General features: G+C 51.0%; 208 protein-coding genes, 8 tRNA genes, 1 other RNA gene and 3 pseudogenes (2 of these 220 cut by a window edge). 92 read left to right on the top strand and 128 right to left on the bottom strand.

The window, feature by feature from the left end:
- The 3 genes from ssrA to HV041_RS02530 form a co-directional block, all read left to right on the top strand.
- Window positions 1-7: a transfer-messenger RNA gene (ssrA, locus tag HV041_RS02540) on the top strand (it extends 357 nt beyond the left edge of the window).
- 164 nt (window positions 8-171) lie between these two features.
- Window positions 172-1,401 carry an integrase domain-containing protein gene (locus HV041_RS02535; RefSeq protein ID WP_046275992.1) on the top strand — a complete coding sequence of 410 codons (1,230 nt, stop codon included), beginning with the start codon at window positions 172-174 and terminating at the stop codon, window positions 1,399-1,401.
- Window positions 1,402-1,502: 101 nt separating this feature from the next.
- A complete protein-coding gene (locus HV041_RS02530) occupies window positions 1,503-1,916 on the top strand; it encodes a hypothetical protein (protein WP_182294044.1) in 414 nt (137 codons plus the stop codon).
- Here HV041_RS02530 and HV041_RS02525 read toward each other — a convergent pair.
- Window positions 1,911-2,159 (bottom strand): hypothetical protein, encoded by a 249-nt coding sequence (locus HV041_RS02525; protein ID WP_135713044.1) that lies wholly within the window; start codon window positions 2,157-2,159, stop codon window positions 1,911-1,913. The genes HV041_RS02530 and HV041_RS02525 overlap by 6 nt on opposite strands.
- Window positions 2,160-2,349: 190 nt before the next feature.
- Between HV041_RS02525 and HV041_RS02520 the strand changes: the two genes are divergently transcribed.
- The gene (locus HV041_RS02520; RefSeq protein WP_052733159.1) at window positions 2,350-3,489 is read left to right on the top strand and encodes a DNA methyltransferase; all 1,140 of its coding nucleotides are present in this window, start codon (window positions 2,350-2,352) and stop codon (window positions 3,487-3,489) included.
- Window positions 3,490-3,506: 17 nt separating this feature from the next.
- Here HV041_RS02520 and HV041_RS02515 read toward each other — a convergent pair whose 3' ends face one another.
- From HV041_RS02515 to HV041_RS02505, 3 genes are read right to left on the bottom strand one after another with little or no spacing between them, the layout of a single operon-like run.
- On the bottom strand, window positions 3,507-4,460 hold the full coding sequence (locus HV041_RS02515; RefSeq protein ID WP_046274736.1) for a hypothetical protein: 954 nt from the start codon (window positions 4,458-4,460) through the stop codon (window positions 3,507-3,509).
- Window positions 4,457-5,581 (bottom strand): DUF3696 domain-containing protein, encoded by a 1,125-nt coding sequence (locus tag HV041_RS02510; RefSeq protein ID WP_046274737.1) that lies wholly within the window; start codon window positions 5,579-5,581, stop codon window positions 4,457-4,459. The genes HV041_RS02515 and HV041_RS02510 overlap by 4 nt, the downstream gene beginning before the upstream one ends.
- Window positions 5,574-6,617, bottom strand: a complete 1,044-nt coding sequence (locus tag HV041_RS02505; RefSeq protein WP_052733160.1) for a DUF262 domain-containing protein — start codon at window positions 6,615-6,617, stop codon at window positions 5,574-5,576. Before HV041_RS02505 ends, HV041_RS02510 begins: the two co-directional genes overlap by 8 nt.
- A gap of 274 nt (window positions 6,618-6,891) precedes the next feature.
- Here HV041_RS02505 and HV041_RS02500 point away from each other — a divergent pair.
- The 3 genes and pseudogenes from HV041_RS02500 to HV041_RS02490 form a co-directional block, all read left to right on the top strand.
- Window positions 6,892-7,272, top strand: a pseudogene (locus HV041_RS02500) (hypothetical protein); the annotation flags it as partial.
- Between the two features lie 12 nt (window positions 7,273-7,284).
- Window positions 7,285-8,457 (top strand): relaxase/mobilization nuclease domain-containing protein, encoded by a 1,173-nt coding sequence (locus tag HV041_RS02495; RefSeq protein WP_046274739.1) that lies wholly within the window; start codon window positions 7,285-7,287, stop codon window positions 8,455-8,457.
- Between the two features lie 516 nt (window positions 8,458-8,973).
- Window positions 8,974-9,288 (top strand): hypothetical protein, encoded by a 315-nt coding sequence (locus tag HV041_RS02490; RefSeq protein WP_000860558.1) that lies wholly within the window; start codon window positions 8,974-8,976, stop codon window positions 9,286-9,288.
- 50 nt (window positions 9,289-9,338) lie between these two features.
- Here the strand turns inward: HV041_RS02490 and HV041_RS02485 are convergent, their stop codons facing one another.
- The 10 genes from HV041_RS02485 to HV041_RS02445 form a co-directional block, all read right to left on the bottom strand.
- Window positions 9,339-9,767 (bottom strand): hypothetical protein, encoded by a 429-nt coding sequence (locus HV041_RS02485; RefSeq protein ID WP_046274740.1) that lies wholly within the window; start codon window positions 9,765-9,767, stop codon window positions 9,339-9,341.
- A gap of 96 nt (window positions 9,768-9,863) precedes the next feature.
- Window positions 9,864-10,250 (bottom strand): hypothetical protein, encoded by a 387-nt coding sequence (locus HV041_RS02480; RefSeq protein WP_046274741.1) that lies wholly within the window; start codon window positions 10,248-10,250, stop codon window positions 9,864-9,866.
- Window positions 10,251-10,264: 14 nt separating this feature from the next.
- Complete coding sequence (locus tag HV041_RS02475; RefSeq protein ID WP_046274742.1) at window positions 10,265-12,139, bottom strand: DNA-binding protein; 1,875 nt, start codon at window positions 12,137-12,139, stop codon at window positions 10,265-10,267.
- Window positions 12,136-13,440: a tyrosine-type recombinase/integrase gene (locus tag HV041_RS02470; RefSeq protein WP_001061182.1), complete on the bottom strand. Its 1,305-nt coding sequence runs from the start codon at window positions 13,438-13,440 to the stop codon at window positions 12,136-12,138. Before HV041_RS02470 ends, HV041_RS02475 begins: the two co-directional genes overlap by 4 nt.
- Window positions 13,433-14,635, bottom strand: a complete 1,203-nt coding sequence (locus HV041_RS02465; protein ID WP_024199005.1) for a site-specific integrase — start codon at window positions 14,633-14,635, stop codon at window positions 13,433-13,435. The genes HV041_RS02470 and HV041_RS02465 overlap by 8 nt, the downstream gene beginning before the upstream one ends.
- A 295-nt stretch (window positions 14,636-14,930) precedes the next feature.
- Window positions 14,931-15,230 (bottom strand): hypothetical protein, encoded by a 300-nt coding sequence (locus tag HV041_RS24960; protein WP_249424099.1) that lies wholly within the window; start codon window positions 15,228-15,230, stop codon window positions 14,931-14,933.
- 20 nt (window positions 15,231-15,250) lie between these two features.
- On the bottom strand, window positions 15,251-15,457 hold the full coding sequence (locus HV041_RS02460) for an AlpA family transcriptional regulator (RefSeq protein WP_000795663.1): 207 nt from the start codon (window positions 15,455-15,457) through the stop codon (window positions 15,251-15,253).
- A gap of 281 nt (window positions 15,458-15,738) precedes the next feature.
- Entirely contained in the window at window positions 15,739-16,584 is an 846-nt protein-coding gene (locus tag HV041_RS02455; RefSeq protein ID WP_001067212.1) for a DUF6387 family protein, read from the bottom strand.
- A 426-nt stretch (window positions 16,585-17,010) separates the two neighbouring features.
- On the bottom strand, window positions 17,011-17,736 hold the full coding sequence (locus HV041_RS02450) for a GNAT family protein (RefSeq protein WP_121584942.1): 726 nt from the start codon (window positions 17,734-17,736) through the stop codon (window positions 17,011-17,013).
- Window positions 17,737-17,964: 228 nt separating this feature from the next.
- Window positions 17,965-19,434, bottom strand: coding sequence for a PLP-dependent aminotransferase family protein (locus HV041_RS02445; protein ID WP_121584943.1), 1,470 nt, complete (start codon window positions 19,432-19,434; stop codon window positions 17,965-17,967).
- Between the two features lie 126 nt (window positions 19,435-19,560).
- Between HV041_RS02445 and HV041_RS02440 the strand changes: the two genes are divergently transcribed.
- Window positions 19,561-20,019 carry a GNAT family N-acetyltransferase gene (locus HV041_RS02440; RefSeq protein ID WP_048212960.1) on the top strand — a complete coding sequence of 153 codons (459 nt, stop codon included), beginning with the start codon at window positions 19,561-19,563 and terminating at the stop codon, window positions 20,017-20,019.
- Between the two features lie 868 nt (window positions 20,020-20,887).
- Here the strand turns inward: HV041_RS02440 and HV041_RS02435 are convergent.
- The 4 genes from HV041_RS02435 to dpaL form a co-directional block, all read right to left on the bottom strand.
- Window positions 20,888-22,174, bottom strand: coding sequence for an MFS transporter (locus HV041_RS02435; RefSeq protein ID WP_121584944.1), 1,287 nt, complete (start codon window positions 22,172-22,174; stop codon window positions 20,888-20,890).
- A 78-nt stretch (window positions 22,175-22,252) separates the two neighbouring features.
- Window positions 22,253-23,845: a D-aminoacylase gene (locus HV041_RS02430; RefSeq protein ID WP_061068407.1), complete on the bottom strand. Its 1,593-nt coding sequence runs from the start codon at window positions 23,843-23,845 to the stop codon at window positions 22,253-22,255.
- A gap of 68 nt (window positions 23,846-23,913) precedes the next feature.
- Window positions 23,914-25,098 carry a YgeY family selenium metabolism-linked hydrolase gene (locus HV041_RS02425; protein ID WP_048212963.1) on the bottom strand — a complete coding sequence of 395 codons (1,185 nt, stop codon included), beginning with the start codon at window positions 25,096-25,098 and terminating at the stop codon, window positions 23,914-23,916.
- Window positions 25,099-25,131: 33 nt separating this feature from the next.
- Window positions 25,132-26,346, bottom strand: a complete 1,215-nt coding sequence (gene dpaL / locus HV041_RS02420) for a diaminopropionate ammonia-lyase (protein WP_040233393.1) — start codon at window positions 26,344-26,346, stop codon at window positions 25,132-25,134.
- A 380-nt stretch (window positions 26,347-26,726) separates the two neighbouring features.
- Between dpaL and HV041_RS02415 the strand changes: the two genes are divergently transcribed.
- The 7 genes from HV041_RS02415 (at window position 26,727) to galE (ending at window position 35,664) form a co-directional block, all read left to right on the top strand.
- Entirely contained in the window at window positions 26,727-28,475 is a 1,749-nt protein-coding gene (locus HV041_RS02415; protein ID WP_121584945.1) for a sigma 54-interacting transcriptional regulator, read from the top strand.
- A 334-nt stretch (window positions 28,476-28,809) separates the two neighbouring features.
- Window positions 28,810-29,748, top strand: coding sequence for a transcriptional regulator MelR (gene melR / locus HV041_RS02410; RefSeq protein ID WP_048212965.1), 939 nt, complete (start codon window positions 28,810-28,812; stop codon window positions 29,746-29,748).
- Between the two features lie 193 nt (window positions 29,749-29,941).
- Entirely contained in the window at window positions 29,942-31,402 is a 1,461-nt protein-coding gene (gene nhaC, locus HV041_RS02405) for a Na+/H+ antiporter NhaC (RefSeq protein ID WP_182294043.1), read from the top strand.
- Window positions 31,403-31,526: 124 nt separating this feature from the next.
- Window positions 31,527-32,699 (top strand): PatB family C-S lyase, encoded by a 1,173-nt coding sequence (locus HV041_RS02400; protein WP_048212967.1) that lies wholly within the window; start codon window positions 31,527-31,529, stop codon window positions 32,697-32,699.
- Window positions 32,700-32,854: 155 nt separating this feature from the next.
- Window positions 32,855-33,490, top strand: a complete 636-nt coding sequence (locus HV041_RS02395; RefSeq protein WP_005122990.1) for a carbonic anhydrase — start codon at window positions 32,855-32,857, stop codon at window positions 33,488-33,490.
- 153 nt (window positions 33,491-33,643) lie between these two features.
- Window positions 33,644-34,582 carry a hypothetical protein gene (locus HV041_RS02390; protein ID WP_048212968.1) on the top strand — a complete coding sequence of 313 codons (939 nt, stop codon included), beginning with the start codon at window positions 33,644-33,646 and terminating at the stop codon, window positions 34,580-34,582.
- Window positions 34,583-34,647: 65 nt separating this feature from the next.
- A complete protein-coding gene (gene galE, locus HV041_RS02385; RefSeq protein ID WP_121584947.1) occupies window positions 34,648-35,664 on the top strand; it encodes a UDP-glucose 4-epimerase GalE in 1,017 nt (338 codons plus the stop codon).
- 47 nt (window positions 35,665-35,711) lie between these two features.
- Here galE and HV041_RS02380 read toward each other — a convergent pair whose 3' ends face one another.
- From HV041_RS02380 to tctD, 13 genes are all read right to left on the bottom strand, one after another.
- A complete protein-coding gene (locus HV041_RS02380; RefSeq protein WP_121584948.1) occupies window positions 35,712-37,103 on the bottom strand; it encodes a DUF4832 domain-containing protein in 1,392 nt (463 codons plus the stop codon).
- Window positions 37,104-37,134: 31 nt separating this feature from the next.
- Window positions 37,135-37,542 carry a hypothetical protein gene (locus tag HV041_RS02375; protein WP_101742956.1) on the bottom strand — a complete coding sequence of 136 codons (408 nt, stop codon included), beginning with the start codon at window positions 37,540-37,542 and terminating at the stop codon, window positions 37,135-37,137.
- Between the two features lie 2 nt (window positions 37,543-37,544).
- Entirely contained in the window at window positions 37,545-38,657 is a 1,113-nt protein-coding gene (locus tag HV041_RS02370; RefSeq protein WP_048212972.1) for a glycosyltransferase family 4 protein, read from the bottom strand.
- A 1-nt stretch (window position 38,658) separates the two neighbouring features.
- On the bottom strand, window positions 38,659-39,870 hold the full coding sequence (locus tag HV041_RS02365) for a glycosyltransferase family 4 protein (protein ID WP_182294042.1): 1,212 nt from the start codon (window positions 39,868-39,870) through the stop codon (window positions 38,659-38,661).
- Between the two features lie 14 nt (window positions 39,871-39,884).
- Window positions 39,885-40,874 (bottom strand): glycosyltransferase, encoded by a 990-nt coding sequence (locus HV041_RS02360; protein WP_061068414.1) that lies wholly within the window; start codon window positions 40,872-40,874, stop codon window positions 39,885-39,887.
- Window positions 40,864-42,249 (bottom strand): hypothetical protein, encoded by a 1,386-nt coding sequence (locus HV041_RS02355; protein ID WP_061068415.1) that lies wholly within the window; start codon window positions 42,247-42,249, stop codon window positions 40,864-40,866. The genes HV041_RS02360 and HV041_RS02355 overlap by 11 nt, the downstream gene beginning before the upstream one ends.
- Complete coding sequence (locus HV041_RS02350; protein ID WP_048212976.1) at window positions 42,246-43,457, bottom strand: capsular biosynthesis protein; 1,212 nt, start codon at window positions 43,455-43,457, stop codon at window positions 42,246-42,248. The genes HV041_RS02355 and HV041_RS02350 overlap by 4 nt, the downstream gene beginning before the upstream one ends.
- Window positions 43,454-45,571 carry a polysaccharide biosynthesis tyrosine autokinase gene (locus tag HV041_RS02345; RefSeq protein WP_182294041.1) on the bottom strand — a complete coding sequence of 706 codons (2,118 nt, stop codon included), beginning with the start codon at window positions 45,569-45,571 and terminating at the stop codon, window positions 43,454-43,456. The genes HV041_RS02350 and HV041_RS02345 overlap by 4 nt, the downstream gene beginning before the upstream one ends.
- Before the next feature lie 2 nt (window positions 45,572-45,573).
- Window positions 45,574-46,131, bottom strand: coding sequence for a polysaccharide biosynthesis/export family protein (locus HV041_RS02340; protein WP_048212978.1), 558 nt, complete (start codon window positions 46,129-46,131; stop codon window positions 45,574-45,576).
- Window position 46,132: 1 nt separating this feature from the next.
- Window positions 46,133-47,419: an outer membrane beta-barrel protein gene (locus tag HV041_RS02335; protein WP_048212979.1), complete on the bottom strand. Its 1,287-nt coding sequence runs from the start codon at window positions 47,417-47,419 to the stop codon at window positions 46,133-46,135.
- Window positions 47,409-48,824 (bottom strand): undecaprenyl-phosphate glucose phosphotransferase, encoded by a 1,416-nt coding sequence (locus HV041_RS02330; RefSeq protein ID WP_061068418.1) that lies wholly within the window; start codon window positions 48,822-48,824, stop codon window positions 47,409-47,411. Before HV041_RS02330 ends, HV041_RS02335 begins: the two co-directional genes overlap by 11 nt.
- 450 nt (window positions 48,825-49,274) lie before the next feature.
- Window positions 49,275-50,687 (bottom strand): sensor histidine kinase, encoded by a 1,413-nt coding sequence (locus HV041_RS02325; RefSeq protein WP_115642999.1) that lies wholly within the window; start codon window positions 50,685-50,687, stop codon window positions 49,275-49,277.
- Complete coding sequence (gene tctD, locus HV041_RS02320; RefSeq protein WP_121584949.1) at window positions 50,674-51,348, bottom strand: transcriptional regulator TctD; 675 nt, start codon at window positions 51,346-51,348, stop codon at window positions 50,674-50,676. The genes HV041_RS02325 and tctD overlap by 14 nt, the downstream gene beginning before the upstream one ends.
- A 153-nt stretch (window positions 51,349-51,501) precedes the next feature.
- Here tctD and HV041_RS02315 point away from each other — a divergent pair, with 153 nt between their 5' ends.
- From HV041_RS02315 to HV041_RS02305, 3 genes are read left to right on the top strand one after another with little or no spacing between them, the layout of a single operon-like run.
- Window positions 51,502-52,479: a tripartite tricarboxylate transporter substrate binding protein gene (locus tag HV041_RS02315; protein ID WP_121584950.1), complete on the top strand. Its 978-nt coding sequence runs from the start codon at window positions 51,502-51,504 to the stop codon at window positions 52,477-52,479.
- Window positions 52,480-52,493: 14 nt separating this feature from the next.
- On the top strand, window positions 52,494-52,928 hold the full coding sequence (locus HV041_RS02310; protein ID WP_086523429.1) for a tripartite tricarboxylate transporter TctB family protein: 435 nt from the start codon (window positions 52,494-52,496) through the stop codon (window positions 52,926-52,928).
- 10 nt (window positions 52,929-52,938) lie between these two features.
- Complete coding sequence (locus tag HV041_RS02305; protein WP_182294040.1) at window positions 52,939-54,453, top strand: tripartite tricarboxylate transporter permease; 1,515 nt, start codon at window positions 52,939-52,941, stop codon at window positions 54,451-54,453.
- Window positions 54,454-54,544: 91 nt separating this feature from the next.
- On the opposite strand, the gene HV041_RS02300 is transcribed toward HV041_RS02305, so the two are convergent.
- Window positions 54,545-55,441 carry a LysR family transcriptional regulator gene (locus HV041_RS02300; RefSeq protein WP_048212985.1) on the bottom strand — a complete coding sequence of 299 codons (897 nt, stop codon included), beginning with the start codon at window positions 55,439-55,441 and terminating at the stop codon, window positions 54,545-54,547.
- Window positions 55,442-55,539: 98 nt separating this feature from the next.
- Here HV041_RS02300 and HV041_RS02295 point away from each other — a divergent pair, with 98 nt between their 5' ends.
- From HV041_RS02295 to csiR, 7 genes are all read left to right on the top strand, one after another.
- Window positions 55,540-56,142: a short chain dehydrogenase gene (locus HV041_RS02295; protein WP_121584951.1), complete on the top strand. Its 603-nt coding sequence runs from the start codon at window positions 55,540-55,542 to the stop codon at window positions 56,140-56,142.
- Between the two features lie 259 nt (window positions 56,143-56,401).
- Window positions 56,402-57,379 carry a glutarate dioxygenase GlaH gene (glaH, locus tag HV041_RS02290; protein WP_121584952.1) on the top strand — a complete coding sequence of 326 codons (978 nt, stop codon included), beginning with the start codon at window positions 56,402-56,404 and terminating at the stop codon, window positions 57,377-57,379.
- An 18-nt stretch (window positions 57,380-57,397) separates the two neighbouring features.
- Window positions 57,398-58,666, top strand: a complete 1,269-nt coding sequence (lhgO, locus tag HV041_RS02285) for an L-2-hydroxyglutarate oxidase (RefSeq protein WP_121584953.1) — start codon at window positions 57,398-57,400, stop codon at window positions 58,664-58,666.
- Window positions 58,667-58,689: 23 nt separating this feature from the next.
- Window positions 58,690-60,138, top strand: coding sequence for an NADP-dependent succinate-semialdehyde dehydrogenase (gene gabD / locus HV041_RS02280; protein ID WP_121584954.1), 1,449 nt, complete (start codon window positions 58,690-58,692; stop codon window positions 60,136-60,138).
- Between the two features lie 25 nt (window positions 60,139-60,163).
- On the top strand, window positions 60,164-61,447 hold the full coding sequence (gene gabT, locus HV041_RS02275; protein ID WP_121584955.1) for a 4-aminobutyrate--2-oxoglutarate transaminase: 1,284 nt from the start codon (window positions 60,164-60,166) through the stop codon (window positions 61,445-61,447).
- A 128-nt stretch (window positions 61,448-61,575) separates the two neighbouring features.
- Window positions 61,576-62,976 (top strand): GABA permease, encoded by a 1,401-nt coding sequence (gene gabP / locus HV041_RS02270; RefSeq protein ID WP_048212991.1) that lies wholly within the window; start codon window positions 61,576-61,578, stop codon window positions 62,974-62,976.
- A gap of 45 nt (window positions 62,977-63,021) precedes the next feature.
- A complete protein-coding gene (gene csiR / locus HV041_RS02265; RefSeq protein WP_003037236.1) occupies window positions 63,022-63,708 on the top strand; it encodes a DNA-binding transcriptional regulator CsiR in 687 nt (228 codons plus the stop codon).
- A 12-nt stretch (window positions 63,709-63,720) separates the two neighbouring features.
- Here csiR and lysM read toward each other — a convergent pair whose 3' ends face one another.
- Window positions 63,721-64,170, bottom strand: coding sequence for a peptidoglycan-binding protein LysM (gene lysM / locus HV041_RS02260; RefSeq protein ID WP_121584956.1), 450 nt, complete (start codon window positions 64,168-64,170; stop codon window positions 63,721-63,723).
- Between the two features lie 95 nt (window positions 64,171-64,265).
- Window positions 64,266-64,424: a YqaE/Pmp3 family membrane protein gene (locus tag HV041_RS02255; RefSeq protein ID WP_003037242.1), complete on the bottom strand. Its 159-nt coding sequence runs from the start codon at window positions 64,422-64,424 to the stop codon at window positions 64,266-64,268.
- Between the two features lie 184 nt (window positions 64,425-64,608).
- Here HV041_RS02255 and HV041_RS02250 point away from each other — a divergent pair, with 184 nt between their 5' ends.
- The 3 genes from HV041_RS02250 (at window position 64,609) to HV041_RS02240 (ending at window position 65,715) form a co-directional block, all read left to right on the top strand.
- The gene (locus HV041_RS02250) at window positions 64,609-64,908 is read left to right on the top strand and encodes a metalloregulator ArsR/SmtB family transcription factor (RefSeq protein ID WP_121584957.1); all 300 of its coding nucleotides are present in this window, start codon (window positions 64,609-64,611) and stop codon (window positions 64,906-64,908) included.
- Between the two features lie 9 nt (window positions 64,909-64,917).
- Window positions 64,918-65,445, top strand: coding sequence for a rhodanese family protein (locus tag HV041_RS02245; protein ID WP_121584958.1), 528 nt, complete (start codon window positions 64,918-64,920; stop codon window positions 65,443-65,445).
- Between the two features lie 90 nt (window positions 65,446-65,535).
- A complete protein-coding gene (locus HV041_RS02240; RefSeq protein ID WP_115601600.1) occupies window positions 65,536-65,715 on the top strand; it encodes a hypothetical protein in 180 nt (59 codons plus the stop codon).
- A gap of 35 nt (window positions 65,716-65,750) precedes the next feature.
- On the opposite strand, the gene stpA is transcribed toward HV041_RS02240, so the two are convergent.
- Entirely contained in the window at window positions 65,751-66,152 is a 402-nt protein-coding gene (gene stpA / locus HV041_RS02235; RefSeq protein WP_048212996.1) for a DNA-binding protein StpA, read from the bottom strand.
- Window positions 66,153-66,706: 554 nt separating this feature from the next.
- Between stpA and alaE the strand changes: the two genes are divergently transcribed.
- Entirely contained in the window at window positions 66,707-67,156 is a 450-nt protein-coding gene (gene alaE, locus HV041_RS02230) for an L-alanine exporter AlaE (protein WP_016154144.1), read from the top strand.
- Between the two features lie 38 nt (window positions 67,157-67,194).
- Here the strand turns inward: alaE and HV041_RS02225 are convergent, their stop codons facing one another.
- Both HV041_RS02225 and HV041_RS02220 read right to left on the bottom strand, forming a co-directional pair.
- On the bottom strand, window positions 67,195-67,545 hold the full coding sequence (locus HV041_RS02225) for a DUF2002 family protein (RefSeq protein WP_048212997.1): 351 nt from the start codon (window positions 67,543-67,545) through the stop codon (window positions 67,195-67,197).
- 123 nt (window positions 67,546-67,668) lie between these two features.
- Window positions 67,669-69,003, bottom strand: coding sequence for a PLP-dependent aminotransferase family protein (locus HV041_RS02220; RefSeq protein WP_048212998.1), 1,335 nt, complete (start codon window positions 69,001-69,003; stop codon window positions 67,669-67,671).
- A 90-nt stretch (window positions 69,004-69,093) separates the two neighbouring features.
- Here HV041_RS02220 and HV041_RS02215 point away from each other — a divergent pair, with 90 nt between their 5' ends.
- The 14 genes from HV041_RS02215 (at window position 69,094) to emrB (ending at window position 83,384) form a co-directional block, all read left to right on the top strand.
- Entirely contained in the window at window positions 69,094-69,525 is a 432-nt protein-coding gene (locus HV041_RS02215; RefSeq protein WP_048212999.1) for a carboxymuconolactone decarboxylase family protein, read from the top strand.
- Between the two features lie 281 nt (window positions 69,526-69,806).
- A complete protein-coding gene (gene nrdH, locus HV041_RS02210; RefSeq protein ID WP_048236625.1) occupies window positions 69,807-70,052 on the top strand; it encodes a glutaredoxin-like protein NrdH in 246 nt (81 codons plus the stop codon).
- Window positions 70,049-70,459, top strand: coding sequence for a class Ib ribonucleoside-diphosphate reductase assembly flavoprotein NrdI (gene nrdI / locus HV041_RS02205; protein WP_121584959.1), 411 nt, complete (start codon window positions 70,049-70,051; stop codon window positions 70,457-70,459). The genes nrdH and nrdI overlap by 4 nt, the downstream gene beginning before the upstream one ends.
- Window positions 70,432-72,576, top strand: a complete 2,145-nt coding sequence (gene nrdE / locus HV041_RS02200) for a class 1b ribonucleoside-diphosphate reductase subunit alpha (protein ID WP_121584960.1) — start codon at window positions 70,432-70,434, stop codon at window positions 72,574-72,576. Before nrdI ends, nrdE begins: the two co-directional genes overlap by 28 nt.
- A gap of 10 nt (window positions 72,577-72,586) precedes the next feature.
- Window positions 72,587-73,546, top strand: a complete 960-nt coding sequence (nrdF, locus tag HV041_RS02195; protein WP_121584961.1) for a class 1b ribonucleoside-diphosphate reductase subunit beta — start codon at window positions 72,587-72,589, stop codon at window positions 73,544-73,546.
- 354 nt (window positions 73,547-73,900) lie between these two features.
- Window positions 73,901-75,103, top strand: a complete 1,203-nt coding sequence (gene proV, locus HV041_RS02190) for a glycine betaine/L-proline ABC transporter ATP-binding protein ProV (RefSeq protein ID WP_003037282.1) — start codon at window positions 73,901-73,903, stop codon at window positions 75,101-75,103.
- The gene (gene proW, locus HV041_RS02185) at window positions 75,096-76,160 is read left to right on the top strand and encodes a glycine betaine/L-proline ABC transporter permease ProW (RefSeq protein ID WP_121584962.1); all 1,065 of its coding nucleotides are present in this window, start codon (window positions 75,096-75,098) and stop codon (window positions 76,158-76,160) included. Before proV ends, proW begins: the two co-directional genes overlap by 8 nt.
- Window positions 76,161-76,349: 189 nt before the next feature.
- Complete coding sequence (proX, locus tag HV041_RS02180; RefSeq protein WP_043017315.1) at window positions 76,350-77,345, top strand: glycine betaine/L-proline ABC transporter substrate-binding protein ProX; 996 nt, start codon at window positions 76,350-76,352, stop codon at window positions 77,343-77,345.
- Between the two features lie 191 nt (window positions 77,346-77,536).
- A complete protein-coding gene (locus tag HV041_RS02175; protein WP_003839673.1) occupies window positions 77,537-78,721 on the top strand; it encodes an MFS transporter in 1,185 nt (394 codons plus the stop codon).
- Between the two features lie 122 nt (window positions 78,722-78,843).
- Entirely contained in the window at window positions 78,844-79,581 is a 738-nt protein-coding gene (locus tag HV041_RS02170) for an AzlC family ABC transporter permease (RefSeq protein WP_121584963.1), read from the top strand.
- A complete protein-coding gene (gene ygaH, locus HV041_RS02165) occupies window positions 79,571-79,906 on the top strand; it encodes an L-valine transporter subunit YgaH (RefSeq protein ID WP_003037297.1) in 336 nt (111 codons plus the stop codon). Before HV041_RS02170 ends, ygaH begins: the two co-directional genes overlap by 11 nt.
- 90 nt (window positions 79,907-79,996) lie before the next feature.
- Entirely contained in the window at window positions 79,997-80,527 is a 531-nt protein-coding gene (gene emrR / locus HV041_RS02160; protein WP_042313109.1) for a multidrug efflux transporter EmrAB transcriptional repressor EmrR, read from the top strand.
- A 129-nt stretch (window positions 80,528-80,656) separates the two neighbouring features.
- The gene (gene emrA, locus HV041_RS02155; RefSeq protein ID WP_121584964.1) at window positions 80,657-81,829 is read left to right on the top strand and encodes a multidrug efflux MFS transporter periplasmic adaptor subunit EmrA; all 1,173 of its coding nucleotides are present in this window, start codon (window positions 80,657-80,659) and stop codon (window positions 81,827-81,829) included.
- Window positions 81,830-81,845: 16 nt separating this feature from the next.
- Window positions 81,846-83,384: a multidrug efflux MFS transporter permease subunit EmrB gene (emrB, locus tag HV041_RS02150; protein WP_016154159.1), complete on the top strand. Its 1,539-nt coding sequence runs from the start codon at window positions 81,846-81,848 to the stop codon at window positions 83,382-83,384.
- 48 nt (window positions 83,385-83,432) lie between these two features.
- On the opposite strand, the gene HV041_RS02145 is transcribed toward emrB, so the two are convergent.
- From HV041_RS02145 to mltB, 16 genes are all read right to left on the bottom strand, one after another.
- Window positions 83,433-84,800, bottom strand: a complete 1,368-nt coding sequence (locus tag HV041_RS02145; protein ID WP_165712444.1) for a carbohydrate porin — start codon at window positions 84,798-84,800, stop codon at window positions 83,433-83,435.
- 346 nt (window positions 84,801-85,146) lie between these two features.
- A complete protein-coding gene (luxS, locus tag HV041_RS02140; protein ID WP_016154160.1) occupies window positions 85,147-85,662 on the bottom strand; it encodes an S-ribosylhomocysteine lyase in 516 nt (171 codons plus the stop codon).
- 149 nt (window positions 85,663-85,811) lie between these two features.
- Window positions 85,812-87,371: a glutamate--cysteine ligase gene (gene gshA, locus HV041_RS02135; RefSeq protein WP_121584966.1), complete on the bottom strand. Its 1,560-nt coding sequence runs from the start codon at window positions 87,369-87,371 to the stop codon at window positions 85,812-85,814.
- 77 nt (window positions 87,372-87,448) lie between these two features.
- Entirely contained in the window at window positions 87,449-87,877 is a 429-nt protein-coding gene (locus HV041_RS02130; RefSeq protein WP_042313100.1) for a YqaA family protein, read from the bottom strand.
- Entirely contained in the window at window positions 87,874-88,440 is a 567-nt protein-coding gene (gene yqaB, locus HV041_RS02125; protein WP_048213012.1) for a fructose-1-phosphate/6-phosphogluconate phosphatase, read from the bottom strand. Before yqaB ends, HV041_RS02130 begins: the two co-directional genes overlap by 4 nt.
- A gap of 116 nt (window positions 88,441-88,556) precedes the next feature.
- Window positions 88,557-88,633 (bottom strand) — tRNA-Arg (locus tag HV041_RS02120).
- 171 nt (window positions 88,634-88,804) lie between these two features.
- Window positions 88,805-88,881 (bottom strand) — tRNA-Arg (locus tag HV041_RS02115).
- Window positions 88,882-88,920: 39 nt separating this feature from the next.
- Window positions 88,921-88,997: transfer RNA gene (locus HV041_RS02110), tRNA-Arg, on the bottom strand.
- Window positions 88,998-89,087: 90 nt separating this feature from the next.
- Window positions 89,088-89,164: transfer RNA gene (locus tag HV041_RS02105), tRNA-Arg, on the bottom strand.
- A 3-nt stretch (window positions 89,165-89,167) separates the two neighbouring features.
- Window positions 89,168-89,260, bottom strand: a tRNA-Ser gene (locus tag HV041_RS02100).
- Between the two features lie 336 nt (window positions 89,261-89,596).
- Complete coding sequence (gene csrA, locus HV041_RS02095) at window positions 89,597-89,782, bottom strand: carbon storage regulator CsrA (RefSeq protein ID WP_000906486.1); 186 nt, start codon at window positions 89,780-89,782, stop codon at window positions 89,597-89,599.
- Between the two features lie 238 nt (window positions 89,783-90,020).
- The gene (alaS, locus tag HV041_RS02090) at window positions 90,021-92,648 is read right to left on the bottom strand and encodes an alanine--tRNA ligase (RefSeq protein WP_048213013.1); all 2,628 of its coding nucleotides are present in this window, start codon (window positions 92,646-92,648) and stop codon (window positions 90,021-90,023) included.
- Window positions 92,649-92,776: 128 nt separating this feature from the next.
- On the bottom strand, window positions 92,777-93,277 hold the full coding sequence (gene recX / locus HV041_RS02085; protein ID WP_116361109.1) for a recombination regulator RecX: 501 nt from the start codon (window positions 93,275-93,277) through the stop codon (window positions 92,777-92,779).
- A gap of 86 nt (window positions 93,278-93,363) precedes the next feature.
- The gene (recA, locus tag HV041_RS02080) at window positions 93,364-94,428 is read right to left on the bottom strand and encodes a recombinase RecA (RefSeq protein WP_121584967.1); all 1,065 of its coding nucleotides are present in this window, start codon (window positions 94,426-94,428) and stop codon (window positions 93,364-93,366) included.
- Window positions 94,429-94,520: 92 nt separating this feature from the next.
- A complete protein-coding gene (pncC, locus tag HV041_RS02075) occupies window positions 94,521-95,018 on the bottom strand; it encodes a nicotinamide-nucleotide amidase (protein ID WP_115601590.1) in 498 nt (165 codons plus the stop codon).
- Between the two features lie 191 nt (window positions 95,019-95,209).
- Window positions 95,210-96,289, bottom strand: a complete 1,080-nt coding sequence (gene mltB, locus HV041_RS02070) for a lytic murein transglycosylase B (protein WP_048213016.1) — start codon at window positions 96,287-96,289, stop codon at window positions 95,210-95,212.
- Window positions 96,290-96,553: 264 nt separating this feature from the next.
- Between mltB and srlA the strand changes: the two genes are divergently transcribed.
- From srlA to gutQ, 7 genes are all read left to right on the top strand, one after another.
- A complete protein-coding gene (gene srlA, locus HV041_RS02065; RefSeq protein WP_048213017.1) occupies window positions 96,554-97,117 on the top strand; it encodes a PTS glucitol/sorbitol transporter subunit IIC in 564 nt (187 codons plus the stop codon).
- On the top strand, window positions 97,114-98,085 hold the full coding sequence (locus HV041_RS02060; RefSeq protein ID WP_048213018.1) for a PTS glucitol/sorbitol transporter subunit IIB: 972 nt from the start codon (window positions 97,114-97,116) through the stop codon (window positions 98,083-98,085). Before srlA ends, HV041_RS02060 begins: the two co-directional genes overlap by 4 nt.
- Before the next feature lie 13 nt (window positions 98,086-98,098).
- On the top strand, window positions 98,099-98,461 hold the full coding sequence (gene srlB, locus HV041_RS02055) for a PTS glucitol/sorbitol transporter subunit IIA (protein ID WP_048213019.1): 363 nt from the start codon (window positions 98,099-98,101) through the stop codon (window positions 98,459-98,461).
- Window positions 98,462-98,478: 17 nt separating this feature from the next.
- Window positions 98,479-99,258, top strand: a complete 780-nt coding sequence (gene srlD / locus HV041_RS02050; protein WP_005130555.1) for a sorbitol-6-phosphate dehydrogenase — start codon at window positions 98,479-98,481, stop codon at window positions 99,256-99,258.
- 55 nt (window positions 99,259-99,313) lie between these two features.
- Entirely contained in the window at window positions 99,314-99,673 is a 360-nt protein-coding gene (gene gutM, locus HV041_RS02045) for a transcriptional regulator GutM (RefSeq protein ID WP_048213020.1), read from the top strand.
- Window positions 99,674-99,741: 68 nt separating this feature from the next.
- A complete protein-coding gene (locus HV041_RS02040; RefSeq protein WP_048213021.1) occupies window positions 99,742-100,515 on the top strand; it encodes a DNA-binding transcriptional repressor in 774 nt (257 codons plus the stop codon).
- Entirely contained in the window at window positions 100,508-101,473 is a 966-nt protein-coding gene (gene gutQ, locus HV041_RS02035; RefSeq protein WP_115642983.1) for an arabinose-5-phosphate isomerase GutQ, read from the top strand. The genes HV041_RS02040 and gutQ overlap by 8 nt, the downstream gene beginning before the upstream one ends.
- On the opposite strand, the gene norR is transcribed toward gutQ, so the two are convergent.
- Entirely contained in the window at window positions 101,470-102,990 is a 1,521-nt protein-coding gene (gene norR / locus HV041_RS02030) for a nitric oxide reductase transcriptional regulator NorR (protein ID WP_121584968.1), read from the bottom strand. The genes gutQ and norR overlap by 4 nt on opposite strands.
- A gap of 188 nt (window positions 102,991-103,178) precedes the next feature.
- Here norR and norV point away from each other — a divergent pair, with 188 nt between their 5' ends.
- Together norV and norW are read left to right on the top strand one after the other, a co-directional pair.
- Entirely contained in the window at window positions 103,179-104,627 is a 1,449-nt protein-coding gene (gene norV, locus HV041_RS02025; RefSeq protein WP_048213024.1) for an anaerobic nitric oxide reductase flavorubredoxin, read from the top strand.
- Window positions 104,624-105,757, top strand: a complete 1,134-nt coding sequence (norW, locus tag HV041_RS02020) for an NADH:flavorubredoxin reductase NorW (protein WP_121584969.1) — start codon at window positions 104,624-104,626, stop codon at window positions 105,755-105,757. Before norV ends, norW begins: the two co-directional genes overlap by 4 nt.
- A 96-nt stretch (window positions 105,758-105,853) precedes the next feature.
- Here norW and hypF read toward each other — a convergent pair whose 3' ends face one another.
- From hypF to HV041_RS02005, 3 genes are all read right to left on the bottom strand, one after another.
- Window positions 105,854-108,094 (bottom strand): carbamoyltransferase HypF, encoded by a 2,241-nt coding sequence (gene hypF / locus HV041_RS02015; RefSeq protein ID WP_121584970.1) that lies wholly within the window; start codon window positions 108,092-108,094, stop codon window positions 105,854-105,856.
- Window positions 108,095-108,237: 143 nt separating this feature from the next.
- Window positions 108,238-108,783, bottom strand: coding sequence for an electron transport protein HydN (hydN, locus tag HV041_RS02010; protein ID WP_003037366.1), 546 nt, complete (start codon window positions 108,781-108,783; stop codon window positions 108,238-108,240).
- 151 nt (window positions 108,784-108,934) lie between these two features.
- Window positions 108,935-109,942 (bottom strand): LacI family DNA-binding transcriptional regulator, encoded by a 1,008-nt coding sequence (locus HV041_RS02005; RefSeq protein WP_121585498.1) that lies wholly within the window; start codon window positions 109,940-109,942, stop codon window positions 108,935-108,937.
- 264 nt (window positions 109,943-110,206) lie between these two features.
- Between HV041_RS02005 and ascF the strand changes: the two genes are divergently transcribed.
- The 3 genes from ascF to HV041_RS01990 all read left to right on the top strand — a co-directional run bounded on the left by ascF (window position 110,207) and on the right by HV041_RS01990 (window position 113,529).
- Window positions 110,207-111,670: a PTS cellobiose/arbutin/salicin transporter subunit IIBC gene (gene ascF / locus HV041_RS02000; protein WP_182294039.1), complete on the top strand. Its 1,464-nt coding sequence runs from the start codon at window positions 110,207-110,209 to the stop codon at window positions 111,668-111,670.
- 22 nt (window positions 111,671-111,692) lie between these two features.
- Complete coding sequence (locus HV041_RS01995; RefSeq protein WP_115644267.1) at window positions 111,693-113,117, top strand: 6-phospho-beta-glucosidase; 1,425 nt, start codon at window positions 111,693-111,695, stop codon at window positions 113,115-113,117.
- A gap of 172 nt (window positions 113,118-113,289) precedes the next feature.
- Window positions 113,290-113,529: a SymE family type I addiction module toxin gene (locus HV041_RS01990; RefSeq protein WP_061068454.1), complete on the top strand. Its 240-nt coding sequence runs from the start codon at window positions 113,290-113,292 to the stop codon at window positions 113,527-113,529.
- Window positions 113,530-113,582: 53 nt separating this feature from the next.
- Here HV041_RS01990 and hycI read toward each other — a convergent pair whose 3' ends face one another.
- The 9 genes from hycI to hycA form a co-directional block, all read right to left on the bottom strand.
- The gene (hycI, locus tag HV041_RS01985; RefSeq protein WP_121584971.1) at window positions 113,583-114,053 is read right to left on the bottom strand and encodes a hydrogenase maturation peptidase HycI; all 471 of its coding nucleotides are present in this window, start codon (window positions 114,051-114,053) and stop codon (window positions 113,583-113,585) included.
- Entirely contained in the window at window positions 114,046-114,456 is a 411-nt protein-coding gene (locus tag HV041_RS01980; RefSeq protein ID WP_121584972.1) for a formate hydrogenlyase maturation HycH family protein, read from the bottom strand. Before HV041_RS01980 ends, hycI begins: the two co-directional genes overlap by 8 nt.
- Window positions 114,453-115,220: a formate hydrogenlyase subunit HycG gene (hycG, locus tag HV041_RS01975; RefSeq protein ID WP_003037388.1), complete on the bottom strand. Its 768-nt coding sequence runs from the start codon at window positions 115,218-115,220 to the stop codon at window positions 114,453-114,455. The genes HV041_RS01980 and hycG overlap by 4 nt, the downstream gene beginning before the upstream one ends.
- Window positions 115,220-115,762 carry a formate hydrogenlyase subunit HycF gene (gene hycF / locus HV041_RS01970; RefSeq protein ID WP_003037391.1) on the bottom strand — a complete coding sequence of 181 codons (543 nt, stop codon included), beginning with the start codon at window positions 115,760-115,762 and terminating at the stop codon, window positions 115,220-115,222. The genes hycG and hycF overlap by 1 nt, the downstream gene beginning before the upstream one ends.
- Window positions 115,763-115,771: 9 nt before the next feature.
- Window positions 115,772-117,481: a formate hydrogenlyase subunit HycE gene (hycE, locus tag HV041_RS01965; RefSeq protein WP_003037393.1), complete on the bottom strand. Its 1,710-nt coding sequence runs from the start codon at window positions 117,479-117,481 to the stop codon at window positions 115,772-115,774.
- Between the two features lie 17 nt (window positions 117,482-117,498).
- The gene (locus HV041_RS01960; RefSeq protein WP_182294038.1) at window positions 117,499-118,422 is read right to left on the bottom strand and encodes a respiratory chain complex I subunit 1 family protein; all 924 of its coding nucleotides are present in this window, start codon (window positions 118,420-118,422) and stop codon (window positions 117,499-117,501) included.
- A 2-nt stretch (window positions 118,423-118,424) separates the two neighbouring features.
- Window positions 118,425-120,251, bottom strand: a complete 1,827-nt coding sequence (gene hycC / locus HV041_RS01955) for a formate hydrogenlyase subunit 3 (RefSeq protein WP_121584973.1) — start codon at window positions 120,249-120,251, stop codon at window positions 118,425-118,427.
- Complete coding sequence (gene hycB / locus HV041_RS01950; RefSeq protein WP_121584974.1) at window positions 120,248-120,859, bottom strand: formate hydrogenlyase subunit HycB; 612 nt, start codon at window positions 120,857-120,859, stop codon at window positions 120,248-120,250. The genes hycC and hycB overlap by 4 nt, the downstream gene beginning before the upstream one ends.
- A gap of 143 nt (window positions 120,860-121,002) precedes the next feature.
- The gene (gene hycA, locus HV041_RS01945; protein WP_115601576.1) at window positions 121,003-121,461 is read right to left on the bottom strand and encodes a formate hydrogenlyase regulator HycA; all 459 of its coding nucleotides are present in this window, start codon (window positions 121,459-121,461) and stop codon (window positions 121,003-121,005) included.
- Window positions 121,462-121,659: 198 nt separating this feature from the next.
- Between hycA and hypA the strand changes: the two genes are divergently transcribed.
- The 7 genes from hypA (at window position 121,660) to HV041_RS01910 (ending at window position 128,170) form a co-directional block, all read left to right on the top strand.
- Window positions 121,660-122,031 carry a hydrogenase maturation nickel metallochaperone HypA gene (gene hypA / locus HV041_RS01940; RefSeq protein WP_003037406.1) on the top strand — a complete coding sequence of 124 codons (372 nt, stop codon included), beginning with the start codon at window positions 121,660-121,662 and terminating at the stop codon, window positions 122,029-122,031.
- Between the two features lie 103 nt (window positions 122,032-122,134).
- Complete coding sequence (gene hypB / locus HV041_RS01935) at window positions 122,135-123,007, top strand: hydrogenase nickel incorporation protein HypB (protein WP_121584975.1); 873 nt, start codon at window positions 122,135-122,137, stop codon at window positions 123,005-123,007.
- A complete protein-coding gene (gene hypC / locus HV041_RS01930; protein ID WP_003037411.1) occupies window positions 122,998-123,270 on the top strand; it encodes a hydrogenase 3 maturation protein HypC in 273 nt (90 codons plus the stop codon). Before hypB ends, hypC begins: the two co-directional genes overlap by 10 nt.
- The gene (gene hypD, locus HV041_RS01925; protein ID WP_003037413.1) at window positions 123,271-124,392 is read left to right on the top strand and encodes a hydrogenase formation protein HypD; all 1,122 of its coding nucleotides are present in this window, start codon (window positions 123,271-123,273) and stop codon (window positions 124,390-124,392) included.
- The gene (gene hypE / locus HV041_RS01920) at window positions 124,389-125,399 is read left to right on the top strand and encodes a hydrogenase maturation carbamoyl dehydratase HypE (protein WP_121584976.1); all 1,011 of its coding nucleotides are present in this window, start codon (window positions 124,389-124,391) and stop codon (window positions 125,397-125,399) included. Before hypD ends, hypE begins: the two co-directional genes overlap by 4 nt.
- A gap of 219 nt (window positions 125,400-125,618) precedes the next feature.
- Entirely contained in the window at window positions 125,619-127,697 is a 2,079-nt protein-coding gene (gene flhA / locus HV041_RS01915; protein WP_061068462.1) for a formate hydrogenlyase transcriptional activator FlhA, read from the top strand.
- 44 nt (window positions 127,698-127,741) lie between these two features.
- Entirely contained in the window at window positions 127,742-128,170 is a 429-nt protein-coding gene (locus HV041_RS01910; RefSeq protein ID WP_003037421.1) for a TOBE domain-containing protein, read from the top strand.
- A 125-nt stretch (window positions 128,171-128,295) separates the two neighbouring features.
- Here HV041_RS01910 and HV041_RS01905 read toward each other — a convergent pair whose 3' ends face one another.
- Window positions 128,296-128,640, bottom strand: coding sequence for a nitrous oxide-stimulated promoter family protein (locus tag HV041_RS01905; protein ID WP_048213037.1), 345 nt, complete (start codon window positions 128,638-128,640; stop codon window positions 128,296-128,298).
- Window positions 128,641-128,824: 184 nt separating this feature from the next.
- Here HV041_RS01905 and HV041_RS01900 point away from each other — a divergent pair, with 184 nt between their 5' ends.
- From HV041_RS01900 to sitD, 4 genes are read left to right on the top strand one after another with little or no spacing between them, the layout of a single operon-like run.
- A complete protein-coding gene (locus HV041_RS01900) occupies window positions 128,825-129,742 on the top strand; it encodes a metal ABC transporter substrate-binding protein (protein WP_048213038.1) in 918 nt (305 codons plus the stop codon).
- Entirely contained in the window at window positions 129,739-130,554 is an 816-nt protein-coding gene (sitB, locus tag HV041_RS01895) for an iron/manganese ABC transporter ATP-binding protein SitB (protein ID WP_121584978.1), read from the top strand. Before HV041_RS01900 ends, sitB begins: the two co-directional genes overlap by 4 nt.
- Before the next feature lie 2 nt (window positions 130,555-130,556).
- Window positions 130,557-131,420 carry an iron/manganese ABC transporter permease subunit SitC gene (gene sitC, locus HV041_RS01890; RefSeq protein WP_121584979.1) on the top strand — a complete coding sequence of 288 codons (864 nt, stop codon included), beginning with the start codon at window positions 130,557-130,559 and terminating at the stop codon, window positions 131,418-131,420.
- Window positions 131,411-132,262 (top strand): iron/manganese ABC transporter permease subunit SitD, encoded by an 852-nt coding sequence (gene sitD, locus HV041_RS01885; protein ID WP_048213041.1) that lies wholly within the window; start codon window positions 131,411-131,413, stop codon window positions 132,260-132,262. The genes sitC and sitD overlap by 10 nt, the downstream gene beginning before the upstream one ends.
- Before the next feature lie 187 nt (window positions 132,263-132,449).
- Here sitD and HV041_RS01880 read toward each other — a convergent pair.
- Window positions 132,450-132,959: pseudogene (locus HV041_RS01880) on the bottom strand (integrase core domain-containing protein); the annotation flags it as partial.
- 23 nt (window positions 132,960-132,982) lie between these two features.
- The gene (locus tag HV041_RS24955; RefSeq protein ID WP_316277767.1) at window positions 132,983-133,225 is read right to left on the bottom strand and encodes a DUF4102 domain-containing protein; all 243 of its coding nucleotides are present in this window, start codon (window positions 133,223-133,225) and stop codon (window positions 132,983-132,985) included.
- Between the two features lie 152 nt (window positions 133,226-133,377).
- On the opposite strand from HV041_RS24955, the gene mutS reads away from it, so the two are divergent.
- A complete protein-coding gene (gene mutS, locus HV041_RS01870; RefSeq protein WP_121584980.1) occupies window positions 133,378-135,939 on the top strand; it encodes a DNA mismatch repair protein MutS in 2,562 nt (853 codons plus the stop codon).
- A gap of 109 nt (window positions 135,940-136,048) precedes the next feature.
- On the opposite strand, the gene HV041_RS01865 is transcribed toward mutS, so the two are convergent.
- From HV041_RS01865 to HV041_RS01850, 4 genes are all read right to left on the bottom strand, one after another.
- Window positions 136,049-136,201, bottom strand: a complete 153-nt coding sequence (locus tag HV041_RS01865) for a Hok/Gef family protein (RefSeq protein ID WP_003034202.1) — start codon at window positions 136,199-136,201, stop codon at window positions 136,049-136,051.
- Between the two features lie 339 nt (window positions 136,202-136,540).
- Window positions 136,541-136,777 (bottom strand): non-oxidative hydroxyarylic acid decarboxylases subunit D, encoded by a 237-nt coding sequence (locus HV041_RS01860; protein ID WP_048213051.1) that lies wholly within the window; start codon window positions 136,775-136,777, stop codon window positions 136,541-136,543.
- Window positions 136,778-136,787: 10 nt separating this feature from the next.
- Window positions 136,788-138,215, bottom strand: coding sequence for a non-oxidative hydroxyarylic acid decarboxylases subunit C (locus HV041_RS01855; protein ID WP_121584981.1), 1,428 nt, complete (start codon window positions 138,213-138,215; stop codon window positions 136,788-136,790).
- A complete protein-coding gene (locus HV041_RS01850; protein ID WP_048213053.1) occupies window positions 138,215-138,808 on the bottom strand; it encodes a non-oxidative hydroxyarylic acid decarboxylases subunit B in 594 nt (197 codons plus the stop codon). Before HV041_RS01850 ends, HV041_RS01855 begins: the two co-directional genes overlap by 1 nt.
- Window positions 138,809-138,967: 159 nt before the next feature.
- Between HV041_RS01850 and HV041_RS01845 the strand changes: the two genes are divergently transcribed.
- Window positions 138,968-139,372, top strand: coding sequence for a MarR family transcriptional regulator (locus HV041_RS01845; protein WP_121584982.1), 405 nt, complete (start codon window positions 138,968-138,970; stop codon window positions 139,370-139,372).
- 96 nt (window positions 139,373-139,468) lie between these two features.
- Here HV041_RS01845 and rpoS read toward each other — a convergent pair whose 3' ends face one another.
- The 12 genes from rpoS to cysD form a co-directional block, all read right to left on the bottom strand.
- On the bottom strand, window positions 139,469-140,461 hold the full coding sequence (gene rpoS / locus HV041_RS01840; RefSeq protein ID WP_000081498.1) for an RNA polymerase sigma factor RpoS: 993 nt from the start codon (window positions 140,459-140,461) through the stop codon (window positions 139,469-139,471).
- Window positions 140,462-140,522: 61 nt separating this feature from the next.
- Window positions 140,523-141,605: a murein hydrolase activator NlpD gene (nlpD, locus tag HV041_RS01835; RefSeq protein ID WP_306308092.1), complete on the bottom strand. Its 1,083-nt coding sequence runs from the start codon at window positions 141,603-141,605 to the stop codon at window positions 140,523-140,525.
- Between the two features lie 186 nt (window positions 141,606-141,791).
- Window positions 141,792-142,418 (bottom strand): protein-L-isoaspartate(D-aspartate) O-methyltransferase, encoded by a 627-nt coding sequence (locus HV041_RS01830; RefSeq protein WP_061068474.1) that lies wholly within the window; start codon window positions 142,416-142,418, stop codon window positions 141,792-141,794.
- Window positions 142,412-143,173 (bottom strand): 5'/3'-nucleotidase SurE, encoded by a 762-nt coding sequence (gene surE / locus HV041_RS01825; protein WP_003825728.1) that lies wholly within the window; start codon window positions 143,171-143,173, stop codon window positions 142,412-142,414. The genes HV041_RS01830 and surE overlap by 7 nt, the downstream gene beginning before the upstream one ends.
- A complete protein-coding gene (gene truD, locus HV041_RS01820) occupies window positions 143,154-144,203 on the bottom strand; it encodes a tRNA pseudouridine(13) synthase TruD (protein WP_101741642.1) in 1,050 nt (349 codons plus the stop codon). Before truD ends, surE begins: the two co-directional genes overlap by 20 nt.
- A complete protein-coding gene (ispF, locus tag HV041_RS01815) occupies window positions 144,200-144,679 on the bottom strand; it encodes a 2-C-methyl-D-erythritol 2,4-cyclodiphosphate synthase (protein WP_121584983.1) in 480 nt (159 codons plus the stop codon). The genes truD and ispF overlap by 4 nt, the downstream gene beginning before the upstream one ends.
- Window positions 144,680-144,745: 66 nt before the next feature.
- Entirely contained in the window at window positions 144,746-145,441 is a 696-nt protein-coding gene (ispD, locus tag HV041_RS01810) for a 2-C-methyl-D-erythritol 4-phosphate cytidylyltransferase (RefSeq protein WP_048213058.1), read from the bottom strand.
- Window positions 145,442-145,459: 18 nt separating this feature from the next.
- Complete coding sequence (ftsB, locus tag HV041_RS01805) at window positions 145,460-145,771, bottom strand: cell division protein FtsB (RefSeq protein WP_003034163.1); 312 nt, start codon at window positions 145,769-145,771, stop codon at window positions 145,460-145,462.
- A gap of 215 nt (window positions 145,772-145,986) precedes the next feature.
- Complete coding sequence (locus tag HV041_RS01800; RefSeq protein ID WP_048213060.1) at window positions 145,987-146,310, bottom strand: DUF3561 family protein; 324 nt, start codon at window positions 146,308-146,310, stop codon at window positions 145,987-145,989.
- A 47-nt stretch (window positions 146,311-146,357) separates the two neighbouring features.
- Window positions 146,358-146,963 (bottom strand): adenylyl-sulfate kinase, encoded by a 606-nt coding sequence (gene cysC / locus HV041_RS01795; RefSeq protein WP_048213061.1) that lies wholly within the window; start codon window positions 146,961-146,963, stop codon window positions 146,358-146,360.
- Complete coding sequence (gene cysN, locus HV041_RS01790) at window positions 146,963-148,390, bottom strand: sulfate adenylyltransferase subunit CysN (protein WP_115642965.1); 1,428 nt, start codon at window positions 148,388-148,390, stop codon at window positions 146,963-146,965. The genes cysC and cysN overlap by 1 nt, the downstream gene beginning before the upstream one ends.
- Before the next feature lie 9 nt (window positions 148,391-148,399).
- A complete protein-coding gene (cysD, locus tag HV041_RS01785; RefSeq protein WP_048213063.1) occupies window positions 148,400-149,308 on the bottom strand; it encodes a sulfate adenylyltransferase subunit CysD in 909 nt (302 codons plus the stop codon).
- A gap of 254 nt (window positions 149,309-149,562) precedes the next feature.
- Here cysD and HV041_RS01780 point away from each other — a divergent pair, with 254 nt between their 5' ends.
- A complete protein-coding gene (locus HV041_RS01780; protein ID WP_061068477.1) occupies window positions 149,563-150,606 on the top strand; it encodes an aminopeptidase in 1,044 nt (347 codons plus the stop codon).
- Window positions 150,607-150,650: 44 nt separating this feature from the next.
- Here HV041_RS01780 and cysH read toward each other — a convergent pair whose 3' ends face one another.
- The 3 genes from cysH to cysJ form a co-directional block, all read right to left on the bottom strand.
- A complete protein-coding gene (cysH, locus tag HV041_RS01775) occupies window positions 150,651-151,385 on the bottom strand; it encodes a phosphoadenosine phosphosulfate reductase (protein ID WP_048213065.1) in 735 nt (244 codons plus the stop codon).
- Window positions 151,386-151,486: 101 nt separating this feature from the next.
- The gene (gene cysI, locus HV041_RS01770; RefSeq protein WP_048213066.1) at window positions 151,487-153,199 is read right to left on the bottom strand and encodes an assimilatory sulfite reductase (NADPH) hemoprotein subunit; all 1,713 of its coding nucleotides are present in this window, start codon (window positions 153,197-153,199) and stop codon (window positions 151,487-151,489) included.
- The gene (cysJ, locus tag HV041_RS01765; RefSeq protein WP_165712612.1) at window positions 153,199-154,998 is read right to left on the bottom strand and encodes an NADPH-dependent assimilatory sulfite reductase flavoprotein subunit; all 1,800 of its coding nucleotides are present in this window, start codon (window positions 154,996-154,998) and stop codon (window positions 153,199-153,201) included. The genes cysI and cysJ overlap by 1 nt, the downstream gene beginning before the upstream one ends.
- A 305-nt stretch (window positions 154,999-155,303) precedes the next feature.
- Here cysJ and queD point away from each other — a divergent pair, with 305 nt between their 5' ends.
- The 4 genes from queD (at window position 155,304) to HV041_RS01745 (ending at window position 157,862) form a co-directional block, all read left to right on the top strand.
- Window positions 155,304-155,666 carry a 6-carboxytetrahydropterin synthase QueD gene (queD, locus tag HV041_RS01760; RefSeq protein ID WP_048213068.1) on the top strand — a complete coding sequence of 121 codons (363 nt, stop codon included), beginning with the start codon at window positions 155,304-155,306 and terminating at the stop codon, window positions 155,664-155,666.
- Window positions 155,667-155,747: 81 nt separating this feature from the next.
- The gene (locus HV041_RS01755) at window positions 155,748-157,019 is read left to right on the top strand and encodes an FAD-dependent oxidoreductase (protein WP_121584985.1); all 1,272 of its coding nucleotides are present in this window, start codon (window positions 155,748-155,750) and stop codon (window positions 157,017-157,019) included.
- Complete coding sequence (locus tag HV041_RS01750; protein WP_121584986.1) at window positions 157,010-157,270, top strand: ferredoxin family protein; 261 nt, start codon at window positions 157,010-157,012, stop codon at window positions 157,268-157,270. Before HV041_RS01755 ends, HV041_RS01750 begins: the two co-directional genes overlap by 10 nt.
- A gap of 16 nt (window positions 157,271-157,286) precedes the next feature.
- Window positions 157,287-157,862 (top strand): glycerol-3-phosphate responsive antiterminator, encoded by a 576-nt coding sequence (locus tag HV041_RS01745; protein WP_061547655.1) that lies wholly within the window; start codon window positions 157,287-157,289, stop codon window positions 157,860-157,862.
- On the opposite strand, the gene HV041_RS01740 is transcribed toward HV041_RS01745, so the two are convergent.
- The 5 genes and pseudogenes from HV041_RS01740 to HV041_RS01720 all read right to left on the bottom strand — a co-directional run bounded on the left by HV041_RS01740 (window position 157,859) and on the right by HV041_RS01720 (window position 163,179).
- Entirely contained in the window at window positions 157,859-158,713 is an 855-nt protein-coding gene (locus HV041_RS01740) for an electron transfer flavoprotein subunit alpha/FixB family protein (RefSeq protein WP_121584987.1), read from the bottom strand. The two genes, HV041_RS01745 and HV041_RS01740, sit on opposite strands and share 4 nt — an antisense overlap.
- Window positions 158,710-159,492, bottom strand: a complete 783-nt coding sequence (locus tag HV041_RS01735; protein WP_121584988.1) for an electron transfer flavoprotein subunit beta/FixA family protein — start codon at window positions 159,490-159,492, stop codon at window positions 158,710-158,712. The genes HV041_RS01740 and HV041_RS01735 overlap by 4 nt, the downstream gene beginning before the upstream one ends.
- Window positions 159,470-160,890 (bottom strand): annotated as a pseudogene (locus HV041_RS01730) (MFS transporter). Before HV041_RS01730 ends, HV041_RS01735 begins: the two are co-directional and overlap by 23 nt.
- On the bottom strand, window positions 160,880-162,334 hold the full coding sequence (locus HV041_RS01725) for an FAD-binding oxidoreductase (protein ID WP_121584989.1): 1,455 nt from the start codon (window positions 162,332-162,334) through the stop codon (window positions 160,880-160,882). Before HV041_RS01725 ends, HV041_RS01730 begins: the two are co-directional and overlap by 11 nt.
- Before the next feature lie 59 nt (window positions 162,335-162,393).
- Window positions 162,394-163,179 (bottom strand): SDR family oxidoreductase, encoded by a 786-nt coding sequence (locus HV041_RS01720; RefSeq protein ID WP_121584990.1) that lies wholly within the window; start codon window positions 163,177-163,179, stop codon window positions 162,394-162,396.
- A gap of 318 nt (window positions 163,180-163,497) precedes the next feature.
- On the opposite strand from HV041_RS01720, the gene HV041_RS01715 reads away from it, so the two are divergent.
- Window positions 163,498-164,796 carry an MFS transporter gene (locus tag HV041_RS01715; protein WP_121584991.1) on the top strand — a complete coding sequence of 433 codons (1,299 nt, stop codon included), beginning with the start codon at window positions 163,498-163,500 and terminating at the stop codon, window positions 164,794-164,796.
- A gap of 27 nt (window positions 164,797-164,823) precedes the next feature.
- Window positions 164,824-166,302 carry an FGGY-family carbohydrate kinase gene (locus HV041_RS01710; RefSeq protein WP_182294037.1) on the top strand — a complete coding sequence of 493 codons (1,479 nt, stop codon included), beginning with the start codon at window positions 164,824-164,826 and terminating at the stop codon, window positions 166,300-166,302.
- Window positions 166,303-166,341: 39 nt separating this feature from the next.
- On the opposite strand, the gene queE is transcribed toward HV041_RS01710, so the two are convergent.
- Window positions 166,342-167,013 carry a 7-carboxy-7-deazaguanine synthase QueE gene (queE, locus tag HV041_RS01705; RefSeq protein ID WP_048213069.1) on the bottom strand — a complete coding sequence of 224 codons (672 nt, stop codon included), beginning with the start codon at window positions 167,011-167,013 and terminating at the stop codon, window positions 166,342-166,344.
- Window positions 167,014-167,442: 429 nt separating this feature from the next.
- Between queE and HV041_RS01700 the strand changes: the two genes are divergently transcribed.
- Entirely contained in the window at window positions 167,443-168,552 is a 1,110-nt protein-coding gene (locus HV041_RS01700; protein ID WP_048213070.1) for an SDR family oxidoreductase, read from the top strand.
- Window positions 168,553-168,621: 69 nt separating this feature from the next.
- Here the strand turns inward: HV041_RS01700 and eno are convergent, their stop codons facing one another.
- The 5 genes from eno to rlmD all read right to left on the bottom strand — a co-directional run bounded on the left by eno (window position 168,622) and on the right by rlmD (window position 176,425).
- A complete protein-coding gene (eno, locus tag HV041_RS01695) occupies window positions 168,622-169,920 on the bottom strand; it encodes a phosphopyruvate hydratase (protein WP_003034129.1) in 1,299 nt (432 codons plus the stop codon).
- An 86-nt stretch (window positions 169,921-170,006) separates the two neighbouring features.
- Window positions 170,007-171,644 carry a CTP synthase (glutamine hydrolyzing) gene (gene pyrG / locus HV041_RS01690; RefSeq protein ID WP_005130912.1) on the bottom strand — a complete coding sequence of 546 codons (1,638 nt, stop codon included), beginning with the start codon at window positions 171,642-171,644 and terminating at the stop codon, window positions 170,007-170,009.
- 224 nt (window positions 171,645-171,868) lie between these two features.
- Window positions 171,869-172,660 carry a nucleoside triphosphate pyrophosphohydrolase gene (gene mazG, locus HV041_RS01685; RefSeq protein ID WP_048213071.1) on the bottom strand — a complete coding sequence of 264 codons (792 nt, stop codon included), beginning with the start codon at window positions 172,658-172,660 and terminating at the stop codon, window positions 171,869-171,871.
- 131 nt (window positions 172,661-172,791) lie between these two features.
- Window positions 172,792-175,026 carry a GTP diphosphokinase gene (relA, locus tag HV041_RS01680; RefSeq protein WP_048213072.1) on the bottom strand — a complete coding sequence of 745 codons (2,235 nt, stop codon included), beginning with the start codon at window positions 175,024-175,026 and terminating at the stop codon, window positions 172,792-172,794.
- A gap of 100 nt (window positions 175,027-175,126) precedes the next feature.
- Window positions 175,127-176,425, bottom strand: a complete 1,299-nt coding sequence (gene rlmD / locus HV041_RS01675; RefSeq protein WP_048213073.1) for a 23S rRNA (uracil(1939)-C(5))-methyltransferase RlmD — start codon at window positions 176,423-176,425, stop codon at window positions 175,127-175,129.
- A gap of 57 nt (window positions 176,426-176,482) precedes the next feature.
- On the opposite strand from rlmD, the gene barA reads away from it, so the two are divergent.
- A complete protein-coding gene (gene barA / locus HV041_RS01670; RefSeq protein ID WP_048213074.1) occupies window positions 176,483-179,239 on the top strand; it encodes a two-component sensor histidine kinase BarA in 2,757 nt (918 codons plus the stop codon).
- A gap of 127 nt (window positions 179,240-179,366) precedes the next feature.
- On the opposite strand, the gene HV041_RS01665 is transcribed toward barA, so the two are convergent.
- From HV041_RS01665 to syd, 8 genes are all read right to left on the bottom strand, one after another.
- The gene (locus HV041_RS01665) at window positions 179,367-180,509 is read right to left on the bottom strand and encodes a glycerate kinase (RefSeq protein WP_121584993.1); all 1,143 of its coding nucleotides are present in this window, start codon (window positions 180,507-180,509) and stop codon (window positions 179,367-179,369) included.
- 78 nt (window positions 180,510-180,587) lie between these two features.
- Complete coding sequence (gudD, locus tag HV041_RS01660) at window positions 180,588-181,928, bottom strand: glucarate dehydratase (RefSeq protein ID WP_061068484.1); 1,341 nt, start codon at window positions 181,926-181,928, stop codon at window positions 180,588-180,590.
- Between the two features lie 20 nt (window positions 181,929-181,948).
- Complete coding sequence (locus HV041_RS01655; RefSeq protein ID WP_121584994.1) at window positions 181,949-183,289, bottom strand: enolase C-terminal domain-like protein; 1,341 nt, start codon at window positions 183,287-183,289, stop codon at window positions 181,949-181,951.
- A gap of 2 nt (window positions 183,290-183,291) precedes the next feature.
- Window positions 183,292-184,644: a galactarate/glucarate/glycerate transporter GudP gene (gene gudP / locus HV041_RS01650; RefSeq protein ID WP_061068486.1), complete on the bottom strand. Its 1,353-nt coding sequence runs from the start codon at window positions 184,642-184,644 to the stop codon at window positions 183,292-183,294.
- A gap of 346 nt (window positions 184,645-184,990) precedes the next feature.
- Window positions 184,991-185,440 carry a flavodoxin gene (locus HV041_RS01645; protein ID WP_005130932.1) on the bottom strand — a complete coding sequence of 150 codons (450 nt, stop codon included), beginning with the start codon at window positions 185,438-185,440 and terminating at the stop codon, window positions 184,991-184,993.
- A gap of 19 nt (window positions 185,441-185,459) precedes the next feature.
- Window positions 185,460-186,242, bottom strand: a complete 783-nt coding sequence (truC, locus tag HV041_RS01640; RefSeq protein ID WP_165712618.1) for a tRNA pseudouridine(65) synthase TruC — start codon at window positions 186,240-186,242, stop codon at window positions 185,460-185,462.
- Window positions 186,242-186,571, bottom strand: a complete 330-nt coding sequence (locus HV041_RS01635) for a YqcC family protein (protein ID WP_048213080.1) — start codon at window positions 186,569-186,571, stop codon at window positions 186,242-186,244. The genes truC and HV041_RS01635 overlap by 1 nt, the downstream gene beginning before the upstream one ends.
- A gap of 632 nt (window positions 186,572-187,203) precedes the next feature.
- Window positions 187,204-187,749, bottom strand: coding sequence for a SecY-interacting protein (syd, locus tag HV041_RS01630; protein WP_048213081.1), 546 nt, complete (start codon window positions 187,747-187,749; stop codon window positions 187,204-187,206).
- Window positions 187,750-187,817: 68 nt separating this feature from the next.
- Here syd and queF point away from each other — a divergent pair, with 68 nt between their 5' ends.
- The 5 genes from queF (at window position 187,818) to xni (ending at window position 194,321) form a co-directional block, all read left to right on the top strand.
- On the top strand, window positions 187,818-188,666 hold the full coding sequence (gene queF, locus HV041_RS01625) for an NADPH-dependent 7-cyano-7-deazaguanine reductase QueF (protein ID WP_048213082.1): 849 nt from the start codon (window positions 187,818-187,820) through the stop codon (window positions 188,664-188,666).
- A gap of 113 nt (window positions 188,667-188,779) precedes the next feature.
- Window positions 188,780-190,144: a nucleotide 5'-monophosphate nucleosidase PpnN gene (gene ppnN / locus HV041_RS01620; protein ID WP_005130941.1), complete on the top strand. Its 1,365-nt coding sequence runs from the start codon at window positions 188,780-188,782 to the stop codon at window positions 190,142-190,144.
- 559 nt (window positions 190,145-190,703) lie between these two features.
- Window positions 190,704-191,993: an HAAAP family serine/threonine permease gene (locus HV041_RS01615; protein WP_003034073.1), complete on the top strand. Its 1,290-nt coding sequence runs from the start codon at window positions 190,704-190,706 to the stop codon at window positions 191,991-191,993.
- A 53-nt stretch (window positions 191,994-192,046) separates the two neighbouring features.
- A complete protein-coding gene (locus HV041_RS01610) occupies window positions 192,047-193,414 on the top strand; it encodes an L-serine ammonia-lyase (RefSeq protein ID WP_048213084.1) in 1,368 nt (455 codons plus the stop codon).
- Window positions 193,415-193,565: 151 nt separating this feature from the next.
- On the top strand, window positions 193,566-194,321 hold the full coding sequence (gene xni / locus HV041_RS01605; RefSeq protein ID WP_121584995.1) for a flap endonuclease Xni: 756 nt from the start codon (window positions 193,566-193,568) through the stop codon (window positions 194,319-194,321).
- 75 nt (window positions 194,322-194,396) lie between these two features.
- On the opposite strand, the gene fucO is transcribed toward xni, so the two are convergent.
- From fucO to HV041_RS01570, 7 genes are all read right to left on the bottom strand, one after another.
- The gene (fucO, locus tag HV041_RS01600; protein WP_048213086.1) at window positions 194,397-195,545 is read right to left on the bottom strand and encodes a lactaldehyde reductase; all 1,149 of its coding nucleotides are present in this window, start codon (window positions 195,543-195,545) and stop codon (window positions 194,397-194,399) included.
- Between the two features lie 27 nt (window positions 195,546-195,572).
- Window positions 195,573-196,220 carry an L-fuculose-phosphate aldolase gene (gene fucA, locus HV041_RS01595; RefSeq protein WP_005130946.1) on the bottom strand — a complete coding sequence of 216 codons (648 nt, stop codon included), beginning with the start codon at window positions 196,218-196,220 and terminating at the stop codon, window positions 195,573-195,575.
- A 142-nt stretch (window positions 196,221-196,362) separates the two neighbouring features.
- Window positions 196,363-197,361 (bottom strand): LacI family DNA-binding transcriptional regulator, encoded by a 999-nt coding sequence (locus HV041_RS01590; RefSeq protein ID WP_005130949.1) that lies wholly within the window; start codon window positions 197,359-197,361, stop codon window positions 196,363-196,365.
- 66 nt (window positions 197,362-197,427) lie between these two features.
- Complete coding sequence (locus HV041_RS01585; protein ID WP_121584996.1) at window positions 197,428-199,008, bottom strand: FGGY-family carbohydrate kinase; 1,581 nt, start codon at window positions 199,006-199,008, stop codon at window positions 197,428-197,430.
- Between the two features lie 53 nt (window positions 199,009-199,061).
- Window positions 199,062-200,012, bottom strand: coding sequence for an ABC transporter substrate-binding protein (locus tag HV041_RS01580; protein WP_121584997.1), 951 nt, complete (start codon window positions 200,010-200,012; stop codon window positions 199,062-199,064).
- A gap of 73 nt (window positions 200,013-200,085) precedes the next feature.
- Window positions 200,086-201,069, bottom strand: a complete 984-nt coding sequence (locus HV041_RS01575) for an ABC transporter permease (RefSeq protein ID WP_003034055.1) — start codon at window positions 201,067-201,069, stop codon at window positions 200,086-200,088.
- A gap of 3 nt (window positions 201,070-201,072) precedes the next feature.
- Window positions 201,073-202,572, bottom strand: coding sequence for a sugar ABC transporter ATP-binding protein (locus HV041_RS01570; RefSeq protein WP_061068496.1), 1,500 nt, complete (start codon window positions 202,570-202,572; stop codon window positions 201,073-201,075).
- A gap of 464 nt (window positions 202,573-203,036) precedes the next feature.
- Here HV041_RS01570 and fucI point away from each other — a divergent pair, with 464 nt between their 5' ends.
- The 4 genes from fucI to fucR all read left to right on the top strand — a co-directional run bounded on the left by fucI (window position 203,037) and on the right by fucR (window position 207,597).
- A complete protein-coding gene (fucI, locus tag HV041_RS01565; RefSeq protein ID WP_121584998.1) occupies window positions 203,037-204,812 on the top strand; it encodes an L-fucose isomerase in 1,776 nt (591 codons plus the stop codon).
- 122 nt (window positions 204,813-204,934) lie between these two features.
- On the top strand, window positions 204,935-206,353 hold the full coding sequence (gene fucK, locus HV041_RS01560; protein WP_121584999.1) for an L-fuculokinase: 1,419 nt from the start codon (window positions 204,935-204,937) through the stop codon (window positions 206,351-206,353).
- Between the two features lies 1 nt (window position 206,354).
- Window positions 206,355-206,777: an L-fucose mutarotase gene (gene fucU, locus HV041_RS01555; protein ID WP_005130966.1), complete on the top strand. Its 423-nt coding sequence runs from the start codon at window positions 206,355-206,357 to the stop codon at window positions 206,775-206,777.
- 58 nt (window positions 206,778-206,835) lie between these two features.
- Entirely contained in the window at window positions 206,836-207,597 is a 762-nt protein-coding gene (gene fucR, locus HV041_RS01550) for an L-fucose operon activator (RefSeq protein WP_115601546.1), read from the top strand.
- 2 nt (window positions 207,598-207,599) lie between these two features.
- On the opposite strand, the gene rlmM is transcribed toward fucR, so the two are convergent.
- The 4 genes from rlmM to HV041_RS01530 all read right to left on the bottom strand — a co-directional run bounded on the left by rlmM (window position 207,600) and on the right by HV041_RS01530 (window position 210,614).
- On the bottom strand, window positions 207,600-208,700 hold the full coding sequence (gene rlmM, locus HV041_RS01545; protein WP_048213093.1) for a 23S rRNA (cytidine(2498)-2'-O)-methyltransferase RlmM: 1,101 nt from the start codon (window positions 208,698-208,700) through the stop codon (window positions 207,600-207,602).
- Window positions 208,693-209,088, bottom strand: a complete 396-nt coding sequence (locus HV041_RS01540) for a DUF423 domain-containing protein (RefSeq protein WP_005130969.1) — start codon at window positions 209,086-209,088, stop codon at window positions 208,693-208,695. Before HV041_RS01540 ends, rlmM begins: the two co-directional genes overlap by 8 nt.
- An 18-nt stretch (window positions 209,089-209,106) precedes the next feature.
- Window positions 209,107-210,024: a glycine cleavage system transcriptional regulator GcvA gene (gene gcvA, locus HV041_RS01535; RefSeq protein WP_005130970.1), complete on the bottom strand. Its 918-nt coding sequence runs from the start codon at window positions 210,022-210,024 to the stop codon at window positions 209,107-209,109.
- 362 nt (window positions 210,025-210,386) lie between these two features.
- The gene (locus tag HV041_RS01530; RefSeq protein ID WP_005130971.1) at window positions 210,387-210,614 is read right to left on the bottom strand and encodes a YgdI/YgdR family lipoprotein; all 228 of its coding nucleotides are present in this window, start codon (window positions 210,612-210,614) and stop codon (window positions 210,387-210,389) included.
- Between the two features lie 192 nt (window positions 210,615-210,806).
- Here HV041_RS01530 and csdA point away from each other — a divergent pair, with 192 nt between their 5' ends.
- Both csdA and csdE read left to right on the top strand, forming a co-directional pair.
- Window positions 210,807-212,012 (top strand): cysteine desulfurase CsdA, encoded by a 1,206-nt coding sequence (gene csdA / locus HV041_RS01525; RefSeq protein ID WP_048213095.1) that lies wholly within the window; start codon window positions 210,807-210,809, stop codon window positions 212,010-212,012.
- The gene (csdE, locus tag HV041_RS01520) at window positions 212,012-212,458 is read left to right on the top strand and encodes a cysteine desulfurase sulfur acceptor subunit CsdE (protein ID WP_121585000.1); all 447 of its coding nucleotides are present in this window, start codon (window positions 212,012-212,014) and stop codon (window positions 212,456-212,458) included. Before csdA ends, csdE begins: the two co-directional genes overlap by 1 nt.
- A 77-nt stretch (window positions 212,459-212,535) precedes the next feature.
- Here csdE and tcdA read toward each other — a convergent pair whose 3' ends face one another.
- Complete coding sequence (tcdA, locus tag HV041_RS01515) at window positions 212,536-213,342, bottom strand: tRNA cyclic N6-threonylcarbamoyladenosine(37) synthase TcdA (RefSeq protein ID WP_005121979.1); 807 nt, start codon at window positions 213,340-213,342, stop codon at window positions 212,536-212,538.
- A 108-nt stretch (window positions 213,343-213,450) separates the two neighbouring features.
- Window positions 213,451-214,548 carry a murein transglycosylase A gene (gene mltA, locus HV041_RS01510; RefSeq protein ID WP_003034021.1) on the bottom strand — a complete coding sequence of 366 codons (1,098 nt, stop codon included), beginning with the start codon at window positions 214,546-214,548 and terminating at the stop codon, window positions 213,451-213,453.
- A gap of 205 nt (window positions 214,549-214,753) precedes the next feature.
- On the opposite strand from mltA, the gene HV041_RS01505 reads away from it, so the two are divergent.
- The 3 genes from HV041_RS01505 to HV041_RS01495 all read left to right on the top strand — a co-directional run bounded on the left by HV041_RS01505 (window position 214,754) and on the right by HV041_RS01495 (window position 215,090).
- Window positions 214,754-214,830 (top strand) — tRNA-Met (locus HV041_RS01505).
- A gap of 48 nt (window positions 214,831-214,878) precedes the next feature.
- A tRNA-Met gene (locus tag HV041_RS01500) sits at window positions 214,879-214,955 on the top strand.
- A gap of 58 nt (window positions 214,956-215,013) precedes the next feature.
- Window positions 215,014-215,090, top strand: a tRNA-Met gene (locus HV041_RS01495).
- Window positions 215,091-215,164: 74 nt separating this feature from the next.
- Here the strand turns inward: HV041_RS01495 and amiC are convergent.
- Window positions 215,165-216,418, bottom strand: a complete 1,254-nt coding sequence (amiC, locus tag HV041_RS01490; protein WP_048213099.1) for an N-acetylmuramoyl-L-alanine amidase AmiC — start codon at window positions 216,416-216,418, stop codon at window positions 215,165-215,167.
- Between the two features lie 234 nt (window positions 216,419-216,652).
- Between amiC and argA the strand changes: the two genes are divergently transcribed.
- A complete protein-coding gene (gene argA, locus HV041_RS01485) occupies window positions 216,653-217,984 on the top strand; it encodes an amino-acid N-acetyltransferase (protein ID WP_115601536.1) in 1,332 nt (443 codons plus the stop codon).
- A gap of 124 nt (window positions 217,985-218,108) precedes the next feature.
- Here argA and recD read toward each other — a convergent pair whose 3' ends face one another.
- The 7 genes from recD to HV041_RS01450 all read right to left on the bottom strand — a co-directional run.
- Window positions 218,109-219,938: an exodeoxyribonuclease V subunit alpha gene (gene recD / locus HV041_RS01480; protein WP_121585001.1), complete on the bottom strand. Its 1,830-nt coding sequence runs from the start codon at window positions 219,936-219,938 to the stop codon at window positions 218,109-218,111.
- Entirely contained in the window at window positions 219,935-223,480 is a 3,546-nt protein-coding gene (recB, locus tag HV041_RS01475; protein WP_121585002.1) for an exodeoxyribonuclease V subunit beta, read from the bottom strand. Before recB ends, recD begins: the two co-directional genes overlap by 4 nt.
- Entirely contained in the window at window positions 223,473-226,361 is a 2,889-nt protein-coding gene (ptrA, locus tag HV041_RS01470) for a pitrilysin (RefSeq protein ID WP_121585003.1), read from the bottom strand. Before ptrA ends, recB begins: the two co-directional genes overlap by 8 nt.
- A gap of 178 nt (window positions 226,362-226,539) precedes the next feature.
- A complete protein-coding gene (gene recC, locus HV041_RS01465; RefSeq protein ID WP_121585004.1) occupies window positions 226,540-229,908 on the bottom strand; it encodes an exodeoxyribonuclease V subunit gamma in 3,369 nt (1,122 codons plus the stop codon).
- 12 nt (window positions 229,909-229,920) lie between these two features.
- On the bottom strand, window positions 229,921-230,244 hold the full coding sequence (locus HV041_RS01460; protein WP_048213105.1) for a prepilin-type N-terminal cleavage/methylation domain-containing protein: 324 nt from the start codon (window positions 230,242-230,244) through the stop codon (window positions 229,921-229,923).
- Window positions 230,229-230,636 carry a DUF2509 family protein gene (locus HV041_RS01455; protein WP_048213106.1) on the bottom strand — a complete coding sequence of 136 codons (408 nt, stop codon included), beginning with the start codon at window positions 230,634-230,636 and terminating at the stop codon, window positions 230,229-230,231. Before HV041_RS01455 ends, HV041_RS01460 begins: the two co-directional genes overlap by 16 nt.
- Window positions 230,633-230,686, bottom strand: partial view of a prepilin peptidase-dependent protein gene (locus HV041_RS01450; RefSeq protein WP_121585005.1) — the 3' portion only. The gene runs 510 nt beyond the window's last position; the window shows 54 of its 564 coding nt (coding positions 511-564); its start codon lies off the right edge, out of view; the stop codon is at window positions 230,633-230,635. The genes HV041_RS01455 and HV041_RS01450 overlap by 4 nt, the downstream gene beginning before the upstream one ends.

Genomic DNA, 230,686 nt, shown 5'->3' with positions numbered 1-230,686 from the left:
TCCACCACTTTTTAGTTGTTTGAAGTACAATGAAGTCTACTAAGCCCGCACAGCACAAGCTCTGCGGGCTTTTTTACGTCTATTGTCGTCCAGTGAGAATTGCTGAGAACTACGAGTTATGGCACCCTGAATGGGACCCACTAAGAAGGGTCCAAAAATCGAGGGTCCCAAATGGCAAAAATCGCTAAGAAGCTCACTGACACTGAAATCAAAAGCACCAAGCCAGCCGATAAAGAAATCAACTTGTTTGACGGTGATGGTTTGATTCTACGAATCGCTCCTTTGGCGAAAGGAGGCAAGAAAAATTGGTATTTCAGGTATGCAGTACCAGTGAGCAAGAAAAGAACCAAAATGAGCCTTGGGACATATCCTCACCTTACCCTTGCAAGAGCCAGAGCCTTACGTGATGAATATCTCTCCTTTCTGGCAAATGGTATAGACCCCCAAGTTCATAACACTCAAAAAGCCAATGCACTGAAAGATGCCACGGAACATACATTTCAAGCAGTAGCCAAGAAGTGGCTTGATGAGAAAGTCAAAACGTCAGGCATCTCCCAGGATCATGCTAACGACATCTGGCGAAGCCTAGAGAGAAATATCTTCCCAACGTTGGGTGATACCCCCATTAAGGAGATTCGCCCTAAAATGCTTAAACAGCATTTAGACCCCATAGAAAAACGAGGTGTCCTTGAAACACTTCGCCGCATCATATCCCGCCTGAATGAAATTTTCCGCTATGCAGCAACTGAGGAACTTATCGAATTCAATCCGGCTGACAACCTGGGGCAACGGTTCAGTAAGCCTAAAAAACAGAATATGCCAGCATTACCCCCTTCTGAACTCCCCCGCTTCCTATTGGTGCTAAACAATGCTTCTGTCCGTTTGGAGACACGACTGCTGATTGAATGGCAGTTGCTGACCTGGGTTCGTCCAGGGGAAGCCGTTCGTGCGAGATGGGCCGATATAGATACTGACAACTCAATGTGGAACATCCCCGCTGAATTTATGAAAATGAAGAAGCCTCACAAAGTTCCACTAAGCAAAGAAGCTTTGCGAGTCTTGGTTTCAATGAAAGCCATCAGCGGGCATAGAGAGTGGGTTTTCCCCAGTATCAAAGCTCCACTCAATCACATGCATGAACAAACAGCTAATGCGGCCATAATCCGTATGGGCTTTGGGGGAGAACTTGTAGCCCATGGAATGAGATCTATTGCACGAACGGCCGCAGAGGAGTCGGGTAAGTTCAGGACAGATGTCTTAGAAGCGGCCCTTGCTCACTCGAAGAAAGATGAAATAATTGCCGCATACAATCGCGCAGATTATCTCGCAGAACGAGTGGTTCTCATGCAGTGGTGGAGTGATTACGTTTTGTCTCAAAAATATAAAGCTCACGTGGCATGAGTCTGACAAAATTCACATATAATTTTAGCATCTGTGTCATAATAGTTAAAGTATCAGCCTGTCAGTTTTATGCCATATGAAAAATCATAAAGGATATTATTATGTTAATACCGCCAAAGTTATTTATTATAGAAGTTTATGGATTGAAACATATTTTTGAAAAGGAACCTATTTATCTTATTTTTAGGGAGTCAGATGGTATAATTCTCAGCTATAACTATGATCTTCAAGGGGCATCTTCGAGACTTAAATTTTTATTAGAGAAAAGCAACTGCATTCCCGATGACTTTATAAGCAATGGGATAAAAAATGAACACATTGATGAGATGTTCAGATTTGTTGTTCCTGGATATGCCACTTACTCATTAAAGACAAATGAAGTCAACTTCAAAAGTTTTTATTTACAACAAAAAGGAAATGAAACTATTGCTTTATTTTTAAAACCTCTGATAGAGAAAAAGACACTTGCAAATATTATTACAAAAAAAAGCAAAGAAGATAATACACCATCATGATAATTCTATATTAATCAACACTCTTTCTTTTTGTAATAACTCTTCCGCTTTGAATTGGAATACGACTAATTTCCCTTTCTCTAAAGGGAAATTAGAACTCCCTTCATACAGATAAAAGCCAACAAACCCATTCAAATGTTGTATCTTCAATTTATAAATTGTTTTTTCTTTACTTCCCTGAAGTATTTTTCTACACTCGTCAATATATCCTGAACCAAACCAAAGATTATCATTAATTTCCATAAAACCTCCCATTTATTTTTATAATAATGCTTAAATATATATTGTCAATATTAGAACAAATAAAGAATACTTAATAAAATCGCCTACTATATAACACCACAATTAATATTAAAGCATGTTATAGCGGAAAATCATTATATATGGTACAATTGTAGATCTGTTTAACGAAGTCAACATTTTTAAGAAGAATATGAATGCAATTGCCCAAGAACTGTTAGATATCAACAAAAAGATAAGGAGTAATCTTTTCAAATGGAACGGGCAATTTTCCCCTCAGTTCATTGAGGCATTGTTGAAAAACTACTCAAAGACTGGTGATGTCGTTCTTGATCCTTTCTCAGGAAGCGGAACTGTATTGTATGAATCATCAAAACTTAATTTAGCAACAATAGGTTGTGATATTAATCCGTCAGCCTGCAAAATCTCCAACATTTATAAATTTAGCAATTTAGAATATTGCAATAGAAAAGTTATTGTCGATAAATTCTCTTCGTTAATAGAACCTGTCTTACAAGAAATTACAGATGAAAACATTTTTGAATATAGTAAAAAAATAATTGATTTAATCGATATCAAAGATGATTTTTTAAAAATCATGGTTGAAGGATATTTAATCCTATCAGATGTCCATCCTCATAACACATGTAAAAGCAATCTTATCAAACTTTTAGATGACTACATTCAAGTTGTCCTAGAATTACCTTACAACAGCAATGAGGTGCAATGTTATCAGGCTGATTGCCGACAATTACCTTTAGCTGAAAACACCGTAAGCTTGGTAATAACTTCACCTCCCTATATAAATGTTTTTAATTATCACCAACAATATCGAAAAAATGTTGAAGCTTTGGGCTATGATGTTCTAAAAATAGCCAAGTCGGAAATTGGGTCTAATAGAAAATTTCGTCCAAATAGATTCTACACTGTTTTTCAATATATTTTTGACATATCAAAATGCTTAGAAGAAATTAGTCGAGTCAGCAAGAGAGATGCGAGAATCATTTTCATTGTAGGGAAAGTCTCCAATGTTTTAGGAATGAAAATCAATAACGGTGAGATAGTTAAAGAAATAGCTATCGCGATGGGTTTTACTATCCCTTTCATTCAAGAACGTTCATTCAAAAATAAATTTGGTAAAATAATAACTGAAGAAATAATTAACATTCAAAATACCAAAATTCATACACATACAATTAGTTCTTTAGAGGCTATTGGCAGAGAACATCTGTCAAGAGTTTCGAAGGAAGCAAAAGAAGAACGAATTCAAGAGTTAATCATAAAGGCTATAAAAAATTCAGAGAACATTCCTTTGTCTCCAATTTTTGAATAATTAAAATCAATATTAACCTAATTGAAACGTACAGTGCGTAAGTGATTCCCTAAGTATGCCAAGAAGATCTTACGCTCATCAGAAATACCACCAATATAACCTCTAATACTATCCGTTATATTAAAATGGAGCCTATATTGTTGTGATGCTCCAACATGATTCCTAAACATTCTCTCATCACCATATTGTTGCATAGTTGAGTTAGATTCATCTTTGAGCATTACACCTTTCTCAATTATATGGGAACGCCTTATTTCACCAACCCTCCAATTATTAACACAATAATCATGAAGACATAAAGTAATTTCATAAATTTTATTTAATATACCTAAATTACTTCCAGTTCTCATTATAAAATCAATTGCACATTGGGATAAAATTACTGAACCACAATCACTTTCAAGTCGTTCCAAAAGCTGTTCAGGAGTTAAAATATCATCATTTTCGATTAATTCGACAACCCAAGAATTTTTGTAATTTTCTGTCTCTAACTCTCCAAGATTTAAAACTTCGACAGCCGATGAACTCCACTCACCGTTGTTATCTAATTCTTTTTTTAACATCTCTATATTGAATTTATCCCATTCATCCGATGAAGGGATTGAGAAGAGAGCATGATTTAGCGAGTAAGCGTATGCTCCCCCAATAGATTGATCTTCATTGAAAAATAATTCATGCTCCAAAGCCTCTTCTTGTAACTCTTCCAAAAAAGGAGTTTCTTGTATTGTCGCTAATAATACGCCTTGATTATCCACTTCAAGGCCAGAGTCATTAATATGGTCAAGAAGAGTTTGTCCATCTTTACATGGTTGCCTTAACACAGAAGAATGATATGCAATTTTTAGTTTTTGGTCATTCCTAAGTAGTTTATTAAACGATACAATTCTGTTGAAATATTTTTTTACACACGTAGAATTATCTAAGTCCAATATCGAAAGCTCATTGAAAGGAAATATACTATCTTTGTTCATTGTTGAGCCCTTAAAATGTGATTCAGTGATTTAGTCCATTCATCAAAAAAGCCATTAGGCCAAAAATCAAATTTTGCATTCTCATCCAATTTTGGCGATAGAATGTTTGTATGAGAGGATATATCATTTTCAGAATCTACCATCTCAAAGAAATAAAAATTAACATCATTTGGAACAATAAATCCAGTAACTACCGATTTTCTAATTCCGTTGATTACATGATCACTATGAGTTTCTACTATGACCTGAACACCATCACTTGCTGTCTTAGAAAATAACTCACCTAACTTTGACTGTCCTTGCGGGTGTAGATGAGCTTCAGGAGTATCAATAATTAACAAATCTCCTTTTTCAGCTTTCAAACATTGTACAATTACGGGTAGCACGTAACTAATTCCAAAACCAACATTTGTGCTTCTATAATTATTAGAGATTCCTAATTTTCTTTCAAATGAATAATTTAAACCAACCAAATCTGTCCCATCTATATAGTCGGTGTTTAAAGAGATGTTCGGACATATATCTTGCAACCATTTAATGGTATTTTCAATTAAGGTACTATTAACAGCATTTAAGTGAAGCCTTTCTTGGATATCAATTGATTGCTTACCAAAAATGTTCAAATAATGATATACAAATTCACCGGATATACCAATATCTCTAAGATTTCTTACTTTATAATCATTTTTTTCCTGTAGAACAGTTGGCCCCATTCTATTTGCTTGCAGATAATGAATATGATCGAAAAAGTTACTAACTTCAACTTTATTATGTATTGCATTTTCAATCTGCAAATAATCTAAGCCAAACTCTTCTAAATCCAAATCAAAGGAATACAAAAATTCTTTTTTATCAATTTCTAAAACCAACTCTATTTTTTGATCTTCTGCCCCTTCATGGAAAACGTCCTGTACTTTCCCAAGCTGGCAATAATTATTATTTAAATTGATAACATTATAGTCGGATGACTGATAATCATAATAAGATTTTAGTAGCAACAATGATTGAATAACAGAAGACTTTCCTGAACCATTTATACCAGACAAAACATTCAATTTGGTAAACGAAAGTTTAGCAGAGTCGAAACTTTTAAAGTTTTTTAATTTATATGAGTTAATCATTTATCAATTCCTGTATTTTAGACATCAACATATTGTGACGTGTTCTCATTGATTCTGGCTTTCGTGAAGAAATTGCAAAATTAAATTTACTATCATCTTGTAGCCTATCGAACAGCTCTAAAACTTCGCCTTTTCTTTCAACCAGAAGTTTACGTTGTGTCTTAGTAATGTTCAGTATGACTGCCATCCATGTTTCAAAAATGTTCTTATTAATAGGTTTCTTTCTTTGAGGTTGAGATGATTTTTTCCTAAAAACCATATCTCCAAAAATTTTTATTAAATCATTGATGGAATTTTTGAATTTAGCTTTAACCTTATTGATTTCATCTTCATCAAGTTCATTTATTTTTTTCATTGCTTCATCAAGGTAATCTTCGATTTTCATTTCGAAAATAGCATCTACGTCTAAAAGTAGATAACCTAATGCTCTAAGAACCAAAGCATTGAGTTCCATTCTGTCATTATCTGTTCCCCAAAACTCGGAGATAATCCTCCAATCGGCTAACTCATTCAATAAAATAGTAGGTTTTCCATCATTCAAAGCATGTCTGATTTCTTGAGGTGTTAAAGGTGTCCCACCAGTATTAATTCTTTTAAAAATGTTGAACTTAACATTATCTGGAGTTCCTTGATTTATAAAAACAATGGTAACTTCAGTTTCCTCAATTCGTCTAATAAATGATCTTGGGAGTTCATCATATGAAAGGCCTTCAAAAGAGGTTGTATATTCAAGACCACTTAACCTGAGAGTTTTGTCAACTAAAAACTCTTTTAGTGCAGTAATCCTTTGAAGACCATCGATTATTTTCCATTGATCTTCGTCAGTAGCATCAATGTAAAATACAGGAATAGGGATTCTAACCAATAATGATTCAATCAAACGACTTTTATTATCGTTATTCCAAACACTCTTACGTTGGTATGTAGGCGTCAATATTTCATTGTGTCTTACACGGCTCATAAGGGTATAAATAGACTGGACTTTTGAATCCATTCTTATCTTTGAAGGGTCGAACGGTGCAATTATTTCATCCATTTCTTAGCCCACAATGGAAAAATTCATATAAGCAATTATATCACAAATGTATGTTGCGTAAAATAAAAGTTTAGTTCTTATCAAACTATAAGCAAGGGCTAACTCATCGAAGCTCCGCTTCTTTGAGTTCCCTTGTTTTTCGCCCTTCGGTTGAAAAAGAAAGTCAAACTCCAACCTAACTCATTGACATGAATGATATTCCACTATAAATATATAATGTGTAGCAAAGGAATTGCTCATTTTAAAGCGAATATACATATGAAAAGGAGTTTATATGAGACAAATAATAACATTGTCGTATACAAATAATTTTAAGCCAGTCAACGATAATAAATCTCAATCACTGCGAATACACTGTGTCAGTGTACGATTAAATAAAGAAGAGTTAGAGCTTCTCAATGCAAGCCGTGGTGATAAACGCAAAGGTGAATGGCTTCGCATGGCATCACTTCAAAAGCTACCTCCGGCCATTCCAACGATTAATTTAGAAGCATGGCAATCACTGTCTGATATATCTCAAAAGCTAAATCGTCTAATAAGCCACCTTGATACTAAAAGCAGTAATAGTGAATTAACGAAAACAGAGATCTTCGCTGTCAAGAAACAGATCAAAGAGCTTCGATCATGTCTTACAGCTTCTGATCCGTCTGTAAGGTAGTTTTTTCGCATGAAGGGAATGCAGAAGATCAAAAGGGGGAAAAGCTTCTCAGGTGTGGTTCTCTATGTGTTAAAGCCAGGCTCACACCATAGAACCGTTCCAGAAGTAATTGGTGGCAACATGACAGGTGATTGCTCACAAGAGTTAATCGACGAATTTAACCTTACGAAAGAGCTTCGTTCAGATGTGGCAAAACCTGTTTGGCACAATTCACTTCGATTACCCCAGGGAGAATCTCTTACCAACGAACAATGGAAACGTATTGCTGACGATTACATGAAACGAATGGGATTCAGTGATACCCATCTCCGTTGCTATGTCTTACATGACGACGAAGGCCAGCATATACACATTATCGCCAGCAGAATCGACATAGCCGGTGGGAAGCTCTACTTAGGTAGGAACGAAAATCTTATAAGCACACGGATCATCAGTGAACTTGAAATCACTCATAACCTGACAGTGACCATGACAGCACCAAAGCAACCGAAGCGAAGAAAGGTTTCCCGCAATGAACAGATGCTTTCAGAACGGACTGGCCTTCCTTCCCCCAAAGAAGCTCTCCAACAGATACTTGATAAAAGTTTGGCAGATACACCTGACCTTATAACCTTCACAAAACGACTGGAAGAAGCCGAAGTCGGCTGGACGGCGAATGTCGCAAGCACAGGAAAAATGAACGGCTTCTCATTCTCTTACCGAGATATAGCTTTCAAAGCTTCGCAGTTAGGCAAGAGTTACTCCTGGGCAAATCTTAGTAACCGTCTTAACTATAACCCCGGCCACTTAGAAGCTCTGCGAATCGACATACCTTCAAAGGAAGTTTCTCAAGCTCCCATGCCAATACCTGTTCCTGTTCCTGCTCCTGCTCCTGCTCCTGCTCCTGCTCCTGCAACAGTTTTAAGAACCACTAAGAGAAAGGAAAGTATCAGTGAAAAACTTGCTGAACTCGAACTGCAACTCAGAGAAGACAAACGAAACGAGATTGTAGAAAAGATTCTCCAAAAGAATGAGGTTAACCAGCAAAAGCATCTCAGGCTTATCGGCTGGCTTCCATTTCTTAGAAGGCTTGCAGAGCTTCTCCGAAGCTATGGTAAGAGCATTCTTCACAAGCCCCTCCCTGGATTCTCAAATCTCTATGTAACCCGACCTTTACATAAAGAAAGGAAAATTCATTTATAAACATAATCTTACCGCTTATCCCTGACAGCAATATCGTTTGGGTAGTGGTTAATTTAGGATAAGTCAACAATAAATTGATCGTTATTACAGATCAATAACATAATTATGATAGATTTTACCTATCAAGAAACTTTCATCGATCGGTACAAGTGATTTTACTTTGGTCAGCCAGCCATCGAGAATCCCTACAAACACGCAGTAAATCTTCCACCCTGGGGTTGCTATGAAAAACGAAACAATTAAGTGCCCGTTCTGCTTCAAAGAGAGCCAGTTTGGTGTCCGGGTTTGTACCGGCTGTCATTCAACCATCAAATATGGCGAAGTTTCACCCTGGTTATCGTTGTTCATAGGATTTATTTTATTAGCCATTGCCTACATCATACTTTATATAAGTCAAAGTTTTTTAGTAGCTTTCGTTATTTTGCTGGTTTTAATGATTTCTACAAGATTGTATATTCGTAAAAAATTTGCACATAGAGCAATTTTCACGCACCAACATTAATAAAGTGATTTAAAATGAAAACATATGCTATCATAACAATCATTCTTTCAACTTTTTTATTAACAGCCTGTAATTCTGAACCTTCCGATAAAGACATCTATAATGTATTCAAAAGTGTTGTAGATAGAGCAAACGCAAGTAGGAAAGCTTTTGATTCAAGAGTTTCAGAAAAAGACCTTCTAAGAATCGACTATGTGAAGAAAGTAAGTTGTTCAGAAGAAGCAAATAATGTATATAACTGCATTGTAGATGCTTCTATTAGCAACAATAAACAGACAAAGCCAATCAAATTAGTTAAAGCTGATGGTGTATGGAAAGAAGTTCAGTAGTAGCCTATATAAAGAAGTCTTTTTGCCCCTGCTTAGGGGCTTTTTATTACCTATAATCTGACGGTTCTTGTGCGAACTGCTTCATGGGTTAGCTCGTTCTCGATAACCTTAACTTCATATTGTGCCCTGACAGTAGCATAGATTTCCTCTGCTTTTTCTTGATTGTTATCTATGTAATTAACAAGCGAGTTTAGCTCTCTTAGAACCCCTTCTTTGTTATTTAATCGTTGTAGTAGATTGCTTGTCAGGCTTTTGTATACTGAGCTAAACATAGCCATTATGTTATCAATATTACGATTGGATTTGGAATAAATCATTTTAGGATAGAAATACTTTAAATGATAGCCAACAAAAAGTAGATATAGTTGGTATGAGAAACTTTTATCGCCTGGCTGGTATCTTTTTGAGATATACTTATCGATGATAATGATAAGTTGCTCTTCCAGAGTAAATTCTGGATTGATGTTGCTTTTGTCCATAAAATGCATCCTTGCATTAGTTAAATAGTCTTCCTGACCATATATTTATATTTATCGCATTTATTTAACTTGTCAATAGGTGTAACCTATCAAATATTATTTTTTATTAAATGGCCTATTCAACTGTTCCATAGTTAGACCGTGTCTGTAAGCATTGTACTGCCAATAGCTAAATTGCTCTTTGTATCTATTGTTCTGTTTTTTCAACATTTCATTTTCGGCTTTAAGATTTAATATTTGTTGTGCCGCAATTGTTAAATTGGCTGGTTTCTTTAAGCCTGACTTTTTCAAATTGGACAAATTTTTCTTTGTTCTATATGCTTTAACAACTTCATCATGAGCACTTAAAGATTGCCTTGTGATAGTTCTGTTTAAATTCTTATAAACTGATTCACATAAATCACTCCATGTGATTTTGCCGTCCCAAGTCAGTATAATGTGTTTAATTGCCTTTATTTCACTCCTGTTTAAATGTTTTGCCATATGCATCTCCTGTTTCAATTATTCAATAGTTTATTAATTCTTTCCAAATTTTTCTCATGGTGTTGCAGCCATTTGTCTGCACCATAATCACCATTTTCACAAGCGGTCTGCGTTATACTCTTCAGTTTTGTTACTTTTTCTCGGATAGATTCAAGCTTCATTCTATCAATTGATTCCATGTCCAGTGCCTCATTGTCACATTCCAAAAACTGATTAATTTTATTACAAGGTTGAACCAAATAGTTATGCACACAGTAACCAAATTCTGTTAAGTGAATTGCCCCTTGATAAAGGTTATCGAAGTCAACTGGCGATTCAATTGAGGGAATTGACTCTCTCTTACAATAATTACTCTTGATCAATTTAATAGCTTTGATTTTATCTAACATATCTTCTTCTGACACATGGTTATAAACTCTGTTCTGATTAGCATTAATACGACCAGACCATTTAGCTATATCAAGTTCAGACATTTCACCATAGTGAGCTATTGTATTTAATAGATGCCGTGGTTGGTGTGAGCGAATAAGTAGTGGTTTACCCTCATCATCATAATACCCATATCGTGCAAATATATTTTTATACCCCACCTCAAAGCTTCTTTTACTTTGTATATCGCTAAAGAAGAAACTTTTAGTCGGTTTGTAAAATATGAAAATTGAAGCCATTCGTGATAAAGAAAATTGATCAGCATTGAGCAAGCATAAAGCATTACTAAATCTTATAGATTTCTCTTTATCGTACCATGGAAAGTCTCTGCTAAAACCTGAGCTAATCATTTCCCATAGGTCACTCAATGAATAGTTATAATCATTGGAGTTTAAGAAACTTTTTCCACCATCCAAACTCGTTCTTTTAATTTTTAAAACACATGATTTATGATCAAATAAATGATACCCCAGTGCATGGCAAACTTGTACAACGGTCAATTTAGTTTTTTCATCAACTGTTGGGCAAAGCTCATGTCGGTAAAATTTATCAGGGTGCTTTTCGCACCAGTGAGCAAGTGCTCTTGCATTTTGTGATAAGGAAAGTAATCTTCTAATCGCTTTCTTTGCAACTGGTATCATAACCCGTGGAATCCATTTGATATTAGGGCCATACCCCTTAACCGAATAAAATCTCAACCCATATCTTTCGATACCCTTGCCATCTATTTGTGTAATCTCACAATCAGCAGGTAAGGCTAAAATCTCAGAGATTCTGCTCGGACAACAAAGTAGAAGTGCAAATACTGAACTTGTGAACTTATCCCTTGGACTCAGTAACTCATCATTTTGAGAAAAAATATCAGCAATAGCGAGCAATGCCTCTTCATCTGGTAACTTATCGCTTCGGTGATAATCATCAATCTCAGGAAGATAATTGTTTTTGACTTTCTGTTTTACATGGTTTTTCCATGAGATATATCCTGACTTCACAAGATTATGTTCATATAGAAACTTTGATATTTTTTCAAGCTGTATTCCACATTTAGCCAAAACGTTACCTTCAAAATATTTACTCCCGATCTGCATTGCCTCATCGAAAACAACGGCTGTAACATTATAAATGAGACCAGTGTTCTGAACCTGCAAAAGGGCCTGTTCGAGGCATCGCAAAGCCATCATAATAACCCCATAGTTTTTTAATGGTTTCAATGAGTGTTGATATCTGATATATGCTTTCGCAAAATTGATATAATCTTCGTGCATTGCATCAATGGAATCAAAGACTTTATTTCCAACCCCTATTTTTCTAAATGTGACATATCCTTTCCATGCATACTGCTCCCAATCCTGAGTTTGGGTTAGTCCGGGCAGTTGATAGCGACAAAATTTTATGAACTCATTATAATTTTCCTCTACAAGAATATGTTTTTTTGATTTGAACAAAATAATATTATTCATAGTTGATTCACCTCACTGCACTCAATCGGAATAAAAAACATACATTGATTACAAGGAAATCCTGAATTCTGACTCTGGCATCTACTTGAAGAAAAAAATTTGAAATGACTACTCTTTTTAGATTTGATTCCGTTCATAAAAATATCAGCGACAAATGACAATTGTTCTGAAACAGCGGAATCAATCCTTTCAACACTGTCAGCATGATTTTTAATATAAATACCCGCACTTGAAGTAGAGGAATGATCCAATAACTCAGCTATAGTATTAACATTATGCCCATCCTTAGCCAGCATAGTTGCTATTGTATAACGAAGCCTGCGAGGAGTAATATTTAGTATCGAACCGGTACGGTTGGATATTATATTCCCATTATTAACAATACCTTTCAATGCTACATTAGCAATTATAGGCTTCGCATATAATTTATTATATTCCAGAAGAATTGAACCTGTTATGGATAAATCTGAGAGTTTTTCCTCATTTAAGAAAATAGGAACTTCTCGTTTAGAATAATCATCAAGAGTTTTTCCAAGAGCTTGCTCAACGAGTTTCACTGATTGATTAGCTTGCAATTGAACAATTGATGCAACCTCTGATATTATTGCAAGTTCTCGATATCGTAGTTCTTTACCCCGTTGTTTAACTCGTGGCACTGAAATTACATATTCTACTTTGCCATTATCTAAGTTCTTTTGAAGAAGGTCTTTATATTTCAACATAACTAACTGCTGAGGTCTTCTACCTGTAAGGCTGATCAATAGTGATATTGCATAATGTGGCAGTGACAGTTCACCTTTTCTATATGCATGATTCATAGCCTTAATCAAAGAAGTATGTTCTTCTTTAGTTAGTGGTCCCTCTGTTGGATCATCTTGAAGCACAGACTGACCAGATTTTTTTATCTTTAGGTCCAAATGCTTTAACAGTTCTACCGCACTTTCATCTATTCCTGGATTTCCTAACTCAAACCATTTAATCAAAAATGGTCGTAAAACGCGAAGTGATGCTGGGGCTTTTGATAATTTCTTATTTTGATATTCAATTAGAACCTTATCATCAATATGAGTAGGAGATACTTTACAGATAAGACTCTCCATATTTCTAACAATATTTTTCACATACAAATAGCTGTTGCTATTAAAATAATATTGTACTGTATATACAAATCCACAAACCAAATTTTCGTTCATAGCATATATTAAGTTTGTAAGATTGATTCCATTGCTTTCAATCGAACTGACGATTTTATGCTCATGCAAAGACATTTTATCAGAGTTATATTTAATTAAATTATTCATCAAATTCTCCTTTGAATAGTTGCTCTTGTTGTTGAAGTGCAGTTTTTTTCGATAGCTCAAAAATATGCCTGCGATTATAAATCATTGAAGTTTCTGAACCCGGTCGCCATCCCATGAGATAAGAACGGATTTGTTGCTCTTTTTCATCGGATATGTCCTGATTCTTGTCTATTGCTTTCGAAAACTCATAATTCCATGTATGTCTGAGTTTGTGACCTGTCAATCCCCCTAGAAGTGAGGAGGATTGACGAACAACACTCACCACTTTGTGATATGAAGAAAATGAAATAGGTTGCCCTTGAGTTTTCCCTTCCTTATAAGTAATAAACAGGAAATCATGTTTGTTAGAATTTTTTATCTTTCTTCGATCATTCATAATATAATCTGAAATTTCAAACATGAGCTTTGTATCAGCAATTAATTTCCTCTCACAAGTTTTAACTAATGGCTGATACACTCGCGGATCTGTTTTATCATTTGCTCTTCTTCTTATTGCAATTGTCGATTCTGCAAAATCTATATCACCAATTCGCAGATTCAAAAGTTCACCTGCTCTCAGGCCAAAGCAGTATAATAGCAGGAATATTAGATTGTTTCTTTTTTGCACTTTTTCTGAAAAAGGATTTAATTTACTACCCGGTGCAAGAGTGCTAAACAAAGAATCCAATTGTTCTTTATCTAAGCTTTTTTCTATATCCATATTATATTTATCATTGTTTCTCGGTTTCTTTCGTTTTATGTTGTTAATGAAATCTAAAATATATTTGAGAGTATCCTTCTGCCCTGTATGAGAAAGATGTATTTTGCACAGCCATTCCAGATAGTTAGCTATGGTTGTAATCCGAAAGTACTTAGTTGGTTTTTTGACAATTGAACTCCTAAAATTATCATCCTCGCCATCTCGGAAATTGAATGAAGTGAATTCAATCAAATCTTCAATTTCATGAGGAGCCAGAAATATCTTTTTCTGAATTCTTTCATCAATATTGATCTCTTTCCTCATAAAGAATCGATATAACAATGAAATGCTACCGGCAATAACCTTCATTGTTGATATAGACTCTGACCGATTCCTGACCTGTGTTGTTATATACAAGTTAGGATAATACAATGGTTCACCAGTATCTTTATTTACAACATGACAATATCTCTCACCATTTTCGAACATAAAAGAATCCACACAAATACTGCACATATTTTCCTCCTAAACTTTACAAAAAGTATAATTCCAATATATTAATAATAAGCATTTCGTAGATTTACAAATTTATTTGGTTCGATTAAGATATTTATTTAAATTAAAACAGTGAGATAGACGATTATTCTTGTCAAATTATCATCTGGTAGATCTAGTTTGAATTATGTACACCTAATACTTCGAAAACTATCTCACTGCCTTGCTAATAAACGACAACCAAAATAATGTAATTTATTCTGTAAAGTTTTAAGGTAAATTATGCAGCCAAACTTTACACTTTCATAAAAAGCTCTTAATCCATTAGATATAAAATTATCCGCTTCGCTAGGAGTTTCAATTCATCAGGACATTTAATTAGAGATAACCGGGTCTCGTAAACATATATCTGTTTGCAAGCATTAAGCTCAGAGATCGAGTCTAAAGGTTCTCTCAGATTTCCTACAAAGTACTGACTGAGCCAGTAAATGATTTCTTTATTAAAGTCGTTATTAGGTAAGTCATAAATCACTTCTTGGTCAAAGATCTTGTAAAAAAGATCTCCGCATAAATTGCACATATGGTTTTCTTCGCTTACAAATTCTTCGATATTCATAAAATCGCTCCTATGTTCAATTAAGCAACATTATTTCGACTTGTTTCGATAACAGACTGAATCCAGGTATCAATCTCACTTTCAACGAAAGCTACTGCACGACTTCCAATTTTGACAGGAGCAGGAAACTTACCATCGTTGATCAGACGATATATCCAGGCTTTTCCGTAGCCAGTTCGTTCGAGAACTTCTGGTAAGCGTATGAGGCGGGTTGCTTGATTTTTCATTTCGTTATCCCTTGTCGTTGCGGTGAAGTCACTATACGAGCAGTTGGGAAAAGAAAAGAGCGAAGCTCCTGAAGCGGAGGTTCTTCGTAGCTATGCAGGATGGTTTTCTCGAAGTTGGTGCCGTACAGAAAAGGGGAACTTGAGAGTAGCTGAAATTCCCCCGTTTTATAGCAAGTGTCAAAATGCCCGGTTTAAAGTAAAAATCACAAAAAAAAAGCACCATTCACAATGATGCCTTTTGTTAATTTTCACAATTTAAACAAATAGTTATAAATGTAATTCTAATCCGATAGTTTCATTACATCAGAGACTTTCATTTGCTTCAAATGGCTATTTTTGTTCATGAAGTAATGGAATTGTCGGATAAAGTCAGTTGTGCAGGATTTAAGAGCCAAAGGCCTGTCGGTATCTTTGATTTGGCTAGACTGCCTCATTTCGCTTTCTTCGTCATCGTCTGTATATAGCAGTCTGGATAACCTGTCGTCAGAGACACGGATTTTTTTAACGGCTGCCCACACCAGGATATCCAGCATAGGTATCACACGATAACTGATGAGTTTCTTGATAGTTCCATACCCAAAGCGAACTGATTCTAAAGGATCTGGTTCGATACCTTTGATTTTACGCCACTGCGGTAATGCAGCTTTAAGCGACTCTGCAATCTCTTCGTCTGTGCCACTTGCCAAATCAATCTCGAACATGACTGTTCGTGAAAACTGATCTGGCATAATATCTGAAAGTGATTCTTCCCGAAGATCTCTGTTTATTGAATAATTGTCATCACCATCCCAAACAAAACCTCCGCGTTGCATAGCAATGATGCTCGTTTCAGCAAGGCGATCAAGAGTTGTTAGAAAAAAATGGGGAGGCTGAAAAAGTTTGTTGGCAGGAGTCATGTATCCCAGTTGCCCTTCTTCAATTAAAAAAGGATTGCCACTGAAAATTTTTGAGAAGTAACCCATAAGAGTTCTGCTCTCAAACTCTTCCCGATATTCCTTAAAGAACAAGTTACGAGCCCATATCTCATGGTAAAACTGGAGCAATGAGAGGTCTTCAAATTTGCGATATGTATCAATCTTAAACCAACTCTTGATGTCTTTTGTGTGCTCTGGTGACCAGTTGTTCAAAATCCATTCTCCACCTATGCTGGTACTGCCCTACGGATAGAATTCAGTTTTGCTGAAAAACTACCGCATTCACTAATCGGTGAAAAGCAGATCCTGCTTGCGCAGTTCAGCTACCAGCAGGGAGTTGAACTGAAGAATTTGTTTCCTTTTGATACAATTCTCCAATCCGCTAATCGTGAGAACCCATACCATTACGATTTATGGTTCCTTTTTAGAACCACACATAAAATTCAAAGTTTAAATAATATTAAAAATCAATGGAATGAATAGCTAATTACAGGGACGCCAGCCCACCAAAATTCTCCATCGGTGATTACCAGAGTCATCCGATGAAGTCCTAAGAGCCCGCGCGGCACAAGCCCTGCGGGCTTTTTTGTGCCCGTTACAGACCGAGAACATCCAGCCAAATCCAGAGAAAATTGGCACCTATGCCGTCGTGCTTTCATTGTTTATCAGCGTTGCCAGGCGCTTAATCTGTTGTCCTTTGCTATCAAAATTACCCTCATCAAGCCACAGAGTGAACGCTTCGCGTAGCGCTGGGTATTCACTATCAATGATCGAATACCACGCGGTGTCCCGATTACGCTGGTGCACAACAACGGCCTGCCGGAATATGCCTTCAAAGGTAAAACCAAAGCGTGTTGCTGCCGCACGAGAAGGCGCATTAAGCGCATCGCATTTCCATTCAACGCGGCGATACCCCAGCCCCTCAAAAACATAGTCTAACAGCAGCGACATGACCTCCGTTGAAACCCGCGAACGTTTCATGCGTGATGAATAGGTCACCCAACCCACTTCTATTACGCCATTCGATGCATCAATGCGCATAAGTGCCAGCGTGCCGACAGCCTGCATGCTGGCCAAATCGATTACGGCAAAATGCATGGGGTCGGTCTGCGCCGCAATCTTCGTTAAATAGCTTAAGAAAGAATCAAAGGTCGTGAATGGCCCTGTCGCGAGATAGGTCCAGTCGCGAGAGTCAGGCGTATCGCAATAGGCGTCATAAAGCGTCTTTGCGTGGCGTTCGACGTTAATACGCTCAAGTTTGCAATAACGACCGGTGATCTGCTGAGCCGTAGGAAATCGCGCACCTTGCCAGTCAGGTAACGCTAAACCAACGGGTTGCTGGAATTCATTAAACGTGGATGACATGCTATTTACCTCTCATAATAGAGTGTCAAATGACTGCAGAGTAAGAGACAACTGACAGGGTAAAAAGAACCACAATGGTTGTTTTTAACAGATCCACATGACGATGCTATACCGAACATCAGCACCGTATTGCTTATCCGCAATTAAAAAATGCCGGTCATGCCACTGTTGTGGAAATAAGAAATACTGACATTATTACGTGCCATCGCTATCAGCATCAAAGCGACGCTACATGGCATGGGCAAGACGACGAATTCCCTCAACAATAACCTCTGGCGGGTGATTCGCAAAACCGATCATAATCCCCTGCCGGGAGATATCACCATGATAATAATGACTCAACGATTGAATCCCCATCCCCAGCATTCTGGCTTTCAGTTCGACCTCATCTCCGGTCAACCCGGCATGCAACCAGCAGACAATATGCACCCCAGAATCAGAAGGCTGAACGGTCATTTTATCGGCAAGATAGCATTGAATAGCATTGACCAACGCCGTTCGCCTCTCGTAGCATGCCTTACGAACCCGTCGTACATGGCTGGCGTAATGTCCTTCTTCAATAAAACTCGCCAGTACCGCCTGCTCAAGATAACTGGAGCCAATATCGGAAAAATATTTTGTCACGATAAACTGTTCTTTTAATCCTGGCGGAACAACTAAAAAACCTAAACGAAATTCTGGGTACATCATTTTTGAAAATGTCCCTGAATATATTACCCGCTGATGCTGATCTAATCCCTGCAAGGCTTGCAAAGAGCGTGCGGTATAACGAAACTCACTATTGTAATCATCTTCAAATATCCATGCCCGGTTAACCCGAGCCCATTCCAGTAGCTCAAGTCGTCGGGATAAACTGAGTGTCCCGCTAAGCGGGTACTGATCGGAAGGAACAACATAGGCCAGTTTCGCATGAGGGAAATAATCAATGCCGTATCGAACATTCATTCCTTCGTTATCCACCGGCACAGGTCTCACAATTGCCCCTGTTGACATAAATACCCCGCGCGCACCTTTATAACCAGGGTCGTCCAGCCAAACGTCATTTCCTTTTGTAAGCAACGCCCGGGCAGTAATATTTAACGCCTGCTGAATACCGTTTACGATAATTATCTGATCTTCACTACAGTTAACCCCTCGCGTTGTTTTCACGTAGTGACAAATTGCTTTCCGTAAGGGATAAAAACCGCAGGGGCTGGTATGAGAGCCGAGTTGATGCCGGGATTGTCTCCAGACTCGTCCCAGTAACTTGCCCCATAATGAATGAGGAAAGAGATCGGTACAGCCCACACCGACGGCAAACAGACGGTTCATTTCACGCCCTTCAACATCGCCAGACCATAAACCACGAACGGATACGATATCCGCATTTAGCTGCCCATCAACAGGCAGTTCATCCCCTTGCTGTAATTCAGGATAGAGACCGCTAATGCTGCGGTCAGGAAGACTTGGCGTGACAAAGGTTCCAGCGCCTTTGCGCGTCTGAATATACCCTTCGTCTAACAGCCGGTCATAACCCGCAATTACCGAGTTCCGTGAAATTGACATCATCTCGGACAGTCCCCGGGTTGAGGGTATCTTTGTCCCTGGCGGCAAACGACCTTCTACGATTGCGTTGCGTAGCGCATGGTACACCTGTTCCTTAATAACGCCTTGCTCTAAAAAAAGCTCCTGAAATAAAGGTGCACTATTTTTTTTCATTGCACTCACTCTTACGTTAAAAGTGGATCCTGGAAATATTTGCAAAGTGTCTCTTTGCGGTGGCTTACGCAATATTTAGGATAACCGCCATAGAAAACTACTCTGACTAAAATTATCAGGAGACCTATGAGTAACCAAAACACAACTGCGCCGATTACTATCGAACCCGTCACCCAGCAAGACTACGCGGGCTGGCTACCGCTTTGGATAAATTACCAGATTTTTTACCGTACTGAAATTTCAGACAAGGTCACACAATTAACCTGGGGGCGTTTTCTCAATCCTGTGGAGCCTGTTTTCTGCGCTGTCGCAAAATCTGACGGTAAAATTGTCGGTCTGGTACATTATCTCTTTCACCGCTCAACCTGGGCGGAGTCTGATTATTGCTATCTGGAGGACTTATTTGTTAGTGAAGAAACCCGGGGCAAACACATCGGCAAGCAGCTTATCGAGTATGTTCAAAAACACGCCCGCAAGCGCCATGCAGCAAGATTATACTGGCACACACATGAAACAAACCTCCGCGGTCAGCGCCTTTATGACTGGGTTGCCAGCAAGAGTGGGATGATCGAGTACCGTATGTAAAATAAATAATACCCATTTAATCGGGTAGTTCTATGTAAACATCCCCCCGTACTGTACCTTCATTTTTCAACACATCGTCTGCGGCTCTGTTTCGCAAAGCCGCAGAATCCGAAATCATCAGATTTCTGAGACCAAATACCCGCTACGCTAAAAAGTGACATATTCATATATTTTAAACTTCCCATCAATAAACAAACATTAATTTTCAACACGTTGCATATATCTTACTGCTCATGAGTTTTATTTTCACATAAAATGTCCCTACACTTGTTTTGCATCTCTATATTGCCGGAGCGGCCTCTAAACAAGCCGCCGGGTTGCATCGGTGCGGCATGAGATAATATATCAGTAAATATACTTTCTCATACTTTTGGGGGATATCAATTTGGCTAACTGGCGATCTGGAGATGTTTGAGGAGCTGGGTAGTGAAATAATAGTGTAACCAGGCGGGATATTTTCCCAACATTAACGCGTTACTTTCACACATAAAGGAGAAAAACAGGGTGCCGGAATAGCAACTTACGCAGCCCTGGCTTTGTCATAGTCTCCTGTTTTATTATTAATAATTAACCCTGAAAATATAGAGTGACAATGCAATTGTTCTAAATGTAGTTCATCCACCAAAGAGATATATAAAATAGCCAGAATTTTAAATCACCTTGACGCCTATACAAATTGTTACCCTAATAACAATGTTATACGCACCTATCCCGACCCAGGAGAAATAAACAGTAAGACATCTTATTTTTGCAGTTTAAAAAAACTACTATTGTTTTTCTTAGAGAGAGCGATTAAAGGTTTAATTTAACAGCATAACTGTAAATCCTGTGGCTCTGGAACAGCAGAACCACAGGCGTTTGACACTAATCAGGCTTTACTGGGTATTGCACCTACGGCATGCGAACCTTTTACGGTCAACGTCACCACGGCGGAACATAACAGTGCGGCGATCATAAAGATAAATGCACTGTTGTAACTTCCGCCGCTGCTTTGGATAAGCCAGCCAATAATCGGCGCAGAAACCACCCCCGCCATCTGACCGCCAAAGTTAACGATACCGGAAGCCCGCCCCATGATATTGCTGGGGATGGTATCCATTAAAATGCCCCAAAATGTCGCCATGGCAAAAAACATAAACAGCGCAGAGATACACTGATAAACCACCGCCATATCCGCGCTGCTGACGCTGAAGGTCAGATACAGGAAGCCCGCCGCAATAACCGACGTCACGACATACAACGTCTTGCGCATCGGTTTGAATTTATCTGAGCAATATCCGCCGATTAATGTCCCACCCGCGCCAAACAGGAACGGAATTGCCGCCATCACCCCTGTCTTCGCCAGTGAGAATTCACGCACGGTAATCAGGTAGCTTGGCAACCAGGTTGAAAACCCCCAGAAGGTGATATCAAACAAGAACCAGATACTGGCCATCTGCCAGAGCACCGGCATCCTGAGCACGTCTTTAAACGCGATAGCGCTCGTATTTTGCAAGCCGCCCTGATCGTCAGCGGCTAAATCGGCCAGATCCTGTTGCGTAATCGCAGGGTGATCTTTCGGGTTGTCACGTGTGAATAAGTAGATACCCGCAGCAATAAACAGGCCCGGGATCCCCAGCACAATAAAGACCATGTGCCAGCCAAACGCCCCGATAATACTTGCAGCGACCACCACCGCCAGTGCGGGGCCTAAGGTATTTACCGTTGACTGAATTGCTGTAGCTCGACCGCGTTCTTTCGAAGGGAAATAGGTGGAAATCATTTTCCAGGAAGCTGATGGGAAGCACCCTTCGCCAATACCGAAGAAGAAGCGAACAGCCAGCATCAACGGCAGCGTTAATACCGCACCGGTTAAGCTGGTGAAAACTGACCACCAGGCAATACCAATAGCCATAATTTTACGCGAGCCAAACTTATCCGCCAGTAAACCACCGGGGATTTGGAACGCGGCATAACCAATGAAAAAGGCGCTAATAATTAAACCTTGTTGAGTTGTATCAAGATTTAAATCTTTGCCGATATAAGGCAACGAAACGCTCATGACCATTCTGTCGAGGAACGAGAGTAGCCATGCCAGCCAGATTAATGTCAGGACGGTATATCTTGCTTTCCAGGTCTTAGGTTTACCTGAAGGTAAAGATGTTTGTAGGTTCATTGTGATGTCCTTGGGGTGTAGTGATCTACCGCGGCCATAAATGGTCGCGATAGATCCATGCGTGTTTAGCGTTATTTATTAATATTGTTTTCTGATAACAGTACCGCTACAGGCATAACTTTCCGTGCCATTAATTAAGGCTATGCGTCCATTAACCATCACGATTTCAATCCCTTCCGGATATTGATTCGGTTCAACAAATGTCCCCTTATCCGCAATAGTCTTGGGATCGAACATCACAATATCCGCCGCATACCCTACCTTCAGCAGTCCGCGATCCTGCAGACCCAACACCTCAGCGGGTTTGCCTGTCATCTTGCGGATTGCCGCTTCCCAGCTCAGGCATCCTTCTTCACGCACGTATTTACCCAGCACGCGCGGGAAGGCGCCAAACACACGTGGGTGTGGTTTACCCGCGCCCATCAGTCCGTCAGTGCACACGTTCTGCTCCGGCCGGCAGAGAAACTTAATGACGTGCTCTTCAGTGCCGTAGAAATCGACCATGCCAACGGCGTTTTCTTCTTCAAACAACAGATCGAAGGTAGCGTTGTACGGATCTTTACCGCGCAATTCCCCCAGTTGAACAAGGTTCAGACCAACAGCATCCTGATTTTTCTCTGTCTTGACGCTGGTGACAAAAATCTGATCCAGGCCTGCAAAATCAATGAAGTTATCCCAGCCAGGAATGCCCTGCTGGATATCCTCTATCATTTTGGCGCGCAATTCAGGCGAGGCCAGACGCTCAAGTAATTTGTCCGTCCCGCCAGAGTGGACCCACGGAGGCAGGATCACGCCGAGCATGGTGCTTCCCGCCACGTACGGATACTGATCGTAAGAGATACGGATCCCCTCTTCCTGGGCCTGCTCCAGCATGCCCAACATCTGGTCAATCAGCCCCCAGTTTTTCTTCCCACAGACTTTCATATGTGAAATATGCAACCAGACACCGGTGGCTTTAGCGATATCGATCAGTTCCTGCGTTGAACTGATGATATCGTCAGCCTCACTGCGCTGGTGTACCACAAAGATCCCGTCATATTTCGCTGTGACCTTGCACAACTCAATCATTTCAGCGGTATCACCAAAAGCACACGGCATATAGATAAGCCCAGTTGAAAGACCAAACGCGCCGGCTTTTAGCTCACGTTCAAGGACTTCACACATCTTCGCCACATCTTCACGCGTGGAAGGGCGTCCATCCAGGCCCATCGCTTCCATGCGTACGTTACCGTGTGGCACCAGATATGCCAGGTTTGTCGCCGGATGTCGGGATGCCAACAGGTTGAGATAACCGTCCGTGTTTTTATATTTCCAGTCAATTTTGTCGGTGTCGCCGTCCAGTCCAGCAATATTTTTACGCCATGCCGGAATATATTCCTCCGGCAATGGTGCCAGCGCTACGCCATCCTGCCCCAGCAACTCGGTAGTAATCCCCTGGCGGATTTTCGCTGACAGCGCAGGATTAATAATGGCTGACAGATCAGAGTGTGTGTGAGTATCAATAAAGCCCGGGCAAATAATTTTCCCTGTTGCATCAATAACCTGTTCATTGACGCCAACATCAATTTGACCAATTTCGACAATATGCCCTTCATCAACCATTACATCGGCAATTCGGCCTGGATTACCCGTTCCATCAATCACATTTCCGTTTTTAAAAATGGTTTTCATCGTTATTCTCCATTGCGGTGCCGCGTAGCAGCACCACCTGTAAGGTAAGAGGTATTTATCTTTATTTTTTAACGGCGATAGAGTGTCTGGATGATGCTGTAATAGCCGCGGGCCGATCCGGTCAACTGATCAATCTCGATATACTCGTCGATGGTATGCGCCAGGTTTTCACGCGACGGCCCAAACCCGATGGTTTTGATTCCCGCTTCGCCCGCATAGTGGCTGCCGTTAGTGCAAAATGAGTACTGAGTAATCGTTGGCGAGAAACCCGCTTCGCGAACGCCTGCCAGAGCGGCCTGCACGAACTCGTCAGACTCGTCATAAACCCAGCCAGGGAAGAAACGCTCACCCTCAATGGTGGCTCCGGTATAGCAAGACTCCTTGCCAACCGCGTAAGAGACGCGGGCTTTGAACTGCGGGTCCTGGGCGGTTAGCTCCGCAAGTGCATTTTCCAGTGGCGCAATAACACTTTCTTTGGTTTCGCCCACCAGCAAGCGGCGATCGTAAGTGGCGCGGCAGTAATCCGGCACCACTGATGCGCCAGGATACGGCGACGATTTAATGTCTGTCAGTTCCAGGATACCGGGGCCAAGAACCGGGTGGGTTGGCGGAGTAATGGTGCGAATTTTGTCGATCAACTGCGCCATTTTGTACACCGCGTTAATTCCTGCCTGCGGGTTGGCGGAGTGGGCAGGTTTACCAAAGGTTTCAACCACAATTTCAGCACGACCACGCTGGCCGATTTTCAGATTCAGTTCAGAAGCTTCGCCAATAATGACGTAATCAGGCTGATAGCGCTCACTGACCAGACGAGCGGCAATGCCTTCAAAACACTCTTCATGAACGATACAGGCGACGTAAATTTTCCCGGCGAAATTACGCTGAGTATCCTGGCCGAAAAAACCTACGGCAGAGATCATCGCAGCAACAGCACCTTTCATATCGGTGGTGCCACGGCCATAAATTTTGCCATCGTCAATATCACCGCCGTACGGGTTGCGGGTCCACTTCTCTTCGTTCACCGGCACAGTATCAATATGACCATCCAGAACCAGCGTTTTCCCCGGCTGATTTCCCACAATACCGCCAACGATATTGCCGTATTTATCAACATGGATGTCGTCGAACTGGTAATGCTGCATCATTATTTTTATGGCATTTACCACGTCCCCTTCCTGACCTGAATAACTTTTTTGCTGGATCAGCGCCTGGCAATTTTTAATAACTTCTTCAATACGGGTTGCAGATAACATGGGGTTTCTCCGTTAATACTCTCAATCAGGAAATTATTTATTGATGCCCGGGTACTGACCGCCCCAGACAATATCCAAATATTGTTGCGGGTCGGTATCACCTTCAGTACTTATCAGCAACACGCGGGAATGCTCATCCAGACCCAGTTGCTCACGGGTTTGGGCCAAATCCGGGGAGGTCATCAACAGCGCCAGAAGACCTGTCGTGACGGCCCCAGACTCACCTGAAATAATTTGTGGGTCGCCCGCCAGCGGGTTGCCCAACATACGCATGCCCAGCGCCGCGACTTCATCAGGGCAGGAAGCAAATGCGGTGGCATAATCACGCAGTAACTTCCAGCCAATGCTGTTTGCCTCACCACAGGCCAGACCCGCCATCACGGTCTGTAAATCGCCGCCTACCGCAACAGCATCCCCCTCTTTTGCACGGGCTGAACGGTAGAGACAGTCGGCAATTAACGCTTCGGCGACGATCACTTTCGGACGATTTTCGCCCCATGCGGCCGTCACCATACCCTGCACCATTCCCGCAAATGAACCCACACCGGCCTGAACGAAAACATGCGTCGGGGCGACCTGATGGAGTTGATCAATCGCTTCCAGCATCAGCGTGCCGTAGCCCTGCATAATCCACTGCGGAATCTTTTCGTACCCTTCCCAGGCCGTGTCCTGCACAACGATCCAGCCATACTTTTGCGCCTGATCTGCGGTCATACGCACGGCATCGTCATAGTTCATATCCACGATTTCAGCGGTAGCGCCTTCATTGCGGATAGATGCCAGCCGCTGCTGTGAAGATCCTTTCGGCATGTAAACCACCGCATTTTGCTTTAGCTGGCGCGCCATCCACGCCACTCCGCGCCCGTGGTTACCATCGGTGGTGGTGGCAAACGTCACGGTCTTCAGGTCATGGCGTACTGCTTCACTGGTCATGACATCAAACGGTAATTCACTGATATCCTTCCCCACTAATTCCGCGATATGGCATGCCATCGCGTAGGCGCCGCCCAGCGCTTTGAACGCTTTCAGGCCAAAACGTTGAGACTCATCTTTGAGGTAAATATTTTTTACGCCCAGTTTTTGTGAAAGTGCCGGCAACGTATACAGCGGTGTTGGAGCGTATCCCGGAATAGACCGATGAAAATTCAACGCTTTTACCAGTTCCTGGCGACTAAAGGGGGCCAGCGGTGCGTTAGGGTGCTCGGTAAACGGCGTCTGGTTGATAAAAAATGATAAGTTTTGCTGCATCATAAAACCTCATTATCCTGGTAATTCATTCCCTGTAATCGGTGTAATACAGAGTTATTTACGCTATCGGTAATCCATAAAAGCAAAATGCTTACCAGTTTTTTAGAAAATGAGGAAAAAACTAGAAATAATTTAATAAATTCTTTTATTTCAATACATTAATCAATTTTTAATGATAGCAAGGTAAAAACAGCCGTCGTTAGTTTATCGCCTGGTTTTGATAAACTCTCATAAATGACAAATAGTGTGATCACGAAGGATAAAATTAAAAAAACATCCAAAAACAATACGCTAGATTGATTTTTCGCAAATCATTTTTGCAATGGTTCGCCTATTTATCATTTTCCTTGAGAAATGAGACACCTTACCGGAGAAGTATCATGATTTCAGTACTGAGCAATATCCAGGATGATATATGCAATTATGCCGACGCTATTTCCGGCATTACCGGGACTGATGTAGAAATCATTGATGAATCTTTAATGCGCATTGCTGGCACCGGTAAATACCGACATATGCTCAATGAGAACGTGGCAAAAAATGGTTATATCTATCGGCATGTTTTGCAGGTCCGTGAGACGGTTTTGATCAAAAACCCCGGTGAACATCCTCTATGTCAACTGTGTGAAAAACACCATTACTGCTCTGAAATGCTAGATTTGAACGCCCCTATTTTTCTCAATAACCGCGTCATTGGGGTGATCGGCATTATTTGCTCAACGCAAACACAGCGTGACACTTTGCTTAGCCAGATCGATAAATTTGTCACGTTTATAGAGCAAATTGCCGTCATGATCTCCAGTAAGGTCTTTGAATGCCTGGAACGCTTACGCGCGCAGGAGACGCTCGGTGCCTTTCGCCGTCTGATTGATGCAATGGATCGCGGCGTTGTGGCCATCGATGGCAAGGGCCGCATCTGGCATGCCAACCATTCAGCAGATCGCATACTTAACCGTGAAGTTCAGGGATTACCTCTGACCATTGAAACGACCGGAGACAGTTTGTATGGCGATGAGGAAGCATGGCTGACACTTGAAGGGCAAAAACACCATGTGCTGTGTAAACAAATCTCGCTCTCGTCACTGGATAACGACCGATTAACTATGGTTATCTTTCGCGATGCGCACGACTACCTGAGCACGATTGCTCCCTCGCCCTATGAGTCTGACACACAGGTACGTCTTATTGGCCATTCCCCCTCAATGGAACAACTCAGAAGTACCATTAGCAAAATCGCCAACAGCTATGCCAGTGTACTGATCACCGGGGAAAGTGGTTCAGGTAAAGAAGTTGTGGCATTTGCTATTCATCAGAGCAGCCCGCGTAAAGCCGCCCCTTTCGTGACCATCAACTGCGCCGCTATCCCTGAACAACTCCTGGAAAGCGAACTGTTTGGCTACGTACGCGGCGCATTCAGCGGTGCCGATCCCAAAGGACGCGTGGGGAAATTTGAGCTGGCCAATGGGGGTAGCCTGTTCCTCGACGAGATTGGCGATATGCCACTGCATTTGCAAGCCAAGCTGCTCAGGGTACTGCAGGAAAAAGCCATCACCCGTGTGGGGTCCAACAACACCATCAATATTGACGTGCGGATTATTGCCGCAACCAACAAAAACATCAGCGCGATGGTCGAGAATAATCAGTTTCGTGAAGATCTTTTCTATCGCCTGAACGTGGTCCCTCTGGTACTTCCTTCCCTGCGTGAACGCCGGGCGGATATCGCCGTCCTGGCACAATATTTTGCCGATGAATTCTCGCTAAGCTACCAGCGACCGCCGCAAAAACTTCACGATGATGTTATTAACCGCCTTTATGCCTGGCACTGGCCGGGCAACATCCGTGAACTGCGCAACGTCATCGAGTACATTTTTGTCATGCGCGGAGAAGCCGCCGGGATCAACGCCAGCCATCTGCCCCCTTACCTGCTTACCGCAGCCGATGGCAGAAAAAGCACAATGATGGCGCAACCTCGCCAGCTTGCCCACCAGGGCAAACAAGCAGAGAGAGATGCCATTGAAAACGTCATACAGCGATTTGGTTCAAGCGTTGAGGGTAAGAAACAAGCCGCGACAGAACTGGGGATCAGCATTGCGACGCTGTACCGAAAAATAAAACTCTATGGCTTATGAGCCTCGCCTTCTCAACGACAAAATCCGCATTATCCAATACTGCCGATCATCAATGCTCGCTTATCGGCCTACGGTTTACAGGCTTTAGTAGGCCGGATAGGGCGTCAGAGCCGCCATCCCGCAGATACAGCAAAGTCCCTTATGGTTGAGCGCTTTTAAAATTAAAACTCGCCATTCCCGCTATCTCAGATCGGCAATCAACAGGCACAGGATCTGAGTTTTTGGGAATAATTTCGCGAAAATGGAGAGAAAACGGTGATTTTTTTCGGTTAAGCTATGTGCATGCTTTGGCGCTACCACAAGGTCAAATTCACTCTTCAGGAACCAACCCGTAATGGCTAAAAGTATTCCGCAGCTGCCGCATGATCCCCATATGTGTCGCAGCTATGAAAAAAAGACTCGTAGCCCACTGGCACTCTATTCAGAGTATCAGCGTATGGATGTCGAGTTGCGGGAGCCGCTGGCCATGACTTACAGTCACTGGCATGGCCAGGTTGAAGTGAATGTGCCATTTGATGGTGATGTTGAGTACCTGTTCAATGACGAAGTGGTACAGAGCAAACAAGGCTTTATCACACTGTTCTGGGCGTGTACTCCTCATCAGCTCACGAATGCCGGGCACTGTAAGCAAATGGCTATCTTCAACTTGCCCATGCATTTATTTTTGTCCTGGCCGCTGGATAGAGAGCTGATTAATCACGTGACGCACGGCAGGGTGATTACCTCATCGGCATCCCAGCAGCTTAGCGTTTTTGAGGTTCAACGTTGGCAAAATGAACTCAACAGCGATAACGAACAGATTCGTCAGTTAGCCATTGATGAAATCGCCCTGATGCTCAAGCGGTTTAGCCTCTCAGGCTGGCGGACAGTATTGGGAAACCAAACTGCACGAACCCAGAAGAATAGCATTTCGCGGCATTCACAATTTTACGTCAGCCAGATGCTGGAATTTATTGCCGCCAACTGTGACAAATTGCTGACCGTCGAGGCCATTGCCGATCACGTCAAACTTAATCCTAATTATGCGATGGGTATCTTTCATCGCGTAATGCAACTGACGATGAAACAATATATTACGGCGATGCGCATCAACCATGTACGGGCATTACTCAGCGACACCGATAAAACCATTCTGGATATCGCGATGATTGCGGGTTTTCGCTCCAGCAGTCGATTTTATAGCTCATTTCATAAATACGTCGGTATGCCGCCTCAGCAGTATCGCAAGCTCAGCCAGCAACGCCGAAATCATCCACCTTATGCGGAGGGATAATTTATTCGCCAAACGTTCTCTTACCTTACTACTAAAATATAAGCACCAAAATAGCAGGTCAAAAAATATAATCTGCAGCAGTTAATAAAATAGGGTTCAACCATGCCCCCTGGCAACTATGTTACTCAGATATGAGTGACCTGTAGCAGGTATTTATTTGACGTGTTCAACCATTAACGATTGGGATGGAATTATGGAATTAAATAACTGCACCGCCAACAACAGAAAGCCATTGTCTTTCTTTTGGTCAGTTTTACCCATGGTAGTCATGCTGGGCGGGATTAGTATCGGATATTTTATCTTCAATATTCGTGCTGAGCCCATGATCCTGATGGGAACGGCAACCGCCTCGTTTATCGCCATCGCTCACGGCTATACGTGGGATGACATTCTACAATCTATTTGCAATAAAATATCTGAAGCGCTGCCGGTCATATTAATCGTCGCCAGTATCGGTTTCTTAATTGGCGCATGGATGGTGTCAGGCACTATTCCAATGATGATTTATTATGGTCTGAAGTGGATTAACCCGCAGTATTTCCATATCTCGGCATTTATGCTGGGAGCACTGATCTCAGTATGCACCGGTACCTCCTGGGGTTCTATCGGGACCGTTGGTATTGCCATGATTGGCGTAGCGATTGGTCTGAATGTCTCGCTGCCCGTTGCCGCTGGTGCCATTGTTTCAGGCTGCTGGTTTGGTGATAAGCTCTCACCGGTTTCTGATTCAACCAACATGGCCGCACTGGCTGCCGGAGTAAACCTGTACTCGCATATCGGCCACCTGTTGTGGACTACCGGCCCGGGTTTTATTATTTGCTGCGTCGTTTACAGCTATATGGGAATGGGCATTGATGCCTCGTCCAGCGCACCTGAAAATATCACCAATTTGATGAATTCTATTGGTCAGATTTATCACTTTAATATTCTGCTGCTGCTCCCGCCGATTATCGTTTTATATGGCTCACTGTCAAAAAGACCGCCCATTCCGATGCTCTTTTTATCTACGATTGTTTCAATGATTTTGGCGTTAGTCTTTCAGCAATTTACCGCATCCTCTGTCGGTGAATCCGTGGTCAGTGGCTTTAAGCTCGCAATGCTTACCGGAGATAATCTGCCTACACTGTCTTCCGATGTTTCCCGCTTACTGGAGCGAGGCGGCGCTATTTCAATGTTTAGCAGCTTCGTTACCGTCTTCAGCGCCTTCAGCTTTGCCGGAGCAATGAGTGCGACAGGCTCTCTGCACACCGTGATAAACGCGCTGACAAAAGGCGTTAAATCCACATTCCGCCTGGTGGCTACCACGATTGTGACGACATTTACCATCTGTGCCTGCACGGCAAATGGGACCTTGCCGCTGCTGCTGTGCGGTGATGCCTTTAAAGAGGAGTACAAAAAACGAGGGCTTGCGGCAAAAAACCTCTCGCGAACCACTGAAGATGCCGGAACCGTTGTCGAACCGATTATCCCCTGGTCCGCTTCAGGCGTTTATTGCGCCACTATGCTGGGTGTTGCCACACTTGATTATTTGCCCTGGGCAATCCTCTGTTACAGCGGCGTCATCTTTGCGCTACTGTGGGCGGCAACCGGTATTGGCATTGCTAAATATGAGCCTAATGAAGCCACTGAGAATATGGTTGAGCAAAAATCATAAACTACTAAATAGCTAAATATTAGCTATCACCAGGGTAAATTTAATATATCCATCAGATATACATAAACATTCTTCGCTTTTAGCGTTGCTTACACTATTTTCAGAGACTTTCCAGGAGTCAACAATGTCTTTGTTTGATGATATTGTCACAAGGGATGTTAATTGTCGTAAATACGGGCAATTACAACAGATGTACGGTACCACCGATGTATTACCGCTGTGGATTGCAGATATGGATTTTGCGACACCAGAGCCAATTATGAGCACGCTGCGTTCGGTGGTGTCGCAGCCTGTTCAGGGCTATAACCTGGATTATCCGCAATGGAAAGAGTCCGTTATCCAGTGGTACGCAAAACAATATAATGCAGAGATTAAATCGCACTGGCTGCATTTTGTTCCCGGCGTTATAAAAACCATTGTCATGTCCTTGCTGGCACTTACCCGCACGGGAGACAATATATTAACCTGTACCCCAATATATGACCCCTACCCTAACCTGGTGAAAACCAGCGGCAGGCATTTACTCCAGACCCGCCTTATTGAAAAAGACGGTTGCTATGAATTTGACTGGCAAGATTTCGGCGAGAAACTTAAACAGTGCAAAATGTTTCTTTTTCCCTCGCCACACAATCCTGGTGGAATGGTGTGGTCACGGGAAACGCTTGAAAAAATCAGCCACTATTGCCAGCAGGCTGGCGTCATCATTCTCTCCGATGAAGTGCATAGCGATTTAACCCTGCCAGGTAAGCAACACCTACCCTTTTTTACCCTCGATGACGCAGCAGGGTGTCAGTCAATCGTACTGACCTCTGTTAGCAAGACCTTCAACACGGCGGCGATCCAGGGAGGGATAGCCATTATAAAGAATGATGAACTGCGTCACCGGTTCTATCATTTTCTCGATAACTGTTATCTTGCAGAGACTCACTCACTGCAACAGGCAACGATTTATAGCGCCTATACCCATTGCGGTGACTGGCACCGGGAGTTATTGGATTATCTGGCTGATAACGTGGCATTTGTTAGAAATGAAATCGAAATGCACTGTCCGTTGATCTCGATTGTCTATGGTGGCGCATCCTATTTGCTCTTTCTGAATGCCGAAAAAATGGCGCTTAGCGAGACGCAGCTAAGCGATTTTTTTGTCCATGAAGCCAGACTTGGCCTGTCACCGGGGTCACAATATGGTCCCGGCGGAGAGGGGCACATGCGTCTGAACGTTGGCTGCCCGCGCGCCGTCCTGGTGGACGCAATGAACAGACTAAAAACGGCATACCAGAAACGGCAGAACATGTAACGCAGACCGCTACGCTTGCCCTGCACCGTCAGGGCAACATTGCCCAAAGATAGTGACCGAACTGCTATAAAGTCTTTCCCTTCTGTCGGCTGGTGTTAAACTGGAAAGTGTGATCTTCATCATAACCTGCTTAAACAGAGAAAAGAGACACTGCTATGCAACATATCATTGAGGGCTTCCTCAACTTCCAAAAAGAGATTTTCCCTCAACGTAAGGAACTCTTCCGCAGCCTGGCATCCAGCCAGAATCCTAAAGCGCTTTTCATCTCCTGTTCTGACAGCCGACTGGTGCCAGAGTTAGTGACGCAGCAAGAGCCAGGACAGCTTTTCGTTATCCGTAACGCCGGTAATATCGTACCGTCTTTTGGCCCGGAGCCTGGCGGCGTATCTGCGACCATTGAGTACGCGGTCGTTGCTTTAGGCGTGACGGATATCGTTATCTGTGGTCACTCCAACTGCGGCGCGATGAAAGCCATCGCAGAAAGCCAACCCCTGGATCCGATGCCTGCTGTCGCCCACTGGTTGCACTATGCCGATGCCGCGAAAGCCGTGGTTGAAAAGAAAACCTGGGCTAACGAAATCGATAAAGTGAATGCCATGGTGGAAGAAAACGTGATTGCCCAGTTGAACAACATTAAAACGCATCCTTGCGTGGCTGTTGGCCTGCGTAACAACGCGATTCGTCTGCACGGGTGGGTCTACGACATCGAAAGCGGAGAAATTCGTACTCTGGATAAGAACAGCAAAACTTACGTTTCGCTGGCCGATAATCCACACGTCCATTTCGAGTAAATCAGTACTGGAGCACGGATGCTCTGGCAATCCTCCCACTACGATTTCTGTCAGTAGACAAACATGGCTCTTGCGACTAGCTTTTAAACTAGCCATCAGTGTGGCCGTCGTGGAACCCGCAATAGATTAAGCGATAAAAAGGAGCAGGTACGCATGCGAACGAAAAATAACAGACTGATTAATATGTTATTTTTTCATGAGTCGTGGGATATTATGATCCTGAAAAATAATGGTTCGCATACCTTTCCCACTAACACGCTGGAAATTCTGAACCGCACCCGAGCCCAACAGCTCAAAAAGAAATATACCTTTCAGGCCGATCCTTTCATTATTGAAAAAGACAATAAAGTTTATGTTTTTTATGAAGCACTAAGCTTTCGTAATTCGCAAGGTATTCTGCGCTGCCGTATCCTTGATGCTAACCTGGTTGAGCTTGAGGATGTGAAACTCGACGGTTTTGATAACCTAAAATGCCATTTATCATTTCCTTTTTTATTTTACAGCAACGATCAGCTTTTCATGATCCCGGAGTCTTCAGAAAGGAAAGAGGTTATCTTATTCCAGTCGATAGAGTTCCCTACGCGCTGGAAACAGGTAAAAGTATTAGTACCTGACCAGGCGCTCACCGATAACGTCGTCGTCTCGTTGCATGAAAATCTTTATCTTTTATCCACCACGATGGAAGATGAGTTAGTTATCCATACAGCCAGTGATGTAACCGGGCCATGGCAAAAAATAGTGCCAACGCTTAACCTGTCGAATCAACACCCCCGGGGCGCTGGCGCACCACACTGCGTTGATAATAAACTCTATTTCCTCACTCAGGAATGCACACCAGAGACGTACGGAAAGTCTGTTTATATCAAAGAGCTAATCACGCTTAACGCATCCAGCTTTGATGAGCGTTTGATTGCGCAGATCAATGCCAGCATCAACCAAAGCGAGGGCGTCCACACGCTGAACTTCACCAATAACTATATCGTGTATGACAGTAAGATAAGCAAATTCAGCCTGTTTTCTATACTTAAAAAAATATCTTATAAATGCCGGGTGAAATATCGGAATTTTTACCTTAACCGACGCCACCAATAACGTTTATTTATGCGGTGGCATTAATGAATTAATGATAGTTTGCAAAAAATATATCTGGAGACTGTATGGCAATTTTAGTCACTGGTGGTGCTGGTTATATTGGCTCACATACCGTGCTGACGCTTCTGGAAAGAGGTGATGATGTTGTGGTCATCGATAACCTTTCCAACTCCTCACAAACATCCCTGGACAGGGTTGCGGAACTGACCGGTAAAGCGCCCATCGTTTATATTGCTGATGTGCTGAACAACGATGTTCTGAAAACGATTTTCTCTAACCATAACATCACCGATGTCATTCATTTTGCTGGATTAAAATCAGTTTCAGAATCCATAAAAGAGCCGCTTGCCTACTATGACAATAATGTCACCGGCACGCTGGTTTTACTGCGTGAGATGCTGGCTGCGGGAGTGAAGCACTTTATTTTCAGCTCTTCCGCCACGGTATACGGCAACCCGGAAAGCGTTCCATTAAGTGAACAATCGCCAACCGGTGGTACCACCAATCCGTATGGCACATCAAAATTCATGGTCGAGCAAATTCTGGCAGACTTTTCCCGCGCACAGCCCGATTTCCGAATCACCTGCCTACGCTACTTTAACCCAGTCGGCGCGCATCCATCGGGCAGGATTGGCGAAGATCCGAATGGTATCCCCAACAATCTGGTACCGTATATTTCTCAGGTGGCGATTGGCAAGCTGGAAAGCGTGTCGGTCTATGGAAATGACTATCCAACCCCTGATGGCACCGGTGTGCGTGATTACATCCATGTGATGGATCTGGCAACTGGCCATTTAGCGGCACTGGATTGCCAGGAAAAAGGGGCGGCATACAAAGTCTTCAATCTCGGTACCGGTATCGGGTATTCCGTACTTAACCTGATTGCAGCCTTCGAGAAAGCGGCGCAAACCCGCATTAATTATAAGATTGTGGCCAGAAGGCCCGGGGATATTGCCGAGTGTTGGTCAGACCCGTCGTTAGCACGAAAAGAGTTGGGATGGCAGGCCATCTACACCCTGGATGAAATGATACGCGACACCTGGAACTGGCAAAAAAACAATCCAGATGGCTATCACGTTTAATTTTTAACGATAAGGAGCCTGGTTGCCAGGCTCCTTACTATGGCAGGCTATTTCACCGTTACCGCAGAGACGCGATACCAACCGTTGCTCTGCTTCCCTTCATTGGCAAAGTGAATTCTTGCCGCACCGGTTTTATCCACTATCGCCGTCTCAATAGCATATTTCCCTTTCGGCAGCGTCCCGGGCATCGGCATCGGGTAACTCAGTGAGTACTTTCCGGGCAGCCAGTGACGTATATCTTCCGGGGCATTCCCTTGTGCCACCACCTTATTGGCCTCATCGACCAGACGAAATGCCAGCGTATAGGGCAAGTAAATCGGCGCGTTACCCTCATTATACCAGGTGCTTGTCAGGGTGAATTCTTGTCCACCTTCCCAGACGGACTCGTGGCTCAGAGATGCTAAGCGAAACCGATAGCCCAGTTTTGTCAGTGCTTCGTCGACAATCGGACGATACTCACGGGGCACTGTTCTCGATTTCAGGTTAATCGTACTGGTATGTTGCTTCACCGCCCAGTCAAAAATCCCCTGCACTTCCGCTCGCGTATAGTGAAACGTATTTTTCCAGTCCTGCATGTACGAGCAGATCTCAAAGCTCACTGGCGCATGTTTCCAGGCATCATTAAATCCTGAATAGCTTTTCTGTGCGGCCTGCAGCCGTTGCGGATAATCATCCGCCATATGGTTCCAGGAAGCAGAAAACACGCGGAGATCGCCCAGGCAGTCCGCACGCCAGCCTGCCCCGCGCGCGACCGCATTCGCCAGACTTTGCCCACCACTCATCAGCATGATTTTTGGCGTACTGGGGAAAGCCGTAAAATGCATCGTCACATAGCGGTCCAACTGCGCCGTGGTATAGCGCTCCAGCAATGGCTTCAGCATCGGGAAGTTGCTGTTATGCCACTCTCCCCACGACCCCACCATGCCGATATCCACGAAAGCCAGGTTCTCGTTACCATCATAGCGTTTACCCATCGCGTTCAGCAGGCGCTGGCTATATTCAATAAATAGGGGATCGTCTAAATCAGGGATAAAGGTTTTTTTGTCAGGCGTCCAGGTTCCCTTTACGCCTTTGTTAATCAACCAGTCAGGAATTTGTGAACCGGTTTCCGGCTCAGCAAGCGCCATAAACCGCAGTCCGACGTTCATCGCCGGTCGATGCGCCGCGGCATACTTAAAAGCGTCATCAACCAGTGCAAAATTGTACTGGCCTTCGACAGGCTCAAGGTCACGCCAGTAAAAGCGCTCATATTCAAAGCCGGTGTCGGGATAATCCGGCAGTCCAAGCGTTTCACCATATCCTTGATGAAAACTGGCGACCCCGATACCTGGGTTTGTCAGTGGGCCCGTCAATGCTTTGGGGGTTACGGTCGTTAATGCGGCCAATACCGTCAGCGGACAGAACAGACACAACAGCGCAGAAAACCATTTACACTTCATCGCAGTGACGCCCTCCACAGGTTTGATAACACTAGCGGTCTTTCAGGCTTAACCACCAGTCCCAGATACCAACGTGAAAATGTTGGAATACATCAATACCCAATGCGGATTTGATCATATATAGCGTCAGTAATACGCAGCAGGTGACAAACAGCGTGCCTAGCAGCAGCAAAAAAGTGAGCAACATGGTCGATAAGGTCGACTCCTGACGATGCCGCTGACGTAAGTCTCTGCCGAATAAAAAAACCAGATAAAAGCGTTTACCGAAAAATGGAAAACTTCTGCGAATATCGATCCGATGTCTTGATGCCAGAGTGCTGGCGACGATCGCTTTCTCGATCCCGTCTTTTTGTTCCGGAGTCAGTCCCTCCGATATATGCTCATCAAGTTGCGCATAAAATCGTTCGATGACGGGGGGGCGATTCTGAGGACTGGTCAAAATTAACCTATATCTTTATCAATTGAGTGATAGACATTGACTGTTTTTCTGGCAATTTCCTGCCAGTCATAATTTTGCAAATAGACACGATAGTCCACGCTATTTGCGCTGGCCCAGGCGGTTAATTTCTCAGCAAGGCTGGACAATGAGCCGACCCGAAAATAGGCCTCAGACGGCAACTGCACTTCCAAATTTGCGGGAATGTCGCTCACCACCGCCGGAAGGGAATACGACATCGCCTCCAGAAGTGCAATCGGTAGCCCTTCATGGTAGGAAGGCATAACGAACAGCCTGGCCTGCGAAAACACCGCCTGAAGTTCATCTCCCCTTAAAAATCCGGTCATCACCACGCCAGGGGTATCAGCGGCAAGTTGCTTGAGTCGAATACTGTATTCCGTTGGGTGATCTGCATCGCCAATGAGCACTAGCGGCTGTTGCAAACCACTTAGTTTGTACGCGGAGATGGCATCATGCATCCCCTTTTCTTCCACAAACCGTCCGACCACCACGAAATAGTTTTTCGCCTCGAGTCCAAAGCGGGAAAGCGTGGCATGAAGGGTTTGATCTGACAACGGACGGGGCTTATTGACGCCGTTGAAAATCAAATGCGCATCATAGCGAGCATGCTTTTTCTGAATCAGTTGGTTAATAACCTCAGAAATCACTATCACCTCATTGGCATATCTCACCGCCCAGCGTTCACCCAGCAGCAATATTTTTTTGGCGACGAATCCCCATTTTTGACGATCGTAATCAGGTCCGTGGTGGGTAAAAACCACCTTCTTACCTAACACGCGTAATAATGGGATCACCAAACCCGGTCCTATCGCATGGACATGCACAATATCAGAACGGTCGACACAGGTTCTAAACGCCGCTAAAACGGAATGCACAATCGCTTCCAGTGACCGTTTTTTGGGAGCCCATAGCGCATAGGTCTCAACTTTCTTATAAGAAGATCGTTTGTAGCTAACATACGGCGAGCGGGCGATCACACAAATATCAACGTCAAACTGTTGTTTAATCGCCGGATAAAGATTCTGGCAGTGGGTTTCCACACCGCCCAATACATCCGGAATACCGCGGGTACCAAAAACCGTTATTTTTTTACTCATTCTATGGCCTGCCCAGAAGTTCTTTATATAACGCCTGTAAGGTATCCATATGTTTGCTAAGCGCATATTTTTCACTCAGGCGTGCGCGCCCCCGTAAGCCCATGACACGAGCTTTATCCGGGTCATCAACCAGAGTATCCATCGCCTTCGCCAGTTCCTGCGCATTACCCGGCTCAAATAAAACCCCTTCAATACCGTCACGTATTTGTTCGGGGATCCCGCCAATGCGCGCCCCGATCACCGGTTTCGCGAAAGACATCGCCTCCAGCACCGCCATTGAGCAGTTTTCATAACATTCAGAGGGGAGGATCACCACACGGGCATGCTTAATGAGCTGATTGAGGGCATCCCCTTGTTGTACATAACCTAAAAACTCAGCTTCCGGGTATTTCGCCACTAACTCGTCATGCAACGGACCGTGCCCCACTATTTTCAGCGGAGCCGGGTTACGCACTTTCTGATGAGCGGCCAGCAACGTTGCCACACCCTTTTCACGGCTCAGGCGGCCGAAGTACAGTATATAACCGTCATCGACGACCTCATCGATGGGCTGGCTATCATCAACACCATTGACGATCACATCGATTCGTGATTTCGGCAACGTGCGGAGTAACACGCCGCGTAGAAAGACGCTCGGTGAAACAATGACATCCAGAGCCTGATAATTTTGGGCAATGTATTGCCAGGTCGCTTCTAACGAGAGCAGCAAGCTTTTAGAGGCAGAGCCTTCCTGGCAGCGATAGCGGAAGGCATTGAAAACGGTACCGGTGATACAGGCATCACACACCTTCCCATCGCGTAACATGGAGTATGCAGGACAGACAATCTTATAGTCGTGCGCCGTCAGCACCGTTTTACAGCCAAAATTGCGCGCCACTTTAATCAACGCCGGCGTCAACTGATGGTAAATATTATGAAAGTGAACGATATCAGGGCGTTCTTTTTGTAAAAGCGCCAGCATTTTTTTGCAGGCCTGGGTGTTATGAATAAAGTTAACCGCGGTTTTGATGCCCCCCAACAGATTACTCTCTTTATGGTAATCGACATTGCTGACGAAATAATCCGCATAATCAGAGGGGAAATTTTTCTCATGCTGCATGGAAAAATCAATGACCTGCACACCAGCCTGTTTCAGCATGTCGCGTTCTTGAAAATAAACCGTTTCCGCGCCGCCTTTGATGAAAAAAAACTTGTTAACTAATAATACTTTCATGGCGCCTGCCCCGGTTATTCATTAATGATTTTATTGCTGGGCGGAGTCAGCGGATCGCGTACCGGATAAAAAATACCTTTGATCAACCCCGCTGAACGTACGATTAAATTAATAACGCTTTGCAGCCCATCTGTTAACGAGCGGTTTTGCACAATCTTCAACAAGGCAAATGCCAGTAAGGGTAGAAGCGCAACGGCAAACACGTTGATATTAAAGGTGAGCAGCGCAACAAATAAGAGAATAAGGTAGAGCGCAAATACCGCCTCATTCCTCACGATGTTGAATGACTGGGAAAACCAGGGTTTCCCCCAACTACAACGCAAAAGCTCACCCGGAGCCTGGTAATAACCGCTGGTCCAGCGGCGCGCCAGCATCTTAAACGTCGACAGCGTGTGTGACGTATGGCTGAAGTAAGGAATATCCAAACGCCGCAGTTTATAACCCGCTTCGATTAAACGCAGACCCAGCTCAGCTTCTTCATAAGCGTGCAAATTACGGTTGGTCAGATAACCAATTTTTTCAATTGCCGACCGACGATACAGTCCACCGCCTCCCAGATGATCGCTATCGCCAAGAGGATAGATTTTATTGATCCGCTGCTTACGAGACTTAAACTCATAGTTAACGGCATCATCCATTTCGACGGTACCGGCCACCCCGGCATAGTCCGGTTCCGCCTGCAAAAAGGCAACAGCCTGGTCAATGAAGCCATCTTCCAGCTCCATATCTCCATCCATCAATAATAAATATTCCCCTTCGCTGTACAGATAGCCCAACTGATGGCCCACCCCACAACAGCGATCGCCTGGATCGGTGAGTGACACTACCGTGACGCCTTTATTGGCTGCCAACTGCTGGGTGTTATCTGTCGACAGACTGTCAGCCACAATAATTTTATGCGGATACCCGACCAACTGACGCCGAATGCTGTCGATCGTTTTCTCAATGCCTTTAGATTCGTTGAGCGTCTTAATACTCACTGAAATAAATGGCTTATTGTCCATACCATCCCCCTGCACTGCGAAGTACGGTTCGACGAATCACTAAGCTCGCCCCCAGCGATAAATAGAACAGGAACTGTAACATCGGCGTAATCATCAATATCTGGCTGTAAGGTAAGCTGATTAAACAACTGATAGCGAAAGCGTTAAACGCGGGCGCAAAGCTCAGTAACTGCAGATCCTGTTTATCCAGCTGTTCAAGCATCAATACTGGTTTTGGCTGACATACTTTCAGAATATAAATAAACAAGCCAATAAACAGCAGCGTGCCAATAATGCCAACTTCCCACAGCAGCATACTCAGCGCAGTCGAGTCTAAAATCAGGTTATAGATAATGTTCAAAAACCCAGGGGAGACCGTACTACCACTGTTTGTGGCATTAAGCCCATAGCCAAATAATGTGCCCGACAGTCCCCATAGATCGTTATTTTTTAACCAGAACAGAAACGTTGTGAAACGCCCCAACTCTCCGGTCGACATGATGTAGTTCGGATCAAAGATATAGCTCAATGAATCAATAAAAATGCTTAATGAGCCTTTTGTCGGATCGCTGCCAAAAGCGGAAGAGTAGTACCAGGCCAATATCATAATCGACAGGCCGATGAGCACCAGCATTCCTGCCACAATGATAAATAACGTCTTCAGGTTTACCTTACTGACATCTTTAACATAGCTCGGCGATATCCACACCCATGCAAGAAATATCGGTGACAGCAGGATGACAAACTTGACCTCGCCAATGATGCATAACCCTATTCCAAGGATGATATGCAGCGCTGCGGATTTAAACGTCGTAAGCCCATGCTTATATTCAGAGAGTTTCAGCAACATAATTAACAGGCAAAATAACCCCATCGCCGCCGTATTGCCGCCACCCATTGGATCTCCGCCGAATGTTCCGACCACGGAGTCCCATTTTTCATCTTCCCCGCGTACGGCCACACGCTGAGGAACAACCAGCAAAACCTGATAAATCATCACCGGGATTTGCGCATAGAACACCCAGTACAGATAGCGCGTCGCCCGATATATCTGCGATTCACGGCAAAAACCCAACAGCAAACAAACCATCACCAGCGATAACGCGATTTCGTTTTTGAAGGCCACAATTGCCACGGTGACCCCGCCCTGAATCAGGGTCGATGTTCCCGCCAGCACCAGAAAGGAAAAATACAGCGCAAGGATAATGGTTTCCTGTGCATCCAGACGCAGCGCCCCATCTCGCGTCTGCATCACCAGTAATCCCACCATCAGCAATGTCAGGAAAAACGGGATCCACAACACGGACTGCATGCCGGTGAAATACTGCACCAGACCACACAGGATCAGCGTTATAAAGGTGTAGACCTGTAAATAATTTCCGGTATTCAGTGTCATGGCGTCACCGGCTTGTTTTTCAGGAGATTGGCCCGCTTGTTCATTTTCAGGTAAATGAACGCATAGCGAATAAATGTCAGTGAAGAGAACAATATTACTGACGCCGCATAATCATGGTAAAAATAGGGAACGACCACAAACGCCAGTAGCACAATCGCCAACTGTTCAAGTTGGATACGCAGAAAATAGCGGTGCGAGCCAAAAATAAGCTCAATCACCGTTAAAGGACTTATCGCCAGCGCCGGGAACAAATAGGGCAGCATGTAGCGCGACGTCTCAATGGAGTTAATCCAGTCTTCGCTAAAACCCAGGCGCATCACAATGGGATAGAAAATAAAGACGCCTAAGGTACAGACAACCCCCAGCACTAGCAGCAGCATACGCACCTTCGTATACTCCTGATAATTGAAGGTGTTATTTCTAAAGTCGATGGACCATTTAGAAAAAATGGTATTGCGTACCGCGTTGCCGATAATCACTACCGGTGCCAGACAGAACCGGCTTACAACGGAAAAATACCCCGCCGTCAGCGCCGAAAACCAGAAGTTAATCAGCATAATAGGCAAGTTACTGCTCGCCATTGCCAGCACCTCAGCACTACCAACTTTAGTGATATGATGAATATTCTGTTTAAAAAATCGTAAATTACTTGCCGGGCGCAAATGCTGCGACGTCACCGAACGAATATCAAACGAATGAAAAATACAGCTAGTGGTCAGCAAAATCATGGCGCAGGCCCACGACCAGTAAAATGTCTGTACCTGGTGCGTGAGCAGTACCGAGAGCACCACCACCACGGAGACAGAAATACGCTGAAAGATTAGAAAATAAAAGTTGGCTGTCCGCAGCGATAAGTTTTCCGATATTAACGCCCACGCCGTTGAAAGCGTCAGCAAATAGAGAAACAGTATGTTCTGGTGAAACAACCACGCGGTCAGGACGGCATACGGTAACGCAATGAGCGCGCTTTGCAGCAAACAGAACACCACATTTTGCGCCAGCTCGTCATCCTGCTGTTTGGGAATCAACAGCTGTGAGGCAAAGGTACACACCTGTGCCCCCACCACCGCGATACTGTAGTTGAGCGCATACAGCCCAACCTCTGCCATATCGTACTTATGTGAGATCAACCAGATAGACAGCGCACCAATCAGCTGCGAAACGACTGATGAACTGGCTATCGTAGAAGCGCTCTTCAGTAAACTCATACACGACCTGGCGTAGTCATCAGTTGGTCAGTATTGAAGTTCAATGAGCGCAACCCTTCCTGCGTTTCAAGGTTTTTTTCTTCGACCGCATTCAACACTGCGCCAATCACCACGCCCTGATAATCCTCAATCTTATCCAGTGCGCTGGCGATATTCTCCGCAGAACCGGTTCCGGCTTTCACGATAAAGATAACCCCATCAACGGCTCGTTTGATCAGTTGGATATCCTGACTTTGATTCACCGCTGCAACGTCAATAATAATGCGTTGATACTGCGACTTCAGTTCGCGCATCACGGGTTCAACGCGCTCTGACGACAGCATCAGTAACGAGGAAATAGTCGTCTTACCGTGGGGAATGAAATCAAGATTTTCAGTGATCTTAACCCGTACCTTTTCAAGTGGAGCCTCTCCCTGCAACAGCTCCGCCACACCAGCAGAAGTCGCTGATGCCAGTTCAGAAGACAGGCCGTTGGTATTGAAGAAATCAGCATCAATAAGCAACGTTTTCTGATCGAAGCTGAATGAACTGGCCAACAGATTCGCCAACAGGGAGCGCCCTTCACCCTGCTCCGCCGAAGTAATAGCGACCGTCTGCAGCGATCGATTATCCAGCATAATTCGGGTGCGAATACCGTGGATGATATCGGCATTCAGCGGGTTCTTCAGTATCATATCCCGAACCTGCGCGCGTCCCGAAGTGCCGGTAAACCGACGAATTTCGCCCAATGGCTCGACATTGAGACGTTTCTTCAGACGGCTCAGGGTACTAATTGAATTATCCATTGCCGCTTTGACGATGAAATACATGATGCTGAATACCACAACCAGCATCACCACCATCACGAGCAGCAACGATTTATTCGGCTTAGACGGCTTTAACGGGGGAACGGCTGGATCATACAGCACCGCATCCGCATTAACCCCGGACAGCGACAATTCCTGAGTCCGCTGATAAAGCGTCTTATACAGATCTTCCATTTTATCTAACGCCAATTTTTGGCTGTTCCAGGCATCCCGTTTTGATGCCATCTTCTGGAAGATCTCTTTTTGCTCAGCAACCTGCTGCTGGTAATTCTTTTCATCGGCCAGCGCAGCCAAATACTGCTGACGTAAGCCAAGTTTTAACTCACCCAGTACCCGACCCGTTTGATTTTGGATTGATTGCACATCGGCTTCTGCTTTTAAAATATTGGCACTTTTAGGCCCATACACTTTGCGCAGTTCCGACAACGTGCGCTGCGCCTGAATCAGCGCAATGCGTAAATCCTGAATTTGCGCATGATCAGAAACTGATGGCAGCGAAATGATATCGCCTGAAGATTTCCCTCGGCTATTTACTTCATTATAAACAGACTCCGCGGCGACACGGCGTTGGGTCGCATCGGCAAGACGGTTGGTCACAATGCTTAACTGCTCTGTTTCAAAACCATCAATACCACGGAAGGTCAGCAGCCCAGAGTTTTTCAGGTAGCTATCCATTTCCTCTTTTTGTTTCGCTATCGATTTCTGAATCTCTTCCATTTTTTCAAAGTTGAGATTGCGAGCCTGCTCTGCTTTCAGGCGCTTTTGTTCTACCGTGTAGTTGATAAAGGCCTGAGCGACACCATTGGCTATCTCAGCTGAAAGTTGAGGCGAGGAAGATTCATAAGAAATAGAGGCCAGATTAGTGGTACGGATACCGATGACCTTCAGATCTTTCGACAATGTTTTCAGCGCCTGATCAACCCTCAGTTGCTGATCTTCACTACCAGAGCCGGGCTTCACCCCGGTAAAATCCGGTTTTTCATCCAGCTTCAGATCGCGGACCGCCTGCTCGAGGATAATGCGTGACTGCATCAGCGCATATTGCGTTTCGTAATATCCACTACGCGTTGAATCAAAACCATCCACCTGTGGAAACGGCGAAACGTTATCAGCTTGTGCCTTAATCAGCACCGTCGCCGTCGAGACATATTTTGATGACATCATGCTGATCAAGGGATACGCCACTACCCCGGCAATAATGCCGGCCAGCGCGATTTTCCAGGCATTCTTTTTCAGTTCTTTGGCAAAGCGGGAGAAATCGACGGAGTTTTCTCGTTGCTTGCCGTTTTCCACTATAGATAGTTTCATCGTTAGAAGAACCCCATGCCAATAATCACGACATCCCCAGGACGAACAGAGTGCGTTAAATCAACATTCTCAAGTAGCTGATTACTACCGGAGAGGCGAATGTTGATATCTTTGCGATCTGCACGGTCAGTAAATCCTCCCGCCTGAGCAATAGCTTTCTCTACGGTAAGTCCCGGCTCCCAGGCGAATCCATTCGGGCTTTTTACTTCCCCTGACACGTAGAATTTGCGGAACTCGGCAAGACTCACGGTCACCATGGGATTAACCATGTACCCGTTGCGCAAGCGTTGAGTTAATTCAATATTCACCTGTTCTGGTGTTTTATCTTTTAAACCCAGCACGCCGATATAAGGGAAGTTTATTGTTCCACTCTTATCCACGATAAATTTCATCGTCATTTCGGGTTCCCCGTAAACAACGATATTGACAGTATCCCCCGCCCCAATTCGGTAATCCTCTGCCACCGCAGCAGGATCGTCCATTAATGGTGGCCTGGACGTTGTGCATCCGACCAACAGGATACTGAATAGCAAAAACGCGCACAGTTCTATTATTTTCATTTTAGATCTGAACCTTAGCTTTAAGCATAATCATAGAATTATCATAACCCAACGTTCTAATGACTTCCTTACTGTCGTCGGGACCGATATAAAACGAATCAGTATCCTTATTTGAATTCAAGGTATCTAATTGATATTTAATCTCAAAATTGACAGACGGCGTGTAGTCATAGCTCATGGTTACACTAAATACACCATTTTTATCATGTCGATCCTTGTTCTGTTTTTTATAGTCTTCCGTGGTGTATGAGTAGTCCAGCAAAGTAGAAAAACGATTGCCCAGCCAGAAATGCTGGTAAGAAATCCCATACTCAGTCACTAAGATATACCCCCCAACTTCCGAGGGATCTTTAATACTTTGAGCAGAATGGGCGGTGAAGACTGACTGATTTAACGGCTTCCACTCCCCCTTTATATCCCAGTTTAGACCATTAAAATCACTCGAGTTTGCGGCATTTTCAAATGTTTTGTACAGCCATGAAATATTCATGTCGACGTTGGTTTTCCCCGTCAACTGCGATTTCAGACCGTAAAGCAAATAGTATTCATTACTGTCTTTTTCTGAGTTGTTATCATAGTGACGCTGATTAGTAATAAAACTATAGCGAAAGCGCGTTCTGGAGGTGTATTGGTCAAAAATTTCAGCCACCAGACTATTTTCATGCCATTCCTGCTGCTGAATATAATTGTAAAAATCCGGGCTGGTATCCTGCACATCCGAGGTATTCCCGAACGTCAGTTTTTTATACAACAGTGCCAGTTCCGCTTTGCCGCGTCCATCTGGTGCGCCATAGCTATAGCGCAACTCACTGTTGATAAAATTATTCGTCAGCGGAGAGTTAATTCCATACTGGCGGAACTGGTTCGGCAAAAAGCCCTCTGTGATATCGCGGCCGCGAGATTCATGCCCAATTGAATCTTCCAGATTCAGGGTTAAGCCGTGCATTTGCCCATAACGCCAGGCACCGTTAAAACGGAAAAAATGGTCGTTATAGTTATCGGCAGAATCGCTTGAGTAGTTACGATAATCGCCTGAATACATTAGCAAATACTTATCCTGTCCGCGCTCACCGATCATACTAAACACAGGTGCCGCGCTCTGGAACGCTGAACCTATCGCATCGCGGTTATGGGGCTGATAAGTTACGTTATCATCATAACCGTAATCCACAGCAGCTTGGCCCTGGAAGTCGATCCCCGCAAAGCCAATGTGTGATTTCGGTGTTAGATCAGCCCATGCGGACTGCGATATCACGATTCCGGTAATAACTATTAATTTAGTATGCATTCTTACCGACAAATCCTTTGAAAATAGTTTTAATAATAATTTTTATATCCAGCCATAACGACCAGTTTTGAATATATTCAATATCATACTGAACGCGCTTTTCCATCTTATAAAGTGCATCGATTTCCCCACGGAAACCGTTAATCTGCGCAAGCCCGGTGATCCCCGGCTTAACTTTATGGCGGATCATGTAATTTTCGACCTGTTTGCGGTACTGTTCATTATGCGTAACCGCATGAGGTCTGGGACCGACAATAGACATACTTCCCTGCAATACATTAATGAATTGCGGGAGTTCATCAAGAGAGGTGCGTCGCAAGAAACTACCAAATTTTGTCACGCGCGGATCATTCTTAGTGGCCTGGATAACCGTATCGGAATTCTCCATAACTCGCATCGAGCGAAACTTCCATACCTTAATTTTTTGTCCGCTCAGGCCGTATCGATCTTGTTTGAAAAACACCGGACCACGGGAGGTAAGTTTAATACCAATAGCTATCGCTAACATCAGTGAGGAGATCATCACCATAATGATGCTACCGAGAATCAGGTCTTCCGCACGTTTAATAAATGAACCGGCCCCTTCAAACGGTGAGCTAAAGATGCCAATGGTTTGCAGGTTGTGGATCGAGCGCAGCTTGGACATATTGTTACTGTAGGTATAAAAATCAGGAACAATATAGGTATCTACCGTGGTATCCGACATCATGGCCAAAAAGTGACGAATACGATGTAATGCCACCATCGGCAATGCGATATAGATCTCGTCGATATTCCCTTGCTTAGCCTCTTCAACCAGATTAATGACAGGACCGCGAAAGGGACTTTTTATCTTATCCACGATATCACCACAGCGGGACAACGCGCGTTCATCATAAAAAGCCAAATCTAATTTGATATTGGAGTATTCAGCTATCAATGCATTTTCTGCTGCCACGCCGTTGTCGGTAAGACCAATAATCGCCACACGAATGTTTTTTTTCGTTGAATATTTAAAAATGAAAAAACGAATAAAATAAAGAAAAGGTAAAGGAATGAAATACCAGTAAACAATAGGGGATAAAAATGACGGTGTCAGACTTGTCAGGTATCCAAGTGACTCCGGTTCGGCCACCGTCATGCTGATCACTTCGTTGAACGAGATTGCCAGCAGCGTACAGAAAAGCAGCCGTTTTTGGTTACGTATGCCGATGGTTTTTATCTTCTGCTGGTACATTTTTGTGTATTCAGCAAGCAACAGGAAAAACACTGAGAAGAGGATGCTAAGAATGACAATGGTCTTAAACGGCACCATATTTAACAGATGGGCGCTAAAAATTAACGTAATATTGATTACAATAAAATCGACCAGCTTTAAAAAGACTGGATATCCTTGACTGCTAATCTTTAGCGAATTTTTAAGCATATCTCAGCCCATTATTTATTGATATTTAATTGTTTTTTTCTCTTTTCATGTTGCTAATTATATCACAAGTCTAAAAAACGCAATGGTACATTGTCAGTAAATGTAAAAAATAATGTTGACTAGTGTGACTATCACCCACGTTCCATTTATATCATTATGATTTTTATCATTAATTTATGAATGAACGTTTTATCGCCACCGCCAAAAAAGATGAGAATTTACAACACAACCGTTATTGACAGATAGCATTTTGTAGACTATGAAAAGCCGTTATATGTATGACGAATAGCATAAATCGTTTCTCTTTTTCCCCTAAATAGCCGTTGAAATTAATTAACTGCACCGCAATACAAATAAAATCAATAAATCACTTTCCGTTATTATTAATAATGATCGGCTTTCTTATCTGTAATTTTCTTAAGAATAATCTGCACCAGTGAAATAAAGATATCAGTTCGTGATGCTTAAAAATCGTACTCGTACGCTCAGTCCTCCTAACGTATCGCTGCGCGACAACTGCGGGTGTGTACGGTGTAGACGCGCAATATCGTTGACCAGAGCCAGGCCTATCCCTGCCCCCGGGACGTTGCCGACGTTATCCAGACGATGAAAGGGCTGTAACGCCTGATGCACCTGTTGTGCATCAATACCTGGCCCGCTATCTTCAACCACCAGCACCACAGCTTCTCCCTCGCACATTAAACGCGCCGTCACCACGCCCTGCGCTGGCGTATATTTCAGCGCATTATCCAGCAGATTTCCGCACAGTTCACCGAGTAGCACCTCATCCCCTTCAATCCACAGCGCCTCCTGCTTCCCTTCATACCCCAGATCGATAGCTTTACTGCGCGCCTGCGCCAGACGGGTAAAACAGCTGGTTTGCACCACGTCATACAGATTAACGGGCGAAAAGTGCCTTTCCCCTTGCTCTTTACGCTTCACCGCTGAAAGCTGTAACAACCTTTCCGTCAGTTGAATAGTGTTATCCAGCGTTGAACTCATCGCCTGTAAGCTTTCATACCATTGCTGCGGTTGTGGGCTCGCCAAAGCCACTGCCGCCTGCGTTTTTAGCACTGCCAGTGGTGTTTTGAGCTGATGGGAAGCATCTGCGCTGAAGCGTTCCTGGCGGGAGATAAGCCCTCGCAGTCGATCGATATAGCGGTTGAACGCGACAATCAGCAAACGGGTTTCCGACCACGGCAGCAGCTCAGGCAGCGGCGTCAGTAGCCCCGGCTCACGACGCACCATCAGCGAAGACAGCTGGCGCATCGGGCGTAACACCCGGCGCAGCAGCCAGCCGACCAGAACCAAAGTGAGCAGCACCAGCAGCCCTTGTGAAACCCACGAGGAAAACAGCAGCTGTCGCGCCAGATAGCGCCGCGATTGCAGCGTTTCGGCGACATAAATTTCAGCCATGCCGACAATACCGCCCTCATTGACCGGCTGGAGCAGGCGTGCCACGCGGATCGCCTCACCGCGATATTCCGTGTGATAAAACCACGCTAACGCCGGATACAGCCGGGTACGCGAGGTCGCGGGCGGCATGGCCGGTAAATCGTCATAACCCGAGATAACCTTCCCCGCCGGATCGACCACCTTGTAATACAGCCTGTCGTTCATGTTCAGTTCAAAGCTGTCCAGTACCACCCACGGCACGTTGACTTCCAGGTGTTTATTGCGCACCACCAGCCGCTCAGAAACCGTTCTGGCCGATGAGAGCAGTGTCCGGTCATACGCCTGCGTCGCGGCCTGTAATGCGCTAACGTAGCTGTTAAACGCCGAGAGTCCCCACAGCAACAGCAGCGGTAGCCCCAGAAACATCAGCAGTTGCAGGTACAACGACTGGGGCTTAACCCATCTCATCGCAGCGTTCCAGCACATAACCCAGGCCGCGCAGCGTGGCTATACGCACGTCGCTCCCTTGCAGTTTCTTCCGCAACCGATGGATATACAGCTCAATGCTTTCGGGGCTGACCTCATCGCTCAAACTGAACACCTGCTCAAACAACTGTTGACGTGAAACCGGACGCAGTCGACGGTACATCAGGACTGTCAGTAGAGCCTGCTCACGCGGCGTAAGCGCCAACGGTTGTCCTTGCAACAGAAAGTAACCTTCATCATGAAACGCTAACTCCCCCAGTTGCTGTATCCCTTGCACCTGGCCTGCGCTACGCCGCAGCAAGGCCCGCAGCCGGGCATCAAGCTCTTCAAGCTCAAACGGCTTAGCCAGATAATCATCGGCCCCGACGTTCAGTCCCTTCACCCGATCGGCTACCGCGCTGCGCGCCGTCAGCAACAAAACCGGCAGCGTCTGCCCGCGTTTGCGTAGGCGCTGGACGACTTCCAGACCATCCAACCCCGGCATGTTGATATCCAGTACCGCCAGCGCGTAGGTTTCACTGTGTAAAAGATGATCGGCCGACTGGCCATCAAACACGCAGTCAACGGCAAAACCGTTTTGCACCAGCGCTTTCTCCAGCCAGTGAGCTAACTCACGGTTATCTTCCGCTAATAAGAGACGCATATCACATCCTGTAAAGTTTCTGCCGCATTGAAAGGGAATTGAAAGGTTAATGTTTTAACAATCACGCAACCGAACTGCTACACATCGGCTCACATAATCACAAAAATCTTCTTCCGTACCCGAAAATCCGGTTTTCCGGCGTGAGGATAAACAATGAAAAAACAATTACTTCGTACCCTTACTACAAGCATTTTATTGATGAGTACTTCTGCTTTAGCCGAACAAGCGCCATCGCGCACCGAATGCATTGCTCCGGCAAAACCCGGCGGTGGGTTCGACCTCACCTGTAAGCTGATTCAGGTGAGCATGATGGAAACTGGCGCCATCGAAAAACCGATGCGCGTGACCTATATGCCCGGTGGCGTGGGTGCCGTGGCCTATAACGCTATCGTCGCGCAACGTCCTGCCGAAGCCGGAACCGTCGTGGCCTTCTCCGGCGGCTCCCTGCTAAATCTGTCGCAAGGTAAATTCGGCCGCTATGGCGTCGATGACGTGCGTTGGCTGGCAAGTGTAGGCACTGACTACGGCATGATTGCCGTGCGTAGTGATTCCCCCTGGAAGACGCTGAAAGACCTGCTGACTGCCATGGAGAAAGATCCCAACAGCGTGGTGATTGGCGCGGGTGCTTCTATCGGTAGCCAGGACTGGATGAAGTCGGCGCTGCTGGCGCAAAAAGCCAACGTTGATCCGCACAAAATGCGCTACGTCGCCTTCGAGGGGGGTGGCGAACCGGTGACCGCGTTGATGGGCAATCACGTCCAGGTGGTTTCCGGCGATCTCAGTGAAATGGTGCCCTATCTCAGCGGCGACAAGATCCGCGTACTCGCGGTGTTCTCTGATGAACGTCTGCCGGGCCAGTTAGCCAATGTCCCTACCGCCAAAGAGCAGGGCTATGACCTTGTTTGGCCGATTATTCGTGGCTTCTACGTTGGGCCAAAAGTGAACGATGCGGATTACCAGTGGTGGGTTGATGCCTTTAATAAGCTCCAACAGACCGACGAATTTAAAAAGCAGCGTGATCTGCGTGGCCTGTTCGAGTTCAACATGAGCGGTAAGCAACTCGATGACTACGTGAAGAAACAGGTCACCGATTATCGTGAGCAGGCAAAAGCCTTCGGTCTGGCGAAATAAGCCCGGGGGCAAAGATGATGAGCGATCGTATTTTCGCGGGTATCTGGCTGTTGCTCTGTATAGCCGGGCTGTTCGTGGCCTGGCAAATCAGCAGCGAATACAGCTATGAACCCGTTGGGCCGCGTCCCTTTCCGCTTGGCATTATTAGCTTGATGCTCTTGTGTGCCGTCGCGCTGCTGTTGCGCCACCCGGACACCATCAGTTGGCCTCGCCGCCACGTGCTGAAAAAGTTGCTCACGATGGTGATTGTGCTGCTGATGTACGCCTGGGGGTTTGAATGGTTGGGCTTTCCCATTGCCACTGCCATTCTCACCGTGGTGATTGGCATGCTGTTCGGCGCAACCATCCCGGCAGCGGGCATTTCCGGTTCGGTTCTCGGCATTCTGTTGTGGTACGCCTTCGACCGACTGCTTGACGTCACCTTACCACTCGGCGCCTGGCTGGGTTAACGGAGAAACGATGGATACCTGGATTTATCTTTCTCAGGGTTTCGCAGTGGCGATGACGCCGGAAAACCTGGTTATTGCCTTGATCGGCTGCTTTGTCGGCACCATCGTTGGGTTGCTGCCGGGCCTGGGGCCGATCAATGGCGTGGCGATCCTGCTGCCGCTGGCCTTCGCTTTGCATCTCCCTGCGGAATCTGCGCTGATCCTGTTGGCGACTGTTTATATCGGCTGCGAGTACGGCGGACGCATCTCCTCTATCCTGCTCAATGTTCCTGGCGATGCGGCAGCCATTATGACCGCCCTTGACGGCTATCCAATGGCCCAACAGGGACGCGGCGGCGTGGCGCTTTCTATCTCAGCGGTCAGTTCTTTCTTCGGTTCGCTTATCGCTATCGGCGGCATCATTCTGTTTGCCCCGGCGTTAGCACAATGGTCACTGTCATTCGGTCCTGCAGAATACTTTGCCTTAATGGTCTTCGCCATTGCCTGTCTCGGCAGCATGATGGCGCAGAACCCACTGAAATCATTTCTGGCAGCGCTTATCGGTCTCGGACTCGCGACCGTCGGCGTAGACGCCAACACCGGGGTTTATCGCTTCACCTTTGACAGTGTTCATCTCTCCGACGGTGTGCAATTTATCGTGGTAGTGATTGGGCTGTTCTCTGTCTCAGAAATATTATTAATGCTGGAACATACCAGCAGTGGTCAGACGCTGGTGCGTAAAACGGGCCGTATGTTGTTCAACGCCAAAGAAGGCGCGCAGTGCGTAGGGGCCACCCTGCGTTCATCGGTGATTGGCTTTTTCGTCGGCGTCCTGCCCGGCGCCGGGGCCACCATCGCCAGTGCTATCACCTACATGACCGAGAAGAAGCTCAGCGGTAACAGCGACAGCTTTGGCAAGGGGGACATTCGTGGTGTTGCCGCACCTGAGGCGGCCAACAATGCCTCGGCCTGTGGCTCGTTTATCCCAATGCTGACGCTCGGCGTACCAGGTTCGGGCACCACGGCGGTAATGATGGGTGCGCTGACGCTGTACAACACCACGCCAGGCCCGGCAATGTTCACCGAACAACCGGATATCGTCTGGGGACTGATCGCGGCGCTGCTGATTGCCAACGTGATGCTGCTGGTGATGAACATTCCGTTAATCGGTCTGTTCACCCGCATGCTGACCATTCCGCTGTGGTTCCTGGTTCCGGCCATTGCGGCGGTTTCGGCGGTCGGCGTGTATGCCGTCCACAGTACGACCTTCGATCTGGTACTGATGGTCGGTCTCGGCGTACTGGGATACATTTTGCGTAAAATGCACTTCCCGATGTCTCCGTTAATTCTCGGATTTGTGCTCGGGGAAATGCTGGAGCAGAACCTGCGTCGCGCCCTGTCCATCAGTAATGGCAGCATGGATATTCTGTGGGCCAGCGGCGTGGCGAAAGTCCTGCTGGTGATGGCGGTCATGGTTATCGTTATCCCGCCAGTACTGCGCCTGATCCGCAAACGCAACAATAAGCCGCAGGTGGACATCGGCTAACAAATTGCCGGATGGCGGCGCTATTGCGCCCTATCCGGCCTACAATTTGGCTCGGTTGTAGGCCGGATAAGCGCAACGCCATCCGGCATTTTTATTTTCCGCGCAGCCCCAGCGTTCCTTCCAGCACATGTTCAACAAACTGCGTCAGCTTGGGCAGTGGACGCAAATCCTGGCGCCACAACAAATGAATTGGCCGCGGCTCTGGCGTAAACCCCTCCAGCACCCGGACCAGCCGACCATTCGCGAGCTCTTCTGCCAATAAAACCTCTGGTTGTAACAGCAGCCCGGCTCCCGCTACCGCCGCCATACGCAGGCCGTGGCCATCATTACAGCGTAGAATCGCATCACGTTTCCACCTGACCTCACCCGCCACACCCGGCAGTTTCCATTCATTACGTGCCGTCCACACGGTATGCGACAAACACAGATGATCCACCAGATCCACGGGCGTTCGAGGAGTGCCGTATCGGGCAAGATAGTCCGGCGACGCACAGATGGCCATACGGTACGGACACAGATATTTCGCCACCACATCCGTCTGATGAATATCACCAATACGTATCGCCAGATCGACACCTTCATCGACCAGATCCACCATTCGGTTAGTCAGATCTAACTCAATGCGTACCTCTGGCCAGGTTTGCAAAAAACCCGCGGCCAGCGGCGAGATAACACAGGCGCCAAAGGAGGTGGGCGCGCTGATGCGTAGCGTCCCTGCTGGTGCCAGCCGCAGACGCTCTACCGAACGTTCGGCTATCGATACCTGCTCCAGCACGCGACGGGCTTCTTCAAAATAGACGCGCCCGGCGTCGGTCAGACTCTGACGGCGTGTGTTACGTTCCAGCAGACGCGTACCGAGCTGCGCTTCCAGCAGGGCGATATATTTCCCCACCATCACCGCAGATATCTCCAGTCGCGTTGCCGCACCGGTAAAGCTTCCACTTTCCACCACCGCGATAAACGTTTCCATGCTGCGTAGCTTATCCATATTGCAAACCTCTGGTTAGTAATCATCTAACTTTTAGCCAGTTTATCTGATTTCATTTTCATTAAAGAATAGCGGCTCACACTATTGCGGAGGTGGTTATGAAAATCGTCATTATTGGTGCCAGCGGTACAGTGGGTCGTGCAGTCACAGAGACGTTGAGCCGTAAACATGAGGTTATCCGCGTGGGCCGCACGCAGGGTGATTACCAGGTCGATATCACCTCGCAGGAGAGTGTCGAGGCATTGTTCGAAAAAGTCGGTCGGGTAGATGCGATCGTTTCCGCCACCGGCAATCTGTTCTTTGGACCGCTGTCGACAATGACCGGCCAGGACTTTAATCAGGGGCTTCAGGATAAACTGTTAGGTCAGATACGGCTGGCCTTAACCGGGCAGCATTTCCTCAATGATGGCGGCTCGATTACGTTAATTAGCGGCATTATCGCCCATGAGCCCATTGCCCAGGGGGCAAATGCGGCAACGATCAATGCCGGGCTGGAAGGATTTGTGCGCGCGGCTGCCTGTGAGCTGGAACGTGGTCAGCGTATTAACCTGATAAGCCCGACCGTACTGAGTGAATCTGCTGAAGCCTACGATGGATTCTTCCCAGGCTTTGAAAGTGTGCCAGCGGCAACTGTGGCCAACGCTTACCGCCGCAGCGTGGAAGGCATTCAAACCGGACGTATTTATAAAGTCGGTTACTAACATTTTTACTGCCGCTGTGCCCCTGCAGCGGCAGTATTATTAATCCTCTGTTTCTAAATAACATTCTCCAGTTTATCTCCCGCGTTTTTCATTTAACCTCACCTTTTATAATGTTAAATATTTGTTGCTTTTGATCACAAATAATAAACAAACAAGCTCATTATGTGCGCGTTTTTCAAAAATGTAGATATTTTTAATTTATGGCTACGAAACGAGCTGCGCCATATCTCCCTGACAATCTACTGAGAGGAACGATTTGATGAACGCACTGACTGCCGTAAAACCGAACGCTGACGATCCAGCCAAGCACTACAGCGGTTTCACGCTGAAACCTTCAGCCCAGTCCCCACGCCTGCTGGAGCTGACTTTTTCTGCTGAGACCACTGAGCAATTTCTGCAGGCCGTCGCGCAGTGGCCGGTGCAGGCGCTGGAATACAAATCCTTCTTGCGCTTCAAAGTGGGCAAGATCCTCGACGACCTGTGCGGCAATCAGTTGCAGCCTCTGCTGCTGAAAACGTTGCTCGATCGTGCCGAAGGCGCACTGCTGATCAATGCCGTTGGCGTGGATGATGTGGCGCAAGCGGAAGAGATGGTCAAGCTGGCGACGGCGGTAGCGCATCTAATTGGACGCTCGAATTTTGATGCGATGAGCGGCCAATATTACGCACGTTTTGTGGTGAAAAACGTCGATAACTCAGACAGCTATCTGCGCCAGCCTCACCGAGTGATGGAATTGCACAACGACGGAACCTATCTCGAAGAAATCACCGATTACGTGCTGATGATGAAGATTGACGAGCAGAACATGACCGGCGGTAACTCGCTGTTGCTGCACCTCGACGACTGGGAACATCTGGATCAGTACTTTACCCATCCGCTGGCGCGTCGCCCCATGCGCTTTGCCGCGCCGCCAAGCAAAAACGCGAGCCAGGAAGTGTTCCATCCGGTATTTGACGTTGACCAGCAGGGTCGTCCGGTGATGCGCTACATCGACCAGTTCGTCCAGCCAAAAGACTATGAAGAAGGCGTCTGGCTGAGTGACCTGTCCGACGCGCTGGAAACCAGCAAAAGTATTATTTCCGTACCGGTTTCAGTGGGTAAATTCCTGCTGATCAACAACCTGTTCTGGCTGCACGGTCGCGATCGTTTCACCTCGCATCCTGACCTGCGCCGCGAACTGATGCGCCAACGTGGCTATTTCGCTTACGCGACAAACCACTACCAGACTCATCAGTAAGCGCGAAGGAAAAAGCGGATGTATGATTTTGTGATTATTGGCGGCGGCATTATCGGCATGTCGACCGCCATGCAGCTGATTGATGTCTATCCGGACGCCAGAATCGCGCTGTTGGAAAAAGAGTCCGGCCCGGCCTGCCACCAGACGGGCCACAACAGCGGCGTCATTCATGCCGGGGTCTATTACACTCCCGGCAGCCTGAAGGCGCAGTTTTGCCTGGCCGGAAATCGCGCCACAAAAGCCTTTTGCGACCAAAACGGCATCCGCTACGACGTCTGCGGAAAAATGCTGGTTGCCACCTCCCCTCTGGAAATGGAGCGCATGCGCGCGCTATGGGATCGTACCGCCGCTAACGGTTTGGAGCGCGAATGGTTGAATGCGCAGGAGCTTCGCGAGCGTGAACCGAATATCACCGGTCTGGGCGGCATTTTTGTTCCGTCGAGCGGGATCGTCAGCTACCGTGAAGTCACCGCCGCAATGGCGAAGATTTTCCAGGCCAAAGGCGGTGAGATTATTTACAACGCCGAGGTCAGCGCGCTGAAAGAGCACGCTGCGGGCGTGATTGTCCATACCCGTCAGGGCCAGGAATATGAAGGCGCGACGCTGATTAGTTGTTCTGGCCTGATGGCGGACCGACTGGTGAAAATGCTCGGCGTTGAACCTGGCTTTATCATCTGTCCGTTCCGTGGCGAATATTTCCGCCTGGCGCCAGAACATAATCAAATAGTTAACCATCTGATCTACCCCATCCCCGACCCGGCAATGCCGTTTCTCGGTGTTCATCTGACCCGGATGATTGACGGCAGCGTCACCGTGGGCCCCAACGCGGTACTGGCATTTAAACGTGAAGGCTACCGTAAGCGTGACTTCTCGCTCAGCGATACGCTGGAGATCCTCGGCTCTTCTGGTATTCGCCGCGTGCTGCAAAACAACCTGCGCTCAGGGCTTGGCGAAATGAAGAATTCGCTGTGCAAAAGCGGTTATCTGCGGCTGGTACAAAAGTACTGTCCGAGCCTGACGCTTAAGGATCTGCAACCGTGGCCTGCGGGCGTGCGGGCACAGGCGGTATCACCTGATGGCAAGCTTATCGACGATTTTCTGTTTGTCACCACGCCACGCTCAATTCACACCTGTAACGCGCCTTCTCCGGCGGCAACATCGGCAATCCCTATCGGCGCACATATTGTCAGCAAAGTTCATGCGCTGCTGGAGAACCAGAGTAATCCCGGACGCACGCTGCGTGCGGCACGTAGCGTGGAGACATTACACGCCGCATTTACCCGTTAAACCGATTAAGACAGGAAGCAATCATGCAACTTAACGATCCAACCTTATTTCGCCAACAGGCACTGATCGACGGCAACTGGCGTGACGCCAACAGCGGCGAGACCCTCGCGGTGACCAATCCCGCCAACGGTCAGAAATTGGGTAGCGTACCTAAAATGGGGGCAGATGAAACCCGCGAAGCGATTAACGCCGCTAACCGCGCTCTGCCGGCCTGGCGTGCGCTGACTGCCAAAGAGCGCGCCAATATCCTGCGCCGCTGGTTCAACCTGATGATTGAGCATCAGGACGATCTCGCCCGCCTGATGACCCTGGAACAGGGTAAACCGCTGGCGGAGGCCAAAGGCGAAATCACCTATGCCGCCTCATTTATTGAGTGGTTTGCCGAAGAGGGCAAACGCATTTATGGCGATACGATCCCTGGTCATCAGGCCGACAAACGCCTGATCGTCATCAAGCAGCCGATCGGCGTTACCGCCGCGATTACGCCGTGGAACTTTCCCTCAGCGATGATCACCCGTAAAGCCGGTCCGGCGCTGGCAGCAGGCTGTACGATGGTACTTAAACCCGCCAGCCAGACGCCATTCTCCGCACTGGCGCTGGCTGAACTGGCTAATCGCGCCGGGATCCCGGCTGGCGTTTTCAGCGTGGTGACCGGTTCTGCGAGCGCAGTCGGCAACGAGCTGACCAGCAACCCGCTGGTGCGCAAGCTGTCATTTACCGGCTCAACCGAAATTGGCCGTCAGTTAATGCAGCAGTGCGCCAAAGACATCAAAAAGGTATCACTGGAACTGGGCGGCAATGCGCCGTTTATCGTCTTTGACGATGCCGATCTTGATAAAGCCGTGGAAGGTGCGCTGGCCTCGAAATTCCGTAATGCCGGGCAAACCTGCGTCTGCGCCAACCGCCTGTACGTGCAGGACGGCGTGTATGAGCGTTTTGCCGAAAAACTTCAGCAGGCTGTGAGCAAACTGCATCTCGGCGATGGTCTGCAACCTGACGTCACTACCGGACCGCTGATCGACGATAAAGCGGTTGCCAAAGTGCAGGAACACATCGCCGATGCGCTGGATAAAGGCGCACGCATTATCGCGGGTGGTAAACCTCATGCGCTCGGCGGTAACTTCTTCCAACCCACCATTCTGGTAGATGTGCCTGACAACGCGAAGGTCGCCAAAGAAGAGACGTTCGGACCGCTGGCTCCGCTGTTTCGTTTTAAAGACGAAGCCGACGTCATCGCTCAGGCCAACGACACCGAGTTTGGTCTGGCAGCCTATTTCTACGCCCGTGATTTAAGCCGCGTCTTCCGCGTTGGCGAAGCGCTGGAGTACGGCATCGTCGGGATTAACACCGGCATTATCTCCAACGAAGTCGCCCCGTTTGGGGGGATCAAAGCCTCCGGTCTTGGCCGCGAAGGATCAAAATACGGCATCGAAGACTACTTAGAAATCAAATATATGTGCATCGGCCTTTAATAAAATAAATACTGGAGAACACCTGATGAGCACCAACAAAGAACTAATGCAACGTCGCAGCAACGCCGTTCCCCGTGGCGTAGGCCAGATCCACCCTATTTTTGCCGAGCGGGCAGAAAACTGTCGGGTCTGGGACGTTGAAGGCCGTGAATTCCTTGACTTTGCTGGCGGTATTGCAGTGTTGAACACCGGTCACCTGCACCCGCAGATCGTCTCTGCGGTAGAAGCGCAGTTGAAAAAGCTGTCCCATACCTGTTTCCAGGTACTGGCCTATGAGCCATACCTGGAGCTGTGCGAAATCATGAATAAGAGAGTGCCGGGTGATTTCGCCAAGAAAACCTTGCTGGTGACCACCGGTTCTGAAGCGGTAGAAAATGCGGTGAAAATCGCCCGCGCCGCCACCAAACGCACCGGCACGATCGCCTTTAGTGGGGCTTACCACGGCCGTACCCACTACACCTTGTCACTGACCGGGAAAGTGAACCCATACTCTGCCGGAATGGGGCTGATGCCGGGCCACGTATATCGCGCGCTTTATCCTTGCCCGCTGCACGGCATCAGTGACGACGATGCTATCGCCAGCATTTACCGCATTTTCAAAAACGATGCCGCACCAGAAGACGTCGCCGCCATCGTAATTGAACCCGTCCAGGGCGAAGGTGGTTTTTACGCCGCTTCTCCTGCTTTTATGCAACGTCTGCGCGCCATTTGTGACGAACACGGGATCATGCTGATTGCTGATGAAGTACAGAGCGGTGCGGGCCGCACCGGTACGCTGTTTGCCATGGAGCAGATGGGCGTTGCGCCCGATCTCACTACCTTCGCCAAATCCATCGCCGGCGGCTTCCCGCTGGCAGGCGTGACCGGACGCGCCGACGTCATGGACGCTATTCCACCGGGCGGTCTGGGCGGTACCTATGCCGGTAACCCAATTGCCTGTGCCGCCGCGCTGGCGGTACTAAACATTTTCGAGCAGGAAGATCTGCTGCAAAAAGCCAACGAGCTGGGGCAAACCCTTCGCGAAGGCCTGCTAGCTATTGCGGAAACCCACCGCGAGATTGGCGACGTACGCGGGCTGGGCGCGATGATTGCAATCGAACTGTTCGAAGATGGCGACCACACGAAACCAGACGCTAAACTGACCGCCGAAATTGTCGCGCGTGCGCGTGATAAAGGGCTAATCCTCCTCTCCTGCGGACCGTACTACAACGTGCTGCGCATCCTTGTCCCGCTGACCATTGAAGATGCGCAAATCCGCCAGGGGCTGGACATTATCGCTCAATGCTTTGATGAAGCTAAGCAAGGTTAAGACGCAGGCACCCGTGCCGGATAGCGACGCAAAAGCGTCCTATCCGGCCTACAAAAAGTACCACCTGTTTGCCGGATAAGCGAAACGCCATCCGGCAAACAGGCCAAAAACAATAACGGGGTAAGAAGATGGGGCAACTGTCACAATCACATGATTTAGGGGGCGGGCTGAAATCACGCCACGTCACCATGCTGTCTATTGCCGGGGTAATCGGCGCAAGTCTGTTTGTCGGTTCAAGCGTGGCGATTGCAGAAGCCGGTCCCGCAGTATTATTAGCCTATCTGTTCGCCGGATTGCTGGTGGTGATGATTATGCGCATGTTGGCCGAAATGGCCGTCGCCACACCGGATACCGGTTCTTTTTCCACATACGCCGATAAGGCCATCGGCCCTTGGGCGGGTTACACCATCGGCTGGTTGTACTGGTGGTTCTGGGTGTTGGTTATCCCGCTGGAGGCGAATATCGCCGCCATCATTCTTCACTCCTGGGTGCCTGGCATTCCTATCTGGCTATTTTCTCTGGTTATCACGCTGGCATTAACCGGCAGTAATTTGCTGAGCGTCAAAAATTACGGTGAGTTCGAGTTCTGGCTGGCGCTGTGCAAAGTGGTTGCCATTCTGGCGTTTATAACCCTCGGCGCAGCGGCGATTAGCGGTTTCTACCCTTATGCCGAGGTCAGCGGGGTTTCGCGCCTGTGGGATCAGGGCGGCTTTATGCCCAACGGTTTTGGCGCCGTGATCAGCGCAATGTTAATCACCATGTTCTCCTTTATGGGCGCAGAGATAGTTACCATCGCCGCCGCCGAATCCGATACCCCGGATAAACATATCGTTCGCGCCACCAACTCGGTTATCTGGCGTATCTCCATCTTCTATCTGTGCTCTATTTTTGTGGTGGTGGCGCTGATCCCGTGGAACATGCCGGGACTGAAAGAAGTCGGTTCTTACCGCTCGGTACTGGAGCTACTGCATATCCCGCACGCGAAACTGATCATGGATTGCGTCATTTTGCTGTCGGTGACTAGCTGTCTCAACTCCGCGCTGTATACGTCCTCGCGTATGCTCTACTCCCTGAGCCGACGTGGCGATGCCCCCGCCTTTATGGGTAAAACGAACCGCAGTAAAACGCCTTATGTGGCGGTGTTACTGTCTACCGGTGCCGCATTCCTCACCGTCATCGTCAACTATTACGCCCCGGCCAAGGTGTTTAAATTCCTGATCGACAGTTCCGGTGCCATCGCACTGCTGGTCTATCTGGTCATTGCCGTTTCTCAACTGCGGATGCGCAAAATCCTGCTGGCGCGAGGCGGCGAAATTAAACTGAAAATGTGGCTCTATCCGTGGCTTACCTGGCTGGTCATCGCGTTTATTATCTTTGTGCTGGTAGTCATGCTGTTTCGCCCGGCACAACAGCTGGAAGTTATCTCTACCGGGTTGTTAGCCATAGGAATTATTTGCACCGTGCCCATTATGTCACGCTGGAAAAAACTGCTATCTTGGCAAAAAGCACCATTGCAAAATACGCATTAAACCTGTTCCCGGCGCAGGCCGGGAAATCCTTTCAGGAGTATGACCATGACCGCCATTCCCCAACCGACGGCCATTGATGGATACCGCTGGCTGAAGAACGACATCATCCGCGGTGTGTATCAGCCTGATGAAAAACTGCGTATGAGCCTGCTGACCTCACGCTATGAGCTTGGCGTGGGACCGCTACGCGAAGCGCTTTCGCAGTTAGTTGCCGAGCGGCTGGTGACGGTGGTAAATCAGAAAGGGTATCGTGTCGCCCCGATGTCAGAGCAGGAGTTGCTCGATATTTTCGATGCCCGCGCCAATATGGAAGCCATGCTGGTGGCGCTGGCCATTGAACGCGGCGACGACGCCTGGGAAGCTGAAATTCTGGCGCGTGCGCATATGCTTAGTAAGCTTGAAGCCATTGATGCCAGCGAACAGATGCTCGACGAGTGGGATCAGCGCCATCAGGCGTTTCACTCGGCGATTGTCGCCGGCTGTGGTTCACAATATCTGCTGCAAATGCGCGAACGACTTTTCGATTTGGCAGCGCGCTACCGGTTTATCTGGCTGCGAAAAACGGTGCTGTCGGTGGAGATGCTGGAAGACAAACACGATCAGCACCAAACGTTGACCGAAGCAATTCTGGCACGCGATGCCGCGCGCGCCAGCGAATTAATGCGCCAGCACCTGCTGACGCCGATTCCGATTATTCAACAGGCGATGTCCGGTAAATTGCTGACGGAATAAGCCTGAATAATATTACTGCTCCGGAATACGTAAAACCTGCCCGGGATAAATTTTATCCGGGCTTTTCAGCATTGGTTTATTCGCTTCAAATATTTGATTATACAAATTGGCGTTACCGTAAACCTGTTTGGCAATCGCGCTCAGGGTATCCCCTGATTTCACGGTATAAAACTGGCTTTCGCTAGCGGGCGCAGAGGTTTTAACCTGATCATCGACGCTGGCGATACCAGAGATATTACCAATCGCAATCAGGATTTTTTCTTTCGCTTCCTGACTTAATCCATCACCAGAAACGGTGGCTTTGCCTTCGTTAATTTGGACGTCCACTTTATCCGCATCCGGAATACCGGTTTTATTCAGATGTTCCTGCACTTTTTTTGCCAGATCGGCTGTGTCATGATATCCAGTGACCGCATCCCACAGTTTTTCACCCGCATCTTTTACAAAATTGAAGAGTCCCATATCCACCTCGGTAATTAACAATCAACCCCAAAAGTGTAGCAGAGGAGAACGAGGCGCAAAGAAAACGGCGCCAAAGCGCCGCTGTAGAAGGGGAATTAGTTACGCGTCTGTATCCAGAAGGCGTGGATCAGACCAGGGATGTACCCCAGCAGCGTCAGAACGATATTGAGGATGAACGCCCAACCAAATCCTTTACCCAGCAACACGCCGAGCGGAGGCAAAATAATAGTAAAAACGATTCTCCAGAAACCCATACACACTCCCTACAAGCAAAAAATTAATCATTGTTTAAAAAGAGATTTTATCTCTAAGAGTAGCCATTCTACCCAACTCCGCCAGCATTCCGCGGCTGTTTTACCCTCCTTTACGCTCTTTACGCTGGCGTACGTTGGTTGTTTATTTTAGAATATGATTAATTTAGATTATGCTTAAATACATATGACTGAACTTGAACAACTCCAGGCCAGTGCTGAACAGGCTGCCACCCTGCTAAAAGCGATGAGTAACCCTAAACGGTTGCTGATTTTGTGCATGCTCTGCGGTTCACCCGGTACCAGCGCAGGCGAGTTAGCCCGTATTACCGGCCTTAGCCCTTCCGCCACTTCCCAGCATCTGGCGCGTATGCGTGAAGAAGGTCTGATAGCAAGCCAGCGCGATGCCCAGCGCATCCTCTACTCCATTAAAAATGCGGCCGTGAATTCGCTGATCGCCACATTAAAAACACTGTATTGCCCATAAGGAGCCATCATGACTATTGGGACGATTTCCCCGCGCGAGGCGCAGACACTGGTCGCGCAAGGTGCAAAACTGATTGATATCCGCGACGCTGACGAGTATCTGCACGAGCATATTCCTGAGGCTCATCTGACACCGTTGCCCGCGCTTGAACAGGGATCGCTGCCTGCGAATTTACGCGCCGAGCAGGTGATTTTTCACTGCCAGTCAGGCAAACGTACACAAAATGCGGCAACAAAACTGAGCGCCATTGCTGCGCCCGCGCAGGTCTGGCTGCTGGAAGGTGGAATTGACGGCTGGAAAGCCGCAGGGTTGCCGGTGGCGAAAGACAGTTCACAACCGTTACCGCTGATGCGTCAGGTGCAGATAGCCGCAGGTAGCCTTGCCTTGCTTGGCGTCATTCTCGGTTACGCCGTTAACAGCGGCTTCTTCTTACTCAGCGGTTTTGTCGGTGCGGGGCTGGTACTTGCGGGTGTAACTGGCTTCTGCGGTATGGCGCGACTGCTCGACAAAATGCCCTGGAACCGACGTACTCATTAAGCGGTAATAGAAGAAACAACGCTGTACCCGCCGATTGACGTGATCTATGGTGAGTTCTGCGATAAATGATAAATAAAGGAGCGCAACAATATGTTTAAACCTGGCGATCTGGTGCAACCGCGTATGGGCGGACCAAAACTGAAAGTTGTCGAAGTAAAAGACGAACAAATTGTGGCTGTACAAGCCAGCAATGAAAGTGGCGAAAAATACACCCTAAAAGTTGCTGATGTCACGCGATATTCTGAAGAAGGCGATTTCGGCGTCTGCTGAAAATAAGCGGTGAGGTTCCCCTCACCGCATTGATATTAGATCAAAAAATCATCGAGAGATTTACCGGCAGCCAGCGCCTGTGCAATCGGCTTTGGCGTGCGGCCTTGTCCTGTCCATGTTTTTGTTTCACCATTAGTATCCGTAAAACGATATTTCGCCGGACGCGGCTGACGTTTCTTAACCGAACGCGATGTTGCCGCCGACATGCTCAACAGTTCTTCAGGATCAATCCCATCAGCTCTCATCATCGCCAGCAGTGTATTAATTTTTTCCTGCTGTTCTGCACGTTGGCGCTGCAGCAGTTCTTCTTCGTCACGTCGTTCTTTGGTGACTACCCGAAGTTTTTCCAGCATATCGTCCAGAACCTCGACGGATAATTCACGCGCCATGACCCGTAGCGATCGAATATTATTTAAGTTTTTTAACATTGAACTCATATTAATAAAACCTCTTTAACGCAAAAACAGAAATAGGTATTACGAAGCAAATTGTATGCGAGTGTTTTTTCTTTTTCCAGTCTCTTTTTTGTCGCAAGATATTAAAACGACAATCGCTATTATTATTTATCTTGTCATACGGTGATCTTTAGTCAGCGATATTTTATATTCGGCCAGCAACCAGAATAAATAGACTTTGGATATCTCGCTGCCGCACCAGATAAACCAATACAGGCATCGCGCAGGCGTTGCGGTAGATATGCACAATATTCGTCAACATTCAAAAAGGAGCGCAAAAAGTTCAGAAAAACAAGTCAAAACAACCTATTGATTTTTAATGGTTTTAATTTTCATGACAACGAAAACACCAAAACGAACAAAAAACAAACCACTGCAGAGCATTTTATCGACAAAAAGGCAATAAATAAAAATTTTAAGCTAGTTGATAGTTATTATCCAGGCAGATATCCTACTCAAACGCGAAAGCAGCAAGACAAATCACTAGCAAGAAGGTATTGAAAACCTTTTTCCCCCTTTTTACAAGGAGCATTAACATGTTCTCTCCGCAGTCACGCTTGCGTCATGCAGTAGCAGACACGTTCGCGATGGTTGTTTATTGTTCTGTCGTGAACATGTTGATCGAGATATTCCTTTCAGGAATGAGTTTCGAACAGTCACTGTACTCCAGACTGGTCGCTATCCCCGTCAACATCCTGATCGCCTGGCCATACGGTATGTACCGCGATTTGTTTATGCGCGCGGCACGCAAAGCCACGCAGGCAGGATGGGGGAAAAACCTGGCGGATGTGCTGGCCTATGTCACGTTCCAGTCGCCGGTATATGTGATTATTCTGCTGACGGTTGGCGCAGACTGGCACCAGATCACAGCTGCGGTAAGCTCCAACATCGTGGTCTCAATGCTGATGGGTGCAGTGTATGGCTACTTCCTTGATTATTGCCGCCGCCTGTTTAAGGTCAGCAGCTACCACCAGGCTAAAGCGTAAAAAACATCTCATCGCGACTGGCACTGCCAGTCGCGTTATCAGTTTGAACTCACGTCGCCAAACAACCCACTCAGATAACGTTCCAGCGCGATACGCGAGCTAAAGCCGTGTGGAATACCATAATGTTCGTGAGTATCGCCGGCTAAATACAGTGGGAATTGCTGATAGTGATCGCAGGTTTTAATATCCGTCGCGGGTTCTGCCAGCGAAGAGCTGCGCTCTTTTAGCGTGGGATGGATAATTAATGCGGTACGTCCCATACGTGCTTCACGGTTAACGTATACATAATTCTCACCACGTCGATAACCGTATGTTTTCTGTGTGACTACATCAACGGTAAAGCCCACTTTTTCAAGTACGCGCGCCACCTCATCAGGTCGTAAATACATATTATTTTCCTCGTTATCTTTTACTGCGGGCTTACCTTACCTGATTCAGCATTAGCAACGCTTTCAGAAAAGTCCATAAACGCGTGGCCAGGGTGGGACGAATATCGTAAGAACCGTACAGATTTATGTCAGTGCCAGCCGCAGTTGATTTGCCGCCTGCTGCGCCATTGCAACCGAGCTGATGTTGGTAAATGACAGCAAGATCCCCCCTTTTCCTGCTGAAGTCATTCGCCAACGGCTTAAGGCCTGAACCGCCAGCCCGGCCTGATTCGCTTTGCACACTAGCGCAACATCATCGCCGTCTACGGTCATCACCAGTTGGATCCCCCCTTCCTGAGGAATGACATTAAATCCTTGTTCGGTCAGGGCGTTTTCCATCCATTGACGCCGCTCGGCATAATGCTGGCGCATGCGTTTTAAGTGCCGCCAGAAATGACCGTCTTGCATAAAATCTGCCAGCGTTTGCTGCCATAAAACCGGAACGCTACAGGCCGTTAGCGACGCCTGCTGGCGAAAACGTTCAACCTGGGTCAGGGGTACCACCAGCCATGCCGTGCGCAACGCCGGAAACATCGATTTGCTGAACGTGCCGGCATAAATCACCCGCTGGGGCGCATCCAGACTTTTAAGCGGCGGCAACGGTTTACCGTGGTAGCGAAATTCACTGTCGTAATCATCTTCAATAATCCACGCCTGTTCGCGAGTCGCCCACTCCAGCAACCGATGACGACGATCTAATGACAGAGCCACGCCCAGCGGACTTTGGTGTGCGGGGGTGAGCATGACAAAACGTGCCTGTGGAAAGTCGCGGATCCCGGCGCAGACATCCAGACCATCGGCATCAACTGCCACCGGCATCAGCTCAATGCGTTCCTGAGCCACCACGGGCCGAATCAACGGAAAGCCGGGATCTTCGACCCACATTCCCTCACCGGGTTGAGACAGGGCGCGCAGAATTAACGTCACTGATGCCGCGTAGCCTGACGTAATAAAAATCTGCTCCGGCTGGCACTCAATGCTTCGTGAAACGCGCAGGTAATCCACAATCGCCTGACGTAACGCGCGTTCGCCGCAAACATCGCCCACCGCAAGGTCAAAACGCGTTTGGGTGCGTAAACGCCGTCCCATCACCCGCGCCCAGACGTCACGCGGGAAGAGATCGAGTGCGGGTAATCCCATTTGAAAAGGGTGCGGTCTGGGGTTTTCTCCGGCGAAGATCGCGGGAGACGCAGGCGCCCTTTCGGGTCGCAGTTGCTCACTGACAAATGTTCCGGCCTGCCCACGCCGCGCGAGCCAGCCCTGCGCCACCAGCTCGGCGTAGGCATTTTCCACCGTCGAGCGTGACACACCCAATTCCTGGGCCCAGGTCCGACTTGATGGCAATCGGGTTCCGGGTTTGAGTTCACCTTTCTCAATTGCGTTTTTTAACTGACGGGCGATGTGCTGATAACGCGGCATTTATGGTCTGCTTTTTTAGCAACAATATGGCTCTCTATAGCAGTCCATTATAGTGCTACATTGCGGGTCATCCAAACGAGGAGAAATACTATGACCATGTTACGCCAGCCCTATTATGAACTCAGCCCTGAAGTCTATAACGCTCTGGTTCAGGCAAGCAAAGCGCTGGAGAACTGCGCGCTGGAACCCACGCTGACGGAACTGATTTACCTGCGGGTCTCGCAAATCAACGGCTGCGCCTTTTGTCTGGAAATGCACAGTAAAGCGCTGCGCAAATCCGGTGTTGCGCAGGCCAAACTGGATGCGCTGGCAGGCTGGCGGGTGAGTCACCACTTCAGCGAGCAGGAACGTGCGGCGCTGGCGTGGGCCGAATCCGTCACCGATATCGCCAGCACCCATGCCGAAGATGATGTTTATCTGCCGCTGCTCGACCATTTTAGCGCGAAAGAAATTAGCGACCTGACGTTTGCCATTAGCCTGATGAACTGCTTTAACCGTCTGGCGGTAGGGATGCGCATGTGATTCTGCGCTGCCGGATGGCGGCATAAACGCCTTATCCGGCCTGGGATGCGCTCTCCTGTTGCCCGTAGGCCCGATAAGCTTAGCGCCATCGGGCAATTTAGAACCACCAGTTAGCCTTCCCCCGCCACGCTCATCACCCAGTTCATCATTAATCTAAAATTCCCATATCTTGTATGGTTGAATCTTTTTAAAACCACATCTAGTATCTCTCCTATCAGGACACACACAACCCGACGCCCTCTATCGCGCCGATCTCTTATCTTTAAATGGAAATACGAATCATGCGCATTATTATTTACACTCGCAATAACTGTGTTCAGTGCCATGCCACCAAACGGGCAATGGAAAGCCGTGGTTTTGACTTTGAGATGGTAAACGTCGATTTACAGCCCGATTTGGCTGATAGCCTGCGCGATCAAGGGTTTCGCCAGCTACCGGTCGTGGTCGCGGGTGAAACCAGTTGGTCAGGTTTTCGCCCGGACATGATCAACCGTCTGCATCCGGAACACCGTGTGGCCAGCGCATGAGTCAGCTCGTCTACTTCTCCAGCAGCTCCGAAAATACGCACCGCTTTATGCAGCGTCTGGGGCTGTCTGCCATCCGCATTCCGCTTAACGAACGCGAGCGGATCCGGGTAGACGAACCTTACATATTAATCGTGCCGTCCTACGGCGGCGGCGGCACGGCTGGCGCGGTCCCAAGACAGGTGATCCGCTTTTTAAACGATACGAACAACCGGGCGTTAATCCGTGGAGTGATCGCCTCCGGCAATCGTAATTTCGGTGACGCCTACGGTCGCGCGGGTGATGTCATCTCACAAAAATGCGGCGTGCCGTGGCTCTATCGCTTTGAGCTGATGGGCACCCAAAGCGATATCGACAACGTTCGAAAAGGAGTGAGCGAATTTTGGCAACGACAACCGCAGAACGTGTAATGCAGCCAACGCTGGATTATCACGCCCTGAACGCCATGCTGAATCTGTATGATAAAGCCGGGCGCATTCAGTTCGACAAAGACCATCAGGCGGTGGAGGCTTTCTTTGCCGCACACGTCCGCCCCAACTCGGTGGCGTTTGCCAGCCAGCAGGAGCGCCTGGAAACGTTGGTGGATGAAGGCTATTACGATGCCAGCGTGTTAGCCCGCTACGATCGCGCGTTCGTGCTGAAGCTATTCACCCACGCCCACGCCAGCGGATTCCGTTTCCAGACGTTCCTCGGCGCATGGAAGTTCTACACCAGCTATACGTTGAAAACGTTCGACGGTAAGCGCTATCTCGAAGACTTTGAGGATCGGGTAACGATGGTGGCACTCACGCTGGCGCAGGGCGATGAAGCACTCGCGATGCAACTGACCGATGAAATGCTCTCCGGGCGCTTTCAGCCCGCCACACCAACCTTTTTAAACTGCGGCAAACAGCAACGCGGTGAGCTGGTCTCCTGCTTCCTGTTGCGTATTGAAGACAACATGGAGTCTATTGGTCGGGCGGTCAACTCCGCACTTCAGCTATCCAAACGCGGCGGCGGCGTGGCATTTTTACTCTCCAACCTGCGCGAGGCAGGTGCGCCCATTAAACGCATTGAGAACCAGTCCTCCGGGGTGATCCCGGTAATGAAAATGCTGGAAGATGCATTTTCTTATGCGAATCAACTCGGGGCACGTCAGGGCGCAGGCGCAGTGTATCTGCACGCACACCATCCGGATATTTTACGTTTTCTCGATACCAAGCGCGAAAACGCCGACGAGAAAATCCGCATCAAAACGCTCTCGCTTGGCGTGGTGATCCCGGATGTTACCTTTCGACTGGCGAAAGAAAATGCCCGGATGGCGCTGTTCTCGCCGTATGACGTGGAACGGATTTACGGCAAACCGTTCGGTGATATCGCCGTGAGTGAGCGGTATGACGAACTGGTGGCCGACGAACGCGTGCGCAAAAAATACATTAACGCCCGCGAGTTCTTCCAGCGGCTGGCCGAGATCCAGTTTGAGTCTGGTTATCCTTACATCATGTTTGAAGATACGGTGAATCGCGCCAATCCGATTGCCGGTCGGATCAATATGAGCAATCTGTGCTCGGAGATTTTGCAGGTTAACAGTGCCTCCACCTACGATGAAAATCTCAATTACGAGCAGACCGGGCACGATATCTCCTGCAATCTCGGCTCCTTGAATATTGCCCGTACCATGGATTCACCCGATTTTGGCCGTACCGTGGAAACGGCGGTTCGCGGCTTAACCGCCGTTTCGGACATGAGCCACATCCGCAGCGTGCCTTCGATCGACGCCGGGAACAACGCGTCGCACGCGATTGGCCTTGGGCAGATGAACCTGCACGGGTATCTGGCGCGGGAAGGGATTGCCTACGGTTCGCCGGAAGGGCTGGATTTCACCAATCTCTATTTCTACACCATCACATGGCATGCGCTGAATACGTCAATGAAGATCGCCCGCGAGCGCGGTCAAACCTTTGCCGGATTCAAACAGTCACGCTACGCCAGCGGCGAGTATTTTAACCAGTATCTGCAGGGTGACTGGCAGCCAAAAACCGACAAGGTTCGCGCACTGTTTACCGTCAGCGGCATTACGCTACCGACGCGCGAGATGTGGTCACAGCTGCGTGAAGATGTGATGCGCTACGGCATTTATAATCAGAATTTACAGGCGGTTCCGCCCACAGGTTCTATCTCCTACATCAATCATGCCACGTCAAGCATTCACCCGATCGTGTCGAAGGTGGAGATTCGCAAAGAGGGCAAAACCGGGCGCGTTTACTACCCTGCCCCGTTTATGACCAATGAGAATCTGGCCTTGTATCAGGATGCCTACGAGATCGGTCCACAAAAAATTATTGATACCTACGCTGAAGCAACGCGGCATGTCGACCAAGGGCTTTCACTGACGCTCTTTTTCCCTGATACCGCCACCACGCGCGATATCAACAAAGCGCAGATTTACGCCTGGCGTAAGGGCATCAAATCCCTGTACTACATCCGACTACGCCAGCTGGCGCTGGAAGGCACCGAAATCGAAGGCTGCGTGTCATGCGCGCTGTAAGGAGGAGAAAATGACATTATCCCGCGTGAGCGCCATCAACTGGAACAAGATTGAGGATGATAAAGATCTTGAGGTATGGAACCGCCTGACCAGTAACTTCTGGCTACCGGAAAAGGTCCCGCTCTCCAATGACATTCCGGCCTGGCAAACGTTGAACGCAGCCGAACAGCAGCTAACAATCCGCGTTTTTACCGGACTGACGCTGCTCGACACCATTCAGAATGTTGCCGGAGCACCAGCGTTAATGACTGATTCGTTAACGCCGCATGAAGAGGCGGTGCTGTCAAATATCAGCTTTATGGAGGCGGTGCACGCCCGTTCCTACAGCTCTATTTTCTCCACCCTTTGCCAGACCAAAGATGTGGATGCAGCTTACGCCTGGAGTGAAGAAAACACCCCACTCCAGCGCAAGGCGCAGATTGTTTTGGCACATTACGCCAGCGACGAACCGTTGAAGAAAAAAATAGCCAGCGTGTTTCTGGAATCCTTCCTCTTCTATTCTGGCTTCTGGTTACCGATGTATTTCTCCAGCCGCGGTAAACTGACCAATACCGCCGATCTCATTCGTCTGATCATTCGTGATGAAGCGGTTCATGGGTATTACATTGGTTATAAATATCAAAAAGGTCTGGAGCATATTTCCGAATCAGCACGCGAAGAGTTAAAGAACTTTGCCTTCGATCTGCTGATCGAATTGTATGATAACGAAGCGCGCTATACGGAAGAATTGTATGCAGAAACCGGCTGGGTGGATGACGTCAAAGCCTTCCTTTGTTACAACGCCAATAAGGCATTAATGAATTTGGGATATGAGGCATTATTCCCGCCTGAAATGGCGGAGGTTAACCCGGCAATCCTTGCCGCGCTGTCGCCCAACGCTGACGAAAACCACGATTTCTTCTCGGGTTCCGGTTCATCCTATGTGATGGGAAAAGCGGTCGAAACCGAAGATGACGACTGGAATTTCTAGCAATCATTTCTACGGGAAATACCGTACATTTTTCGCGGAAATATTTTAACAGGATCACACTTTTGTCGTGCAAATATAATTGTGTGATCTACACTCAATATCAGCCGCATTATTCGCCTGCATTCCAGCAATTCAGGCGATTTTTCATTGCCATTTACAAAAAATATTAACCCGTTCACATTCGCGCTCAGCCCTTATATCACGGGAAGTCCCGCCATCTGGCCTTTGGCAATATTCATGCCACAACCAAATTCAGGGTTGTCTCAGATTCTCAGTATGTTAGGGTAGAAAAAGGTCACTATTTCCATCAGGTAATATATCGATATAAACAAATAACAGGAATCATTCTATTGCATGGCAATTAAATTAGAAGTTAAAAATCTCTATAAGATATTTGGAGAGCATCCCCAGAGAGCCTTCAAATATATTGAAAAAGGACTTTCAAAAGAGCAGATTCTGGATAAAACGGGGCTATCGCTTGGCGTTAAGAACGCCAGTCTGGCCATTGAAGAAGGCGAGATATTTGTCATCATGGGATTATCCGGTTCGGGTAAATCCACAATGGTACGCCTTCTCAATCGCCTGATTGAACCCACCCGCGGGCAGGTATTGATTGACGGCGTAGACATCGCCCGGATATCCGATGCTGAGCTTCGCGAGGTGCGCAGAAAAAAGATTGCGATGGTGTTCCAGTCCTTTGCCCTGATGCCACACATGACGGTGCTGGACAATACGGCATTCGGCATGGAATTAGCCGGTGTTGGTGCGGATGAACGTCGTGAAAAAGCGTTAGATGCGCTACGTCAGGTTGGTCTGGAGAATTATGCTCACGGATACCCGGATGAACTTTCCGGGGGGATGCGCCAGCGTGTGGGCCTCGCCCGTGCATTAGCCATTAATCCTGACATCTTATTAATGGATGAGGCCTTCTCAGCCCTCGATCCATTAATTCGTACTGAGATGCAGGATGAACTGGTAAAACTACAGGCGAAGCATCAGCGCACCGTGGTCTTTATTTCGCACGACCTCGACGAAGCCATGCGTATTGGCGACAGAATTGCCATTATGCAAAACGGTGAAGTGGTGCAGGTCGGCACGCCGGATGAAATCCTGAATAATCCGGCCAATGATTATGTACGCACCTTCTTCCGCGGCGTTGATATTAGCCAGGTCTTCAGTGCGAAAGATATTTCACGCCGTAGCCCCGAAGGTTTAATTCGTAAAACGCCTGGAGTGGGTCCACGTTCGGCGCTGCAATTATTGCAGGACAAAGATCGTGAATATGGTTACGTGATCGAACGCGGCAATAAATTCGTTGGCGTTGTTTCAATCGACTCCTTAAAAACAGCGTTAAGTCAGGCGCAAGGTATTGAAGCGGCATTGATCGATGAGCCGTTAGCCGTAGATGCACAAACTCCTCTCAGCGAGTTGCTTTCTCATGTCGGCCAGGCCCCGTGCGCGGTGCCGGTTGTTGATGAGGAACAGCAGTATGTGGGCGTCATTTCAAAACGCATGCTGTTACAGGCTTTAGATCGTGAGGGGGTAAACAATGGCTGATCAAACTAATCCGTGGGATACCACACCAGCGGCCGACAGCGCCGCACAAACTGCCGATGCCTGGAGCACGCCATCCGGTGCGCCCACTGACGGCGGTGGCGCGGACTGGCTGACCAGTACCCCCGCGCCGGCACCAGAGCATTTCAATATTATGGATCCGTTCCATAAAACGCTGATCCCGCTGGACAGCTGGGTCACAGAGGGGATCGACTGGGTCGTTACCCATTTCCGTCCGGTCTTCCAGGGCATTCGTGTCCCGGTGGATTACATTCTCAACGGTTTTCAACAGCTGCTGTTAGGTATGCCAGCCCCGGTGGCGATTATCCTGTTCGCGCTGATTGCCTGGCAGATTTCTGGCGTTGGGATGGGCGTTGCTACGCTGATTTCCTTGATTGCCATCGGTGCCATCGGCGCGTGGTCACAGGCCATGATAACCCTGGCGCTGGTGTTGACCGCGCTGCTGTTCTGCGTGGTGATTGGCCTGCCGATGGGGATCTGGTTAGCGCGTAGCCCTCGGGCAGCAAAAATTGTTCGCCCGCTGCTGGATGCGATGCAAACCACACCCGCGTTTGTCTATCTGGTGCCGATTGTCATGTTGTTCGGTATTGGTAACGTCCCGGGCGTAGTGGTGACGATTATCTTCGCCCTGCCGCCAATCGTACGTCTGACTATTCTGGGGATTAACCAGGTGCCAGCCGATCTGATTGAAGCCTCGCGCTCGTTTGGTGCCAGCCCGCGTCAGATGCTGTTTAAAGTGCAGCTCCCGCTGGCAATGCCCACCATTATGGCCGGGGTTAACCAGACGCTGATGCTGGCGCTCTCAATGGTCGTCATCGCGTCGATGATTGCCGTGGGCGGGCTGGGTCAGATGGTTCTGCGCGGAATTGGTCGTCTGGATATGGGGCTTGCCACCGTCGGCGGAGTTGGGATTGTGATCCTCGCCATCATTCTGGATCGCCTGACGCAGGCCGTTGGTCGCGATTCGCGTAGCCGTGGCAACCGTCGCTGGTACACCACTGGTCCCGTTGGGCTTATCACTCGCCCTTTCACGAAGTAATTCACCCGTTGCCCGGTGGCGCATTGCTTACCGGGCCTACAATTCATTAACTTGCGCAAAATCGTTCAAGTTGCATCGAGGCGGCAAACGAATGTATCCCCAGGAGCGTACAAGTAGTACGTGACTGGGGTGCATGAATGCAGCCAACAAAGAGGCGGCTTGAAGGATGAAGTGCAATAAGGAACAACGATGCGACAGAAAATCATTATTGCCACAGCGTTTGCCACCCTTGTCTCCACCAGCACTTTCGCTGCCGACCTGCCGGGCAAAGGCATCACCGTACAGCCTATCCAGAGCACTATCTCTGAAGAATCCTTCCAGACGCAGTTAGTCGCCCGTGCGCTGGAGAAACTGGGTTACACCGTTAACAAAACCAGCGAAGTTGACTACAACGTCGGCTATACCTCCATTGCCTCTGGCGATGCAACTTTTACCGCCGTGAACTGGCAGCCGCTGCATGATGATATGTACGCCGCGGCGGGCGGAGACAAAAAATTTTATCGCGAGGGGGTATTCGTTACGGGTGCCGCACAGGGTTATCTGATCGACAAGAAAACCGCTGAGCAGTACAAAATCACCAATATCGCCCAGTTAAAAGATCCGAAGATCGCCAAAATCTTTGACACCAACGGTGACGGAAAAGCCGATATGATGGGCTGTTCACCGGGCTGGGGTTGTGAAGCAGTAATCAACCACCAGAACAAAGCTTTCGATCTGGAAAAAACCGTCGAGGTCAGCCACGGTAACTATGCAGCGATGATGGCTGACACCATTACCCGCTTCAAAGAAGGTAAACCCATTCTTTACTACACCTGGACACCGTACTGGGTCAGCGACGTAATGAAGCCGGGTAAAGATGTGGTCTGGCTGCAGGTGCCGTTCTCTTCCCTGCCAGGCGAGCAGAAAGATATTGATACCAAGCTGCCAAACGGCGCCAACTACGGCTTCCCGGTGAACACGATGCATATTGTCGCCAATAAAGCCTGGGCGGAGAAAAACCCGGCTGCGGCGAAACTGTTTGCCATCATGAAGCTGCCGCTGGCGGATATCAACGCGCAGAACGCAATGATGCACGATGGGAAAGCATCTGAAGCCGACGTGCAGGGTCACGTTGACGGCTGGATCAAAGCCCACCAGCAGCAGTTTGACGGCTGGGTGAACGAAGCGCTGGCCGCGCAGAAATAACCCACTCGCAGGCCTGATGAGCGTAGTACCATCAGGCCAGTAACCGCATAAATGCCGGATGGTGGCGCGATGCGCCACCATCCGTCCTATCCACCCTCCTCCAATCGCACAATCCATCACTCAACAAATCAGCAACATTTAATCACTTCCGTTATGATTGTTTTCTGCAACCCATTACTCAGTTGAAAACAATGACGAAAACTACTCAGGGACTTAGCCCTTCGCTGATCCTGTTAATGTCTATTGCCACCGGCCTCGCCGTCGCCAGTAACTATTATGCGCAGCCGCTGCTCGATACCATCGCGCGCAACTTTTCGCTCTCTGCCAGTACCGCAGGGTTTATCGTCACCGCGGCCCAGCTCGGCTACGCCGCCGGCCTGCTGTTCTTAGTGCCGCTCGGCGATATGTTTGAACGCCGGATGCTGATTGTCTCCATGACGCTGTTAGCGGCTGGTGGCATGCTGATCACCGCCAGCAGCCAGTCGCTGGGTATGCTGATCCTCGGTACTGCCCTGACCGGGCTGTTCTCGGTAGTGGCACAGATTTTAGTTCCGCTGGCGGCAACGCTTGCCACACCGGACAAGCGCGGTAAAGTCGTCGGCACGATTATGAGCGGCCTGCTGTTGGGCATTCTGCTGGCGCGCACCGTGGCGGGATTACTGGCGAATCTTGGCGGCTGGCGCACCGTATTTTGGGTGGCATCGGTATTAATGGCGCTGATGGCGGTTGCACTGTGGCGCGGCCTGCCGAAGATGAAATCCGATACCCATCTCAACTATCCGCAGCTGTTAGGCTCCGTATTCAGCCTGTTTATCCACGATAAACTGCTGCGTACCCGCGCAATGCTGGGCTGTCTGACCTTTGCCAATTTCAGTATTCTGTGGACATCAATGGCGTTTTTGCTCGCCGCACCGCCGTTTAACTATTCAGAAGGAATGATTGGTCTGTTCGGTCTGGCGGGTGCCGCAGGGGCGTTAGGCGCACGTCCGGCGGGCGGTTTTGCCGATAAAGGTAAATCCCACCTGACCACAACCATGGGGCTGCTATTACTGCTACTCTCCTGGCTTGCTATTTGGTTTGGGCACGCTTCAGTCCCCATGCTGATTATCGGTATTCTGGTGTTGGACCTCACCGTTCAGGGAGTGCACATCACCAACCAGACGGTTATTTATCGCATTCATCCTGACGCACGTAATCGCCTGACCGCCGGATACATGACCAGCTATTTTATTGGCGGAGCGGCAGGTTCGCTGATTTCAGCCTCTGCCTGGCAGCATGCCGGGTGGGCTGGCGTTTGTCTGGCAGGTACGACCGTTGCCATACTCAACCTGTTGGTCTGGTGGCGAGGTTTTCACCGTCAGGAAGCCGTAAATTAAGCGTATAGCGCATGTTTACCGCTGATTGGGCTCCGTAGGGTGTTAAGGAGCCCATCAGTCTGCTAAGGTTATAACTCATTGAACCAAGTTATATTAATTTCGGTAATGAAGCCTATAGCCCTATGGAAAGCCCTGTTCCCCAACCTGAACCCAGTTCTGCAACGCTAACTGAAGGTTTCAAAGATAGCCTGCCGATAGTCATCAGCTATATTCCAGTCGCTTTTGCATTTGGTCTCAATGCCACTCGCCTTGGCTTTACGCCGGTTGAAAGCGTCTTTTTCTCCTGCATTATCTATGCAGGAGCCAGCCAGTTTGTCATTACCACCATGCTCGCCGCAGGCAGTTCGCTGTGGGTCGCCGCGCTGACCGTCATGGCCATGGATGTCCGTCATGTTTTGTACGGCCCTTCCCTGCGTAGTCGGATCGCTCAGCGACTGAGTAAACCCAAAAGCGCGCTGTGGGCTTTTGGCCTTACCGATGAAGTCTTTGCCGCTGCAACGGCAAAACTGGTACGGGATAACCGGCGCTGGAGTGAAAACTGGATGATCGGCATTGCGCTATGCTCCTGGGCCTCCTGGGTGTTTGGTACGGTGCTCGGCGCGTTTTCCGGCAGTGGTTTACTCAAGGATTACCCGGCGGTTGAAGCGGCACTGGGCTTCATGCTCCCGGCGCTGTTTATGAGCTTCCTACTCGCGTCATTCCAACGTAAACAAGCGCTCTGCGTGACTGCGGCCCTGGCCGGGGCGCTGGCAGGCGTCATGCTGTTTTCCATCCCTGCCGCTATCCTTGCAGGTATTGTCTGTGGCTGCCTGACGGCGCTCATCCAGTCATTTTGGCAAGGAGGTCCTGATGAGCTATGAGGTTCTGCTACTTGGCCTGTTGGTCGGCTGCGTAAATTACTGTTTTCGCTATTTGCCGCTCCGTCTTGGGGTCGGCAATGTTCGCCCGACGAAGCGCGGCGCGACAGGCATATTACTCGACACTATTGGCATTACATCAATTTGCGCCCTGCTGGTGGTGTCTACCGCGCCAGAAGTGATGCACGACGCTCGTCGGTTCGTGCCTACTCTGGTGGGGTTTGTCATACTGGGTGCAAGCTTCTATAAGACCCGCAGCATCATCATTCCAACGTTACTGAGTGCTCTGGGCTATGGATTAGCCTGGAAAATGCTGGTTGTCTTATAGATAAAAACAATCATTTTAAATTAATAATACATTTACTTTATTTGTCACTGTCGTTACTATATCGGCTGAAATTAATGAGGTTATACCCAAATGGATAGTTCGTTTACGCCCATTGAACAAATGCTAAAATTTCGCGCCAGCCGCTACGAAGAGTTCCCTTATCAGGAAGTGCTTCTGACTCGTCTATGCATGCACATGCAGGGCAAGCTGCTGGAAAACCGCAATAAGATGCTGAAAGCTCAAGGGATTAACGAGACGTTGTTTATGGCGTTGATTACGCTGGAGTCTCAGGAAAACCACAGTATTCAGCCTTCTGAACTGAGTTGTGCGCTTGGCTCGTCACGTACTAACGCTACCCGCATCGCGGATGAGTTAGAAAAACGTGGCTGGATCGAACGTCGCGAAAGCGATAACGATCGCCGCTGTCTGCATCTGCAATTGACCGAGAAAGGCCATGCATTTTTGCAAGAGGTGTTACCGCCTCAGCATAATTGCCTGCATCAGCTCTGGTCGTCTCTTAGCACCACCGAAAAAGATCAGCTTGAGCAAATTACCCGTAAACTTCTGACCCGTCTTGATCAGATGGAGCAGGATGGCACGGTGTTAGAAGCGCTGCGCTAACGCGCCGACTCGCTCAGAAATCCAGATTTATAAATGAAAAAACCGACAGGCCAGCACGCATACTGCTGGCCTGTCTGATAAACAGGTCGGCTCAGCCGATGTGAAAAAAATAAGATCGTGGAGAACAACATGAGCGCAAATGCGGAGACTCAAACCCCGCAGCAACCGGTCAAGAAGAATGGCAAACGTAAAAGTATGCTGCTCCTTCTGACCTTGCTCTTTATTATCATTGCCGTGGCATATGGGATTTATTGGTTTTTAGTACTTCGTCATGTCGAAGAGACAGACGATGCGTACGTGGCAGGGAACCAGGTTCAAATCATGGCTCAGGTATCAGGCAGTGTGACGAAAGTCTGGGCTGATAACACTGACTTTGTAAAACAAGGCGATGTGTTGGTCACCCTCGACCAGACTGATGCCAAGCAGGCATTTGAAAAAGCCAAAACTGCGCTGGCTTCCAGCGTGCGTCAGACGCACCAGTTGATGATCAACAGCAAGCAGTTACAGGCAAGCATTGAAGTGCAGAAAACAGCTCTGGCGCAGGCACAAAGCGACTTTAATCGCCGAGTCCCGCTGGGCAACGCCAACCTGATTGGCCGCGAAGAGCTGCAACATGCGCGTGATGCCGTCGCCAGCGCTCAGGCTCAGCTTGATGTCGCAATCCAACAATATAATGCTAACCAGGCGATGATTCTGGGTAGCAAGCTGGAAGATCAGCCCGCCGTGCAACAGGCAGCCACCGAAGTGCGCAATGCCTGGCTGGCGCTGGAACGTACCAGAATTGTCAGCCCAATGACCGGTTATGTATCCCGTCGCGCTGTACAGCCTGGTGCGCAAATTAGCTCAACCACGCCGCTAATGGCGGTTGTTCCGGCCACTAACCTGTGGGTAGATGCCAACTTCAAAGAAACGCAGCTCGCGCACATGCGTATCGGCCAACCAGCAACCGTTATCAGCGATATTTACGGCGATGACGTAAAATATACCGGTAAAGTTGTCGGCCTCGACATGGGTACGGGCAGCGCCTTCTCCCTGCTGCCGGCGCAAAACGCAACCGGCAACTGGATCAAAGTCGTCCAGCGTCTGCCGGTGCGTATCGAACTGGATGCGCAGCAGCTGGCACAGCATCCTCTGCGGATCGGTTTGTCTACGCTGGTTACAGTCGATACCTCCAATCGTGACGGACAAATTCTGGCAAGCCAGGTCCGCACCACGCCAGTATCAGAAAGTAATGCACGTGAAATCGACCTTGCTCCGGTCAATAAGATGATCGAAGAGATCGTGCGGGCCAACGCGGGCTAATTCAAAGGTGCGTGTGATGCAACAGCAAAAACCGCTGGAAGGCGCGCAGCTCGTCATAATGACGATCGCGCTGTCCCTGGCGACATTCATGCAGGTGCTGGACTCCACCATTGCTAACGTGGCGATCCCCACTATCGCCGGGAACCTCGGCTCTTCACTGAGCCAGGGAACCTGGGTGATCACCTCATTCGGGGTGGCGAACGCTATCTCTATTCCGATCACCGGCTGGCTGGCAAAACGCTTTGGCGAAGTAAGACTCTTTATGTGGTCAACTATCGCCTTCGTCATTGCGTCATGGGCATGCGGGATGTCCACCAGCCTGAACATGCTGATTTTCTTCCGCGTGATCCAAGGGATTGTCGCTGGTCCATTAATTCCGCTGTCACAAAGCCTGTTATTGAATAACTATCCACCCGCCAAGCGTTCCATCGCCCTCGCGCTATGGTCGATGACGGTGATTGTTGCCCCGATATGTGGTCCTATTCTGGGGGGCTATATCAGCGACAACTATCACTGGGGCTGGATATTTTTTATCAACGTGCCAATCGGGGCTGCGGTGGTATTGATGACCCTGCAAACCCTGCGCGGTCGGGAAACCAAAACCGAGCAGCGGCGCATTGACGCCATTGGTCTGGCACTGCTGGTCATCGGTATCGGCAGTTTGCAGATTATGCTCGACCGCGGCAAAGAGCTGGACTGGTTCGCCTCGCAGGAGATTATCATCCTGACAGTGGTCGCCGTGGTGGCTATCAGCTTCCTGATCGTCTGGGAGCTTACCGACGAGCACCCCATTGTCGATCTCTCGCTTTTTAAGTCGCGCAACTTTACCATCGGCTGCCTGTGTATCAGCCTGGCCTATATGCTCTACTTCGGCGCAATCGTCCTGCTGCCGCAGCTGTTGCAGGAGGTATACGGCTATACGGCAACCTGGGCTGGTCTGGCGTCAGCGCCGGTTGGGGTGATTCCGGTGATCCTGTCGCCGATTATCGGCCGCTTCGCGCACAAGCTGGATATGCGTCGGCTGGTGACGTTCAGTTTTATTATGTACGCCGTCTGTTTCTACTGGCGTGCGTGGACGTTCGAGCCGGGTATGGACTTTGGTGCATCGGCCTGGCCACAGTTTATTCAGGGGTTCGCAGTAGCCTGCTTCTTTATGCCGCTAACCACCATTACGCTGTCCGGTTTACCGCCTGAGCGTCTGGCGGCGGCATCCAGCTTGTCGAATTTTACGCGAACGCTGGCAGGTTCCATCGGCACATCGATTACAACAACGATGTGGACTAACCGTGAGTCGCTGCACCATGCGCAACTGACGGAATCCGTTAACCCCTACAACCCAAATGCTCAGGCAATGTACGACAAGCTGCAGGATTTAGGGATGACGCACCAGCAGGCGTCAGGGTGGATAGCCCAGCAGATCACTAATCAGGGTCTGATTATTTCCGCCAACGAAATCTTCTGGATGTCGGCGGGGATCTTCCTGGTTTTGCTTGGTCTGGTGTGGTTCGCCAAACCGCCCTTCGGCGCGGGCGGCGGCGGCGGTGGAGCGCACTAACTCTCTGATAAAAGGGATCTGCGGATCCCTTTTTTATTGTGGCCAGCATCAGAAATAATATTTGAATCTCAGGCGTCCACCGTAACGTGCATCTTCGCTGTTGTCGCCATTGTTCGGATCGGCCTCAACCCATGAGGCATAAGCACCGAGATAGATATTAAAGTTTCTCATATTCATTACGTTAGGGAATAAGTATGAGGCATGAATGGTGTGAATGTCATAGCTGCCCGGATCGGTGATCCAGCAGTCTTCCTCGCAAACGGCCTCCAGGTTGGTGGCATTGAAAGCGTCAATGTTGTTATGCGCATAGATATAGCCCAGTTCGAATCGATGCCACAACGCGTTCACCCCAGCGGTAAAATCGGTCTCATCGGTCGCGTCCATATAAGCAGTATTCAGGTTAATCACCGCGCCGTCTTCCGGATCGGTTTTTTGTCCGTCCCAGGTCATGGTAAAACCATACCCCGTACGATCGGACTGATCGATCCACTTCCCGTTCTCATAATAGCCGTAGGCGTTGTTAACGACGTTACTTTCCATCGCCACTGCCGTCGAGAAACGCCCGTTCTGCCAGGCGATCACCGGGCGCACGTAAGCCACGTTTTTATCATTGGTTAAGTCCATCCCGTGGTACTGCTTCTCGGTATAGAGCGTACTGCCATTTTCCATCAATGTATTCACTTCAAAATACCAGTTATCGATGGTTTTACTTATCAGGAAATTACCGCCGCTGTCGCTACGTCCACGCCCCTCTTTCATCATATAAATATAGCCATAGCCATCGCTGTAAAGGTCATTCGCCGTATTACCTGAATATTCAATAAACGTATCTTGATTCAGCGGGAACATATCGTACGCTTCAAAACGTCCGACCTTAATTTGCCAGTCTTTTTCCTGGCCAAAAAAGAACACTGCATCATCGAGATTCATTTTTCCGGTCAGGTCTGCCAGCGGCTGAACTGAGAATCCAGCGAAATTACCGTTGTTCAGTCGTTGGTAGCCATCAAACCCTAATAGCAGACGCCCGTTGATATCCCAACGTTCATTCGTTCCCGGCGCCCAATCTTTATTTGCCGAAGTTCTGGTTGATGTCAGACTACCAGAGCGGCTTGCCGCATCCATATTAAACTCAACGTCGCCATAGAACTTGATATCGCTAAAACCGGATAGCGTTAACTTGGGTGGATTTTCCGTAGAGGCGGAGGGTTCAGCAGACTGTACTTGCACCGTCGGCGCTGCGGCTACCTGCTGCTGCCTCAGCGAGCGAATTTGCAATTCAGCATCTGCGGCTCGCTGTTCGGCATTAATCACGCGCTGCTCCAGTTCGGCAAGACGCTGTTCAATAGCGGTATTTGCTGCCCAAAGGTTATGCGAAAAGCAAGCGCCGACCACAAGCGCTAAATATTTCACCTTCATTTTTTATCCCTAAAGTTTAATGTATACCAGATAAGATTTGATAAAAACCCTATCTACCGGCTATTAAAAGAGTCTTGTTATTACCCGGATATCTGGCGCATTCCATTATGTTTTTCTATTAATTATTTATGTTTTTTAGTTTATGTGATCAATACACTCTGGCATCATTAATTATCCGCCTCTTTCTGTCTACCAGATCACATTTTATTATTTAACAGGTCAGGCATTACTTAAATTAAAATGTATTCTTGCCGCAAATATAATAAACACACATTATATTAAGTAATAAAAAACCCCGGATATAAACCGGGGTTAATTTAAATACTGGAACAGCTAATCAATAAGACTAAATATGCAATTCCTGCAGTTTCTCTTTCGGTAGCGCCAGCTCTTCATTGCTGTTCACGCGCACATCATGCTCCAGAATATGACGCGCGATATCCTGTGCTTCGCTAAGAGAGTGCATCTGATACGTACCGCACTGGTAAACGTTCAGTTCTGGGATCTGGTTCTGATCCTGCACTTTCAGCACGTCCGCCATCGCCGCTTTCCACGCATCGGCAACACGCTGCTCGTCCGGCGTACCAATCAGGCTCATGTAGAAGCCGGTACGGCATCCCATCGGAGAGATATCGATAATCTCAACGCCGTTACCATTAAGGTGATTACGCATAAAACCTGCAAACAGGTGTTCCAGCGTATGGATACCTTTCTCAGGCATCACTTCTTTGTTCGGAATGCAGAAACGCAGATCAAACACGGTGATTGCGTCGCCATGCGGGGTGTTCATCGTTTTTGCAACCCGGACCGCGGGAGCTTCCATCCGGGTGTGATCGACAGTAAAACTATCTAACAACGGCATTTAGCCACCTCCGATAAATTTTTTAAAAATAATCTGAACTCTTTGTTCCGGGGCGAGTCTGAGTATATGAAAGACGCGCATTTGTTATCATCATCCCTGTTTTCAGAGATGAAATTTTGGCCACTCCCGAGTGGCCTTTTTCTTTTGTATCAAGCGTGCTTTTCCAGCCACACGCTAAACGGCTCAGTATCAGCCGCTTCTATCTCCTGCTGACGACGCTTCGAAGCCTCGGTTTCAGCAATAAATTCAGCTTCCTGCAATATTTCTAATGGTTCTTCACGCAGCAGATTTCGGTAAGCCTCACCCAGCGCTTTGCCCGTGCCGCCAATGCCTTCATCAATCATAGACCGCAGGATGCGAGCTGAGAAAGTCAGTTCAGGATTGTCAAAACAGGCCACCAGTTGATCGCAGACCTTCTGATACTCCTCTCCCCCATCGATGCTGTCCAGCGTTTGTGCCACGCGTTTCAGGTCACGGAACAGATCTTTACCCACTTTAGGCAGCGGGAACTGGGCCGTTTCACAACCAATACCTAACGTCAGGCCTGGCTTGCGCCCTTCCAGAATAACGCGATTCCAGTTAGTACGCGTACACAGCAGCTCGTCGCTACTCATTTCCGGGGCATCAGCCAGAACGCACCAAACCATGAACAAATCGAGGAAGCGCACCTGTTGTTCATCTACGCCGATTGGCGAGAAGGGGTTGATGTCGAGCGAACGCACTTCGATATACTCAATGCCGCCGCGTAGAAGCGCATCAGACGGCGTTTCACCGCTGCGAGTCACGCGTTTCGGACGAATTGGCGCATACAGTTCATTTTCGATCTGCAAAACGTTGCTGTTGATTTGCAGGCGCTTACCGTCTTTCTCCAGACCGATCGCCGCGTACTCCTCTGAAGGCGTTTTAATCGCGCGCTTCAATCCTGCCACATACTCATGCAAATCGTTAAACGTAATTCCGAGATTGCTTTGCGACTTATTGGTATAACCCAGGTCACTCAGACGCAGCGACGTGGCATAAGGCAGGTAATACATACCACAATCGGTTTTTTCAAACGGCAGCGTTGTCGGTTTTCCTTGCAGGAAGGAGGAACAAATGGCCGGAGAGGCGCCAAACAGATACGGGATCACCCAACCAAAACGGTAGTAGTTGCGAATCAGACGGAAATACCCTGCTGACACTTTTTCTTTAGCGTCTTCATCGCCATCTGTTACGCCACATTTCGCCTGCCAGAAAGCCATCGGCAGCGAGAAGTTGTAGTGTACGCCGGAGATAGTCTGCATCAACGCGCCGTAACGGTTTTTGAGGCCTTCACGGTAAAGGGTTTTCAGACGACCGATATTCGACGTACCGTACTGCGCCAGCTCGATATCCTGACCTTCGGCAATATAGCAAGGCATGCTCAACGGCCACATACGCTCATCGCCAAGATTCCTTGCGGTATAGCGATGCAGATCGCGCATGAACGTGAGCATTTTGTGAATGTCATCGCCCGGTGGAGTAATAAACTCCAGCAGTGTTTCGGCAAAGTCAGTGGTTATCCATTTATGCGTTAGCGCTGAGCCTAACACTTCAGGATGGCCTGTCGTTGCCAATGAACCATCAGCATTAACACGCAGCGTTTCGCGCTCGAGCCCGCGTTGAATCCCCTCTAACGCATGAGGATGTTTTTCCAGCCAGGCCAGCGCCTGTGATACGTCCGGGATCAAATTGACCTCCCGCCTGTCAAAATCGTTTTAATTAGCATAATGGTATTGGTCAACCTGCAGGTTATTCCACAACACAATTAGTGCCACCACATAATGCCTTGCGTCGTAACCGCCGCGACCACAACATAGCGCAGCGCTTTGCCAAGACATAAAAAAAAGAGAACTGGGCCCCACGAGATGCGCATCCATCCCGCTAACAAGCACAGTAAATCACCCACAACCGGCATCCAGCTTAATAATAGTGTGACAGCGCCATAGCGCCTCAGCCAGCCAGTGGCTTTTTCTTGCCAGCGCGATGTTTTACGCAACGGAAAGAAACGCCCAAGGATAACGTTAGTTAACCCTCCAAGGCTATTACCCATTGTTGCTGTTAAAACTAAGACCCAGGGATGACTCGCTCCAGAAACCAGTAAGGCAACTAAAACAACTTCAGAATTTCCAGGTAATAGCGTGGCGCTGAGAAAGCTGCTGGCAAACAGCGAGAGGAGCGACAGTCCATCACTCACAATAACCGGACATCCACGGCGTCCATTCCTGCGGCACGCGCCGCCTGAAGCCCAAAATCGGCATCTTCAAACACGACGCAACGCGCCGGTTCAACGCCCATACGTTCAGCACAGAGCAAAAACGTATCAGGAGCCGGTTTGTGGCGTTGTACGTGATCGGCCGCCACCACGGCATCAAAATAACGACGCAGCCCAAGGTGAGTAAGCAGCGCTTCTGCAATCGCACTTTCACTCCCCGTTCCTACCGCCATAGGCCGACGCCCATGCCAGGCTTTCACGACGTCAACCAACGGCAGAGGCTGGACGCTATCCAGCAACATGCTTCTCACCTTGTCGGTTTTTTCACGCGCTAAGGCATGGGGGTCGAGATCGGCATGATTCAATTCAATTACCGACTGGGCAATACGCCACGTTGGGGAGCCGTTGAGGGCGACCATGGCTTGTTCATCAAAACGCAGCCCATAATGCCCCAATACCTCATGCCACGCCTTACGGTGCGTTGGCTCGGTATCCAGGATGGTGCCATCCATATCAAAAATCAAACCCGCATAACGTTCGTACATCGTCTTCTCGCAAGCCGAATGACCAGACGTTATTTTATCGTAATTGATTGATTTTGTCGCTGACAGCGAATTGAGGGGCATTCAGAGAATATGTGGAAATAATTTAAAGGGGGAGATGGTGCATCCGGGAGGATTCGAACCTCCGACCGCTCGGTTCGTAGCCGAGTACTCTATCCAGCTGAGCTACGGATGCATCGGGAATTGCTGATTACTACTGATACTGCAAAGAAGATGGTGCATCCGGGAGGATTACTCGGCTGCGCCTCGCCCTGCGGGCCGTTGCTGAAGCAACGTTATCCTCCCTGGTACTGGCGATTATCTCGCAGACCATGAAACAACAGTTTTGCTGCTATCTCGGAGAAGATGGTGCATCCGGGAGGATTCGAACCTCCGACCGCTCGGTTCGTAGCCGAGTACTCTATCCAGCTGAGCTACGGATGCATCGGGAATTGCTGTTTACTACTGATACTGCGAAGAAGATGGTGCATCCGGGAGGATTCGAACCTCCGACCGCTCGGTTCGTAGCCGAGTACTCTATCCAGCTGAGCTACGGATGCATCAGGAAAACTTACTTACTGCAGATTTGATATCGCTGCTAAAGTGATATCGATTTCCGTAACAACGCTAATGCGTTATTGCAGAGAAGATGGTGCATCCGGGAGGATTCGAACCTCCGACCGCTCGGTTCGTAGCCGAGTACTCTATCCAGCTGAGCTACGGATGCAAATGGCGGTGAGGCGGGGATTCGAACCCCGGATGCAGCTTTTGACCGCATACTCCCTTAGCAGGGGAGCGCCTTCAGCCTCTCGGCCACCTCACCAACACGCCTCTTGCGAGTGCTTCGAAGAACTTGTTTCTGCTCATCGTCGCTGCGTGGCGCACATATTACTTTCTGGGACTTATAAGTCAAACAATTTTTCCAGAGCTTTTATCGTTTGCACATTTCACGCGCAATTAGTCTGCAAAAACGGCAAAAAGAGTGTTTTATCAACAGATAAATTGGCAATTTCCTGAAGCAGTGAACAAACGGAAACTTCGTAGGGAAAGGCATTACGCCCAGTGGAATCGAAAAAATGGGGAGGACGAAGAAGAACAGAGAAGAAAAAGGGTAACTCGATCAGGTTGCGCCTCACCAGACAGGTGAGACGCGAAAACCTTAGTAACTGGACTGCTGGGATTTTTCAGCCTGGATACGCTGGTAGATCTCTTCCCGATGGACAGAAACTTCTTTCGGGGCGTTGACGCCAATGCGCACCTGGTTGCCCTTCACCCCTAAAACTGTCACGGTGACCTCATCGCCTATCATGAGGGTCTCACCAACTCGACGAGTCAGAATCAGCATTCTTTGCTCCTTGAAAGATTAAAAGAGTCGGGTCTCTCTGTATCCCGGCATTATCCATCATATAACGCCAAAAAGTAAGCGATGACAAACACCTAAGTGTAAGCAGTCACGGCATCACATTCTGTTAAACCTAAGTTTAGCCGATATACACAACTTCAACCTGACTTTATCGTTGTCGATAGCGTTGACGCAAACACTGCGGATTGAAGTCCGCAGCGTCGGCTTACGCTTATAATTTTTACAGTTTTGCGCTAACCCAGCCTTTCACACTGGCTAACGCTGCCGGCAGAGCCGCAGCATCCGTACCACCGGCTTGCGCCATGTCCGGACGACCACCACCCTTGCCGCCTACCTGCTGAGCGACCATCCCAATCAGTTCCCCTGCTTTCACGCGGTCTGTCACATCCTTAGACACGCCCGCAATCAGAGAAACCTTACCTTCAGCAACTGTTGCCAGTACGACAACAGTAGAACCCAGCTGATTTTTCAGATCATCAACCATGGTACGCAGCATTTTCGGTTCAACGTCCGCAAGCTCGCTGACCAACAGCTTCACGCCATTGATATCAACGGCTTTGCTGGAAAGGTTCGCACTTTCCTGCGCTGCGGCCTGTTCCTTCAATTGCTGCAATTCTTTTTCGAGCTGACGCGTACGTTCCAGTACGGAACGAACTTTGTCACCGATATTCTGGCTATCGCCTTTCAGCAACTGCGCAATATCGCTTAAGCGATCGCTTTCAGCATGCACGGTATTAAGAGCGCCTTCACCAGTCACGGCTTCGATACGACGAACGCCTGCCGCAGTACCAGACTCGGAGATAATACGGAACAGACCGATATCGCCCGTACGGCTGGCGTGAGTACCACCACACAGTTCGGTAGAGAAATCACCCATACTCAGTACACGCACGTGGTCATCGTATTTCTCACCAAACAGCGCCATTGCACCTTTGGCTTTCGCCGCCTCAAGATCCATGATGTTCGTTTCAATCGGCAGGTTGCGACGAATTTGCGCATTCACCAGATCTTCAACGGCACGGATTTCAGCAGGCTTCATCGCTTCGGTATGAGAGAAGTCGAAGCGCAGGATTTTATCGTTAACCAGCGAACCTTTCTGTGCCACGTGCGTGCCCAGAACCTGGCGCAGCGCCGCGTGCATCAGATGCGTTGCGGAGTGGTTCAGGCGAATACGTGCACGACGCGCTTCATCCACATCAGCCTGCACTGCATCGCCAACTTTCAGAGAACCCGCAGACAGTTTGCCGATGTGGCCAATCGCCTGACCATATTTCTGCGTGTCGCTAACGGCAAACGCGAAGCCCGCACCTTTCAGTTCGCCTTTATCGCCAACCTGACCACCAGATTCCGCATAGAACGGTGTCTGGTCAAGAACGACAACGGCATCCTGACCTGCGTTAATGGCGTCTACCGCTTTACCATCAACAAACAGCGCGGTGACTTTGCCGTTCAGTTCCAGGTGCTCGTAGCCTTTAAATTCAGAAGCACCATCAACGCGAATCATCGCATTGTAGTCTGCGCCAAAGCCGCTGGCTTCACGTGCGCGACGGCGCTGTTCTTCCATTGCGGCTTCAAAGCCCGCTTCATCAACCTTAATGTTACGCTCGCGGCAAACGTCTGCCGTCAGGTCAACCGGGAAACCGTAGGTGTCATACAGACGGAATGCGGTTTCGCCGTCCAGCGTATCGCCGGACAGTTTTGCCAGTTCTTCATCCAGCAGCGCCAGGCCACGCTCCAGCGTACGCGCAAACTGCTCTTCTTCGGTTTTCAGAACCTGCTCAACCATAGACTGTTGACGCTTCAGCTCTTCGCCCGCGGAACCCATTACATCTACCAGCGGACCAACCAGCTTGTAGAAGAAGGTGTCCTTCGCGCCCAGCATGTTGCCATGACGAACTGCGCGACGAATGATACGGCGCAGCACATAGCCACGGTTTTCATTAGACGGAACAACGCCATCGGCAATCAGGAACGCACAGGAACGGATATGGTCGGCGATAACGCGCAGTGATTTATTGCTCAGATCGGTCGCGCCGGTGACTTTCGCCACGGACTCAATCAGTGAACGGAACAGGTCAATTTCATAGTTGGAGTTAACGTGTTGCAGCACGGCCGCAATACGCTCCAGACCCATACCGGTATCCACGGACGGTTTCGGCAGCGGTTCCATGGTGCCGTCAGCCTGACGGTTGAACTGCATGAAGACGATGTTCCAGATCTCAATGTAGCGATCGCCATCTTCTTCCGCGCTTCCCGGAGGGCCACCCCAAATATGGTCGCCGTGGTCGTAGAAAATTTCGGTGCACGGACCGCAAGGACCGGTATCACCCATCTGCCAGAAGTTGTCGGAAGCATAAGCCGCGCCTTTGTTATCACCGATACGGATGATACGTTCGCGCGGAATACCGACTTCTTTTTCCCAGATTTCATAGGCTTCATCGTCAGTTTCATAGACGGTGACCCACAGACGCTCTTTTGGCAGGGCAAACCAGTTTTCACCGGTCAACAGTTCCCATGCGTATTGAATGGCGTCGTGTTTGAAGTAATCGCCGAAGCTGAAGTTGCCCAGCATTTCGAAAAAGGTATGGTGACGTGCAGTGTAACCGACGTTTTCCAGGTCGTTGTGCTTACCGCCCGCACGTACGCAACGCTGCGAGGTGGTTGCGCGGGAATAATTACGCTTGTCGAGGCCAAGGAAAACATCCTTGAACTGGTTCATCCCGGCGTTGGTAAACAACAAAGTAGGGTCATTGTTCGGTACCAGGGAGCTGCTGGCAACTACCTGATGTCCTTTACTATGGAAAAAATCGAGAAACGCCTGACGGATCTCAGCGGTGCTCTTGCTCATAATTATCCTGAAGAAATCAAGCTAACGAAATGTCATTACCAGCATCGGCACGTAAACTGCGCCTCTGGCAATCGAAAAGTGGGAATAAGATAAGTTTTCTTTACTGGGAAGTAAAATCCCGTATGCGCTCAATCGTCAAAATTTCGCCATATTGCCTGAATATCTTCCATCAGATAGCCGCGATAGAGCAAAAAACGCTGGACCTTTACCTTATCTGAAAATTCCACAGGTAAAGGTTCACCGTACTTCCGGACGGCCTGCTCGCGCGCAAGCACTGCCCAGTCAATTTCACACTCGCGCATAGCACGCTCAATGGACTCACGCGCGATCCCTTTCTGATTTAATTCCTGACGCACGCGGGCAGGTCCGTAGCCCTTACGACTGCGGCTGGCGATAAACTGCTGAACGAAGCGGTCATCATCCAGATAGCGACTTTCAATACACCAGGCGATGACCTTGTCGTAATCCTCCGGCGTAGCATCAATGTCTTCCGGTCCATTTTTTCCCATCACCGGAGCGGCCAGCTTACGCCGCAGTTCCTGCTCACTGTGGTCGCGCATCGCAAGTATTCGCACGGCGCGGTCAAGAAGTCGGGAATAAGCGGAACGGCGGGAAGTTGCGTCTGTCATAGTGAGCCTTCAGAAATGAAAAAGGGCTGCATGATATGCAGCCCTTTACTATATACGATTCAAAACATGCGATTCAAAACAGGTTATCAGAAATCTTCGTTCGTTTCTTTTACGTCTTCACCACTGTCATCAACGGAGAAATCAGGCGTTGAATCCTGGCTATTGAGCAGTAACTCACGTAATTTCTTCTCAATTTCTTTCGCGGTTGCCGGGTTTTCTTTCAGCCAGTTAGTTGCGTTCGCTTTACCCTGACCAATTTTCTCACCGTTGTAGCTGTACCATGCACCCGCTTTTTCAATCAGCTTCTCTTTCACGCCCAGGTCAACCAGTTCGCCGTAGAAGTTGATGCCTTCACCGTAAAGAATCTGGAATTCAGCCTGTTTGAACGGCGCTGCAATTTTGTTTTTCACAACCTTAACGCGGGTTTCGCTGCCAACTACGTTGTCACCTTCTTTCACCGCGCCAATACGACGAATATCCAGACGAACAGACGCATAGAATTTCAGGGCGTTGCCACCGGTGGTGGTTTCCGGGTTACCGAACATAACGCCAATCTTCATACGGATCTGGTTGATGAAAATCAGCAGCGTGTTGGACTGCTTCAGGTTACCGGCCAGCTTACGCATCGCCTGGCTCATCATACGTGCCGCAAGGCCCATATGAGAGTCACCGATCTCACCTTCGATTTCTGCCTTCGGCGTCAATGCGGCAACGGAGTCGACCACGATAACGTCAACCGCGCCGGAACGCGCCAGCGCATCACAGATTTCCAGCGCTTGCTCACCGGTATCCGGCTGAGAACACAGCAGATTATCGATATCAACACCAAGCTTACGGGCATAAACAGGGTCCAGCGCGTGTTCCGCATCGATGAACGCACAGGTTTTACCTTCGCGCTGTGCGGCGGCAATAACCTGCAGTGTCAGCGTTGTTTTACCGGAGGATTCAGGCCCGTAGATTTCGACGATACGGCCCATTGGCAAACCGCCCGCGCCCAATGCGATATCCAGAGAAAGCGAACCGGTGGAGATGGTTTCCACGTCCATGGAACGGTCTTCACCGAGGCGCATGATGGAGCCTTTACCGAATTGCTTTTCGATCTGACCCAGCGCTGCCGCCAACGCTTTCTGTTTGTTTTCGTCGATAGCCATTAATTACTCCTGTCATGCCGCTTTCGGGTTAAACCGCGAAACGTGATAGATAATGTTCTGTTGAGGCAATTATACTGTATGCTCATACAGTATCAAGTGTTTTGTAGAAATTGTTGCCACAGGGTTTGTAACGCGTAGACAGTCGCCTGTCGACGTACCGCATCGCGATCGCCGATAAAGCATTCCCGGCGGGTAATCCCCTCGCCGCTTGCGCTGGCAAAGGCAAACCATACCGTCCCCACGGGCTTGTCTTCACTACCGCCATCGGGTCCTGCGATACCGCTAATCGAGACGGCGAAGTCAGCACGGGCGGCTTTTAGCGCGCCAATCGCCATTTCAACGACCACCGGTTCACTCACCGCGCCATGCTGGGTCAGCGTCTCTTCGCGCACGCCAATCATCTGCGCTTTGGCTTCATTGCTGTAGGTCACAAACCCGCGTTCAAACCAGGCGGAGCTTCCGGCAATATCCGTAATCGCTTTGGCTACCCAGCCGCCGGTACAGGATTCCGCCGTCGTCACTGTTGCCCCGCGCGCTTTCAGCGCCAGGCCAACCTGCTCGCTTAACTGCATCAGTTCACTGTCGGTCATTTCAGCCTCTGTCAGTTAAAAAATATGCCGGACAAGATAGCACTTTCATAACCAATATGGGGATGGGGAGAACGTTTTACGAGGAGGATTCCAAAAATTGCTCCGTTGCACAAATAAGATCTGCCGGATGGGGATGTCAGGGCATCTTCTCCGGCCTACAAGAGATATCCTCCGGTAGGCCGGGGGAGCGATTACTGCACGCGCGCCAGCGCCACCGCCTGACCCAATTGCCACACGGCCATCGCGTAGTGGGTACTGTGGTTGTAGCGGGTGATGGTGTAGAAGTTCGGCAACCCATACCAGTACTGGTAGCCGGTACCGATATCCAGGCGCAGCAGGCTGGCCTGCTGATGATTCCCCAACGACTGCTGCGGCGTCAGGCCCGCGGCGGCAAGCTGAGAAATGCTGTACTGGGTTTTAAAGCCGTTAGCCAGCCCAGGCGCCTGACCATTTGCCGGAACCGCGACCGTATCGCCTTTCACCCAGCCGTGACCTTTGAAATAGTTCGCCACGCTACCGATGGCATCAACCGGATCCCACAGGTTAATGTGCCCATCGCCATTGAAATCAACGGCATATTGTTTATAGGAAGACGGCATAAATTGGCCGTAGCCCATTGCCCCCGCGAAAGAACCTTTCAAATCGAGCGGATCGTCGCTTTCATCTCGCGCCATCAGCAGGAAGGTTTCCAGTTCACCAGAGAAGTATTCCGCACGACGAGGATAGTTAAACGACAGCGTCGCCAGCGCATCCAGAATCCGCGTTTTACCCATCACGCGGCCCCAGCGAGTTTCTACGCCAATAATACCAACGATAATTTCCGGCGGTACGCCGTATACCTGCCACGCGCGGTTCAGCGCATCTTCGTATTGATTCCAGAACGCCACGCCGTTTTGCACGTTATCCGGCGTGATGAACTGTTTACGATACCGCAGCCATGCGCCGTTAGGTCCGGCTGGCGGTTGCGTCGTCGGCGCCTGGCGGTCCATCAAACGCAATACCGAGTCCAGACGCTTGGCCTGCGACAGGATCTCCTGCAATTGCTGGCGGTCAAAGCCGTGCTTGTTCACCATTTTCTCGATGAACTGCTGTGCATTCGGATTATTGGCGAAGTCGCCGCTTGTTTGCATGACGTTGTGCTGCGGCTCAAGCAGGAAGCCGCCGGATGGCGTACCCGTAGTCGTTTGAGTCTCTGAAGGTTTGGGTTTGCTGCTACAGGCAGCAAGCAGTACGAAAAGGGGGAGTAACGCTACATAACGACGCTTGAACATGAGACATCCATTAAACAAATTCAGCCTGGGGGAAGTATGGTAAAGCATCCTCCGTCATACAAGGAAGCGGTAGTCGCTCTCCTTCACAGAATTTACATCCCCTTTCATCTCTGAGCCGCACATTTGCGAGCACTCACGCAATAACTTTCAAATTAAAATATTTTCCTTTCATTTTGAGATCAAAATAACACTTTTAAATCTTTCGATCTGATTAAAATTGGTTACCGTTTGGCAAGGTAACTAAAATCCCTACAGGAGAGAATAATGATCGACACCATCACACTCGGTGCGGAGTGGTTTATCGGGCTGTTCCAGAAAGGCGGAGAGGTCTTTACCGGCATGGTGACCGGTATTCTTCCACTGCTGATTAGCCTGCTGGTCATCATGAATGCGCTGATTAACTTTATTGGCCAGCAGCGTATTGAACGTTTTGCCCAGCGCTGCGCCGGAAACCCATTGTCTCGCTACCTGCTGCTGCCGTGCATCGGCACATTCGTTTTTTGTAACCCCATGACGCTGAGCCTGGGCCGTTTTATGCCAGAGAGATATAAGCCCAGCTATTACGCAGCAGCGTCCTATAGCTGCCACTCAATGAACGGCTTGTTCCCACACATTAACCCCGGAGAGTTGTTTGTCTATCTGGGGATTGCCAGCGGCTTGACGACGCTGGGCCTCCCGCTCGGCCCGCTCGCGGTGAGCTATTTGCTGGTCGGTCTGGTGACCAACTTCTTCCGTGGCTGGGTGACCGATTTCACCACCGCCATCTTTGAGAAAAAAATGGGCATTCAACTTGAGCAGAAAGTGCATCTGGCGGGAGCAACATCATGACGCGTATTCGTATTGAAAAAGGCACCGGTGGTTGGGGTGGTCCGCTTGAACTGGAAGCAACGCCCGGGAAGAAAATTGTCTATATCACTGCCGGAACGCGCCCGGCGATTGTCGACAAGCTGGCGAACCTGACCGGCTGGCAGGCCGTTGATGGCTTCAAAGAAGGTGAACCACCAGAGAATGAAATCGGTGTAGCGATCATCGACTGCGGCGGCACACTGCGCTGCGGGATCTATCCAAAACGTCGTATCCCGACGGTGAATATTCACGCGACCGGGAAATCCGGCCCTCTGGCACAATACATTATTGAAGATATCTATGTCTCTGGCGTGAAAGAAGAAAATATCACCGTTGTCGGTGAAGCATCCGCTACGCCAACGCCTGTAAACAGCACTATCGGTCGCGATTACGACACCAGCAAAAAAATCACTGAACAGAGCGATGGCCTGCTGGCAAAAGTTGGCATGGGCATGGGTTCAGCCGTTGCAGTGCTGTTCCAGTCCGGGCGCGACACCATCGATACCGTCCTGAAAACTATTTTGCCATTTATGGCGTTCGTCTCGGCACTGATCGGCATCATTATGGCTTCCGGTTTGGGTGACTGGATAGCCCATGGACTCGCACCGTTAGCCAGCCATCCGCTGGGGCTGGTGACCCTGGCGCTGATTTGTTCTTTCCCGCTGCTGTCGCCTTTCCTCGGCCCCGGTGCGGTTATCGCCCAGGTTATCGGCGTTTTGATCGGCGTACAGATTGGTTTGGGGAATATTCCCCCTCATCTGGCGCTACCTGCCCTGTTCGCCATTAACGCTCAGGCTGCATGCGACTTTATTCCTGTCGGGCTGTCGCTGGCCGAAGCGCGTCAGGACACGGTTCGCGTCGGCGTGCCATCCGTTCTGGTGAGTCGTTTTCTCACCGGCGCGCCTACCGTTCTCATCGCCTGGTTTGTTTCCGGCTTTATTTACCAATAAGAGGCACTCAAAAATGACCGTGATTTATCAGACCACCATCACCCGTATCGGCCAGAGCGCCCCGGATGCACTCAGCGACCAGATGTTGATTACCTTTCGTGAAGGCGCGCCAGCGGATATCGAGGAGTTTTGCTTCATTCATTGCCACGGCGAGCTGAACGGTTCGTTGCAAGCCGGGATCCAGTTTGAACTGGGCCAGCATCACTACCCGGTCACCGCCGTTGGCAGCGTAGCGGAACAAAATTTACGTGAACTGGGGCATATCACCCTGCGTTTTGACGGACTGAGCGAAGCGGAATTCCCCGGCACCGTACACGTTGCAGGCCCCGTACCGGACGGTATCGCGCCGGGCTGTATTTTGAAGTTTGTTGCTTAAGATTGAAGGAGATAAAGATGAATCAGGTTGCCGTTGTCATTGGTGGAGGCCAGACCCTTGGGGCATTCCTTTGCCGTGGGCTTGCGACAGAAGGATACCGCGTCGCGGTGGTGGATATTCAAAGCGATAAAGCCGCCAACGTGGCGCAAGAAATTAACGCCGAGTTTGGCGATGGCACCGCCTACGGTTTTGGCGCAGATGCCACCAGCGAACAGAGCGTGCTGGCGCTATCACGCGGAGTGGATGAAATATTTGGCCGTGTCGATCTGCTGGTTTACAGCGCCGGTATCGCTAAAGCCGCATTTATTAGCGATTTTCAGCTTGGGGATTTCGACCGCTCGCTGCAGGTGAATCTGGTCGGCTACTTCCTCTGCGCACGTGAGTTCTCACGCCTGATGATCCGCGATGGCGTTCAGGGGCGCATTATCCAGATCAACTCCAAATCAGGGAAAGTGGGCAGTAAACACAACTCTGGCTATAGCGCGGCAAAATTTGGCGGCGTGGGCTTAACCCAGTCGCTGGCGCTGGATCTGGCGGAATACGGGATCACCGTGCATTCATTGATGCTCGGCAACCTGCTGAAATCACCGATGTTCCAGTCGTTACTACCGCAATATGCGACCAAGCTTGGCCTTAAGCCAGACGAAGTTGAGCAGTACTACATTGATAAGGTTCCACTCAAACGCGGCTGCGATTATCAGGACGTGCTGAACATGCTGCTGTTTTACGCCAGTCCAAAAGCCTCTTACTGCACCGGGCAGTCCATCAACGTGACCGGCGGTCAGGTGATGTTTTAATGTTGAATTGCCGGATGGCGGCTACGCTTATCCGGCAAAATCAAAGGAGTACATTATGGTTTCCGCACTGATTACCGTCGCCGCTATCGCCTGGTGCCTGCAACTGGCGCTCGGTGGCTGGCAAATATCCCGCTTTAATCGGGCTTTCGATAAGCTCTGCCAACGGGGTCGGGTTGGCGTGGGGCGCTCCGGCGGACGTTTTAAACCCCGCGTGGTGATCGCCATTGCGTTAGATGAGCAGCAGCGGGTTACCGATACGTTATTTATGAAAGGTCTTACGGTATTCGCCAGACCCGGCAAAATTGCCACAATAATGGGCAAACATCTTGATGAATTACAGCCTGATGTGATCTTTCCCCATGATCCGCTATCGCAGAATGCACTATCATTAGCGCTTAAACTGAAACATGGGTAATTTCGTTGTGAATGCTAATAGCTTGCGAAATTATCATTTTGCAACCTATAGTCAGGGTAATCACGCCTATGAAACCTCGTCAGCGTCAGGCTGCCATACTGGAGCACCTGCAAAAGCAGGGAAAATGCTCGGTTGAAGAACTGGCCCACTACTTTGACACCACCGGCACGACCATTCGCAAAGACCTGGTCATTCTGGAAAATGCCGGCACCGTCATTCGTACCTATGGCGGCGTGGTATTAAATAAAGACGAATCCGACCCGCCAATCGATCACAAAACGCTAATCAACACGCATAAAAAAGAGCGGATTGCCGAAGCCGCCGTCCGTTTTATTCACGATGGCGACTCGATTATTCTGGATGCGGGCAGCACCGTACTGCAGATGGTGCCGATGCTCACGCGCTTTAGCAACATCACCGTTATGACCAACAGCCTGCACATTGTTAACGCCCTTTCGGAGCTGGACAACGAGCAAACCATCCTGATGCCCGGCGGGACCTTTCGCAAAAAATCTGCGTCATTTCACGGTCAGCTGGCAGAAAACGCCTTTGAGCAGTTCAGCTTTGATAAACTCTTCATGGGCACCGACGGCATTGACCTCAATGCCGGCGTGACCACTTTTAATGAGGTGTTTAGCGTCAGTAAAGCGATGTGTAATGCCGCTCGCGAAGTGATTCTGATGGCTGACTCGTCAAAATTTGGGCGCAAAAGCCCTAATGTTGTATGCAGTCTGGAAAGCGTCGACAAGCTGATTACCGATGCGGGTATCGACCCTGCATTTCGTCAGGCGCTGGAAGCAAAAGGGATTGAAGTGATCATAACCGGAGAAACCAATGAGTGATGCACTACTGAACGCGGGCCGTCAGACGTTAATGCTGGAACTACAGGAAGCCAGCCGTTTGCCTGAGCGACTGGGCGATGATTTTGTCCGCGCTGCCAATACTATCATCCACTGTGAAGGCAAAGTCATTGTCTCCGGTATTGGTAAATCAGGTCATATTGGCAAAAAAATTGCGGCGACCCTCGCCAGTACCGGCACGCCTGCCTTTTTTGTGCATCCGGCGGAAGCGCTGCACGGTGACTTAGGGATGATCGAAAGCCGTGATGTCATGCTGTTTATCTCCTACTCCGGCGGTGCGAAAGAGCTGGATCTCATCATTCCACGCCTGGAAGACAAATCCGTCGCCCTGCTGGCCATGACCGGAAAACCGACCTCACCGTTGGGCCTGGCCGCCAAAGCCGTGCTGGATATTTCCGTTGAGCGCGAAGCCTGTCCGATGCGCCTGGCGCCGACCTCCAGCACCGTTAACACGCTGATGATGGGCGACGCGCTGGCCATCGCCGTGATGCAGGCGCGCGGCTTTAACGAAGAAGATTTCGCCCGCTCGCATCCGGCGGGTGCGCTGGGCGCTCGTCTGTTAAATAAAGTGCATCATCTGATGCGTCGTGACGATGCCATCCCGCAGGTGAAGCTTACCACCAGCGTCATGGACGCGATGCTGGAACTTAGCCGTACGGGTCTTGGCCTGGTGGCAGTCTGCGACGACGCCTCGCTGGTGAAAGGCGTCTTTACCGACGGCGACCTGCGCCGCTGGCTGGTTGGCGGTGGAGCGCTCACCACTCAGGTTAGCGAGGCGATGACCCACAATGGCGTTACGCTGCAGGCACAGAGCCGCGCGATTGACGCCAAAGAGATCCTGATGAAGCGCAAAATCACCGCCGCACCGGTGGTCGATGAAAACGGTAAACTCACCGGTGCTATCAACCTGCAGGATTTCTATCAGGCCGGTATTATCTAATCCTTCAACCCCAGACGCTTCGCCAGCCGGTGCAGGTTGGCGACGTCTGTTTCCAGCGTCCGCGCACTTGCCGCCCAACTATGGTTATTTTGTGCCAGCGCCCGGCGGATCATCTCCCGCTGGAACGACTCTGTTGCTTCACGCAGGTTGTGATGCTGTGGGATCTCCGCAACAACTTCCGCCGCCGGTGTTACTGGCGCTTCATCCTGCAGGGCAAAATGCTGCGCCTCCAGCACCACTTCATCCCCTGCCCTGGTGGCTCTTGCCAGAACGACCGCGCGGTGAATGGCATGTTCCAGTTCACGCACGTTCCCGGGCCAGGCGTAGCTCAACAGATGACTACGCGCACCGGGGCTTAACACCACGCGGGACAGTCCCAGCCGCAGCCGACATTGCTCGCAAAAATAGCCTGCCAGCAGCACCACGTCTTCGCCGCGTTCACGAAGAGGCGGTACCGAAAGGGGAAAGACGCTCAGCCGGTGGAACAAATCCGCACGGAAATTCCCGGCCAACACCTCTTCGCGTAAATCACGGTTCGTCGCCGCCAGTACGCGCACATCCACGCGCAAGCTGCGATCGTCACCCACGCGCTGAATATCGCCGTACTGCAATACGCGCAGCAGCTTAGCCTGTAGCGCCAGCGAGAGTTCACCTATCTCGTCGAGAAATAGCGTCCCATTGTCGGCCATTTCAAACTTACCGCTACGATTGCTGATAGCCCCGGTAAACGCGCCTTTTACGTGACCAAACAGTTCGCTTTCCGCTACGCTTTCCGGCAACGCCGCGCAGTTCAGATACACCAGTGGATTCACCGCACGCGGCGAACCTTCATGGATAGCTTTAGCCACCAGCTCCTTCCCGGTCCCTGTTTCGCCGCTAATCAGCACGTTGAGATCGGACCCCGCCACAATCTCAATCTCTTTTTTCAACTGCATCATATTGGGCGACAGGCCAATCATCTGGGTTTCCGTCACCTGCTCGAAAGCCGTCGACGAACCTGGCAGCATATTCTGGCTTTCCAGCTGTTCAATCAGCAACGCATTGCTCAATGCGCCAGCCGCCAGCGCGGCAATCAGCCTAAGCTCCTCATCGCTGAAAACATCGAACTGATCGGGCTCCATGCCATCCAGGGTTAACGCACCAATCAAATTTTGACCGGCGAACAACGGCAGCCCAATACAGGCATGCACCTTCAGACTCTCCTGCCCCGGAATCAGACCATCATACGGGTCTGGCAAATCGCTGTCGGCAGGAAAACGTACCACGTCCCCGGCGCGGGCAATCGCCTCCAGACGCGGATGCCCTTCCAGAGTAAAGCGTCTGCCGAGAACATCCTGCGCCAGCCCATCGATCGCCAGCGGAATAAACTGTCGCGACTCGTAGCGCAGCAGTGCCGACGCGTCGCACTCCAGCACCTGACGCAAGGTGGTTATCAGTCGTTGAAAACGGTCCTGATGCCCAATACCGCTTTGTAATTCAATGGCGATGCCCGCCAGCACGTCTACGGAAAAGCTCATGGCTACCTCATTGTCATTTTGACAATTCATATTGTCATATTGACAATAAAACATATAGTCATTTTGACTACCACCTTATAGGTGGAAAAACAACTAACCCTTTAAAATCAAATAAATAAAAAGTTGGCACGCAACCTGCAATTAGCAAAACATCTTTTTTGAAAAACGCTGAATTAATTGAGGTTGCTATGTCTATTCTGGTTAAAAATAACATTCATTGGGTTGGCCAACGTGACTGGGAAGTGCGTGATTTCCACGGAACTGAATACAAAACGCTGCGCGGCAGCAGCTACAACAGCTATCTCATCCGTGAAGAAAAAAATGTCCTGATTGATACCGTAGACCACAAGTTTAGCCGTGAATTCGTGCAGAACCTGCGCAGTGAAATTGACCTCGCGGATATCGACTACATCATCATTAACCATGCAGAAGAAGACCACGCCGGGGCGCTGACCGAGCTGATGTCCTGCATCCCGGACACGCCGATTTACTGCACAGCCAACGCCATTGACTCTATCAACGGGCACCACCATCACCCGGAATGGAACTTTAACGTAGTGAAAACCGGTGATTCGCTGGACATTGGTAACGGCAAGCAGCTGATCTTCGTTGAAACGCCGATGCTGCACTGGCCGGACAGTATGATGACCTACATGACCGGCGATGCGGTGCTGTTCAGTAACGACGCCTTCGGTCAGCACTACTGCGACGAACGTCTGTTTAACGACGAAGTTGACCAGACTGAACTGTTCGAACAGTGCCAGCGTTACTACGCCAATATCCTGACGCCATTCAGCCGTCTGGTTACACCGAAAATTACTGAGATCCTCGGCTTCAACCTGCCGGTCGATATGATTGCCACTTCCCATGGCGTGGTATGGCGCGACAACCCGACACAAATCGTTGAGCTGTACCTGAAATGGGCGGCGGATTATCAGGAAGACCGCATCACCATTTTCTACGACACCATGTCCAACAACACCCGCATGATGGCGGACGCGATTGCCCAGGGCATCAACGAAGTCGACCCGAACGTGGCGGTGAAAATCTTTAACGTCGCCCGCAGCGACAAAAACGAAGTTCTGACCAACGTCTTCCGCTCTAAAGGCGTGCTGGTCGGGACTTCCACAATGAACAACGTGATGATGCCGAAAATCGCCGGTCTGGTGGAAGAGATGACCGGCCTGCGTTTTCGTAACAAGCGTGCCAGCGCCTTTGGTTCACACGGCTGGAGCGGCGGTGCGGTAGACCGTTTGTCCACGCGTTTGCAGGATGCGGGCTTTGAAATGTCCCTGAGCCTGAAAGCGAAATGGCGTCCTGACCTCGATGCGCTGGAACTGTGCCGCCAGCACGGCCGTGAAATCGCACGTCAGTGGGCGCTGGCTCCATTGCCGGAAACAACCGTGAAAGCCGTCGCCCAGGAAGAAGCCTGTGCCTGTGCCGCTGCGGCTGCCGCCGATCTTGGTCCCAGCATGCAGTGCAGCGTGTGCCAGTGGATTTACGATCCAGCAAAAGGTGAACCGCTGCAGGACGTTGCACCGGGTACGCCGTGGAGCGACGTGCCGGATAACTTCCTGTGCCCGGAATGTTCATTAGGTAAAGACGTCTTTGACGTACTGGCAACGGAGGCAAAATGAGCCACGGAATTGTCATCATTGGTTCGGGCTTTGCCGCCCGCCAGTTAGTCAAAAATATCCGTAAACAGGATGCTGCTGTTCCGCTGACCCTGATTGCCGCGGACAGCATGGATGAGTACAACAAGCCCGATCTCAGCCACGTTATCAGTCAGTCACAGCGTGCAGACGACCTCACCCGCCAGTCGGCGGGTGAGTTTGCCGAACAGTTTAATTTGCGCCTGTTCCCACATACCTGGGTAACCGACATCGACGCCGATGCCCACGTAGTGAAAAGTCAGGACAAGCAGTGGCAGTACGAAAAACTGGTGCTGGCAACGGGGGCTTCAGCCTTTGTACCTCCGGTTAGCGGGCGTGAGTTAATGCTTACATTGAACAGCCAACAAGAGTACCGCGCCTGTGAAACGCAGCTGCGTGACGCCCGGCGGGTACTGATTGTTGGCGGTGGCCTGATTGGTAGCGAACTGGCGATGGATTTCTGTCGTGCAAGTAAAGCGGTGACGCTTATCGACAACGCCGCCAGCATTCTGGCCTCGCTGATGCCGCCGGAAGTCAGCAGTCGCTTACAGCATCATCTGACCGATATGGGTGTCCATCTGCTGCTGAAATCACAGCTTCAGAGTCTGGAGAAAACCAGTACCGGTATTCGCGCCACGCTCGATCGTAGCCGCAACGTCGAAGTCGATGCGGTGATTGCCGCCACCGGCCTGCGCCCGGAAACCGCACTGGCGCGTCGCGCCGGATTGAACATCAATCGTGGCGTCTGCGTCGACAGCTACCTGCAGACCAGCCACCCGGACATTTATGCCCTCGGCGACTGTGCGGAAATTAACGGTCAGGTCCTGCCGTTCCTGCAGCCGATTCAACTGAGCGCCATGTATCTGGCGAAAAACCTGCTCGGCGGCAATGCGCCATTGAAGCTGCCAGCGATGCTGGTAAAAGTCAAAACGCCGGAGTTGCCATTGCATCTGGCAGGGGAAACCCAGCGCCGCGATCTGAACTGGCATATTGCCGCCGAAGCGCAAGGGATGGTCGCCAGAGGGATGAACAACGAAGGCCAGCTGTGTGCGTTTGTCGTCAGTGAAGACCGCATGAAAGAGGCCTTTGCGCTGCTGAAAACGTTGCCCGTGTAAGTCTGTGATGCCGGATGGCGCCGCTTCGCGTCTTATCCGGCCTACGAGTGAGTATCTATTTGTAGGCCGGATAAGGCGCAGCCGCCATCCGGCATTCTACGCTTCACTTAACACCCGCGCCGCGGCAATCACGCCCTGCCCCAATGACAACCCGCCGTCACCCGCCGGTAAACGCTGCGGGAACAGTAAGGTAAAATCACGCAGATAAAACGCCAGCCGGGATGACAGTAAGCGGTTATGCATCACGCCGCCGCTGAAGACTAACGTTTTAATTCCGCGCGTTTCGGCCTGCTCACGCATCAGTGTGGCAAACCCACGCGCCAGCGCGTCGTGAAATGCCCACGCTCTTTCAGCAGGGGCGGTCTGCCAGGCCAGCCATTGCTGCCAAAAAGCCGCTAAGTCCAGATGATTGCCATTAAGCGGCACCGTAACAGGGTGATCAACGCCTGCACACTGCGATGCCAGCGCCTCCAGCGCACAGGCCGCCTCACCTTCATAACTCAACGATTCCGGCGCACAATGCAACGCGGCGGCAACCGCATCAAACAAGCGCCCGCACGACGATGCCAGTGGGGCATTGATTCCCCGCTCGATGGCGCGCGCCAGTACGTTCCAGTTTTGCCGTTGCAACGCCGATGTTTCCGGGTAACCCTGCCAGTCAGGAACAAAACGCAGGCACTGCGCGAGCAAATTGCGCCATGGCTGTTTTGCCGCTAAATCGCCGCCCGCCAGCGCTACCGCCGGTAAGCCGCCAAGGTGTTCGCATTCACGGTAGTTGACCCGCAGACATTCGCCGCCCCACAGCACGCCATTTTCCCCCATGCCGATGCCATCCAGCGTCAGGGCAATCACATCGCCGCCGTCGAGCGGCCAGCCGTGCTCGGCAAGACATGCAGCAGCATGCGCATGATGATGCAGCACCGTTTCGGTTGGCAGATTCATCTCGCTGGCCCACTGGCTGGAAACATAGCCAGGGTGCGCATCATGCACGATACGCTGCGGCGTAAAGTCATAAATGTTCTGGATCAGACGTAACGCATCACGCCACTGCTGCTGAATGCCGTCATCACTGAGATCGCCTAAATGCTGGCTGATAACCGCCTGTTCGCCGCGCACCAGGCAGAATGTATTTTTCAGATCCGCGCCTAAGCACAACATCGGCGGCACGTCACGAAACCCCGGCGGCAGTGCTATCGCATCCGGCACGTAACCCCGGGAGCGGCGCAGTATTTCCCCACTGTCACGCACCACGGAGTCATCCATGCGCTGCATAATTTCGCGGTTATGCAGCAGGAAACCATCAGCAATCTCACTTAAATCTTCCAGCGCCTGGGCGTTGGTAATGGCCGGCGGCCTGCCGCTGAGGTTGCCGGAGGTCATCACCAGAGGACAATTCATCTCTTGTAAAAGTAAATGCTGCAACGGATTCGCGGGCAGCATAACTCCAACCTCCGTTAACCCCGGCGCAATGCCTTCGCTCAATGCAGCGACATAGCGTTTCTGTACCAGCACGATCGGCGCAGCAGGTGTAGTCAGCAAACGACGAGCGGGTTCGGGCAGTCCGTCATCAGCAGGCAGCATTACCGCCAGCGGTTTCGCCGGACGGTGTTTACGCAGCCTGAGCAGTGCGACGGCGTCATCATTGCGCGCATCGCACACCAGATGAAAGCCGCCAATGCCTTTCACGGCCACAATGCCGCCCGCTTTCAGCTGTGCCACCGCCGCCTGCAGGGCGTCTTCTTTTTCAGCCCGCACGTCAGTACTGATCCATTCCAGATGCGGGCCGCATGCCGGACAAGCAACAGGCTGGGCATGGAAGCGACGGTCATACGGGTCACGATACTCTTTGTCGCATTGCGCACAGAGCGGGAACGACGCCATCACGGTCAACGGACGGTCATACGGCATGGCGCGGATAATGGTAAAACGTGGGCCGCAGTGGGTGCAGTTGATAAAGGGATAACGATAGCGGCGTTCGCCGGGAGTGTTCATTTCAATCAGACATTCGGGGCAGGTCGCGGCGTCCGGAACGATCTGCGTATTCATCGAACCGCCAGCGCTTTGACGAATCGAGAAATCGGCAGGCTGCTGCGTCCAGACGAACGGTTCGCTCTCAACGCTGTCAATGCGCGCCAGCGGTGGGCAGTGTTGATGTAACTGCGCAATAAACTCCGCCGGATCTTCCTGCAAGCGCACAACCACACCGTCACCGTCGTTACACACGTCGCCATGCAGCTGTAACCGTTGCGCCAGTTGCCAGACGTAGGGGCGAAATCCGACGCCCTGTACCTTGCCGCGAATACGCAACTGTACGCCGGAGGGGGTGTTTATTGTCATTAGATTTTTCCCGCAGTCATCAATCCCGGTTAGCCTGATGGCGCGATGCTTATCAGGCCTACGGGGATGCGAACAGTAGGCCGGATAAGGCGAAGCCGCCATCCGGCATAAGTACTACCGTATTTTACGCGGATTTGCAGATATCAGAACAGCAAAGATGCGGTGGAATCCAGCGCCGCGCGACGGCGTTTTTCCGCGCTCAGTTGCTCAAGCTTGTTGCGATCCACATAAATCAGCGCGTGAGTCGGGCAGACTTCCATACAGGCAGGACCGGCCTCACGGTGGTGGCACAGGTCGCACTTATTGGCTTCGGCTTTTTCTGCACGGACGTTCAGACCCGCGCCGCTGTTACGCACAACCGGACGCACGACCACTTCCATTGCGCCGTAAGGACAAGCCACAACGCAAGTTTTACAGCCAATGCAGCGTTCCTGCATTACGTGAACAAAACCTTTATCACGGCTGATCGCACCGTTCGGGCAGACGTTAGCGCACGGCGCGTCTTCACACTGGCGGCACAGCGTCGCCGTGGAGACATTAACGCCTTTGATGACGTGAATGCGGGGTAAAAAAGTTTCAGGGGTCAGCGATGCGCAGTCCTGGTTATCCTGATGGGATACCACGCAGGCCACTTCACAGGTACGGCAACCAATGCATTTATTGGCGTCTGCAATGATGAAACGGTTCATCAATTTCTCCAGCAATGACAGAATATCTGCCGAAGCATTCACAAATCGTGCCAGATTTTAATTTACTGTTATTAAAGAATTTTTATTATAATGAATACAAAGATGGCGTGTCATCGTCACTAGTGACGATGACAAATGACAGCCGTCAGCGCTAAGCGGGCGGCGCAACTGAGTCGCGCTGGATGAGTTCACCGGTGAAAGTCTTTGGCGGCGTAAACGCCCCGTCACCCAACATAAAGATCAGGCGCCCAATCGTTTCCTGAATCATTTCTGTTACCGGAATTTTTACGCTGGAAAGCGCCGGAATAGTGTATGGTGCGAGGGCGATATCATCAAAGCCAATCACCGACACCTGTGCGGGAACGCTCACGCCATGCTCGTGCAACTGCTTCATCGCGCCGATCGCCATATCGTCATTACTGGCCACCAGCGCGGTAAAATTGACCTTGCGCGAAAGCAAAGTATCCACACCCGCTGCGCCGCAGGCAGGCGTCCATTTCCCTTTAACAATCAGATCATTATCTAGCGCGATATCATGATGTGCCAGCGCGTCTTTATAACCTGAAAGTCGCTCCACGCCGGTTGGAGAATCCATCGAGCCGGTAATAAAACCAATCTCTTTATGCCCGGCGGCAATGAGCTGAGTGACGGCGTTAAAGCTGGTCTGCTTTTGATCGCACCATACGCTGTGGCTGGTGTTTTTCCGCAGGCGTCGGTTAAGCACCATAATCGGCTGAGTATGGGCGTCGATGATATCGTCTATCTCATCCACACTGAGAAAACGCGGATAGATCATAATCGCGTCGCAGCGTAAGTCCAGAAGGTATTGGATCGCCTGGCGTTCTTCCTCAGCGCTGTGCTTACCGTCAGCCAGCAACAGCTGACGCCCCTTATCCTCCGCCATGCGTGCGGTATGAAACAACAGTTCGCTGAAATAGACGCCGTGATAAAGGGTGTTCGTCACCACCAGTCCCAGCGTCTGCGTGGTTTTCGCCGCCAGACTGCGCGCCAGCAAGTTAGGGCGATAACCACTCTCTTCAATGGCCTGAAACACGCGGTCTTTGGTCTCCTGGCTGACGTAGCCGTTCCCGGAAAGCACCCGGGAAACCGTCGCTTTCGACACGCCGGCACGCTTCGCCACCTCGAGCATCGTGGTCATATTACTCATCCCTATTCTCTCAATGTGACGCAGTGTACTGCACCGTTTCGCCGCTGTCCTTGCTGCTACATCGCAGACGCCAACATCCAGTGATAAACATCACAATTACAATAAATGATCAAAATTAAATCTTGCTCAATATAAATAAATTAAACATTCTTTTGTGGAACCGGTTTCCTATCTGCGTTTCATAACCCAGAAAAGCGACCCACCGTAAACGGATAAAACATAACGTACCCTACTGATAAAACAGGATTAAATCCGATGTCCAAGAATTATGCAGCGCTGGCGCGCTCCGTTGTGACGGCTCTGGGAGGCGTTGACAACATCACAGCAGTGACCCACTGTATGACCCGTTTGCGTTTCGTTATCAAAGATGACTCGCAGGTCGACAGCGCGACGCTGAAGACGCTTTCTGGCGTACTTGGCGTACTTGGCGTGGTGCGTAGCGATAACCAGTGTCAGGTGATCATCGGCAATACCGTTTCGCAGGCGTATCGCGAAGTGGTCAGCCTGTTGCCTTTCAACATGCAGCCTGCTGAGCCGCAAACCAAACCCCGACTGACGCTGAAGCGGATTGGCGCGGGGATCCTCGACGCGCTGATCGGCACCATGTCGCCGTTGATCCCTGCAATTATCGGCGGATCAATGCTCAAGCTGCTGGCAATGATCCTCGAAATGACCGGTGTGCTGGAGAAAGGATCGTCCACGCTCACTATTCTGACCGTGATCGGCGACGGCGCATTTTTCTTCCTGCCGCTGATGGTCGCCGCGTCGGCCGCTATCAAATTCAAAACCAACATGTCACTGGCAATCGCCATCGCGGGTGTACTGGTGCATCCCAGCTTCATCGATCTGATGGCGAAGGCCGCGCAGGGTGAGCACGTTGAGTTTGCCCTGATCCCGGTGACGGCGGTGAAATATACCTACACGGTGATCCCGGCGCTGGTGATGACCTGGTGCCTGTCATACATCGAACGTTGGGTGGATCGCATCACTCCGGCAGTCACCAAAAACTTCCTGAAACCAATGCTGATCGTGCTGATCGCCGCGCCGCTCGCCATCGTCATCATTGGCCCGATCGGCATCTGGATCGGTAGCGCAATTTCAGCGCTGGTGTATACCATTCACGGCTATCTCGGTTGGCTGTCAGTGGCCATTATGGGCGCATTGTGGCCGCTGCTGGTGATGACCGGTATGCATCGCGTTTTCACGCCAACCATTATTCAGACCATTGCCGAAACCGGAAAAGAAGGCATGGTGATGCCGTCGGAAATCGGCGCCAACTTGTCGTTAGGCGGTTCATCGCTGGCAGTGGCATGGAAAACCAAAAACCCGGAACTGCGTCAGACGGCGTTAGCGGCAGCCGCCTCTGCCATCATGGCAGGGATTTCCGAACCCGCACTGTATGGCGTGGCGATCCGCCTGAAACGACCACTGATTGCGAGTCTTATCAGCGGTTTTATCTGCGGTGCCGTTGCCGGCATGGCCGGGCTGGCGAGTCACTCCATGGCGGCTCCAGGTCTGTTCACCAGCGTACAGTTTTTCGATCCGGCCAATCCGATGACTATCGTATGGGTGTTTGGCGTGATGGCGCTGGCGGTGGTGCTTTCCTTTGTATTAACACTGATTCTCGGCTTTGAAGATATTCCTGTCGAAGATGCCGCCGCGCAGGCCAGAAAAAATCAGGCCGCACAACCGGGCAATATCAATGGAGCCAGCATTTGACTGGTATGAACTGAGGTTAATTATGTCTGTTTTTCCGCAAGGATTTTTATGGGGCGGCGCACTGGCCGCCAACCAGTCTGAAGGGGCGTACCGGGAAGGTGGCAAAGGGCTGACGACCGTCGATATGATCCCTCACGGCACAAGTCGCATGCCCGTCAAACTGGGACAGGAAAAGCGCTTTACGTTGCGGGATGACGAATTTTATCCCAGCCATCAGGCGATCGACTTTTATCATCGCTATAAAGAAGATATCGCGCTGATGGCGGAAATGGGTTTTACGGTATTTCGTACTTCCATTGCCTGGAGCCGTCTCTACCCTAACGGCGATGAGCTGACGCCGAATGAAGAGGGTATCGCATTTTACCGGGCGGTGTTTGCCGAGTGTAAAAAATACGGTATTGAGCCGCTGGTCACGCTGTGTCACTTCGATGTGCCAATGCATCTGGTCACCGAGTACGGTTCATGGCGTAGCCGTAAAATGGTGGAGTTCTTTACCCGCTACGCCCGGACCTGCTTTGAGGCCTTTGACGGACTGGTGAAGTACTGGCTGACGTTCAACGAAATCAACATTATGCTGCACAGCCCCTTTTCAGGCGCCGGGCTGGTATTTGAAGAAGGTGAAAATCAGGATCAGGTGAAATATCAGTCCGCTCACCACGAACTGATAGCCAGCGCCCTGGCGACTAAAATAGCCCATGAAATTAATCCGCAAAACCAGGTCGGTTGTATGCTGGCTGGCGGTAATTTTTATCCTTATTCCTGTAAACCAGAAGATGTGTGGACCGCGCTGGAAAAAGACCGCGAAAACCTGTTCTTTATTGATGTGCAGGCGCGCGGGGCCTACCCGGCTTATTCTGCCCGCGTGTTTCGCGAAAAAGGCGTGGTCATAGAAAAAGCCCCAGAAGATGACGACATCCTGAAAAACACCGTCGATTTCGTCTCGTTCAGCTATTACGCATCGCGCTGCGCCTCGGCGGAAATGAACACCGGCAATACCAGCGCCGCCAACGTGGTGAAATCGCTACGTAATCCATACATTGCCGCCAGCGAATGGGGCTGGGGCATCGATCCGCTCGGTCTGCGCATCACCATGAATATGATGTATGACCGCTACCAGAAACCGCTATTTCTGGTGGAGAACGGGCTGGGGGCGAAAGATGAAATTGATACTAACGGCGAGATCAATGACGACTATCGCATCAGCTATTTACGCGAGCACATTCGCGCCATGGCAGACGCGATTGAAGATGGCGTGCCGCTGATGGGTTACACCACCTGGGGCTGTATTGACCTGGTTTCTGCCTCAACCGGTGAGATGAGCAAACGCTACGGTTTTGTGTATGTGGACCGCGATGATGCGGGCAACGGCACGCTGGCGCGCACCCGTAAGAAATCATTCTGGTGGTACAAAAAAGTAATCGCCAGCAACGGTGCCGATCTGGCATAACAGATCTGTCGGAGGGGGTTACAGCCTTCCGGCAGAATTACATATTTTCATTTCATTTATTACATTCCAGATGTGGAATCGTCCTTCCAGTTTCAGGTTTGCCCTCATCTTTTTTTACTGGCATTTTATTCAGTAGTTTTTAATCCTGGCCGTTCACCACAAGGAAACGTGCATGTCTGATAAAAATGGCACAACAGCAGTGGCTATCACTAAACCCGTACGTCGATTGAAAGTTGGCTATGTCAGAAAACGCCATGAAGATCCCAAAACGGGTTACACGCGACGAATCAGTCGGCACGCCTCACTCACGCTGAACGGCGACTGGCTGGAACAAGCAGGGTTTCCTACCGGTACGGCAGTGAGTGTGTCAGTGATGCAGGGGAAATTAATTATAGAGCAGGCCATTGAGTAACGAGGAAGGCGGGAAACAGGCCGGATGTCACTCACATCCGGCACTGATACGGTTTACTCTTCTGGCGCTTCCAGCTCGGAGAATCCACCGTGTCCTTCCCAACCGGCTAATCGCTGATAGACGGTATCAACAGCATCTTTGATCGGCTGTGTCATCGGGTAGTAAAACCCGACGATGTCCGGTTGAATGCCGAGGAAAATCACCTCACCAACGTCGTCTTTCAACTGATCGACCAGGTAATTCAGCGGCATGTTATGGGTGGTCATCATGAACATCTCGGCAATGTCATCGGGATCGACAATGCGGATTTCACCGGGGTTCAGCCCCATATCGGTGGCATCAACAATCAACAAACGTTGCGGACGCAGTTCACGGATGGCGACGATATCGTTCTCCGGCGCGCTACCGCCGTCGATGACAACCCAGTTGCCTTGAGGATTTGCAGCACACATTTCGGCCAGCAGCGGGCCCGCGCCGTCATCGCCCATCATGCTGTTACCCACACATAATAAAACGTCAGTCACGGTGTCTCCTCACCATCAGATAGATGGCGCTTTCCTGGTGTATGTCGTGCAGCATGCTAAGCATCAGCTTGCTCCACTCCTGCTGCTGCGGGGTCTGTACGGCACGCGCATCATCGAACGCGCGTGCCAGCATTTGCACATGGTTGAAATCGATAACGATCTCGCCGTATTTCGGCACACCTTCCATTTTCCGGCGGGCTTCGCTTCCCTCAGCAAGGGTAGCAATCCATGCCAGATATTCGTCCCATTGACAAGTTAACGCCGCTTCCAGGCAATCGATGATCCCAAGGTGGTGACCAATCGCCAGGCTGTAATAGACAACCTGCTGCGCCTCAGCGGGCGTCGCATCGTTCTCATCAATAAACTTACGGCTCAGTTGACTGAACACCACCGTTTCACTCATCGGATACGCGCCTCTTCGACAACATGGTTAAGATGCGTGACGATCTCGGTCAGACGCGGATCGTTTTCCGCTTCCAGCCAGCGCGCCACCTGATGCTCGCCCTGCCCTAACTGCGTCATATAGTCATCAGCAATCTGGCGACCGTAGCGGTATCCCGCCAGACGGCGAGCCTCGCGATCCACCTTCACTCGCAGCGGCTGAACCATATCCGGATGCAGAATTTCCGCCGGCTGTTCGTCCAGTTCACCCGGCGCACGCGCGTGAATTTTTTGTTCCAGCAAACCTAGCGCCATGGCAAAACCATACAGCGTGGCTGCAGGCGTTGGCGGGCAGCCAGGGATATACACATCCACCGGTACGATTTTGTCCGTGCCGCCCCATACGCAGTATAAGTCGTGGAAAATACCGCCGCTGTTACCGCAAGCACCGTAAGAGATACAAATTTTCGGGTCTGGCGCAGACTGCCAGGCGCGCAGCGCCGGAGAGCGCATGGCACGGGTTACCGCGCCGGTAAACAGCAGGATATCCGCATGGCGCGGGGACGGTACCACTTTGATGCCAAAACGTTCGGCGTCAAACAACGGAGAAAGCGTGGCGAAGATTTCGATTTCGCAACCGTTGCAGCCGCCGCAGTCCACACGGTAAACGTACGCTGAACGCTTGATGCTTTTTAGCAGCGACGCTTTCATGCTGGCAATGGATTCATCCACCGTCATCGGTACCGGAATACCGTTGGCGTCACGTGGGCCTAATAAATTGCTCATCAGCTGGCCTCTTTCATATGGCGAGTCAGTTCAATACGGTCAGACGGCACCAGGCATTTCTGGCGCTTACAGTCCGGGCAGGTCTCAAAGCTTTCACGGTGGTTTTCCGCGCGGCTATCACCGTTGTGCTTAAGCAGCGCAATGGCGTAATCAATCTCTTTTTGTACCGCAAACGGACGGTTACATACGCGGCAATTACACAGCGCAAAGCGGGACTGCTGCAGGAAATCCTCTTTCTTCCACACCGCCAGCTCATACTCCTGCGACAGCTTGATCGCCGCCGTCGGGCAGACCTCTTCACAGCGGGCGCAGAAGATGCAGCGACCGAGATTGAACTGCCACGCTAGCTCATTGGTGGCCAGATCGGTTTCTACCGTCAACGCGTTCGACGGGCACGCATTCACACAGGCCGCACAGCCAATGCACTGCTGCGGATTATGTTCCGGTTTGCCACGGAAGTTTTTATCGACCGCGATCGGCTCTAGCGGATACGACGACGTCGGAGCCCCGGTTTTGATGACTTTTTTGATAAAGGTAAACATGGCGATTCCTTATTTCAGCGGCGAGTTTTTACGCTCGATGCTGTAGCGCTCAAGTTCTTTGTACGGCACGACTTTGCTCTTCTTCTTACGTACATCGACCACGGTCATACGGTCAGTACAGGAGTAGCAAGGATCGAGGCTACCGATAATCAGCGGCGCATCGGAAACGGTATTACCACGCAGCATGTAGCGCAGCGTCGGCCAGTTGGCGTAGGTCGCCGCACGGCAGCGCCAGCGATACAGTTTCTGGTTGTCGCCGGTCATGCTCCAGTGAATGTCATCTCCGCGCGGCGCTTCAGCAAAGCCCAGTGCGAAACGGTGAGGAATGTAGGTAAAGCCTTCCACCATCAGCGGGCCGCCCGGCAGGTTATCCAGACCAAAGTCGATCATATTCAGTGCGGTGTAGACTTCATTAATACGAACTTTAAGACGAGAAATAACGTCGCAGCCTTGCTCGCTATGAACTTCCATCGGCAGCAGACCATAACCGACAAACGGGTGATCGGCGCGGGTGTCACGCGCGTGACCGCTGGCGCGTACCATCGGGCCGACGTTACTGAAGTCGCGGGCAATTTCCGGATCCAGACGACCAATACCAACGGTACGCTGTTCCATATTCGGCGTGCTGAGCAGCATATCGACCAGTTCCTGCACGTCACGACGCATCTGCTGCGCCAGTTGACGGGTCTGGATCATATCTTCTTTCAGCAGATCACGACGGATACCGCCGATCAGGTTCAGACCGTAGGTTTTACGCGCCCCGGTGAGGATCTCCGCCATTTTCATCGACGTTTCACGCACGCGGAAGAACTGCATAAAGCCGGAGTCAAAACCGGTGAAGTGACAGGCCAGGCCGAGGTTCAGCAGGTGCGAGTGCAGACGCTCAACTTCCAGTAGAATGGCACGGATCATCTGCGCACGTTCCGGCACTACGATGCCCATCGCATTCTCAACGGAGGTGGTATAGGCGGTGCTATGCGCAAAGCCGCAGATACCACACACGCGATCTGACAGGAACGTCACTTCGTTGTAACCCATACGGGTTTCCGCCAGTTTCTCCATGCCGCGGTGGACATAGAACAGACGGTAGTCGGCATCGATAATGTTCTCGCCGTCCACGAACAGGCGGAAGTGACCGGGTTCATCGGAGGTGACGTGCAACGGGCCAATCGGCACCACGTTATTTTTCTTGTCGCCCAGTTCGTTGATGAACTCGTAGGTTTCAGCATCGGTAGTCGGCGCCGGGCGCTGACGATAATCCATGCTGTCTTTACGCAGCGGATAGAGTTCGTCCGGCCAGTCATCGGGCAGTACCAGACGACGCTCATCCGGTAAACCAACCGGGATCAAACCGTACATATCGCGCACTTCGCGCTCGCCCCAGACCGCAGCCGGAACGCGCGGCGTGACGGACGGGAACTCCAGCTTATTGGCATCGACTTCAACGCGGACGGTTATCCAGCATTTGGTGCCCTGCTCCATCGACATCACGTAGTAAACAGCGTAATGGCCGCACAGCTGGCGCTCGTCGTTACCAAACAACACGGACAACCAGCCGCCCTGTTTGTAGTACAGGAATTCCACCACTTCCGGCAGGTAGTTCACCTTGACGGTGATCGTCAGCTGATCTTTGGTCTGCCAGGCTTCATCCAGCACCACGCCCGGAAAGGCCTGATGCAGCGCAGCGAGATATTGTTGACCTAATTTTTCTTCAGACATGCTCAAACTCTCTTAAATCACGCCACCAGCAAGGAGACGAACGCTAAAAACGCAAACCCAAAACCGGCCCAGGTCACGCGTGAAGTGGCGCAAAAACGCAGACGCGCCATGCTGTTTTCGAACAGGGCGATGACCAGCACGCCGAGGACCAGCTTGACGACGGCAATCACCAGCGCCAGCAGCAGCCCCCCCGCGGTGAAGGTTTCCATCTGTCCCCACGGCAGGAACACACCAACGAACATTTGCAGAACGACCAGTTGCTTGAGGCTAATGCCCCATTTCAGCACGGCAAAACCGCTGCCGCCGTATTCAGTCAATGGACCTTCCTGCAGCTCTTGCTCTGCTTCTGCCAGATCGAACGGCAGTTTGCCCATTTCGATAAAGGTGGCGAAAGCACAGGCGCACAGCGCCAGAATCAGCGGGATGCTGCGCGCAGCAGGCCAGTGGTAAATGGTATCGGCGATATTGCTGATATGGGTTGAACCCGCAACCTGTGCCGCTACCCACAGCCCCAGCAGCAGGATAGGTTCAACCAGCACGCCGAGCATCGCTTCACGGCTGGCACCAATGGCGGTAAACGGGCTACCAGTATCCAGTCCCGCGATAGAGAAGAAGAAACGGGCAATGGCGAACAGGTAAATTAAGGTGATTAGATCGCCCAGTTGTGGCAGCGGCGAGCCAACGGTCACTACCGGCAACGCAGTGGCGATAGTCAGCATCACGCCCACCATCACAAACGGCGTCAGGCGGAAAACCCAGCTGGAATCCGCAGGCGCAATGCTCTGACGACCCAGCAGTTTGATAATGTCGCGGTATTCCTGCAAAACGCCCGGACCGCGGCGATTGTGCAAACGCGCACGCGCCACGCGGGTAACACCGGACAGCAGCGGCGCAACGGCAAACAGCACCAGCGCCTGAATTAACGGATATAAAACACTCATTCTCAGGCTCCTCGTGAAACCACAATCACCACCAGCACCGCCAGCTCAATTAGCGCCAGTCGACGGAACAGCACCGGTGCAGCCGCATTCTGCCAGCCCGGAATCAGTGATACCGGGTTTAGCCATTTACGCAGTTTGAGTACCGGGGCAAAGGCTTCTTTCACCGGCATGGCAAAACCGTGCGCGGTAATGACCATTGACTGCTCGTGATCGTAACCACACACCCATGCCGCACCGCGTGAACGCGACGGCAGACGGTTGCCTTTGAAAATTGCCATGATGATGAACGGCAGCAGCGGACATGCGATCAGCAGCAGCGTGATCATTGGCTGAGAAACGGTGGTGTTCGCAGTTTCCAGCGGCAGCGGTACGGCAGAGGAGATCATCGGCAGCAGCCACGGCGCAGCCACGCCGCCAATCACGCAACAAATAGCCAGCGCAACGACGCTCACACCCATCAGGATTGGCGCGCAGCAGGCGTTTTCAGCTTCCTTCGTGCGCGGTGCGCCAAGGAAAGTAACGCCATAGACTTTCGCCATACACATCACCGCCAGCGCGCCGGTAATCGCCAGTCCTACCGCCAGCAAAGGTCCTAAAAAACGGCCGACAAATGCGCCGCTGTTGCCAAGCTTAAAGAAGGACTGGTAGATAACCCACTCACCGGCAAAACCGTTCAGCGGCGGCAGCGCGGCCATCGCCATCAGGCCAACCAGCATCGCCAGAGAGATAACCGGCATGCGTTTGCCGATACCGCCCAGTTTTTCGATATCACGATGACCGGTACGGAACCAGATGCTGCCTGCGCCCAGGAACAGAACGCTTTTGAACAGGCTGTGGTTTACCAGGTGGTACAGACCGCCGGTCAAACCCAGCGCAATCAGCGCCGGTTGATTCAGGGAAATCCCGGTCACGCCGGCGCCCAGCCCCAGCAGAATAATGCCGATGTTTTCCAGCGTGTGATACGCCAGCAGGCGCTGGATATTGTGTTCCATCAGCGCATACAGACCACCGACAAACGCCGTTATCATGCCCAACACCAGCAGCGTAACACCCCACCACAGCGGCGCATTACCGCCCAGCAGCGACAGGGAGAGAATACCCAGTAGACCGACCTTCATGACGACGGTAGAGAACAGTGCCGCAGCCGGTGCGCTGGCATTGGCGTGTGCCTGTGGCACCCAACCGTGCAGAGGAATAATCCCGGCCAGCAGGCCAAAACCTGCCACGCCCAGCAGCCAGATGTCAGACCCGAGCGGCAGCTCTTGGCTGCGCAGGTCTAACAGACGCAGCTCCAGAGTGCCGTAACGTTGCCACACAAGGTAGCAGGCAACCGCCAGCAGCAGCGTACCAATACGTCCCAGCGCAAACCACAGTTTGCCTTCTTTACTGCATCCGGTGAGGAACACAGCACACAGCGCCATGATTTCCGCCATCACCACCAGCGTACCGAGGTTGCTGGCAACCACCGCACATACCGCCGCGGCCATCAGCAGATTCACCAGCAGGCCGTTAGCTTTCACCTGCGGATGACGATGCCAGTCAATGTTGTACAGGCTGACAAACAGGCCGCACAGTCCCAGCGTAATCAGCCAGATAGCATTCAGCGGAGTAATTTGCAGACTGTGACCAATAAACGGCATCACGCCGCTCACCGCCAGCGCATTAGTCAGAACGGTAAAACCAGCGGCTGCCGTACACAAGCTGCCGACCGCACCGCCAACTCCAGCAATCCAGCCGCTCAGCGATTTATGAAATGAAAACAAAAATGCCAGAACCGCAGCTGCTGTAAACCAGGCCACGCCGCTGTTAATCAGTGAAATTGCGCTCATTTTGCATCCCCACTCTGAGCCTGCTGAAACAAGGTGAGATCGCCGAAATCGGTATTGAAAGTCAGCTCACGCTTACGTTTGCTGGCGCGGGCGATATCAATGTTGCTCACCAGGTGCAGGGCTTTGGTCGGACACATGCGCACGCAGGCCGGACCAAGCTCGTCAAAACTGCACAGATCGCATTTCACCGCGATGGCACGAACGCCTGGAACCCAGTCCAACAGCGAACTCACGCGAGCAGGCGCTGGCGGAGCCGGAGGCGCTTTTGGCGTATTGGCGTTTGCCGGGATATGCAGCGGACGGCTACCAGAAAACTCTATCGCGCCAAACGGACAAGCGATCCCGCACAGTTTGCAGCTTACGCACAGGCTTTCATTCAGCTGTACGGCGCCATCAACGCGGTTAATGGCATTAACCGGACACACGGTGGCGCAAGGCGCATCTTCACACTGGTGGCAAAGCTGCGGCGCGGATTCTTTTTCATTTAACATCACTTTCAGGCGCGGCATTGACTGCAGGCCATGCTGGCGATGTGTCTCTGAGCAGGCGGCTTCACAGGTGTGGCAGCCAATACAAAGAGTGGAGTCAGCAATTACAAAACGATTCACCAGGCATTCCTCAGGTGATAGTCATTTTTGACGAAAACATGTCTGCAAAATGTCATTTCGACATTTTTCGACATGCCCATTCCCTAAAACATCGTGACGCAGTATGTAAACCGCATCATGACAAAGTGGACGGCCCCCAAGGCTTAAGCCGGGCTATGTCCCTCAACCAGCTGGCTTAAATTCACCGGCATATTGTTCTCAACCGCGGTGTACAAGCTGTCGTAGACGCTGGCGATTTTTTCGAGATAGTGCTCCAGCACCTGCTCGCGATCGCGGTTGCTGATACGCTCATCGACCTTACCGTCGATGGTCAATTCTGCCTGTGCAATCAGCTGCTTATCATCACCGTCTTTCGTTTCGACGTAGTATTCGATGGTATGACTGTTAAAACCGTCCGCCAGCGTGACGTAGATAGTGAAGTGTTCAAAAAGGACGAAGCAGAGATCTTTGTCCGGTGCGCAGCTCATTGCATGATGCAAACGCGCTTTTGACAGGGTGATCCCCTGAACCAGCGAGTTACAGTAAATACGCCACTGGTCCTGTAGGCGACGATGCCGTTCAGCGATGTAATCGGCTTTTTCGCTTATTTCCCAAATAGTCATGTCAGGTTACCCGTTTAGCAGAGATGAACAGCCTTAAGCACATTTCATGCCAAAATTAAATCACTTATTTTTCATATAGATAAAAAATCAAAGGTGGGTGACGACATGTCATTTCGTCATCGTCGTCATTGTCACGAATGAAAAAACTCAACCTGGCATGCTTATTGCTTTTGATACGGCAACTTCACAGGAGGCGGTATGCACGAAATAACCCTCTGCCAACGGGCACTGGAATTGATTGAACAACAGGCCACGCAACACGGTGCTCAGCGAGTAACTGGGGTCTGGCTCAAAATTGGCGCATTTTCTTGCGTAGAAACCAGCGCTCTCTCCTTTTGTTTTGATCTGGTATGCCGCGGGACCCTTGCAGAAGGTTGTAAACTCCACCTCGAAGAACAAGAAGCCGAATGTTGGTGCGAATCTTGTCAGCAATACGTCACGTTACTGACGCAACGCGTGCGCCGATGTCCGCAATGCAACAGCGATATGCTGAGAATTGTGGCCGATGACGGCTTACAGATTCGACGTATTGAAATAGATCAGACTCCAGCGCCGGATGGCGACGCCTAAGCGTCTTATCCAGCCTACAGAAAGAGCTCGTTTGTAGGCCGGATAAGGCAACGCAGCCATCCGGCAACAGATGTATCGCAAGTAAAAAGATCAGGAGTGAGCGATGTGTACGACATGTGGTTGCGCTGAAGGCAACCTATATATAGAGGGTGATGAACATAATCCCCACTCGGCGTTTCGCAGCGCGCCATTTGCCCCGGCGGCTCGTCCGGCGCTGAATATTACCGGTGTGAAAACCTCAAATTTCACACCGAGCCAGACTGAAGAAGGTGATTTGCACTACGGTCACGGTGAAGCAGGCACCCACGCGCCAGGCATGAGCCAGCGCCGCATGCTGGAAGTGGAAATTGACGTACTGGATAAAAACAACCGCCTGGCCGAGCGCAACCGTGCCCGCTTTGCGGCCCGTCAGCATCTGGTGCTGAACCTTGTTTCAAGCCCGGGCTCCGGTAAAACCACGCTGCTGACCGAAACGCTGATGAAACTGAAAGATAGCGTGCCGTGCGCCGTTATTGAAGGTGACCAGCAGACGGTGAACGATGCTGCCCGTATTCGCGCCACAGGCACGCCCGCCATTCAGGTCAACACCGGTAAAGGTTGCCACCTTGACGCACAAATGATTGCTGACGCCGCGCCACGTTTGCCGCTTGACGATAACGGCATTCTGTTCATTGAAAACGTCGGCAACCTGGTCTGCCCGGCCAGCTTCGACCTCGGCGAGCGCCATAAAGTGGCCGTGCTTTCCGTCACCGAAGGTGAAGACAAACCGCTGAAATATCCACATATGTTTGCCGCCGCATCGCTGATGCTGCTCAACAAAGTGGATCTGCTACCGTACCTCAATTTTGACGTAGATAAGTGCATCGCCAGCGCCCGGGAAGTGAATCCGGAAATTGAGATCATCCTGATTTCCGCCACCAGTGGTGAAGGGATGGATCAATGGCTCTCCTGGCTGGAGACGCAGCGATGTGCATAGGTGTTCCGGGTCAAATCCGCACCATTGATGGCAACCAGGCCAAAGTCGACGTTTGCGGTATTCAGCGCGACGTCGACCTGACGCTGGTCGGTAGCTGTGATGAACATGGCCAACCGCGCCTCGGCCAGTGGGTACTGGTCCACGTCGGTTTTGCCATGAGCATCATTAATGAAGCTGAAGCGCGCGATACGCTCGACGCGCTGCAAAACATGTTTGACGTTGAGCCGGATGTCGGCGCGTTGCTGTACGGCGAGGAAAAATAAATGCGTTTTGTTGACGAATACCGCGCACCAGAGCAGGTGATGCAACTGATAGAGCACCTGTCTGAACGTGCCGCCCACCTCCCCTACACGGCTGAACGCCCACTGCGCATCATGGAAGTTTGTGGTGGTCATACGCACGCTATCTTCAAATTCGGCCTCGACCAGTTGCTACCGGAAAACGTGGAGTTTATTCATGGTCCGGGTTGCCCGGTTTGCGTTCTGCCGATGGGTAGAATCGACAGCTGTGTAGAAATCGCCAGCCATCCAGAAGTGATTTTCTGCACCTTTGGTGATGCGATGCGCGTCCCGGGTAAGCAAGGCTCCCTGCTGCAAGCCAAGGCGCGCGGTGCAGATATCCGCATCGTCTATTCACCGATGGATGCGCTGAAGCTGGCACAGGAAAACCCAACGCGTAAGGTGGTGTTCTTTGGTCTGGGTTTTGAAACCACAATGCCAACGACAGCTATCACTCTGCAACAGGCAAAGCAGCGTGACGTGCAGAACTTTTACTTTTTCTGCCAGCACATCACGCTTATCCCTACGCTGCGCAGCCTGCTGGAACAGCCGGATAACGGTATTGACGCCTTTTTAGCACCAGGCCACGTCAGCATGGTGATTGGCACAGATGCCTATAATTTCATTGCTTCAGACTTCCATCGTCCGTTAGTGGTCGCCGGTTTTGAACCGCTCGATCTCCTGCAAGGCGTGGTGATGTTAATTGAGCAGAAAATTGCCGCGCACAGCCAGGTAGAAAACCAGTACCGCCGCGTGGTACCGGATGCCGGTAACGCGTTAGCGCAACAGGCCATCGCCGAGGTGTTCTGCGTCAATGGCGACAGCGAATGGCGCGGTCTGGGCGTTATCGAATCCTCTGGCGTTCACCTGACGCCTGACTATCAGCGCTTTGATGCCGAAGCCCATTTCCAGCCAGCGCCGCAGCAGGTGTATGACGATCCGCGCGCGCGTTGTGGGGAAGTGCTGACGGGCAGATGTAAACCACATCAGTGCCCATTATTTGGCAAAACGTGTAACCCGGAGACCGCGTTTGGCGCCCTGATGGTCTCCTCAGAAGGCGCATGTGCCGCCTGGTATCAGTATCGTCAGCAGGAGTGTGAAGCATGAGCAGCGTACAACTCGCCCACGGTAGCGGCGGTCAGGCTATGCAGCAGTTGATCAACAGTCTGTTTATGGAGGCATTTGCGAATCCGTGGCTGGCGGAACAGGAAGATCAGGCGCGTCTGGAACTGGCGCAGCTGGTCGCTGAAGGCGATCGCCTGGCGTTTTCAACCGACAGCTATGTTATCGATCCGTTGTTCTTCCCGGGCGGTAATATCGGCAAGCTGGCAATCTGCGGTACGGCTAACGACGTGGCGGTCAGCGGCGCGATACCGCGCTACCTCTCCTGCGGTTTTATCCTCGAAGAGGGGCTGCCAATGGACACGCTGAAAACCGTCGTGAACAGCATGGCAGCAACCGCCCGTGAAGCGGGTATTGCTATCGTAACCGGCGATACCAAAGTTGTGCAGCGCGGTGCCGCGGACAAACTGTTCATCAATACTGCCGGCATGGGCGCGATCCCCGCCAACATTCACTGGGGTGCCCAGACCCTGAGCGTGGGCGATGTGCTGCTGGTCAGCGGTACGCTTGGCGATCATGGTGCAACTATCCTTAACCTGCGCGAACAGCTGGGTCTTGATGGCGAACTGGTCAGCGACTGCGCGGTATTGACGCCGCTTATCCAGACGCTACGTGATATCCCCGGCGTGAAGGCGCTGCGTGACGCGACCCGTGGCGGCGTGAATGCGGTAACGCATGAATTTGCCGCATCATGCGGGTTTGGCATTGAGCTGTCTGAAGCGGCCCTGCCCGTGAAACCCGCGGTGCGTGGCGTTTGCGAACTGCTGGGTCTGGATGCGCTCAATTTTGCTAACGAAGGTAAGCTGGTGATTGCCGTTGAACGTCAGGCTGCTGAAGCCGTGCTCGCCGCACTCCACGCCCATCCTTTAGGACGCGATGCCGCGCTGATTGGTGAAGTGGTAGAACGCAAAGGTGTGCGTCTGGCCGGACTGTACGGCGTGAAACGGACCCTCGATTTACCACACGCCGAACCTTTACCTCGTATATGTTAGCAGCCAGTTGGCAGCATACTGTAGGCCGGATAAGACGCATTTGCGTCGACATCCGGCATTAACGCTGCATTATCGCCTGATGGCGCTTTGCTTATCAGGCCTACGGATTGCGTGACCAGCGAGTTCGCGGTCAGCTATCCGGCAATGATTTACGACTTATACCTATAATTCATTTACCGTTTTCGCACCGTTCTGCGGTGCTTTTCCTGGAAAAGCAATATGTCGTATACACCGATGAGTGACCTCGGACAGCAAGGCCTGTTCGATATTACTCGTACATTATTACAGCAGCCCGATCTCCCGTCTCTCAGCGAGGCGCTTTCGCAGCTGGTCAAGCGTTCAGCGCTGGCCGACTGCGCGGCTATTGTGTTATGGCAGGCACAAACGCAGCGTGCGCGTTATTTTGCGACGCGTGAAAATGGTAAACCCATCGATTATGAAGACGAAACGGTACTGGCCCATGGCCCGGTACGCCGTATTTTGTCTCGCCCCGATGCGCTGCACTGCAACTATCATGAGTTTACGGAAACCTGGCCACAGTTGGCCTCTGGCGGATTGTATTCTGAATTTGGCCACTACTGCCTGCTGCCGCTGGCGGCGGATGGACGCATCTTTGGCGGCTGTGAATTCATCCGCAACGAAGATCGTCCGTGGAGTGAAAAAGAGTACAACCGGCTGCAGACCTTCACCCAGATAGTCGGCGTCGTTGCGGAACAAATTCAGAGCAGAGTCAGCAACAACGTCGATTACGATTTGCTGTGTCGCGAACGTGACAACTTTCGTATCCTCGTCGCCATCACCAATGCGGTGCTCTCCCGCCTGGACATTGACGAGCTGGTCAGCGAAGTCGCCAAAGAGATCCATCACTACTTCGACATTGATGCCATCAGCATCGTGTTACGCAGCGATCGCAAAAACAAGCTCAGCATTTATTCCACCCACTATCTGGATGAACATCATCCGGCGCACGAACAAAGTGAAGTGGATGAAGCAGGTACGCTTTCTGAACGCGTTTTCAAAAGCAAAGAGATGCTGCTGATTAATCTGAGCGAACGCGATACGCTCGCCCCTTACGAACGGATGCTGTTCGAAACCTGGGGCAACCAGCTACAGACTCTGTGCCTGCTGCCGCTGATGTCCGGCAACACGATGCTTGGCGTGCTCAAACTGGCGCAGTGTGAAGAAAAAGTTTTCACCACCGCCAACCTGAAACTGTTGCGCCAGATTGCCGAACGCGTAGCCATTGCGGTAGATAACGCGCTTGCCTATCAGGAGATACATCGCCTGAAAGAACGTCTGGTCGATGAAAACCTGGCGCTGACCGAGCAACTGAACAATGTGGACAGTGAGTTCGGCGAAATTATCGGTCGCAGCGAAGCCATGTACAGCGTACTCAAACAGGTCGAAATGGTGGCGCAGAGCGACAGCACCGTATTGATTCTGGGTGAGACAGGTACGGGTAAAGAGCTGATCGCCAGAGCGATTCATAATCTGAGTGGCCGTAACGCCCGCCGGATGGTGAAGATGAACTGCGCGGCAATGCCTGCCGGATTACTGGAAAGCGACCTGTTTGGTCACGAGCGCGGCGCGTTTACCGGGGCCAGCACACAGCGAATTGGTCGTTTTGAACTGGCGGATAAAAGCTCGCTGTTCCTCGATGAAGTAGGTGACATGCCGCTGGAGCTACAGCCTAAGCTGCTGCGCGTACTGCAAGAGCAGGAATTTGAACGCCTGGGCAGCAACAAGCTGATCCAGACCGACGTTCGGTTGATCGCCGCCACTAACCGCGATCTGAAAAAGATGGTTGCCGATCGGGAATTCCGTAACGATCTGTATTACCGGCTGAACGTTTTCCCAATCCATTTACCTCCGCTGCGCGAGCGCCCGGAAGATATCCCACTGCTGGTGAAAGCCTTTACCTTTAAAATTGCTCGCCGGATGGGACGCAATATCGACAGTATTCCTGCCGAAGCGCTTCGTACCTTGAGCAGCATGGAGTGGCCGGGTAACGTGCGCGAACTGGAAAACGTGGTGGAGCGCGCGGTTCTGCTTACCCGAGGCAACGTGCTACAGCTGTCCCTGCCGGATATTGCCGCGTTGACGCCGTCCGCACCGCCGGTAGCCACCGAAGTTGCGCAGGATGGCGAGGACGAATACCAGTTGATCATGCGCGTCCTGAAAGAGACCAACGGTGTGGTTGCCGGTCCTAAAGGTGCTGCGCAGCGATTGGGGCTAAAACGAACCACGTTGTTGTCGCGTATGAAGCGATTAGGTATTGATAAGGATGCGCTGGTTTAGCCATTGTGGCTATACTGGGTGATAACTCAACGAAAGGAGGCTGTATGGCGGTATCAGCACGTAATCAATTAACCGGTACAGTCAGTGCAGTTGCCACTGGTGCAGTGAATGATGAAGTTGAACTGACGCTGGCTGGCGGCGCAAAACTGGTCGCGATTGTGACCCATAGCAGCCAGCAGGCACTGGGTCTGGCGAAAGGAAAAGAAGCCATTGCGCTGATTAAAGCGCCGTGGGTGACGCTGGCGACTGAAGACTGTGGCCTGAAATTCTCTGCCCGTAACCAATTTGCCGGTAGCGTTTCACAGGTAACCGAAGGCGCCGTTAACGCCACCGTACACATCAAAACTGATGCCGGTTTTGACATTGTCGCGGTCGTGACGAACGAAAGTCAGCAAGAGATGAAACTGAGCCAGGGAAGCCGGGTCATCGCGCTGATCAAAGCCTCGGCCATTCTTATTGCCACCAAAGCGTAACCGCCATCCGGTACCCGATAGTTAAATTGCCCGATGGCGCTACGCTTATCGGGCCTACGCGACAGGTGAGCCTGCGCTTGCTGGCCGGATAAGGCATCGCCGCCATCCGGCACAAAATAACCAGATTACTTCTTGCGCTGATATTTCTCAGGTAATTCCGGGACGGGACGCTTGTCATCAATCAGATGGCGAACGGTCAGAATCGGGTGACGCCAGAGCATTCTCGGCCCGGCCCAACGCATAATTTGCTTCATCTCTTCGCGTTTAGCAGGTTGATAGCAGTGTACCGGACACTGTTTGCAGGCCGGTTTTTCCTCGCCAAACACGCACTTGTCCAGGCGCTTTTGCGCATAAGCAAACAACGCATCGTAATGCCCCTGTTCATCTGAAGCTTCCGGACACTGGCTTTCGTACAGCGAGATCATCTTTTGGATCGTCATTTTTTCACGAGCAATACGTTTGCCGGACATGATGCCTCCATAATTAAGTTGCATAAATAATACACCTTAAAAATACGCAGCACTATTACCTGAAGGTGATACATCCTTACCCTACGCAAATAAGAATTATTTTCATTTATTTATGCCATGTGCTATATAACATAGCAAAGGCTATATTCGATGATTAATTAACCACTTTGTTGTGAGGGATACTATGCCGCATCTGCCTCGTCTGAAGTCAGTTCTCCTTGCCAGCCTGTTGACGGCACTTACGCTGTCGCCTGCCTGGGCGAAAGAAAAGTTCAAGGTCATCACGACGTTTACGATCATTGCTGATATGGCAAGCAATGTGGCAGGCGATGCGGCAGACGTCAGTTCAATCACCAAACCCGGGGCAGAGATTCACGAATACCAGCCCACGCCAGGCGACATTAAGCGGGCGCAGGGCGCGCAGTTAATTCTCTCTAATGGTCTCAATCTGGAACTCTGGTTTACCCGCTTCTACCAACATCTGTCCGGCGTACCGGAAGTGATGGTCTCAAACGGCGTAAAACCGATGGGCATCAGCGAAGGGCCATACAATGGAAAACCCAATCCGCATGCCTGGATGTCAGCAGACAACGCACTCATTTACGTGGATAACATTCGCGATGCGTTAATGAAATATGACCCGGAAAACGCAGCGACCTACCAGAAGAATGCCGATCGCTATAAAGCAGAAATTCAGCAAACGCTCGCGCCGCTCCAGGCCGAACTTGCCAAAATTCCTGCCGATAAACGCTGGCTGGTCACTAGCGAAGGGGCGTTCTCCTATCTGGCGCGCGATAACGACCTGAAAGAACTGTACTTATGGCCGATCAACGCCGATCAACAAGGTACGCCGAAGCAGGTACGCAAGGTGATCGATACCTTACGTGCGCATCAGATCCCCACGGTATTTAGCGAAAGTACCGTGTCCGACAAACCCGCGCGTCAGGTAGCCCGGGAGTCTGGCGCACATTACGGCGGCGTGCTGTACGTCGATTCACTCAGCGCTGCCGACGGCCCGGTCCCGACCTATCTGGATCTACTGCGCGTCACCACACAAACCATTGTTAACGGCATCAATAACGGCCTTGGGAGTCAACCATGAGTCAATCTGCGATTACCGTGAATCAGGTTACGGTGACGTATCGCAACGGCCACACTGCACTGCGGGATGCCACGTTTCAGGTTCCGGGCGGCTCGATTGCCGCACTGGTTGGTGTCAACGGTTCCGGGAAATCAACACTGTTTAAGGCGTTGATGGGGTTTGTCCGGCTGGCACAGGGGCAAATCTCTATCCTGCAACAGCCGGTCAACAAGGCGCTAAAACAGAATCTGATTGCTTATGTGCCCCAGTCTGAAGAGGTGGACTGGTCATTTCCGGTACTGGTGGAAGATGTGGTCATGATGGGACGTTTTGGCCATATGGGCTGGCTGCGTCGGCCAAAGGCGCACGATCACGCCTGCGTGGATGCTGCACTGGCGCGGGTCGATATGCTGGAATATCGCCATCGCCAGATTGGTGAACTGTCCGGTGGTCAGAAAAAACGCGTTTTCCTGGCAAGGGCCATTGCACAAGATGGGCAGGTCATTTTACTGGATGAACCCTTCACCGGCGTGGATGTAAAAACCGAAGCCCGGATCATCGACCTGCTGCGCGAATTGCGTGATGAGGGCCGAACCATGCTGGTCTCCACCCATAACCTGGGCTCGGTCACCGAGTTTTGTGATTACACGGTAATGATTAAAGGCACCGTGCTGGCAAGCGGTCCAACTGACACCACCTTTACCACCGAGAACCTTGAACAGGCATTTAGCGGCGTTCTGCGTCACGTCGCATTGAGTGGGGGTGAGCAGCATGTGATTACCGATGATGAGCGCCCGTTTATTTCGCGCCGCGCGGCACGCGAGGGGGAATAGTCATGAACTGGCTGACAGAACCCTTTGGTTACCAGTACATGCTCAACGCCATGTGGGTTTCGGCGATGGTCGGCGGCCTGTGCGCGTTCCTCTCATGCTACCTGATGCTCAAAGGCTGGTCGCTTATTGGCGATGCGCTATCGCATTCCATCGTCCCCGGTGTTGCCGGGGCATATATGTTAGGGCTTCCCTTCGCGCTGGGGGCATTCCTTTCCGGGGGACTGGCTGCGGGCAGTATGCTGTTTCTCAATCAGCGCTCACGCCTGAAAGAAGATGCCATCATCGGGCTGATATTTTCCTCTTTCTTCGGTATCGGGCTGTTTATGGTGTCGCTCAATCCGATGTCGGTGAATATCCAGACCATTATTCTCGGTAACGTGCTGGCGATTGCGCCGGAAGATATTTTGCAACTGGCGATCATCGGCGTCATCTCACTGACTATCCTGCTGCTGAAGTGGAAAGACCTGATGGTGGTCTTTTTCGATGAAAACCATGCACGCTCTATTGGTCTGAATCCTGGTCGGCTGAAGCTGCTATTTTTTACGCTGCTCTCCGTTTCCACCGTTGCTGCACTGCAAACCGTCGGCGCATTTCTGGTCATTTGCCTGGTGGTCACGCCTGGCGCGACCGCATGGCTGTTGACCGATCGTTTTCCTCGTCTGCTGACGATCGCTGTGGCTATCGGTAGCCTGACCAGCTTTTCTGGTGCCTGGCTAAGCTACTGGCTGGATGGTGCAACCGGCGGAATTATCGTCGTACTGCAAACGCTGCTGTTCCTGCTGGCATTTGTCTTCGCACCAAAACATGGTCTGCTGGCGAATCGCCGACGCGCCCGACTGGTGAACAAGGAGTCCTCATGTTCTTAACCACATTACTGGAACCCTTTCAGTTCAGCTTTATGGTCAACGCGCTGACCATCTCCGTTATCGTCGCCGTCCCCTGCGCGCTGCTGTCGGTATTTTTGGTGTTGAAAGGTTGGGCGCTGATGGGGGATGCCATGAGCCATGCGGTCTTTCCAGGGATTGTACTGGCCTGGATTGCGGGCATTCCGCTGGCGATTGGCGCTTTTGTCGCCGGATTGTTCTGCGCGGTCGCCACCGGGTATCTTGACGATAATAGCCGTATCAAGCGCGATACCCTGATGGGGATCGTCTTTTCCGGTATGTTTGGCGCCGGACTGGTGCTGTATGTGTCAATCCAGTCTGAAATTCATCTGGACCATATTTTGTTCGGTGACATGCTGGGCGTTTCGCTGGGCGACATTGCGCAGACTGCGGTTATCGCTTTGGGGATAGCGCTTATCATCGGGCTTAAATGGAAAGATCTGCTACTGCATGCGTTCGATCCGCACCAGGCAAAGGCCAGCGGTCTTAACACCACACTGCTGCATTATGGTCTGCTGTGTATGATAGCCCTGACTATCGTCGCGACGCTAAAGTCGGTAGGTATTATTTTGTCGATCTCCTTGCTGATTGCCCCCGGTGCGATTGCGATTTTAATGACGCGCAGGTTCGCCCAGGCATTATTACTGGCTACCGCCATATCGGTTGCAACGTCATTTCTGGGTGTATACCTGTCATTTTTCATCGACAGTGCCCCCGCGCCGACCATAGTCGTTTTATTTTCCCTGCTGTTTGTCATCACCTTTATTTATTCAACGCTGCGCGATCGGCGTTTAGAGAATCAACTTCAGCTGCATGATGTATAAATAATGCTTCATGATATGCCAGCTAATGATGCTTATGCCTCTAAAACCTCGTTTCCGCATCCTGACGGGTATTATCGATATTCAATAAGATAAAAAAGAGCAACCACGAAATGAATGAGTAATTTGATACAAACTTCACCAGCCACACTTCAATGGTACATTGGGGTGTGGTGTAAATAGACCCGTTTTAGTTCCAGGCATTTTTTGAGATCCCGGCCAGATAATAGTGCTGTCGGTATTCCTCCGGTGTCATATTGTTCAGTGATTCATGCGGGCGTTCACAGTTATATTCAGATAACCATTTCTCCGTGATTTCCCGCACTTCATTCAGCATTCTGAACAGATAAAAATCGGGTATTTCTGTACGGTATGTTCGGTTAAAGCGCTCAATAAAAGCGTTCTGTGTCGGCTTACCCGGCTGGATAAACTCCAGTTTTACTGCATGTTTCTCTGTCCATTCAGCCAGTGCCAGTGAGATAAATTCCGGACCATTATCCATGCGTAACGTGACCGGATAGCCGCGATTTGCCGCGATCCTGTCGAGCACACGGACCACGCGCAGAGCTGGCTGATTCAGTTCGATTTCAATCGACAACGCCTCACGGTTAAAGTCATCAACGACATTGAACGTGCGAAAACGACGGCCACAGACCTGGGTATCAGGCATAAAGTCGATAGACCAGTTCTGGTTCAGACTCCGGCAGGCCTGACGGAGAAGCTTTAATTCGTGGAGTTTAAAACGTGCAGCAAACGAGAGAAGTTGTGGAAAGTTACCAATTTTAAACTGAACAAGTTTACCAGTCGGGGACTCACGTAACGGTAGGAAAAAGACTTCATCCCGGTGGCACCACATGAGAGACGTAAACCACGATTTTCGCCCACGTAAGCTTCATCTTTGCCACCGGGCTTCATCATTTTTACCGCTTTAAACGAAAGTGGCTTTTCCTCTTGTTTTACTACCATAAAGACTCCGTTATCATGCACCTTATGCAGTCATGAATTCCTACTGTTAACTGTAGGGTTTCATGATATTCGATGAGACAACGTGAAACCTAATGATAACCATAAAATTCACTAACTCATTAAAAATTAAGAAATATGGACATCACACTCCAATGAGTACAATAGAAAATCTAGACTCTCACACCCCCATGATGCAGCAGTATCTCAAGCTGAAGGCTCAGCACCCGGAGATCCTGCTGTTTTACCGCATGGGCGACTTTTACGAACTGTTTTATGACGACGCGAAACGTGCGTCGCAGCTGCTCGATATCTCGCTGACCAAACGTGGCGCATCGGCAGGCGAGCCCATCCCGATGGCGGGCATTCCCCACCATGCGGTGGAAAACTACCTCGCTAAGCTGGTCAACCAGGGGGAATCTGTCGCTATTTGCGAGCAGATTGGCGATCCAGCAACCAGCAAAGGGCCGGTTGAACGCAAAGTGGTACGCATCGTCACACCGGGCACCATCAGCGATGAAGCACTTTTACAGGAACGTCAGGACAACCTGCTGGCCGCCGTCTGGCAGGACAGTAAAGGCTTTGGCTACGCCACACTGGACATCAGCTCCGGGCGTTTTCGCGTCAGTGAACCCGCAGACCGTGAGACGATGGCTGCGGAACTACAGCGCACCAATCCTGCCGAATTGCTGTATGCCGAGGATTTCGCAGAAACGTCGCTGATCGAAGGCCGTCGCGGCCTGCGTCGTCGTCCGCTGTGGGAGTTTGAAATTGATACCGCCCGCCAGCAGTTAAACCTGCAGTTTGGCACACGGGATCTGATCGGCTTTGGTGTGGAAAACGCGCCGCGTGGATTATGCGCTGCTGGCTGCCTGCTGCAATATGTAAAAGATACCCAGCGCACCTCACTGCCACATATTCGCTCCATCACCATGGAACGCCAGCAGGACAGTATCATTATGGATGCCGCCACGCGCCGCAATCTGGAAATTACCCAGAACCTGGCCGGTGGCGTAGAAAACACGCTGGCATCGGTGCTCGATTGCACCGTGACGCCAATGGGTAGCCGTATGTTCAAACGCTGGCTGCATATGCCGGTGCGCGATACGCAGATACTGATCGAGCGCCAGCAGACCATCGGCGCGCTGCAGGATTCCACCAGCGAATTGCAACCCGTACTACGCCAGGTGGGCGATCTGGAACGTATTCTGGCACGTCTGGCACTGCGTACCGCGCGCCCACGCGATCTGGCGCGGATGCGTCACGCCTTCCAGCAATTACCGGAACTGCGCGCTCAACTGGAAAACGTAAACAGCGCTCCCGTACAGATGCTGCGCGAGAAAATGGGCGAGTTCACGGAACTGCGTGAACTGCTGGAGCGTGCCGTGGTTGATGCCCCGCCAGTGCTGGTACGCGACGGTGGCGTTATCGCACCGGGCTATAACGAAGAGCTGGACGAATGGCGAGCGCTGGCTGATGGCGCAACTGATTATCTGGACAGACTGGAGATCCGCGAGCGCGAGCGCACCGGCCTGGACACATTGAAAGTTGGATTTAACGCCGTCCACGGTTACTACATTCAGATCAGCCGTGGACAGAGCCACCTGGCGCCGATTAACTATGTGCGCCGTCAGACGCTGAAAAATGCCGAGCGCTACATTATTCCTGAGCTGAAAGAGTACGAAGACAAAGTTCTGACCTCAAAAGGTAAAGCGCTGGCTCTGGAGAAACAGCTGTATGATGAGCTGTTCGACATGCTGTTGCCGCATCTGGCGGATTTACAGCAGAGCGCCAGCGCACTGGCAGAGCTGGACGTGCTGGTCAACCTGGCCGAACGCGCTTATACCCTAAACTACACCTGCCCGACATTCAGCGATAAGCCCGGTATCCGTATTGCAGAGGGTCGCCATCCGGTGGTGGAACAGGTGCTCAGTGAGCCGTTTATCGCCAACCCGCTTAACCTTTCCCCGCAGCGGCGGATGCTGATTATCACCGGGCCAAATATGGGCGGTAAAAGCACCTATATGCGCCAGACCGCGCTGATTGCGTTGCTGGCCTACATCGGCAGCTATGTGCCGGCACAAAAGGTAGAAATAGGTCCAATCGACCGTATCTTTACCCGTGTGGGCGCGGCTGATGATCTGGCATCCGGTCGTTCTACCTTCATGGTAGAAATGACCGAAACCGCCAACATTCTGCATAACGCCACCGAGAACAGCCTGGTGCTGATGGATGAGATTGGGCGCGGCACCTCCACCTACGACGGCCTGTCGCTGGCATGGGCGTGCGCGGAAAACCTGGCCAATAAAATCAAAGCATTAACGTTGTTTGCCACCCACTACTTCGAACTGACTCAGTTACCGGAAAAAATGGAGGGCGTCGCGAATGTGCATCTGGATGCGTTAGAGCACGGCGATACCATCGCCTTCATGCACAGCGTACAGGATGGTGCGGCGAGCAAGAGCTATGGTCTGGCAGTAGCTGCCCTGGCAGGCGTGCCGAAAGAGGTTATTAAACGCGCGCGGCAAAAACTGCGCGAACTGGAAAGCATTGCGCCAAACGTTGCCGCGACCCAGGTCGATGGTACACAGATGTCGCTGCTTTCAGTGCCTGAAGAAACCTCGCCCGCCGTTGAAGCGCTGGAAAACCTCGACCCGGATTCGCTAACACCGCGCCAGGCGCTGGAGTGGATCTACCGGTTGAAGAGTCTGGTGTAGTATGAAAGTGCCCGATGGCGCTTTGCTTATCGGGCCTACGGCAACGCGAGAATGGGTGCGAGAGGCCGAAACCAAGCCATCAAGACGCGGGGTTTCCCCCGCGTTGTTGCTACTTCTTCGGTTCGTAAGCGAGAACAGCTTTAAACTCCATACCACGTTCTTTAATACTTAACTCGCACAACGAATCTCGCACCATTAACGTGAATCCCAGCGCCGTGAAACACAGCACTACAATTGCCACAAGGGCATATTTTGTCAGCATGTCTTGCCTCCCTGCAAAGAAGAGACTAACATCCAAATGGTCTAGGTTTGAACGCTAGCCTCAGGTTGATAGAACTATCTCCTGGGGCTTTTGTCTTTCCGGGACCTTACAAATGCTCAAAGCCCAGAAAGCCTCAAGCACCCGCAGCTATTCTATTGCAGAAGTCATCTCTTCGAACAAATTAAGCCATTTGCTACGAGCCTGCTCGCAAAATAACAAGCCCCGGATATTCCGAGGCTTAATATTGGTGTGTCCTTCCCGATGGCGCTATGCTTATCGGGCCTACAAAATACCGCTATATGTAGGTCGGGTAAGGCGAAGCCGCATCCGGCGTGTTGATTAGCGCTTATCTTCTGCCAGCAGCGGTGGAATACTCGGCACCATCGGTGCGTCATCAATATCCTTCTGCGTCATGCGAAACGCCTGCGGGTAGTGCTCACGGCTGGTACGCCGTAGCGGTTCGGTATCGCGCCAGGTGTACAGACAATGCTGACACTGATAAACCGTCCAGACACCTTTTACCGGCGAGACCGCCATCAATTCTATGTGTTCATCAGCACAACGTGGACAAATCATCTGCATCTCCTTATTTACGGTTGGCCAGCATGGCGGTCAGCTTTTCAGCCCAGGCTTTCGTTTCCGGTAAATCACATACCGGCTGGCTGTAATGGCCACGGTTATCCGGGGCAACCGGGGTAGTGGCATCAATAATCAGCTTGTCAGTAATACCTGCCGGGCTGGAGCCTGGGTCCAGTTCCAGTACCGACATATTCGGCAACTGCACCAGATCGCCCGCCGGGTTAACCTTCGACGACAGCGCCCACATCACCTGCGGTAAGTTGAACGGATCAACATCCTCATCAACCATAATCACCATCTTCACATAGCCCAGACCATGCGGCGTCGTCATCGCCCGCAGCCCCACCGCACGGGCAAAGCCGCCGTAGCGTTTTTTGGTGGAGATAATCGCCAGCAAACCGTGGGTATACATGGCGTTAACCGCCTGCACTTCAGGGAATTCTGCTTTCAGTTGCTGGTACAACGGCACACAAGTCGCCGGGCCCATCAGGTAATCGATCTCCGTCCACGGCATGCCGAGATAGAGTGATTCAAAAATCGGCTTCGTACGGTAAGACACTTTATCAATGCGCACCACGGTCATGTTGCGCCCGCCAGAGTAGTGACCGGTAAATTCGCCAAATGGCCCTTCTATTTCACGTTTGCGGCTTTCGATGACCCCTTCAAGGATCACCTCAGAGCCCCACGGTACGTCAAAACCAGTGAGCGGTGCGGTGGCGATCGGGTACGGGCTTTCACGCAGTGCCCCCGCCATTTCGTATTCAGACTGATCGTACTTCAGCGGCGTCGCCCCCATCAGAGTGATGATCGGATCGTTGCCAAAGGTGATGGCAATTGGCAGATCCTCGCCGCGCTCTTCCGCCTTATGCAGGTGCAGCGCGATATCGTGCATCGGCACCGGTTGCAGGCCCAGCTTACGCTTGCCTTTTACTTCCATACGGTAAATACCGACGTTCTGCTTACCGAAATTGTCGACATCCAGCGGATCGCGCGAAACCACGCAGGCTTTATCAAGGTAGAAACCACCGTCACCATCGTTCAGACGAAACAACGGCAGAATATCAAACAGGTTAATATCGTCGCCGTCGACGCTGTTTTCCGCCCACGCCGGATTGGCGCGACGTTCTGGTGCAACCGGAAATTTATCCCAGCGGCGAATAAATTCATCGATCTGTTTTTTCACCGGCGTATTCGGTGGCAAACCCAACGAGATTGCGTGGTTCTGCCAGGAGCCGATAGTGTTCATCGCCACACGGGCATCGGTAAATCCACGAATGTTGTCAAACCACAGCGCAGGCGCGCTGTCACCAATACGCCCGGTGGCATTGGCAGCAGCCGCTAAATCCGGTTCAGCGTTCACTTCTTCACTGATTTTCAGCAATTGTCCCTGGTCGTCCAGCGCTTGCAAAAAACTGCGCAAATCATCAAATGCCATTACTCATTCTCCTGTGAAAAATTCTGCGCCTGCCGTAATCCCTGCCAGCGACGGGCGTTTGGGTGTTCCAGACCAAACTGATCGAGAACGCGAGCGACAATGTGCTGCGTAATGTCATCGACCGTTTGCGGATGGTTATAAAACGCGGGCATCGGCGGAACCATTGCGACGCCCATACGGGAAAGTGCGAGCATATTTTCCAGATGAATGGTGCTCAGCGGCATTTCACGCGGAACCAGCACCAGCTTGCGCCCTTCTTTTAGCACCACATCAGCAGCACGCCCCACCAGCCCGTCCGCATACCCAGCCCGAATACCGGCCAGCGTTTTCATGCTACAGGGGATAACAACCATGCCGTCAGTGCGAAACGACCCGGAGGAAATACTCGCCGCCTGGTCCGCCGGATGGTGGCAGTAGTCCGCCAGCGCAGACACATCGTGAACGCGGTACGGCGTTTCCAGCTCAATCGTCGTTTTCGCCCACTTCGATAACACCAGATGAGTTTCCACATCCGGCATTTGTCGCAGCGCCTGTAGCAGCGCCACACCAAGCGGCGCTCCTGTTGCCCCGGTCATTCCTACGATGAGTCTCATTCAACCCCTCAATATTGTTCGTGTACGAACATTTTACTTAACATACTCCCACAACCGACTCCGGGCAAGGACACCTGGCACAGATAGCTAAAGTCGCGCTTGTTAAAAAATCACGCGTTACCCGCTATGATAGAGACCGATCGTTTGCCCGGAGTTCCCATGGAGTTACGAAATACCGCGTTTCACTTACTACGCCAGCTTTTTCAAAAGCATACGGCTCGCTGGCAGCAGGCATTACCGGAACTGACTAAACCTCAGTACGCAGTGATGCGGGCCATTGCTGAACGTCCTGGTATCGAGCAAGTTGACTTAACAGAGGCCGCGGTGAGCACGAAAGCTACGCTTGCGGAAATGCTGAGCCGAATGGAAAGTCGGGGGCTGGTAAAACGCGAGCACGATCCGGCAGATAAACGCAGGCGATTTGTCTATCTCACGCCTGAGGGTGATGCATTGCTTACCCATGTGACACAACTGGGAGACAGTATAGATAATGAGTTTCTCGGGCGGCTTAGCGCGCAAGAACGCGAACAGTTTACGTATCTGGTGCGTAAGATGATGGGGTAATTTCCCTGATGGCGGCTCTGCCTTATCTGGCCTGCATGTCCGCTAAAGAAAAAGGCCAGTCCCAATGAGACTGGCCTTTCTTGATAGAACTTGTGCTTACTCGCGGAACAGCGCTTCGATATTCAGCCCCTGCGTCTGCAGGATTTCACGCAGACGACGCAGGCCTTCAACCTGAATCTGACGAACACGTTCACGGGTCAGGCCAATTTCACGGCCCACATCTTCCAGTGTCGCAGCTTCGTACCCCAGCAGACCAAAACGACGTGCCAGCACCTCACGCTGTTTGGCGTTCAGTTCGAACAGCCATTTGACGATGCTCTGTTTCATATCATCGTCTTGCGTGGTGTCTTCCGGACCGTTTTCCTTTTCGTCGGCCAGAATATCCAGCAACGCTTTTTCGGAATCGCCACCCAGCGGGGTGTCTACCGAAGTAATGCGCTCGTTGAGTCGGAGCATACGGCTGACGTCATCAACCGGTTTATCCAGTTGTTCCGCAATCTCTTCTGCACTCGGTTCGTGGTCCAGTTTATGCGACAACTCGCGCGCGGTACGCAGATAGACATTCAGCTCTTTTACAATGTGAATCGGCAGTCGGATCGTACGGGTTTGATTCATAATCGCCCGTTCGATCGTCTGGCGGATCCACCAGGTTGCGTATGTTGAGAAGCGGAACCCGCGCTCAGGGTCAAACTTCTCGACGGCACGGATAAGCCCCAGATTGCCCTCTTCAATCAGGTCCAGCAATGCCAGACCACGATTGCCATAACGACGAGCAATTTTCACCACCAGACGCAGGTTACTTTCAATCATGCGGCGGCGAGAAGCGACATCTCCACGCAGTGCGCGACGCGCAAAATAAACTTCTTCTTCGGCTGTTAACAGTGGCGAATAACCAATCTCACCAAGGTAAAGCTGAGTCGCGTCCAACACACGCTGTGTGGCCCCCTGCGATAACAGCTCTTCTTCAGCCAGGTCGTTATCACTGGGTTCCTCTTCACTCAAGGCTTTCTCATCAAAAGCCTCTACTCCGTTCTCATCAAATTCCGCATCTTCATTTAAATCATGAACTTTCAGCGTATTCTGACTCATAAGGTGGCTCCTACCCGTGATCCCTAACGGAACTAGCACGTGAAAGCCTGGTTCCGCCGAATTATCGCTGCGGTAAATAGCGCAGCGGGTTTACGGATTTCCCCTTGTAACGAATTTCAAAATGCAAGCGTGTAGAACTGGTTCCGGTGCTACCCATGGTAGCTATCTTCTGCCCCGCCTTGATTTCTTGTTGTTCCCGGACCAGCATTGTATCGTTATGGGCGTAGGCACTCAGGTAATCATCGTTGTGTTTGATGATAATAAGATTACCGTAACCACGCAGCGCATTACCGGCATACACGACGCGTCCATCTGCGGTCGCGACAATAGCCTGTCCTTTGCTGCCTGCAATGTCGATCCCTTTATTGCCACCTTCGGTAGCTGCGAAGTTTTCGATCACTTTGCCGTCAGTCGGCCAGCGCCAGGTAGAAATCGGCGAACTGGTAGAAGTTGAGCTTGCAGTCGATTCGGTTGCACTAACTGCCGGAGCCGTTACAGGCGCTGTGACGACGGTCCCAGCAGGCTTGTTGTTCGGCAACATTTTGTTAGCACTTTGTTCACCTGAATCCTCAGAATACGTAATTGTTGGTTTCGAAGCAACAGCAACGGTGGAATTTTGTGCAGGGTTGGTCACAACTCCTTGCTGTGCTGCATCCGCCTGGGTGATGGCATTACCACCGGTAATCGGTGCACCCGACGCGTTGCCCACTTGCAGAGTTTGTCCGACATTCAGGCCATACGGGGCCGGAACGTTATTGCGTTGTGCGAGGTCACGGAAATCGTTCCCGGTAATCCAGGCAATATAGAAAAGCGTGTCGCCTTTCTTAACAGTATAGGTACTGCCACCCGTATAGCTACCTTTCGGAATATTCCCATACTGACGATTGTACACAATCCGCCCGTTTTCCATCTGGACAGGCTGTTCTGCAACCGGCTGAACCTGTGTTGGCTGAGTCGCCGGGCGTTGCACCGGTTGAATCTGTGGCGTTTGTTGTACTGTCGCCGTTGATCCCATTTTTGGTGGAGGCGTGATCAGCATGCCGGAGCTGGTGTTCGATGATGCATTGCCGCCAACAGAGCTGACCGGCGCTGGTGGATTCGAGGTGTTTGAACAACCTGCCAGCCATAACGAAACCAGTGACAATGCCGCCATGCGGCGAACGGTAAATTTGTGGCTTCCCGCGCTCATTTATCCCCCAGGAAAATTTGGTTAATACCCAGTGACGTAATCACCGTGCAAGGCATCGGAATGGACACTGGAAAACGTGACCACGATACGCTTACTAATTCCAGAATATCCAGGAAAACTCCAGGTATTCAGCAGCGTTAGCTACGCCAGCTCCCCTTTGACTAAGGGAACAAAGCGTACGGCCTCCACGGTGTCGATAATAAATTCGCCTCCCCGACGACGCACCCGTTTCAAAAACTGGTGCTCATCGCCCACGGGCAAGACGAGAATGCCGCCTTCATCCAACTGCATCATCAATGCCGTTGGGATCTCAGGCGGTGCTGCCGTCACAATGATAGCGTCAAACGGCGCTCGCGCCTGCCAGCCTTGCCATCCATCACCATGACGGGTCGAAACATTATGTAAATCAAGCTGTTTCAGGCGACGACGCGCCTGCCATTGCAAACCTTTAATGCGCTCAACAGAGCACACGTGATGCACCAGATGAGCCAGGATCGCCGTCTGGTAGCCAGAGCCGGTACCAATTTCCAGCACCCGAGACTGCGGCGTTAGCTCCAGCAGCTCGGTCATGCGAGCCACCATATAGGGCTGTGAGATGGTCTGCCCCTGGCCAATCGGCAGGGCGATATTATCCCAGGCCTTATGTTCAAACGCCTCATCAACGAACTTTTCACGCGGTACGGCGGCGAGCGCATCCAGGACATGCTCATCTCTGATGCCCTGCGCACGTAATTGTTCAAGAAGAGTGTGTACGCGTCTGCTTACCATTGCGTGTCGGCTCCCACGCTGTCTAACCAGTCAGAAACCACCTCATGCGCGCCATATGCGGTTAAATCGACATGCAGCGGCGTGATGGAAACATAACCTTCATCAACGGCAGCAAAATCCGTATCCGGACCGGCATCGCATTTTTCGCCCGGTGGTCCGATCCAGTACAGCGTATTGCCGCGGGGGTCCTGCTGTGGAATCACCTGATCCGCCGGATGGCGGCTGCCGCAGCGGGTAACGCGAATACCTTTGATCTGATCCAGCGGTAAATCCGGCACGTTGATATTCAGAATGCGACCGGTGCGCAGCGGTTCGCGGCTTAACGCGCGTAAAATTCGGCAGGTTACTGCGGCAGCAGTATCGTAGTGTTTATGCCCATCGAGTGAGACCGCCAGCGCAGGGAACCCCAGATGACGACCTTCCATCGCCGCCGCCACGGTACCGGAATAGATAACATCATCACCCAGATTAGGACCCGCGTTAATACCAGAAACGACAATGTCCGGACGCGGACGCATTAATGCGTTCACGCCCAGATAGACGCAGTCGGTGGGTGTCCCCATTTGTACAGCGATATCGCCATTATCATAGGTAAACGTGCGAAGTGAAGACTCCAGCGTCAGCGAGTTAGACGCGCCACTGCGGTTACGATCCGGGGCAACCACCTGTACGTCAGCAAACTCACGCAGCGCTTTCGCCAGCGTTTGTATACCGGGCGCGTGGACCCCATCATCGTTACTCAGCAATATACGCATAATCACCCATTGTGTTAATAAGTTCCCTTACAACACTGGTGGCGAAGCTACCTGCCGGTAGCCAGAAGCGCAACTCAACGGTTACGTCATCCCACCAGTTCCAGCTTAATTGTTGTGGATACAGCAACATAGCGCGTCGCGACGCGTCGACTTTCTCGCGCAATAACAGAGACTGTAGCGCGGTTTCATCAGCAATAGCGGCTTCTTCAAACGCCAGCGCATCGCGCTGAGTTCCCCACTCACCGCTACCCGGCAATGCCGCTGTTATCATCAATTCTTTCTCATCGACGCGACGCTGTAATTCAGTTTGTTCTTCCTGTGTGGCGACAAACCAGCTTCCGCGTCCCGACAATTGTAGCGCATCGCCGTCAACAACTTGATTAAAGTCTGTTTTTTTCAGGCGTTCACTGACTATCTGATTAAACAACGCGCTACGGGCCGCCGACAACCAAAAACTGCGTTTATTGCGATCGCGCACCGGCGCATCGCTTTGCGCCCAGCGCAACGCCCCTTGCAGGTTGCTGCCGCCGATACCAAAACGCTGAGCGCCGAAATAGTTCGGTACGCCGCGCTCGCTAATCGCCTGTAAACGCGCTTCAACATCATCACGCTCGCTCACTTCACGCAACACCAGCGTAAACGCGTTGCCTTTCAGCGCCCCTAAACGCAGCTTACGCTTGTGGCGCGCGTACTCCAGCACTTTACAGCCTTCAAGCTCAAATTTGCTTAAATCAGGCATCGCATTGCCCGGTACACGCGCGCACAGCCACTGTTCCGTGACCGCATGCTTGTCTTTCTGGCCAGCAAAGCTGACTTCCCGGGCGTGAATTTTCAGGAATTTCGCCAGCGCGTCAGCGACAAAACGGGTGTTACAGCCGTTTTTCAGGATACGCACCAAAATGTGCTCGCCTTCGCCATCCGGCTCAAAGCCTAAATCTTCGACGACGACAAAGTCTTCCGGATTCGCTTTCAGAACGCCATGGCCTTGTGGTTTGCCATGGAGATACGTCAGATCTTCAAACGCAGTCATTTCGTTGCCTTAATGAGTAACGCCACCGCTTCACAGGCAATCCCTTCCCCACGCCCGGTAAAACCGAGTTTTTCCGTGGTGGTCGCTTTCACGTTAACATCATCCATATGGCAGCCGAGGTCTTCGGCAATAAACACACGCATTTGTGGAATGTGCGGCAGCATCTTCGGCGCCTGGGCAATAATTGTCACATCCACATTACCAAGCGCATAGCCTTTGGCTTGAATACGCCGCCAGGCTTCACGCAATAATTCACGACTATCTGCACCTTTAAAGGCCGGGTCGGTGTCCGGGAATAGCTTACCGATATCCCCCAGCGCAGCCGCGCCCAGCAGAGCATCGGTTAACGCGTGTAACGCCACGTCGCCATCAGAATGCGCCAGCAATCCTTTTTCATACGGGATGCGCACACCACCAATGATAATTGGGCCAACTCCTCCAAAAGCGTGTACGTCGAAACCGTGTCCAATTCGCATTATGCCTTCTCCTGATATACACAACATCCTGCAGGCTGCCTCGTTGCAGCGTGAAGGATGAGGTGTCTAGATAGTTCGGGTCAGATAAAATTCCGCCAGCGCCAGATCTTCCGGGCGGGTGACTTTAATGTTGTCAGCGCGTCCTTCGACCAGCAGCGGATGAAAGCCGCAATATTCCAGTGCCGAAGCCTCATCCGTAATGGTTGCGCCTTCGTTGAGCGCTCGCGTCAGGCAGTCGTGCAACAGCTCGCGTGGGAAAAACTGCGGCGTCAACGCGTGCCATAAATCGGTGCGTTCGACCGTATGAGCAATCTCGGTCTTACCAGGCTCGGCACGTTTCATTGTGTCGCGTACGGGAGCCGCCAGGATACCGCCGATACGGCTGGCTTCACTTATTGCCAGTAAGCGGGCTAAATCATCCTGGTGCAGGCACGGACGTGCGGCATCATGCACCAGTACCCACTGAGCCTCCCCTGCGGCTTGCAAACCGGCAAGGACAGAATCAGCACGCTCGTTGCCGCCATCCACTACGGTAATTTGCGGGTGCGCAGCAAGTGGAAGTTGGGCAAAGCGACTGTCGCCTGGGCTGATAGCGATGACGACTCGCGTCACCCGGGGATGAGCCAGCAGCGCATCCACCGAGTGTTCAAGAATGGTTTTATTGCCAATAGAGAGATACTGCTTAGGACACTCTGTTTGCATTCGGCGGCCAAACCCGGCAGCCGGCACCACGGCGCAAACGTCCAATAAAGTGGCTGCCATGTTAAATCCCTGGACGGTTTATCGATTGTTTTGCCCTGCAGTCTGAGCGCGTTTAGACGCGTCAGGCACCAGACGATAAAAGGTTTCGCCCGGCTTAGTCATACTGAGTTCGTTGCGCGCACGCTCCTCAATAGCCTCTTGTCCGCCATTGAGATCGTCAATTTCAGCAAAGAGCTGATCGTTACGCGCTTTAAGTTTCGCGTTTGTAGCTTGCTGCGCAGCAACATCATCGTTGACGCGACTATAGTCATGTATGCCGTTCTTACCGAACCACAGCGAATACTGCAGCCAGACTAATAAAGCCAGCAACAGCAGCGTTAGTTTACCCATCCTGCCCCCTGAAAAACGGCATTTACATCCCATAACTTCCGCAGACAACTTTACATCAACGGTCGGGAATGCCGCGACAACGCGGGCAAATGTACCACATTTGCCCGTTGTTACGTATACCCCGTGTAAGGAGAACATAATCTCATTGTTGGTTACGGTTTGAATTAGAGCTGCCGGTATGCGGCACCACTCACCATGAAAAAAGGGAAGTGAACCTAGCCCAGCAGCCACAGGAACAATGCGCCAAACATCGACCCGACCACCAGCAGGGTAAACGTAACGCTTAGCAGCAGCCGTCCCTGCATAAGCGAATGCAGGGCAATACCCGCCACAATGGCGACGGGCAGCAACGCGAGGAAAAAGGGCCAGGTATAAATGAAAAAAAACAGTGTATTAGGGCCATACATCAGACACGGGAATCCCAGCGCCAACAACCACGCAATAAAACCGACCACGGCCCCCGGTAGTGACCAGGTGGTTTCGTCGTCGGCGGCGAAGGTATCTGACTCTGTAATAGTAATGTTATGGCTGTTACGCATATCTAATCCTGTGACCGTGACTGACCGGGCATGTGAGCTCGGGTGTCTCAGGATCTGATAATATCTTCCTGCCTCAGCAGGTCTAATAATTGGGGTACCAAATTTGTTACCAATTGTTCACCATCAAGATGAATTTCTGGCGATTCAGGCGCTTCGTATACCGAATCAATGCCAGTAAAATTGCGCAACTCACCCGCCCGCGCTTTTTTATACAGCCCTTTTGGATCACGTGATTCACAGGTCGCCAGCGGCGTATCGACAAACACCTCGATAAAACGCCCTTCGCCAACCCGCTCACGAACCATTTTGCGCTCGGCGCGATGCGGTGAAATAAAGGCGGTCAACACCACAAGGCCCGCATCCACCATCAGGTTAGCCACCTCACCAACCCGACGAATATTCTCCTTACGATCGGCATCGCTAAATCCAAGATCGCTACACAGACCGTGGCGCACGTTATCGCCATCCAGCAGATAAGTGCTAACCCCCAGCTTGTGCAACGCTTCTTCCAGCGCTCCCGCCACCGTGGATTTACCCGAACCAGAGAGTCCGGTGAACCACAGCACAACACCACGATGCCCGTGGTGTTGCTCCCGCTGTTGCGGCGTAACAGGATGGGCATGCCAGACGACGTTTTCGTCATGCAGCGCCATTATTTTCCTCCCAGCAGATCGCGCGCACCCCAGTGTGGGAAATGGCGACGCACCAGCGCATTAAGCTCCAGCTCAAACGCGCTGAACTGGGATGTCGTGGCCTGCTCCTGGACGATCGGCTTGCGTACCAGTCCAGCCCCGACGGTAACATTAGTCAGACGGTCAATGATAATCAGGCCGCCCGTGACCGGATTATGCTGATAGGTATCCAGCACCAGCGGTTCATCAAAGGTCAGATTAACCAGGCCGATGCCGTTTAGCGGCAGCGCTTCAACGTCACGTTGGGTAAGGTTATTAATATCGACCTGATACTCCACGCTATCAACACGCGCACGCGTCTTCTTGCCCGCCACTTTGATGTCATAGCTCTGCCCTGGCGACAACGGTTGTTCCGCCATCCACACCACATCAACGGCAGCGCTTTGTACCGCCGGCAACGCTTCACCGGCATCAAGTAACAGGTCGCCACGGCTGATATCGATCTCATCTTTCAGCACCAGGGTAATGGCTTCACCTGCATGCGCTTCCTGCAAGTCGCCATCGAAGGTCACGATCCGCGCTACGCTGGACTCAACGCCGGACGGTAGCACTTTGACGCGCTGTCCCACCTTCACACTACCGGAGGCCAGCGTTCCGGCATAACCACGAAAATCAAGATTTGGGCGGTTCACATACTGCACCGGGAATCGCATCGGCTGAGTATCGACAACGCGCTGGATTTCAACAGTTTCAAGCACTTCCAGCAGCGTCGGGCCGCTGTACCACGGCATGCTGAAACTTTGCGACGCCACGTTGTCACCTTCCAGTGCTGAAAGCGGTACAAAACGGATATCCAGGTTGCCCGGCAACTGCTCTGCAAAGGTCAGATAATCTTCACGAATCCGGTTAAATGTCTCTTCGCTAAAATCCACCAGATCCATTTTGTTGATCGCAACGATCAGATGTTTTATTCCCAACAGCGTGGAGATAAAGCTGTGACGACGCGTCTGATCCAGCACGCCTTTACGTGCATCGATCAGCAGGATCGCCAGATCGCAAGTCGACGCACCGGTTGCCATATTGCGGGTGTACTGCTCATGGCCGGGGGTATCCGCAATGATAAATTTACGCTTCTCGGTAGAGAAATAACGGTAAGCCACGTCGATGGTGATGCCCTGCTCGCGCTCGGCCTGCAAGCCATCAACCAACAGCGCCAGATCGAGCTTTTCGCCCTGGGTGCCGTGACGTTTGCTGTCGTTGTGCAGCGATGAAAGCTGATCTTCATAAATCTGACGCGTGTCGTGCAGCAGGCGACCAATCAGGGTACTTTTCCCGTCATCCACGCTACCGCAGGTTAAAAAGCGCAGCAGACTTTTGTGTTGCTGGGCAACCATCCAGGCTTCAACGCCGCCTTCATTAGCAATTTGTTGTGCAAGTGTCGTATTCATGGCGGCTCCTTAGAAATACCCCTGACGTTTCTTCAGCTCCATGGAGCCCGCCTGGTCGCGGTCAATCACGCGCCCCTGACGTTCACTGGTGGTTGAGACCAGCATCTCTTCGATAATTTCCGGCAGCGTCTGCGCGGCCGACTCCACCGCGCCAGTGAGCGGCCAGCAGCCGAGCGTGCGGAAACGCACCATGCGTTTTTTAATCACTTCACCGGGTTGCAGATCGATTCTGTCGTCATCAATCATCATCAACATGCCATCGCGCTCAAGCACCGGACGCTCTGCAGCAAGGTACAGCGGAACAATGTCGATGTTCTCCAGCCAGATGTACTGCCAGATATCCTGTTCCGTCCAGTTAGAGAGCGGGAATACGCGAATGCTTTCGCCTTTGTTAATCTGGCCGTTGTAGTTATGCCACAGCTCCGGACGCTGGTTTTTCGGGTCCCAGCGATGAAAACGATCGCGGAAGGAATAGATGCGCTCTTTCGCGCGCGATTTCTCTTCATCACGGCGTGCGCCACCGAATGCTGCGTCAAAACCGTATTTGTTCAGCGCCTGCTTCAACCCCTCGGTTTTCATAATGTCGGTATGCTTGGCGCTACCATGGACAAACGGGTTGATGCCCATCGCCACCCCTTCCGGGTTTTTATGCACCAGAAGTTCGCAGCCGTAGGCTTTTGCCGTACGGTCGCGAAATTCGTACATCTCGCTGAATTTCCAGCCGGTATCAACGTGTAGCAGAGGAAACGGCAGTGAACCAGGATAAAACGCTTTGCGCGCCAGATGCAGCATTACGCTGGAATCCTTGCCGATGGAATACATCATCACCGGATTCGAAAACTCGGCGGCCACCTCACGAATGATATGGATGCTCTCCGCTTCCAGTTGCCGCAGGTGGGTAAGTCGTTTTTGATCCATAACCGTTCCTATGTATTGCCGTTATTTTGCTAACGAAGTTCAGATAACCTGACTATAGGGAGGGCAAGAGAGCGAATGAAATTACGAATTGGAATGAGTAGTTCCTCAAAGGAATAACGATTTGGAAAAGCAAAGTTCAAAAAGTGCTTAAGCCGCCGGATTTCGGGCATTTAGGAGCAAATGAAATTGTTTTACCTCGATCACAGTTTCATACTAGCGGCTGAAAATTTCTGCTTGGTATTTAAGGACTCATTATGTTTTCCGCAACGCGCCACCTTATTGCTGCCATGGCGCTCGGCGCGTGTTTTATCCTTCCTGCACAGGCAACATCCTCCAGACCTGGAGATATCGCAAATACTCAGGCCCGATATATCGCAACATTCTTCCCTGGCCGCGTGACGGGCTCTCCGGCAGAAATGCTATCTGCTGATTATTTACGTCAGCAATTTCAGCAGATGGGCTATCGCAGTGATATTCGGACGTTTAATAGCCGTTATGTTTATACCGCCAAAGACAACCGTAAGAACTGGCATAACGTTACGGGCAGCACCGTCATTGCAGCGCATGAAGGCAAGGCGCCGCAGCAGATTATTATCATGGCGCACCTCGACACTTACGCCGCGCTGAGCGATGCCGATTCCGATGCTAATCTGGGCGGATTAACCTTACAGGGCATCGACGATAACGCCGCAGGTTTGGGTGTCATGCTGGAATTGGCTGAAAAACTTAAAAATGTGCCGACACAGTACGGCATTCGGTTTATCGCCACCAGCGGCGAGGAAGAAGGCAAACTCGGCGCAGAAAATATCCTCAAGCGCATGAGTGCGGCTGAGAAGAAAAATACGCTGCTGGTTATCAACCTCGATAACCTGATCGTCGGGGATAAGCTCTACTTCAATAGTGGGAAAAGAACCCCGGAAGCCGTACGAAAACTGACGCGCGACCGGGCGCTGGCAATTGCACACAGCCGCGGTATCGTCGCCAGTACCAACCCGGGCCTGAACAAAGACTATCCGAAAGGAACCGGATGTTGTAACGATGCCGAGGTCTTCGACAAAGCGGGAATCGCCGTGCTCTCGGTAGAAGCAACCAACTGGAACCTGGGTAAAAAAGACGGCTATCAGCAACGCGCTAAAACCGCCTCTTTCCCCGCAGGTAACAGCTGGCACGACGTGCGTCTGGACAACCAGCAGCATATTGATAAAGCGCTTCCAGGCCGGATTGAGCATCGCAGCCGCGACGTCGTACGCATCATGCTGCCGCTGGTAAAAGAACTGGCGAAAGCAGGTAAATCCTGAAGAAGAAGCCCGGTAATATGTAAACGTTACCGGGCTTTTAGCCGTTACCCTTCGTGCAGCCCGCACTCTCTTTTCAGCCCAAAGAACCGCGTCTCTTCTTCCGCCATCCCCGGCTCCCATTTGCGGGTGGTATGGGTATCGCCGACTGACAGATAGCCTTGATCCCACAGTGGATGATACTTCAGACCGTGTTTTTGCAGATACTGGTATACCGTACGGTTGTCCCAGTCGATAATCGGCAGCACTTTAAATACGCCACGCTGAATAGCCAATACCGGTAAATGTGCACGGCTACCGGACTGTTCGCGGCGCAGACCCGCAAACCAGGTTTGTACATTCAGTTCTTTCAGCGCCCGGTTCATGGGTTCGACTTTGTTGATGTCATTGTATTTCTCAATGCCTTCGACGCCCTGTTCCCACAGCTTACCGTAGCGTGCCTCCTGCCAGGCGGCGCTCTCTTTCGCGCGATAAACCTGGAGATTCAGCTTGAGTTTGTCCGTTAACTCGTCAATAAACTGGTAGGTTTCCGGGAACAGATAACCGGTATCGGTCAGGATCACCGGGATATCCGGGCGAACCTGGTTCACCAGATGCAGGCTGACCGCCGCCTGAATACCGAAGCTTGATGACAGAACATATTCGCCGGGCAGGTTTTCCAGCGCCCACGCCACACGATCCTCGGCACTCAGTTTTTCCAGTTCGGCGTTGGTTTCTGCCAGTGCTAATACGCGTTCGACTTTCGGCAGTTCATTCAGCGTGTTTAGATCGAGTTTGGACATAAGTTCCTCGCTGTATGCCTTGCCTGATGGCGCTGCGCTTATCAGGCCTACCGTCTGCGTAGGCCGGATAAGGCATTTATGCCGCCATCCGGCAATTCATGTTATTCCCAGAAATCACGCGCTGGATCGAGCACCGGGCGAATGATGCCCGCACGCACCGTAAAGTCGCCGAAGCCTTCACCCGCTTCACGCTCTTTCGCCCAGCGCCCAACCAGTTCGTCAACGGCGTCGAGAATTTCCGATTCCGTAATGTTTTCGCGATACATACGCGGAATACGTGTTCCCATGCGGTTACCGCCCAGGTGCACGTTGTAGCGCCCCGGCGCTTTGCCCACCAGCCCCAGCTCGGCCAGCATTGCGCGGCCACAGCCGTTCGGGCATCCCGTCACACGCATCACGATATGCTCGTCAGGAATGCCGTGTTTTTCCAGAATCGCTTCCACTTTGTCGGTGAACGACGGCAGGAAACGCTCGGCTTCGGCCATCGCCAGCGGACAGGTCGGGAACGACACGCAGGCCATCGAGTTTTCACGCTGCGGTTTCACCGAATTCATCAGCCCATGATCGCGCGCCAGCTTCTCTACCTTCGCTTTCTGGCTTTCCGGTACACCGGCAATAATCAGGTTCTGGTTAGCGGTAATACGGAAATCGCCTTTGTGGATCTTCGCGATCTCCAACAAGCCGGTTTTCAGCGGACGGCCCGGGTAATCCAGAATACGGCCATTTTCAATAAACAGCGTCAGATGCCAGTTATTGTCGATCCCTTTCACCCAACCAATCCTGTCGCCACGACCGGTGAACTCGTATGGGCGGATCGGCTCAAATTTGATCCCCGCACGACGCTCCACTTCCTCTTTGAACGTGTCGATACCAACGCGTTCAAGGGTGTATTTGGTTTTAGCGTTTTTACGGTCGGTACGGTTGCCCCAGTCACGCTGCGTCGTCACCACCGCTTCCGCCACCGCCAGCGTGTGTTCAAGCGGCAGATAGCCAAATTCGCTCGCCGTACGGGCGTAGGTTTTCTTATTGCCATGCTCAATCGACAAACCACCGCCGACCAACAGATTAAAGCCTACCAGCTTGCCGTTTTCGGCAATCGCCACGAAATTCATATCGTTGGCGTGCAGATCGATATCGTTCTGCGGCGGGATCACCACGGTAGTTTTAAACTTACGCGGCAGATAGGTTGAACCGAGGATCGGCTCTTCGTCCGTCGTCGCAACTTTTTCCTGATCCAGCCAAATTTCCGCATAGGCACGAGTGCGCGGCAGCAGATGCTCGGAAATCTTTTTCGCCCACTCGTAGGCTTCGGCGTGCAGCTGCGATTCATACGGGTTGGAGGTGCACAGCACGTTACGGTTCATGTCGTTGGCGGTCGCCAGTGCGTCCAGCCCCACCGAATGCAGCATCTGGTGTACCGGCTTAACGTTCTTCTTCAGAATGCCATGGAACTGAAAGGTCTGACGGTTGGTCAGACGAATACTGCCGTAAATGGTGTTATCAGCGGCAAATTTGTCGATGGCCTTCCACTGGGTTGGGGTGATCACCCCGCCCGGCAGACGGCAGCGCAGCAGCATCGCGTGGCGCGGCTCCAGCTTCTGCTCGGCACGTTCGGCGCGAATATCGCGGTCATCCTGCTGATACATACCGTGGAAACGGATCAGCAGGAAGTTATCGCCATGGAAGCCGCCGGTCAGGCCGTCGTTCAGGTCTTCCGCGATGGTGCCGCGCAGGAAATTACTTTCACGCTTCATGCGCTCGGCGTCAGTCAGTTTGCCTTCGACCACTAAAGGCCCTGGGTATTTTTCGCTCATTAGTAGACATCTCGCTGATAACGGCGCTCAACGCGCAGCTCACTTAAAAATTCATCCGCCGCTTCGATGTCCATTGCACCGAATTCAGCAATCACTTCCAGCAATGCCTGCTCAACGTCTTTCGCCATGCGATTAGCGTCGCCGCAGACATAAATGTGGGCACCGTCATTGATCCAGCGCCACAGTTCCGCGCCCTGTTCGCGCAGTTTGTCTTGTATGTAGATTTTTTCTTTTTGGTCGCGTGACCAGGCCATATCGATACGGCTCAGCACGCCTTCTTTCACGTAACGCTGCCATTCCACCTGATAGAGGAAATCCTCGGTGAAGTGCGGGTTACCGAAGAACAGCCAGTTCTTGCCTTCTGCGCCATCGGCCGCGCGCTGCTGCATAAAGGCGCGGAACGGGGCAATACCGGTGCCCGGGCCAATCATGATGACCGGCGTCTGCGGGTTAGCCGGCAGGCGGAAGTTGTCGTTATGTTCGATGAAGACGCGGACTTCGCCTTCTTCTTCCACGCGGTCGGCGAGGAAGCTGGAGGCACCACCGGCGCGGGCGCGGCCTTCAATGTCGTAACGCACGACGCCAACAGTCACGTGCACTTCACTTTCGACTTCCGCCTGGGAGGAAGCAATGGAGTACAGACGCGGGGTCAGCGGGCGCAGAAGATCAACTAACGCCTGAGCGTCCAGTTGTGCCGGGGAGAAACGCACCATATCGACGATTGGCGTGGTGGCGGCGTAATGCTGCAACTGCGCTTTATCGCCCACCAGCGGCAGCAGCGATTCACTGCGCGTCAGCGTGGCGTAGTTTTCCACGATATTGGCGGTGTTGACCGTCAGCTCAAAGTGCCACTGTAAGGCTTCCGCCAGCGGCAGCGTTTTGTCATTGACCGTGACCGGTTCATCACCCTTCAGCCACAGCAGCTCTGCCAGCTCTTTAACCAGCGCAGGATCGTTCTGATACCACACGCCCAGCGCGTCGCCCGGCTGATAGCGCAGACCGGAATCGCCGAGATCGATTTCGATATGGCGCACATCTTTTAGCGAGTCGCGACCGGTGATTTTCTGATTCACCGAGAGCGATGCCGGCAGCGGCGCTTCTTTGGTATACGGGCTGGTGTGTACTTCGTTTACAGCACCACTCGCAGCAACTTGCACAGACGGTGCAGCCGGCGCACGGGCTTTCAGAACCTCAACCAGACGCTCACGCCACTGCGCGGCAGCGGCCTGGTATTCGACATCAGCATCCACCCGATCCAGCAGGCGCTCGCCACCCAGTTCAGCCAGCCTGCTGTCGAAATCTTTCCCCGCCTTGCAGAAGAACTCATAGGAGGTATCGCCCAAACCAAACACGGCAAAAGCGGTGTTCTCAAGCTTCGGCGCTTTTTTCGAAAACAGGAATTTATGCAGCGCCACGGCTTCTTCCGCCGGCTCACCTTCCCCTTGCGTCGACGCCACCACGATCAGTAATTTTTCATTGGCGATTTGTTTGAATTTATAGTCGCCAGCGTTGATCAGAGTAACGTTGAGCTTCGCGGAGATCAAATCATCGCGCAGGGCTTCCGCCACACGACGCGCATTACCGGTTTGCGAGGCGGAGATAAGCGTAATACCGGGCATTTCAGCAGCAGGCGCAGGGGCCGCCGCATTGCTGCCAGGCTGCTGATTCAGCACGCCCCAGAAATAGCCAGAAACCCACGCGAGCTGTGCGGGAGTGAAGTCAGTCGTGGCTGCCTGAAGGCGTGCCAGTTGCTCCGGATTTAGCGGTAGCAAAGCGGAAGGTGGGGCCTGTGTCGTCATGCGTTGTCATGTTCCAGTAAGCAAAGCGGATTTCAGCAATAAAACCCAAACTGAAGATAAGGTTAACGGCGGGGATAGTAACAATTAAAGAAGGGATAGAAATAACAAATAACCAAATGGACTAACCTGTTTTAGTTATAGTCATTAACGACAAAAACGATTTAATAACTATATGATATATAAATAGTTATCAAACATTAACAGCGTAAATATGACGTTCTGATGCTTAGCGCCCTTTTAACTAATGATAAAAATTGTACTTTACGGTACCCTACGGCGGTTTTTCGCATTCTTGAGAGTAAAAAATGTCCACCACCTTGTTTAAAGATTTCACCTTCGAAGCCGCTCACCGCCTGCCGCATGTACCAGAAGGGCATAAATGTGGCCGCCTGCATGGTCACTCATTTATGGTGCGTCTTGAAATTACCGGTGAAGTCGATCCGCATACCGGTTGGATCATGGATTTTTCTGAGTTAAAAGCGGCGTTTAAGCCGACCTACGACAGACTCGATCACTACTATCTGAACGATATTCCGGGCCTCGAAAACCCAACCAGCGAAGTGCTGGCAAAATGGATTTGGGAGCAGGTTAAACCGGTGGTTCCACTGCTGAGCGCAGTAATGGTAAAAGAAACCTGCACAGCAGGCTGCGTGTATCGCGGCGAGTGATTGTAACGTCTGTGGCAACGGTCAATTTTCCTTAACTGACACTCTGTTAGGGTTATGTGCTCTGGATATCTGGAGCACAACATGTCAGACGATTTCGATATCATTATCATCGGTGCAGGGATAGCAGGCACCGCTTGTGCTTTACGTTGCGCACGCGCAGGGCTTTCAGTTCTGCTTCTTGAACGCGGCGAACTTCCCGGCAGTAAAAACCTTTCCGGTGGGCGTCTGTATACTCATGCGCTCGGCGAACTTCTCCCCCACTTCCAACACTCGGCCCCGCTGGAACGTAGAATTACCCAGGAAAATATCTCGCTATTAACGCGTGATGGCGCAACAACGTATTCCAGTTTGCAACCCGACGGTGACTCATGGAGTCTGCTGCGCGCCCGCTTCGACCCGTGGTTCGTCGCACAGGCTGAAGCCGAAGGCGTGCAGTTGATTACCGGTGTGACGGTTGATGCGCTTCATCTTGAAGGTGGCAGAGTGTGCGGCGTAATTGCCGATAGTGAGACGCTGCGCGCCCGTTATGTGGTGCTGGCTGAAGGAGCGAACAGCGTGCTGGCGGAACGCTATGGCTTCCTGCCGCGCCCCTCAACCACCTCGATGGCGTTAGGGATTAAAGAGACGCTGGCGCTGGATAAATCGTTACTTGAAGAACGTTTCCGCCTATCCAAAGACGAAGGCGCGGCAATGCTGTTCAGCGGCGATATTTGCGGTGAACTGCCCGGCGGTGCATTTCTCTATACCAATCAAGAGACGCTCTCTTTCGGTGTGGTTTGCCCACTCTCCTCGGTAGCGCAAAGCACTACCAGTGCATCTGAACTGCTGGAGCGACTCAAGATGCATCCCGCGCTGCATCCGCTGCTCAGAGGTAGCGAACCGCTGGAATATGGCGCACATCTGGTTCCGGAAGGCGGCTTACACAGCCTACCGGTACAATACGCCGGAGAAGGCTGGCTGCTGGTCGGTGATGCACTACGCAGTTGTGTGAATACCGGTTTCTCCGTACGCGGCATGGATATGGCGCTGATCGGCGCTCAGGCAGCCGCGCAAACATTGATTAATGCCTGCCAGAAGCATGGGCCGCAAAACCTGTTTCCGGCCTACCATCAGGACGTCCAGCACAGCCTGCTGTGGGCAGTTTTGCAACGCTATCGGGATGTTCCTGCATTGCTGGAACGCCCCGGATGGTATCGTCAGTGGCCGGAACTGATGGAGTCTGTCTCCCGTGAAATCTGGCACCAGGGCTGCCGCCCGGTAGCCCCGCTGCGCCAGATAGTCTGGCGTCAGTTTCGTCGTCACGGCCTGCGCCATCTGGCAGGCGATATTATCAGTAGCTTACGATGTCTGTAACCCGCAACGCCTGGCGTCCCGCCGACATTTCACATATTGTACCGGCGACCAAAGTCGATTACGAAACGGCACAACGGCTGATCGCCTCCTGCCCTGCCGGGCTATTTTCCCTCGCGACGGAAGGTGAACTTAAGATCGACTTTCGCGGCTGCCTGGAGTGTGGTACCTGTCGACTGCTGTGTGATGAAACCACGCTGCAACAGTGGCGCTATCCCGCATCCGGGTTTGGCATCACATATCGATTTGGCTAATTTTCAAGGATATTCTATGCCCCTGTTACACCTGCTTCGCCAGAATCCGGTGATTGCCGCCGTGAAAGACAACGCCAGCCTGCAATTAGCCATCGATTCTGAATGCCAGTTCATCTCTGTTCTGTACGGTAATATCTGCACTATCAGCAATATCGTGAAAAAAATTAAAAATGCCGGTAAATACGCGTTTATCCACGTTGATCTGCTGGAGGGCGCGTCGAATAAAGAGGTTGTGATCCAATTTTTGAAGCTGGTCACCGAGGCGGACGGTATCATCAGTACCAAAGCATCGATGCTGAAAGCGGCACGGGCAGAGGGCTTTTTCTGCATCCATCGCCTGTTTATCGTCGACTCTATCTCTTTTCACAACATTGATAAGCAGGTAGCGCAGTCGAACCCGGACTGTATTGAGATCCTGCCAGGCTGTATGCCGAAAGTGCTGGGATGGGTGACAGAAAAAATACGCCAGCCGCTGATAGCTGGCGGGTTGGTCTGCGATGAAGAGGATGCGCGTAATGCGATGAAGGCCGGTGTGGCGGCTCTTTCTACCACCAACACCGACGTCTGGACGTTAGCCAAAAAGCTGAATTAAGTTCCTGCGCTGGCTGCCAACGCTTCAAGTACCGGCAGCCAATCATCCACAATCCCGACGTCCGCCTGCGAAAAGACAGGCGCGCCAGCATCGCTGTTTATCGCCACCACAAACCGGCTCTGACGAACTCCGGCCATTAACGCCGCCGCACCGGAGGCTCCAGCAACAATGCAGACTTCCGGCGCAAGCAGATGGCCCGAGATACCAATCACGCGCTCAGCGTCAAAGCCACCATTCATCACCCGCGCACGGCTGTATCCCACTTCAGCGCCAAGCGCCTGACCCAGCGCGGTAATTTTATCGGCACTGACGTCACTTCTTCCCTGCCCGACCACCAGCACGCGCCCGGCCTGTAACAAAGGATGAGCAGTAACGCGCTCAATGCTTTCCACGCTCTCCAGCCAGTCTGGAGCAAGTGTAGGTACAATCCGGTATTCCGCCATCGCAGGCAGATCCTTTCCCGACGCGCTCAATTCGGGCTCGCGCGTCAGAGAAATACATAAGGGACTCGCGGTAACGTGCAATGTTGCCATCAGCGCATTTCCCCAATGAGATTTGTTAACCAACCCCTGCTGCGCCTCCAGCGTCTGTACCTGGCAAAGACTGCCGCCATGCAGTCGCCAGGCCAGTCGCGTCGCAAGCTCATCCCCCAGCGGCCCGGCAGGAAAGATAAGGATATCGGCCGGCGTCAGCGACCACTGCGCCGCCAGCGCATCCAGCACCTGCTCTGCAACATCCGGCGGCGGCTCTAGGGTCCAGCGCTCCAGTTCCATGTTGGAAAGTCCGTTTTCTGCAACCCAGTTGGCGATTGCCGCACATTCGCCACTTTGCGTAATCAGCGCGATCTTCATGGCAGCATCCTCTGGCGCAAATAGTCGTTCCACAATAGCAGGGCTTTTTCCTGCGCCGTCGCACCGTCGATTATCATGGCGCAGCGCCGCTGCGTCGGTCGCGTCAGCTTCTGGCACTGAACGTTGGGGATTTCATCGCAGGACACGGGCTGGCGCACAATCTCCGCTTTTGCCGCGGCCAGACGCTGACGCATTCCCGGTACAGGAAGCGCCACTTCACCACATTGTCTGACTGCAATCACTGCCGGGAGCCGCACCCGGCAACGGCGGATACCGGATATCGTTCGCTGTTCGACGACAATGAAAGGTGGCTCAAGGGTAAAGCGTTCGACCTGGATGAAACAGGGCCAGTTAAGCATTTCCGCCAGCAAAAATGGTGTTTGCCCATTCTGCCCCTCGCTGCTCTGACAGCCGGTGACAATCAGTTCAGTACCGTGTCTGCCCTGCCAGTCGGCAATCTGTCGGGCAATGAATTCTGGCGCAAAGCGCAGATCCGCCGCTGTATCCAGCAACACCGACTGCTCAAAACCTAACGCGGCAAAATAACGCAGCCAGTGAAGTGCCCGCTCATCACCGATGCTTAATGCGATCAGGGTCATCTCACAGCCCACACCACGCTGGGCCAATAGCTGCGCGGCAGCAGCCTGTTCATCAGCACCGATGGCGCAGCGCAATAGAGAAACATCCGGCCCGCAGGTGCCCTGGGCGACCGTCTGCCAGTCTTTTTCCGCCAGCATGCTGGCATCGGGTTCGGGCTTAAACGCCAACAGAATGTTCATTTGTACCTCCTTGTCTTTGGTCGCCGCTTCCGGCCGCCACCAGCGGCAACGCTTTGGTCTCCGGTGCCCATAGCCAGGTCACCACGAAGCCGATCAGCAATACGCCAGCTAATAGCAGCAGCGTGACCGTCATCCCCCATTGCGCCAGAGTCCATGGCAGTAAACCGGTGCTGATTGCTGCGCCGAGTCGGCTCATAGCGGTGGCGAATCCCACCCCCAGCGAACGAATGTCGGTGGGAAAGCTTTCCGCCGGTAAAATCCCCACCAGATTACTGACCGCCGAAATCGTGGTGCTGAATAAGACAAAAAGCAGCAGCGTCCAGTGACTGCCAGGCGGTAAGCAGGCCATCACGATTAATGTCGCCGCCAGCAGCAAAAAGCTGCCGAGCAGAAAATGGCGATGGGCCAGCAGATGTGTTAATACCAGACCCAGCAGCGCGCCCACGATCAGCAGCGCATTCAGCAACAGGCTGGCAGTTAACGCGTCTTCAAGACCAATGGTTTCGGCAATCGTCGGTAGCCAGGTGTAGATAACGAACCAAGGGATAACCAGGCAAACAAAGAAGATGCTATTAAAAGCCGTGCGCCGCCAGTAGCGTGATGAGAACAGGGTTCTGATATGTTTATTCGTCTCTTTCGTTACCTCATCGCCCAGTTGTACGTGCATACCAAAACAGCGGTGCACCACGGCATGAGCTTCAGCGAACCGCCCCTGACGCATCAGCCAGCGCGGCGACTCTGGCGTTCCCCAGCGCAGCAGCGTAATCAATAGCGCAGGTAAAGCAGACGATGCCAGCAGCCAACGCCAGGCATCCGGGTTTTCGCTAATAAAATGATGACCAGCAATACTTGCCAGTACGTAACCCACTGTCCATACCACGCTAAATGCACCGAGCAGAATCCCACGGTGTCGACGCGGTGAAAACTCGGCCAGCAGCGTGTGCCCCACAGAGTAATCTCCGCCCAGGCCTATCCCTATAAGGATCCGCAAGCCAATCAACTGCTCGGGCGTGGTGGCAAAAAACTGAAGAAATGAGGCAACGGTGATCAGTACAAAGCTGAAGTTGAAAATTTTTTGTCGACCATAGTGATCCGAAACCCATCCCAGAATCAGGCTGCCGATAAAAAGCCCTAACAGCGCCGCACCGCCGATCATGCCAGCCATAAAAGGCGTCAGATGCATAGCGGGAGTGAGCTGAATAATGGCGTAACCGATGACACCAAGGACATAGCCATCAACAAGATGTGCGCCAAAAGTCAGCGCGGCAATACGGCAGTGAAAGCCGTTTAGCGGTAAATCATCCATTCGCACCGGTGAAGTGTTCATTTCTACCCCTTCATAGTCCGGTAAAATTACGGCTCCTCATTTGAGAAGCCGTATAAATAACTACTTCTCAATCGGGTAGATCGTGCCCGTATTCATAATTCCGTTCGGATCAAACTGCTTCTTCAGCCCTTCCAGCAACGCCCACGCGCTGCCATGTTCCAGCTTGCTCCAGTGAACGCGATGCTTGCCAATGCCGTGGTGATGCACCATAGAACCGCCGAGGCGAATCGTCTCCTCACAGATAATCTTGTTGAGCGGGTTATGGTACTTATCAATTTCCTCTTCAGGCTTACAGTTCACCACGTTGTAGTCATACACAAAGTACATGTTGGTACCATTGATATAACTGTGGGAGGAATGACCGCCCAGCATGGTGATATCATCCGCATGCGGGAACTCGGTACGAATACGATTGATTACGCTTTCATAGATCTCATGGATGCAGCTCCAACAGCCTGAAACCTCAGTAGTGAAGCCCATATTACCGGTTTTCAGGATCTGCACACGTTCGGCAGCCACTTTTTCCGGCCCCCAGTTCAGGTGATTAAACCAGTTTTCAATCAGCTTGCTGTCCACTCGCTGGCACTGCGGATAGCGTGCCACAACTTCCGCAATGCCTTCCCCGGTGGCTTTCGCCAGCCGCGGGTTGCCCTCAGCCATAAAGATCAGCACGCATTTGCCATCAGCAAAATGGGTGAAGTGCTGGGTGCCATCTTCCGCATCGTACAGGCGAGCGATCGACGGACGATATCCTTCCACCATCACTTCACGCAGAATCTCAAAGCCAACCTTCATATCGTCCAGAACGTAGCCGTAGTAGAGGTTGTTTTCCGGGGTAAACTTGAATATTTTCACTGTTACTTCAGTGATATAGCACAGTGCACCTTCGTTGCCGATAATGATGTGGCGAATGTCCGGGCCGGCTGCGCGGCGGGGGACGTTTTTGATGCGGGTGACGGTGCCGTCCGCCAGTACGGCCTCGAGGCCGACAACCATATCTTCAATTGCGCCGTAGAGCGTGGAAAATTGACCAATACTACGGGTTGCCACAAGGCCGCCCATCTGCGCCAGAGGTTTAGACTGCGGCGAGTGTCCGGTAGTGTAGCCTTTAGCCCGCAGCGCATTTTCCAGCACTTCCAGCGGCACACCACACTGTGCGGTCGCCTGCATATTCTCGATATCAATATTCAGGATTTGGTTCATTCCGGCGCCGTCCAGCACCACGGAATTCTCAACCACGGTTTCCAGCCCCCCTTCCGTCGCAGAGGCTCCGGTACGTGGAACGCCATTGATCTTATGCTGGTTCATAAAGGCCAGCACGTTAGAAACCTGGTCGGTCGAGCCTAACTTAACAACCGCAGCTGGTAGCGGTAGCGTAAAGACGCCATGGATATCAGCATATTTACGAAAGCGGTCAATACTGTTTTTCTTTAATACCGTTTCATCGGTAATTACGCGATCGGACCCAACAATTTCTTTTAACTGGTCAACAATCGCTTCGCGAGATAAAGGCATAGCTATTCCTTCCTGATAATTAACAGAATAATGAATAAAACAGAAACTATCGATAAGATTTAACGAACCAAATAACCACCATCGACAACCAGTAAATGACCGTTAACATAATTAGACGCCTGACTGGCGAGGAATATCGCTGCCCCCATTAAATCCTGAGTATCTCCCCAACGATTTGCCGGGATATGATCCAATACCCGCTGGTTGGTTTCCGGGTTACTGCGGGTGGCCTGCGTAATATCTGTCGCATAATATCCCGGTGCGATACCGTTAACCTGAATATTATATTGTCCCAATTCATCGCAATATGCTTTAGTAAAACCAGCCAGTGCATGTTTGGTAGCCGAATAGGCTGGTGACCACTGACCACCAAGATAAGAGAACAATGAACAAATATTAATAATTTTACCGCTGTTTTGCGGAATCATAATTTTTGCAGCTTCATAGCTTAGTTCAAAGGCCGCCGTCAGGTTAACATCAATCATCGGATCCCAGTCCGCACGGCCAAAGTCCAGCACCTTATTCAGCTTACAAATTCCGGCATTATTCACCAGAATATCGACGGTGCCAAAACGCTCGCAGCAGGCGGCGATAATCTTCTGCGGCGCACCTTTTTCGGTAATATCCACCTGCATAAATTCAACTTCAACGCCTTGTTTCTCAATGATTTCCTTCGTTTCGCCGTTATCTTTTACAAAGCTTGGGATAAACAGATTTGCCCCCGCTTTCGCCAGCGCCATCGCGAAAGCCTGACCGAGACCGCTGTTGCCGCCCGTAACGATCGCCGTTTTCCCTTTCAGGGAGAAAAAATTCATTGAGAATGCGTTGAGAGATTCGATTGACATAGTTAGCTCCAAATTCCTTTAGGCAAAAAAAAAGAAAGGCAACTTCCCCCCGCAAGAGGGAAGTCACCTTTCTCATTATCTCTGGTAACTGGACTAAATTTTTAGCACAACCATAAATTATCTAACGTGATCAAAATCACAGATGCTCGTTAATTTTATCGTGATAGCCAAAAACAAGAATCGTGATTATTCTCACACTATAATCAATCCGTCCATGTTATTTCTAAGTGCAATTACTAGAGACCTGAGAAAAGTAATCCACCTGAAAGGGCGGTTTACTTTTCTCTTTTTTTTGTCTGTTAAACATGAGAATTCAATATGCATAACAATTCATATCGCCGTTGGATAACCCTCGCAATTATTAGTTTCAGCGGCGGTGTCAGTTTTGATCTGGCTTATTTACGTTATATATATCAAATTCCCATGGCAAAATTCATGGGATTTAGCAATACCGAAATCGGATTAATAATGAGTACCTTTGGTATTGCGGCTATTATTTTGTATGCGCCCAGCGGCGTTATTGCCGATAAATTTTCGCATCGCAAAATGATTACTTCAGCGATGATTATTACCGGATTGCTCGGTTTGCTGATGATGACGTATCCACCGCTGTGGGTCATGCTCTGTATTCAGGTTGCATTTGCCATCACTACCATCCTGATGCTGTGGTCGGTATCAATTAAAGCCGCTTCGCTGCTAGGGGATCACAGCGAACAAGGGAAAATCATGGGCTGGATGGAAGGCCTGCGCGGTGTTGGGGTCATGTCACTGGCCGTATTTACTATGTGGGTCTTTTCTCGTTTCGCCCCCGATGACAGCAATAGCCTGAAAGCCGTGATCCTGATTTATAGCGTGGTCTACATCCTACTGGGAATTTTGTGTTGGTTCTTCGTCAGCGACGGTAACAGCCACAGCATCGCGGCGAAAGAAGAAAAGCACCCCTTCCAGCTCAGCGATATTCTCGCGGTGCTACGCATCAGTACGACCTGGTATTGCAGCATGGTCATTTTTGGCGTCTTTACGATCTACGCCATCCTCAGTTACTCCACTAATTATCTGACCGAAATGTACGGTATGTCGCTGGTCGCGGCGAGCTACATGGGCATTGTCATCAACAAGATTTTCCGCGCCATTTGCGGGCCGTTGGGCGGCATTATTACCACCTATAGCAAGGTGAAATCGCCGACCCGCGTCATTCAGTTGCTGTCTATCGTTGGCGTGCTGGCGCTTATTGCGCTGCTAGCCACCAACTCGAACCCGCAGTCCGTCGCCATGGGTATCGGCCTGATTCTGTTACTGGGATTCACCTGTTACGCCTCGCGTGGACTCTACTGGGCCTGTCCCGGCGAAGCCAGAACGCCGTCTTACATCATGGGAACCACCGTGGGGATCTGTTCGGTGATCGGTTTTCTACCCGACGTGTTTGTTTATCCGATCGTAGGCCACTGGCAGGACACGCTCCCGGCGGCACAAGCCTATCGCAATATGTGGTTAATGGGGTTGGCGGCGCTATGCCTGGTCATCCTGTTCACTTTCTTATTGTTTCGCAAAATTCGCACCGCTAACACCGCACCGGAAAAGATGACATCACTGGCCGCTGAAACCACTGGCGAGTGATGATGACAATTTAAAGGAGAAATAATCATGTCAAAGAAATACATCATTGGAATCGATGGCGGGAGCCAAAGCACTAAAGTAGTGATGTACGATCTGCAGGGGAATGTGGTCTGTGAAGGAAAAGGCCTGTTACAGCAGATGTACACCCCGGATGCTGATACGGCAGAACATCCCGACGATGATTTATGGACCTCTTTATGCTTCGCCGGAAAGGATCTGATGAATCAATTTGCGGGCCATAAAGAAGATATTGTCGGCATCGGGCTGGGTTCTATCCGCTGTTGCCGCGCGCTACTCAAAGCTGACGGCACACCTGCGGAACCGTTAATCAGCTGGCAGGACGCCCGCGTCACCCGACCTTATGAGCATACCAATCCTGATGTGGCCTGGGTTACCTCATTTTCGGGCTACCTGTCGCACCGCTTAACCGGCGAGTTCAAAGACAACATCGCCAATTACTTTGGCCAGTGGCCGGTGGATTATAAAACCTGGTCGTGGAGCGACGATGATGAGGTGATGAAGAAGTTTAACATTCCCCGCCACATGCTATTCGATGTGCAGATGCCGGGGGCAATCTTAGGCTATCTTACCGAACAGGCGGCTTTCGCTACCGGTTTTCCGGCGGGTTTACCCGTTGTCTGCACCACCAGCGATAAGCCGGTCGAAGCACTCGGCGCGGGGTTGCTGGACGATGAAACGGCGGTGATTTCGTTAGGCACCTATATCGCCCTGATGATGAACGGTAAAGCGTTGCCTAAAGATCCCGTCGCATACTGGCCGATTATGTCTTCCATTCCTGAAACGTTGCTGTATGAAGGGTATGGCATTCGTAAGGGGATGTGGACGGTCAGTTGGCTGCGGGACATGCTGGGCGAATCCTTGATTCAGGATGCCAAAACACAGGGACTCTCACCGGAGGATCTGCTCAACAAAAAAGCCTCAGTTGTCCCTCCTGGCTGTAACGGCCTGATGACCGTGCTCGACTGGCTGACCAACCCATGGGAGCCATACAAACGCGGCATTATGATAGGCTTTGACTCCAGCATGGACTATGCGTGGATTTACCGCTCGATTCTGGAAAGCGTGGCGCTGACGTTAAAAAATAACTACGACAATATGTGCAATGAAATGAACCATTTCGCTAAGCACATCATCATTACCGGCGGTGGTTCAAACAGCGATCTGTTTATGCAAATCTTTGCCGATGTGTTCAACCTCCCGGCCAGGCGTAACGCCATTAACGGCTGCGCGAGCCTCGGAGCGGCGATCAATACCGCGGTAGGGTTGGACCTGTATCCTTCCTACGAAGCGGCCATCGAAAATATGGTCCGGGTCAAAGATGTGTTTATGCCAGTTGAACAAAACGCCAAACGCTATGAGGCGTTAAATAAAGGAATCTTCAGGGATTTAACTCAGTATACCGATGTGATTTTGAAAAAGTCGTATGAGGTCACTCACGGTAATCTGGATAACGTTGACGCCATTCAAAGCTGGTCAAACGCGTAATAAGTATGCCGGGCGGATGAAATCCACCCGGCTTAATTGTCAGGCAATATTCAGATATTTGTGGGTTTGCATCGACAAACGCCAGTTACGCGCAATACAGGTATCAATACACAAACGCGTCGCATCTTCTTTCTGACTGATTGGCTGTAAGGCGATGATTCGTGGTTTTTCGTCGCTCAACGTGGCCAACAGTTCATCCAGTGCTTCAATATCGCGAACGCGACCAACCGGATGTTTGATTTCATTCGCGCGCTCCAGCGCCTGCGACAGCACATCATAACCGCCGCGCATATTTACCTTCGGCGATACGGTCACCCAGGTATTCGGCGTACAGCGCACTTCATGGGTGCCGCTGGTTTCAATCTGGCAGCTAAAGCCGTTCTTTTCCAGCAGGTCAGTCAGCGGCATCAGGTCATGAATGCAGGGCTCACCACCGGTTATCACCACATGACGGGCGGTATAGCCCTGACGCTGAATAACAGCCAGCAGATCTTCACTGCTCGCCGCCCCCCATTTATCACTCTCTTTCGTCTTAGCCAGGATGCTGTACAGGGAGACTTCCCGATCCTCAAGCTTATCCCAGGTGTGTTTGGTATCGCACCAGGCACAGCCAACCGGGCATCCCTGTAAACGAATAAAAATGGCGGGGACGCCGGTAAAGTAACCCTCACCTTGCAGGGTCTGGAACATCTCGTTAATCGGGTACTGCATAGTCATCTCTGTTTAGGGTTATGGACGCGTATTATTGCAGATTTGCACGCTCAGGTCTTGCCCCCGGCTGCGCTGTCCCCTGAGTTAAAAATCATGAAACATGATCTCGTGTTTGCGCCTGCAATGATCGAATAGCTGTGATCTAATTTCATAGCTGTTCAGGCAGCGTTTTGATGTAACAAAATATTATTGATAATAACCTTATAAAAATAGTATAAATATTTTAAAAGTAAAATATTTCAAGCATGTACAAACGGATACATGAAATTATGAATTTATTAGTATCACGTATAGTCAAATTCGATCCGCGGTATCTTTTTATATTAGAATAGGCTTAAGAAACCTAAACTTACGCTAATTTTCCATTTAATCTCCGTTTAATTATCCGCGCCTAGAATCCAGTCAACCACCCCTAATGAGACTGCATTCATGAATACACTATTAATTACTGGCGCAACCGGTTTTTTGGGCGGAGCCGTTTTAGAAAACATTCTGAATCAGACAAATGGATTTAATCTGCTGCTTTTAGTTCGTGCCAGTAATGATGTATCAGCGCTGGAACGGATAAAGGAAAATCTGCGCAAATTCAATATTGCAGAAGAAAAACTGGCCACACTTAGCCCGCGGAATATCCTGTTGGGTGATTTAGTAGAACCTGAAGCGTTTCTTAACGACCCGCGTCTGGGCCAGGTTACTCATGTCATCAATTGCGCCGCCGTCGCCTCTTTTGGCAACAACCCGCTTATCTGGAAAGTCAATGTCGAAGGAACGCTGAAGTTCGCCCGGAGAATGGCCTGTGTCGGCAGCCTGCAGCGTTTTCTTCACGTTGGTACAGCAATGTCATGCTCCCCAGACCCCGATTCACTGGTGGCCGAAAGTGCAGAGTTTCGCGAGCGTGCTGAGCATCTGGTTGAGTATACGCACTCTAAATCCACGATAGAACGTCTGATGCAACAGGAGTGCCCAACATTACCACTGGTTATCGCGCGGCCTTCGATCGTTGTTGGCCATACTCATCACGGCTGTAAACCCTCCAGCAGTATTTTCTGGGTATTCAGCATGGGTCTGATGCTACAAAAATTTATGTGTTCGATGGAAGACCGTATTGACGTGATCCCGGTTGATTATTGCGCCGATGCATTGCTGATGTTACTGAGCAGTCCACTTGCTCGCGGTGAAGTGGTGCACATCTCAGCAGGAGAAGAAAATAGCGTGAGGTTTGCAGATATTGATAACGCGATGGCATCTGCGCTGGAACAAGCTCCCGTCGGCAATAAATACGCACAGGTCAGCTATGAAACGCTGGTCCAAATGCGCCGTGAACTGAAGAATATTTTTGGCCCCTGCAACGAACGACTAATGCTGAAAGCCATGCGTCTTTACGGCGCGTTCGCAACGCTGAACGTGCGATTCAGCAATGATAAGCTGCTCAGCATGGGGATGCCGAAGCCGCCGCGTTTTACCGATTACATTGAGCGCTGTGTACAGACGACACGTGGGCTGACTATTCCACAGCAAATGGCAGTGGACTTTAAATAGGTTGCTATTGTGCAGGCAAAAAAATGCCAGCCCGAAGGCTGGCATTTTTAAATCAGAGAAAGAACAGGATTACGCCTGACCTTTGATCTCTTTACGACCATTGTACGGAGCTTGTTCACCCAGAGCTTCTTCGATACGAATCAGCTGGTTGTACTTAGCAACGCGGTCAGAACGGCTCATAGAACCAGTTTTGATCTGGCCTGCAGCGGTACCAACAGCCAGGTCAGCGATGGTAGCGTCTTCAGTTTCGCCAGAACGGTGAGAGATGACAGCGGTGTAGCCAGCGTCTTTCGCCATTTTGATCGCAGCCAGAGTTTCGGTCAGAGAACCGATCTGGTTGAATTTGATCAGGATGGAGTTAACGATGCCTTTTTCGATGCCTTCTTTCAGGATCTTGGTGTTGGTTACGAACAGGTCGTCACCAACCAGCTGGATTTTGTCGCCCAGTACTTTAGTCTGGTATGCGAAACCATCCCAGTCAGACTCGTCCAGACCATCTTCGATGGACACGATCGGGTACTGTTTGGTCAGTTCTTCCAGGAAATGAGTGAATTCTTCGGAGGTGAATGCTTTGTTGCCTTCGCCAGCCAGAACGTATTTACCGTCTTTGTAGAATTCAGACGCTGCACAGTCCATCGCCAGAGTGATGTCTTTGCCCAGCTCGTAGCCAGCTGCTTTAACCGCTTCAGCGATTACCGCCAGAGCTTCAGCGTTGGAACCCAGGTTCGGCGCATAGCCGCCTTCGTCACCCACTGCAGTGTTCATACCTTTGGCTTTCAGAACTTTAGCCAGGTTGTGGAACACTTCAGAACCCATACGTACAGCTTCTTTCAGGGTTTTAGCGCCAACAGGCTGAATCATGAATTCCTGGATGTCGACGTTGTTGTCAGCGTGCTCACCACCGTTGATGATGTTCATCATCGGAACCGGCATGGAGTATTTGCCCGGAGTGCCGTTCAGTTCAGCGATGTGTGCATACAGCGGCAGGCCTTTAGCAGCAGCAGCTGCTTTGGCGTTCGCCAGGGACACAGCCAGGATGGCGTTTGCACCGAAGTTGGATTTGTTTTCAGTACCGTCCAGATCGATCATGATCTTGTCGATGCCAGCCTGATCTTTAGCATCTTTACCCAGCAGAGCCTGAGCAATCGGGCCGTTAACAGCTGCAACAGCTTTCAGTACGCCTTTACCCATGAAGCGGGATTTGTCGCCATCGCGCAGTTCCAGTGCTTCGCGGGAACCAGTAGAAGCACCTGACGGAGCTGCTGCCATACCAACGAAACCACCTTCCAGGTGTACTTCGGCTTCAACAGTCGGGTTACCACGGGAGTCGATGATTTCACGACCGATGATTTTAACGATTTTGGACATTAGGTTTTCCTCAGTACAAGTTAAACTAAAACTCCAGACAAACAATGCACCCTGATGGGTGCATTGCCGTTCTAACTTTTTACTTCTTACTTCGCCTGACGCTTCTGATGTTCACTGGCGGCTTTCACAAAGCCGGCGAACAGCGGGTGCCCATCACGTGGCGTGGAAGTAAATTCCGGGTGGAACTGACAGGCCACGAACCACGGATGATTCGGTACCTCAATGATCTCGACCAACTGATCATCACCGGAACGGCCTGCAACACGCAGACCCGCAGCTTCAATCTGTTTCAACAGCATATTGTTGACTTCGTAGCGGTGGCGATGGCGTTCAACAATTGTCGGCGTACCGTACAGTTGACGAACCAGACTCTCATCGCTCAACTGACACTGTTGCGCACCAAGACGCATTGTGCCGCCCAGATCGCTCTTCTCGGTACGGACTTCGACGTTGCCGTCTTCATCACGCCATTCAGTAATCAGGGCCACCACCGGGTACTTACAGTCTGGCACAAATTCTGTGGAGTTGGCGTTGTCCATTCCCACGACGTTACGAGCAAACTCAATCAACGCAACCTGCATACCCAGGCAAATACCCAGATAAGGAATATTGTTCTCACGCGCAAAGCGCGCTGTCGCGATTTTACCTTCAACACCACGGTAGCCGAAGCCGCCTGGGATCAGGATTGCATCAAGACCTTTCAGGATCTCAACGCCGCGCGTTTCGACATCTTGCGAATCAATCAGCTTGATGTTGACGGTGACACGATTCTTCAAGCCACCGTGCTTCAGCGCTTCGATAACTGACTTATAGGCATCCGGCAGTTCAATGTACTTGCCGACCATACCAATAGTCACTTCGCCTGCCGGATTCGCTTCTTCGTAGATAACCTGTTCCCATTCTGACAGATTCGCTTCCGGACAGTTCAAGCTGAATCGTTTACAAATATAATCGTCAAGGCCCTGGGATTTCAACAGGCCCGGAATTTTATAGATGGAATCGACATCTTTCAGAGAAATCACCGCTTTTTCCGGAACGTTACAGAACAATGCAATTTTTGCACGTTCATTAGCCGGAACTGCGCGATCGGAGCGACAAATCAGGATATCTGGCTGAATACCGATAGAAAGCAGCTCTTTTACCGAGTGCTGAGTCGGTTTAGTTTTGACTTCACCTGCCGCCGCCATGTACGGAACCAGCGTCAGATGCATAAACAACGTGTGCTCACGGCCAATTTCTACGGCCATCTGGCGAATCGCTTCAAGGAACGGCAGAGATTCGATATCCCCAACGGTTCCGCCGATTTCAACCAGAACAACATCATGACCTTCGCCGCCTTCCAGAACGCGTTCTTTAATGGCATTCGTGATGTGCGGGATAACCTGAACGGTCGCGCCCAGATAGTCACCACGGCGTTCTTTACGCAGAACGTCGGAGTAGATACGACCGGTGGTGAAGTTGTTACGGCGGCTCATTTTCGTACGAATGAAACGCTCATAGTGACCCAGGTCCAGGTCGGTTTCAGCGCCGTCTTCGGTAACGAACACTTCCCCGTGTTGGATAGGGCTCATAGTACCTGGATCGACGTTGATGTACGGATCCAGTTTCATCATGGTTACATTGAGGCCACGGGCTTCAAGAATGGCTGCCAGGGAGGCTGCGGCAATGCCTTTTCCCAGAGAGGATACGACCCCGCCGGTCACAAAAATATAGTTCGTTGTCATGCTGGACCTGAGAAGTTAGGGTGAAACGATGGAATTACCAAGACGGGAAAGTAGTATACCCGAACATGACGAGCGCCACAAACTTTCATTATTCCTCCTCTTCACCAGGCTCACATTAACATCGGGAGTGAGAAAATAGCCCCTTTGGGGTAAATGTTTTTGACGTAAATCAAGCGCTTGTTATTTAAAAAATCACACAAATCGCCCTTGACCGACGAAATCCCTTAGAGATCAATTTCCTGTCGTTTTACCTGTTGCCAGACTTCTTCCATTGTTTCCAGATCAACACCTGTCATTTCCAGACCGCGAGCAGCCACAATTCGCTCAACCTCACGAAAACGGCGCTCGAATTTTTCATTCGCTTTCTGCAAAGCAGTCTCTGCTTTTGTCCCTAAATGACGGGCCATATTGACCGTGGCAAACAGCAGGTCGCCCATTTCCTCCTCCAGTTTAGCCTGGTCAACGACAGCCTGCTTCGCCTCGAACATGACTTCGTCAATCTCTTCGTAAACCTTGTCGACAACCGGCCCTAATGTTTTCCAGTCGAAGCCAACATTTGAGCAACGTTTCTGGATTTTCTGGGCGCGCATTAGCGCCGGTAAACTACGGGGAATATCGTCCAGCGCGGAATGTTGTGACTTCTCGGCACGTTCTTCGGTTTTGATTTGCTCCCAACGGGTTAGCACCTCGGTGCTGTTACTGGCAGAAACATCTGCGAAAACATGCGGGTGGCGGCGTTCAAGCTTATCGCTTATCGCAGCACAGATATCATCAAAGTTGAAGCGCCCTTCTTCCTGTGCCATCTGGGCGTAAAACACCACCTGGAACAACAGATCGCCTAATTCACCACGCAGATCGTCGAAGTCTTCGCGCGCAATGGCATCAAGTACTTCATAGGTTTCTTCGAGGGTGTAAGGAGCAATAGTGGCGAATGTCTGCTCTTTATCCCACGGACAACCGTTTTCCGGGTCGCGCAGGCGCTGCATAATACCGAGCAGTCGATCGATTTGGTTCATTGGAATATCCTGAAATTTCAATATAGTAGACCGGATAAGGCAACAGCCAACATCCGGCGATATAGCAATGCCTGATGGCAACGCTGACGCGTTGCCATCAGGCCTGCAAGATCATCCGGCCTACAAAATAATTAATTACCGTGCAGACGGCGTGCGTCGATCACATCCGGCACCTGGTTCAGCTTGCCGAGCACACGTCCGAGTACCTGCAGGTTATAGATTTCGATGGTCATATCAATGGTGGCCAACTGTTGTTTGGTATCACTCCGGCTGGCAACCCCCAGCACGTTCACCTTTTCGTTGGCAAGAATCGTCGTGATATCACGTAACAAGCCGCTGCGATCGTTAGCCTGGACGCGAACCACCAGCGAATACCCTGCCGAGTAGCTTTCGCCCCAAACCGCGTCAACAATACGTTCCGGCGCATGCGAGCGCAGTTCATTCAGCTGTTCGCAATCCGCCCGGTGGACGGAAATACCGCGTCCCTGGGTGATAAACCCGACAATCTCATCGCCGGGAATCGGCTGGCAGCAGCGAGCGATGTGGTGCATCAGGTTACCCACCCCTTCAACCACCACGCGACCGTCGTCTTTTCGGCGACTCTGCGGCGCCTGCGTTTTCTGCTGAAGTTGTTTCAGCGCGGCGGCATCCTGTTCGGCAGCGCTTGGTTTATTAAACTGCGCCTGCAGGAAGTTCACCATCTGGTTGAGGCGGATGTCTCCTCCGCCAATCGCCGCCAGCAGCTCATCCAGCTCATTGAAGCTGTAGCGCGGCAGCAGATGTTTTTCCGCTTCTTTCAGGCTAATACCTAAATGCGCCAGCTCATCATCGAGGATCTGGCGGCCCGCCAGGATGTTTTTGTCGCGATCCTGTTTACGGAACCAGGCGTGGATCTTCGAGCGCCCCCGGCTGGTCGTCACGTAGCCCAGGTTAGGATTTAGCCAGTCACGACTTGGGTTTGGCTGTTTCTGGGTGATGATTTCAATTTGATCGCCCATCTGCAGCTGATAGGTAAACGGTACGATGCGCCCGCCAATTTTCGCGCCAATGCAACGATGCCCCACATCACTGTGAATGTGATAAGCAAAATCGAGCGGCGTTGAGCCCGCCGGTAAGTCCACAACATCGCCTTTTGGCGTAAAGACGTAAACTCTGTCATCAAAGACCTGGCTACGCACTTCATCCAGCATTTCACCGGAATCCGCCATCTCTTCCTGCCAGGCTATCAGTTTACGCAGCCACGCAATGCGGTCTTCATGACCAGAGCGCGCCGCGCCTGAAGCAGTACCTTCTTTGTACTTCCAGTGCGCGGCAACACCCAGCTCAGCATCTTCGTGCATCTGTTTGGTACGGATCTGGATTTCAATGGTTTTACCGCCAGGCCCCAGCACAACCGTATGGATTGACTGGTAACCGTTAGGCTTTGGATTGGCAACGTAGTCATCGAACTCATCAGGCAGATGGCGATAGTGAGTATGCACAATCCCCAGCGCGGCATAGCAATCCTGTAAACGCTCAGCCACGATACGCACCGCGCGCACATCGAACAGTTCGTCAAAAGCCAGCTGCTTTTTCTGCATTTTGCGCCAAATACTGTAGATGTGCTTCGGACGTCCGTACACTTCAGCTTTGACGCCTTCCGTTTTCATCTCTGAGCGTAAATGACCGACGAACTCATCAATGTAATGCTCCCTGTCGATACGACGTTCATGCAGCAGCTTGGCAATGCGTTTGTATTCAGCCGGGTGCAGATAACGGAAGCAATAATCTTCCAGTTCCCATTTTAATTGCCCGATTCCCAAACGGTTGGCCAGCGGTGCATAGATATTGGTGCACTCTTTTGCCGCCAGAACGCGTTCATCTTCCGGCGCGTCTTTCACTTCTCGCAAATGGGCAATACGTTCCGCCAGCTTGATGACCACGCAGCGGAAGTCATCGACCATTGCCAGCAGCATGCGACGAACGTTATCGACCTGCTCGGAAGAGACTGAATCGGTATGCGTGGCTTTAAGTTGGCGTATCGCCGCCATATCACGCACACCATGGATAAGGTTAACGATTGACGTGCCTACGCTCTCGCGCAGGATGTCTTCACTCACCACATTGGCATCCGCCAGAGGGAACAGCATCGCCGCTCGCAGCGTGTCGATATCCATGCTCAGCATGGAGAGTATTTCCACCATTTCGACGCCACGCCACAGCAGCAGATCCGCATCCGGATGCCCCTGTGTCTGCTGCAGGCAATACGCCCAGGTTTCGGCTAAGCGTTCACACGACTGCTGGCTGGAGATCCCAAGACTCGCGATCCATTTCTTAGGATCAAACTCACCAGCTTTATTTATATGTGCACTTCTTACCGCAACCATCGTCCTCTCCTTAAGGGGCATGGCCTGTCGAAGTCGACAAGCCGTACCCATTGTCTTTCACGTTGCATTACAACCCGAAATCCAATGGGTATAAAATTCATTACAAACGCTCAAACAGGACCATCGATTCCAGATGTCCAGTGTGCGGGAACATATCGAGCATCGCCAGTCGCCGAACGGTATATCCTGCATTGAGTAACGCTTCGCTGTCACGAGCCAGCGTAGCAGGATTACAGGATACATAAACAACGCGGCCAGGGTTTAACTTTATAATATGTTGCATCACGCCGGCAGCCCCCGCACGCGCAGGATCGAGCAATACTTTATCAAATCCGTTCATTGCCCATGGTTGTTTGGTGACATCTTCTTCAAGGTTTTCATGAAAGAATGTCACATTGTGTAGTCCGTTATTCCGCGCATTTTCCCGGCCTTTTTCCACCAGCGCAGGGACACCTTCAACACCCACAACGCTCGCTGCTCGTACGGCCAACGGCAACGTAAAATTCCCCATACCACAGAACAAATCGAGCACCCGGTCCTCTGGCTGCACATCCAGCCATTCCAGCGCACAGGAAACCATTTTTTGGTTTACCCCTTCATTGACCTGGATAAAATCACGCGGGCTGAAGGTTAAACGTAGTCCATTTGAATCATACCAGGGCGATTCTTCTGAATTTGATTCCAGTATCTCGCTTTGCGGAGCCAGAAACAAAGACAGTCCCTGAGAATGCGAAAAGTGTTCCAGTTTTTCTTTATCCGCGGCACTCAATGGTGCGGTGTGGCGCAAAATCATCAGAGTTCCACTTCCAGCCTGCACCAATTCGACATGCCCCAAGTGACGCAGCCCCTGCAGACTCTGCAGGCATGCCCGAATTTCAGGCAGCAACGCCTCAAGTTGGGGCACCAAAATAGGGCATTGCTTCACATCAATAATGTCGCTGGAGCCGGACTTGCGAAATCCCATCTGCAATTGCTGCTCTTTCGAGCGATAGTTCAGACTTAAACGCGCGCGGCGTCGATAGCCCCACGGGGTATCGGCGATAACTTCTGTCACCTCACATTTCATTAAACGCGATAACGCTGCACTTTTGCTACGCTGCTGCAACGAGATGCTGGCGTGCTGCTGTTGACAGCCACCACAGACCCCAAAATGTGGACAACGTGGCACTTCACGTTCCGAACTGTCGTTTAAACGACGTTTGACTTGCGCGCGGGCGAACTGTTTTTTATCTTCAGTTATCACCACTTCTGCGCTTTCCTGAGGCAGCAATTCCGGTATAAACAGGGCTTTCCCGTTATGACGAGCAACGCCCTGACCAAAAGAATCAAGGTCATTGACGGTAACGGTTATGATCTGACGCGTCGTCACGCGTCGTTTTGCAGAGTAGAATTGCGCCATCGACGAGATATTTCTCTATTTAACAGTGTGACCCTAATTGTCCCATAACGGAACTCCATGACCAACTACAGCCTGCGCGCACGCATGATGATTCTGATCCTGGCCCCGACCGTCCTGATAGGTTTGCTGCTCAGTATCTTTTTTGTTGTGCATCGCTATAACGACTTGCAGCGTCAACTGGAAGATGCTGGTGCCAGCATCATCGAGCCACTCGCGGTTTCCAGCGAATACGGCATGAACTTGCAAAACCGGGAATCCATCGGCCAGCTTATCAGCGTGTTGCATCGTCGCCATTCCGATATTGTGCGGGCAATTTCCGTCTATGACGAAAATAACCAACTGTTCGTCACCTCCAACTTTCATCTTGATCCGTCAGAGATGCAATTGGCTACCGGATCGCCGTTTCCGCGAAAGCTGAGCGTAACCCGGCACGGGGATATCATGATCCTGCGTACCCCTATTATATCGGAAAGCTATTCACCTGATGAATCTGCCGTTAGCGATGCCAAAAACACCAAAAATATGTTGGGGTATGTGGCGCTTGAGCTGGACCTCAAGTCCGTGCGATTACAGCAGTACAAAGAGATCTTTATCTCCAGCGTCATGATGCTGTTTTGTATTGGCATTGCGTTAATTTTCGGCTGGCGTCTGATGCGCGACGTGACCGGACCAATTCGCAACATGGTGAATACCGTTGACCGAATACGTAGAGGTCAGCTCGATAGCCGCGTGGAAGGTTTCATGTTGGGCGAACTGGATATGCTGAAGAATGGCATCAACTCGATGGCAATGTCTCTCGCCGCCTACCATGAAGAGATGCAGCACAATATCGATCAGGCGACTTCAGATCTGCGCGAAACGCTGGAGCAGATGGAGATCCAAAACGTTGAGTTGGATCTGGCGAAGAAACGCGCCCAGGAAGCTGCACGTATTAAATCAGAGTTCCTGGCGAACATGTCTCATGAGCTACGTACACCGCTAAACGGTGTCATTGGATTTACACGCCTGACACTGAAAACCGAGTTAAATACCACCCAGCGCGATCACCTGAATACAATTGAGCGCTCTGCTAACAACCTGCTTGCTATCATCAATGATGTGCTCGACTTCTCTAAACTGGAAGCGGGTAAACTGATTCTGGAAAGCATACCGTTCCCGCTGCGCAGCACACTGGATGACGTCGTAACGCTGTTAGCGCACTCCTCCCATGACAAAGGGCTGGAGCTAACACTGAATATTAAAAATGACGTTCCGGACAATGTGATTGGCGATCCGCTGCGCCTGCAACAGGTCATTACCAACCTGGTCGGCAATGCCATCAAATTTACTGAGAGCGGCAATATCGACATTCTGGTTGAAAAACGCGCGCTCAGTAACACCAAAGTCCAGATTGAAGTTCAAATCCGCGATACCGGTATTGGCATCCCGGAACGCGATCAGTCACGTCTGTTCCAGGCTTTCCGTCAGGCTGATGCCAGCATTTCGCGCCGTCATGGCGGTACCGGACTTGGCCTTGTGATCACACAAAAACTGGTCAATGAAATGGGTGGGGATATCTCGTTCCATAGCCAACCCAATCGCGGTTCCACTTTCTGGTTCCATATCAGTCTTGATCTCAATCCTAATGTTATCAGCGATCGTTCAACCACCCGCTGTCTGGCCGGAAAACGACTGGCTTACGTTGAACCAAATGCTACCGCCGCGCAATGCACGTTAGATATCTTGAGTGAAACGCCGCTGGAGGTGATTTACAGTCCTTCATTCTCTGCATTACCGGCAGAACACTACGATATTCTGCTACTTGGTGTCCCCGTCACTTTCCACGAGCCGCTCACCATGCAGCATAAACGTCTGGCAAGCGCAGCCGCAATGACCGATTTCCTGTTGCTGGCGCTGCCTTGCCATGCGCAGATTAACGCTGAAAAATTAAAGCAAGGCGGCGCGGCGGCATGTCTGTTAAAACCGCTCACCTCAACCCGATTGCTGCCTGCGTTAACCGAATATTGCCACCTGAACCAGGGTGCAGAACGCCAGTTGTTAGATGAAAGCAAGATTGCGATGACCGTGATGGCGGTGGACGACAACCCGGCGAACCTGAAGCTTATCGGCGCATTACTTGAAGATAAGGTTCAGCACGTCGAGCTGTGCGACAGCGGACAGCAGGCGGTGGACAGAGCCAAGCAAATGCAGTTTGATCTGATCCTGATGGATATTCAGATGCCAGACATGGACGGTATTCGTGCCTGCGAACTGATCCATCAGCTTCCACACCAGCAGCAGACACCGGTTATTGCGGTAACAGCACATGCCATGGCAGGGCAAAAAGAGAAGTTACTCAGCGCCGGAATGAATGACTACCTGGCTAAGCCGATTGAAGAAGATAAATTGCACAGTTTGCTGTTGCGCTATAAGCCCGGTGCCGGCACATCAGCCCGGGCTATCGTGGCGGCCCCCCCTGACCCCGTGGTCAACCCGAATACGACCCTCGACTGGCAACTGGCGTTGAGACAGGCTGCCGGTAAAAACGATCTGGCGCGGGATATGCTGCAAATGCTGATCGATTTCTTGCCTGAAGTCCGTAACAGAATTGAAGAGCAACTGGTGGGTGAAAACCCTGAAGGGTTGGTGGATTTGATTCATAAACTACACGGCAGCTGCGGTTACAGCGGGGTTCCCCGCATGAAAAACCTGTGCCAGCTTATTGAACAGCAGTTACGTAGCGGGACCAAAGAAGAAGATCTGGAACCAGAGTTTTTAGAGCTTCTTGATGAGATGGACAACGTCGGGCGAGAAGCGAAACGGATATTGGGGTGATATTCGCCGAATGCGGCGTAAACGCCTTCTCCGGCCGACAGGTTTCGCTGTTTACCGTAGGCCCGATAGGCGTCGCGCCATCGGGCACATCGCCGGAGCGGCGTAAACGCCTTCTCCGACCTACAACTCAGCGTAATTGCTGACCTGCTTTAAGCGTTGCGGCCACGTTGCGTGCCGTCATCCGCACATTTTCACTCGCATTATCCAGCGCCTCATCCAGCGTGCAAACGGTATAAATCACGCTAAAAACAGCATCAATTCCATGCTCATGCACCACGCCAACATCTGGCGTCAGGCTGCCTGCAATACCAATGACAGGCTTATTATATCGCTTTGCAACGTTCGCTACGCCTACCGGGACTTTGCCATGGATCGTCTGACTGTCAATACGCCCTTCCCCGGTCACAACTAGATCTGCATCCGCAACGCAGTCGTCAAGGTGTAACGCATCCGTCACGATCTCGATACCACGGCGTAGCTGCGCGCCGCAAAACGCATACAGTGCAGCCCCCATGCCTCCGGCAGCGCCTCCACCGGCCAGATCCAGCACGTTAACGTCCAGATCGCGGGCAATCAGTTGTGCATAGTGCGTCAGCGCATTATCCAGACGGGTGATCATCTCTGGCGTTGCCCCTTTTTGTGGACCAAATACTGCAGAAGCGCCCTCTTTACCGGTCAGCGGATTCGTGACATCACAGGCCACTTCGATACGACAGGTGGCAAGGCGCTTATCTAACGCTGAAATATCGATCCTGGTGAGCGCTTCCAGACCGATCCCGCCTTGTGCAATCTGGTTATTCTGTGCATCCAGCAATTTGGCGCCCAGTGCCTGCACCATACCGGCACCACCATCATTGGTCGCACTACCGCCAATCCCGATGATGATGTGTTCTACACCCGCATCCAGCGCATGGCGAATCAACTCTCCGGTCCCCCATGAGGTGGTTTTCAGCGGGTCGCGTAACCCTGCCGGAACTCGCTCTAACCCACTGGCGGCCGCCATCTCGATAAACGCTGAGCGCTCATCTCCTGATACCCCATAAAATGCCTGTACCTTACTTCCCAGGGGCCCCGTAACATCAACATGCACAAGGTGGCCCGCCGTAGCGGCAACCATCGCCTCGACCGTTCCTTCACCACCATCAGCGACCGGTATCTTTACGTAATCCGCATCAGGCCAGATCTCACGAAAACCCTGCTCAATGGCAGTTGCCACCTCAAGCGCACTCAAACTCTCTTTATAAGAATCCGGTGCAATTACTATTTTCATAAGCCGTCCTTACGCATGTTGATTCTGTTAATCATACACCTGGAGATGTGCCGGTTCCTGTCAGAACCGGCATAACACTTAGCGCACCATGCATGGGCGTTTATTATCGAAGGTCCAGTTCGGGATCAGGTACTGCATTCCCATCGCGTCATCACGCGCTCCCAGGCCATGTTGCTGGTACAGTTCGTGCGCTTTCATCACCTGGTCCATATCCAGTTCTACACCCAGACCCGGCTTCGCTGGTACCTGTACCATGCCGCCTTTAATGTCGAACGGTTCTTTGGTCAGGCGTTGGTTACCTTCCTGCCAGATCCAGTGGGTATCAATGGCCGTAATTTTACCCGGCGCAGCCGCCGCCACATGCGTAAACATCGCCAGCGAAATATCAAAGTGGTTGTTAGAGTGTGAACCCCAGGTGAGGCCAAACTCATGACACATCTGCGCTACGCGAACAGACCCCTGCATGGTCCAGAAATGCGGGTCAGCCAGCGGAATATCCACAGATTGCAACGACAGCGTGTGCCCCATCTGACGCCAGTCGGTAGCAATCATATTGGTCGCCGTCGGCAGGCCAGTAGCGCGGCGGAATTCCGCCATCACTTCACGCCCAGAGAACCCCTGCTCCGCGCCACATGGATCTTCAGCATAAGCCAGCGATCCTTTCAGATACTTACCGATCTTGATCGCTTCATTCAACGACCAGGCGCCGTTGGGATCGAGCGTTACGCGGGCCTGCGGGAAACGCTTCGCCAACGCGACGATAGATTCCGCTTCCTCTTCCCCTGCCAGCACGCCACCTTTCAGTTTAAAGTCGTTAAAGCCATATTTCTCATACGCGGCTTCCGCCAGGCGCACAACCGCATCCGGGGTCATGGCCTCTTCATGACGCAGACGATACCAGTCGCACTTCTCATCCGGCTGACTCTGATACGGCAGCGGCGTCGCTTTACGGTTGCCGACGAAGAACAGATACCCCAACATTTCCACTTCGCTACGCTGCTGACCATCACCCAGCAGAGACGCGACATTCACCCCCAGGTGCTGGCCTAACAGATCCAACATGGCAGCTTCGATCCCAGTAACCACATGAATAGTGGTACGTAAATCAAAGGTCTGCAAACCGCGACCGCCCGCATCACGATCGGCAAAAGTATTGCGTACCGTATTCAGTACGTTTTTGTATTCACCTAACGTTTTGCCCACCACCAGCGGAATCGCATCTTCCAGCGTTTTACGGATTTTTTCTCCGCCGGGAATTTCACCCACGCCGGTATGACCGGAGTTATCTTTAATAATCACAATATTGCGCGTGAAGAACGGAGCATGTGCGCCGCTCAGGTTCATCAGCATACTGTCATGACCCGCAACCGGAATAACCTGCATAGAGGTAACCAGTGGGGTAGAAAATTGTGCGCTCATAATTAAGTCCTTATTCAAAATTAGTGGCGGCCGAAAACGGGACGTTTACGGTCAAAAGTCCATCCGGGGATCAGATACTGCATTGGGCCTGCGTCATTACGCGCGCCGCCGGGCAGCGCCTTATAGGCTTCATGCGCTTTCTGCACCTGATCCCAGTCCAGTTCCACGCCCAGACCGGGCGCATCGGGTACCGCAATTTTTCCGTTTTTAATCTCCAGCGGATTTTTGGTCAGGCGGCAATCACCCTCCTGCCAGATCCAGTGGGTATCAATAGCCGTTGGATTACCCGGCGCAGCCGCACCGACGTGGGTGAACATCGCCAGCGAAATATCAAAGTGGTTATTAGAATGGCATCCCCAGGTCAGGCCCCAGTCATCGCACAACTGCGCCACGCGTACCGCGCCGGAAAGCGTCCAGAAGTGCGGATCGGCCAGCGGAATATCGACTGCATTCAGCATTACCGCGTGGCCCATTTCGCGCCAGTTGGTAGCAATCATGTTGGTCGCCACCGGCAAACCAGTCGCGCGGCGGAACTCGGCCATCACTTCGCGCCCGGAAAAGCCCTGTTCAGCGCCGCACGGATCTTCGGCATAGGTCAGCACATCATTCAGGCCTTTACACAGGGAGATGGCTTCATCCAGCAGCCAGGCACCGTTTGGATCGACGGTAATACGCGCATCCGGGAAACATGCTTTCAGCGCACGGACGGTTTCAATTTCTTGCTCACCCGGCAGCACACCGCCCTTCAGTTTGAAATCTTTAAAGCCATAACGATCCTGTGACGCCTGCGCCAGACGCACCACCGCGTCGCTGGTCATCGCTTGCTGGTGACGTAATTGATACCACTCATGGTTACCCGGCGTACTTTCCAGATACGGCAAATCGGTTTTGCAGCGATCACCTACATAGAACAGATACCCGAGCACGGTCACTGCATCACGCTGCTTACCCGGACCTAACAGCTCGCAGACCGGTACATTCAGCGCTTTGCCCAGCAGATCCAGCAGCGCGGCCTCCAGCGCCGCCACCGCATTGACGCGCAGCTCAAATGTCCAGGCACCTTTGCCGAAAGTATCAAAGTCAGCAGCCTGATTGCCTTTATGTACCTGCTGGACCACCTTATTCAGGCGGGCCACTTCCTGACCCAATACCATCGGGATAGCGTCAACCAGAGTCTGATAAATCACTTCACCGCCCGGCGCTTCACCGACGCCGGTATTACCGGCGTTATCGGTAAGAACCACAATATTGCGAGTGAAATATGCGTTGTGCGCACCGCCAATATTGAGCAGCATGCTGTCATGCCCGGCCACCGGGATGACCTTCATATCGGTAATAACGGGGCTTGATTGTGTTGTCATCATCATTGTCCTGCGACAGGTTTCAGTTCGATACGTTTAATATCACCGACCAGCACCAGATAGCTCACCACAGCAATCAGCGCATGCACCCCAACGTAAATCAAGGCACCATTAAACGACCCCGTCGTGCCCACAATGTAGCCAATAGCAATCGGTGTCACGATGCCGGAGATATTACCGAACATGTTGAACAGACCGCCGCTCAGGCCGCTAATCTCTTTGGGGGCCGTGTCTGCCATTACCGCCCAGCCCAGTGCACCAATACCTTTACCGAAGAAGGCCAGCGCCATAAAGCCGATAATCATCCACTCAACGTTGACGTAGTTACAGAACACCATCACCATTGACAGCAACATACCCAACACGATTGGCGTTTTGCGGGCGATATTCAGCGAACCGGTGCGACGCATCAGCCAGTCGGAAATAATGCCGCCGAGCACGCCGCCTGCGAATCCGCAAATAGCCGGGACCGACGCGACAAATCCCGCTTTCAGAATCGACATACCCCGCGCCTGTACCAGATAGACCGGGAACCAGGTGATAAAGAAGTAGGTCAGCGCGTTAATACAGTATTGGCCGATGTAGATACCGATCATCATCCGTGAGCCAAGCAGTTGTTTGATTTGTCCCCATTTCACGCTGAACGGAACTTTAGCTTTAGCGGCTGCCTGATCCATGTTGATCAGTGCGCCACCTTCGGCAATGTAGTCCAGCTCTTTTTGGTTTACACCCGGATGCTGGTTTGGTTCATGAATCACCTTCAGCCAGACAAAGCTGATGATGATCCCGAGTCCCCCCATAAAGAAGAATACGTGTGACCAGCCTACTTCGTGGGTCAGCCAGCCCATGATTGGCGCGAAGATAACGGTGGCAAAGTACTGCGCAGAGTTAAAGATTGCGACCGCCGTGCCCCTCTCCTGTGCCGGAAACCATGCCGCAACTATGCGACTGTTGCCGGGGAAGGATGGCGCTTCAGCTAACCCCACAAGGAAGCGCAAGGTAAACAACGCAACGATAATGCCGAAGCCGCTAAAGATATCGACGAAGCCCTGCAGCAGGGTAAACATGGACCAGATAAAGATGGACCAGAAATAAACACGTTTTGAACCAAAGCGGTCAAGCAACCAGCCGCCGGGGATCTGGCCGATAACATAGGCCCATGAAAAAGCGGAAAATACATACCCCATCCCGACGGCATCAAGGCCAATGTCTTTGGCCATCTCAGAGCCGGCAATGGATAAGGTGGCGCGGTCGCCGTAGTTGAAGGATGTGACGATAAACAACATCACCACTATCCAGTAGCGAGCGTTAGTGCGTTTTTCCGCGCTGCTCGCCGCCTGACTTAATGAACTCATTGTTGCACTCCTGAATCGTGGCTTTCGCCAGTTCATTCTGTACAGCACCTGTAGGGTGATCAGAATGAGAGGTTAGTGTGTGGCAGTTTTGGTACAGCTCGGGGCCGTTTTATTCTGACTCGCTGCCTTTTCGGGAACTGACGGGAAAAGTATATGAAGGAGTGCCTCTTACCCTCACCGTGCAAAAACACAACATTGCGAGGGGTGAATGAGGTTGTTTATGGCATAAGCCTAAGGGAATGGAAGATGCTTCACGAAATTGGCGTTTGAGGGGGATTTATTGCCGGGTAATGGCGACGCCTTACCCGGCTTATGATTCGAACTGTGCGGATGGTTGGGTAATATTCTATTTGAGGAGCGTTGCCCAGTGTTCTACCCAGGGGTTGGATTCGCTTTCCGGTTCCGGATGTTCACCGGCATCAATCAGCAGCATCTCACCTACACGCTGGGCGCTCTGTTCCTGCAAAAGCGCATCAAACTGCTTACCACCGCCGCAGAAATTGGCATATGAACTGTCACCGAGTGCAATAATGCCGTAGTGAACGTCGGGCTGATAACCCAGTTGGTCTTTAATTCCCTGAAACAGCGGCACGATGCTGTCCGGCAGATCGCCTTGTCCCGTCGTTGACGTTACGACCAGGATGTACTTGTCTTTGTACTTTTCCCAGTCAGCCAGTTCCGGATCTTCATAAACCGTAGCTTTATGCCCCTGATTTGCGAGGATAGCTTCGGCCTCTTCGGCAACCAGCAGCGCGTTTCCGTACATCGTGCCGACAAAAATTCCAATTTCCGCCATAACCGTAATCTCCTGGGACTTAAGAATCTATCTGCTTATCCTGACCTGACAGCCCGCTGAACTCAACCCTTTCATTCTCAGGGAGAAGTCCACGCCAGCCAAACTGTGATAGCGCCTGCATCCAGACGTCATCCAGCCCGGCGCGAATAACCAGCGGTTCGCCGGTGAAAGGATGGGTCAGCGCAAGCTGGCTGGCATGCAGCATTAATCGCTGACAACCGAAATGCTCCGCGGCGCTGCGGTTTTGTCGCAAATCACCGTGCTTGCTGTCGCCAATAATCGGATGACGCAAATGCGCCAGGTGACGTCTGAGCTGGTGTTTTCGACCGGTTTTAGGATCCAGCTCCACCAGCCCGTAACGGGTGGTCGGATAACGTCCGGTCGCCACCGGCATTTCAACCGTCGCCAGGCCCCGATAATGGGTTACCGCAGGCTGTGGGCCTTTGTCGTCACGGGCAAATTTATCGGCAATCTTGTCCAGCTCTTCCACCAAAGGATAATCCAGCACGGCATCATCCATCAGCCAGCCACGCACAATCGCATGATAGCATTTTTGGATTTGATGCTGCTCAAACTGCTGTGCCAGCCGTCGTCCGGCCTCGCTGGACAGCCCCATCAACAGCACACCGGATGTCGGTCTGTCGAGTCGGTGGGCGGTAAAAACGTGCTGACCAATCTGGTCGCGCACCGTTTGCATTACCACCACTTTCTCATCGCGGTCGAGCCAACTGCGATGAACCAGCCAGCCCGAAGGTTTGTTGACTGCAACCAGCCATTGGTCCTGATAGAGAATCTCCAGCATCAGGCGTTATCACTGGTAAATAGCGCATCCAGATCCTGCAATGCAATCAGGATCACATCGCGCTGTGGATGATCGGCTGCCAGCGCCATTTCATAATATGGCGCAATAGCGAACGCTTCTGGAAGTGGCTGCGCATTATCAAGCAGCGCATGCATGCGGGGAATCAACACCCACTGCAGCCATTCAACCGGCTCCATGGTATCCATACAAAAAGGCTGCGTGCTGGAAAACAGATGCGCTTCTGGCTCATCCATCCGCCAGTGATTATGTTCACGCAGCAGTGCTTCAAGCGCATGCAACTGCTCGCGCACACGGTCATGAGTCGTCATGAAATTAACCTCAATGATGAAAAATCTGGCGCGAAGAATAGCACCAGTAGAAAGGAAATAAAAAAAGGGAGCACTGTAAAAACAGTGCTCCCGGTTCGTTTCGCAGCATTCCAGCTACTTTTAGTGCTCCCTGCTCATCCGTGACAACTTTTCCTGTGGTCTTGCGACCGCGTTCATCCTGAACTTTTGCATCCTGCTCACATCACCCCGATGTGAAAACTTCATCCTGAAGTGTCCTGGCCATCCTGACCCGCCGAACATCCTGACCGGCTCTCGTTCTCCATCCTGGAGGTGTCCTTTAACGCTTCCCGCGTTTTCCTCTTTGCTTCATCCTGAAACCTGTCCTTGCAGCACCGTCCTGGTGTGTCCTGCCGAAGTGTCATCATCCTGATGTTCACTTCGTTGTGCGACTCCTTGTCGACAGAGATAGAATCGCCTGTTTCGCATTGTCTTACAAGACACTTACAGACATACCCTAATGATTATTTTCATATGAAAGTTATCAATAAAACATTAACCAATTGAATTATAAATAGTTAACATTATATCGGTCGATGAAGTCTTTACTGATCACCTGGCAATCTCCTACAGGGTTTGTAAGAGATCTCTCACACGCCCTAGGGCAAACTGGATTACAGAACAGGCTTAAGTTGAGTAAGAAATTCCGCAAGCGAGGCCGCCAGAACCGTCCGTTTACGGGTTCCCAGCGTTTCCTTGCAGACTTCCCCAGACAAGTTGCACACTGAAATAACATCAAGTTCATTGTCCAGTGTGGCAATAAAAAGCGTAGGAGAGAGCTTAAGGCGTTTTTGCGTAACCAGGTGGCCGATCAGGTTTTCCTGTACGCGCCTGAAGTCATCTTCAGACCAGGTTTGCAGCAGAGTAAGTTTCTCATCCGCAAATTGTGCGTGCATGTCCCCGGCAAACTGGGTGGTATAAAACGCATGAACAGCGGGTTGTACCACAATATCAAAGGCGCGTTCAACCGCGTTTACATTCGGCTCGCCCACAAAAGGCTGCGGTTGCCAGTACACCGCATCGTTCGTGGAGGAGATGATGCACGGAGACGGTACGCCATACAGCTCTTCACTCAGCGGCCAGCTGCCGTTTTTTTCATGCCATGCATCGCAATAACGCGTCGTAAAGGCTGCCAACGCCTGTGCTGTCAATTCGTCCACTGATTTCTCTCTTCACAAAAGCCAGGATACACTTGTCGCATAGTGTATCTGGTTTATGACGGTGAAACATGTCCTCTTATGAAAATCATCAGGCGCTTGACGGCCTGACTCTCGGAAAATCAACGGATTACCGGGATATTTACGACGCCAGCCTGCTGCAGGGTGTTCCGCGCAGCCTGAACCGCGACCCGCTGGATCTTAAGGCCGATAATCTGCCTTTTCACGGCGCCGATATCTGGACGCTGTATGAACTGTCATGGCTGAATGCCAACGGCTTACCGCAGGTTGCGGTCGGCCATGTGGAGCTGGATTACACCAGCGTTAATCTGATTGAATCAAAAAGTTTTAAGCTGTATCTGAACAGTTTTAATCAGACGCGTTTTGACTCATGGGAACACGTCCGTCAGACGCTGGAACACGATCTACGCGCCTGCGCGCAAGGTGATGTCAGCGTAGCGCTCTATCGTCTTGACGAACAGGAAGGGCAGCCGATAGCCCACTTCAATGGCACCTGTATCGACAATCAGGATATCGTCATCGATAACTACCAGTTCAGCACCGACTATCTGGAAAATGCCGTAAGCGGTGAAAAAGCGGTGGAAGAGACGCTGGTCAGCCATCTGCTAAAATCCAACTGCCTGATCACCCACCAGCCTGACTGGGGTTCCATACAAATTCAGTATCGCGGTCGCAAAATCGACAGGGAAAAGTTGCTGCGCTATCTGGTCTCCTTCCGCCACCACAATGAATTTCACGAGCAGTGTGTGGAACGCATTTTCAATGACCTGCTGCGTTTCTGTCAGCCGGAGAAACTGAGCGTATACGCACGCTACACGCGACGCGGCGGCCTCGATATCAACCCATGGCGCACCAACACAGATTTCACCCCCGCAACAGGCAGACTGGTGCGTCAGTAATCTTTTTTCTCAATTTTGCGTGTCGGATTCCGCGCGCAAGGTTGTGAAAGGTCATAAGCCAGGGCTATTGTAATCAGTAGAGGATGATATCTCTCGTCCCGTAAGGAGTTTACTTGATTACACATATTAGCCCGCTTGGCTCAATGGACATGTTGTCGCAGCTGGAAGTCGATATGCTTAAACGCACGGCCAGCAGCGACCTGTATCAACTGTTTCGTAACTGTTCGCTTGCCGTTCTGAACTCCGGCAGTTTGACAGACAACAGCAAAGAGCTGCTGTCTCGTTTTGAAAGTTTCGACATTAACGTGCTGCGCCGTGAACGCGGTGTGAAGCTGGAACTGATCAACCCACCTGAAGACGCGTTTGTCGATGGGCGCATCATTCGCGCGCTGCAGGCCAACCTGTTTGCCGTACTGCGCGACATTCTTTTCGTCAATGGCCAGATCCATAACGCGGGTCGTTTCCAGCATCTGGATCTCGAAAGCTCGGTTCACATCACCAACCTGGTCTTCTCCATTCTGCGTAACGCCCGGGCGCTTCACGTCGGTGAAGCGCCGAACATGGTCGTCTGCTGGGGCGGTCACTCCATCAACGAGAACGAATACTTGTATGCGCGTCGCGTGGGCACTCAGTTAGGCCTGCGTGAACTGAACATCTGCACCGGGTGTGGTCCGGGCGCGATGGAAGCGCCAATGAAAGGCGCCGCGGTCGGCCACGCTCAGCAGCGCTACAAAGACAGCCGCTTTATTGGTATGACCGAGCCGTCAATTATCGCGGCGGAACCGCCTAACCCGCTGGTTAACGAACTGATCATCATGCCGGACATTGAAAAACGTCTGGAAGCGTTCGTGCGTATCGCTCACGGCATTATCATCTTCCCGGGCGGCGTAGGGACAGCAGAAGAGCTGTTGTATCTGCTGGGTATCCTGATGAATCCGGCCAACAAAGATCAAGTTCTGCCATTGATCCTGACCGGGCCAAAAGAGAGCGCCGATTACTTCCGCGTGCTGGACGAATTTATCGTGCACACGCTGGGAGAAGAGGCGCGCCGTCACTATCGCATTATCATTGACGATGCAGCGGAAGTCGCTCGTCTGATGAAAAAAGCGATGCCGCTGGTGAAAGAAAACCGTCGCGACACAGGTGATGCTTACAGCTTTAACTGGTCAATTCGTATCGCACCTGATTTGCAGATGCCGTTCGAACCGTCCCACGAAAACATGGCGAATCTGAAACTGTATCCAGACCAGCCTGTTGAAGTGCTGGCTGCAGACCTGCGTCGCGCATTCTCCGGGATTGTCGCGGGGAACGTGAAAGAAGTCGGCATCCGCGCCATTGAAGAGTTTGGCCCGTACAAAATCCACGGTGACCCTGAGATGATGCGCCGCATGGACGATCTCCTGCAGGGCTTTGTTGCACAACATCGTATGAAGTTGCCGGGCACTGCGTATATCCCGTGCTACGAGATCTGCGCATAACCTTCAACACCCGCTAGCAGCGCTATAGCGGTGACAGTTTTGTCCATATCAAAGCCGGATTTGGCGCTTCAGCCAACCGGCTTTTTTAGTGATACCAATCACATAGCTCACGCAATAACATAAATATCAATTATCTTTCGTCTGGCGAGCCCCAAAACGCAAACGATTACCTCCCAGGGGAAACCGTGATTTATCACCGCAAATTATAATTAGTCATCAGAATTCACTAAAAACAACAGTTTTTATAGCGCAACCCTCGTATCTTCGCGCCCTGTCTTTCATGCCATATGTCGTTAATGTTAGCCTTCACGCCCGTAAATTCGCTTTGACTATTTTTTAACAGATTAATGGTCCAAATTTATCCACATAAAAGGTGGATTATTGCATTTGAGATCGCGATCACTGATACATTCATTACTTAAATGTATCTTTCCGCCCGAAAATTATTACGGCGAAAAATTATATAAAAATCGCTAAACGAATTTCGTTTTACAGTCGGGTATTTTTTCATTGGATTGAACCCAAACCCGACTTTTTAAGCTTCCTCCAGGAGAAACAGATGGAAAACACGCAAACCAGCACTATCGTTACGGGCCAGACCCGCAGCGCATGGCGCAAGACAGACACCATGTGGATGCTGGGCCTTTACGGCACGGCGATTGGCGCGGGTGTATTATTCCTGCCAATTAACGCAGGCGTTGGCGGTATGATCCCGCTGATCATCATGGCCATTCTTGCCTTCCCAATGACCTTCTTTGCTCACCGTGGTCTGACCCGCTTCGTGTTGTCCGGTAAAAATCCGGGTGAAGACATCACTGAAGTTGTAGAAGAACACTTTGGCGTTGGCGCAGGTAAACTGATTACTCTGCTCTACTTCTTCGCTATCTACCCCATTCTGCTGGTTTACAGTGTTGCAATCACCAACACCGTTGAAAGCTTCCTGACTCACCAGTTGGCGATTACGCCGCCGCCGCGTGCAATCCTCTCTCTGATTCTGATTGTCGGCATGATGACCATCGTGCGCTTCGGTGAACAGATGATCGTGAAGGCGATGAGTATCCTGGTATTCCCGTTCGTTGCGGCTCTGATGCTGCTGGCGCTGTATCTGATCCCTCAGTGGAGCGGTGCGATTCTGGAAACCATGTCTTTTGACTCTGCGGCAACCACCGGCAACGGCCTGCTGTTGACCCTGTGGCTGGCGATTCCGGTAATGGTGTTCTCCTTCAACCACTCCCCGATCATCTCCTCCTTCGCCGTGGCGAAGCGTGAAGAGTACGGTGATGAAGCTGAGAAGAAATGCTCCAAGATTCTGGCATTCGCTCACATCATGATGGTACTGACCGTTATGTTCTTCGTCTTCAGCTGTGTATTCAGCCTGACCCCGGCGGACCTGGCAGCAGCAAAAGAGCAGAACATCTCGATTCTGTCTTACCTGGCGAACCACTTTAACGCGCCGATTATTGCCTGGATGGCACCGATCATCGCGATTATCGCTATCACCAAATCCTTCCTCGGCCACTACCTGGGCGCACGTGAAGGCTTCAACGGGATGGTGATTAAGTCTCTGCGCGGCAAAGGCAAATCCATCGAAATCAACAAACTGAACAAAATCACTGCACTGTTCATGCTGGTAACCACCTGGATTGTGGCGACGCTGAACCCGAGCATCCTCGGTATGATTGAGACCCTGGGTGGCCCAATCATCGCGATGATTCTGTTCCTGATGCCGATGTATGCCATCCAGAAAGTACCGGCAATGCGTAAGTACAGCGGCCATATCAGCAACGTTTTCGTTGTGATTATGGGCCTGATCGCTATCTCCGCTATTTTCTACTCTCTGTTCAGTTAATTCCCCTGCGCCGCTCTTCGGGGCGGCGCACCTCGATACACAATGGACGCCTCATGATTAGCGTATTCGATATTTTCAAAATCGGCATTGGCCCTTCCAGCTCCCATACTGTTGGCCCGATGAAAGCAGGCAAACAATTCACGGATGACCTGATTGCACGCGGAATTCTCACTGACGTAACCCGCGTAGTGGTTGATGTCTATGGCTCTCTGTCCCTGACCGGGAAAGGTCACCATACCGACATCGCGATTATTATGGGCCTGGCGGGTAATCTGCCGGATACCGTAGACATTGATGCTATCCCGGCCTTTATCCAGGATGTGAATACTCATGGACGTTTGCTGCTGGCGGACGGTCAACATGAGGTCGAATTCCCGGTTGATAAGTGCATGAATTTCCATACGGACAATCTGTCCCTGCACGAAAACGGGATGCGTATTACCGCACTGGCAGGCGAAAAAGCCATTTACAGCCAGACGTACTATTCCATCGGCGGTGGATTTATCGTTGATGAAGAACACTTTGGTTTGCCGAATAACAATCCGGTAAACGTGCCATATCCGTATACATCCGCAGCCGATTTGCAACGACACTGTCAGGAAACCGGACTGTCACTTTCCGGCCTGATGATGCAGAACGAACTAGCCCTGCACAGCAAAGAAGAGCTGGAACAGCACTTTGCAAACGTCTGGGAAGTGATGCGCAGTGGAATTGAACGCGGTATCACCACCGAAGGCGTATTGCCGGGCAAACTGCGCGTTCCGCGTCGTGCGGCAGCACTGCGTCGTATGCTGGTTAGCAGTGACAAAACCACGACTGACCCGATGGCAGTTGTAGACTGGATCAACATGTTTGCGCTGGCCGTGAACGAAGAGAACGCTGCCGGTGGACGTGTAGTTACCGCCCCGACGAACGGCGCATGCGGGATTGTTCCTGCAGTGCTGGCGTACTATGACAAGTTTATCCGCGAAGTGAACGCTAACTCACTGGCACGCTATATGCTGGTCGCGAGCGCCATCGGTTCCCTGTACAAGATGAATGCCTCAATTTCGGGTGCTGAAGTGGGCTGTCAGGGTGAGGTCGGCGTGGCGTGTTCTATGGCGGCAGCGGGTCTGGCAGAACTGCTGGGCGGTAGCCCGACGCAGGTATGTATCGCCGCAGAAATCGGTATGGAACACAACCTGGGTCTGACCTGCGATCCAGTTGCCGGACAAGTTCAGGTTCCGTGCATTGAGCGTAACGCCATTGCATCGGTGAAAGCGGTGAACGCTGCTCGTATGGCGCTGCGCCGTACCAGCGAGCCTCGTGTATGCCTCGATAAAGTTATCGAGACCATGTACGAGACAGGTAAAGATATGAATGCCAAATACCGCGAAACCTCACGTGGCGGTCTGGCGATGAAGATCGTTACCTGCGATTAATCCCTGGCGCAAGCTTATCCGGCCTACAGTGCCACAGTCATTTGTAGGCCGGATAAGGCGTCAGCCGCCATCCGGCAAAATGTTGTTTCAGATCTTCGCCTCCCCCCACTGTGAATGTTACCCTACAGCCTGATTTATCAGGGAGAACACCGTGGCCGTCCATCTGCTCATTGTCGATGCACTCAATCTCATTCGTCGCATTCACGCCGTCCAGGGGTCTCCCTGCGTGGAGACGTGCCAGCACGCGCTCGATCAGTTGATTGTGCACAGTCAGCCCACACACGCCGTGGCGGTATTTGATGACGAAGCGCGCAACAGCGGCTGGCGTCACCAACGCTTACCTGACTACAAAGCCGGTCGCCCGCCAATGCCTGACGATTTACACAAGGAAATGCCCGCCTTACGCGCCGCTTTTGAACAACACGGCGTCTGTTGTTGGGTCTCGAGCGGGAATGAAGCCGATGATTTAGCCGCAACGCTGGCGGTGAAAGTCAACCAGGCGGGACATCAGGCCACCATCGTTTCGACAGATAAAGGTTATTGCCAACTGCTCTCCCCAACATTACGCATTCGCGACTATTTCCAGAAGCGCTGGCTGGACGCGCCGTTCATTGAGAAAGAATTTGGTGTAATGCCTCAGCAATTGCCAGATTATTGGGGACTGGCCGGGATCAGCAGCTCAAAAGTGCCGGGCGTTGCAGGTATTGGTCCCAAGAGTGCAACACAGCTACTCATGCAGTTTCAGCATCTGGAAGGGATTTACGCACATCTGGAAGACGTGCCGGAAAAGTGGCGCAAGAAACTGGAGATGCACCAGGAGATGGCGTTTCTGTGCCGTGATATCGCGCGGCTGCAAACGGACTTACATATTGACGGAAATCTCCAGCAGCTACGGCTGGCACGGTAGTCTTATTGCCGGATGGCGCTGCGCTTATCCGGCCTACGCATCGTCCCTCCAGTAGGCCGGATAAACGCCAGGTGATTACCAGGCGGTATGGTAAAGCTCGACAATATCGGCAATGCTTGCTTCACGCGGATTACCGCCAGTGCAAACATCGTCAAATGCCGCCTGCGCCAGCGCAGGAATATCTTCCTTACGTACCCCCACATCACGTAAGTGCGGCGGGATCCCCACATCGCGGTTAAGCGCAAACACAGCATCTACCGCAGCCTTACGCGCCTCTTCCAGCGTTAAACCTTCCACTTTCACCCCCATCACCCGGGCGATATCGCGGAATTTCTCTCCGGTGTATTCGGCGTTGTAGTGCATCACGTGCGGTAACAAAATGGCATTGGCGACGCCGTGCGGAGTGTTATAAAAGGCCCCTAGCGGGTGTGCCATCCCGTGCACGAGTCCCAGACCGACGTTTGAAAATCCCATTCCGGCAACGTACTGACCCAGCGCCATTGCCTCACCAGACTGGCTGTCACCATTAACAGAGCCGCGCAACGCCCCGGCAATGATCTCAATGGCTTTGATGTGCAACGCGTCAGTGAGTGCCCACGCCGCCCGCGTAATATAACCTTCAATAGCATGGGTCAACGCATCGACCCCGGTCGCCGCTTTTAACGCGGCAGGCATACCATCCATCATATCGGCATCAATAAACGCCACCTGCGGGATGTCATGCGGATCGACACAGACAAATTTACGCCGATTTTCTTCGTCCGTGATCACGTAGTTAATGGTCACTTCCGCCGCCGTCCCTGCCGTCGTAGGGATTGCCATCACCGGTACGCTCGCAGCACGTGTTGGCGATAACCCTTCAAGGCTGCGTACATCGGCAAACTCAGGGTTATTGTGGATAATGCCAATCGCTTTGCAGGTATCCTGCGGGGAGCCGCCGCCTATAGCTATCAGATAATCTGCGCCACTTTGCTGAAAGACTCCCAATCCCTCCTTCACCACTGCAATTGTAGGATTTGGGATCACACCGGAATAGATTTCCCACGGCAAACCGGCGGCATCCATACGGGATGTCACCTTATCGACAACGCCGCACTGTACCAGGTTTGCATCGGTGACAATCAAAGCCTTGCGATAACCCCGACGGATAACCTCATCCGTTAATGCCCCAACAGCTCCCCGGCCAAACCATGCCGTTTCATTCAGAATCATTCTGTTCGCCATCGTATTTCTCCTTTTCGCTATGCGAAATTACTCTTCAATTCGTAATCCGTAAGATTTGAATTTCTCCAGCACAATGGCGATCTCTTCGTCATCCAGCACTGGCACCGGGTCGACAATCGCCAGGGTGCTCAGATAAAGGCGGGCCAGGACTTCTACTTCATGCGCCAGCCATAGTGCTTTTTCCAGATTCGCTTCACAGGCAATCAACCCGTGGTGCTGCAACAACGTTGCCTTACGGCTTTTCAACGCGACGCTCACATGCTCTGACAGCTCTCGTGTACCAAACGTCGCATACGGCGCACACGGGATAGAGTTCCCCCCAGCCGCGGCAATCATGTAATGGATTGCCGGAATAGGACGGTTCAGAATCGACACGGCGGTGCAATGAATCGCATGGTTATGAACGACTGCATTGGCATCCGGGCGCGTCTGATAAGCCGCCAGGTGAAAACGCCATTCACTGGAAGGTAATTGTCCTTTATCATATTTGCCGTCGTTATCTACGAACACGATCATGTTTTCAGTGAGTCTTTCGTAAGGGATACCGCTGGGTGTGATCAGCATTCCATTTTCATAGCGCGCACTTACATTTCCTGCAGTCCCCTGATTCAACCCAAGCCGGGTCATTTCAAGGCAGGTTTCGATGATTTCACGTGATAAACGCATTCTTTCCATAATGATTCTCCGGGTACAGTTGCCCCTCGTCTTTATTGCGAAAAAATGCAGCCGCAGAGTAAGACGGGTCAGGTTTCAGGTATGAGCAGCCACTGAACATATTTATTCAGATTCAGTTGGCCGATTTAGTTAGTGCGACGAATTATTGTTGTCTTACACGCTTAATTAGTTTCATCTCAACTTTTACAGTTTCTTTAATTGGCTGGTCATCAATAGCACTCATCATCATAGCGAAGGCTTTTTCCGCCCAGACATTTTCATCCTGCTGCATTGACCAGACATTATTCGCGAGGAATCCCAGCATGGGATGTTCATCAAATGTCCCGATATTAATATCCGGTGGGATCACACCAAAACGATTGCGAATAGCAACAACGGCACCTTCCAGCACAGGTAATGATGAGGCAATAAACGCCTGCGGACAGCCCTGTTCGTTGATCAATTTATCCATCAACCGATAACCACCCTCCGGCGTATTATCCGGACCTTCACGCACCCAGTCACGATGAGAAATCCCATTATTGTTCAATGCGTTAAGATAACCTTTTAAACGATCGCCAATACTGGGCAATCCGGTATCCCCGACTAAAAACCAGATCGGAGATTTGCCTGCATCAAACAAACTTTGCGTCAGCTTTTCACCGCCTAAAATGTTATGACTTTCAACCAGCGCGTTATCGGTATACTTAAAATCCCTGTCGAGTAGCACCATCGGTTTTCTGACCTGACGCAAATGGTGTTGCTGATTCTCTAATGTTGAAGGAACAATAAACAGGCCATCAACATTACGAGCTATTAACGCTTTCGTTAATTTGTTTTCGTAATCAACATCATCGTAGGTACAACTAATCGTTAATTGATATCCAGAACGACGACAACGTTGTTCAAGTTTCTCGGCCAGTGTGGCAAAAAAGACGTTAGATATATTGGGTACAATCAGCCCCAACGTATCTGTTTTATTCAGTTTCAGGCTGCGGGCTGAATGGTTTATGACATAACCATACCGCTCAACGTATTCATTAATACGCGTTTGGGTTTTGACACTGATACGATATTGCTCAGCCTTCCCGTTCAGCACCAGTCGCACGGTCGTCACCGATAAATTCAGATCGCTGGCTATCTGTTCTACTGTTTTAGCCATTTATATGTCCCAGTTCACATCCAAAAACGTCAATTCACAATCATAAAAGTATTTTAAACTTTTGTCTTACTGCATAACCTGGTTAAGCGCCTGCTGTTGATCCCACATCATCAGATATGCCTGGTATTTACGGTCATAGAAGTCCTGTCGTGCCGGATTCGCTTTAATCACCCCACCTGGGCAAACCATCGCCCGGCAGGCGGAGGGAACATCTGCCCACACCCCGCTGGCCACTGCACCGGTGATAGCCGCACCTAACGTCACCGCATCTTCTTCCTGCATAAGATGAATATCGCATCCGGTGGCGTCTGCATACTCTCGCAACCACAGTGGATTATGTGTTGCACCGCCGCACAGCGTCAGTCGAGAAATGGTATGACCGTTGTCGCGCATCACTTCCATAATGTGTCGGGTACCGCAGGCAATCGCCTGTAATGTCGCCAGATACAGACGAGCAATCTGCTTCTCGCCTCGTTCAAGCGTCAAACCACAAACGCTGCCCCGGGCATCGGGTCGCGCACGCGGGGAACGGTTACCATGATGATCGGCCAGGACATGCAGATAACGACCAGGCTCTGACTCCTGCGCTTCCAATGCAGCCACCCATTCATTAACTAACGCTATCGGATGACAACCCCGCGCCTCAGCCTGGTGATACAACTCAGCGCTGGCACCCGACTCCTGAAGCGTCCAGTCAACCAGCGCCCCAGCCGCGCTTTGCCCCCCTTCCGTCAGCCAGTAGCCAGGCAGCATGGCAGACCAGTACGGCCCCCATACACCCGGTGTATGAATCTCCTGCTCGCTGCACAACATATGGCAATTTGATGTTCCGCTGATCAACGCCAATGTTCCCGCAGGCTCAACCCCGGCAAGCGCAACTCCGCCAGCATGGGCATCAATCATACCACTGGCAACTACCACCGCTGTCGTCAGTCCCAGCGCCTGTGCCGCATCGGGGCTGAGCGTCCCAACGGCCGCGCCTGGGGGCAGGATCCGCGACGGAATTTTGTTCAGTAAATCAGTTAATTCAACCGCATCCAGCAGGGAGTGGCTAAAGCGTTGCTCATGTGCCAGATAGTTCCATTTACAGGTTAAAGTACACAGACCAGCAACATCACGAGCGGTGGCTTTCCAGACCAAAAAATCCGCCAGGTCGTAGAAGCGGTGTGCACTCTGCCAGGTCGCGGGGAAATGGTTTTTTAGCCACAACACTTTGGGTAGTTCCATTTCGACACTGACTTCACCACCGACATAACGCAACGCCGGATCCTGCGTAGCGTTGATACGCAGTGTCTCCTGCACCGCACGATGATCCATCCACATGATGATGTTGTGGTCTGACGGTTCACCAGGTGAAACCGCCAGACCCTGCCCCTGTTCATCCAGAGCCACTAACGAACAGGTGGCATCAAACCCCAACGAGCGGATCTCCTCAACGCCAACCCCGGCTGACGACACAGCCTCCTTCACGGCATGGCAAACCTGCTGCCAGATTTCGGCAGATGACTGCTCTACCCGCTCGGGTCCTGGTCGAAACTGCGAGATAGGGAATGTCGCAAAAGCCAGCCGTTTGCCACTGGCATCAAAAACACCAGCCCTGACACTGGCGGAACCGACATCCACTCCGAGGAAATATCCACTGCTCATAGTAGCTCCCTGACGCTGGCTAATAATGGGGCGAATATACCGTCCCCGCGGTCTTATTTTTTACCGAATGGGTGCAACAGCTTGTCGATTTCCGGTGTATCAATGTTCTGCGCACTGACAAACTTCACCGGAATATCAATTTCTTTCGGCACAGACTGACCCGATACCGCTGCATTCAGCGTCTTGATGCCCTGATAGCCAATCTGATAAGCGTCCTGCACGACAAAGCCCTGAATAACCCCAGACTTCAGGAAGGCAATGATTGCCTCAGTGCTATCAAAACCAATCACCTTCACTTTGCCTTTCAGGTTCTGACTATCAATAGCGTTTGCTACGCCCAGCGTTGAACCTTCATTAGTGCCATAAATCCCCGCAATATCGGGGTTGGCCTGGATCATATCGATGGTTTTATCCATCGCTTTTTGCGGATCGCCATCACTGTACTGAACCGGCAGGACTTTGATATCCGGATATTTTTCCTTCATTCTGGCCACAAAACCTTCCGAACGTTCAATTGCGGAAGAGGTTCCAGCCACGTGCGCAATAATGCCGACTTTCCCTTTGCTACCCACTTGTGCAGCGAGAGCATCTGCCGCTTCAGCCCCTGCTTTACGGTTATTCGTTGCCACAAAGCTGACAGGAATGTCAGAATTTACGCCTGAGTCAAACGTCACCACCTTGATGCCGCGTGAATTCGCTGTTTCCACTAATGGCGCAAGCGCATTGGCGTCCAATGCCGCCAACAGCAATCCATTAGGTTTTTGCGCCATTGCGTTTTCAACCAACTGAATCTGCTCGGCAATCTGAGTTTCATCGGCAGGCCCAACATAGCTGGTCTTATCGCCCAACTCTTTCGCTGCCGCTTCGGTACCCATTTTTACGGTCTGCCAGAATTCATGCTGGAAGCCTTTACTGACCACAGGAAGGTTCATATCTTTAGCCAGTGCGCTGGATGTCATGCAGGCCAGCAGGGATAACGCATAGACAAAATTCCTGGTTCTCATTGTTTTACTCCGTTCTGAGTGAGTCACCCTAAACGTCAGGGTTATGTTGTCCCGTGACTTCCGGGTGCGTAAATCAACGAATTTTTTTGCGTAAAGTATCGAGATAAACCGCGGCGATAACGACTACGCCCATGGCCACCATTTGCCAGAACTGCGAGACGCCCATCAGGTTCAGACCATTTTTCAACACGCTCATAATGAATGCGCCGATAATGGTGCCGCCAATAGTGCCAATCCCCCCCATCAGGCTGGTACCGCCAATGACCACCGCTGCAATGGCTTCCAGTTCATAGCCCACGCCGACGGTTGGCTGGCCCGAGTTCAAACGAGAGGCCAGAATGACCCCGGCAATCCCGGTCAGCAGACCACAAAATGCGTAGACGAAAATTTTCACGCGCTGGACTTTAATCCCGGAAAGATGCGCAGCAACCTCATTACTGCCCACGGCATAGACATAGCGACCAATCACCGTTTTCTTGAGGATATATGCGGCGATCAGTGCGACAACCACGAGGTAGAAAACGGGGTAAGGCAGCACATCGAACAAGCGTCCCTGTGCCAGCATCTTGAAGGTGGGATAATCAGCAAAGTAAATTGCCCGGCCGTCAGTCATTACCATATTGATGCCTCTGACGGACATCATCAGACCCAGGGTGGCAATAAAGGGCGGAATAGTCATTTTAGTGACCAGCAACCCATTGATATAGCCGCATAATCCACCCGCCAGCACACCCGCCAAAATACATACGGGCAGAGGTAATCCCAGCGTGGCGCTGATACCTACCGCAACACCAGAAAAGGCCACTACCGAGCCAAGAGAAAGGTCGATTCCTGAAGTGATAATGACGAAGGTAACGCCAATCGCCATGATGCCAATCACCGAGGTTTGCAGGGCAATTGTCATAATGTTTTCAGTGTTAAAGAAGAAAGGTGATCCAAAACTAAAAAATATCACCAGAATAATCAGACTCAAAAGCGGCGCCAGGCGCATTAAAAGCTCTTTGTTAATTTTTATTTTCTTATTATTGCTGTCTGAAGAGGTTACAGAGATAGTCATAAATTAGTCCTCTAACGTCGCATATTGCATGATTTTTTCTTGTGTGGCGTCATCAGAAGCTAACTCTCCGGTAATACGCCCATTACGCATAACTAAAATGCGATCGCACATACCCAGCACTTCCGGTAATTCAGAGGAAATCATGATGATTGATTTCCCTTTTGCCACCAGTCGATTCATTAATTCATAAATTTCAAGTTTGGCTCCCACATCAATACCGCGGGTGGGTTCATCAAAGATGAGAATGTCGGTGTCTTTGCATACCCATCTGGCAATAATAATTTTTTGCTGATTACCGCCACTTAAATTCAACGCAGCCTGTTCAAGATGCGGCGTCTTAATACGCAGTGCTTTCACCTGCTCTTCGCTGGTTTGCTGACAGCGTTTACTATCCACGTTGCCATATCGGTTGGAATATTCGGGGTAATTTCCTAGCATAATATTGCGTTCAACGGACAACCCTAATGCCAGCCCCTCTTTTTTTCTGTCCTCGGTTAAGTAGCTAATACCCTGCTGGATGGCATCAGGAATATCCTTGATTACCGTCTCTTTACCGTTCAACTTGATGGTTCCGCTGTCGATGGGATCGGCACCAAAGATAGCCCGTGCCAGCTCTGTTCTCCCGGCCCCCATCAGCCCGGCAAAACCTAAGATTTCCCCCTGATGCAAGGTAAAATCGATATTGTTCAGTACGCCTTTGCGCGTCAGTCCACTGACTTCCAGCACCGGTTTACGCTGGGGTTGCGGCTCCCGACGGGGATAGATATTGCCAAGGTCACGCCCAACCATCATGGCAATCAGGTCGCTGATTTTGACCGAATCATAATCCACGGTGGCAATAAACTGTCCATCACGCATGACGGTAGCGCGATCGGCTATCAGCGCCAGTTCCTCCAGTCGGTGCGAGATATAAACGATGCCCGTTCCCTGTTCTTTAAGTAAGCGTGTAACCCGGAATAAACTGTCAATTTCGGTTTCCGTCAACGCCGCCGTTGGTTCATCCATAATAAGAATCTTGGCATTCACCGATATCGCTTTCGCAATCTCAACCATTTGTTGCTGAGCAACAGTAAGATCGGCAACCAGTGTGTCTGGGGAGATATTCAGGTTTAATTTTTGCAAAATATCGATCGCAGCCTGCCGCTGTTGTTTCTCATCCAGACGCCAGCGATTATTTTTGCAAAACTCCCTGCCAATAAATATATTGTCTTCGACCGTCAGTTCAGGAAAAAGGTTAAACTCCTGATGAATAATGGTGATACCTACGCTTTGTGCGCTCAATGGGTTTGCAAACGAAACGGGTTGGTTCTCAAAAATAATATCCCCTTCATCAGGTTGATATACACCGGATAAAATTTTCATCAGGGTAGACTTTCCCGCGCCATTCTCCCCCAACAGTGCATGAACCTCACCTTTGCGTAAAGTAAAATCCACATTACTCAACGCTAATACGCCGGGAAAACGTTTCGTAATATGACTCATCTGTAAAAATGTTTCAGACATTGCTGCTTTCCTCAATATACAGAAACTGTAATCAGTGAATCAGGCGAAAAACAGCGTTGCCAGGAAGCCATCGTCACCGTTAATGCGAATGTGTCTACAAGATCATATGCGTTTTATCAACGATGCTAACTCGAGTTAGCGATTGCCTTTTAAAGCTATTTTAGCTGCCAAAAATAGCCAAATCATTTGGTTTAAAACTGTGACACTGAACAGACAATTTATTTTATCTTATTAATTTAAAAAGAATTTAATGAAAAAAACTGTATTTGTTTATTTGACGCAGATCGAATTTTAACCACTTCTCGTGAGGCTTCTCACAGTTCCATAACAAAAAAGTTGTGCAAAAAACTCTCTAATACCTAAGCTAACTCGAGTTAGCAAAAATGGGTAATTCAGCCAACTGCGACAGTGGTGTCCGACATCCGCTTTTGCAGCACGGCATAAAGTGAGATGAGGAACCTCGAATGAAAAAAAATAGTTTACCGAGAATCGGTATTCGTCCGGTGATTGATGGGCGTCGTATGGGTGTACGCGAGTCGCTCGAAGAACAAACCATGAACATGGCAAAAGCCACTGCCGCACTGATTTCCGAGAAACTTCGTCATGCCTGCGGGGCACAGATCGAGTGCGTTATCGCAGACACCTGTATTGCCGGATTGGCTGAATCTGCCGCCTGTGAAGAAAAATTTAGTAGCCTGAACGTCGGCGTGACAATTACCGTCACGCCGTGTTGGTGCTACGGCAGCGAAACTATCGATATGGACCCTATGCGCCCGAAAGCCATCTGGGGTTTCAACGGGACGGAGCGTCCAGGTGCCGTGTATCTGGCTGCAGCACTGGCTGCACATAATCAAAAAGGGCTTCCCGCCTTCTCTATTTACGGTCATGACGTGCAGGATGCAGGTGATACCACTATCCCTGCCGATGTTGAAGAAAAACTGCTGCGTTTCACTCGGGCAGGTTTAGCCGTTGCCAGCATGAAAGGTAAAAGCTATCTGTCCGTCGGCGGCGTTTCAATGGGAATTGCAGGCTCTATTGTCGACCATAACTTCTTTGAATCCTGGCTGGGAATGAAGGTTCAACCTGTTGATATGACCGAATTGCGTCGTCGCATTGACCAGAAGATCTATGACGAAGCGGAGCTGGAAATTGCCCTGGCATGGGCGGATAAACATTTCCGTTATGGCGAGGATCAGAACGCACAACAGTATAAGCGAAATGAAGAACAGAGCCGTGCAGTGCTGAAAGAGAGCCTGCTGATGGCCATGTGCATTCGCGACATGATGCAGGGTAACCAGAAACTGGCAGAGAAAGGCCGGGTTGAAGAGTCGATGGGGTACAACGCGATTGCCGCCGGTTTCCAGGGCCAGCGCCACTGGACGGATCAATATCCAAACGGCGACACCGCCGAAGCGTTGCTCAACAGCTCATTTGACTGGAATGGCGTGCGCGAACCGTATGTCGTCGCCACCGAGAACGACAGCATGAACGGTGTCGCAATGTTGTTTGGCCACCAGCTCACCGGCACGGCACAGGTCTTTGCTGATGTACGAACCTACTGGTCACCGGAAGCAGTAGAGCGCGTCACAGGTAAACCGCTGACCGGTCTTGCGGAGCACGGCATTATTCACCTGATTAACTCCGGCTCTGCGGCACTGGATGGTTCCTGCAAACAGCGTGACAGCGAAGGCCAGCCAACCATGAAACCACACTGGGAGATCTCACAGCAGGAAGCAGATGATTGCCTGGCGGCGACGGAATGGTGTCCGGCGATCCACGAGTATTTCCGAGGCGGCGGCTACTCTTCCCGTTTTCTTACCGAAGGTGGCGTACCGTTCACCATGACCCGCATCAATATCATCAAAGGTCTGGGTCCAGTGCTACAAATTGCGGAAGGCTGGAGTGTGGAATTACCGAAAGAGGTACATGCTCAGCTTGATGCTCGCACCAACTCTACCTGGCCAACAACCTGGTTTGCACCGCGCTTAACCGGCAAAGGTCCGTTCAGCGATGTCTATTCCGTAATGGCTAACTGGGGTGCCAACCACGGTGTGCTGACGATTGGCCACGTTGGTGCGGACTTTATTACGCTCGCCGCCATGCTGCGTATTCCGGTGTGTATGCACAACGTGGAAGAAGAGAAGATCTATCGCCCTTCCGCATGGGCGGCGCACGGTATGGACAGCGAAGGCCAAGATTATCGCGCCTGCCAGAACTATGGCCCGCTGTATAAGCGTTAAACATCGAGCGATTGCCTGATGGCGACGCTTACGCATCTTATCGGGCCTACGAAGCGCACGGTTTTGTAGGCCTGATAAGGCGAAGCCGCCATCCGGCAATAGGTAATATCCCAGGAGCAATTATGAAACAAGAGGTTATCCTGGTCCTTGACTGTGGCGCGACCAACGTGCGGGCTATCGCTGTTGACCGCCAGGGAAAGATTGTCGCTCGTGCGTCCACCCCAAACGCCAGTGACATCGCTGCAGAAAATAGCGCCTGGCATCAGTGGTCCCTCGACGCTATTGTGCAGCGCTTTGCCGATTGCTGCCAGCGGCTCTCCGCGCAACTGGCCGCCTGCCAGGTCCGTGGGATCGCCGTCACCACCTTTGGCGTAGACGGCGCATTGGTTGATCAGAACGGCAAGCAACTGTATCCGGTAATCAGCTGGAAATGCCCACGCACCACGGCAGTAATGGAGAATATCCACCGCTACATGCCGCCGCAGCAGTTGCAGGAAATTTCCGGCGTCGGCGCGTTCAGCTTCAACACGCTGTACAAGCTGGTATGGCTTAAAGAGAATCACCCACAATTGCTGGAACAGGCGCACGCCTGGCTGTTTATCTCATCGCTTATCAACCACCGTTTAACAGGTGAGTTCACCACAGATATCACCATGGCCGGTACCAGTCAGATGCTGGATATTCATCAGCGAGATTTCAGTGTTGATATTTTGCAGGCAACCGGGATACCACGCCGACTGTTTCCACGTTTAGTTGAAGCGGGAGAGCAGATCGGAACGTTGAAAAATGACGCGGCAAAGCAACTTGGGCTCACAGCGGGCATTCCGGTTATCTCTGCCGGCCACGACACGCAGTTTGCGCTCTTTGGCGCAGGCGCGCAGCCAGATGAACCCGTGCTCTCTTCCGGTACATGGGAAATACTGATGGTACGCAGCGCACAGGTGAATACTGCCTTACTCAGCGACTATGTGGGTTCTACCTGTGAACTGGACAGCCGGCCGGGACTCTATAACCCCGGTATGCAGTGGCTGGCATCCGGCGTGCTTGAGTGGGTACGCAAGTTGCTGTGGACACCCGACACCCCCTGGCAAACGCTCATTGATGAAGCACAAGCCATCCCGGCGGGCGCTGAAGGGATAATCATGCACTGCGATCTGCTCGCCAGCCCACGTGCCGGCTGGCAGGGTGTCACACTCAACAGTACCCGCGGACACTTCTACCGCGCGGCGCTGGAAGGATTGACGGCCCAGTTGCAGCACAATCTACACACACTAGAAACCATCGGTCATTTCAACGCAACAGAGCTACTTCTGGTTGGTGGAGGAAGTCGTAATGCACTATGGAATCAGATAAAAGCGAACATTCTGGGTATTCCCATCAAAGTGCTGGATGATGCCGAAACGACGGTTGCCGGTGCAGCGATGTTTGCCTGGTCCGGTATCGGCGAATTTGCCTCTCCGGAACTGGCTCGCGCGCAGGTGGACTATCAGTATCGTTACTTCTATCCACAAACAGAACCCGTATTCACAGGAGTCGAGTGACATGCTCAAAACGATTTCCCCCTTAATTTCCCCGGATCTGTTAAAGGTGCTGGCTGAAATGGGTCACGGTGATGAGATTATTTTTTCCGACGCCCACTTTCCGGCCCACAGTATGGGCCCGCAGGTTATCCGGGCCGATGGTCTGCAGGTCAGCGACCTGTTGCGGGCGATTATTCCGCTGTTTGAACTGGACAGTTACGCCCCACCACTCGTGATGATGGCCGCCGTCGAAGGAGACTCGCTCGACCTCGACGTAGAAGCGCGATATCGGCAGGCACTGTCATTACAAACACCTTGCCCGGACATCACTCGCATTGACCGTTATGCATTTTATGAACGCGCACAAAAAGTATTCGCAATCGTTATTACAGGGGAGCGGGCAAAGTACGGAAATATCCTGTTAAAAAAAGGGGTAACGCCATAATCTCTTACCTGAATGCCCGACAGGTACGGGCATTCATCGCATGATGGGGTGAGAAAACATGAAAGCAGCGCGCCTGCAAGCAATCCTGGATCTGTTGAGCAACCATAAAAGTCTGACGACTGAAACCTTATCCTCACAGCTCAATGTCAGTAAAGAAACTATCCGTCGCGATCTTACGCAACTGCAGGCGCAGGGTAAGGTACTGCGTAATCACGGGCGCGCCAAAGTGATACATCGGGTAAACCAGGACTGCGGCGAGCCGTTTCATATCAGACTGAAAAGCCATTATTCCCACAAAGCAGATATCGCCAGAGACGCGTTAACGTGGATAGAGGAAGGTATGGTGATCGCGCTGGATGCCAGTTCTACTTGCTGGTACCTGGCTCGCCTGTTGCCAGACATTAACATTCACGTATTTACGAATAGCCAACCGATTTGCCTCGAATTGGGTAAACGTGAAAATATTCAGTTGATCAGTTCCGGTGGTCGACTTGAGCGTAAATACGGTTGCTACGTTAATCCATCGCTCATCTCACAGCTAAAGTCACTTGATATCGACCTGTTCATCTTTTCCTGCGAGGGGATCGACCGTGGCGGTACACTCTGGGATTCAAATGCTACCAACGCCGATTTTAAATCCATCCTGCTTAAGCGTGCGGCGCAGTCATTATTATTGATTGATAAGAGTAAATTTAATCGCTCGGGTGAGACGCAGATTGGGCATCTGGAAAATGTGACGCATATTGTTTCAGATACACAGCTGATTGAATCAATCCAAGCCGAACAGGGCGATTTCGCCGCCATCCGACCTGGATTGTAGCTTTATCGCTCGTCGCGACGACCGCCGACGGCAGCCCACAGACGACGCACGTGAACAGTTACTTCTTCACGGTCATGATACAGCTGACGCGCCTGAATCTGGGCATTTACGCCATGTTCATCAAGCTGGGCCTGAATGTAAGCCAGGTTCTGTGATACCTCTTCGTAGCGTTTTTTCATCGGCAGCTTGAGGTTGAAAATCGTCTCACGACACCAGCCGTTGACCAGCCATTGTGCCATCAGCGCGGCAACCTTCGCTGGCTTCTCCACCATGTCGCACACCATCCATGAGATGTTGTTGCGATTCGGGCGATACTTAAATCCATCCTCCCGCAGCCAGGTGACCTGCCCGGTATCCATCAGGCTTTGCGCCATCGGACCATTATCCACCGAGTACACCCACATATTGCGTTTAACCAGTTGGTAGGTCCATCCGCCCGGGCAGGCTCCTAAATCAACGGCATACATTCCATTGGCCAGACGCTCATCCCACTCATCGGCAGGGATAAACACGTGCAGCGCCTCTTCCAGCTTCAACGTTGAACGGCTCGGCGCATCCGCCGGGAACTTCAGACGCGGAATCCCCATGTAGAACGGGGAGTTATTGTCAGGCCAGGAATAGCCGGTATAGCAACAGCCTGGCGCAATAAAGAAGACGTGCACTACCGGACGTTTTGGCGTTTCATGTTTTGCCAGCACGCCCGCTTCACGCAGCGCGGCGCGCAGCGGTACGGTAAATTTGCGACAAAACTTAACCAGCTCTTTGCTTTCATTCGTGTCGGCAACTTCGACACGCAAATCGCCGCCTTTCTCCACCACGCCCTGCAGCATACCGACGATCGGTGTGATGCGGTCTTCCGGCGGTAAATATTGCAGTAGCTCGCCGACAACAAACATTTGGCGAGCAAAAATCAGCGAGCTAAACGGCAACTCTTTAACCAGCTTTTCCGCATCTTCCTGCTGATAGCATTCAAAGATGACATAACCCGCATTTTCTTTGACGCGGGCGAAACCAAAGATTTCGCGACGCCCTGCTTTATCCGTAATTTCTGCGGCGCACTCTTTTTCAAAACCCGGGCGACACAACAATACAACCTTATTCATGGCTTACGCCCTTACGTTTCAATCGAATAGCGCCCACTAACATCAGTGCCCAGCCTACAAGGAAGCTAAAACCACCGACAGGGGTAACAAACGCCCACAGGCGTAAATGAGAAAGCGCGAGGCAATACAGACTGCCGCTAAACAGCACAGTCCCTAACGCCAGGAACACGCTACTCCAGTAAAACCAAATGCTGATGCGTCGCTGCATGGCGACGGCCAGACCAAAAATAGCCAGCGTATGAAATGCCTGATACTCAAGGCCAGTCTGGATCCACCCCATTTCAACAACGCCGAGGGTTTTACTCAGAACATGTGCCCCAAAGGCTCCCAGAGCTACAAAGATAAAGCCACTGATGGCGGCAAAAATCAGCATAAAACGGCTGGTCATGTTAATACCCTACGTAAATTATTGTTCATAACGAAAGCGGAATTTTTCTTGTTCCGTGGCCGCTTTCGCCAGTATCCACTGACGGAAGGCGGCTATTTTACCCAGTTCTGCCTGACTGTCATGACAAACCAGATAAAATGCGTTTTTGCTGACCAGAACATCATTAAATGGGCAAACCAGACGTCCGGCTTCAATTTCGGACTGCGCCATAACGTTATTGGCCAACGCAACGCCCTGTCCATGGATAGCAGCCTGTAGCACCATGGCGCTATGGCTGAAGATAGGTCCCTGCTGTACGTTAATATGATTCAGCCCGAGCTGGCGTGTATAAGCTTGCCAGTCACGCCGTGACGCATCGTGCAATAACGTATGTTTTGCCAGATCCTCAGGCGTCTTCAGCGGTTTATCGCCGGTAAGTAATAGCGGCGAGCAAACCGGCAATAAATATTCTGCGTACAATTTTTCAACGCGCAGACCCGGCCAGTTGCCGCGCCCGTAGAAAATCGCCACATCAACATCATCAGCCAGTTTGTCTTCCTGACGGTCAACCGCCTGGATCCTGACATCGATTCCCGGATAAGCTGAGTTAAAGCTAGAGAGTCTGGGCACCAGCCATTGAATCGCAAAACTGGGCAATAAACTGACGGTAAGCGCGCCTTTTGCACTGCGTGCCTGAAGTTTACGCGTCGCATCGGTTAATTGCGAAAAAATCTCTTTGATGTCGAGGAAATAGCTTTGACCTTCTTCCGTCAACAACAGCGATCGATTGCGCCGACGAAACAGCTTCAGCCCCAAAAAATCCTCAAGTGACTTGATTTGGTGACTTACTGCGGCCTGCGTCACAAAAAGTTCTTCTGCTGCGCGCGTAAAGCTTAAATGGCGCGCGGCAGCATCAAAAACACGTAACGCATTTAAGGGTGGTAATCGTTTTGACATGACTTTTAGGCTTTGATGTTAAATGAATTTAACAATTACCTAACAGGCTGTAACCTATTAGTTTTTTTAATCTGAGCCATTATAAATTGTCCGTTGAGGTTCTACCAGCAAATACCTATAGTGGCGGCACTTCCTGAAGCCGGAACGAAAAGTTTTATCGGAATGCGTGTTCTGGTGGGCTTTTGGCTTACGGTTGTGATGTTGTGTTGTTGTGTTTGCAATTGGTCTGCGATTCAGACCATGGTAGCAAAGCTACCCTTTTTCACTTCCTGTACATTTACCCTGTCTGTCCATAGTGATTAATGTAGCACCGCCAAATTGCGGTGCTTTTTTTTGTCCGAGTGTCAGCCAATGACGATCGGCTATTTCTCCAGTTCTACCATCTCTTTCACATCGGTACGGTTAATCTGCTGTTTGTTGCCGTTAGCGTCTTTATACGAAATCATCCCCGTATCATCATCGGTCTTTGGCTTACCGTCAGACACGATTGTCCTACCATCGTTGGTGTGCATCACGTAATTCGGACCGGAACAGGCGCTCAGGGCAAAAGTCAGCATACAGGCAGAGATTATGGCGGTAGTCTTTTTCATCTTCTTCTCCTCACAGCAATTTATGCCAGATAAAACGAATTCCATAACAGGCAAAATTATTCGCCTAACACTATTTAGCATAAGACACTGCACAGACTTCGCCGGGATATCCAGAGGATTCCGATGGTTAGCACAACCCTTGTGTCTGCGCCCTTTTTGCGCCACGATCCGTTTACTGAACTGAGGAATACCATGAACGCTTTTAACCCCACGCAGTTTCGCGCACAATTTCCCGCACTCAACGATGCAGGTGTCTATCTCGACAGCGCCGCGACGGCATTGAAGCCGCAGGCGGTGATTGAGGCGACCCATCAGTTTTATAGTCTGAGCGCCGGGAACGTCCATCGCAGCCAGTTTGCTGAAGCCCAGCGTCTGACCGCGCGCTATGAAGCCGCGCGGGAAAAAGTCGCACGGCTGATTAACGCGCCGGATGACAAAACAATCGTCTGGACCCGTGGCACGACGGAAGCTATCAATATGGTTGCCCAAAGTTATGCGCGTCCTCGCTTACAACCGGGCGACGAGATTATCGTCAGCGTAGCGGAACATCACGCCAACCTGGTTCCCTGGCTGATGGTGGCGGAGCAAACGGGGGCCAACGTCATCAAGCTTCCGCTCAATGCCCATTTGCTGCCTGACACTGAGCGTCTGGCGGACCTCATCACCCCACGCAGTCGCATTCTGGCTCTCGGTCAGATGTCGAACGTCACCGGCGGCTGCCCTGACTTAGCCCGCGCGATTACGCTTGCTCATGCGGCAGGCATGGTGGTGATGGTGGATGGCGCTCAGGGAATTGTACATTTCCCCGCTGACGTTCAGCAGTTAGATATTGATTTCTATGCCTTTTCCGGACACAAATTATATGGTCCGACGGGCATTGGCGTATTGTATGGTAAACCAGAACTGTTGGAGGCCATGTCACCGTGGCTCGGCGGCGGTAAAATGATTAGCGAAGTCAGCTTTGATGGTTTCTCCACACAAGCGGCACCGTGGAAGCTTGAGGCAGGCACGCCGAACGTTGCGGGCGTCATTGGATTAAGTGCGGCGCTTGAATGGCTTGCGGATATTGATATCGTGCAAGCCGAAAACTGGAGCCGCAGTCTGGCGACGTTGGCAGAAGATATGCTGGCAAAGCGGCCAGGATTTCGTTCCTTCCGCTGCCAGGACTCCAGTCTGTTAGCCTTTGATTTCGCAGGCGTTCATCACAGCGACATGGTGACGCTACTGGCCGAATATGGCATTGCGCTGCGAGCGGGGCAGCACTGCGCACAACCGCTGCTGGCGGAGCTGGGCGTCTCCGGGACGCTGCGCGCCTCATTTGCACCTTATAATACGCAAAGCGATGTGGATGCGTTGGTCGCAGCCGTTGACCGCGCACTGGAAATATTGGTGGACTAATGACAAGCCCTCTGCTCGCCGGACACCCGTTTGGCACAATCGTAACGGAAGAGACGTTACGGAATACTTTTATCCCACTCACCCAGTGGGAAGATAAATATCGTCAACTTATTTTACTGGGCAAGCAACTTCCGGCCCTTTCAGATGATCTGAAAGCGCAGGCAAAAGAGATTGCCGGATGCGAAAACCGCGTTTGGCTGGGGTACAGTCTGCATGAGAATGGCACACTTCACTTCTTCGGTGATAGTGAAGGCCGAATTGTGCGCGGCCTGCTGGCGGTACTACTCACTGCTATCGAAGGTAAAACGGCCGCCGAGTTACTGGCGCATTCGCCAATGGAATTATTTGACGAGCTAGGTTTACGCACGCAGCTCAGCGCCTCGCGTAGCCAGGGGCTGCATGCTCTGAACGAGGCGATTCTTGAGGCTGCTCAGAAAGCCGGATGACGACGCTGATGCGTCTTATCCGGCCTACAACACCGCACAAACCGTAGGTCGGATAAGCATAGCGCCATCCGACACAATCAATGCTGGCGCGCCGCTTTGGCCATCATCTTCTTCAAAGCGTGTGAGACGGCAACAAAACCAAAGGTCGCCGTCACCATGGTGGCAGCGCCAAACCCGGATGCGCAATCCATACGCTTCGGCCCTTCCGCCGTCGCTTTCATCGCACATACCGAGCCATCTGCCTGCGGGTACACCAGCGCTTCGGTCGAAAACACGCAGTCCACGCCCAACTTGCCTTTGCTGTTTTTCACCACCCCAAAATCACTTTTCAGCCGCTCACGTAGCTTGGCCGCCAGCGGATCCTGGATGGTTTTTGCCAAATCAACGACCTGTATCTGCGTCGGGTCGATCTGCCCGCCCGCACCACCGGTGGTCACCAGCGGAATTTTGTTACGCCGACAGTAAGCGATCAGCGCCGCTTTTGGGCGCACGCTGTCAATCGCATCAATGACATACGCATAACCCACACTCATATACTCAGCAACGTTATCCGGCGTGACAAAATCATCGACCACGTTAACCCGGCACTCCGGGTTAATCTGACGGATACGTTCAGCCATCACTTCAGCTTTTGCCAGACCGACGTTATCGCGCAGAGCATGGATCTGGCGGTTAGTATTGGTGACGCACACATCATCCATATCGATGAGCGTGATGGCACCAATGCCAGTGCGCGCCAGTGCTTCCGCCGCCCACGATCCCACGCCGCCAATCCCGACCACGCAAACGTGCGATTGGGCAAACAGTTGCAGCGCATTTTCACCATACAGACGCGCCGTACCGCCAAAACGCTGACGCCATGCATCGCTAATAACCACAGACATAACACCTCAAATTCATTAATACTGAGCAGTATGGCTGCCGGATGGCGCTTCGCTTATCCGGCCTACATTATGGACCAGGCCTAATAAGGCGCAGCCGCCATCCGAAAATTAACCGCTGAACACGTTACCCGCACCCGGCGCGGTTTTCAGTACCCACACGCGGCCGTAGTGATTATACCACCCCGCACGGTGTCCAGCGTCGGCTCCAATGCCCTGGTAGATATCGAAGTGCTGTCCTTTTATCGCCCCGCCGACATCCAACGCCACCATCAGACGTAATTCATACTGACCGGTGAATTTCCCGTTATTGTCCAGCAGCGGAACTTCCGCCAGTAACGTTGTGCCCGCAGGAATGATGCTGCGATCAGAAGCCACGGATGCGCGACCAATCAGCGGTACCGCGCTGGCCCCTTTCACCGGCGCAAAAGATTGCGGTTTAAAGAAGACAAACGATGGGTTCTGCTCCAGCAGCTCACGCACTTCGGCTTCGCTGTGCGTTTCACCCCAATGACGAATAGCCTGCATCGACATATCTTCTTTTTTCACTTCGCCACGGTCGATAAGCACTTTACCGATACTGCGATAGGCGTGACCGTTTTTCCCGGAATAGCTAAAGAAGTTCAGCGGGCTGCCATCGCCGAAATCGATGTAACCACTGCCCTGAACATCCATAATGAAGTTATCCATTAGGGAGTTGCTGTACGCCAGAATATAATTGTCGCTCAGGGCGCCCGCATAAATCTCGGCACGGCTTGGTAAGCGCCCACGTTTTGGCGGCATGCGGTAGATAGGGTACTGAAATTCGCCCTGACGCGTATGGCGCGCCTGGATAACCGGCGTGTAGTAGCCCGTAAACTGGACGTTACCGTAGTTGTCCGCCCCTTCCATTTGCCAGGCATCAATACCAAACTGGCGCATACTGCGCGTATCGCCACCCGCTCGTAACCACTGCTGGATAGCGTTGTAAACGTTGCTCTGGTTACCGTACAAACGTGGCGATGCGCTGCGAATTTGATTAACCTGCTCGGCGAAATCACCGGCATTGATTGGTGCGCCAACCGCATCAGGCTGGTTCACCAGTGAGAAAGGCTGGGTAAATTTCCCGTCTTTATACTGCTGCCCACGATCGGTGGGTTTTGAGGAACACGCGGCGAGCATCGCGACGACTGCTCCTGCCAGAAGATATTTTGCCCAACGTCCTTTCATTGTTCTCGTCTTATGTTGCCTGAATGCGAGACGAAGATAACAAACCCCCGAACCTAATGAAATGCGTATACCTACCCGAACGCAAATTTTGCGCAAAAAACAATCCAGAGTGCGTTGTTTTTGTTCATTTTCACCCTAAAAACGTGATCAAGGTGAAAAAAGGGTTGCATGAAAATGCGAGCAGAGTATAGTGCGCATCCACGGACGCGGGGTGGAGCAGCCTGGTAGCTCGTCGGGCTCATAACCCGAAGGTCGTCAGTTCAAATCTGGCCCCCGCAACCAATTAAAATCAGAAGCAGTAACGTTACTCGATGGAAGAGTAATGACGGACGCGGGGTGGAGCAGCCTGGTAGCTCGTCGGGCTCATAACCCGAAGGTCGTCGGTTCAAATCCGGCCCCCGCAACCAATTAAAATCTGATGTAATATTTTTGCAAAGTGTTTGAAATACGAAGCAAAAAGACGGACGCGGGGTGGAGCAGCCTGGTAGCTCGTCGGGCTCATAACCCGAAGGTCGTCGGTTCAAATCCGGCCCCCGCAACCAACACATTAAACACCTTAACGGGTGTTTTTTTGTATCTGCGATCCGTAAAAAAAGCGCTTTTCAGCGCTTTTTTGTTATCCCCTTCTCGCCAGCGTCGCCCCATCGGCAAAGTAGGCTTTAATCCCCGCCAGAATCGACTCTGCAACTTCCTGCTGGAAGGTCGCCGTTTTGAGTTTGCGCTCTTCCTCAACGTTACTGATAAACGCTGTTTCTACCAGAATGGACGGAATATCCGGCGCTTTTAGCACCGCAAACCCGGCTTGTTCAACCTGATTCTTATGCAGATTGTTGATTTTACCAAGCTTATTCAATACCGCTTTACCAAACTTCAGGCTGTCGGCGATGGTCAGCGACTGCACCATATCGAACATGGTATGGTCGACGTAGCGGTCGCCACTCTTGCTGACGCCACCGATGAGATCCGAGGCGTTCTGGGTCTGCGCCAGATATTTCGCTGCGGTACTGGTCGCGCCTTTGGTCGAGAGCGCAAACACCGACGAACCGCTGGGCTGTCGACTGGTAAAGGCATCGGCGTGAATCGAGACAAACAGGTCTGCGCGCTGCTTCTGCGCTTTTGCCACACGGACTTTAAGCGGAATGAAAATATCTTCATTTCGCGTCATAAAGACCTTCATGTTGCCCTCTTTCTCTATGAGGGCTCGCAGACGGCGGGCAATCTGCAGTACCACATCTTTTTCACGCGTCTTGTATTTCCCCACCGCGCCGGAATCTTCCCCACCGTGGCCCGGGTCCAGCATAATGACAATGGGGCGATCGCGTCCCGCTTTGCCCGGCTGTGGGCCACTCTGCGCAGGTGGAACCTGTTTATCCAGATCGCCCTTGTTGTAATCTTCCAGCAACGCCAGCAGAGGATCCTGAACATCCTGGGCATTCGCGGGATAGAGATCCATCACCAGACGTTCTTTAAAGCCCGCCACCGGCGCCAGAGCAAAAAGTTGCGGCTTCACATTCTGTTTCAGCTCGAACACCATCCGCACGGTTTGTGGATCAAACTGGCCAACGCGCGCCGATTTAATATACGGGTCGTCAGGACGAATCTGCGCTCCCATGCCCTTGAGCACCGAGTTCAGATTAACGTCTTCAATATCCACAACCACACGCTCAGGATTACTCAGGGCAAACTGTTTGTATTTCAGCAGACGGTTAGATTCTACCGTGACGCGGGTATAGCTGGACGCAGGCCAGATACGTACGGCAACGACCTGACTCGTGGCTGCCAGACCAACCTGGCTGACGCTTAAAAGCCACATAGCACCCGCACCTTTCAGTAAACGGCGGCGACTGATTGCTGAGTTGGATCCCGACATGCTTCTCCCGAGCAAAAGAAATCTGTATTGAGGTAATACGTAAAACGTCCGAATTGACCGGAAACTTTAGCGAATGACGCATAATCTGTCATCTATAAAAGGGTAAACATTCTTTTTATATTCACGGTATTACTGATAAAAATCTTCGGTATGGGTAAAAATTACGCTTGCGTACAGCGCAAAAACAGAATAAAAATACACAAATTACGAATAATCATGCAATGAGGGTGTGCCGTGGTGAAGGAGCGTAGAACCGAACTGGTACAGGGATTCCGCCATTCTGTTCCCTATATCAATACCCATCGGGGAAAAACGTTTGTCATTATGCTGGGCGGCGAAGCCATAGAGCATGAAAACTTTTCCAGTATCGTCAATGACATTGGTCTTCTTCATAGCCTCGGCATCCGCCTGGTCGTGGTCTATGGCGCACGACCGCAGATTGATGCCAATCTTGCGGCGCATCATCATGAGCCGGTGTACCACAAAAACACGCGCGTCACCGATGCGAAAACGCTGGAGCTGGTCAAACAGGCTGCGGGGCTACTTCAGCTTGATATTACCGCCCGCCTGTCGATGAGCCTGAATAATACGCCATTGCAGGGTGCACACATCAATGTGGTCAGCGGTAATTTTATTATCTCCCAGCCGCTGGGCGTTGATGACGGCGTAGATTACTGCCACAGCGGGCGTATTCGTCGTATCGATGAAGATGCCATTCACCGCCAGTTAGATAGCGGCGCGATTGTGCTGATGGGCCCGGTCGCCGTTTCCGTCACTGGTGAGAGCTTTAATCTGACGTCAGAAGAGGTCGCCACGCAGTTGGCTATCAAACTGAAGGCAGAGAAAATGATCGGTTTTTGCTCGTCTCAGGGTGTCACCAACGATGATGGCGATATTATTTCCGAGTTGTTTCCTAACGAAGCTCAGGCTCGCGTTGAGTTGCAGGAAGAGAAAGGCGACTACAGCTCCGGTACGGTGCGCTTCCTGCGCGGAGCAGTGAAAGCCTGTCGCAGTGGCGTACGCCGTTGCCACCTGATTAGCTATCAGGAAGATGGTGCATTGCTGCAAGAACTGTTCTCCCGCGACGGCATCGGGACGCAGATTGTAATGGAAAGCGCCGAGCAGATCCGTCGCGCTACCATTAACGATATCGGCGGGATTCTGGAGCTTATCCGCCCGCTGGAACAGCAAGGTATTCTGGTCCGCCGCTCGCGCGAGCAGTTGGAAATGGAGATCGACAAATTCACCATAATTCAGCGCGATAATCTGACCATTGCCTGCGCCGCCCTGTACCCTTTTCCGGAGGAGAAGATTGGCGAAATGGCGTGCGTGGCAGTGCATCCGGACTACCGTAGCTCATCACGCGGCGAAGTTTTGCTGGAGCGGATTGCTGTGCAGGCCAGACAAATGGGGCTGAGTAAGCTGTTCGTGCTGACGACGCGCAGCATTCACTGGTTCCAGGAGCGCGGCTTTACGCCGGTCGATATCGATCTGCTGCCGGAAAGCAAAAAAGAGATGTACAACTATCAGCGGCGGTCAAAAGTGCTGATGGCGGATTTGGGATAGTGATCGTTGCCGGATGCGGCCTACAGTTCACTGGCACATCTTTGGTATGCAGATCGTAGGCCTGATCAGACGCGATAGCGTAGCCATCAGGCACACAGCCGGATGGCGCTGACGCTTATCCGGCCTACATGATGCCATCACTAAACAACGCCGACAGTCCGCTGCGGCGTTCGGTTCGGGTGGCAATGGCGCTACTCAATATCCGTTCATCGGCATACAGTGACAAACGACGGCGTGCGCGGGTGACGGCGGTATAGACCAGCTCACGGGTCACCACGGGTGAGTGCTGGTTGGGTAAAATTAACGCCGCGTGGTCAAACTCAGATCCCTGCGATTTATGGACGGTCATTGCCCAGGTCGTTTCATGTTCAGGCAAGCGACTGGGCTGGACCGATTTGATAGAACCGTCCGGCAGCGCAAACCACACTCTCAGGCCCTGCCCACGATCGAGGGCAATGCCAATATCACCGTTAAATAATCCCAACGAACTGTCATTGCGCGCGATCATTACCGGCCTTCCCTCATACCAGCGGCTATGCGTCGAACGGTGAATTTTGCGCTTTTGCGCCATCACCTGCTCAATGCGTTCATTCAAGCCACCCACGCCAAACGGGCCTTCCCGCAGGGCGCACAATAGCTGATACTCATTGAAGGCCTGAATGACAGCATCCGGCTCGGCACGATCGCGCAGTAAATCGAGATAGTTCCCATAACCCGCCAGCGCTTCTTCCAGCATCGCGGCGTAATCCTCGCTGCTGTGCAGAGCGCGTTTTTCGATGTCGCTAAATCCCTGCTGGAAGACCGTTTTTATCGCGATTTTATCACCACGATTAATCGCCGCAGCCAACTGGCCGATTCCGGAATCGCTACCGAAACGGTAGCTCTTTTGCAGCAGGCACAAACTGTCGCGCAGAGCAGCCGCCTGAGTTCCCGAACCTGCCGGAATAGCGCTTTCGGTCAGGCGACTAAGCTGGCGGGCACGCTCCGGGGTAAAGCCATAACCGACGAAAGCACAGATATCCCCCAGCACCGCCCCCGCTTCAACGGAAGCGAGCTGGTCGCGATCGCCAAGAAAAATCACCCGCCCATGTGGCGGTAGCGCATCGATAAGGCGCGACATCATTGGCAAATCGATCATCGAGGCTTCATCCACCACCAGCACGTCCAGATGCAGTGGGTTTCCTGCATGATGCCGCAGGCGTTGGCTTCCAGGCTGAGCGCCCAATAATCGGTGCAATGTACTGGCATCATCGGGAATGCGCTTCTTTTGCTCATCGGTCAGCGGCAGTTCTCGCAGCGCCGCGCCCAGCGAGGCGGTCAGACGGGCTGCCGCTTTTCCCGTTGGCGCCGCCAGACGAATACGACAGCGTTCACCGTCCGCCATCTGAATCAACGCCGCCAGAAGCCTCGCCACCGTTGTCGTTTTTCCGGTCCCCGGCCCGCCGGAGATCACCGATATACGGCGGGTCAACGCCACAGCAGCCGCCACTTTTTGCCAGTTAACGCCTTCAACGGGTGGAAACAGCGCCGCCAGCGTGTGGGTCAGCCGTTGTTCATCCACCTCAATGGCGTGGTTAACTTCACCGAAAAAACGCGCCACCGCGCGTTCGTTATGCCACATGCGGTTCAGATACAAGCGATCGCCGTACAGCACCAGCGGCGTGGGCTGCTCGCCACGGCTTACCGCAGCGGAGGCCAGCAGGCATTCCGACCAATCTTCCGGTTCACCGGCCTCGCACAGCCAGGCGCTCAACAGCGGATGGGCATCTTCGCGTAAAGACAACCGGGAAAGCGGTAAGCAAACGTGCCCCTCGCCCGCCTCACGGCTAAGCAGAGCCGCCGCCAGCGTAACGGCAGGGTTGTCGTTTCCGGCAACCGCCAGCGCAAACTGAGCATCCAGAGGACGGAGCTGTTTTTGCTCTACGGCCTCCAGCAATCGTTTCTGGATTGTCATTGCATCTCCTCCAGAGCCGCACCGGCAAACAACTCGTCCATCAACGCGATCAATTCCCCATCGGGTCGGGTAGCGTAAATTCCCTGCTGCGGATTTTCACGGTCAACGCCACGCAGGAAGAGATAAATAACGCCGCCAAAATGGCGTTCATAATCGTAATCAGCAATGCGATGGCGCAGATAACGGTGCAGCGCCAGGGTATACAACTGATACTGCAGATCGTAACGGTGCGCCTGCATGGCTGAGGCCATTGCCTGCTGGGTATACGCAGAACTGTCTTCGCCCAGCCAGTTTGACTTGTAGTCGAGCAGGTAATAACGCCCCTGGTGGCGGAACACCAGGTCAATAAACCCTTTCAGCATGCCGCGTACCTGCATAAAGTCCAGCGGCGGGCAGCCAGCCGAAAGCGGATCGTATTGGCGGATCAACGCATCAAGTTGGCTGGCCATCAGCGGCTGCGAAATCGGCAGATAAAACTCCATCTCCACCTGTTTTTCACGCGCGGAAAGCTGACTCAAACTCACGCCGGTCTCGTTGAGAGGCGCCTGCAAAATGGCGTCCAACCATGCGGTCAAAACCGGCGTCCAGTGTGCATCATAACCGCCCAACGCCAGTTTTTCTTCGACCCAATGCGGCTCTACCGGTTGGGTGAAGTCGAGATCTTCAAACAGGCTATGCAAAAATGTACCCGGCGAAGCGCCGCGCGGAAACTGATGCGGCGTGAGTCCTGACTCTTCAATAACCTCACCGACGCCTGCGGCATCGATATCCAGTCGCGGGATCAGATCCTGCGCAATACCATGCCCACGCTGTTGCAGACCGGAATAGCTGGTCACGCGCCAGCCGTCACCAGGCGTACGCTGCAGTATTTTTGCATTCAACGTAGAACTGGCGGGCTGTGCAACCTGCCAGCGCTCACCGTCCGGTTTATTCGGCGTCAGGCAGGCGATATCCTCACCGCACAGCGCCTCAATAGCGCCACGCAGACCCGCGGCATCCATCGGCTCGCCTTTTTGCAGCAGGCGGCCAAGGGCACTCTGATGCACATCGGTATCCCCTTTCTTATCGCCCCGACGGCGTACCAACGGCGCCACGCCAAGGCTGCAGTGCCATACCGAACGGGTGAGCGCAACATAGAGCAAGCGCAAGTCTTCTGCCAGACGTTCCGCTTCGGCCAGCTCAACGCTCTCCGCGGCATCGCTGAGATCCAGCACCGCTTCAAAGGAGCTGCGATCGTGGTAGAAAGCCTGATCCTGGACGCGGAAATTAGTGATAAACGGCAACCAGACCAGCGGATATTCCAGCCCTTTCGATTTATGGATGGTGACGATTTTAACCAAATGCTTGTCGCTTTCGAGCCTGAGCTGCTGACTGGACGCATTGCTGTCGGGTTCAAGAATATGCTGAGATAGCCAGCGCACCAGCGCATGCTCGCTTTCCAGTTGCGATCCGGCTTCCTGGAGCAGTTCGCTGATATGTAAAATATCGGTCAGGCGGCGTTCGCCCCCCGCCGTCGCCAGCAGGTTTTCCGCAATATGGCGAGCGGACATCAGCGCGCGCAGCATGGGCATCACGCCGCGTTTATGCCAGATCTGACGATAGCCATCGAACTCCTCGACTACCGCATCCCAGGCATTTTCGTCGTTATTTAACGCTTCGAGATCCTGCGCATTCAGCCCCATCATTGAGGTTGCCAGCGCGCTACGCAGCGTGTTCTCACGCTCCGGCGTCATCACCGCTTGCAGCACCCACAGCAGTTCCTGCGCTTCCAGCGTTTCAAACACGCTGTCACGGTTGGAGAGATAAACAGAGGGAATGGCCAGTTGCGTCAGCGCATCGCGGACCAGCGCCGCCTCCTGGCGGCTACGAACCAGTATGCTGATGTCCGAGGCGCGTACCGGCCTGGACGTTTTACCGCTGACCAGTTGCGCAGCGCCAGAATACCCGGCCTTAAGCCAGTCGCGAATTTGCGTGGCGCACACCTGCGCCATGTAGTTCTGATAGTCGCCTACGCCACAGCTTTCCCCTTCCATCAGCCACATACTCATGGCTGGCTGCGTTTCACCGTGTAAAACAAACTGAAGCGACTGGTTTTTCTCTGCGGATTTTACCGGGCTGAAGGGGATGTCGCGGAACATAAAGGCGTCGTTCATCTGGCTGAAAATCGTATTCACACTATTGACCATGCCAGGAGCCGAACGCCAGTTAGTATCGAGTGTATAGTGCGCGCTGACTTCACTACGCGCCTTCATGTAGGTAAAGATATCCGCGCCGCGAAAGGCGTAAATTGCCTGTTTCGGATCGCCAATCAGCAGCAGCGCGGTGTCCGGTTGATGCTGCCAGATACGGCGGAAAATACGGTATTGCTGCGGGTCGGTATCCTGGAACTCATCAATCATCGCGACCGGAAAACGGGTACGAATAGCCGTCGCCAGCGCATCGCCGCTTTCACTGCGCAACGCCGCATCCAGACGGCTGAGCATATCGTCAAAACCCAGCTCGCCGCGGCGGCGTTTCTCCTCGGCAACCGCCGCGCGGATCTCCGCCAGCGCCCGGGTGATCACCAGATCGCGCAGGGTTAACGGTTCGCTAAGCAGTTCATCAATAGCGACGAAAAGCGGGTGCTGAGGCGTTATCCCGCCCGCTTTGGTTCGCTCTTCCAAAAAGCGCTGGGAGAATTTCTCCAGTGCATCAGGCAGCTGATAGCTTTGGGTTTCTTCCTGCGCCCATGCGCTGATCTTTTCGATCCACTTACCCTGGTTAGCGCGATTAAATTTACGCCGGTCGATCCCGGATGCTTCCAGCAGGCCATCCAGCTCATCAACAGAATCACGCCATTGCTGCTTGATCTGGTTAATGCGTGCGAGAATTTGTTCATGCCGGGAGGCCAGCGTTTCGTCATCAGACGGTGGGGCCTTGATAACCGGCGCTTCCCCCTGTAGATAGCGATCGATATCTCTCAGCAGCGCCTGCGGTCCTTTCCACGTTTCAAAAACCACCTGCGCAATGTCGCGGGGCAGCGGATAGCAGTGTCGACGCCAGAAGTCCGCACAGGCCTGATAGCGCAGCAGCGATTCATCTTCGATCAGTTGTTGCTCAAACAGCATGCCTGACTCAAAAGCGTTAAGGCTGAGCATACGCTGGCAAAAGCCGTGAATGGTAAACACCGCCGCTTCATCCATCTGTCTTTCTGCCAATAGCAGCCACTGGGCGGCCTGTTTTTTATCGGCGATTTCATCTAACAGACGGGCGTATAGCGGGTTATCGGTGGTTTCACGCAGGCAGGCAATACGCAGTTCATGGATGTTGCTACGAATTCGACCGCGCAGCTCTTCAGTAGCCGCCTCGGTGAAGGTGACCACTAACAGTTCTTCGACGGTCAGCGGACGGGGAAAGGCGGCAGAGCCGCCCAGTCCAAGCAGTAAACGTAAATACAGGGCGGCGATGGTAAAGGTTTTACCGGTGCCCGCAGAGGCTTCAATCAGGCGCTCGCCCGTCAGGGGCAAGCGGAGTGGATCAAGGGACTCAGCGGCATCATTCATTCTTATCACTCATCAGGGGTAAGGTTTGCTGCAACGCGCTGACGGTCTGCCACACTTTCCAGCCTTCCGGGTGCACATATTCTGCTTTCCCGTTCTGACTGCCGGAAACCTGTGACAGTATCGCCATGCCTTGCGGCTCAACCACCGCCTGATGGAAGAAGTCGGCAAGCTTTTGCGGCGTCAGCAGTTTAATCTGAGCCACGATTTTATCACGTGAATCGAAGCGCATATTGCCGCGATCAAAATCTTTGCTTAACTGCGAGGCTTCTGCCCCCAGCGTTTGCGGGGCCTGGAGCATTTGCGCAATAATCGCCTGCTGAATTTGTGCGAACTCATCAGCTTTCATCGCCCGCAGCTTCGCTTCCGCCGTGGGGAAAAATGCCTTATAGCGTTCCCAGAGATAGGACGGTTGCTTGTCGCTGCTTTGCAACAGGAAGCCCATTCCCCACTGGCGGCCAACGCTCATTGGGAAAGCAAAGACGGCGTAGCCTAATTGCTCTTCAGTACGCAGTTGATTGTAGAACCACGGTTGAACAATCTGCCCTAACATGGCGCTATAGGCTGAACTGGTGTACTCATCGTATCCAGTTGGCACAAATACCGCCGCCAGCGCGGAATCCGTACTACTTCCCGCTTTTTCAAAGATGACAGACTGCTTCTTGTCTACCACAACATCTTTGTTTCGGCACCACTGTGAGCCGCTCGCACCAAGCTGCTTCTGGATATCCCGCGCCATGGTTTTCGCCTGAGCTTCGCTCATATTACCGACCACCAGGAATTCGGGACGCGCCCCGGTTTTCAAGGCGTCGCGATAGGCCATTACCTCTTTCAGGGTGATGGAAGTCAGTAACTTACGGCGCTCATCGCGTGAGAAGTACGGTACCTGAGACAGCATCTGAACCGGCATGATCGCCTGATCGTAGGCTTTGCCTTTCTCCGCCGAGTCCATCATCTGGGCGTACCAGGATTTCGCCTGTTCCAGCTGTTCATCTGTTGAGGTGTAACTGAAATAACCGCTCAGCAGCGCCTGGAAAAGCTGCGGCAAACGCTGAGTATAGCCGTTGGCGTTAAGCATCAGGCCGTTATTCGCGTTAGTAGAAAAACCAATACCTCCCACTGCGGCCTGGTTACTTAACTGGTCGAGTGCAATACCCGCCAGATAATCGTTCAGGGCGAATAAGACCTGATTGCGGGCGCTGTCCATCGCTTTCGGGTTACGCAGTATCACGCTGACATCAACCTTTGGCTCGCTGGCAAAATACTGGCTCGGCGCATACACCACGCGTAAATCCGGCTCATCAACGATCAGTTCCGGGTGAGCGTATTTTTTATCCGCCTTAATCAGCGTGAAATCATCAGGAATATAGGGGTTCAACTCCGGTAATGACAACGCAATGCCCTGCGCTTTTTGCTGCCAGTCGGCAAAGGTTTTGTCGCTGATTTTATCTACCTGATAAGGCGCATCGACAAAGTAAGCAGTTTTATTATGCGGCTCTTTCGCGCTGATATACCAGATACGCGCATTCTGCGGCGTCATCATTGCCAGACGTTGCTCAACGGCTTTGGCATCGTACTGGTCGGCAATATTCACCGCATCCAGAGTATGCTCGACGGGAACGCGGATCATGGTATCCGCCAGCCATTCAACGTAGTCCATATCACGGGTGATAGAGGGATAACGAAAATCGAGATCCAGCACGTGCGCCAGTTCGTCAAAATAGCGTTTATCGATACCTTTTTCACGTAACAGGTTGAGATAGCTAAAGATTGCAGCAACAACTTCATCGCGATTCGCCAGCCCTTTGTCGGTTAACGTCGCGGAAATGGCTAACACGCCGCTATTCCCATTGACCACCGGATCGGAGTCCGCACGAATACCTTCAACCAGCCCCTGCTTTTGCAACCAGTCAGACAATGTGCCCGGACTACGATTGCCAATCAGGTAGGTCACCAGCTCATCGGTTTTACTGCGGAACTGCGCGCTATTGTTATCAATACGAAACTCAACGCGCAGCACTTTACGCGGCATTGCCGGAACATAGTGGATGATGACGCCCTTTTGCGCGTCGGTGACAACCGGGACGGTTATTTCCGGTTTTTCGATATTTCTGTTTGGCACGCGACCAAAGGTGTCAGCCGCTATCCGCGCCAGCTCTGGCAATGGTTTATTGCTATAAATCACCGCCTTCATCAGGTTCGCGGAGTAGTACTTTTCATGAAATTTGTGTAACGCCTGTACCACCGGATTACCCGGTTTATCGCTTAATGTTTCCAGATTTCCACCGGAGAAGCGCGAACCAGGGTGCCCCGGGTTAATAGTCTCCGCACTCACCTGCGCCATACGCATCCCGTCTCGGGTACGCGCCAGCGTCAGCTCGGAGTTAACCGCGTTACGCTCGCGATCGGCATATTTTTTATCCAGTAACGGATCGGCAATAGCGTCTGCCAGGCGATCTACCGCCCCCACCAGCGCGTCGTTTTCAACCTCAAGATAGAAAGCCGTACGATAAGGCGCGGTGCTGGCATTATGGCTGCCGCCGTGCATTTTCAGGAATTCAGACAGGCTGTCCGGCTGCGGGTATTTTTTCGACCCCATCAGACACATGTGTTCGAGATAATGCGCCAGCCCCTGATGATCGTCCGGATCTTCCAGCGAACCCACGGGGACCACCAGTGCAGAAAGGGATTTCACGGCCTGCGGATCGGATACCAGCAATACGACCATACCGTTATCAAGGCGCACGGCCTGATACTGACGGGTGTCTTTATCGCTTTTACGGATGGTTTCAGCTAAAGGCTGCCAACCGGTATCAGCCTGACTTACGGGAACCCAAAGGGCGACGAACAACAGTAATGCGCTAAACCAGGTGCTGCGGGGCATTCACAAACCTCATCATTAACGTATTCACCTGTTCACTGCAAACAACGCATTAAGCGTGGTCTGAACAGGGCAAGACTCTGTGCTGAACGCGTCAGCCTCTTCTCTTTGTAAGAATCAGTCCGTGACAGAAAGCGCATCATAGTGGAAGCCATCAAATTGCGCAATTTTTATACAATCATCACGACTGATTAAATCGAAAAATCGGTAACAGGTAACGCTGAGACTGTAAAACAATGGTCTCCAGCGTATCAGCATCCAGTTGACGCCACAGACGTTGATACCAGATGTCATCACCTTCACCGCGTACCATCATGTTGCCTTCATAGGCCTGCAGAAACTTACTGCGCGCTTTTTGCAACGTATCATCGTCATCTAACATGGCATCATTTACGGCGTCATAACAGGTTTTTATCCACGCCCCACCACTTTCCGGTAATACCAGTAGCGGCGATGACATGCCTTCCCGATATCCCTCAATAAGTTGCGACAGATACTGTAACGCCTGTTCGGCCTCCAGTGGAGGGAAACGCCACTCGCCGTCTTTGCGTAAGAACAACCGGCTTTCTCCCGTACCGCCACTCGCACAATAGACAAGATGTTCCAGCCAAAGTTGCACACCCTGCGCAATGCTGATCAAAGATGGGCGCCAGCGCAACAAACCGTCCTCTTGTACCTGCGGCAACCAACCGGTGATTTGCACGCCGTTACAGGTAAGATCGATTTCCATGCTCTGACAAGGCTGACGACAGGCGATAATGCGTTCAGCCAGCGTCTGCATCTCCTGACGCTGCGTATCCCACAGAATTTCACCAAATGGCCCATAGGGAAGCGCACCCGCCGCACGAAAACGGCGAAACAGTCGTTCAGCGTCGTTCTCTTCAACCAGGGTATTAAGCAACTGCTGATTAAGCTGATAGCGGCTGAGCCCTTCGAGGATAAAGGGTTCTGTTTCCGGGATTTCGCTCTCTTCAGAGCGGAAATTTACCCTCAGGCGCATCTGGAAAAACGCCCGCACCGGATGAGCCCAAAAGCGTTGCAGCGTTTCCAGCGTCAGGGTTTCAGGCATTGTAAAGGGGAGCGGCTGGACAAAATCCGTGTGCGCTTTGCCTGACAGACTTGCCGCTGGCAACCACTCTCGAGCATAACTTTGCTGCTCACCTGGCAGATAGTTTTGTGCATCAAAGGGCATACGGGTATGTAAACGGGTAATGTGCGCTTTTACTTTCGCTTCACTTTGATCGCTAGTGAGTAATTCATCGCCCGGCAAATAGTGGCTTTGCCCAATGTAATCCATAAGTTCCTGCACCAGCACCGACGGGAAGCGCTCACTGTTATCCTGGATTGAGCGGCCGATATAGCTGATATAGAGCGTTTGTTGCGCCGAAATCAGGGCTTCGAGGAACAGATAGCGGTCATCATCACGGCGGCTTCGGTCACCACGCCTCGGTTTTTGGCTCATCAGATCAAATCCCAGCGGCGCAAGCTGGCGCGGATAAACGCCATCGTTCATGCCCAACAGGCACACCACTTTGAAAGGGATAGAGCGCATCGGCATCAGCGTACAGATATTGACAGGCCCTGCCAGGAAACGCTGGCTGATGCGCTCCTGGTCAAGACGCTGCGCCAGTTCGTCACGTAACAGAGACAGCGGTATGGCCTCGCCATACTCGGCCCCCAAACCTTCAGTGATAATGGCCTGCCACTGCTGTTCAATCAGCGTCATCGCCGCTTCGGTGTCCGCGTCCGGCAGGAAGAAATCATTAAGCATGTCCCGGCAAACGGGTAACCACTCTTCCAGCGGGCGTTCCTGTGCTAACCCTCTGCGCCAGATGTTTAGCTGCATCAGCAACGAGGCCAAATGCCCGACTAACTCGGCAATCAAACCACTGGACTCATCATAGGGCAATACCGACTGCCACTCCCCCTGTGCGCTTTCCATCGCATAGCCCAGCAGCATACGTGTTAAACCAAATTGCCAGGTATGCTGGCCAGTTGGAGGAAGCGCGAGTTCGCGCACGTTGTCGTCGTCAATGCCCCAGCGAATTCCAGATTCATTGACCCACAAACGAAGATAGCGCAACCCTTCTTCATTGATGTTGAAACGCGCAGCCAGCACAGGCACATCCAGTAATGCCAGCACATCCTCCGAAACAAAGCGGCTGTCCGGTAGCGAAAGCAGGCTAATAAACGCCTGTAAGACGGGATGAGACTGACGTGCCCGGCGATCGGAAATAGCATACGGCAGGTAACGATCGGCCGGTGCACTGCCAAAGACAGCCTGAATAAATGGACTGTAGCTGCCAATATCCGCCACCATCACGATGATGTCGCGCGGCGTCAGCGTTGGGTCCGCTTCCAGCATTGCCAGCAACCGGTCGTGGAGTATTTCCACTTCGCGTTGTGGGCTATGACAGACATGAAACGTCACACTAGTATCATTCGGCTCAAGCAACCGTTTATTGTCGCTACGCGAATACTCCTCCAGGCTGACTCCTGCCACCGCATGGTTTTCGAGTTCCAGAATATCCGCTTGAATATTATGCAAAAGATTGTCAGGAGTAATGTCGACAAACGCATCCAGCTCCTGGCTGTTTTCCAATTCCGAAAGCAGATATATGTAGTCACGCCCTAGTTTTCCCCATGAGGCCAACATCGGATTCCCCACATCCTGCTCACCATCGCTGTTAAACAGTCCTTCAGCATTCTGACTATCGCGAAACAGCGGTAAATGTCGTTCTTCAAAGCTATGCCTACGCTGACGCGCCAACAGTTTAGCCAGATAAGCGGGGTCTTTAATATCCCCCCAGTAGTAACGACAGGGATTGGTAAAAAGCAGATGAATATCAATGTGCTTACCCAGCGCTTGTAATGCCTGCAGATACACGGGCGGTAGCGCGGAGATACCACAAATAAAGACGCGCGAGGGCAAGCCTTGTGGGCAGTCAGACGTATTCTCCAGGGTCTGAATAAACCGCTGATATAAATTGGCACGATGCCAGCCTGGCTGTCCCAGTTCAGCCGTGTATTCCACCAGTGCTTTCCACAATGGCGCTTGCCAGGCCTGAGCATCTCCTAGCCCTTCCACCTGCAGCCCCACCTCCCACTGCGTCAGCCATTCAGGACGGTAGACTAAATACTGGTCGAACAGATCCGCAGCGCGTGATGAAAGCTGAAACAGCTTACGTTTGTCTGTGTCGTCGGTGAGATAGTGGCGTAGCAGTGCGAAATCGTCGTTATCCAGCAATTGAGGTAGCAGCGTCATCAGCTTCCAGCTCATGCTCTGTTTGCTAAATGCGCTCTCTTTTGGGATATCCGGCAATACACGCACAAACATATCCCAGATAAAACTCGCTGGCAGCGGGAAATCAATGTTAGCGGCAATACCAAACTTCTGTGCCAGAGTCATTTGCAACCACTGCGCCATACCGGTGCTTTGAACCAGGATCATCTCGGGTTCAAAGGGGTCGTCCAGCCGCTCGCGCTCAACGATATATTCCATCAACGCTTCCAGCACATCCAGACGATTGGAGTGGTAGACCCTTAACATAGCAACTCCTGACTACTGACGATTTGGGCAGTGCAGTCGTGTCATCTGACCCTGCCTGCCCAGAGGGGAAGTAATTTTAACATTGATGCTGACACATCCCGCTATCGTTGTCTGCATTCGGTTAATTTGCCAGTTTAAAGGTGGTGAATACATATGCAACTGCGTTTGCTGCCAGGCGTGATGCCACAATTGTTGATACTGGCTTCTGACTAAAAAGCTTTTCATCAGCGCCCGCTGATATCCGGAAAGCGCGGTCACGATCATAATCATCAGCACCATTGCCAGCATCACTTCCGGCAGGCTAAAACCACGCTGTCTGTTCAGGGTATCAGACATAACGCCAGCACCTTTAACGGGCAGAAATCGCTCCAGCCATGCGCTGAGAATTCGATAGTACCCTCGATAATCATCCCCTGACGCCATAGCGATATACCTTCATATTGCGCAATAAGCAGCACAAGATCGTCGTCGAGCACACGCAGGCAGACTGTCGCACCCTGTGTGGAATAGCGTCGACACTGCGTTGCCATCTGCAAACTCCAGGGCTGCATACGTGCCCATTCCATGGCGGATTGCACCACTGCCTGATGTTGTAGCGACTGGCTTTCCGTTGCCACCCGCGACGCAAAACTCGCCTCCTGTCGGCTTACGCCTTGCAGCAACAGACTGCCAAGTACCAGGAGTAAAAGCACCATTGCAAGCGATGAAACACCTCGCTCACGGTTCACAGGTTGAATCCTGTGACGTCATAGAATACCTCAATGACCTTTTGAGGTTC

The organism is Citrobacter sp. RHBSTW-00029, assembly GCF_014104295.1.
Lineage (GTDB): Bacteria > Pseudomonadota > Gammaproteobacteria > Enterobacterales > Enterobacteriaceae > Citrobacter > Citrobacter youngae.
This window is presented reverse-complemented; position numbering and strand designations above follow the sequence as displayed.

What these genes read in the sequence shown, in the direction of transcription:
- HV041_RS02535 (WP_046275992.1), top strand. Translation starts at nt 172, where the DNA reads ATGGCAAAAATCGCTAAGAAGCTCACTGACACTGAAATCAAAAGCACC.
- HV041_RS02530 (WP_182294044.1), top strand. Translation starts at nt 1,503, where the DNA reads ATGTTAATACCGCCAAAGTTATTTATTATAGAAGTTTATGGATTGAAA.
- HV041_RS02525 (WP_135713044.1), bottom strand. Translation starts at nt 2,159, where the DNA reads ATGGAAATTAATGATAATCTTTGGTTTGGTTCAGGATATATTGACGAG.
- HV041_RS02520 (WP_052733159.1), top strand. Translation starts at nt 2,350, where the DNA reads ATGAATGCAATTGCCCAAGAACTGTTAGATATCAACAAAAAGATAAGG.
- HV041_RS02515 (WP_046274736.1), bottom strand. Translation starts at nt 4,460, where the DNA reads ATGAACAAAGATAGTATATTTCCTTTCAATGAGCTTTCGATATTGGAC.
- HV041_RS02510 (WP_046274737.1), bottom strand. Translation starts at nt 5,581, where the DNA reads ATGATTAACTCATATAAATTAAAAAACTTTAAAAGTTTCGACTCTGCT.
- HV041_RS02505 (WP_052733160.1), bottom strand. Translation starts at nt 6,617, where the DNA reads ATGGATGAAATAATTGCACCGTTCGACCCTTCAAAGATAAGAATGGAT.
- HV041_RS02495 (WP_046274739.1), top strand. Translation starts at nt 7,285, where the DNA reads ATGAAGGGAATGCAGAAGATCAAAAGGGGGAAAAGCTTCTCAGGTGTG.
- HV041_RS02490 (WP_000860558.1), top strand. Translation starts at nt 8,974, where the DNA reads ATGAAAACATATGCTATCATAACAATCATTCTTTCAACTTTTTTATTA.
- HV041_RS02485 (WP_046274740.1), bottom strand. Translation starts at nt 9,767, where the DNA reads ATGGACAAAAGCAACATCAATCCAGAATTTACTCTGGAAGAGCAACTT.
- HV041_RS02480 (WP_046274741.1), bottom strand. Translation starts at nt 10,250, where the DNA reads ATGGCAAAACATTTAAACAGGAGTGAAATAAAGGCAATTAAACACATT.
- HV041_RS02475 (WP_046274742.1), bottom strand. Translation starts at nt 12,139, where the DNA reads ATGAATAATATTATTTTGTTCAAATCAAAAAAACATATTCTTGTAGAG.
- HV041_RS02470 (WP_001061182.1), bottom strand. Translation starts at nt 13,440, where the DNA reads ATGAATAATTTAATTAAATATAACTCTGATAAAATGTCTTTGCATGAG.
- HV041_RS02465 (WP_024199005.1), bottom strand. Translation starts at nt 14,635, where the DNA reads ATGTGCAGTATTTGTGTGGATTCTTTTATGTTCGAAAATGGTGAGAGA.
- HV041_RS24960 (WP_249424099.1), bottom strand. Translation starts at nt 15,230, where the DNA reads ATGAATATCGAAGAATTTGTAAGCGAAGAAAACCATATGTGCAATTTA.
- HV041_RS02460 (WP_000795663.1), bottom strand. Translation starts at nt 15,457, where the DNA reads ATGAAAAATCAAGCAACCCGCCTCATACGCTTACCAGAAGTTCTCGAA.
- HV041_RS02450 (WP_121584942.1), bottom strand. Translation starts at nt 17,736, where the DNA reads ATGTCATCCACGTTTAATGAATTCCAGCAACCCGTTGGTTTAGCGTTA.
- HV041_RS02445 (WP_121584943.1), bottom strand. Translation starts at nt 19,434, where the DNA reads ATGAAAAAAAATAGTGCACCTTTATTTCAGGAGCTTTTTTTAGAGCAA.
- HV041_RS02440 (WP_048212960.1), top strand. Translation starts at nt 19,561, where the DNA reads ATGAGTAACCAAAACACAACTGCGCCGATTACTATCGAACCCGTCACC.
- HV041_RS02435 (WP_121584944.1), bottom strand. Translation starts at nt 22,174, where the DNA reads ATGAACCTACAAACATCTTTACCTTCAGGTAAACCTAAGACCTGGAAA.
- HV041_RS02430 (WP_061068407.1), bottom strand. Translation starts at nt 23,845, where the DNA reads ATGAAAACCATTTTTAAAAACGGAAATGTGATTGATGGAACGGGTAAT.
- HV041_RS02425 (WP_048212963.1), bottom strand. Translation starts at nt 25,098, where the DNA reads ATGTTATCTGCAACCCGTATTGAAGAAGTTATTAAAAATTGCCAGGCG.
- dpaL (WP_040233393.1), bottom strand. Translation starts at nt 26,346, where the DNA reads ATGCAGCAAAACTTATCATTTTTTATCAACCAGACGCCGTTTACCGAG.
- HV041_RS02415 (WP_121584945.1), top strand. Translation starts at nt 26,727, where the DNA reads ATGATTTCAGTACTGAGCAATATCCAGGATGATATATGCAATTATGCC.
- melR (WP_048212965.1), top strand. Translation starts at nt 28,810, where the DNA reads ATGGCTAAAAGTATTCCGCAGCTGCCGCATGATCCCCATATGTGTCGC.
- nhaC (WP_182294043.1), top strand. Translation starts at nt 29,942, where the DNA reads ATGGAATTAAATAACTGCACCGCCAACAACAGAAAGCCATTGTCTTTC.
- HV041_RS02400 (WP_048212967.1), top strand. Translation starts at nt 31,527, where the DNA reads ATGTCTTTGTTTGATGATATTGTCACAAGGGATGTTAATTGTCGTAAA.
- HV041_RS02395 (WP_005122990.1), top strand. Translation starts at nt 32,855, where the DNA reads ATGCAACATATCATTGAGGGCTTCCTCAACTTCCAAAAAGAGATTTTC.
- HV041_RS02390 (WP_048212968.1), top strand. Translation starts at nt 33,644, where the DNA reads ATGCGAACGAAAAATAACAGACTGATTAATATGTTATTTTTTCATGAG.
- galE (WP_121584947.1), top strand. Translation starts at nt 34,648, where the DNA reads ATGGCAATTTTAGTCACTGGTGGTGCTGGTTATATTGGCTCACATACC.
- HV041_RS02380 (WP_121584948.1), bottom strand. Translation starts at nt 37,103, where the DNA reads ATGAAGTGTAAATGGTTTTCTGCGCTGTTGTGTCTGTTCTGTCCGCTG.
- HV041_RS02370 (WP_048212972.1), bottom strand. Translation starts at nt 38,657, where the DNA reads ATGAGTAAAAAAATAACGGTTTTTGGTACCCGCGGTATTCCGGATGTA.
- HV041_RS02365 (WP_182294042.1), bottom strand. Translation starts at nt 39,870, where the DNA reads ATGAAAGTATTATTAGTTAACAAGTTTTTTTTCATCAAAGGCGGCGCG.
- HV041_RS02360 (WP_061068414.1), bottom strand. Translation starts at nt 40,874, where the DNA reads ATGGACAATAAGCCATTTATTTCAGTGAGTATTAAGACGCTCAACGAA.
- HV041_RS02355 (WP_061068415.1), bottom strand. Translation starts at nt 42,249, where the DNA reads ATGACACTGAATACCGGAAATTATTTACAGGTCTACACCTTTATAACG.
- HV041_RS02350 (WP_048212976.1), bottom strand. Translation starts at nt 43,457, where the DNA reads ATGAGTTTACTGAAGAGCGCTTCTACGATAGCCAGTTCATCAGTCGTT.
- HV041_RS02345 (WP_182294041.1), bottom strand. Translation starts at nt 45,571, where the DNA reads ATGAAACTATCTATAGTGGAAAACGGCAAGCAACGAGAAAACTCCGTC.
- HV041_RS02340 (WP_048212978.1), bottom strand. Translation starts at nt 46,131, where the DNA reads ATGAAAATAATAGAACTGTGCGCGTTTTTGCTATTCAGTATCCTGTTG.
- HV041_RS02335 (WP_048212979.1), bottom strand. Translation starts at nt 47,419, where the DNA reads ATGCATACTAAATTAATAGTTATTACCGGAATCGTGATATCGCAGTCC.
- HV041_RS02330 (WP_061068418.1), bottom strand. Translation starts at nt 48,824, where the DNA reads ATGCTTAAAAATTCGCTAAAGATTAGCAGTCAAGGATATCCAGTCTTT.
- HV041_RS02325 (WP_115642999.1), bottom strand. Translation starts at nt 50,687, where the DNA reads ATGAGATGGGTTAAGCCCCAGTCGTTGTACCTGCAACTGCTGATGTTT.
- tctD (WP_121584949.1), bottom strand. Translation starts at nt 51,348, where the DNA reads ATGCGTCTCTTATTAGCGGAAGATAACCGTGAGTTAGCTCACTGGCTG.
- HV041_RS02315 (WP_121584950.1), top strand. Translation starts at nt 51,502, where the DNA reads ATGAAAAAACAATTACTTCGTACCCTTACTACAAGCATTTTATTGATG.
- HV041_RS02310 (WP_086523429.1), top strand. Translation starts at nt 52,494, where the DNA reads ATGATGAGCGATCGTATTTTCGCGGGTATCTGGCTGTTGCTCTGTATA.
- HV041_RS02305 (WP_182294040.1), top strand. Translation starts at nt 52,939, where the DNA reads ATGGATACCTGGATTTATCTTTCTCAGGGTTTCGCAGTGGCGATGACG.
- HV041_RS02300 (WP_048212985.1), bottom strand. Translation starts at nt 55,441, where the DNA reads ATGGATAAGCTACGCAGCATGGAAACGTTTATCGCGGTGGTGGAAAGT.
- HV041_RS02295 (WP_121584951.1), top strand. Translation starts at nt 55,540, where the DNA reads ATGAAAATCGTCATTATTGGTGCCAGCGGTACAGTGGGTCGTGCAGTC.
- glaH (WP_121584952.1), top strand. Translation starts at nt 56,402, where the DNA reads ATGAACGCACTGACTGCCGTAAAACCGAACGCTGACGATCCAGCCAAG.
- lhgO (WP_121584953.1), top strand. Translation starts at nt 57,398, where the DNA reads ATGTATGATTTTGTGATTATTGGCGGCGGCATTATCGGCATGTCGACC.
- gabD (WP_121584954.1), top strand. Translation starts at nt 58,690, where the DNA reads ATGCAACTTAACGATCCAACCTTATTTCGCCAACAGGCACTGATCGAC.
- gabT (WP_121584955.1), top strand. Translation starts at nt 60,164, where the DNA reads ATGAGCACCAACAAAGAACTAATGCAACGTCGCAGCAACGCCGTTCCC.
- gabP (WP_048212991.1), top strand. Translation starts at nt 61,576, where the DNA reads ATGGGGCAACTGTCACAATCACATGATTTAGGGGGCGGGCTGAAATCA.
- csiR (WP_003037236.1), top strand. Translation starts at nt 63,022, where the DNA reads ATGACCGCCATTCCCCAACCGACGGCCATTGATGGATACCGCTGGCTG.
- lysM (WP_121584956.1), bottom strand. Translation starts at nt 64,170, where the DNA reads ATGGGACTCTTCAATTTTGTAAAAGATGCGGGTGAAAAACTGTGGGAT.
- HV041_RS02255 (WP_003037242.1), bottom strand. Translation starts at nt 64,424, where the DNA reads ATGGGTTTCTGGAGAATCGTTTTTACTATTATTTTGCCTCCGCTCGGC.
- HV041_RS02250 (WP_121584957.1), top strand. Translation starts at nt 64,609, where the DNA reads ATGACTGAACTTGAACAACTCCAGGCCAGTGCTGAACAGGCTGCCACC.
- HV041_RS02245 (WP_121584958.1), top strand. Translation starts at nt 64,918, where the DNA reads ATGACTATTGGGACGATTTCCCCGCGCGAGGCGCAGACACTGGTCGCG.
- HV041_RS02240 (WP_115601600.1), top strand. Translation starts at nt 65,536, where the DNA reads ATGTTTAAACCTGGCGATCTGGTGCAACCGCGTATGGGCGGACCAAAA.
- stpA (WP_048212996.1), bottom strand. Translation starts at nt 66,152, where the DNA reads ATGAGTTCAATGTTAAAAAACTTAAATAATATTCGATCGCTACGGGTC.
- alaE (WP_016154144.1), top strand. Translation starts at nt 66,707, where the DNA reads ATGTTCTCTCCGCAGTCACGCTTGCGTCATGCAGTAGCAGACACGTTC.
- HV041_RS02225 (WP_048212997.1), bottom strand. Translation starts at nt 67,545, where the DNA reads ATGTATTTACGACCTGATGAGGTGGCGCGCGTACTTGAAAAAGTGGGC.
- HV041_RS02220 (WP_048212998.1), bottom strand. Translation starts at nt 69,003, where the DNA reads ATGCCGCGTTATCAGCACATCGCCCGTCAGTTAAAAAACGCAATTGAG.
- HV041_RS02215 (WP_048212999.1), top strand. Translation starts at nt 69,094, where the DNA reads ATGACCATGTTACGCCAGCCCTATTATGAACTCAGCCCTGAAGTCTAT.
- nrdH (WP_048236625.1), top strand. Translation starts at nt 69,807, where the DNA reads ATGCGCATTATTATTTACACTCGCAATAACTGTGTTCAGTGCCATGCC.
- nrdI (WP_121584959.1), top strand. Translation starts at nt 70,049, where the DNA reads ATGAGTCAGCTCGTCTACTTCTCCAGCAGCTCCGAAAATACGCACCGC.
- nrdF (WP_121584961.1), top strand. Translation starts at nt 72,587, where the DNA reads ATGACATTATCCCGCGTGAGCGCCATCAACTGGAACAAGATTGAGGAT.
- proV (WP_003037282.1), top strand. Translation starts at nt 73,901, where the DNA reads ATGGCAATTAAATTAGAAGTTAAAAATCTCTATAAGATATTTGGAGAG.
- proW (WP_121584962.1), top strand. Translation starts at nt 75,096, where the DNA reads ATGGCTGATCAAACTAATCCGTGGGATACCACACCAGCGGCCGACAGC.
- proX (WP_043017315.1), top strand. Translation starts at nt 76,350, where the DNA reads ATGCGACAGAAAATCATTATTGCCACAGCGTTTGCCACCCTTGTCTCC.
- HV041_RS02175 (WP_003839673.1), top strand. Translation starts at nt 77,537, where the DNA reads ATGACGAAAACTACTCAGGGACTTAGCCCTTCGCTGATCCTGTTAATG.
- HV041_RS02170 (WP_121584963.1), top strand. Translation starts at nt 78,844, where the DNA reads ATGGAAAGCCCTGTTCCCCAACCTGAACCCAGTTCTGCAACGCTAACT.
- ygaH (WP_003037297.1), top strand. Translation starts at nt 79,571, where the DNA reads ATGAGCTATGAGGTTCTGCTACTTGGCCTGTTGGTCGGCTGCGTAAAT.
- emrR (WP_042313109.1), top strand. Translation starts at nt 79,997, where the DNA reads ATGGATAGTTCGTTTACGCCCATTGAACAAATGCTAAAATTTCGCGCC.
- emrA (WP_121584964.1), top strand. Translation starts at nt 80,657, where the DNA reads ATGAGCGCAAATGCGGAGACTCAAACCCCGCAGCAACCGGTCAAGAAG.
- emrB (WP_016154159.1), top strand. Translation starts at nt 81,846, where the DNA reads ATGCAACAGCAAAAACCGCTGGAAGGCGCGCAGCTCGTCATAATGACG.
- HV041_RS02145 (WP_165712444.1), bottom strand. Translation starts at nt 84,800, where the DNA reads ATGAAGGTGAAATATTTAGCGCTTGTGGTCGGCGCTTGCTTTTCGCAT.
- luxS (WP_016154160.1), bottom strand. Translation starts at nt 85,662, where the DNA reads ATGCCGTTGTTAGATAGTTTTACTGTCGATCACACCCGGATGGAAGCT.
- yqaB (WP_048213012.1), bottom strand. Translation starts at nt 88,440, where the DNA reads ATGTACGAACGTTATGCGGGTTTGATTTTTGATATGGATGGCACCATC.
- csrA (WP_000906486.1), bottom strand. Translation starts at nt 89,782, where the DNA reads ATGCTGATTCTGACTCGTCGAGTTGGTGAGACCCTCATGATAGGCGAT.
- alaS (WP_048213013.1), bottom strand. Translation starts at nt 92,648, where the DNA reads ATGAGCAAGAGCACCGCTGAGATCCGTCAGGCGTTTCTCGATTTTTTC.
- recX (WP_116361109.1), bottom strand. Translation starts at nt 93,277, where the DNA reads ATGACAGACGCAACTTCCCGCCGTTCCGCTTATTCCCGACTTCTTGAC.
- recA (WP_121584967.1), bottom strand. Translation starts at nt 94,428, where the DNA reads ATGGCTATCGACGAAAACAAACAGAAAGCGTTGGCGGCAGCGCTGGGT.
- pncC (WP_115601590.1), bottom strand. Translation starts at nt 95,018, where the DNA reads ATGACCGACAGTGAACTGATGCAGTTAAGCGAGCAGGTTGGCCTGGCG.
- mltB (WP_048213016.1), bottom strand. Translation starts at nt 96,289, where the DNA reads ATGTTCAAGCGTCGTTATGTAGCGTTACTCCCCCTTTTCGTACTGCTT.
- srlA (WP_048213017.1), top strand. Translation starts at nt 96,554, where the DNA reads ATGATCGACACCATCACACTCGGTGCGGAGTGGTTTATCGGGCTGTTC.
- HV041_RS02060 (WP_048213018.1), top strand. Translation starts at nt 97,114, where the DNA reads ATGACGCGTATTCGTATTGAAAAAGGCACCGGTGGTTGGGGTGGTCCG.
- srlB (WP_048213019.1), top strand. Translation starts at nt 98,099, where the DNA reads ATGACCGTGATTTATCAGACCACCATCACCCGTATCGGCCAGAGCGCC.
- srlD (WP_005130555.1), top strand. Translation starts at nt 98,479, where the DNA reads ATGAATCAGGTTGCCGTTGTCATTGGTGGAGGCCAGACCCTTGGGGCA.
- gutM (WP_048213020.1), top strand. Translation starts at nt 99,314, where the DNA reads ATGGTTTCCGCACTGATTACCGTCGCCGCTATCGCCTGGTGCCTGCAA.
- HV041_RS02040 (WP_048213021.1), top strand. Translation starts at nt 99,742, where the DNA reads ATGAAACCTCGTCAGCGTCAGGCTGCCATACTGGAGCACCTGCAAAAG.
- gutQ (WP_115642983.1), top strand. Translation starts at nt 100,508, where the DNA reads ATGAGTGATGCACTACTGAACGCGGGCCGTCAGACGTTAATGCTGGAA.
- norR (WP_121584968.1), bottom strand. Translation starts at nt 102,990, where the DNA reads ATGAGCTTTTCCGTAGACGTGCTGGCGGGCATCGCCATTGAATTACAA.
- norV (WP_048213024.1), top strand. Translation starts at nt 103,179, where the DNA reads ATGTCTATTCTGGTTAAAAATAACATTCATTGGGTTGGCCAACGTGAC.
- norW (WP_121584969.1), top strand. Translation starts at nt 104,624, where the DNA reads ATGAGCCACGGAATTGTCATCATTGGTTCGGGCTTTGCCGCCCGCCAG.
- hypF (WP_121584970.1), bottom strand. Translation starts at nt 108,094, where the DNA reads ATGACAATAAACACCCCCTCCGGCGTACAGTTGCGTATTCGCGGCAAG.
- hydN (WP_003037366.1), bottom strand. Translation starts at nt 108,783, where the DNA reads ATGAACCGTTTCATCATTGCAGACGCCAATAAATGCATTGGTTGCCGT.
- HV041_RS02005 (WP_121585498.1), bottom strand. Translation starts at nt 109,942, where the DNA reads ATGACCACGATGCTCGAGGTGGCGAAGCGTGCCGGCGTGTCGAAAGCG.
- ascF (WP_182294039.1), top strand. Translation starts at nt 110,207, where the DNA reads ATGTCCAAGAATTATGCAGCGCTGGCGCGCTCCGTTGTGACGGCTCTG.
- HV041_RS01995 (WP_115644267.1), top strand. Translation starts at nt 111,693, where the DNA reads ATGTCTGTTTTTCCGCAAGGATTTTTATGGGGCGGCGCACTGGCCGCC.
- HV041_RS01990 (WP_061068454.1), top strand. Translation starts at nt 113,290, where the DNA reads ATGTCTGATAAAAATGGCACAACAGCAGTGGCTATCACTAAACCCGTA.
- HV041_RS01980 (WP_121584972.1), bottom strand. Translation starts at nt 114,456, where the DNA reads ATGAGTGAAACGGTGGTGTTCAGTCAACTGAGCCGTAAGTTTATTGAT.
- hycG (WP_003037388.1), bottom strand. Translation starts at nt 115,220, where the DNA reads ATGAGCAATTTATTAGGCCCACGTGACGCCAACGGTATTCCGGTACCG.
- hycF (WP_003037391.1), bottom strand. Translation starts at nt 115,762, where the DNA reads ATGTTTACCTTTATCAAAAAAGTCATCAAAACCGGGGCTCCGACGTCG.
- hycE (WP_003037393.1), bottom strand. Translation starts at nt 117,481, where the DNA reads ATGTCTGAAGAAAAATTAGGTCAACAATATCTCGCTGCGCTGCATCAG.
- HV041_RS01960 (WP_182294038.1), bottom strand. Translation starts at nt 118,422, where the DNA reads ATGAGTGTTTTATATCCGTTAATTCAGGCGCTGGTGCTGTTTGCCGTT.
- hycC (WP_121584973.1), bottom strand. Translation starts at nt 120,251, where the DNA reads ATGAGCGCAATTTCACTGATTAACAGCGGCGTGGCCTGGTTTACAGCA.
- hycA (WP_115601576.1), bottom strand. Translation starts at nt 121,461, where the DNA reads ATGACTATTTGGGAAATAAGCGAAAAAGCCGATTACATCGCTGAACGG.
- hypA (WP_003037406.1), top strand. Translation starts at nt 121,660, where the DNA reads ATGCACGAAATAACCCTCTGCCAACGGGCACTGGAATTGATTGAACAA.
- hypB (WP_121584975.1), top strand. Translation starts at nt 122,135, where the DNA reads ATGTGTACGACATGTGGTTGCGCTGAAGGCAACCTATATATAGAGGGT.
- hypC (WP_003037411.1), top strand. Translation starts at nt 122,998, where the DNA reads ATGTGCATAGGTGTTCCGGGTCAAATCCGCACCATTGATGGCAACCAG.
- hypD (WP_003037413.1), top strand. Translation starts at nt 123,271, where the DNA reads ATGCGTTTTGTTGACGAATACCGCGCACCAGAGCAGGTGATGCAACTG.
- hypE (WP_121584976.1), top strand. Translation starts at nt 124,389, where the DNA reads ATGAGCAGCGTACAACTCGCCCACGGTAGCGGCGGTCAGGCTATGCAG.
- flhA (WP_061068462.1), top strand. Translation starts at nt 125,619, where the DNA reads ATGTCGTATACACCGATGAGTGACCTCGGACAGCAAGGCCTGTTCGAT.
- HV041_RS01910 (WP_003037421.1), top strand. Translation starts at nt 127,742, where the DNA reads ATGGCGGTATCAGCACGTAATCAATTAACCGGTACAGTCAGTGCAGTT.
- HV041_RS01905 (WP_048213037.1), bottom strand. Translation starts at nt 128,640, where the DNA reads ATGTCCGGCAAACGTATTGCTCGTGAAAAAATGACGATCCAAAAGATG.
- HV041_RS01900 (WP_048213038.1), top strand. Translation starts at nt 128,825, where the DNA reads ATGCCGCATCTGCCTCGTCTGAAGTCAGTTCTCCTTGCCAGCCTGTTG.
- sitB (WP_121584978.1), top strand. Translation starts at nt 129,739, where the DNA reads ATGAGTCAATCTGCGATTACCGTGAATCAGGTTACGGTGACGTATCGC.
- sitC (WP_121584979.1), top strand. Translation starts at nt 130,557, where the DNA reads ATGAACTGGCTGACAGAACCCTTTGGTTACCAGTACATGCTCAACGCC.
- sitD (WP_048213041.1), top strand. Translation starts at nt 131,411, where the DNA reads ATGTTCTTAACCACATTACTGGAACCCTTTCAGTTCAGCTTTATGGTC.
- HV041_RS24955 (WP_316277767.1), bottom strand. Translation starts at nt 133,225, where the DNA reads ATGGTAGTAAAACAAGAGGAAAAGCCACTTTCGTTTAAAGCGGTAAAA.
- mutS (WP_121584980.1), top strand. Translation starts at nt 133,378, where the DNA reads ATGAGTACAATAGAAAATCTAGACTCTCACACCCCCATGATGCAGCAG.
- HV041_RS01865 (WP_003034202.1), bottom strand. Translation starts at nt 136,201, where the DNA reads ATGCTGACAAAATATGCCCTTGTGGCAATTGTAGTGCTGTGTTTCACG.
- HV041_RS01860 (WP_048213051.1), bottom strand. Translation starts at nt 136,777, where the DNA reads ATGATTTGTCCACGTTGTGCTGATGAACACATAGAATTGATGGCGGTC.
- HV041_RS01855 (WP_121584981.1), bottom strand. Translation starts at nt 138,215, where the DNA reads ATGGCATTTGATGATTTGCGCAGTTTTTTGCAAGCGCTGGACGACCAG.
- HV041_RS01850 (WP_048213053.1), bottom strand. Translation starts at nt 138,808, where the DNA reads ATGAGACTCATCGTAGGAATGACCGGGGCAACAGGAGCGCCGCTTGGT.
- HV041_RS01845 (WP_121584982.1), top strand. Translation starts at nt 138,968, where the DNA reads ATGGAGTTACGAAATACCGCGTTTCACTTACTACGCCAGCTTTTTCAA.
- rpoS (WP_000081498.1), bottom strand. Translation starts at nt 140,461, where the DNA reads ATGAGTCAGAATACGCTGAAAGTTCATGATTTAAATGAAGATGCGGAA.
- HV041_RS01830 (WP_061068474.1), bottom strand. Translation starts at nt 142,418, where the DNA reads ATGGTAAGCAGACGCGTACACACTCTTCTTGAACAATTACGTGCGCAG.
- surE (WP_003825728.1), bottom strand. Translation starts at nt 143,173, where the DNA reads ATGCGTATATTGCTGAGTAACGATGATGGGGTCCACGCGCCCGGTATA.
- truD (WP_101741642.1), bottom strand. Translation starts at nt 144,203, where the DNA reads ATGACTGCGTTTGAAGATCTGACGTATCTCCATGGCAAACCACAAGGC.
- ispF (WP_121584983.1), bottom strand. Translation starts at nt 144,679, where the DNA reads ATGCGAATTGGACACGGTTTCGACGTACACGCTTTTGGAGGAGTTGGC.
- ispD (WP_048213058.1), bottom strand. Translation starts at nt 145,441, where the DNA reads ATGGCAGCCACTTTATTGGACGTTTGCGCCGTGGTGCCGGCTGCCGGG.
- ftsB (WP_003034163.1), bottom strand. Translation starts at nt 145,771, where the DNA reads ATGGGTAAACTAACGCTGCTGTTGCTGGCTTTATTAGTCTGGCTGCAG.
- HV041_RS01800 (WP_048213060.1), bottom strand. Translation starts at nt 146,310, where the DNA reads ATGCGTAACAGCCATAACATTACTATTACAGAGTCAGATACCTTCGCC.
- cysC (WP_048213061.1), bottom strand. Translation starts at nt 146,963, where the DNA reads ATGGCGCTGCATGACGAAAACGTCGTCTGGCATGCCCATCCTGTTACG.
- cysN (WP_115642965.1), bottom strand. Translation starts at nt 148,390, where the DNA reads ATGAATACGACACTTGCACAACAAATTGCTAATGAAGGCGGCGTTGAA.
- cysD (WP_048213063.1), bottom strand. Translation starts at nt 149,308, where the DNA reads ATGGATCAAAAACGACTTACCCACCTGCGGCAACTGGAAGCGGAGAGC.
- HV041_RS01780 (WP_061068477.1), top strand. Translation starts at nt 149,563, where the DNA reads ATGTTTTCCGCAACGCGCCACCTTATTGCTGCCATGGCGCTCGGCGCG.
- cysH (WP_048213065.1), bottom strand. Translation starts at nt 151,385, where the DNA reads ATGTCCAAACTCGATCTAAACACGCTGAATGAACTGCCGAAAGTCGAA.
- cysI (WP_048213066.1), bottom strand. Translation starts at nt 153,199, where the DNA reads ATGAGCGAAAAATACCCAGGGCCTTTAGTGGTCGAAGGCAAACTGACT.
- cysJ (WP_165712612.1), bottom strand. Translation starts at nt 154,998, where the DNA reads ATGACGACACAGGCCCCACCTTCCGCTTTGCTACCGCTAAATCCGGAG.
- queD (WP_048213068.1), top strand. Translation starts at nt 155,304, where the DNA reads ATGTCCACCACCTTGTTTAAAGATTTCACCTTCGAAGCCGCTCACCGC.
- HV041_RS01755 (WP_121584985.1), top strand. Translation starts at nt 155,748, where the DNA reads ATGTCAGACGATTTCGATATCATTATCATCGGTGCAGGGATAGCAGGC.
- HV041_RS01750 (WP_121584986.1), top strand. Translation starts at nt 157,010, where the DNA reads ATGTCTGTAACCCGCAACGCCTGGCGTCCCGCCGACATTTCACATATT.
- HV041_RS01745 (WP_061547655.1), top strand. Translation starts at nt 157,287, where the DNA reads ATGCCCCTGTTACACCTGCTTCGCCAGAATCCGGTGATTGCCGCCGTG.
- HV041_RS01740 (WP_121584987.1), bottom strand. Translation starts at nt 158,713, where the DNA reads ATGAAGATCGCGCTGATTACGCAAAGTGGCGAATGTGCGGCAATCGCC.
- HV041_RS01735 (WP_121584988.1), bottom strand. Translation starts at nt 159,492, where the DNA reads ATGAACATTCTGTTGGCGTTTAAGCCCGAACCCGATGCCAGCATGCTG.
- HV041_RS01725 (WP_121584989.1), bottom strand. Translation starts at nt 162,334, where the DNA reads ATGCCTTTATCTCGCGAAGCGATTGTTGACCAGTTAAAAGAAATTGTT.
- HV041_RS01720 (WP_121584990.1), bottom strand. Translation starts at nt 163,179, where the DNA reads ATGTCAATCGAATCTCTCAACGCATTCTCAATGAATTTTTTCTCCCTG.
- HV041_RS01715 (WP_121584991.1), top strand. Translation starts at nt 163,498, where the DNA reads ATGCATAACAATTCATATCGCCGTTGGATAACCCTCGCAATTATTAGT.
- HV041_RS01710 (WP_182294037.1), top strand. Translation starts at nt 164,824, where the DNA reads ATGTCAAAGAAATACATCATTGGAATCGATGGCGGGAGCCAAAGCACT.
- queE (WP_048213069.1), bottom strand. Translation starts at nt 167,013, where the DNA reads ATGCAGTACCCGATTAACGAGATGTTCCAGACCCTGCAAGGTGAGGGT.
- HV041_RS01700 (WP_048213070.1), top strand. Translation starts at nt 167,443, where the DNA reads ATGAATACACTATTAATTACTGGCGCAACCGGTTTTTTGGGCGGAGCC.
- eno (WP_003034129.1), bottom strand. Translation starts at nt 169,920, where the DNA reads ATGTCCAAAATCGTTAAAATCATCGGTCGTGAAATCATCGACTCCCGT.
- pyrG (WP_005130912.1), bottom strand. Translation starts at nt 171,644, where the DNA reads ATGACAACGAACTATATTTTTGTGACCGGCGGGGTCGTATCCTCTCTG.
- mazG (WP_048213071.1), bottom strand. Translation starts at nt 172,660, where the DNA reads ATGAACCAAATCGATCGACTGCTCGGTATTATGCAGCGCCTGCGCGAC.
- relA (WP_048213072.1), bottom strand. Translation starts at nt 175,026, where the DNA reads ATGGTTGCGGTAAGAAGTGCACATATAAATAAAGCTGGTGAGTTTGAT.
- rlmD (WP_048213073.1), bottom strand. Translation starts at nt 176,425, where the DNA reads ATGGCGCAATTCTACTCTGCAAAACGACGCGTGACGACGCGTCAGATC.
- barA (WP_048213074.1), top strand. Translation starts at nt 176,483, where the DNA reads ATGACCAACTACAGCCTGCGCGCACGCATGATGATTCTGATCCTGGCC.
- HV041_RS01665 (WP_121584993.1), bottom strand. Translation starts at nt 180,509, where the DNA reads ATGAAAATAGTAATTGCACCGGATTCTTATAAAGAGAGTTTGAGTGCG.
- gudD (WP_061068484.1), bottom strand. Translation starts at nt 181,928, where the DNA reads ATGAGCGCACAATTTTCTACCCCACTGGTTACCTCTATGCAGGTTATT.
- HV041_RS01655 (WP_121584994.1), bottom strand. Translation starts at nt 183,289, where the DNA reads ATGACAACACAATCAAGCCCCGTTATTACCGATATGAAGGTCATCCCG.
- gudP (WP_061068486.1), bottom strand. Translation starts at nt 184,644, where the DNA reads ATGAGTTCATTAAGTCAGGCGGCGAGCAGCGCGGAAAAACGCACTAAC.
- HV041_RS01645 (WP_005130932.1), bottom strand. Translation starts at nt 185,440, where the DNA reads ATGGCGGAAATTGGAATTTTTGTCGGCACGATGTACGGAAACGCGCTG.
- truC (WP_165712618.1), bottom strand. Translation starts at nt 186,242, where the DNA reads ATGCTGGAGATTCTCTATCAGGACCAATGGCTGGTTGCAGTCAACAAA.
- HV041_RS01635 (WP_048213080.1), bottom strand. Translation starts at nt 186,571, where the DNA reads ATGACGACTCATGACCGTGTGCGCGAGCAGTTGCATGCGCTTGAAGCA.
- queF (WP_048213082.1), top strand. Translation starts at nt 187,818, where the DNA reads ATGTCCTCTTATGAAAATCATCAGGCGCTTGACGGCCTGACTCTCGGA.
- HV041_RS01615 (WP_003034073.1), top strand. Translation starts at nt 190,704, where the DNA reads ATGGAAAACACGCAAACCAGCACTATCGTTACGGGCCAGACCCGCAGC.
- HV041_RS01610 (WP_048213084.1), top strand. Translation starts at nt 192,047, where the DNA reads ATGATTAGCGTATTCGATATTTTCAAAATCGGCATTGGCCCTTCCAGC.
- fucO (WP_048213086.1), bottom strand. Translation starts at nt 195,545, where the DNA reads ATGGCGAACAGAATGATTCTGAATGAAACGGCATGGTTTGGCCGGGGA.
- fucA (WP_005130946.1), bottom strand. Translation starts at nt 196,220, where the DNA reads ATGGAAAGAATGCGTTTATCACGTGAAATCATCGAAACCTGCCTTGAA.
- HV041_RS01590 (WP_005130949.1), bottom strand. Translation starts at nt 197,361, where the DNA reads ATGGCTAAAACAGTAGAACAGATAGCCAGCGATCTGAATTTATCGGTG.
- HV041_RS01585 (WP_121584996.1), bottom strand. Translation starts at nt 199,008, where the DNA reads ATGAGCAGTGGATATTTCCTCGGAGTGGATGTCGGTTCCGCCAGTGTC.
- HV041_RS01580 (WP_121584997.1), bottom strand. Translation starts at nt 200,012, where the DNA reads ATGAGAACCAGGAATTTTGTCTATGCGTTATCCCTGCTGGCCTGCATG.
- HV041_RS01575 (WP_003034055.1), bottom strand. Translation starts at nt 201,069, where the DNA reads ATGACTATCTCTGTAACCTCTTCAGACAGCAATAATAAGAAAATAAAA.
- HV041_RS01570 (WP_061068496.1), bottom strand. Translation starts at nt 202,572, where the DNA reads ATGTCTGAAACATTTTTACAGATGAGTCATATTACGAAACGTTTTCCC.
- fucI (WP_121584998.1), top strand. Translation starts at nt 203,037, where the DNA reads ATGAAAAAAAATAGTTTACCGAGAATCGGTATTCGTCCGGTGATTGAT.
- fucK (WP_121584999.1), top strand. Translation starts at nt 204,935, where the DNA reads ATGAAACAAGAGGTTATCCTGGTCCTTGACTGTGGCGCGACCAACGTG.
- fucU (WP_005130966.1), top strand. Translation starts at nt 206,355, where the DNA reads ATGCTCAAAACGATTTCCCCCTTAATTTCCCCGGATCTGTTAAAGGTG.
- fucR (WP_115601546.1), top strand. Translation starts at nt 206,836, where the DNA reads ATGAAAGCAGCGCGCCTGCAAGCAATCCTGGATCTGTTGAGCAACCAT.
- rlmM (WP_048213093.1), bottom strand. Translation starts at nt 208,700, where the DNA reads ATGAATAAGGTTGTATTGTTGTGTCGCCCGGGTTTTGAAAAAGAGTGC.
- HV041_RS01540 (WP_005130969.1), bottom strand. Translation starts at nt 209,088, where the DNA reads ATGACCAGCCGTTTTATGCTGATTTTTGCCGCCATCAGTGGCTTTATC.
- gcvA (WP_005130970.1), bottom strand. Translation starts at nt 210,024, where the DNA reads ATGTCAAAACGATTACCACCCTTAAATGCGTTACGTGTTTTTGATGCT.
- HV041_RS01530 (WP_005130971.1), bottom strand. Translation starts at nt 210,614, where the DNA reads ATGAAAAAGACTACCGCCATAATCTCTGCCTGTATGCTGACTTTTGCC.
- csdA (WP_048213095.1), top strand. Translation starts at nt 210,807, where the DNA reads ATGAACGCTTTTAACCCCACGCAGTTTCGCGCACAATTTCCCGCACTC.
- csdE (WP_121585000.1), top strand. Translation starts at nt 212,012, where the DNA reads ATGACAAGCCCTCTGCTCGCCGGACACCCGTTTGGCACAATCGTAACG.
- tcdA (WP_005121979.1), bottom strand. Translation starts at nt 213,342, where the DNA reads ATGTCTGTGGTTATTAGCGATGCATGGCGTCAGCGTTTTGGCGGTACG.
- mltA (WP_003034021.1), bottom strand. Translation starts at nt 214,548, where the DNA reads ATGAAAGGACGTTGGGCAAAATATCTTCTGGCAGGAGCAGTCGTCGCG.
- amiC (WP_048213099.1), bottom strand. Translation starts at nt 216,418, where the DNA reads ATGTCGGGATCCAACTCAGCAATCAGTCGCCGCCGTTTACTGAAAGGT.
- recD (WP_121585001.1), bottom strand. Translation starts at nt 219,938, where the DNA reads ATGACAATCCAGAAACGATTGCTGGAGGCCGTAGAGCAAAAACAGCTC.
- recB (WP_121585002.1), bottom strand. Translation starts at nt 223,480, where the DNA reads ATGAATGATGCCGCTGAGTCCCTTGATCCACTCCGCTTGCCCCTGACG.
- ptrA (WP_121585003.1), bottom strand. Translation starts at nt 226,361, where the DNA reads ATGCCCCGCAGCACCTGGTTTAGCGCATTACTGTTGTTCGTCGCCCTT.
- recC (WP_121585004.1), bottom strand. Translation starts at nt 229,908, where the DNA reads ATGTTAAGGGTCTACCACTCCAATCGTCTGGATGTGCTGGAAGCGTTG.
- HV041_RS01460 (WP_048213105.1), bottom strand. Translation starts at nt 230,244, where the DNA reads ATGTCTGATACCCTGAACAGACAGCGTGGTTTTAGCCTGCCGGAAGTG.